General features: G+C 59.5%; 177 protein-coding genes and 3 tRNA genes (2 of these 180 only partly in view). 90 read left to right on the forward strand and 90 right to left on the reverse strand.

Going from position 1 to position 230,686, the window contains the following annotated elements; genetic code table 11:
- Positions 1–368, reverse strand: the beginning of a protein-coding gene (locus NMA52_RS03860; RefSeq protein WP_254826766.1) for an SDR family oxidoreductase. Its footprint begins 544 nt before the window's first position; only the first 368 of its 912 coding nucleotides appear in the window; the start codon lies at positions 366–368; the stop codon falls past the left edge of the window.
- Positions 369–455: 87 nt separating this feature from the next.
- On the opposite strand from NMA52_RS03860, the gene NMA52_RS03865 reads away from it, so the two are divergent.
- The 7 genes from NMA52_RS03865 (at position 456) to NMA52_RS03895 (ending at position 6,221) form a co-directional block, all read left to right on the forward strand.
- Complete coding sequence (locus NMA52_RS03865) at positions 456–1,016, forward strand: WbqC family protein (protein WP_254826326.1); 561 nt, start codon at positions 456–458, stop codon at positions 1,014–1,016.
- A gap of 26 nt (positions 1,017–1,042) precedes the next feature.
- Entirely contained in the window at positions 1,043–2,758 is a 1,716-nt protein-coding gene (locus tag NMA52_RS03870; protein ID WP_254826327.1) for a dynamin family protein, read from the forward strand.
- Positions 2,759–3,337 (forward strand): pseudouridine synthase, encoded by a 579-nt coding sequence (locus NMA52_RS03875; protein WP_254826328.1) that lies wholly within the window; start codon positions 2,759–2,761, stop codon positions 3,335–3,337.
- A 41-nt stretch (positions 3,338–3,378) separates the two neighbouring features.
- Positions 3,379–3,594 carry a PspC domain-containing protein gene (locus NMA52_RS03880; protein ID WP_254826329.1) on the forward strand — a complete coding sequence of 72 codons (216 nt, stop codon included), beginning with the start codon at positions 3,379–3,381 and terminating at the stop codon, positions 3,592–3,594.
- A gap of 16 nt (positions 3,595–3,610) precedes the next feature.
- Complete coding sequence (locus tag NMA52_RS03885) at positions 3,611–4,459, forward strand: sugar phosphate isomerase/epimerase (protein ID WP_254826330.1); 849 nt, start codon at positions 3,611–3,613, stop codon at positions 4,457–4,459.
- A 34-nt stretch (positions 4,460–4,493) separates the two neighbouring features.
- Entirely contained in the window at positions 4,494–5,507 is a 1,014-nt protein-coding gene (locus NMA52_RS03890; RefSeq protein WP_254826331.1) for an aminodeoxychorismate synthase component I, read from the forward strand.
- Between the two features lie 105 nt (positions 5,508–5,612).
- Positions 5,613–6,221, forward strand: coding sequence for an aminotransferase class IV (locus NMA52_RS03895; RefSeq protein WP_254826332.1), 609 nt, complete (start codon positions 5,613–5,615; stop codon positions 6,219–6,221).
- On the opposite strand, the gene NMA52_RS03900 is transcribed toward NMA52_RS03895, so the two are convergent.
- Complete coding sequence (locus NMA52_RS03900) at positions 6,218–6,802, reverse strand: START domain-containing protein (protein WP_254826333.1); 585 nt, start codon at positions 6,800–6,802, stop codon at positions 6,218–6,220. The two genes, NMA52_RS03895 and NMA52_RS03900, sit on opposite strands and share 4 nt — an antisense overlap.
- A gap of 162 nt (positions 6,803–6,964) precedes the next feature.
- Between NMA52_RS03900 and NMA52_RS03905 the strand changes: the two genes are divergently transcribed.
- The 8 genes from NMA52_RS03905 (at position 6,965) to NMA52_RS03940 (ending at position 18,669) form a co-directional block, all read left to right on the forward strand.
- Complete coding sequence (locus tag NMA52_RS03905; protein WP_254826334.1) at positions 6,965–8,323, forward strand: DUF1080 domain-containing protein; 1,359 nt, start codon at positions 6,965–6,967, stop codon at positions 8,321–8,323.
- A gap of 11 nt (positions 8,324–8,334) precedes the next feature.
- Positions 8,335–9,648 carry a Gfo/Idh/MocA family protein gene (locus tag NMA52_RS03910; protein ID WP_254826335.1) on the forward strand — a complete coding sequence of 438 codons (1,314 nt, stop codon included), beginning with the start codon at positions 8,335–8,337 and terminating at the stop codon, positions 9,646–9,648.
- Between the two features lie 28 nt (positions 9,649–9,676).
- Positions 9,677–11,704, forward strand: a complete 2,028-nt coding sequence (locus NMA52_RS03915; protein ID WP_254826336.1) for a bifunctional riboflavin kinase/FAD synthetase — start codon at positions 9,677–9,679, stop codon at positions 11,702–11,704.
- An 81-nt stretch (positions 11,705–11,785) separates the two neighbouring features.
- Positions 11,786–12,835 (forward strand): ketol-acid reductoisomerase, encoded by a 1,050-nt coding sequence (gene ilvC, locus NMA52_RS03920; RefSeq protein ID WP_254826337.1) that lies wholly within the window; start codon positions 11,786–11,788, stop codon positions 12,833–12,835.
- A 103-nt stretch (positions 12,836–12,938) separates the two neighbouring features.
- Positions 12,939–14,594, forward strand: a complete 1,656-nt coding sequence (locus NMA52_RS03925; protein ID WP_254826338.1) for a glycerol-3-phosphate dehydrogenase/oxidase — start codon at positions 12,939–12,941, stop codon at positions 14,592–14,594.
- Positions 14,595–14,627: 33 nt separating this feature from the next.
- Positions 14,628–15,092, forward strand: coding sequence for a hypothetical protein (locus NMA52_RS03930; protein ID WP_254826339.1), 465 nt, complete (start codon positions 14,628–14,630; stop codon positions 15,090–15,092).
- Between the two features lie 55 nt (positions 15,093–15,147).
- Positions 15,148–17,535: an endonuclease MutS2 gene (locus tag NMA52_RS03935; protein ID WP_254826340.1), complete on the forward strand. Its 2,388-nt coding sequence runs from the start codon at positions 15,148–15,150 to the stop codon at positions 17,533–17,535.
- Between the two features lie 21 nt (positions 17,536–17,556).
- Positions 17,557–18,669, forward strand: a complete 1,113-nt coding sequence (locus NMA52_RS03940) for an Mrp/NBP35 family ATP-binding protein (protein ID WP_254826341.1) — start codon at positions 17,557–17,559, stop codon at positions 18,667–18,669.
- A 3-nt stretch (positions 18,670–18,672) separates the two neighbouring features.
- Here the strand turns inward: NMA52_RS03940 and mqnB are convergent, their stop codons facing one another.
- The 4 genes from mqnB to ilvA all read right to left on the reverse strand — a co-directional run bounded on the left by mqnB (position 18,673) and on the right by ilvA (position 24,295).
- Positions 18,673–19,353, reverse strand: a complete 681-nt coding sequence (gene mqnB, locus NMA52_RS03945) for a futalosine hydrolase (protein ID WP_254826342.1) — start codon at positions 19,351–19,353, stop codon at positions 18,673–18,675.
- A complete protein-coding gene (locus tag NMA52_RS03950) occupies positions 19,350–22,580 on the reverse strand; it encodes an exodeoxyribonuclease V subunit beta (protein ID WP_254826343.1) in 3,231 nt (1,076 codons plus the stop codon). The genes mqnB and NMA52_RS03950 overlap by 4 nt, the downstream gene beginning before the upstream one ends.
- A 119-nt stretch (positions 22,581–22,699) precedes the next feature.
- Complete coding sequence (locus tag NMA52_RS03955; RefSeq protein ID WP_254826344.1) at positions 22,700–22,957, reverse strand: hypothetical protein; 258 nt, start codon at positions 22,955–22,957, stop codon at positions 22,700–22,702.
- Positions 22,958–23,038: 81 nt separating this feature from the next.
- Positions 23,039–24,295 (reverse strand): threonine ammonia-lyase, encoded by a 1,257-nt coding sequence (gene ilvA / locus NMA52_RS03960; RefSeq protein ID WP_254826345.1) that lies wholly within the window; start codon positions 24,293–24,295, stop codon positions 23,039–23,041.
- 179 nt (positions 24,296–24,474) lie between these two features.
- Here ilvA and NMA52_RS03965 point away from each other — a divergent pair, with 179 nt between their 5' ends.
- Both NMA52_RS03965 and NMA52_RS03970 read left to right on the forward strand, forming a co-directional pair.
- On the forward strand, positions 24,475–25,413 hold the full coding sequence (locus NMA52_RS03965) for a carbohydrate kinase family protein (RefSeq protein ID WP_254826346.1): 939 nt from the start codon (positions 24,475–24,477) through the stop codon (positions 25,411–25,413).
- Between the two features lie 88 nt (positions 25,414–25,501).
- Positions 25,502–26,008: a ribosome maturation factor RimM gene (locus NMA52_RS03970; RefSeq protein ID WP_254826347.1), complete on the forward strand. Its 507-nt coding sequence runs from the start codon at positions 25,502–25,504 to the stop codon at positions 26,006–26,008.
- Here NMA52_RS03970 and NMA52_RS03975 read toward each other — a convergent pair.
- From NMA52_RS03975 to NMA52_RS04000, 6 genes are all read right to left on the reverse strand, one after another.
- Positions 25,998–26,993 (reverse strand): T9SS type A sorting domain-containing protein, encoded by a 996-nt coding sequence (locus NMA52_RS03975; protein ID WP_254826348.1) that lies wholly within the window; start codon positions 26,991–26,993, stop codon positions 25,998–26,000. The genes NMA52_RS03970 and NMA52_RS03975 overlap by 11 nt on opposite strands.
- Positions 26,994–27,090: 97 nt before the next feature.
- Positions 27,091–27,678, reverse strand: coding sequence for a riboflavin synthase (locus tag NMA52_RS03980; protein ID WP_254826349.1), 588 nt, complete (start codon positions 27,676–27,678; stop codon positions 27,091–27,093).
- Between the two features lie 29 nt (positions 27,679–27,707).
- On the reverse strand, positions 27,708–30,236 hold the full coding sequence (locus tag NMA52_RS03985; protein ID WP_254826350.1) for a TIM-barrel domain-containing protein: 2,529 nt from the start codon (positions 30,234–30,236) through the stop codon (positions 27,708–27,710).
- 17 nt (positions 30,237–30,253) lie between these two features.
- Positions 30,254–31,213 carry a DUF547 domain-containing protein gene (locus NMA52_RS03990; protein WP_254826351.1) on the reverse strand — a complete coding sequence of 320 codons (960 nt, stop codon included), beginning with the start codon at positions 31,211–31,213 and terminating at the stop codon, positions 30,254–30,256.
- Between the two features lie 1,290 nt (positions 31,214–32,503).
- On the reverse strand, positions 32,504–33,013 hold the full coding sequence (locus NMA52_RS03995; protein WP_254826352.1) for a DUF255 domain-containing protein: 510 nt from the start codon (positions 33,011–33,013) through the stop codon (positions 32,504–32,506).
- A 57-nt stretch (positions 33,014–33,070) separates the two neighbouring features.
- The gene (locus NMA52_RS04000) at positions 33,071–34,126 is read right to left on the reverse strand and encodes a PorP/SprF family type IX secretion system membrane protein (protein ID WP_254826353.1); all 1,056 of its coding nucleotides are present in this window, start codon (positions 34,124–34,126) and stop codon (positions 33,071–33,073) included.
- A 61-nt stretch (positions 34,127–34,187) separates the two neighbouring features.
- Between NMA52_RS04000 and NMA52_RS04005 the strand changes: the two genes are divergently transcribed.
- Positions 34,188–35,048 (forward strand): NlpC/P60 family protein, encoded by an 861-nt coding sequence (locus NMA52_RS04005; RefSeq protein WP_254826354.1) that lies wholly within the window; start codon positions 34,188–34,190, stop codon positions 35,046–35,048.
- A gap of 66 nt (positions 35,049–35,114) precedes the next feature.
- Positions 35,115–37,310: a bifunctional alpha,alpha-trehalose-phosphate synthase (UDP-forming)/trehalose-phosphatase gene (locus NMA52_RS04010; RefSeq protein WP_254826355.1), complete on the forward strand. Its 2,196-nt coding sequence runs from the start codon at positions 35,115–35,117 to the stop codon at positions 37,308–37,310.
- A gap of 27 nt (positions 37,311–37,337) precedes the next feature.
- On the opposite strand, the gene NMA52_RS04015 is transcribed toward NMA52_RS04010, so the two are convergent.
- Positions 37,338–38,735, reverse strand: a complete 1,398-nt coding sequence (locus NMA52_RS04015; RefSeq protein WP_254826356.1) for an arginine decarboxylase — start codon at positions 38,733–38,735, stop codon at positions 37,338–37,340.
- Positions 38,736–39,213: 478 nt separating this feature from the next.
- Between NMA52_RS04015 and NMA52_RS04020 the strand changes: the two genes are divergently transcribed.
- The 4 genes from NMA52_RS04020 to NMA52_RS04035 all read left to right on the forward strand — a co-directional run bounded on the left by NMA52_RS04020 (position 39,214) and on the right by NMA52_RS04035 (position 42,574).
- Positions 39,214–41,001, forward strand: a complete 1,788-nt coding sequence (locus NMA52_RS04020; protein WP_254826357.1) for an acyl-CoA dehydrogenase — start codon at positions 39,214–39,216, stop codon at positions 40,999–41,001.
- A 181-nt stretch (positions 41,002–41,182) separates the two neighbouring features.
- Positions 41,183–41,677 carry a VOC family protein gene (locus tag NMA52_RS04025; RefSeq protein ID WP_254826358.1) on the forward strand — a complete coding sequence of 165 codons (495 nt, stop codon included), beginning with the start codon at positions 41,183–41,185 and terminating at the stop codon, positions 41,675–41,677.
- Complete coding sequence (locus NMA52_RS04030; RefSeq protein WP_254826359.1) at positions 41,677–42,090, forward strand: OsmC family protein; 414 nt, start codon at positions 41,677–41,679, stop codon at positions 42,088–42,090. The genes NMA52_RS04025 and NMA52_RS04030 overlap by 1 nt, the downstream gene beginning before the upstream one ends.
- Positions 42,091–42,157: 67 nt before the next feature.
- Complete coding sequence (locus tag NMA52_RS04035; RefSeq protein ID WP_254826360.1) at positions 42,158–42,574, forward strand: T9SS type A sorting domain-containing protein; 417 nt, start codon at positions 42,158–42,160, stop codon at positions 42,572–42,574.
- 7 nt (positions 42,575–42,581) lie between these two features.
- Here the strand turns inward: NMA52_RS04035 and NMA52_RS04040 are convergent, their stop codons facing one another.
- Positions 42,582–43,424 carry a LexA family transcriptional regulator gene (locus tag NMA52_RS04040; protein WP_254826361.1) on the reverse strand — a complete coding sequence of 281 codons (843 nt, stop codon included), beginning with the start codon at positions 43,422–43,424 and terminating at the stop codon, positions 42,582–42,584.
- Positions 43,425–43,511: 87 nt separating this feature from the next.
- Complete coding sequence (locus tag NMA52_RS04045; protein WP_254826362.1) at positions 43,512–44,612, reverse strand: endonuclease/exonuclease/phosphatase family protein; 1,101 nt, start codon at positions 44,610–44,612, stop codon at positions 43,512–43,514.
- Between the two features lie 169 nt (positions 44,613–44,781).
- Here NMA52_RS04045 and NMA52_RS04050 point away from each other — a divergent pair, with 169 nt between their 5' ends.
- Positions 44,782–47,742, forward strand: coding sequence for a PEP/pyruvate-binding domain-containing protein (locus tag NMA52_RS04050; RefSeq protein WP_254826363.1), 2,961 nt, complete (start codon positions 44,782–44,784; stop codon positions 47,740–47,742).
- Positions 47,743–47,757: 15 nt separating this feature from the next.
- Here NMA52_RS04050 and NMA52_RS04055 read toward each other — a convergent pair whose 3' ends face one another.
- Together NMA52_RS04055 and NMA52_RS04060 are read right to left on the reverse strand one after the other, a co-directional pair.
- Positions 47,758–48,405: a deoxynucleoside kinase gene (locus NMA52_RS04055; RefSeq protein ID WP_254826364.1), complete on the reverse strand. Its 648-nt coding sequence runs from the start codon at positions 48,403–48,405 to the stop codon at positions 47,758–47,760.
- A gap of 32 nt (positions 48,406–48,437) precedes the next feature.
- Positions 48,438–49,103 (reverse strand): hypothetical protein, encoded by a 666-nt coding sequence (locus NMA52_RS04060; protein WP_254826365.1) that lies wholly within the window; start codon positions 49,101–49,103, stop codon positions 48,438–48,440.
- Between the two features lie 190 nt (positions 49,104–49,293).
- On the opposite strand from NMA52_RS04060, the gene NMA52_RS04065 reads away from it, so the two are divergent.
- On the forward strand, positions 49,294–50,637 hold the full coding sequence (locus tag NMA52_RS04065; protein ID WP_254826366.1) for a dihydroorotase: 1,344 nt from the start codon (positions 49,294–49,296) through the stop codon (positions 50,635–50,637).
- A gap of 228 nt (positions 50,638–50,865) precedes the next feature.
- Here the strand turns inward: NMA52_RS04065 and NMA52_RS04070 are convergent, their stop codons facing one another.
- On the reverse strand, positions 50,866–52,263 hold the full coding sequence (locus NMA52_RS04070) for a S8 family serine peptidase (RefSeq protein WP_254826367.1): 1,398 nt from the start codon (positions 52,261–52,263) through the stop codon (positions 50,866–50,868).
- A gap of 3 nt (positions 52,264–52,266) precedes the next feature.
- A complete protein-coding gene (locus NMA52_RS04075; protein WP_254826368.1) occupies positions 52,267–52,782 on the reverse strand; it encodes a shikimate kinase in 516 nt (171 codons plus the stop codon).
- A gap of 118 nt (positions 52,783–52,900) precedes the next feature.
- Here NMA52_RS04075 and NMA52_RS04080 point away from each other — a divergent pair, with 118 nt between their 5' ends.
- The 3 genes from NMA52_RS04080 to NMA52_RS04090 are packed head-to-tail and all read left to right on the forward strand — an operon-like array spanning position 52,901 to position 54,642.
- Positions 52,901–53,371, forward strand: coding sequence for a DUF1573 domain-containing protein (locus NMA52_RS04080; protein ID WP_254826369.1), 471 nt, complete (start codon positions 52,901–52,903; stop codon positions 53,369–53,371).
- A gap of 16 nt (positions 53,372–53,387) precedes the next feature.
- The gene (gene yajC / locus NMA52_RS04085; protein ID WP_254826370.1) at positions 53,388–53,696 is read left to right on the forward strand and encodes a preprotein translocase subunit YajC; all 309 of its coding nucleotides are present in this window, start codon (positions 53,388–53,390) and stop codon (positions 53,694–53,696) included.
- Complete coding sequence (locus NMA52_RS04090; RefSeq protein ID WP_254826371.1) at positions 53,665–54,642, forward strand: hypothetical protein; 978 nt, start codon at positions 53,665–53,667, stop codon at positions 54,640–54,642. Before yajC ends, NMA52_RS04090 begins: the two co-directional genes overlap by 32 nt.
- An 11-nt stretch (positions 54,643–54,653) precedes the next feature.
- Here the strand turns inward: NMA52_RS04090 and NMA52_RS04095 are convergent, their stop codons facing one another.
- A complete protein-coding gene (locus tag NMA52_RS04095) occupies positions 54,654–56,291 on the reverse strand; it encodes a caspase family protein (RefSeq protein WP_254826372.1) in 1,638 nt (545 codons plus the stop codon).
- 386 nt (positions 56,292–56,677) lie between these two features.
- On the opposite strand from NMA52_RS04095, the gene NMA52_RS04100 reads away from it, so the two are divergent.
- A complete protein-coding gene (locus NMA52_RS04100; protein WP_254826373.1) occupies positions 56,678–59,302 on the forward strand; it encodes a M14 family metallopeptidase in 2,625 nt (874 codons plus the stop codon).
- A gap of 18 nt (positions 59,303–59,320) precedes the next feature.
- On the opposite strand, the gene NMA52_RS04105 is transcribed toward NMA52_RS04100, so the two are convergent.
- Complete coding sequence (locus tag NMA52_RS04105; RefSeq protein ID WP_254826374.1) at positions 59,321–60,019, reverse strand: DUF2490 domain-containing protein; 699 nt, start codon at positions 60,017–60,019, stop codon at positions 59,321–59,323.
- 100 nt (positions 60,020–60,119) lie between these two features.
- Here NMA52_RS04105 and NMA52_RS04110 point away from each other — a divergent pair, with 100 nt between their 5' ends.
- On the forward strand, positions 60,120–60,911 hold the full coding sequence (locus tag NMA52_RS04110) for an MBL fold metallo-hydrolase (RefSeq protein WP_254826375.1): 792 nt from the start codon (positions 60,120–60,122) through the stop codon (positions 60,909–60,911).
- Between the two features lies 1 nt (position 60,912).
- On the opposite strand, the gene NMA52_RS04115 is transcribed toward NMA52_RS04110, so the two are convergent.
- On the reverse strand, positions 60,913–61,581 hold the full coding sequence (locus NMA52_RS04115) for a hypothetical protein (RefSeq protein WP_254826376.1): 669 nt from the start codon (positions 61,579–61,581) through the stop codon (positions 60,913–60,915).
- Positions 61,578–62,495 carry a hydroxypyruvate isomerase family protein gene (locus tag NMA52_RS04120; protein ID WP_254826377.1) on the reverse strand — a complete coding sequence of 306 codons (918 nt, stop codon included), beginning with the start codon at positions 62,493–62,495 and terminating at the stop codon, positions 61,578–61,580. Before NMA52_RS04120 ends, NMA52_RS04115 begins: the two co-directional genes overlap by 4 nt.
- 99 nt (positions 62,496–62,594) lie before the next feature.
- Between NMA52_RS04120 and NMA52_RS04125 the strand changes: the two genes are divergently transcribed.
- On the forward strand, positions 62,595–64,310 hold the full coding sequence (locus NMA52_RS04125) for a PA14 domain-containing protein (RefSeq protein ID WP_254826378.1): 1,716 nt from the start codon (positions 62,595–62,597) through the stop codon (positions 64,308–64,310).
- A 57-nt stretch (positions 64,311–64,367) separates the two neighbouring features.
- On the forward strand, positions 64,368–66,290 hold the full coding sequence (locus NMA52_RS04130) for a plastocyanin/azurin family copper-binding protein (RefSeq protein ID WP_254826379.1): 1,923 nt from the start codon (positions 64,368–64,370) through the stop codon (positions 66,288–66,290).
- A gap of 1 nt (position 66,291) precedes the next feature.
- On the opposite strand, the gene NMA52_RS04135 is transcribed toward NMA52_RS04130, so the two are convergent.
- The 4 genes from NMA52_RS04135 to NMA52_RS04150 are packed head-to-tail and all read right to left on the reverse strand — an operon-like array spanning position 66,292 to position 70,546.
- Entirely contained in the window at positions 66,292–67,410 is a 1,119-nt protein-coding gene (locus tag NMA52_RS04135) for a beta-ketoacyl synthase N-terminal-like domain-containing protein (protein ID WP_254826380.1), read from the reverse strand.
- Positions 67,407–68,531, reverse strand: a complete 1,125-nt coding sequence (locus tag NMA52_RS04140) for an aminotransferase class I/II-fold pyridoxal phosphate-dependent enzyme (RefSeq protein ID WP_254826381.1) — start codon at positions 68,529–68,531, stop codon at positions 67,407–67,409. Before NMA52_RS04140 ends, NMA52_RS04135 begins: the two co-directional genes overlap by 4 nt.
- A gap of 2 nt (positions 68,532–68,533) precedes the next feature.
- Positions 68,534–70,138 (reverse strand): S26 family signal peptidase, encoded by a 1,605-nt coding sequence (locus NMA52_RS04145; RefSeq protein ID WP_254826382.1) that lies wholly within the window; start codon positions 70,136–70,138, stop codon positions 68,534–68,536.
- Positions 70,139–70,186: 48 nt separating this feature from the next.
- Positions 70,187–70,546: a DUF1573 domain-containing protein gene (locus NMA52_RS04150; RefSeq protein WP_254826383.1), complete on the reverse strand. Its 360-nt coding sequence runs from the start codon at positions 70,544–70,546 to the stop codon at positions 70,187–70,189.
- Positions 70,547–70,658: 112 nt separating this feature from the next.
- On the opposite strand from NMA52_RS04150, the gene NMA52_RS04155 reads away from it, so the two are divergent.
- Positions 70,659–71,045 (forward strand): hypothetical protein, encoded by a 387-nt coding sequence (locus NMA52_RS04155; protein ID WP_254826384.1) that lies wholly within the window; start codon positions 70,659–70,661, stop codon positions 71,043–71,045.
- A gap of 29 nt (positions 71,046–71,074) precedes the next feature.
- Here NMA52_RS04155 and NMA52_RS04160 read toward each other — a convergent pair whose 3' ends face one another.
- Positions 71,075–73,003 carry an alpha-1,4-glucan--maltose-1-phosphate maltosyltransferase gene (locus tag NMA52_RS04160; RefSeq protein ID WP_254826385.1) on the reverse strand — a complete coding sequence of 643 codons (1,929 nt, stop codon included), beginning with the start codon at positions 73,001–73,003 and terminating at the stop codon, positions 71,075–71,077.
- A gap of 218 nt (positions 73,004–73,221) precedes the next feature.
- Between NMA52_RS04160 and lpdA the strand changes: the two genes are divergently transcribed.
- The gene (gene lpdA / locus NMA52_RS04165; protein ID WP_254826386.1) at positions 73,222–74,619 is read left to right on the forward strand and encodes a dihydrolipoyl dehydrogenase; all 1,398 of its coding nucleotides are present in this window, start codon (positions 73,222–73,224) and stop codon (positions 74,617–74,619) included.
- 79 nt (positions 74,620–74,698) lie between these two features.
- On the opposite strand, the gene NMA52_RS04170 is transcribed toward lpdA, so the two are convergent.
- A complete protein-coding gene (locus NMA52_RS04170) occupies positions 74,699–74,998 on the reverse strand; it encodes a type B 50S ribosomal protein L31 (RefSeq protein ID WP_254826387.1) in 300 nt (99 codons plus the stop codon).
- Between the two features lie 79 nt (positions 74,999–75,077).
- Here NMA52_RS04170 and NMA52_RS04175 point away from each other — a divergent pair, with 79 nt between their 5' ends.
- From NMA52_RS04175 to radA, 5 genes are read left to right on the forward strand one after another with little or no spacing between them, the layout of a single operon-like run.
- Positions 75,078–76,700, forward strand: coding sequence for a lamin tail domain-containing protein (locus NMA52_RS04175; protein WP_254826388.1), 1,623 nt, complete (start codon positions 75,078–75,080; stop codon positions 76,698–76,700).
- The gene (locus NMA52_RS04180; protein WP_254826389.1) at positions 76,690–77,280 is read left to right on the forward strand and encodes a phosphatase PAP2 family protein; all 591 of its coding nucleotides are present in this window, start codon (positions 76,690–76,692) and stop codon (positions 77,278–77,280) included. Before NMA52_RS04175 ends, NMA52_RS04180 begins: the two co-directional genes overlap by 11 nt.
- A gap of 46 nt (positions 77,281–77,326) precedes the next feature.
- Positions 77,327–78,037, forward strand: coding sequence for a ZIP family metal transporter (locus tag NMA52_RS04185; RefSeq protein ID WP_254826390.1), 711 nt, complete (start codon positions 77,327–77,329; stop codon positions 78,035–78,037).
- 48 nt (positions 78,038–78,085) lie between these two features.
- Positions 78,086–78,991, forward strand: coding sequence for a DMT family transporter (locus tag NMA52_RS04190; protein WP_254826391.1), 906 nt, complete (start codon positions 78,086–78,088; stop codon positions 78,989–78,991).
- A gap of 41 nt (positions 78,992–79,032) precedes the next feature.
- Positions 79,033–80,442 (forward strand): DNA repair protein RadA, encoded by a 1,410-nt coding sequence (gene radA / locus NMA52_RS04195; protein WP_254826392.1) that lies wholly within the window; start codon positions 79,033–79,035, stop codon positions 80,440–80,442.
- On the opposite strand, the gene NMA52_RS04200 is transcribed toward radA, so the two are convergent.
- Both NMA52_RS04200 and NMA52_RS04205 read right to left on the reverse strand, forming a co-directional pair.
- Entirely contained in the window at positions 80,439–81,728 is a 1,290-nt protein-coding gene (locus tag NMA52_RS04200; RefSeq protein WP_254826393.1) for a hypothetical protein, read from the reverse strand. The genes radA and NMA52_RS04200 overlap by 4 nt on opposite strands.
- The gene (locus NMA52_RS04205) at positions 81,725–83,974 is read right to left on the reverse strand and encodes a peptidase domain-containing ABC transporter (RefSeq protein WP_254826394.1); all 2,250 of its coding nucleotides are present in this window, start codon (positions 83,972–83,974) and stop codon (positions 81,725–81,727) included. Before NMA52_RS04205 ends, NMA52_RS04200 begins: the two co-directional genes overlap by 4 nt.
- A 43-nt stretch (positions 83,975–84,017) precedes the next feature.
- On the opposite strand from NMA52_RS04205, the gene mnmA reads away from it, so the two are divergent.
- Complete coding sequence (mnmA, locus tag NMA52_RS04210; RefSeq protein ID WP_254826395.1) at positions 84,018–85,121, forward strand: tRNA 2-thiouridine(34) synthase MnmA; 1,104 nt, start codon at positions 84,018–84,020, stop codon at positions 85,119–85,121.
- Between the two features lie 39 nt (positions 85,122–85,160).
- On the opposite strand, the gene NMA52_RS04215 is transcribed toward mnmA, so the two are convergent.
- Positions 85,161–86,315 carry a class I SAM-dependent RNA methyltransferase gene (locus tag NMA52_RS04215; protein WP_254826396.1) on the reverse strand — a complete coding sequence of 385 codons (1,155 nt, stop codon included), beginning with the start codon at positions 86,313–86,315 and terminating at the stop codon, positions 85,161–85,163.
- 1,027 nt (positions 86,316–87,342) lie between these two features.
- Entirely contained in the window at positions 87,343–87,915 is a 573-nt protein-coding gene (locus NMA52_RS04220; protein ID WP_254826397.1) for a UbiX family flavin prenyltransferase, read from the reverse strand.
- A 164-nt stretch (positions 87,916–88,079) separates the two neighbouring features.
- Between NMA52_RS04220 and NMA52_RS04225 the strand changes: the two genes are divergently transcribed.
- The 4 genes from NMA52_RS04225 (at position 88,080) to NMA52_RS19065 (ending at position 91,991) form a co-directional block, all read left to right on the forward strand.
- Complete coding sequence (locus tag NMA52_RS04225; RefSeq protein WP_254826398.1) at positions 88,080–88,565, forward strand: hypothetical protein; 486 nt, start codon at positions 88,080–88,082, stop codon at positions 88,563–88,565.
- A gap of 90 nt (positions 88,566–88,655) precedes the next feature.
- Positions 88,656–91,148: a DUF5686 and carboxypeptidase regulatory-like domain-containing protein gene (locus NMA52_RS04230; RefSeq protein ID WP_254826399.1), complete on the forward strand. Its 2,493-nt coding sequence runs from the start codon at positions 88,656–88,658 to the stop codon at positions 91,146–91,148.
- A gap of 98 nt (positions 91,149–91,246) precedes the next feature.
- Complete coding sequence (locus NMA52_RS04235) at positions 91,247–91,621, forward strand: single-stranded DNA-binding protein (protein ID WP_254826400.1); 375 nt, start codon at positions 91,247–91,249, stop codon at positions 91,619–91,621.
- 1 nt (position 91,622) lies between these two features.
- On the forward strand, positions 91,623–91,991 hold the full coding sequence (locus NMA52_RS19065) for a single-stranded DNA-binding protein (protein ID WP_371930939.1): 369 nt from the start codon (positions 91,623–91,625) through the stop codon (positions 91,989–91,991).
- Here NMA52_RS19065 and ccsA read toward each other — a convergent pair.
- Entirely contained in the window at positions 91,930–94,806 is a 2,877-nt protein-coding gene (gene ccsA / locus NMA52_RS04240; RefSeq protein ID WP_254826401.1) for a cytochrome c biogenesis protein CcsA, read from the reverse strand. The genes NMA52_RS19065 and ccsA overlap by 62 nt on opposite strands.
- Positions 94,807–94,812: 6 nt before the next feature.
- On the reverse strand, positions 94,813–95,211 hold the full coding sequence (locus NMA52_RS04245; protein ID WP_254826402.1) for a cytochrome c maturation protein CcmE: 399 nt from the start codon (positions 95,209–95,211) through the stop codon (positions 94,813–94,815).
- A gap of 206 nt (positions 95,212–95,417) precedes the next feature.
- Here NMA52_RS04245 and NMA52_RS04250 point away from each other — a divergent pair, with 206 nt between their 5' ends.
- Positions 95,418–96,113 carry an L-type lectin-domain containing protein gene (locus tag NMA52_RS04250; protein ID WP_254826403.1) on the forward strand — a complete coding sequence of 232 codons (696 nt, stop codon included), beginning with the start codon at positions 95,418–95,420 and terminating at the stop codon, positions 96,111–96,113.
- Positions 96,114–96,124: 11 nt separating this feature from the next.
- Here the strand turns inward: NMA52_RS04250 and NMA52_RS04255 are convergent, their stop codons facing one another.
- A complete protein-coding gene (locus NMA52_RS04255) occupies positions 96,125–97,699 on the reverse strand; it encodes a carboxylesterase/lipase family protein (RefSeq protein WP_254826404.1) in 1,575 nt (524 codons plus the stop codon).
- A 109-nt stretch (positions 97,700–97,808) separates the two neighbouring features.
- Between NMA52_RS04255 and ggt the strand changes: the two genes are divergently transcribed.
- On the forward strand, positions 97,809–99,503 hold the full coding sequence (gene ggt, locus NMA52_RS04260; protein ID WP_254826405.1) for a gamma-glutamyltransferase: 1,695 nt from the start codon (positions 97,809–97,811) through the stop codon (positions 99,501–99,503).
- A 3-nt stretch (positions 99,504–99,506) separates the two neighbouring features.
- Here the strand turns inward: ggt and carB are convergent, their stop codons facing one another.
- Positions 99,507–102,341: a carbamoyl-phosphate synthase large subunit gene (gene carB / locus NMA52_RS04265; protein WP_254826406.1), complete on the reverse strand. Its 2,835-nt coding sequence runs from the start codon at positions 102,339–102,341 to the stop codon at positions 99,507–99,509.
- 365 nt (positions 102,342–102,706) lie between these two features.
- Here carB and NMA52_RS04270 point away from each other — a divergent pair.
- Positions 102,707–102,794 (forward strand) — tRNA-Ser (locus NMA52_RS04270).
- Between the two features lie 33 nt (positions 102,795–102,827).
- Here NMA52_RS04270 and NMA52_RS04275 read toward each other — a convergent pair.
- Both NMA52_RS04275 and NMA52_RS04280 read right to left on the reverse strand, forming a co-directional pair.
- Positions 102,828–104,357: a hypothetical protein gene (locus NMA52_RS04275; protein ID WP_254826407.1), complete on the reverse strand. Its 1,530-nt coding sequence runs from the start codon at positions 104,355–104,357 to the stop codon at positions 102,828–102,830.
- Between the two features lie 336 nt (positions 104,358–104,693).
- Positions 104,694–105,542: an alpha/beta hydrolase gene (locus tag NMA52_RS04280; RefSeq protein WP_254826408.1), complete on the reverse strand. Its 849-nt coding sequence runs from the start codon at positions 105,540–105,542 to the stop codon at positions 104,694–104,696.
- 89 nt (positions 105,543–105,631) lie between these two features.
- Here NMA52_RS04280 and fmt point away from each other — a divergent pair, with 89 nt between their 5' ends.
- Both fmt and NMA52_RS04290 read left to right on the forward strand, forming a co-directional pair.
- The gene (gene fmt, locus NMA52_RS04285) at positions 105,632–106,573 is read left to right on the forward strand and encodes a methionyl-tRNA formyltransferase (RefSeq protein WP_254826409.1); all 942 of its coding nucleotides are present in this window, start codon (positions 105,632–105,634) and stop codon (positions 106,571–106,573) included.
- A gap of 39 nt (positions 106,574–106,612) precedes the next feature.
- Positions 106,613–109,705: a S41 family peptidase gene (locus NMA52_RS04290; protein WP_254826410.1), complete on the forward strand. Its 3,093-nt coding sequence runs from the start codon at positions 106,613–106,615 to the stop codon at positions 109,703–109,705.
- Here the strand turns inward: NMA52_RS04290 and bshC are convergent, their stop codons facing one another.
- Positions 109,706–111,304, reverse strand: coding sequence for a bacillithiol biosynthesis cysteine-adding enzyme BshC (gene bshC / locus NMA52_RS04295; protein WP_254826411.1), 1,599 nt, complete (start codon positions 111,302–111,304; stop codon positions 109,706–109,708).
- Positions 111,305–111,359: 55 nt separating this feature from the next.
- On the opposite strand from bshC, the gene NMA52_RS04300 reads away from it, so the two are divergent.
- Together NMA52_RS04300 and NMA52_RS04305 are read left to right on the forward strand one after the other, a co-directional pair.
- A complete protein-coding gene (locus NMA52_RS04300) occupies positions 111,360–112,454 on the forward strand; it encodes an endonuclease/exonuclease/phosphatase family protein (RefSeq protein ID WP_254826412.1) in 1,095 nt (364 codons plus the stop codon).
- 9 nt (positions 112,455–112,463) lie between these two features.
- Positions 112,464–113,267, forward strand: coding sequence for a hypothetical protein (locus tag NMA52_RS04305; RefSeq protein WP_254826413.1), 804 nt, complete (start codon positions 112,464–112,466; stop codon positions 113,265–113,267).
- Here the strand turns inward: NMA52_RS04305 and NMA52_RS04310 are convergent.
- A complete protein-coding gene (locus NMA52_RS04310) occupies positions 113,264–115,921 on the reverse strand; it encodes an AAA family ATPase (RefSeq protein ID WP_254826414.1) in 2,658 nt (885 codons plus the stop codon). The genes NMA52_RS04305 and NMA52_RS04310 overlap by 4 nt on opposite strands.
- A 178-nt stretch (positions 115,922–116,099) precedes the next feature.
- Here NMA52_RS04310 and NMA52_RS04315 point away from each other — a divergent pair, with 178 nt between their 5' ends.
- The 6 genes from NMA52_RS04315 (at position 116,100) to NMA52_RS04340 (ending at position 120,862) form a co-directional block, all read left to right on the forward strand.
- Positions 116,100–116,594, forward strand: coding sequence for a ribonuclease H-like YkuK family protein (locus tag NMA52_RS04315; protein ID WP_254826415.1), 495 nt, complete (start codon positions 116,100–116,102; stop codon positions 116,592–116,594).
- Between the two features lie 48 nt (positions 116,595–116,642).
- Positions 116,643–117,941: an amidohydrolase gene (locus NMA52_RS04320; RefSeq protein ID WP_254826416.1), complete on the forward strand. Its 1,299-nt coding sequence runs from the start codon at positions 116,643–116,645 to the stop codon at positions 117,939–117,941.
- Positions 117,931–118,869, forward strand: a complete 939-nt coding sequence (locus tag NMA52_RS04325; protein WP_254826417.1) for a DUF4421 family protein — start codon at positions 117,931–117,933, stop codon at positions 118,867–118,869. The genes NMA52_RS04320 and NMA52_RS04325 overlap by 11 nt, the downstream gene beginning before the upstream one ends.
- 9 nt (positions 118,870–118,878) lie before the next feature.
- Positions 118,879–119,244, forward strand: coding sequence for a MauE/DoxX family redox-associated membrane protein (locus NMA52_RS04330; RefSeq protein ID WP_254826418.1), 366 nt, complete (start codon positions 118,879–118,881; stop codon positions 119,242–119,244).
- Between the two features lie 108 nt (positions 119,245–119,352).
- Positions 119,353–120,291 carry an energy transducer TonB gene (locus tag NMA52_RS04335; protein ID WP_254826419.1) on the forward strand — a complete coding sequence of 313 codons (939 nt, stop codon included), beginning with the start codon at positions 119,353–119,355 and terminating at the stop codon, positions 120,289–120,291.
- Between the two features lie 31 nt (positions 120,292–120,322).
- Positions 120,323–120,862, forward strand: a complete 540-nt coding sequence (locus NMA52_RS04340; protein WP_254826420.1) for a hypothetical protein — start codon at positions 120,323–120,325, stop codon at positions 120,860–120,862.
- Positions 120,863–120,883: 21 nt separating this feature from the next.
- Here the strand turns inward: NMA52_RS04340 and NMA52_RS04345 are convergent, their stop codons facing one another.
- The 4 genes from NMA52_RS04345 to trxA all read right to left on the reverse strand — a co-directional run bounded on the left by NMA52_RS04345 (position 120,884) and on the right by trxA (position 124,923).
- On the reverse strand, positions 120,884–121,651 hold the full coding sequence (locus NMA52_RS04345) for a succinate dehydrogenase/fumarate reductase iron-sulfur subunit (RefSeq protein WP_371930940.1): 768 nt from the start codon (positions 121,649–121,651) through the stop codon (positions 120,884–120,886).
- A gap of 6 nt (positions 121,652–121,657) precedes the next feature.
- Entirely contained in the window at positions 121,658–123,652 is a 1,995-nt protein-coding gene (locus tag NMA52_RS04350) for a fumarate reductase/succinate dehydrogenase flavoprotein subunit (protein WP_254826422.1), read from the reverse strand.
- A gap of 21 nt (positions 123,653–123,673) precedes the next feature.
- Positions 123,674–124,417: a succinate dehydrogenase cytochrome b subunit gene (locus tag NMA52_RS04355; protein ID WP_254826423.1), complete on the reverse strand. Its 744-nt coding sequence runs from the start codon at positions 124,415–124,417 to the stop codon at positions 123,674–123,676.
- A 179-nt stretch (positions 124,418–124,596) separates the two neighbouring features.
- The gene (trxA, locus tag NMA52_RS04360) at positions 124,597–124,923 is read right to left on the reverse strand and encodes a thioredoxin (RefSeq protein ID WP_254826424.1); all 327 of its coding nucleotides are present in this window, start codon (positions 124,921–124,923) and stop codon (positions 124,597–124,599) included.
- A 93-nt stretch (positions 124,924–125,016) separates the two neighbouring features.
- Between trxA and NMA52_RS04365 the strand changes: the two genes are divergently transcribed.
- Complete coding sequence (locus tag NMA52_RS04365) at positions 125,017–126,141, forward strand: DUF3810 family protein (protein WP_254826425.1); 1,125 nt, start codon at positions 125,017–125,019, stop codon at positions 126,139–126,141.
- Here NMA52_RS04365 and NMA52_RS04370 read toward each other — a convergent pair.
- From NMA52_RS04370 to NMA52_RS04380, 3 genes are read right to left on the reverse strand one after another with little or no spacing between them, the layout of a single operon-like run.
- Positions 126,122–127,054: an OmpA family protein gene (locus NMA52_RS04370; protein ID WP_254826426.1), complete on the reverse strand. Its 933-nt coding sequence runs from the start codon at positions 127,052–127,054 to the stop codon at positions 126,122–126,124. The genes NMA52_RS04365 and NMA52_RS04370 overlap by 20 nt on opposite strands.
- An 18-nt stretch (positions 127,055–127,072) precedes the next feature.
- Complete coding sequence (locus NMA52_RS04375) at positions 127,073–127,978, reverse strand: septal ring lytic transglycosylase RlpA family protein (protein ID WP_254826427.1); 906 nt, start codon at positions 127,976–127,978, stop codon at positions 127,073–127,075.
- A gap of 36 nt (positions 127,979–128,014) precedes the next feature.
- Positions 128,015–129,274 carry a PDZ domain-containing protein gene (locus NMA52_RS04380; protein WP_254826428.1) on the reverse strand — a complete coding sequence of 420 codons (1,260 nt, stop codon included), beginning with the start codon at positions 129,272–129,274 and terminating at the stop codon, positions 128,015–128,017.
- Between the two features lie 347 nt (positions 129,275–129,621).
- On the opposite strand from NMA52_RS04380, the gene NMA52_RS04385 reads away from it, so the two are divergent.
- The 3 genes from NMA52_RS04385 to NMA52_RS04395 all read left to right on the forward strand — a co-directional run bounded on the left by NMA52_RS04385 (position 129,622) and on the right by NMA52_RS04395 (position 135,020).
- Positions 129,622–132,741, forward strand: a complete 3,120-nt coding sequence (locus tag NMA52_RS04385; RefSeq protein WP_254826429.1) for a SusC/RagA family TonB-linked outer membrane protein — start codon at positions 129,622–129,624, stop codon at positions 132,739–132,741.
- Positions 132,742–132,817: 76 nt separating this feature from the next.
- Positions 132,818–134,386 carry a RagB/SusD family nutrient uptake outer membrane protein gene (locus NMA52_RS04390; RefSeq protein WP_254826430.1) on the forward strand — a complete coding sequence of 523 codons (1,569 nt, stop codon included), beginning with the start codon at positions 132,818–132,820 and terminating at the stop codon, positions 134,384–134,386.
- A gap of 82 nt (positions 134,387–134,468) precedes the next feature.
- Positions 134,469–135,020 (forward strand): NUDIX hydrolase, encoded by a 552-nt coding sequence (locus NMA52_RS04395; RefSeq protein ID WP_254826431.1) that lies wholly within the window; start codon positions 134,469–134,471, stop codon positions 135,018–135,020.
- Here the strand turns inward: NMA52_RS04395 and kdsB are convergent.
- Genes kdsB through rmuC form a run of 4 tightly spaced genes read right to left on the reverse strand, consistent with a single transcriptional unit; the run spans position 135,010 to position 138,452 of the window.
- Entirely contained in the window at positions 135,010–135,747 is a 738-nt protein-coding gene (gene kdsB / locus NMA52_RS04400; RefSeq protein WP_254826432.1) for a 3-deoxy-manno-octulosonate cytidylyltransferase, read from the reverse strand. The genes NMA52_RS04395 and kdsB overlap by 11 nt on opposite strands.
- Positions 135,747–136,406 carry a 3-oxoacid CoA-transferase subunit B gene (locus NMA52_RS04405; RefSeq protein WP_254826433.1) on the reverse strand — a complete coding sequence of 220 codons (660 nt, stop codon included), beginning with the start codon at positions 136,404–136,406 and terminating at the stop codon, positions 135,747–135,749. Before NMA52_RS04405 ends, kdsB begins: the two co-directional genes overlap by 1 nt.
- Positions 136,407–136,409: 3 nt before the next feature.
- Positions 136,410–137,099 (reverse strand): CoA transferase subunit A, encoded by a 690-nt coding sequence (locus tag NMA52_RS04410; RefSeq protein ID WP_254826434.1) that lies wholly within the window; start codon positions 137,097–137,099, stop codon positions 136,410–136,412.
- Between the two features lie 15 nt (positions 137,100–137,114).
- Positions 137,115–138,452, reverse strand: a complete 1,338-nt coding sequence (gene rmuC / locus NMA52_RS04415; RefSeq protein ID WP_254826435.1) for a DNA recombination protein RmuC — start codon at positions 138,450–138,452, stop codon at positions 137,115–137,117.
- 69 nt (positions 138,453–138,521) lie between these two features.
- Here rmuC and NMA52_RS04420 point away from each other — a divergent pair, with 69 nt between their 5' ends.
- Positions 138,522–140,480: a serine hydrolase gene (locus NMA52_RS04420; protein ID WP_254826436.1), complete on the forward strand. Its 1,959-nt coding sequence runs from the start codon at positions 138,522–138,524 to the stop codon at positions 140,478–140,480.
- Here the strand turns inward: NMA52_RS04420 and NMA52_RS04425 are convergent, their stop codons facing one another.
- Positions 140,481–141,131, reverse strand: coding sequence for a protein-L-isoaspartate(D-aspartate) O-methyltransferase (locus tag NMA52_RS04425; protein WP_254826437.1), 651 nt, complete (start codon positions 141,129–141,131; stop codon positions 140,481–140,483).
- A 1-nt stretch (position 141,132) separates the two neighbouring features.
- Positions 141,133–141,597 carry a nucleoside triphosphate pyrophosphohydrolase family protein gene (locus NMA52_RS04430; protein WP_254826438.1) on the reverse strand — a complete coding sequence of 155 codons (465 nt, stop codon included), beginning with the start codon at positions 141,595–141,597 and terminating at the stop codon, positions 141,133–141,135.
- A gap of 420 nt (positions 141,598–142,017) precedes the next feature.
- Here NMA52_RS04430 and gltB point away from each other — a divergent pair, with 420 nt between their 5' ends.
- The 3 genes from gltB to NMA52_RS04445 all read left to right on the forward strand — a co-directional run bounded on the left by gltB (position 142,018) and on the right by NMA52_RS04445 (position 149,176).
- Positions 142,018–146,571 (forward strand): glutamate synthase large subunit, encoded by a 4,554-nt coding sequence (gene gltB / locus NMA52_RS04435; RefSeq protein ID WP_254826439.1) that lies wholly within the window; start codon positions 142,018–142,020, stop codon positions 146,569–146,571.
- A 62-nt stretch (positions 146,572–146,633) separates the two neighbouring features.
- Positions 146,634–148,115 carry a glutamate synthase subunit beta gene (locus tag NMA52_RS04440; RefSeq protein WP_254826440.1) on the forward strand — a complete coding sequence of 494 codons (1,482 nt, stop codon included), beginning with the start codon at positions 146,634–146,636 and terminating at the stop codon, positions 148,113–148,115.
- Between the two features lie 74 nt (positions 148,116–148,189).
- Positions 148,190–149,176 carry an aldo/keto reductase gene (locus tag NMA52_RS04445; protein ID WP_254826441.1) on the forward strand — a complete coding sequence of 329 codons (987 nt, stop codon included), beginning with the start codon at positions 148,190–148,192 and terminating at the stop codon, positions 149,174–149,176.
- A 56-nt stretch (positions 149,177–149,232) separates the two neighbouring features.
- Here NMA52_RS04445 and NMA52_RS04450 read toward each other — a convergent pair whose 3' ends face one another.
- Together NMA52_RS04450 and NMA52_RS04455 are read right to left on the reverse strand one after the other, a co-directional pair.
- The gene (locus NMA52_RS04450; protein ID WP_254826442.1) at positions 149,233–149,445 is read right to left on the reverse strand and encodes a hypothetical protein; all 213 of its coding nucleotides are present in this window, start codon (positions 149,443–149,445) and stop codon (positions 149,233–149,235) included.
- Positions 149,446–149,648: 203 nt separating this feature from the next.
- Positions 149,649–150,881: a DEAD/DEAH box helicase gene (locus NMA52_RS04455; protein ID WP_254826443.1), complete on the reverse strand. Its 1,233-nt coding sequence runs from the start codon at positions 150,879–150,881 to the stop codon at positions 149,649–149,651.
- A gap of 120 nt (positions 150,882–151,001) precedes the next feature.
- Between NMA52_RS04455 and pncA the strand changes: the two genes are divergently transcribed.
- From pncA to NMA52_RS04480, 5 genes are all read left to right on the forward strand, one after another.
- Positions 151,002–151,628: a bifunctional nicotinamidase/pyrazinamidase gene (gene pncA, locus NMA52_RS04460; RefSeq protein WP_254826444.1), complete on the forward strand. Its 627-nt coding sequence runs from the start codon at positions 151,002–151,004 to the stop codon at positions 151,626–151,628.
- 61 nt (positions 151,629–151,689) lie between these two features.
- Positions 151,690–152,871, forward strand: coding sequence for a redoxin domain-containing protein (locus NMA52_RS04465; RefSeq protein ID WP_254826445.1), 1,182 nt, complete (start codon positions 151,690–151,692; stop codon positions 152,869–152,871).
- Positions 152,872–152,913: 42 nt separating this feature from the next.
- Positions 152,914–154,227 (forward strand): 30S ribosomal protein S12 methylthiotransferase RimO, encoded by a 1,314-nt coding sequence (gene rimO, locus NMA52_RS04470; RefSeq protein ID WP_254826446.1) that lies wholly within the window; start codon positions 152,914–152,916, stop codon positions 154,225–154,227.
- Positions 154,228–154,268: 41 nt separating this feature from the next.
- Positions 154,269–154,350: transfer RNA gene (locus NMA52_RS04475), tRNA-Leu, on the forward strand.
- A gap of 82 nt (positions 154,351–154,432) precedes the next feature.
- A tRNA-Leu gene (locus NMA52_RS04480) sits at positions 154,433–154,516 on the forward strand.
- 54 nt (positions 154,517–154,570) lie between these two features.
- Here NMA52_RS04480 and NMA52_RS04485 read toward each other — a convergent pair.
- Both NMA52_RS04485 and NMA52_RS04490 read right to left on the reverse strand, forming a co-directional pair.
- Complete coding sequence (locus NMA52_RS04485) at positions 154,571–155,623, reverse strand: hypothetical protein (RefSeq protein WP_254826447.1); 1,053 nt, start codon at positions 155,621–155,623, stop codon at positions 154,571–154,573.
- 67 nt (positions 155,624–155,690) lie between these two features.
- A complete protein-coding gene (locus NMA52_RS04490; protein ID WP_254826448.1) occupies positions 155,691–156,245 on the reverse strand; it encodes a YqgE/AlgH family protein in 555 nt (184 codons plus the stop codon).
- A gap of 150 nt (positions 156,246–156,395) precedes the next feature.
- Between NMA52_RS04490 and NMA52_RS04495 the strand changes: the two genes are divergently transcribed.
- From NMA52_RS04495 to NMA52_RS04505, 3 genes are all read left to right on the forward strand, one after another.
- A complete protein-coding gene (locus NMA52_RS04495; protein WP_254826449.1) occupies positions 156,396–157,547 on the forward strand; it encodes a cytochrome c biogenesis protein in 1,152 nt (383 codons plus the stop codon).
- A gap of 1 nt (position 157,548) precedes the next feature.
- Positions 157,549–159,126 (forward strand): S8 family serine peptidase, encoded by a 1,578-nt coding sequence (locus tag NMA52_RS04500; protein WP_254826450.1) that lies wholly within the window; start codon positions 157,549–157,551, stop codon positions 159,124–159,126.
- A 148-nt stretch (positions 159,127–159,274) separates the two neighbouring features.
- On the forward strand, positions 159,275–160,171 hold the full coding sequence (locus NMA52_RS04505; protein ID WP_254826451.1) for an OmpA family protein: 897 nt from the start codon (positions 159,275–159,277) through the stop codon (positions 160,169–160,171).
- A 39-nt stretch (positions 160,172–160,210) separates the two neighbouring features.
- Here NMA52_RS04505 and tilS read toward each other — a convergent pair whose 3' ends face one another.
- The gene (tilS, locus tag NMA52_RS04510) at positions 160,211–161,545 is read right to left on the reverse strand and encodes a tRNA lysidine(34) synthetase TilS (protein ID WP_254826452.1); all 1,335 of its coding nucleotides are present in this window, start codon (positions 161,543–161,545) and stop codon (positions 160,211–160,213) included.
- A complete protein-coding gene (locus NMA52_RS04515; protein WP_254826453.1) occupies positions 161,542–162,015 on the reverse strand; it encodes a 23S rRNA (pseudouridine(1915)-N(3))-methyltransferase RlmH in 474 nt (157 codons plus the stop codon). The genes tilS and NMA52_RS04515 overlap by 4 nt, the downstream gene beginning before the upstream one ends.
- A 92-nt stretch (positions 162,016–162,107) precedes the next feature.
- Between NMA52_RS04515 and prmA the strand changes: the two genes are divergently transcribed.
- Positions 162,108–162,944 carry a 50S ribosomal protein L11 methyltransferase gene (prmA, locus tag NMA52_RS04520; protein WP_254826454.1) on the forward strand — a complete coding sequence of 279 codons (837 nt, stop codon included), beginning with the start codon at positions 162,108–162,110 and terminating at the stop codon, positions 162,942–162,944.
- A gap of 10 nt (positions 162,945–162,954) precedes the next feature.
- On the forward strand, positions 162,955–167,655 hold the full coding sequence (locus NMA52_RS04525) for a hypothetical protein (RefSeq protein ID WP_254826455.1): 4,701 nt from the start codon (positions 162,955–162,957) through the stop codon (positions 167,653–167,655).
- Here NMA52_RS04525 and NMA52_RS04530 read toward each other — a convergent pair.
- Positions 167,652–168,578 carry a DUF58 domain-containing protein gene (locus NMA52_RS04530; protein WP_254826456.1) on the reverse strand — a complete coding sequence of 309 codons (927 nt, stop codon included), beginning with the start codon at positions 168,576–168,578 and terminating at the stop codon, positions 167,652–167,654. The genes NMA52_RS04525 and NMA52_RS04530 overlap by 4 nt on opposite strands.
- Before the next feature lie 75 nt (positions 168,579–168,653).
- Here NMA52_RS04530 and NMA52_RS04535 point away from each other — a divergent pair, with 75 nt between their 5' ends.
- Positions 168,654–169,121 carry a sporulation protein gene (locus tag NMA52_RS04535; protein ID WP_254826457.1) on the forward strand — a complete coding sequence of 156 codons (468 nt, stop codon included), beginning with the start codon at positions 168,654–168,656 and terminating at the stop codon, positions 169,119–169,121.
- A gap of 57 nt (positions 169,122–169,178) precedes the next feature.
- Here NMA52_RS04535 and NMA52_RS04540 read toward each other — a convergent pair whose 3' ends face one another.
- Complete coding sequence (locus tag NMA52_RS04540) at positions 169,179–170,066, reverse strand: dienelactone hydrolase family protein (RefSeq protein ID WP_254826458.1); 888 nt, start codon at positions 170,064–170,066, stop codon at positions 169,179–169,181.
- A gap of 80 nt (positions 170,067–170,146) precedes the next feature.
- On the opposite strand from NMA52_RS04540, the gene NMA52_RS04545 reads away from it, so the two are divergent.
- From NMA52_RS04545 to NMA52_RS04560, 4 genes are read left to right on the forward strand one after another with little or no spacing between them, the layout of a single operon-like run.
- A complete protein-coding gene (locus NMA52_RS04545; RefSeq protein WP_254826459.1) occupies positions 170,147–171,784 on the forward strand; it encodes a glycoside hydrolase family 32 protein in 1,638 nt (545 codons plus the stop codon).
- A gap of 58 nt (positions 171,785–171,842) precedes the next feature.
- Positions 171,843–172,895 carry a pyridoxal-phosphate dependent enzyme gene (locus NMA52_RS04550; RefSeq protein WP_254826460.1) on the forward strand — a complete coding sequence of 351 codons (1,053 nt, stop codon included), beginning with the start codon at positions 171,843–171,845 and terminating at the stop codon, positions 172,893–172,895.
- A 10-nt stretch (positions 172,896–172,905) separates the two neighbouring features.
- Entirely contained in the window at positions 172,906–173,997 is a 1,092-nt protein-coding gene (locus NMA52_RS04555; protein ID WP_254826461.1) for a DUF1611 domain-containing protein, read from the forward strand.
- The gene (locus NMA52_RS04560) at positions 173,978–175,024 is read left to right on the forward strand and encodes a mandelate racemase/muconate lactonizing enzyme family protein (RefSeq protein WP_254826462.1); all 1,047 of its coding nucleotides are present in this window, start codon (positions 173,978–173,980) and stop codon (positions 175,022–175,024) included. The genes NMA52_RS04555 and NMA52_RS04560 overlap by 20 nt, the downstream gene beginning before the upstream one ends.
- On the opposite strand, the gene NMA52_RS04565 is transcribed toward NMA52_RS04560, so the two are convergent.
- Together NMA52_RS04565 and NMA52_RS04570 are read right to left on the reverse strand one after the other, a co-directional pair.
- Positions 175,025–175,873 (reverse strand): hypothetical protein, encoded by an 849-nt coding sequence (locus NMA52_RS04565; RefSeq protein ID WP_254826463.1) that lies wholly within the window; start codon positions 175,871–175,873, stop codon positions 175,025–175,027.
- A gap of 97 nt (positions 175,874–175,970) precedes the next feature.
- Positions 175,971–177,659 (reverse strand): RluA family pseudouridine synthase, encoded by a 1,689-nt coding sequence (locus tag NMA52_RS04570; RefSeq protein ID WP_254826464.1) that lies wholly within the window; start codon positions 177,657–177,659, stop codon positions 175,971–175,973.
- Between the two features lie 153 nt (positions 177,660–177,812).
- On the opposite strand from NMA52_RS04570, the gene NMA52_RS04575 reads away from it, so the two are divergent.
- Positions 177,813–180,296, forward strand: a complete 2,484-nt coding sequence (locus tag NMA52_RS04575) for a helix-turn-helix domain-containing protein (RefSeq protein WP_254826465.1) — start codon at positions 177,813–177,815, stop codon at positions 180,294–180,296.
- Here NMA52_RS04575 and NMA52_RS04580 read toward each other — a convergent pair.
- The 7 genes from NMA52_RS04580 to NMA52_RS04610 form a co-directional block, all read right to left on the reverse strand.
- A complete protein-coding gene (locus NMA52_RS04580) occupies positions 180,261–181,880 on the reverse strand; it encodes a CRTAC1 family protein (RefSeq protein WP_254826466.1) in 1,620 nt (539 codons plus the stop codon). The genes NMA52_RS04575 and NMA52_RS04580 overlap by 36 nt on opposite strands.
- Before the next feature lie 53 nt (positions 181,881–181,933).
- Positions 181,934–183,298, reverse strand: coding sequence for a vanadium-dependent haloperoxidase (locus NMA52_RS04585; protein WP_254826467.1), 1,365 nt, complete (start codon positions 183,296–183,298; stop codon positions 181,934–181,936).
- On the reverse strand, positions 183,285–186,602 hold the full coding sequence (locus NMA52_RS04590) for a VCBS repeat-containing protein (RefSeq protein WP_254826468.1): 3,318 nt from the start codon (positions 186,600–186,602) through the stop codon (positions 183,285–183,287). The genes NMA52_RS04585 and NMA52_RS04590 overlap by 14 nt, the downstream gene beginning before the upstream one ends.
- Before the next feature lie 90 nt (positions 186,603–186,692).
- Entirely contained in the window at positions 186,693–188,585 is a 1,893-nt protein-coding gene (locus NMA52_RS04595; protein ID WP_254826469.1) for a RagB/SusD family nutrient uptake outer membrane protein, read from the reverse strand.
- Between the two features lie 20 nt (positions 188,586–188,605).
- The gene (locus tag NMA52_RS04600) at positions 188,606–191,791 is read right to left on the reverse strand and encodes a TonB-dependent receptor (RefSeq protein ID WP_254826470.1); all 3,186 of its coding nucleotides are present in this window, start codon (positions 191,789–191,791) and stop codon (positions 188,606–188,608) included.
- Between the two features lie 534 nt (positions 191,792–192,325).
- The gene (locus NMA52_RS04605) at positions 192,326–193,801 is read right to left on the reverse strand and encodes a M14 family zinc carboxypeptidase (protein ID WP_254826471.1); all 1,476 of its coding nucleotides are present in this window, start codon (positions 193,799–193,801) and stop codon (positions 192,326–192,328) included.
- 45 nt (positions 193,802–193,846) lie between these two features.
- Positions 193,847–194,680, reverse strand: a complete 834-nt coding sequence (locus NMA52_RS04610) for a DUF1080 domain-containing protein (protein WP_254826472.1) — start codon at positions 194,678–194,680, stop codon at positions 193,847–193,849.
- 191 nt (positions 194,681–194,871) lie between these two features.
- On the opposite strand from NMA52_RS04610, the gene NMA52_RS04615 reads away from it, so the two are divergent.
- Complete coding sequence (locus NMA52_RS04615) at positions 194,872–197,649, forward strand: ATP-binding protein (RefSeq protein WP_254826473.1); 2,778 nt, start codon at positions 194,872–194,874, stop codon at positions 197,647–197,649.
- A 35-nt stretch (positions 197,650–197,684) separates the two neighbouring features.
- Complete coding sequence (locus tag NMA52_RS04620; RefSeq protein ID WP_254826474.1) at positions 197,685–198,908, forward strand: hypothetical protein; 1,224 nt, start codon at positions 197,685–197,687, stop codon at positions 198,906–198,908.
- Positions 198,909–199,021: 113 nt separating this feature from the next.
- Here the strand turns inward: NMA52_RS04620 and NMA52_RS04625 are convergent, their stop codons facing one another.
- The 9 genes from NMA52_RS04625 to NMA52_RS04665 all read right to left on the reverse strand — a co-directional run bounded on the left by NMA52_RS04625 (position 199,022) and on the right by NMA52_RS04665 (position 211,386).
- Positions 199,022–200,296, reverse strand: coding sequence for a TRAP transporter large permease (locus tag NMA52_RS04625; RefSeq protein ID WP_254826475.1), 1,275 nt, complete (start codon positions 200,294–200,296; stop codon positions 199,022–199,024).
- A complete protein-coding gene (locus tag NMA52_RS04630) occupies positions 200,293–200,769 on the reverse strand; it encodes a TRAP transporter small permease (RefSeq protein ID WP_254826476.1) in 477 nt (158 codons plus the stop codon). The genes NMA52_RS04625 and NMA52_RS04630 overlap by 4 nt, the downstream gene beginning before the upstream one ends.
- Positions 200,766–201,743, reverse strand: a complete 978-nt coding sequence (locus tag NMA52_RS04635; protein WP_254826477.1) for a TRAP transporter substrate-binding protein — start codon at positions 201,741–201,743, stop codon at positions 200,766–200,768. Before NMA52_RS04635 ends, NMA52_RS04630 begins: the two co-directional genes overlap by 4 nt.
- Positions 201,744–202,902: 1,159 nt before the next feature.
- Positions 202,903–204,816 (reverse strand): hypothetical protein, encoded by a 1,914-nt coding sequence (locus tag NMA52_RS04640; RefSeq protein ID WP_254826478.1) that lies wholly within the window; start codon positions 204,814–204,816, stop codon positions 202,903–202,905.
- A gap of 123 nt (positions 204,817–204,939) precedes the next feature.
- Positions 204,940–207,606 (reverse strand): thrombospondin type 3 repeat-containing protein, encoded by a 2,667-nt coding sequence (locus tag NMA52_RS19070; RefSeq protein ID WP_254826479.1) that lies wholly within the window; start codon positions 207,604–207,606, stop codon positions 204,940–204,942.
- Between the two features lie 683 nt (positions 207,607–208,289).
- Positions 208,290–208,547: an AraC family transcriptional regulator gene (locus tag NMA52_RS04650; protein ID WP_254826480.1), complete on the reverse strand. Its 258-nt coding sequence runs from the start codon at positions 208,545–208,547 to the stop codon at positions 208,290–208,292.
- 345 nt (positions 208,548–208,892) lie between these two features.
- Positions 208,893–209,960 carry a polysaccharide lyase family 7 protein gene (locus tag NMA52_RS04655; protein ID WP_254826481.1) on the reverse strand — a complete coding sequence of 356 codons (1,068 nt, stop codon included), beginning with the start codon at positions 209,958–209,960 and terminating at the stop codon, positions 208,893–208,895.
- Between the two features lie 34 nt (positions 209,961–209,994).
- A complete protein-coding gene (locus tag NMA52_RS04660) occupies positions 209,995–210,759 on the reverse strand; it encodes an SDR family NAD(P)-dependent oxidoreductase (protein WP_254826482.1) in 765 nt (254 codons plus the stop codon).
- 258 nt (positions 210,760–211,017) lie between these two features.
- Positions 211,018–211,386 (reverse strand): glycerate kinase, encoded by a 369-nt coding sequence (locus NMA52_RS04665; RefSeq protein ID WP_254826483.1) that lies wholly within the window; start codon positions 211,384–211,386, stop codon positions 211,018–211,020.
- A 280-nt stretch (positions 211,387–211,666) separates the two neighbouring features.
- Between NMA52_RS04665 and NMA52_RS04670 the strand changes: the two genes are divergently transcribed.
- Positions 211,667–213,490 carry an alkaline phosphatase D family protein gene (locus tag NMA52_RS04670; protein WP_254826484.1) on the forward strand — a complete coding sequence of 608 codons (1,824 nt, stop codon included), beginning with the start codon at positions 211,667–211,669 and terminating at the stop codon, positions 213,488–213,490.
- A 130-nt stretch (positions 213,491–213,620) separates the two neighbouring features.
- On the opposite strand, the gene NMA52_RS04675 is transcribed toward NMA52_RS04670, so the two are convergent.
- The 5 genes from NMA52_RS04675 to NMA52_RS04695 form a co-directional block, all read right to left on the reverse strand.
- The gene (locus tag NMA52_RS04675; protein ID WP_254826485.1) at positions 213,621–214,073 is read right to left on the reverse strand and encodes a helix-turn-helix domain-containing protein; all 453 of its coding nucleotides are present in this window, start codon (positions 214,071–214,073) and stop codon (positions 213,621–213,623) included.
- Positions 214,074–214,535: 462 nt separating this feature from the next.
- Positions 214,536–215,033, reverse strand: a complete 498-nt coding sequence (locus NMA52_RS04680) for a hypothetical protein (protein ID WP_254826486.1) — start codon at positions 215,031–215,033, stop codon at positions 214,536–214,538.
- Between the two features lie 235 nt (positions 215,034–215,268).
- Positions 215,269–216,318, reverse strand: coding sequence for an MBL fold metallo-hydrolase (locus tag NMA52_RS04685; RefSeq protein ID WP_254826487.1), 1,050 nt, complete (start codon positions 216,316–216,318; stop codon positions 215,269–215,271).
- 369 nt (positions 216,319–216,687) lie between these two features.
- Complete coding sequence (locus NMA52_RS04690; protein ID WP_254826488.1) at positions 216,688–217,263, reverse strand: hypothetical protein; 576 nt, start codon at positions 217,261–217,263, stop codon at positions 216,688–216,690.
- Positions 217,264–217,297: 34 nt separating this feature from the next.
- The gene (locus NMA52_RS04695; protein WP_254826489.1) at positions 217,298–217,963 is read right to left on the reverse strand and encodes a peroxiredoxin-like family protein; all 666 of its coding nucleotides are present in this window, start codon (positions 217,961–217,963) and stop codon (positions 217,298–217,300) included.
- Between the two features lie 382 nt (positions 217,964–218,345).
- Here NMA52_RS04695 and NMA52_RS04700 point away from each other — a divergent pair, with 382 nt between their 5' ends.
- From NMA52_RS04700 to NMA52_RS04710, 4 genes are all read left to right on the forward strand, one after another.
- Positions 218,346–218,945, forward strand: coding sequence for an RICIN domain-containing protein (locus NMA52_RS04700; RefSeq protein ID WP_254826490.1), 600 nt, complete (start codon positions 218,346–218,348; stop codon positions 218,943–218,945).
- Positions 218,946–219,026: 81 nt separating this feature from the next.
- Positions 219,027–219,161, forward strand: a complete 135-nt coding sequence (locus tag NMA52_RS19075) for a helix-turn-helix domain-containing protein (protein ID WP_371930943.1) — start codon at positions 219,027–219,029, stop codon at positions 219,159–219,161.
- Between the two features lie 120 nt (positions 219,162–219,281).
- On the forward strand, positions 219,282–220,124 hold the full coding sequence (locus NMA52_RS04705) for a helix-turn-helix domain-containing protein (RefSeq protein ID WP_254826491.1): 843 nt from the start codon (positions 219,282–219,284) through the stop codon (positions 220,122–220,124).
- Positions 220,125–220,252: 128 nt separating this feature from the next.
- Positions 220,253–220,816 carry a carboxymuconolactone decarboxylase family protein gene (locus NMA52_RS04710; protein WP_254826492.1) on the forward strand — a complete coding sequence of 188 codons (564 nt, stop codon included), beginning with the start codon at positions 220,253–220,255 and terminating at the stop codon, positions 220,814–220,816.
- Positions 220,817–221,726: 910 nt separating this feature from the next.
- Here the strand turns inward: NMA52_RS04710 and NMA52_RS04715 are convergent.
- Positions 221,727–222,368 (reverse strand): toxin-antitoxin system YwqK family antitoxin, encoded by a 642-nt coding sequence (locus NMA52_RS04715; RefSeq protein WP_254826493.1) that lies wholly within the window; start codon positions 222,366–222,368, stop codon positions 221,727–221,729.
- A 24-nt stretch (positions 222,369–222,392) separates the two neighbouring features.
- Positions 222,393–223,160, reverse strand: a complete 768-nt coding sequence (locus NMA52_RS19080; RefSeq protein ID WP_254826494.1) for a YHYH protein — start codon at positions 223,158–223,160, stop codon at positions 222,393–222,395.
- A gap of 293 nt (positions 223,161–223,453) precedes the next feature.
- Between NMA52_RS19080 and NMA52_RS04725 the strand changes: the two genes are divergently transcribed.
- Positions 223,454–224,431 (forward strand): polysaccharide deacetylase family protein, encoded by a 978-nt coding sequence (locus tag NMA52_RS04725; RefSeq protein ID WP_254826495.1) that lies wholly within the window; start codon positions 223,454–223,456, stop codon positions 224,429–224,431.
- 80 nt (positions 224,432–224,511) lie between these two features.
- Here the strand turns inward: NMA52_RS04725 and NMA52_RS04730 are convergent, their stop codons facing one another.
- The 3 genes from NMA52_RS04730 to NMA52_RS04740 form a co-directional block, all read right to left on the reverse strand.
- A complete protein-coding gene (locus NMA52_RS04730; protein WP_254826496.1) occupies positions 224,512–226,098 on the reverse strand; it encodes a sulfatase in 1,587 nt (528 codons plus the stop codon).
- A 157-nt stretch (positions 226,099–226,255) separates the two neighbouring features.
- Positions 226,256–226,909: a bifunctional 4-hydroxy-2-oxoglutarate aldolase/2-dehydro-3-deoxy-phosphogluconate aldolase gene (locus tag NMA52_RS04735; RefSeq protein ID WP_254826497.1), complete on the reverse strand. Its 654-nt coding sequence runs from the start codon at positions 226,907–226,909 to the stop codon at positions 226,256–226,258.
- Entirely contained in the window at positions 226,902–227,852 is a 951-nt protein-coding gene (locus NMA52_RS04740) for a 2-dehydro-3-deoxygalactonokinase (RefSeq protein WP_254826498.1), read from the reverse strand. The genes NMA52_RS04735 and NMA52_RS04740 overlap by 8 nt, the downstream gene beginning before the upstream one ends.
- Before the next feature lie 993 nt (positions 227,853–228,845).
- On the opposite strand from NMA52_RS04740, the gene NMA52_RS04745 reads away from it, so the two are divergent.
- Positions 228,846–230,686: the 5' portion of a TonB-dependent receptor gene (locus NMA52_RS04745; RefSeq protein WP_254826499.1), read on the forward strand. 1,339 nt of this gene lie beyond the right edge of the window; the window shows 1,841 of its 3,180 coding nt (coding positions 1–1,841); its start codon is at positions 228,846–228,848; the stop codon falls past the right edge of the window.

A 230,686-nucleotide genomic window follows, 5' to 3' on the forward strand; every position in this document is an offset into this window, starting at 1 on the left:
AAGCTTTCCTCGACGATGTCTCCGGGTATGGCTACGGCCGTGCGGCCCTCCGCTTCGATCAATTTGACGACTTCCTGAGCGTTCTGTTCCTCACTCGGCAGGTAGTTAATGGCCACGTCGGCACCCTCCCGGGCGAAGGCAATGGCGGCGGCGCGCCCGATGCCGGAATCCCCTCCCGTCACCAGGGCCTTGCGTCCCTTCAGGCGACCGAAGCCCACGTAGCTTTCCTCGCCGTGGTCGGGTTCCGGTTCCATCTTATTGACGGAGCCCGGTCGATCCTGCGGCTGACGCGGAAAGGGGGGGCGGGGGTACTGGGTTAGCGGATTTTGCTTTTTGTAGCGGTCGGTTAGTTTGTCTGATGCATTCATATTTTCGTAACCGGGGCTAATTCTCATATGTTTGCCCCCCCGTTTGCTTAAATGATCCCCACGAAGACCCGTAACCAAGTCGACCGATTGCTCACTTCCACCGCCTATTTTCCACCACTGACCTGGTTCCTGAACGCACTGGATACGGGGAGCTGGACCTGGGAGGCCCACGAGAATTACCAGAAGGGGGGCTACCGGAACCGTTGTCGCATCGTCACCGCCAACGGACCGCAGTTGCTGTCCGTGCCCCTTACCGGGGGTAAGCACCAGCAGATGCCCGTGCGCGAGGTGCGCATCAGTTACGTCACCGACTGGCAGCGGCAGCACGAACAGGCCCTGCGCTCGGCGTACGGGCGGGCACCCTACTTCGAGCACTACGCCGACGATATTTTCGCGGTGGCGGGCGAGCAACGCACGTACCTGTGGGACCACAACTGGGCCATCACCGCGCAAATCCTGGAGTTGCTGCAACTCCCCGTCAGTCTCCACCACAGCAAACAATTTATGGGCGCGGACGCGGGAGCCGGCCATACCCAACGAGCGGTGCCCCCGTACCGTCAGGTTTTCGGGGAGCGGCACGGCTTCGTCGGGGACCTCTCCATCCTGGACGGGCTTTTCTGTCTGGGTCCGGAAATCGCCCTGCTGTAAGCACGGGACGAACTTACCTTTACCGCATGGCAAACTTACTTGACGCCGGCCTGCAGGCCGACCGCGCCCGACTGGAAGAAATTATCAAACGGCTGCACGAACTCACCATCCGGATCGGACACGACGAGATGGCGACCACGGTGAGCGACCTGCGCAACCGCATCTTCGAACCCTTCATGTTCGTGATCGTGGGGGAGGTGAAGGCCGGGAAATCCAGTTTCGTGAACGCCCTGCTGGCTACCGGCGAGGAGATCGCCAAGGCCGCTCCCCAGCCGATGACGGATACCATCCAGCAGATCATCTACGGAGAGGAGCGTCGCGAAGTAACCGTGAACCCCTACCTGAAGAAAATTTTTCTGCCGGTGGACATTCTGCGGGAGATCGCCATCGTGGACACTCCGGGGACGAACACCATCGTCGAGCACCACCAGGAAATCACGGAGCAGTTCATTCCCGCCAGCGACCTGATCGTATTCGTCTTCGAAGCCAAGAACCCCTACCGCCAGTCGGCCTGGGATTTTTTTAAGTACATCCACGGTGACTGGCGTAAGAAAACCATCTTCGTACTGCAGCAACGTGATCTGGCCACCGAGCGCGAACTCGAGGTCAATCTAGCCGGCGTCGCCGAAAAAGCGCGGGCGGAGGGCATCGAGCAGCCACGGGTATTCGCCGTATCCGCCAAGCTGGAGCAGGAAGGCGGGGAGGGGAGCGGCTTCGCGCCCCTGCGGCAGTACATCACCGATAACATTACCGGCGGGCAGGCCCCGCGCCTGAAGCTGAACAACAGCATCGTTACGGCCCAGACCATTAACGCCCGCATTGCCGACGGGCTGTTGCTGCGCCGCAGTCAGTTCGAAGCCGATACGCACTTCCGCACCGACATCCAGCAGACTCTCGACGAACAGGTCGCCCAGAGCAATAAGCAGGTCGACCTGATGGTCGAAAACTTACTGCTTACTTACGACGGCATCACACGGAGTAAACTTGCCGAGCTCCGCGACGGCCTGAGTATGTTCGGCCTGGTGAAGCGCAGTCTCGCCTCCACCTTCGGCAGTACGCCCGGCGCCAAGACCTGGCTGGAAAATCTCGCCCGTGACCTGGAAACCGAACTCAACGACAAGCTGCGCGCCCGCCTGAACGACAACGTGGTCGATCTCGCGGAAAGCATCCAGCAAATGGTAAAGACCATCGATCTCAAGATCCGGGGAAGTCAGACGATTCTCAGCAACGACCACGAGATCTTCTCCAGCATCGCGGAACGGCGGGAGAACGTCCTGCGCGACCTACAGGATCAGTTTAACCGCTTCGTGAGCAAAACGGAAAGCTTCACCGACGAAAGCCTCTTCGCGGACCGCGAAAATCTGGCCCCCAACCTCGCGGCGGGCGGCGGAATGGCCGCCCTGGGCGTGATCCTGATGGCCCTGAGCAGTTTGCCCGTCGTAGACGTAACCGGCGGCGTACTGACCACCGTCGGGATCATCTTTGCCGGTTTCAGTACACGGGGCAAGCGGCGGCGGATCGTGGAGAGTTTCGAACAGGAGATCGCCGGCGGCCGCAGCCGTCTGGCCGGAGAACTCGAGGAGAAGCTTAAAGCCTACATTACCACCCTGCGCCGGCGCATCGAGGCCAACTTCGCCCGCTTCGACGAAATGCTCGACCGGGAACAGAAGAACCTGCAAATCCTGGAGGGTACCCACCGAGAAGTCGACGAAGAGTTGGCCGTACTGGAACGAGAACTCTAGATGCGTTACTTTCTGATCAATAAGCCGTTCGGTACGCTGAGCCAGTTTACCCGCGAGCTTCCCGAACACCGGACGCTGGCCGATCTCTACGATTTTCCGGCGGGGGTGTATCCGGTGGGTCGGCTGGATCGCGACAGCGAAGGACTACTCATCCTTACGGACGATAAGCGACTCAACCACCGCCTGCTCGACCCCACCTACGGACATGCACGAACGTACTGGGTGCAGGTGGAGGGGGACCCTTCCCGGGATACCCTGCGGGCACTGGCCGACGGGCCCCCGATCCGCATCAAGGGTAAAGAACATGCTTCCCTGCCCGTCGGCGTGGAAGTGATTGCTCCCGCGCTCCCGCCCCGCGATCCCCCCATCCGCGTTCGCCGGGAAATACCGGATACCTGGCTGGCGCTGACCCTGCGGGAAGGGAAGAACCGGCAGGTCCGCCGCATGTGTGCCGCCGTAGGGTGCCCCGTGCTGCGGCTCGTGCGCTACGGCATCGAAGATTTGACGCTGGACGACCTGGCCGGCCAACAAGTGCGGGAAGTTTCGGTTGATTATCTGCGGCCCCGGCTTAGGCTCTAGTGCGTAACTTCGGGAGACCGGCAGCAAATCGACCACCGCGTATGGAGTTTTTCCGCAGGACTTTAGAGCGATCCGCCTTCGGCGTATGTGCCTGGTTGGGCGATAAGATGGGCATAAAGCGGACCCGGGTACGGATCTACTTTATCTACCTGTCGTGCCTGTCCCTCGGTTCGTCCCTGCTCTTCTACTTCTTTGCCGCCTTCTGGCTCAACGTGCGGAACTACATTCGCGAGGGGAGGAGACAGATAGGACTGTAAAGGCTGGATCCTTCCGATGAAACTCCGCTACGCATACAACACCAACGGCTGTGCCCACCACCGCCTCCCCGATGCACTCGATCTGATCGCCCGGGCGGGCTACGACGGCGTGGCGCTCACCCTGGACTGGCACCATTTGGATCCCTACGCCCGGGACTGGGAGCGTCGGAGCAGGGAGGTTGGCGACCGGCTGCGTGATCTCGGGTTAAGTTGCGTGATCGAAACCGGGGCCCGGTTTTTACTGAGTGCCGCGGAGAAACACGAACCTACGCTGATCAATCCGCAGCCCGCCGCCCGCGCCCGCCGCGTAGACTTTCTGCGACGGGCCATCGACATTGCCGACATTCTGGAAGCGGAAACCGTTTCCTTCTGGGCCGGCGTTAGGCAAGCTACCGTCAATGACGAGGAGGCGTTCGCTTACCTTACCGAAGGCGTCGTAGCGGTGACCGACTATGCCGATGAACGGGGCGTTTCCGTCAGTCTGGAACCCGAACCGGGCATGCTGATCGAAACCAACGCGGACTACCGCCGGCTGCTCGCCGCTCATTCCCGGCTGCAGGGAAGGTTGAGTCTCGCCCTGGACCTCGGTCATGTCTGGGTAACGGGCGAGCAAGAACCCGCAGAATCCGTGTACCAATACGCCGATCACCTCGGTACCGTATCCATCGAGGGAATGAACCGCGGGGTGCACCTGCACCTGCCGCTGCACGAGGGGGACATGGCCATTCCACCCCTGCTCCGGGCCCTCCGAGCGGTTAATTTTCGCCGTCTCGTGTGTGTGGAGCTCAGCCGCGAATCGCCCCGTGCTCACCTGGCCATTCCCGAGAGTTTGCACTTTCTCCGGGCGGCGGAGGACGCGCTCTGATGTAACTTTTTTCCTCCTCCCGCGTCCTTATACCGTGAACGTTCCCACGCTTCCCGCTGCATGGATTGCCCGCCTCAACACGTTCGGGGCGTCGGGTACCCCCTGCTTCTTCCTGATTGACTTTGAACTGCAGAAACCTCTGCTGCTATCCCCGGAGGAGTTCGGTCCGTCCGGCATCCGTTTTAGCTTCCCGGAGCGGCCGGATGTTCGTAACAAGGCACCGGTACCCATCGCGATGCACCCTACACCCGTGCCCTTCGACCGCTTCGACCGAGCTTTCCGGACGGTGCAGGCCGGGCTGCAACGGGGCGATAGCTTTCTCACCAACCTGACCTTCGCCACGCCCGTGGAACTGTCCGCCTCCCTAGAGGATGTCTACCAGCAGAGTCACGCTAAGTACCGGGTATACCTGCCCGGTGAGTTCGTCAGCTTCAGCCCCGAAACCTTCGTAACGATCGACCCGTCCGGTTACCTGGAAAGCCGGCCGATGAAGGGGACCGCGGAAAACACCCCGACGGGCCGGAGTTACCTGCTCTCCAGCGAAAAAGAGATCGCGGAGCACGCCACGATCGTCGACCTGATCCGCAACGACCTGAGCCGGGTGGCCCGGCGGGTGCGCGTGACGGATTATCGCTATCTGGAATCGATCGAAACGGCGACGGGCGGGCTGGTGCAGACCAGTTCCGCTATCGGGGGGCAACTGCGGCCTGACTGGCGCGAGAACCTGGGTACCGTAGTCGGTACGCTACTCCCTGCCGGCTCGGTGAGTGGAGCTCCCAAATCCGCTACCCTCGCGCTCATCCGGCAGGCGGAGGGGCGGGACCGCGGCTACTATTGCGGCATCGCGGGCTACTTCGACGGCCGACGACTCGATACTTGCGTACTCATCCGCTACATCGAGCGGGTGGGGGACCGGTACTTCTTCCGCTCGGGCGGTGGGATTACCGCGCGAAGCCGGGCGGAGGAGGAGTATCGGGAGCTGAACGACAAGATTCGGATCCCCCGTTCCGGAGTGCTCCCGGAATACCTGCCTATATTGGCGCGTTAGTATCGTGTTAGGGGGATGCTTCGCAGTCGTACCACGCCGCGAATTCATACCCCGCCCGATGTACGCCACACCACCGCTACCCCGCAGACCGAATAACCACCCGCCTTGTCTTCCCCCAAACTCCTCGAAAGTATACGGCTCATCGACGGCCAGTTGCCCCTTCTCGATCTTCACCAGCGTCGGGTGGACCGCAGCCGACGTACGCATTATCCCAAGGCACCGGCATTCCGGCTCAACGCAATCACCGAAGACCTTCCATTGCCCGCGACGGGTGAGTACAAACTGCGGTTGATCTACGGCGCGGAACTGGACAGTTGGGAAATCCAACCCTATACGATCCGACCGGTGGGTTCCCTTCAGGTGGTGCACGCCGACGACCTGTGCTACGGCCGCAAGTACGCCGACCGTTCGGCCATTAACGGGCTCTTCAACCGGCGCGGGACCTGTGACGACATCATCATCGTGCAGCGTAGTCATCTCACCGATGCCAGCTACGCCAATCTGGCCCTCTTCGACGGGAATCACTGGTACACCCCCGCCTGGCCGTTGCTTCGGGGCACCCGGCGGGAATTACTGATTAAAAATAAGGTGCTGCGTCCATCGGTCATCCGCCTGCGCGACATCCCCCACTTTCACTCCATCCGTCTCATTAATTCAATGATGGAGTGGGAGGATAGTCCCACCGTCCGTACCGAAGCCGTACGGGGACTCTAACCGGCGGATGCCTCCAGCCGCCGCCTTAAATTAGCGATGGTTCGGGCCGGGCCGCCGGTCATCACTTCCTTACGCAGCCAGGACGGGAGACCCGTTCCGGCATCGGTGCGGACCGTACACTGTAGTTCTACTCCTCCGCTCGCCAGCGGTCTAACGATCCATTCCCCTGCGTACACTTCCTGACGGTCCCGGCTCCGGTTGGGAGGGATCGCGGAAGGTGCTACGGTGATCGTGCGGGTCAACACGCCCCGGCCGTCGGTGGACTGGCGGACCCGTGCCACGACTTCCTTGTCGCGAAACGGAAAGGGCATATCGATTCCGGAGACAAAGATGTAATCGTTCACTTGCCCCCCGCCGACGATGTAGGCATCGTCGCACCGGTGGACCCATTCCGGGTAACGGGGCGCGTCGTCGAGCACTTCCCGCACGCGCCGCATGGGGGCCCGTGCCTGAGTTCTGACGCGGACGGAGAGTTCGCCGGCCAGTTCTTCCCGCAAGAACACCTGGACCCCGTCATCTTCAGATTCCAGCGTAAAGCCTTCACTATTCTGGGCGCGTACGCAGGAGCAGAAGATTGCCACTAAAAGCAGGGTAGACGAGTACTTCACGCAAATCTTGTTCTGGTTTCTGCCCAAGAAAGGCAAATATATTCGTAGGTTGCAGCTGGTTTGTAGGTGAGTGCCCGTCGGGCGACGCATCACCGACAGCCGGACGCATCAATTATGAACATAACCAATTACAGCATGAGATATTTTGCCCTCACCCTATGGTGTGCGCTGAGTTTACCCCTTCTGGCTCAGAACGACGGTATGACGTCACTGACCAACGGAAAAGATCTAAGCAACTGGGAGACATACGGCGGTAAAGCCCCCTACGAATTACGGGGGGATACCATCATCGGCACCGCCGTGATCAATACGCCGAACACTTTCCTGTGTACCGATCGGCCCTACGAAAATTTCGTCCTGGAGTTGGAATTCTACGATGAGGCGCCCCTCAACAGCGGCATGATGGTAAGGGGACAGTGGCGGCAGCAGGACGACCTCCGCCGCATCTACGGCTATCAGGTCGAAATTGATCCCAGCCCGCGGGGCTATACCGGGGGCATTTACGACGAGGCCCGGCGCGGGTGGATCTATCCCCTGCACTACAACGATAAAGCCCGTACGGCCTACCGCCACGGGGAGTGGAACGCGGCCCGCATCGAAGTGATCGGCAACGAGATCCGCACCTTCATCAACGGGCAGTCGGCCGCCAACCTGATCGATAGCCTCGACGATTCCGGACTGATCTGCCTGCAGGTCCATTCGATCAGTAAGGAGCTTGCCGGTAAACAGGTGAAGTGGCGCAACATCCGCATCAAGGACAACGCTACCAAGGCTGACCAAATGCGGGCCGTACTGGCACCCGTGGAGAATATGATGGTCAACCACCTGTCCGAAGCCGAACGCCGCCAAGGTTGGCGCATGCTCTTTGACGGCAGCAGCTCGGACGGCTGGCGGGGAGTCAAGCTCGACGCATTTCCCAGCAGCGGCTGGGAGATTTCCGACGGTGAACTTCGCGTACTGGCCGGAAACGGCGGCGAATCCACCAACGGCGGGGACATCGTAACCACGGAACACTTCAGCAACTTCGAGCTCGTTTTCGAATTTAAACCCACCGAAGGGGCCAACAGCGGTGTTAAATATTTCGTAAATCCAGCCCTCAATACGGGGCCCGGATCGGCCATCGGACTGGAATTCCAGATTCTCGACGACCAGCGACACCCCGACGCCAAGGCCGGCGTCATGGGTAACCGGACGATGGCTTCCCTCTACGACCTCATCCCCGCTAAACCCGTCGACGTGCAGCGCAACAAGGACTTCCGGATCAATGACTGGAACCGCGGCCGCATCAAAGTGAAGGACGGCAAGGTCGAGCACTGGCTCAACGGCTACAAGGTCGTCGAGTACGATCGCTTCAGCCAGATGTTCGGCGCCCTGGTCAACTACAGCAAGTACAAAGACTGGGAGAACTTCGGGCGCTGGCCCGCCGGACCCATCCTGCTACAGGATCACGGCGATGCCGTATCTTTTCGTTCCATCAAGATTCGTGAGCTTTAATACCAACTACTATGTCTAACCGTCGCACCTTTATCAAAAAAACCGCGCTGGCCGGCGCCGGCCTGTCCCTCGGGCTGCCCACCTACGCCAACGTGATGGGCGCCAACGACCGCGTCAACGTCGCCGTTTTCGGCGTCAATAGCCGGGGCAACTCTCTCACCGGCACCTTCGCCACCGCCAAGGACTGTGAAGTCATCGGTATCGGTGACGTGGACACCCGCGCCATCGCCAAGGGCCAACAGACCGTCCTGCAGAAAACGGAGAAGGAACCTATGGGGGAACAGGACTTCCGCCGCTTCCTCGACAACAAGGACGTCGATGCCGTCGTCATCGCCACTCCCGACCACTGGCACGCGCCGATGGCCATCATGGCCCTCGACGCCGGGAAGCACGTCTACGTCGAAAAGCCGTGTAGCCAGAATCCCTACGAGGGTGAACTGCTGCTCGCCAAACAGGGTAAGAGTGGCCTGAAGGTGCAGATGGGCAACCAGACGCGCAGCAGCGTCACCCTGAATAAGGTCGTCAAGGAGATCCACGACGGCCTCATCGGCAATGCCTACGCCGGCAAGGCCTGGTACGCCGCCAACCGCGGACCCATCGGCGAACACGAACCCGCCCCCGTACCGGAGTGGCTGGACTGGGAACTGTGGCAGGGTCCCGCGCCGCGTCAGGATTTCGACGCCCTGCTCGTTCACTACAACTGGCACTGGTTCTGGAAGTACGGTACCGGAGAACTGCTCAACAACGGAACCCATGAAGTCGATATGTGCCGCTGGGCCCTGGACGTGCAGTACCCGCATAAGGTAACTTCCTCCGGCGGGCGCTACGCCTTTGACGACGCCTGGGAAACCTACGATACCCAGCTCGCCAATTTCGAATTTCCGGACGGAAAGCATATCCACTGGGACGGACGCAGCTGCAACGCCATGCCGCTCTGGAACCGGGGACGCGGCGCCATGATCTACGGTACCGAAGGCAGCGTACTCATGGACCGCGGCGGATTCATCGTCTACGATCTCAAGGGTAACGAACTGCGCCGCGAAGAGGAGGCCGCCGAGTCGGTGAGCATGGACATCACCGGCGGAGGTAACCTCGACGAACTGCACATTGCCAACTTCATCCGGGGCATCAACGAAGACGAGGCCCTGAACAGCGATATTCAGGACGCCAACCCCAGCGTAACGATCTGCCACCTCGGCAACATCGCCCAGCGCACGGAGTCGGTCCTGGAGTGCGATACCACCACGGGTAAACCAAAGAACAACGAGGCGGCACTCGCCCTGTGGAAGCGGCAGTACGAGCCGGGTTGGGAGCCGGTCGTGTAGGATTAACTTCCTACCTTTGGGCTTCCGAATGAAAACCCATTATCAGTTAGACCAACTGCCCCGCTTCCGCCGCGCCGTAATCACGATCGGTAGCTTCGACGGAGTGCACCAGGGGCACCAGCAACTGCTGGCCCGTATCCGACGGATGGCCGAACGAAGGGGGGGCGAGAGCGTGGTCATTACCTTCGATCCGCACCCCCGCACCATCCTACGCCCCGACGACGACAGCCTCCGACTGCTGTCCACCACCCACGAAAAGGCTAATTTCTGTGCGGATGAAGGGATCGATCACCTGGTGGTCGTTCCCTTTACCCGTTCCTTCAGCGAGCAGTCGCCCCAGGAATACATCCAGAACTTTCTGGTGAAAAACTTCCGTCCGGACCGGATCGTCATCGGCTACGATCACCACTTCGGAAAGGACCGGGCCGGCGACGTGGAATTCCTGCGCTACTACTCCGCGGAGTATGGCTACGAGGTCGTGGAGATCGCGGCTCAGGAGGTGGATCAGATCACCGTCAGTTCCACCAAGATCCGCCGGGCGCTGGAAGAGGGTGATGTCCGCCGGGCCGAGGCGCTCATGGGCCGCCCCTACGAACTGACGGCCGAGGTTGTCGAGGGCCAACGGGTTGGGCGTACCATCGGCTATCCGACGGCCAACCTCCAACCCTACCATTTCCTGAAGCTGGTCCCCGCTCCGGGTATCTACGCCGTGGAGGCCATGGTGCGCGGCAGCCGCTACGACGGAATGCTGTACATCGGTGACCGGCCGGTGATGGGGGATGGCCGCGGGACGACCATCGAGTTGCACCTCTTCGACTTTTCGGCAAACATCTACGGAGAACCGGTGACGGTGTATTTCCGGGATTACCTGCGCGGCGATCTGCAGCTCGGCGGAATCGAGGAACTGCAACAACAGCTCCGGCAGGATGAGAAAACCGCCCGGAACAGCCTGCGGGTCCTTCGCCAACAGCCCCCCGAGCGGGAGAGCCATCCCTCCACCGCCATCGTCATACTGAACTTTAACGGAAAGAACTATCTGGAACGCTTCCTGAGAACCGTTGTAGAAAATTTGGAGACGAACTGCCGGGTCGTGGTAGCAGACAACGCCAGCACGGACGATTCCGTCTCCTGGCTCCGGGGCAACTTTCCCGCGGTGGAGCTGATCGAATTGCCGCAAAATTTGGGCTACGCCGGGGGGTACAACGCCGCCCTCCGGATGGTCGACGCCGAGGTATTCGTACTCCTCAACAGCGACGTGCGGGTCACCCCCGGCTGGCTGGGGCGGGTGCTACCTCATTTTGATGACCCCCTTGTAGCGGCCGTGCAACCCAAGATACTGGCCGAACACGCACCCGAATGTTTTGAGTACGCCGGAGCCGCGGGTGGGTTTATCGATTTTCTGGGCTACCCCTTCTGTCGCGGTCGCTTATTCGCCCACACCGAGCGGGACGAGGGGCAGTACGACGGCACTACGGAGATTTTCTGGGCCACGGGGGCCGCGTTTTTCGTGCGCGCCGGCGTATTCCGGGAGCTGGACGGCTTCGAACCGGAGTACTTCGCGCACGCCGAGGAGATCGACCTTTGCTGGCGTATGAAGCGCGCCGGCTACCGCATTCTGGCGGAACCCTCCGCCGCGGTCTACCACGTGGGGGGCGGTACTCTGGCCTACGATACCCCGCGGAAGGCCTACCTCAACTTTCGCAACACCCTCGTGACGAGCTTCAAGAACGAGCACGCGACCCGCCTGATCTGGTGGCTGCCCGTCCGCCTGCTGCTCGACGGAGCAGCGGCACTTCTGTTTCTTTCCCAGGGTAAGTGGGGACACATCTCCGCCATTGCCCGGGCCCACTTCAGTTTCTACGGAGATCTGCCGCTGTGGATCAGGCGGCGGGTCCGCAGGAGCAATGAAATCGAGAAGTGCCGGGTGGGTCCGCCGCGCACGGACGCCGGTCGGGTAGCGGACAGCATCGCGCTGCACTATTACCTGCTCGGGCATAAGCGGTTCGCCGAAGTGGCGATCGAGCAGGTCAGGGTGGAACCGCTTCCCGCAAATTAGCCGTCGTAAATGAGGAGCAGGATTAGTTCAGGGCTTCCTGCCTGCTTTTGCATCTTTGCCCTCAACACAAATACGCACATTATGGCCATGTTAAACTTCGGTGGCACGGAAGAAAAGGTAGTCACCCGGGAAGAATTTCCCCTGGAAAAGGCCCGCGAGGTGCTCAAGGACGAAACGATCGCGGTGATCGGCTACGGCGTCCAGGGGCCGGGTCAGAGTATGAACCTGCGCGACAACGGCTTCAACGTTATTGTCGGTCAGCGCAAGGGCGGAAGCAGTTGGGACAAGGCCGTAAAGGACGGTTGGGTACCCGGTGAAACGCTTTTCCCCATCGAGGAGGCCGCCGACCGGGGTACCATCATCCAGTACCTGCTGTCGGATGCGGCCCAGATCGAAGTATGGCCCAAGATCAAGCCGTACCTCACCCCCGGCAAGGCGCTCTACTTCAGTCACGGCTTCGGGGTAACCTATAACGACCAGACCAAGATCGTCGCTCCGGAGGGAGTCGACGTGATCCTGGTGGCACCCAAGGGGTCCGGCACCAGCCTTCGCCGTTTGTTCCTCGCCGGACGCGGACTGAACAGCAGCTACGCCATCGATCAGGACGCTACCGGTCGCGCGTACGAGCGCGTCATTGCTCTGGGCATCGGCGTCGGTTCCGGCTACCTGTTCGAGACGGACTTCCAGCGGGAAGTATACTCCGACCTTACGGGAGAACGCGGCACGTTGATGGGAGCCATTCAGGGCATCTTCGAGGCCCAGTACGACGTGCTCCGGGCGAACGGACACACGCCCTCCGAGGCCTTCAACGAGACCGTCGAGGAACTTACCCAGAGCCTGATGCCCCTGGTCGCCGAAAACGGCATGGACTGGATGTACGCCAACTGCTCCACTACCGCCCAGCGGGGAGCTTTGGACTGGAAGGACAAATTCCGCGATGCGGTCAAGCCAGTCTTCGAGGATCTGTACGACAGCGTAGCCACCGGTAAGGAAGCTCAGCGGAGCATCGATTCCAACAGCCAGAGTGACTACCGGGTCAAGCTGGAAGCCGAACTGAAGGAGCTCAGCGATAGTGAGATGTGGCAGGCCGGCCGAACCGTACGTTCGCTGCGTCCGGAAAACGCCGAGTAGGTCTTAACTTAATCCATATAGCGGCGTTGCAGAGGGGGTGGCTGTTGCCGGTTCAGCATTGGACCAGCGCGCCCGCCCCCTTTACATTTACCCACTTACCGTTATGCAGGCAACCCAGGAACGCCGGGCCAAGATCGATCGCTTGGCCGACACTCACTTCGACCTTCTCGTAATCGGCGGGGGCATTACCGGGGCGGGCGTCGCTCTTGACGCCGGCAGTCGCGGACTCTCGGTAGCCCTGATCGAACGCAACGATTTTGCCTCGGGCACCAGTTCCAAGTCAACCAAACTCATCCACGGGGGACTGCGGTACCTGAAGAACCTGGAGATCGGACTGGTGCGGGAGGTTGGACAGGAACGCGCCGTGGTTCACCGACTGGCCCCCCACCTGGTGCGGCCCGAAAAGATGCTGCTCCCCCTGGTGGAAGGCGGATCCCTGGGTAAGCTCACCACCAGCATGGCACTATGGGTCTACGACTTTCTGGCCGACGTGGAGGGAGAGGACAAGCGGGTAATGCTCACCAAGGAGGAAACGCTGAAAACGGAGCCCCTACTGCGGGAAGACATCCTGACGGGTGGAGGATTTTATGCCGAGTACCGTACCGACGACGCGCGACTCACCATCGAGAACATCAAGACCGCCGAACGCCACGGGGCCCTGGCGGCGAATTACGTCGAGGCCACCGGCTTCGGCTACGACGAAGACCACCGCATCAACGCCGTGCACTGCCGCGACCGGTTCGACGGCCAGGAGTTGACCATCAGTTGCGATCACGTGATCAGCTCCGCCGGCCCCTGGGTGGACGATCTGCGCAAGATCGATAAGAGCATGAATAACAAACGCCTCTTTCTATCGAAGGGCGTACACATCGTCGTAGCGCGGGAGCGCCTGCCCCTGGCCCACGCCTGCTATTTCGACGTGGCCGACGGGCGGATGCTGTTCGCCATTCCCCGCCTGCGCTGCACCTACATCGGGACCACCGACACACCGTACAAGGGGGATCCGACGGCCGTGCCCGTGCACCTTGAGGACGTCGAGTACCTGCTGCGGGCGACGAACGAGGTCTTTCCTACGGTCGACCTCAAGGTGGAAGACGTCGAGAGCAGTTGGGCCGGCGTGCGCCCCCTCATCTTCGAGGAGGGTAAATCGGCGGGGGAGATGTCGCGGAAGGACGAGATCTTCGAAAGCGATTCCGGGCTGCTGAGCATTGCCGGCGGCAAACTCACCGGCTACCGGAAGATGGCCGAACGGGTCGTGGATCGCCTCGGCAAGCAACTGCACGAGGAAGGGGAGGACCTGGAAAAAAACACGACGCGAGACATCGTCCTCACTGGCGGTCCCTTCCGCGATTTTGCCGAGGTACTAGCGTACGAGAAAACCATCGCCGATATGCTGGAGGCCGTCAGTCTGGCCCCCGACCGCGCCGCCTACCTGGTGGCGAACTACGGCAAGCAAACCCCCGAGATCATCGAACTCGCGGCCGGGCGCGGCGAGACGACCGACGTGGGCCGACTGGCCGCCGCCGAAGCCGAGTGGTGCATCAAAAATGAATTGGCGCTGTATCCGCTGGACTGGGTGGAGCGGCGCTCCGGGCGACTCTACTTCGACATGCCGAGCATCCGCCCCGTGCTGGACGAGGTCCTCGGAGTCTTCGCCACCGCTTACGGGTATACCGAGGCGGATACCGCACGGGAGCGGCAGCGGGTGGAGGAGGCCATCGCCTGGGTAAGCACCTTCGAGCCCGCCGATAACAATTGACGGTTGGCCTTGTTAGGCGGTAAACGCAGCCGTATGACTTCGGAGGTATCCATTTTTCAGCGCCGGATCGATCCGGTCCTGCAGGCGGGAGTGGTCCTGGCCATCGTATTGGTGGTCGATCTGTTCAGCCTCATCATTGCCGGTACGAACACGGTCGGCGTGAGTAACCGTTTTCCCTGGCTGTGCGCGGCGAGTTTCATGCTCTTCTTTGCCCTGTTTAACGCCGTTATGAGTGCCGCCGTACCCAATACCGCCAAGTACTGGGGGCGGAGTCTGTACAGTTTTATGGGACTGGCCCTCGGCGCCGGACTGCTGGCCTGGGCCTTCAGCGGCTTGACCATTTCCGAAGCCGGATCGTACCGCTGGATCTACCTGGTAGTCACGGTGGGCTACCTGGTGTTTCTGGGTATGATTTCTCTCATCAAGAACGTGGTCAATTTTGCCCAGCGGGAAGAATGGAACAAACCCCGGCCGAAAAACCGCCGGCGGGAAGACTGACCAACCATACCCGGTGCTCGGGGGTTATCCTTATTTCCAGCTTGTGTTATATTCTATGCAGTTACTCCCCGAGGATACCTACGAAAAACTCGAATTTGACAAGGTGCTCGCCCTGCTCGAGCGGCAGTGTAACGGTGAAATCGGGCGACGAGCCGCCCGGGAGCTTCGCCCGTCCCTCAAGGTGACGGAGGTCAACCGGTGGCTCGACGAAGTTTTGGAATTTCGGCAGGGGACCGACGAACGCAATATGTTCACGGTCGGTGCTTACGACGACATTAGTGAGGAGTTGCGCGCGCTGCGCGTGGAAGGTTACGTACTGGTAGAAAGCGGACTGGCGAAGCTCAACGTTCTGCTCCTGCAGGCAAAGCAGATCTTTCAGTTTTTCGGGACTTCCTCCCGACAGAGCGCCTACGAAAAATTGTACGCCATCGTGCGTCAGGTCGAATACGTACCGGAACTGTCCGCCGCGATCGAAGGCGTGATCGACGCGGAGGGCACCATTCGCTCGGACGCCTCCGAGGAATTATCCCGGATACGGAGGCTCATCGGCAGTAAGCAGCGGGAGGTGGAAAAAACCTTCCGCGCGGTCATCGAAAAGTACCGGCGCGCGGGTTACCTCAGCGATACGGTCGAGAGTTTCCGCAACGGCCGGCGGGTCCTGACGATCCCCAGCGAGCACAAACGGCAGATTCGCGGAATTATTCACGACGAATCAGCGACCGGAAAAACCGCCTACATCGAGCCCGACGAAGTCATCGGCATTAACAACGACATTTTTGATCTCCAGCAGGAGGAGCGACGAGAGATCTACCGGATTCTCCGGGAGCTGTCGGCGGTTCTGCGTCCCTACGTCGACCAAATCACGGCTTACCGCGATCTGATCGCCTATTTCGACGTCGTGCAGGCTAAGGCCGGGCTCGCGCGCCAGATGAAAGCCGAACGGCCCCGCGTGACCCACAAGCCGCGGATCGGAATCAAGGACGGCCGCCACCCCTTGCTCTATCTCAAGAATAAACAGTACGGAAAACGGACGGTCCCCTTCGACCTGAAACTGAAGGGTAAGAACCGCATCCTGATGCTCTCCGGCCCGAACGCCGGGGGAAAGTCCATTTCCATGAAATCGGTTGGGTTAATCCAACTGATGGTGCAATCCGGGATGCTGGTCACGGTCGACGAGGAAAGTGAGTTGGGCATCTTCGAGAAGGTCTTCGCCGACATTGGTGACCAGCAGAGCATCGAGGACGACCTTTCCACCTATTCGAGTCGCCTGAAGAATGCCCGCGAATTTATTGCCGCCGCGGATGAACGGACGCTGGTTCTGATCGACGAATTCGGCTCCGGTACCGATCCCGCGCTCGGCGGAGCTATCGCGGAGGGAGTACTGGAAGGGCTCAATCAACGGGGGGTGTTCGGCGTCATAACTACGCACTACAGTAACCTGAAGATATACGCCTATAAGACGCCGGGAATCGTAAACGGGGGGATGAACTTCGATAAGGACACGCTATCGCCGACCTACGAGCTGAAGGTCGGACGACCGGGCTCCAGTTACGCCTTCGAGATCGCCCAGAAGAGCGGGTTGCCGGCGGACGTACTGGCCCACGCGCGCAAAAGGGCCGGAAAGAACGAACGGGCCGTCGATCAATTGCTCGTCGATCTGCAACGAGAAAAGCAGGAAACCGAGGAGAAACTGCGGTCGCTGGCCGACAAGCAGAAGACGCTGGATGCCCTGACCCGCACCTACGAGGAATTGCACCGCGACATCGAGGTCAGGCGCAAACGGCTCAAACTCGAAGCTAAGGAGCAATCTCTGGCCGAGACCGCGAAGTACAATAAGGAGATGGAAAACCTCATCCGTAAACTGCGGGAGGAAAAGAAGATCGACGAGGCTAAGGAACAGGCGAAAGCACTACGGGAGGAACGGGAAAAAATCAGCGAAGAGGTCACCGACCTCCGCGAGAACATCTACTACCAGCCCAGCCGGGGCAAGAAACAACGCACGGAATTCAGCGAGGGAGACTACGTCAAGTTACGGACCGGCGGTGCCGCGGGGACGATCGAGTCGCTTGACAAAAAGCGGGCCATCGTCATCGTCGGCGACCTACGGCTGACGGTCAATCTCCGCGATCTGGAACTCGCCGACAACCCGATGACCCTGCGCAAGGAACGTAGCGTCACCAGCGACGTGAGTGGGGTGGCAAGCTTCAGCAACAAGCTCGACGTGCGGGGCATGCGCTACGAAGAAGTGTTGCACACCACCCAGGCCTTCGTCGACCAGGCGCTCATGGCCAACGCCAGCCAACTGCGCATCGTGCACGGAAAGGGGAGTGGCGCCCTTAAGCGGGCCGTACGGCAAAAATTAAACGAATACAATCACGCCTTTCAACTCAGCACCCCCCCGCGGGAGCAGGGTGGGGATGGGGTCACGATCGTAGACCTCTAAACTTCGCCTAAAGCAACGTATATGGAACTCAGTAAAATTGCCGCCGCCCTCGCGACGGTTACGGACCCGAAGACGGGGCAGGACATCATCACGGCCAATATGGTCCTCCACCTGAAAGTGGAACCCCCGAATGTATCCTTCACGCTGCAGCTGCCCAAGCTGGAACCCGAGTACAAGCAACAGCTGAACTTCGCCTGTCAGGAGGCGATTTTGACGGTCTACCCCGAGGCACAGGTCCACGTACATATGCAAAACCCCGCCGCCGCGCCGGGGGCGGGACAGGGTGGGGGCCCCCAACAGGCTAATCCGCTGCCCCACGTGAAGAACATCATCGCCGTGGCGAGCGGCAAGGGCGGGGTCGGCAAGAGTACCGTTGCCGTCAACCTGGCCCTTGGGCTGCAGGAACTCGGCGCCGCCGTCGGTTTGCTGGACGCGGACGTCTACGGCCCGTCCGCGCCCACCATGCTCGGACTGCAGGGGCAGAAACCGAAGGTGGAGAGCATCTACGGCAAACCGAAGATCAAACCGCTTTTCGCCTACGGACTGCCGGTGATGAGTACCGGTTTCGTGGTGGACCCCGAGCAGGCCGTGGTGCTCCGGGGTCCCCGTTTGGCGGGCATCATCCGGCAATTCATCGAGGAGACCGTGTGGCCCCCGCTGGATTACCTCATCGTCGATCTACCCCCGGGAACGGGTGACGTACAACTCACCCTCGTACAGACCGTGAGCGTTACGGGGGCCGTCCTCGTCACAACCCCCCAGGAAGTAGCACTTGCCGATGCGGTGAAGGCCATGAATATGTTCTTCCTGGAAAACGTCAACGTTCCCGTGCTCGGGGTAGTGGAAAATATGGCCTACTTCACGCCGGCCGAACTCCCCGACAACAAGTACTACATTTTTGGTCAGGGCGGCGGTAAGACGCTGGCTAAGAAGAGCAACAGTATGCTTCTCGGTCAGGTACCCCTGGTGCAGTCCATCCGGGAGGGCGGCGACAGTGGTGAGCCGGCTATCCTGAATAAATCCGATGAGGTAACCCGAGAAGCCTGGCTGAAGGTAGCCCGCAACGTCGCCCGTCAGACCGCCCTGCGCAATGAGATGATGGGGCCTACCCCGAAGGTGACGGTCCAGTCCTGATGGCTAGTCGATAAACGGAGTCAGTACCCGTTGCAGCGCTTCGTTCAGGGCACCAATGGCCCCGGGAAGATCCCAGGCCGCGCGGTTCCGGCGCTCGACGTAATTGCTGATGGCCCGCAGCTGCAGTGCCTCCACTGCGGCGGCCATGCACGCATAAAAGAAGGCCGCCCCCTCCATACTCTCCACTTGTACTCCGGGATAAAGTCGACGCCATTCTTCTACTGAATTTTCGGTGCCGGTAGCCCGGTTGACCGTTCCACCCGCCACCGTCTCGTAAGGCAGAATGGCGGACGGTCCCGGCGGTATAAGCCACCCGGCCTCATCGAATGGGTGGGCCGGAGCAAATCCGAGGGCGGCGGGGGATAGCAACTTACCATCCGCGTCTTCCGCACCCAAATCCATCAGCCGGTCGGAGGTAACGTTTACGACCTGACCGATGGACAGGGAGCGGTCGATCGCCCCGCCGACGCCCGCCTGGATAGCCAGACCCGGAGGGTTTCCGCCGCCGAAGGCCGAACCCAGCGCGAACGCCGTGGTCATCACGCCCAGACCGCCGAACAGAATCTCAATCTCACAACGAGGGAATCGGAGAACGTTTTCCCGTTGCCCGCTCGCTCGCTCGCGCAACCAGTTCACGGTCGGCACGATTTCGGCGGGTGTAGCGGCAAGGAGCAGCAATTTCACAGGGCGACTTGGTTGAGGCATCCGCAGGCCGGTAGGTGGAGGAATGCCGCGGCTACCGGTCTCCCGGAAATGCGTGTAATTAGTTCGGCTTGAAGTCGCAGTTCGGCGAGTTTGAGCCCTGCCTGGGTTTGGTACTGTTTAGCTCCCAAACACACGTCCTGAATGAGCACACAGGCTCCCTCGGGCAGGTCCGCCAGAAAGTCAATGCTCGTACTGTACTGTCGCTCCCGCACCTGCCCCCTGAGCGGTACGTTCCGGCGGACATCCGCTTGCGGCCAGCTGCCCTCCGTGAAATCTTGAAAGGCGTCCGCCACCCGCATGACTTCTTCCGACGGGATCAGGCCCCCGGGCCGAAAGTTCTCCAGGAGCCCCACGACTAGTTCTTCCCGAACTTCCATCTGGCTCCCTCGCCCCGGGTCTCCGGCGATGAAGTGACTCAGGCAACGCGCGTACAGCCGCGGATCGGTCGCCGGATCGGGATCACCCGGGGTGGTGTAGTGGACGGAGCGTTCCACGGCCGCCCCGCCGAAGTGATCCAGCAAAAATGCGTCGTCAACCCACCGGGGGGGATGCGGTGCCCGCCCCGGCCGTGTCCCGTTAATGAACGGGATAGGCTGGTGCACCATCGGCGACCGCGGCTGACTGGTCGGTTCGGTATAGTGGCGGTTCGTTTTGTTGACGTCAATGTCTTCCCAGTGAAAGGGAGTCTCCACGGTAGCCGGTTCGAGGACCGTGGTAGGCGTTCCGCCCCGGGCGTACACCCGATCGACCCAGGGGGCACCGGGTTTTCCCGTGGGAAGAATGAGATAGTCGCGGGCCCGGGTGAACCCGACGTACAGCAGGCGCGCTTCCTCCGCCCGCGCCGCTTCTTCCGCCTGTCGTTGCCACGTGCTTTCCTCGAGGGCATCGACCCACGGAATGCCCCCGGATAGCCGGTCGTAGGGATTGACCCAGTACCGCAACCACCGATTGGCGAGCGGTTGCTTCAAGTCGATGGCTGCATCCGGATCGTCCGGAATGACGGCCCGACCCCAGACGCCCGCCCGGAGGCTCTGGTCGAGATTGAAGCAGATCACGGCCGGCCATTCCAGACCTTTGCTCCGGTGGTAGGTCATCACGTTTACGGCTTCGGGACGCTCGCCGGCCCCCTGGTGGTCCATACCCTCGCGGATTAGCTGGTCGAGGTAGAGCAAGTACCCACCCAACGAAGCGGCGCGGTGTTGGCGATGACAGTTGTCTTCGTACGCGACGGCCAATTTTCGGAGCTCGTCGATGTTACTGAGGCGCTGCTCCCCGTCCCCCCAGGATACGGCAATGCGGCGCAGATCGATCCGTTCGAGAACGATGTTGAGCATTTCACTGGTGGAATGCTCTAAGGTGATACCGCGCAGTTCTTCCAGTCGCTGCATAAGTTCTTCTTCGCTTCCCCAGAGCGTGCCGTTCCTTTCTTCCGCTAAGAAGGCCAGTCGGTGGTCGATGATGTCGGCCAGATCGTGCCGGCACCCGAAAAGCATAATCTCGGCGACCGAAAGGCTATCGCCCCCGGTGAGCATGTACTTCAGACAGGCTAGTAGCAGGGTCGCCTCGGCCGTCTCCAGCAGCCCCGTACGGGCAATCGCCGCCGGGATGCCCTGCACGGACAAAGCATCCGCCACCGCCGCGCAACCGTAGTTGGACCGGCACAGAATAGCGATGTCCCCCGCGCGCAGGGGGCGCTCGTGCTTTTCGTCCTTCGGAAGCACCGGAGGTGGGTTGGCGAGCAATTCCCTGACGGCCTTCGCTAGGGTAGCTTGCATAAAGGCGATGCTGTGTCTTCCCTTTCCCTCGACTTCGAAGTGCCAGTGCATCAGTCCGCTCTGTTCGCGCAGTTCCGGACTCTCCGGCGGAGCGTAGTCCGTACCCGATCGCTTGCGTATCGGATTCAGCGCGACTTCGGCGGGTTGAAATTCGGGGAATGCCCGTACGAACAAACTGTTGCAGGCGTATACGACGTCCTCCCGGCTGCGCCAACTCGTAGTTTGGATGTTTGCCGAATCAATAGGACCGTTGGCTCGCATGACGGCCGCCATCAACCGGGGCTCGGCTCCCCGGAAGCCGTAGATCGACTGTTTGGGATCTCCCACCCAGACGCTCTGCTTGGCGAGCTCACTCAGTCGCAGGAAGATGGCCAGCTGGATAGGCGAAGTATCCTGAAATTCGTCGACCATCAGTAGGTCCAGCTCCCGGGAGAGGGCCGCGCAGACTCCGGGGTGGTCCAGCAGATTCAGGACCAGCACCTCCATATCGGTGTAGTCGATCCGTCCGCGGTTCTTCTTGTAGCGGTCGTATTCCTCAATCGATGCCCGCGCGCAGTCGAAGAGCAAGTCCTGGTACGCGCGCAGGTCGTCCTGAAAGGCGCCCAGGGCGGCGTGTTGCTGACCGATCTCTACGACCTCGGCTACGAGTTCGCGACTTTTGGCCCCTACCTCGCGTTCGAATCGTCCCATTTTGGCGTAGTCCATCCAGGGCAGGTAGTTCCGCTGCTTCAGGGTGCTGAGGGTATTGCGCAGCCACAGGGCGGCCGACTCGCTCTTCTTCGTGCCGTCGGCCTCATTGGCGTAGATGGCTTCGTAGGTTTCCTTCAGGATACGTTGTACCCGGTTGTGGTACTGATCGAGCGTCAGGGTGGGGTGGCGTGCGGGCAGGAATTCCGCCAACTTTTCCCAACTGTTGCGTTTGCTGCGGTCGATGTCCGCCGCGCTGAAGTTGTTCCCCCGGATGATCTCCACCAGCCCGAGGACATCCTTGCGCCAGTTGTACTTTTCACCGTTCCGACTGAGGGCTAGTTTGTCGCACAACAGTTCGATCCGGCGAATTTCGTCGAGACTGATGACCGCGGCCATACTGAGGTTGAACAGCCGCTGCTCGTCACCGTCGGCGATGATGTCCACCTTAGGGCTCACTCCCGCCTCGTAGGCGAAGCGGCGCAGCAGCTTCACGCCGAGCCCGTGCACCGTACCGATGAGGGCATTGGTGAGTTCGTTCGCCTCGCGGGTCATGCCTTCCCGCAGCAGTTTGACCCGCACCCGTTCCTTCAGTTCCGCCGCGGCACGCTTGGTAAAAGTGGTGGCGATAATTCCGCTGGGGCGGACGGTGCCGCTGGTCAGGAGACCGGCCATCTCCTGGGTCAGGCGGTAGGTCTTTCCGCTGCCGGCACCGGCGGAAATGAGTTTTAGGTTCTTAAGCAATGGGGTTTCTTTATCTCGGTGTAATGATAAGGACCGGTCCCGGGAATAAAAAAGGATGCCTACACCACTCCGCCACCCCGCGTATTCCGGACGATACCAGTACTGACGCTCGGGGACTGCTACTCGTTCGCGAGTACCCGCTCCCGGATCTTGGCCAGTTGGTCGCGGAGCCAGGTATCCAGGTTGCGGTACCAGTCCAGGTGGGGGGAGTGCTCACTGCAGGCGATGCACTGAGTGTCGTGAAACTGCTTCCGGCAATTCGGACAAATTGCCGTGGTTTCGAACGTATCGAAGCGTGCGTGACACCGGTCGCAGTGCCAGTAGGGGCGACCGTCCGGTTCCCAGGCGCATTTGGGGCAGGCAATGTTTACTTCCATGTACATGGTACACCCGATAGCCATACGGAGTTCCGGAGGGGCACCATAAATCGGTCGCCTGCCGAAGAGCTGAAACATCGCTCAGATCAACATCTCGAACAGGATGGGCTGGTCGTTGAGGTGTTCGTACCGCAGTTTACGCTTATCCATCCGTTCCAGGAGCAATTCGAAGTCGCCGCGCGCGCCGAGTTGAATGCCCACCAGGGCGGGGCCCATGGCGCGATTGTGCTTTTTCGTGTATTCGAAGTGAGTAATGTCATCTTCGGGGCCCAGAACGTCGAGAAAGTCGCGAAGCGCCCCCGACCGCTGCGGAAATTCCACGATGAAGTAGTGTTTTAGTCCCGCATACATCAGGGCTCGCTCCTGAATCTCGGGGGTACGGGTAATGTCATTGTTCCCGCCGCTGACGACGCAGACGATGTGCTGCCCGCTCAGGTCTCCTAACTGATCGAGTACCGCAATCGAAAGGGCTCCGGCGGGCTCCACCACCAGGCCGTCCTCGTTGTACAGGTCCAGCATCACGCCGCAGACCTTCCCCTCGTCCACCAGTTCGATCCGCTCGAAGGTTTCGCGGACGATGGGGAAGTTGTTAGTCCCGACCCGCCGCACCGCCGCGCCGTCGACGAAACTGTCAATCTTGTCCAGGGTGACGATCTTGCCCTGCCGGATGCTGTCGTACATGGCCGGCGCCCCGCTGGGTTCCACGCCGATGAGGCGGGTCTGGGGACTCAGCTGCCGGAATACGCTGCCGACGCCGGCGCTCAATCCGCCCCCGCCTACGGCCATCACAACGAGATCGACGGGCCGGGTCGCGGCGTCAAGGATCTCCAGCCCTACGGTACCCTGTCCCGCGATGGTCTTGGGATCGTCGAAGGGGTGCACGTAGGTGAGGCCACGCTCCTGCGCCACGCGCATCGATTCGGAGTAGGCGTCGTCGTAAGTATCTCCGATCAGCACGACTTCCACGTAGTCCCCGCCGAACATGCGCACTTTGCGCACCTTCTGGGAAGGAGTGACGACGGGCATGAAGATGACCCCGTTCACCTGCATCGCGTTGCAGGCGTAAGCGAGTCCCTGGGCGTGATTTCCGGCGCTGGCACACACCACTCCGCGGTCGCGCTCGGCCTTGCTCAGGGAAGCCATCTTGTTGTAGCTGCCCCGGATCTTGTAGCTGCGTACTTCCTGCAGGTCCTCCCGTTTCAGGTAAATATCGGCGTTGTAGAGCTTGCTCAAGCGGGTACTGCGCATCAGTGGGGTCTCGAGCGCTACCCCACGCAACTGGTGCCGGGCCTTAATCACCTCCTCTACGCTGATGAGTTTGACGTCAGTATCTACCATACGGTAAAGGTACTTCACGTCATTGTTTAAACGGGCGGGGCCGCGGGAGCAAAGAAGGCCACGATGTAGAACACTTTGCGGCGGGTAGCCCACAAGTACTCCTTAAGCACGCCGGCAGCGGAAGGGGCAGGGCGGGCCGACGTCACCGGTATTAAACACATCCGGCTTAACTTCCGGACATGAAGCATCCGGAAATCCTCTGCGTAGGCGAACTACTCGTCGACCTTCTCAGCACCGAGTATGCTCCGGACTTCCGATCCGCGGATACCTACCGGCGGTACGCCGGTGGCAGTCCCGCCAACCTGGCGATGAACCTGGCGAGGCTGGGACAGTCCGTCGGCCTGGTGGCTACCGTCGGCGACGACGACGCCGGCGAGCTGCTACGCGAAGCGGTCGCCGATACCGGCTGCGACGTATCGCTGATCGCCACCGCCCCCGACCCCACGACGCTCATTCTGGTCACGAAATCCCGGCAGGTCAGCAACTTCGAGGCCTACCGTTCGGCGGATAAGTACATCGCACCGGAACAGTTCCCCGAAGATTACCTGGCCGAATGCCGACTGTTTCACACGACCGCCTTCGCCCTCAGCCGGCAACCCGCCCGCGGCTCGATCATGGCCGCCGCCGCCCGGGTGGCCGCCGCCGGCGGACGGCTGAGCATCGACGTCAACTACGCCGCCAAGATCTGGCCCAACCGCCTGGAGGCCTTGTGGGTGATCAGTAAGTACATCGCCCTGGGAGGGGAGGGCGCGGGAACGCTCGTCAAGTGCAGCGAAGTAGACTACGAACGCCTGTTCGACGAACCCGTGGAGGAGGTAGCGGAAGCCGCCGGTAGTATCCTGGACCTCGGCGCGGGCGTCGTGTGTCTGACGCTGGGAGCACGCGGGAGCTACGTCGTCAGCGAAGCGGGATCGTTCGCGACCCCGGCGCGGCCGGTCGAGGTAGTAGACACGACCGGTGCCGGCGATGCCTTCTGGTCTGGATTTTTGGCGGGCTACGTCAATAAACTGGACTGGGAAGATTGCGCCCTACGCGGGCGGGCAATGGCCGAGCAAAAATTGACGACCGATGGCCCCCTTACCACAGCGATTAGCCTGGACGAATTACGCCCTGAATAGCGTCCGGCCACGGCCGATTACCTTTGCTGCCGCAGGCTCCGCATAGATACCGGACCCGCGTCCCCGCCACCCTAAAATTCAGGCAGTTATGGAACTGGTACAGATCGGCACGACCGGCCGCCCCCACGGAATCCGGGGTGAACTTACGGTCTACGTCGATGAAGGATACGAAGACGACCTGGCGCTCGCCCGGGCCGTGCTCATCGGCGAGAGACCCATTCCTTACTTTCTGGAACGCTTCCGGCAGGGCGGAAAACTAACCGTCAAGCTGGAAACCTTCGACACCCGTGAACAGGTAGCCCTACTCGCCAACCAACCCCTGTTGTTGCCCGCCGATCAGGTGAGCGAACAGCCGGAAGAAGCCGATACGCCCTGGGACGAGGTGATCGGATACACGATCGAGGCGGAGGGGTATCCACGGCTGGGGCCCATCGAGGGCATCGTGGACCTGCCGGAGCACTACCTCGCCGAGATCACCCACGCAGATAAGCCGGTGTACATTCCGCTCCACCCCGATCTCGTTATCGGGGTGCGCGAGGAGGAGTCCGTGCTCGTTATGGATCTGCCGCTGGGACTGCTGGAGCTTAACGCTTAACGACCTTCCCCGACTGGCGCCCCTCCGGTCCGTCCAGGTGGTACACGTAAATGCCGGTAGGTAGATCGCCGACTTCCCACCGAACGTCCACCCGACCGCTCGGCCGGGAGTAGGGGGAAGAGCGCAAACGCCGCCCGGTCAGATCCGTCAGGTGTACGGTGTAGTCTCCCGGAGCGTGAGCCTGGAAGGATAGAGTCAAATCGTTCGCTACCGGGTTCGGAGCCAGGGTGACGCCGTAGTCCGCCACCGTGGGATTACGTAAGGAGGTCGTGATACTTTCGACCGCTACGTAAACGGGGATCTCCAGGTCGGCTGAGTAATAATCGGCGAAGGTACCGAAGACCAGGCCCGAGGTGGTGGCCGTCACCTGCACGAGATTGTCGCCGTCCCCGCAGCCTACCGCGGTGCCGTAGAGCCCTACGAACTGGATGGCGGTATCGGAGTAGGTGTTGGAGAAATCGATTCCGATAAGAAAACTGTCGTTGTCGACCGTGACCGGTTCGGAGAACGTAAATTCGGTGAAGCGAATAAAACCGCCGGTAGTGTCGCGGTTAAAGTCGCGTACCTGTAGCGAGTCGCTGGCGCCCAGGTAAGCGGTGGGGCGCCCGTCATCGTCCACTTCACTAAACACGACCGCGCGCAAGTAGATGTCCAGCGCCGCGCTGTCGGCCAGCACGAAGGGTACCTGGATCGACGTGACCTGGAAGGATGAAGAGCTGGGGTGTACGATCCGCTGCAACTGGGCCACGTCGCCGTAGATGTTACTGCCGATGAGGTAGCCGGTGTCCTGTACGAAGTAGGGGGAGATGCTGCGGGCGCAGTTTTCCAGTAGAACCGCCGGGAATAAGGTATCGGCGACGGCCTTTGCGGCCCGTGCCTGACGGGCGGGAATGCGGGCCTCGCCGGGTGCGGGAGTGCTTCCCCGTTGGGAGAAGAGCAGGACGGGAAGAGCCAGCAGTAGGGGGAGGAGTAGTGTTTTCATCATGCGGGAAGGTTTGCGGGGCGTGTTCGTTATAGGAACAAGATCGTCCGATTGTTCCTCCCGGCAAAGACTTTATTGTCCCTTAAGGAAACTTTGTGTCTCATTTCCGGTACGCGGCCATCTGGCGGGCAATGTATTTGCCGATGATGTCGAACTCGAGGTTCACCCGGCTTCCCGCGCGGAGCTCCCGGAAATTGGTGTGCTCGTAGGTGTACGGAATGATAGCTACCCGGAAAGTATCGTGGGTTGGCTCCACGACCGTCAGGCTGACGCCGTTGACGCACACGCTGCCCTTATCGACCAGCAGATCGTCGGTATCGTAGCGGAAGGTATAGTACCAACTACCCCCGCTTCCCTCGACGTCGGTACAGACGCCTACCGTATCCACGTGACCCTGCACGATGTGCCCGTCCAGCCGGGCGCCGGCCTGCATGGCGCGTTCCAAATTGATGCGCCCGCCGACTTCCCAGTCGCCGAGGCGGGTGCGCTGGAGCGTCTCCCGGATGGCGGTGACGGTATGGGTGCCCGATTCCATCCCCACGACCGTAAGGCAAACCCCGTCGTGGGCCAGACTCTGATCGATTTTCAGTTCGTCGCTGAGCGGACTGCGTACGGTGAAGTGTACGTTGTCCCGATCGCGTTCGATGTGAGCGACGGTACCGGCCGCTTCAATGATTCCTGTAAACATGCTGCGTTGATTCCCGCGTCGAGTGGTGGCTACTCGATGGTGACGGTAGTGAAGTTTATGGGCACAACAACCGAAGCCCCCCGCCGGTCGAAACGCAGCGCGTGGGGCAGCTCCCGGCCATCCACGACCACCCGACCCGGAGCGTGGCGCAGGCCAACCAGGCGAACGTCGGCGTGGCGGAAGTTGACGTTGAAGTCACCCTCCGTACGCTGCGTCAGGGTGATCCGGTTGCCCTCCCGCCGGGTACTGAAGTGGCGTTCGCTGTACTGTCCGGCCTGGTGCCCGTAACCCTCGCCGGCGTCCCAGTAGAGCATGCTTTCTCCGCAATCGGCTACGAAAACCGTCAGTTGCAGCGTGTCCAAATCGCTGAGTTGGCCGGTATGCTGCACCGGAGCTACGGTAGGTAGGATGGCGCCGGCCCGTACGAAGATGGGCATCCGGTCCGGGCGCAGGCGCACGCGAATCTTTCGGTGACCCGCGTAGTGGTTGCCGGTCCAGTAGCTGTACCATTCCCCCCGGGGTAGGTACACTTGCTGGGACTTGAGTCCGGGTTCTACCACCGGACAGACGAGCAGGTCTTCCCCGGCCAAAAACTGATCGCCGTACTTGCGACATTGGGGGTCCAGCTGGTCGTAGAAGAACAGGTTCCGCAGTACGGGCATCCCCGTAATTACGTGCCGGCGGAAGGCCGAATAGAGGTAGGGGAGTAAGCGATACCGAAGTTCGATGGCCCGGCGGTTGTGCTCGGTATGTACGCCGCCGTGGACCCAGGGCTCCTGATCCTGCCGGTCGTTTTGCTCCGCCTTCTGTACTTCCTCCGTCTCGGTCTCGGCCGCTCCGTCCGTATTGTTGCCCATACTGTGCACGCGCATCAGGGGGTGGAAAACGGCCAGTTGCAGCCAACGGGTGAGCAGCTCGGGAGTCGGGTCGTCCACGAAGCCCCCGATGTCGGTGCCGACGAAGCTGAAGCCGCTGATGGAAAGGCGTAGACACTGACGGTTGGCGAGTGCCAGGTGCTCCCAACTGGCGATATTATCCCCCGTCCACAGCGATGCGTAGCGCTGTCCGCCGCTGAAGCTGGCGCGGGCGAGGAGGAAGGGCCGCTTCGCCGGTTGTAGTTTTTTCAGCCCGTCGAAGGTAGCGCGGGCCATCTGCATCCCGTAGATGTTGTGGGCCTTCTTGTGGTCGCCGGTGAGCCCATCGTAGTCGTGGCGCACGTCGGGGGGGAAAGTGAGGGCGTTGACTTTGAACATGGCCGGCTCGTTCATGTCGTTCCAGAAGCCGCTGACGCCGTGGTCTACGTACAGCCGGCGGTAGAGGGTGCCCCACCAGTCGCGGACGCGGGGATTGGTGTAATCCGGCCACACGCATTCGGCGGGCCAGACCGGCCCCACCATTTGTTCGCCCGTACTCCGACGGCAGAAGGCGTCGCGCTCCACGCCCTGTCGGTACACGTGGTAGTCCTCATCCACGCGGATGCCCGGATCGATCATTACGACGGTGTGAAAACCATCCTTTCTCAGGTCCGCGATCATTCCCTTCGGGTCGGGGAAGTATTCCTCGTTCCAGGTGAAGCAGCGGTAGCCATCCATGTAGTCGATGTCGAGGTAGACGGCGTCGCAGGGGATGTTCTTTTCCCGGAAGGTGGCGGCCAGCTCCCTTACCCGACTTTCCGGATAGTAACTCCACCGGCACTGGTGATAGCCCAGGGTCCAGAGGGCCGGCAGCTCGGGCACTCCCGTTAGTTGCGCGTACCGGCGCGCGACTTCATCCAACCGTGGACCGTTGATGAAGTAGTAGTCAAAAGCCCCGCCGGCGGTCCAGACGGTGGCCAGCCCGTCGCGGTTGCTGTTGAAGTCGAAGTGGCTCCGGTACCCGTTATCGACGAAGATCCCGTAGCCATGTCCTTCCCGCAGCCCGTAAAAAAAGGGGACGGTGCGGTAGAGTGCATCACGCTCCCGTCCGTAAGCGAAGGAGTCGCTGTTCCAGTTTTCGAAGCAACGTCCGTTGAGGTCCGTATCCCACGCCTTATCCCCCAGACCGTAAAACCCCTCGTGGCGGTCGGTGGTAAACTGGAGGCGCATCTGGTCGAGCCCGTGCATCAGAGTATGGCGCGCGTAGAAGGGAGCGGCGTATTCGTGCAGGACCAAGCCGCTTTCCCGGTCGGTGACGCGCACGGAGGCATCGGCCCGGGCCACCCGCACTTCCAGGGTAGTTGTTTGCAGCAGGTAGCCTTCCTCGCTCTCCTTCAGGCTCGGCTTCACCTCCGCGGGACGGGCGTCCGCGTCGCGGGCGTAGCTGAAGTCCGCTTCCGGTTCGCCGTAGGTATACGTAAAGCGGATAAGGTCATCGTGCCATACTTCGAGGCGCAGGTGTACTTCGCCGCTACCACTGATGGTAAATTGTTGCGGCGTGGTTTGCTCGATTCCCGCTACTTTTCCCACGTGGTGGGTGTAGTAGACGTCGTCGTAACGAAGGGTACTGACGGCATCGCCCGCGTAGACGACGTTGGGCTCGGTTTCGTAGGGAAGCCTAACCGTTTGCTTTAACTTGGCCATGGGCCGCAAGGTATAGCTTAGTCGTTCAACGACCAGTCGTACTCCAAAAAGTGCAGTTCTTTTCCGGCCGGAATATCGGTCGTCAGGTACTGATTAAGGTAGTCTTTGACATCACCGAAATCCTGGGCGTACCAGTCAAAGAGGGGAGAAACCCGCACGACGGCTTCCTGGGTCACGTTAAATTTTTCGTCGTTGATGAAGCTGCGGGTCCGCGTTTCCAGCATTTGCTCCAGATTGGATGCGGTGTAGGCCCGGTTGGCGAGCGGCGGGCAACTTTCGGCGGCGCACACCAGGGCGAAGTGAATGCGGGGTTCCTTGAAGGTAGGCCGGATGATTTCGTGCTCGATCTGGTTGAGGCTGTACGTCTTTGTCCCCAGCTTGATCCACCGCTTATCCCAGGGCTGGTCGATGTCGCGAATACTCTTGACGGGCCAGTTGTCCAAAATCAGTTTCACCGTGTAGGCATTGTACGCATTGATCCAGTAGGCCAGCGCCTCCGCCGACGACCAGCTCTTACCGGGTGTTTTTTTCGCGAGGAGATCAAGGTACGCGTCGAGTTGGGCGGAGTTTTGGCTGAACCCCACGTAGTCGACCCGACCGGACGGCGATACGTGGCGACGTAAAAGGGCATCCCAGCTTTCGTGATTCGGGGCATCGCTGGCGGGGCGGGGGGGAGTAGCGGCCGTACTCGCGGAGGGCGGGGCCGCGGGTGCGGGGTTGGTGGGGGCCGGAGGCGCAACGGGGGTGGGTGATTTTACCGGTGCCTTGACGACCGGTTTTTCGGTTTGGGGAAGCGCTTCTTCCACCGGGGCATCCGGATTGCTCTGCAGCGTGTGCTCGATCTGGTCACTGGCGACGGTATCGGCCGTGGCGGCCACCGGCGTAATGGACTGCGGGGACGGCGTGGAGTCCGGCGGGCCGTCGGCGCAAGCGGATAGGAGCAGGAGCAATACGGCAACGGAAAGGGGCAAAGTCATTGGTGGGGGGCATCGATTGATGCATGAACGTAGGTGGCGGGGGCGGGAGTTCATTGCCGTGCACCCTGCCGTCCGGTCAGGGACCGACGAAAAAAAGGCCCGCGCCAGGGGCGCGGACCGTACAATAAAGCTTTCTAACTACCATAATAACAAAAAGTTACGGCGCCAATTGCCGTTAAAAAACTATCCAAGGATCACAATTGCTGCATATTGCAATCAATTGTCTTAACCTTTACTTGCGGGGCTAATGGAAGAGTCTGGAGTAAAATATCTTGCGGGTTTCGGTGATATATGGATAACGAGGAAGGGTAGCCGGACATGCCCACATCTTCGTGGGGTAGATCGCATTTTCCAGAAAAAAGGCCCCCGCAACAATGCGGGGGCCGAACATTACACTTTCTAACTACCGTAAATAAATCTTGGGCAATACCTGCCGTAATGGTGCTTGACGAAATGCGAGCGAAAATGGGAATGTGCCGCACTTGACGTGGGAAGGGTTTGTGGTGAGAGACGTAAATCCGAATGCTACTGCCGCTATTAATGCGGTACTACAAAGATATGGCTGCCCCCCGCCCGCGCTACCCCACGAACGTGGGGAGGGCGGCACTTTGTACGGCTAAGTTGGGTATTTCGCTAGAGTCGGCTCCTGCGCGCCCGCCGCCGCGACCCCCCTTTATTTGTACGTTGACCGCCGCTGCCCGGGGCAATAAAAAAGACCCACACGTTGCACCGTGCGGGTCTAGTAAGTCTTATTCTTGTCTACTGAGAAACTATTAACCGTGGCGTATCGCGCCTAAACAAACACTTCGAAAATAATGGTGCAGGAACCAAACAAATTCCTACTCCCGTTAAAAAATAGGTTTAAAAATGAGAGACACATCGGCGAAGAAAAACAAATTCCCCTTCGTCGTTGATACAAATGTAACACCCTGCGTCAATAGGAACACCCCATGGGTGTGGGGCTAATCGTTGGGCTGGCAACAATCGGAGAGATGAGCGGGATGAAACTGCCCCTCCGAACTTCCGAAAATCTGGTTAACCAATTTCGCCTGCCGCTCACCGATTCTGGGTTATGAATGGATGATGACCGGTACGAACGGCCAATTTTTGGTGAAAAGCGTCCGGGCTCATGGCTGGGTGGTACGGGACTTTGGCGGGTTAGTCAGGCCGGAATTAGCCCGATGTGTACGGGAAGAAAAAAATTTGAGTTTTTTTCGAACGTCCCGACTAATTAAGGGGTTCGTGGGGATCGGTGTTCCCAAAAAGCGGTTTCTCACCCGCTAATGGTCCTTACTTCGAGAGGGTATCCAGGTAGTCTTTATAGGACAGTTCCCGGAAGTGACCTTCGCTGATGTACCGAAGTTCGTTCAGGTAGGCCTTTGCGGGTTTGAAGCCCGGACTGATCGTGATGCGCTGTCGCCGCGCATCCAGGTACACGACGCTGGGATAGCTCATGCGGCCGTCCAGTAGGGCCACCGCCAGCGCGTGAACGCCCCGCCGGCCCACGCCGGGGTCGTAGGAGAATACGTGGCCGTCGTAGGTAATGTCCTCGCGCTGCTCGGCATCGAGCTTTACGGCGTAGAAGTTTTTGGAAATGTGCTCGGCGATCTCCGGCGCGGCGAAGACTTGCTGGTCCATCTTCTTGCACCAACCGCACCAGTCGGTGTACACGTCGACCAGGATGTTCCGGGGTTCGGTAGCATTTCGTTGCATCGCTTCCTCCCAAGTAAGCCATTCGACCTGGGCCGATAGGGAAAGGGTAGAGCAGACAAACAGGAGGGTAAGTAATAAATACTGCATAGTGCGGGAGTTACCGGAATGTAATCCCGCCTACAACGATTTTAGTGTACGCCAGGATTAAAACTTCGGACAGGGTACCGCGCCATCGTCTTCCCCCAGACCGAGATAGGAGATGCTTAACTCGAAAGCCCCCCGGTGCTGCGCGCGTACGACCTTGGGATTTATACCGACGTCGTAGCTCAGACCGAAGACAAAATCCGATACTTCCAGGCCGACCAGGCCGACGACGCTGTCCGGACCGAAACCACCAGAACTTGACGCCATGCGCAACCAGGATCCGAGGTGGACGGAAGTGCCGGTCACGTAGTTCACTAATAAGCGGACGTTAGATCCGGCGTGCAGGGTGGCGTGTGGTCCCTGCGACAGGAAGTACGCCCGTGGCGAAATTTCAACCGAGCCCGTTCGCCGTAGCCGCAGATTCAGGTATGCGCTGTACCGGCGGTGCAGCGTGTTGGTCACTTCGATTTCGTCGCCCGCGGTGGCCTCCGCGTAGAAGCTCTGTTCGGGCGCGCCTACGTGGTGTACGGCCACTCCCGTAAACACGCCCACGCCCCGGCTGGGCAGGGAGCTGTAGTTGAGTCCGAGCTGGTAGTCGGCAAAGGCAACGTTATTTTCGGGCAGCAATTCTCCGCCGGCGCCGGCGATGTAGCCCGTCGTGCCGTTGAATTCGTCCTCGAAGGAGAGTTCTCCGTACCCGACGTTGCGCTGGATGATGCCGACCTGACCGCCGAGACTCAGCGTGCGTTCGCCCCGGGCGTCGAGCGTTTTGTGGAAGGCACCCGAGATCATGGCCTGGTTGCTGGCGTAGCCTACTTCGGGAAGTCGGTCGTTGAGGAAGACCACGCCGGCCCCGAATCCGTCGGTGTCCCGTCGCTTCGGATCGAGGTCGTAGTGAAAGTCGGCGGCGAAGGCCGAAGTGCTGTAGGGCGTCGACAGCAGCTGCGGCCACTGGCTGCGGTGATTCAGGGCGATGCGGTAACGGCCGGGGAAAAGGCCCGTGAAGGCCGGGTTGAGCAGGGTGGGGGACGAGAAGAATTGGGAATACACCGGATCCTGCGCCTGACCGACGGCGGAAGCGAGGAGTAAAACCAGGACCAAATATATCTGCCTCATCACCGGTAGCTTAGGCGGCAAAGCTAAGAAAGATCGCACAAGCCACTCTATCTTGCCGCCGATGAAAGCAGGCTTCGCAACGGGCAAGTATACCGCCGCCGCCATCCGGGCCCGCCCGAGGGAAAGCAGCCCCATGGTTTCCCAGCTGCTGTTGGGCGAGCCCGTGCGGGTCGGAGAAGCCGTCGGGGAGTTCACGGCCATCGTCCGGGCGGAGGATACTCTGGAGGGATTCGTGCGCATTGACCAATTATTAGCGGTGCCCCAGGCCATATTCGACCGGCAAACGGATGCTCCGGCTTTCGCCCTGGAGATGTATGCCGCCATGATGAGCGACCGCCACGGAATCCCCGTCACTTTCGGTGCCCGCCTGCCCGGCTACGACGGGCTTCAGGCCCGCCACGGCGAAAACCGCTTCGTGTACTCCGGACAGGCCGTACTCTCGGAGGATATGCGGCCCGACGCCCACCTCATGATTCGTATGGCGCGCCGGTGGCTGCACGTGCCCGAACTCCGGGGGGGACGGACCCCCACGGGCATCGACGGCAGTGCCCTGGTGCAGCTGCTTGCTCGCCTGGTCGGTCTGCGCTTTCCCCACGACGTCGGCACGATCGCCCGCATGGGAAGACCGGTAGATTTCATGGTCCAGTGTCAGGAGGGCGATCTTGCTTTTTTCGGGGACGAGCGGGGAAAAATTAACCACGTCGGGATTATTCTGTCCGATAGCACCGTTTTGCACGTGTCGGGGCGTGTCCGGACGGATGGCATCGACCACTTCGGGATTTTCGATCATGCGCACCGGCGCTACACCCATCGCCTGCGCGTGGTCAAACGCTTCTTCGACGATCATCCGGACAGTGGACTTAGCCTCGAAAGAAGCCAGTCTGAAGTGGCGCGTGACGCCCGGCAGATGTTCATATTTTAGTTACCTTCCCCTCACCCCGCCGGCCTGGTTGCCGGACAACTGAGAGAACAAAATTTTGCGCAACACATGTCCCGACTCGTCATCATATCTAACCGCCTGCCGATTACCGTAAATCGCAGCGATGGTGAACTTCATTACCACCCCAGTGCCGGCGGATTGGCCACGGGACTCAATTCACTTGACGATTCCTACAATAAGATCTGGATCGGGTGGCCCGGCGAGGATATTACGAACGAATGGGAACGGGAGGCGATTCGCAATGACCTGATGAAGCGCAGTTTGATCCCCGTCTTTCTTACGGATCGGGAAATCGACCTGTACTACGAAGGTTTTAGCAATAAGACCATCTGGCCCCACTTCCACTACTTTACGGAGTACACCGTCTACAACGACGACATGTGGGACGCCTATCAGGAAGTCAACTTCAAATTCTTTCAGGCCATCGAGGATCACCTGCGGGAGGACGATATGGTCTGGGTGCACGACTACCAGCTGATGTTACTTCCGGCAATGATTCGTGCCAAGTTTCCGAAGATCAGCATTGGTTTCTTTCTGCACATCCCCTTTCCGAGTTACGAGGTCTTCCGCATCCTCCCCTGGCGCAAGGAAATTCTCGACGGTATTCTCGGAGCCGATCAGGTCGGCTTTCACACCTTCGGTTACATGCGGCACTTCCTCTCGGCCGCCTACCGGATCACCGGCTACGAACACGAGTTCGGCCGCCTCACCATCGGGGACCGGCAGGTGAACGTGGACGTGTTCCCGATGGGCATCGAGTACGAAAAGTACGCTCATCCTGACGTGGACGCCATCAGCGACCAGAGCAGCGGGGAGATCCGCAAACTCCACGCCAGCCGGAAGATCGTGCTCAGCGTAGATCGCCTTGACTACACGAAAGGCATCCCCCACCGCATACGGGCCTTCGCGCAGTTCATCCGGAAAAACCCCGAGTATACGGGTAAGGTCAATCTGATCATGATCGTGGTCCCTAGCCGGGCAAACGTCGATCAGTACCAGAGCCTGAAGCACGAAGTGGACGTACTGGTGAGTCGCGTCAACTCCGAGTACGGCACCTTCGACTGGATGCCGATCCACTATTATTACCGCTCCCTCAATTTCGCGGCCCTCACTACCTTATATAAGGAAGCGGATATCGCCCTCATCACGCCCCTGCGCGACGGGATGAACCTGGTGGCCAAGGAATACGTAGCGGCTAAGGAGGATACCAAACGTGGCGTGCTCATCCTCAGCGAGATGGCCGGTGCGGTCTATGAGCTCAACGACGGCGCCCTGACGGTGAACCCCCAGAGCAGTCAGGACATCGAGGATGCCCTCGTGGAAGCCCTGGAAATGTCGGTCGACGAGCAGGTCCAGCGCATGGAGATGATGCAGGAAAAGCTGCGGCAGTACGACGTCAAGCACTGGGCGGCCACCTTCATCAAGGAACAGCAAAAACTGAAAGAGAAGAATAAAATGCACAACACTACTCACCTCAGCGGCGAGGCCCTCGATGCCGTCACCCAGAGCTACGAGCAGGCCGAGAACCGCCTGCTCTTCATCGACTACGACGGTACGCTCATGGACTTCAATCCGGATCCTCAGGCCGTCAGTCCCGATGATGTCGTCCTCAACGTACTCGCTACCCTGGCCGCCGATCCCAAGAATACCGTAGTGGTCAATAGTGGCCGCGACCGGGGTACCCTGCAGAAGTGGCTCGGCCATCTGCCCACCCACATGGCCGCCGAGCACGGCGTGTGGATGAAGGAAAACGGCGAGTGGTCGCTGAACCCCAACGTAGTAGATGGTTGGAAACCCAAGGTGCGCGAACTGCTCGAAAACCTGGTGTCCCGCACACCCGGCTCCTTCATCGAGGAAAAAGATTACAGCCTGGCCTGGCATTACCGGAACATCGATCGTGATCTGGGGAACAAGCGTGTGCGCGAGTTCCGCGACATGCTGACCTACCTGATCCAGAACCAGGACCTGCAGGTGCTCGAAGGCAATAAGGTGGTGGAGATCAAGAACGCCGGCGTAAACAAAGGCAAGGCCACCCAGTACTGGGTAGGTAAACAGAAGTGGGACTTCGTACTCGGTATCGGTGACGACAGCACGGACGAAGACATTTTCCGGGCGCTGCCCGACTGGGGCGTAAGCATCAAGGTCGGACAGGGACGTACCGCCGCCCGCTACACCCTCACCGGAGTAGCCGAAGTCCGGGCATTCTTTGCGAAAATCGGGGAGGTGGCGGAGAAGGCTAAATAGCCCACTCCTTTACCCACATGGGGAATATTAGTACCCCAGAATTTGCAGCATACTCTCCGCCGACTGCTTGCCCGCCAGCACGCGGTCGGTGAGGTTGCCCTCGTCGTCCAGGTCGATGATGATGTGTTGGGGACTCGGAATCATGCAGTGCTTGATTCCGCCGTACCCGCTGATGCTATCCTGGTAGGCTCCCGTATGGAAGAATCCCAGGTAAAGCGGTTCCTCATCACCCTCCTTATCCACGGGCAGGTACACCTGGCTCTCGTGAATCTCGGAGTTGTAATAGTCGGAGTTGTCGCAGCTCAGGCCACCGATGTTCACGCGTCGGTAGTCGCGGTCCCACTTGTTGATCGGGAGCAGGATAAAGCGTTCGCCGATCCCCCAGGCATCGGGCAGCGTGGTCATCAGTGAGTTGTCGATCATGTACCACATCTCACTGTCGTTCTGCTGTTTGCGGGCCAGCACCGAGAAAATGGTCGCGCCGCTCTCGCCGACGGTATACTTCCCGAATTCCGTGAAGATGTCGGGCTCGGGTACCTCGTCTTCCTCACAGGCATCGAGGATGTTCTTCACGATCTCCCGGACCATGTACTTGTAGTCGAACTCAAAGCCGAGGCTGTTGCGGATGGGCATACCTCCGCCGATGTTGAGGGCGTGCAGGTTTTCGCTTTCTTTTTTCAGTTCGCCGTAGAGACGTACGGCCTTCTTCAGTTCGCCCCAGTAGTAGAGGGTGTCTTTGATGCCGGTGTCCACGAAAAAGTGGAGCATGTGCAGCTCCAGTTTCTCGCTGTCCTTGATACGTTCCCGGAAGAGGGGCAGCACGTCCGCGTTGCGGAGGCCTAAGCGACTGGTGTAAAATTCGAAGTTTGGTTCTTCCTCGGTGGCCATCCTAATGCCGATCTTGGCCACGCCCTCCACGTGTTGCTCGTAGTAGTCGAGTTCGTGGCTGTTGTCGACGACGGCGATCACGTTCTCGAAGCCGTCGTTCATCAGACCGACAATGCCCTCCAGGTAGTTTTCCGGTTTAAAACCGTTGCAGACGATCTTGATCTTTTTGTCCAACCGCTTGCGGGCGTACAGGCGACGGATGAGGTCCACGTCGTAGGCCGAGCTGATTTCCAGTTGGACGTCGTGGTCAAGCGCTTCTTCCACCACGTGGGCAAAGTGACTGCTTTTCGTGCAGTAGCAATAGTTGTACTGGCCGGCATATCCCTGCGCGCGCATGGCCCGGCGAAACAGATTCCGGGCTTCCTTGATCTTGCGACCGATACTCGGTAGGTAAGTAAGCTTCAGCGGAGTCCCGTACTTGCGAATAAGGTGGATGAGGGGGATGCGGTTAAACGTCAGGTACCCGTTGTCCATATCAAATCCCTCCTGGGGGAAGTAGAAGGTCTGGTCAATCAGGTCGAAATACTTATTAGCCACGGGCCAGGTTTTTTTGAGCGGGCGAAGATACGGCGGGGACGCGGGTGCGAAGTATTTTATCTAAAGCCGGCCTTCCCTGGCTACATTAGCGGTATTTCTACCGTAACCGTAACCGTAACCGTCCAACGGGGTGACACCGTCCAACGGGGTGGCACCGTCCAACGGGGTGGCACCGTCCAACGGGGTGGCACCGTCCAACGGGGTGGGACCGTCCAACGGGGTGGGACCGTCCAACGGGGTGGGACCGTCCAACGGGGTGACACCGTCCAACGGGTTGACACCGTCCAACGGGGTGGGACCGTCCAACGGGGTGGGACCGTCCAACGGGGTGGGACCGTCCAACGGGGTGACACCGTCCAACGGGGTAACACCGTCCAACGGGGTAGGACCGTCCAACGGGGTGGCACCGTCCAACGGGGTGGCACCGTCCAACGGGTAACCGGTCAAGATTTTCCAAGCCGACAAACCAAACCGATCCATGCAATACGTTTCCCTCCGCAACCTGCGCTTTATGCTCCACGAAGTACTCGACCTCAGCGAGCTACGGGCCAGCGAACGGTTCCGCGATTTTGACCAGGAGGCGATCGACTTTAGCCTCGACGCCGCCAAGCAACTGGCCGATCAGTATCTGTGGCCGGCGTACCGTGAGATGGACCGCGAAAAGGCCTACTTCGCCGACGGAGAAGTTCACGTACTCCCGGCGGTCGGGGAGGGGATGCGGGCCCTCGGGGAAAGCGGTTGGCTGAGCGCGGCCTGGGGGTTCGAGCACCAGGGGCAGCAAATGCCCCTCACCGTCCACAATTCGGGAAGCCTGATCTTCCAATCGGCGAACGGCAACCTGGCGGCCTACGGATTCCTCACGACCGGTGCCGCCAACCTGATCCGGGAATTTGGAAGTGAAGAACTTAAGCAAACCTACCTCGAACCGATGGCCAGCGGTCGGTGGCAGGGAACCATGGCCCTCACCGAGCCCCAGGCGGGCAGTTCCCTGAGCGACATCACGAGCTACTACGAAGAACAGCCCGATGGAAGCTACCACATCTACGGCCAGAAGATCTACATCAGCGGCGGCGACCACACCGGTGTCGATAACGTCGTCCACCTGCTCCTGGCCCGGCAGAAGGACGGTCCCGCCGGCGTACGCGGTGTAAGCCTGTTTGTGGTACCGAAGTACCTGCCCGAACCAAACGGTGAGCTCCGGGACAATAACGTCACCACGGCCGGTATCTACGGTAAAATGGGGCAGCGGGGATACGTTGCCGCCCACCTGATGTACGGCGAACAGGGCCCTACCCGCGGTTTCCTGGTGGGGGAGGAATTCAACGGACTCAAGAACATGTTCCTCATGATGAATGAGGCGCGTATCGGCACGGGCATGATGGCGGCCGGCTCCGCCTCGGCGGCCTACTACGCCAGCCTCACCTACGCCCGCGAGCGCCCCCAGGGTCGCCACCCCGGCAACAAGGACGTAAATGCCCCCCAGGTGCCCATCATCGAACACGCCGACGTGCGGCGTATGCTGTTGTTTCAGAAATCGGTCGTGGAGGGCGGCGTAGCGCTGCTCCTGCAGTGTAGTCTGTACGAAGACACCCACCGGGTTAAACGCGACGACCGCAGTCGGCTACTCCTCGAGCTGCTGACGCCGATTGCTAAAAGCTTTCCGAGTGAGTACGGTAATGAGGCCGTCAGTCTGGGTATGCAGGTGCTCGGCGGGGCGGGGTACACCGACGATTTTCCGCTCGAGCAGATTTTCCGTGACATTCGGGTCAATTCCATTTACGAAGGCACGACCACCATTCACGGTCTCGATCTGCTCGGGCGCAAGGTAATGCTGGCGGAAGGCAGGGCCGTGAGTCTACTCGCGGAAGAAATACAGCAAAGCCTGCACGAGGCCGGGGGCGACGAGCGAACCCGGGTCCTGGCCGATGCCCTGGCCACCGGACTTACCGAGATGCAACAAGTGCTGAACCACCTACTTACTCTGGCTCGCAAGGAAGAGCCCCGCGTCTTTTTGGCCGACGCTACCGTGTTTCTGGAGTACTTCGGACTACACGTGATCGGCTGGATGTGGCTGAAGCAAGCCAACGCCGCGGTCCGCGCCCTGCCTACCGCCGAGGGTGCGGAGGAGAACCACTTTTACCGTTCCAAGCTCGTAACCGCCCGATTCTACTTCAACTACGTATTTACGCGTACGGCCGGCCTTCGAAAAACGCTGCTGTCGACCGAGCGAATCACGCTGAATACCGAGCCTGAACTCCTGGTGTAGCCGGCGGTGCACTGCCGAAGCGGCGGCGAATTTGGCCGGGAAGGGCGGGCACGTTTCCGTTATTTGCACACCTTACTTGTGCCCCGGGCGCGGATAGCTCGGCAGGGGATAGTATCCTTCCCGCCGCTACCAGCGACAGTTAAGCCGCTTCGTGTATCTTTCGCCACCCAAAAGAAGTCGCATGCAAAAATTCTTCCTCCTGGCGTGCTGTACGCTGATGCTATCGTGTACGCCTAAACTATCGCCCTTCGGAACGGAAAACGGACCCTTCCGGGCCAGTTTCGACCATTACGCGATCAATGTCGACAATCTGCAGCGCAGCGCCGACTTTTACCAACGGGTCTTTCAGCTCGAAACGGTCTTCAACGGGACTGGCAATGACCGCCGCGTGTGGTTCTCCCTCGGAGAAGGAATGGCGCTGCACATCATTGAAACGGATACGGTCGACGTAAAGACTACCAAAGGGGTGCACCTGTGTATCGCCGTCGCAAACTTTGATGATTTTGTCGACCATCTCCGCAAGGAGTCCATCCCGTTCGAAACGTGGCGGGGCGAAGCCATGCAATCCAATACGCGGCCCGACGGCGTACGCCAGGTATATCTGCAGGACCCCGATGGCTACTGGGTGGAAGTAAACGATAACCGCCTGATGTGGGCCACTAATCGCGCCAAGTAATGACCGTAGAACTCAACCGCCTCGACGACGCTTTCCTTTTTGAAACCTCGAACGACGAGGGGCAAACCGTACGCACGGACGGCAGTCCCGACATCGGTGGCCAGGGGGCCGGAATGCGCCCGATGCAACTCGTACTCTCCGCCGTGGCCAGCTGCTCGAGCATCGACATCGTCCTGCTCCTGAAGAAGCAACGGCAGGCGCTTGATGACCTGAAGGTGCGGGTCGAAGGCAAACGCGTCGATACCGAACCCCGGTTATTCACCGACATTCACCTGCACTACATCCTCTTCGGAAATCTGGACGACAAGAAGGTCGAACGTGCCTGTCGCCTGAGTATGGAGAAACTCTGCAGCGTATCGCTGATGCTGAAGGCCGGAGGTGTAAATATTACCTGGGACTACGAGATTCGCTAGGGTAGGACAATATGTACCGAATCGTAACAATTATGTATATAACGGTTACTTTTTAGTACACTACACCATGCACCTCCAGTTACACTGCTCCGGCGGCCGTCTTTTGACGACCACGGTCATCTTTCTTGTCTGCTGTCTTACCGGCTCCGCGTCCGGTCTGGCGCAATCGCATTCCCCCCTCATAGCCGGCCTGCTGGTTGCCGATTCGTACGCCGTCATGCCCATACACGAAGACCCTTCCTTCGAACTGAGCTACGATGCGCTGAGCGGGCGGGACCGGGTGGAAACCTGGCTCGACGACACCTGGTCGCTCGAGTCGCTCCGCATTGAACTCCGCGACGCCGCAGGTCAGCGGGTGCACCGGGAGATTATCATGAACGGCAATCATTTGCTGCTCTTTACCCGCAAACTTCCTCCGGGAACCTACACGGTCAAATTGCGCGACGGTAAACGCGCGGCCACCGACATTCTGGTGGTCCTGTAGCACCTCCTTACTCGCGGTGACGATTGCTGAGGGCCTTTTCGACGGAAATGCCCAGGCGGTTGATGAGTTTGCCCTGCTGAGCGATGGTTGCCTTAAGTTCGCTCATCTCGTCGTGGACGTAGCGTTGGATATTCTGGGGGGAGGGTAGGAAGGGCGTGATGCGGGCCCGCACGTACCAGATCTCCCGCAGGTCGGACAGAGGAATACGGTAGGTTTCGTAGAAACTGTTGTCGGAGATCACTTCCAGCTCCTTAGTGTCGGCGATGTGGTTTCTCACCCGTTTGACCACCACGTCGCTGCGGGTAACGATCACGTAAGCATAATTATCCTTGATGCCGCTTTGCCACAGGGTCGGCTCCAGGAACGCGCAAACGATCTTGTCCCCCTCGAAGAGGGTAGGCTCCATACTGTTGCCGGGCACGTCGAAACTCCGGTGGGTGCCCACCTTATACTTGTAATCCGGCAGGCTGTAGGTCGGCAGGCTTTCCACGAAACTCGGGTCCCCCAGTTCCGCCGCGTACACTGACTGGGCGGGGAGCGGCACGTGAACGATGAGTTCGTCCGCATCGGGGGTGGTGATGGTGGTGAGCACCCGGAAGTTCTGGTCGCTCTCCTCGGTCATAAACATCGGGCCGTCTCCCGTAAAGAGGTAAACGGGGTTGAGCTTATACTTTGCAATGGCCTGTCGGAGCAGTTCGATGGTGACGTCACGGCGGCCCTTCAGAATTTCGCTGAGCGATTGCGGTAGGTAGTCGAGCGACATGGCGAAGGCACGGCTGGACCTGATTCGTTTCTCCGCTTTAAGCTTATCGTGGCACTTAATGAAGCGCTGAGAAACGACATTTTTCATAAATAGGTGGTATTGGGCGGTGCAAAGATAGCCCGGGGCGGGCGGTGGGTATGATGATACGTAATAAAAGTAACATCTTTTTGCGAATCATTCTCCGCCCTTGATCACGGCATCGTCTTCGTGGCGTTTACCCTTCTTAATGGTTTCGGAAGCCTCCTCCAGGTCATCCCCTTCGGGGGTTTCTCCCTGATTATCGTCCTGTTCCGGTTCGTAACTCAGGCGAATGAGGACGGGAAAATGGTCCGATCCGACGTAGCGTAGACGTTGTAGATCCAGGACGGTCAGGTCGGTCGAGTGAAACACGTGATCCAGGGGCCAACGCAGGAACCGGTGTTCGGCGTGAAAGGTGGAATAGAGACCCCGTCCGCGCCGCGGGTCCAGCAGGCCGCTCAATCGCTGAAAGAGGCGGGAGGAGTGGGACCAGGCCACGTCGTTCATGTCACCGGCCACGATGACGGTCGACTCGGGCTTTTTCTGTACCTCCAATCCGACCAGCGCGAGTTCGGCGTCGCGGCCGGTACTGGCGTAGGCTTCCGAGGGGCTGGGGGGCATGGGATGTACGAAGTGCAGGTCCACCAACCGGCCGTTGGGCAATTCGATCTGGGTATCGATGCTAGGAATGTCGTCCTTGATCCGGTACTTAACCTGGGGATCGATCAGTTCGATCTTGCTCCACAGGTGCATGCCGTAAAGATTTTCAATGGGCACGGGCACCTGATGGGGATAGTCTTCCCCGATTCCTTCCCGCAGTTTCTCTTCCCACCAGGCGTTGGTCTCCACCGTCAGCAGGATGTCCGGATTCATCTCTTTCACTAGGTCGATGACCAGGTCGGTGCGCTTATTGGTCTGCAACACGTTGCTCATCATGAGGCTCAGGTGACGGTCGGACTCTTCCGTCCGCTGGGCGTCCCGGGCATCCCGGCCGTGCAGGGGGGTATAGGGGTAGATGCGGTAGGCCTGGTAGGCCGTGGCAATCATCAGCAGGACGCCGATCGTCAGGTTTACCGTATCGTTGGAACTGCGGGAGATAAACCACAACAGGGCCGACAGGCCGAGCAGGAAGAGGAGCTGTTGCCGGGGGTAGTCGAAGCCACGAATCCACCAGTCGTCGTACTTCAGAAAGGGCATCAGCGTACCGATAATGCCGAAGGCGCCCAGAACGTAGGCCAGGATGCGGATTGCTATCACGTAGGCGGTGAGATTTATGTTAGAAGTACGAAGCTAGTAAGATGTTCACGTAGCCGGTACGCAGCGGTTGACCCCGTAAAGTAACGCCCTTTTGCCATTAAACTGCTTACACCCACGATTGCCGTACGGTAGGCGTACTTTTGCCTTCGCTCATTTATAACCCTCCCCGATGTTTTCCCTGACCTACCACCGCCGCTCCCTGTCCCTTTACGGCATGGCTCTTTTCTGTTCCTACCTGCCGGTAGCCCTCGAAGCCCAGCTCACGGACCAACGGATCGAAGCGTTGATCGAAGAATTCCGGACCGACCCCCGCGGCCCCTATAGCGGCATCTTCTGGTTCTGTTCCGACGGGAGCAAGCGAGCCGCACGCGATCCCTGTCCGGATGACGACAAGGCCCGCCAACACGCTGACTACAAGCCGGTGGTGAAGGAGTTGATGCGGGGCAACCAGTTGTATTTCGGTCAGGTGCTCGCCGACACCGACTTCGCCCCCTTCTGGGATGCTGGCAACGATCACAGCCGGCTCAAGCAGTACCAACTCAATAACTACCTGGTCGCCAACGACGACGGCTGGATCCTGGAAAAAGCCCGCTACTACCGGGGCGCCTTTCAGGTGGAGGACGAAGAAGAGTGGGGCCGTAAGTTTTTCCAGTGGCTACTGTCACGGGATCGGGTGCTGGAGGAAGATTTCTACCTCATCCTGCAGGCGGCCCGCGATATTCCTCACCGCGGAGATACCGACCTCAACCAACGGATACGCGCCCGGAGTAAGGAGATCGCCGATCGTTATCCCCCCTTCATGGATCTACGGATCAAGATTCACGGTCGTCCGTCGGGCGGGGACGCGGGAGCCGTGCAAACCTTCATGGAGCAACACGAACAAGAACTGAAAGATAAACGGCTATACGCCGAAGCGGGACAACTGGTGGAGGACATTCAGACCGCTTACGGGGGCAGTGATCTCAGCAACGTCACCGACCTCGCCGGCGCTTTACCCGCCCAGGATTCCCTGCGCCGACGCATTGAGCGCTTCGTGGATATCCAGACCCGGCGCCCCGGCGTCGACAACGACCTCGATCGCCTCACCGCCGCTACCGGGCTCATGTTGCGCATTCGCCGTTCCCTCGTCACGGAGGAGCGCCGGTCGGTCGATAAGCTGCGCCTCATCGATATCCTAAATGAACTCAGCGATCTGGTCTTCCGTACCGCGCCGGAGTGGACGCCCGCAACCGCCCGCGAACAAATGGAGAAAATCTGCTACCTCGGGGAGGCGGCCACCGGCGCCGGCTTCATCGAGCTGTGGGAATACGAAACCGGCGGACCGAACATCGCGGACCCGAATTACCAGTACATCCGGCCCGATATGCTGACCGCCTACCTCGACAACGCCCGACGGTTCGTGGAGTGGGGGACGGCCACCAACCGGGCCACCTACGGTGAGGTGGTGGAGCGGTATGCCCGCTTCGAACCCCGCGCCCTGTCGTTTCTCGACGACCGTATCCGCGGATCGGTTCTCCTTCCCCTCGGGCAGGCCGTCGGCGACCTGGGCGACTGGCTGGCCCGCAACAGTGAGTCCGGCAACGCGCTGATGGACATCCGCTCGCAGGCGCAGGCCCGGGGGCTGAATCCGGGCTACGCCCGCGGGACTCTTCGCCTGGTGGAGGGGACTCCCGACGAGGTAGTCGTCAACGACCGGGACATCTTCGTCTTCAGTCGTCCGCCCGCTGATCTGAAACCCGTTGGCGGAATCCTGACGGTGAGCGAGGGCAATATGGTCAGCCACGTGCAGTTGCTAGCCCGGAACCTCGGCATCCCCAACGCGGTACTCACCGACCGACAGTTCGAGGAACTCAAGCCCTACGACGGCGAAGAAGTCTTTTTCGCCGTTTCGAACGGGGGCACGGTCCTCATGAAGCCCGTGGACGACCTGAACGATACGGAACGCGAACTCTTTGCCGTCCGCGAGCGAAGCCAGGAACGAATCCGGGTTCCCGTCGACCGCATCGATCTGACCACCCGCGACGTGCTCAACTTACGGGACGTGAACAGCTCCGATAGCGGAGTCCGCTGCGGCCCTAAGGCCGCGAATCTGGGACAGCTCAAACAACTCTTTCCGGACAAGGTCGTGGAAGGACTGGTCATCCCCTTCGGAGTCTTCCGCGAGCACCTCGACCAGCAAATGCCCGGTCAGCCCGACGGCACCTCCTATTGGCAGTTTCTTAACGAAGGGTTCGCGGAGTCCGCGGCCATGGAAAAGAAGGGACGTCCGGCCAGCGAAGTGGAAGAATTCACCCTGACGCAGCTGGCTACCCTCCGGGCGGCAATCGCCGAGATCCGCATCGAGGGTAAACTGATCGCCCAGTTGCGCGAAGGCTTCGAAGAAATTCTTGGGGGAAAGTCCGGAACCGTGCCTGTCTTCCTGCGGTCCGACACGAATATGGAGGACCTGGCCGATTTTACCGGCGCGGGTCTGAATAAAACCGTATTCAACGTAGTCAAGGAAACGGCGATCCTGAACGGAATCAAGGAAGTCTGGGCCAGCCCGTACACCGACCGCAGCTACGAATGGCGGCAGCGCTACCTGCTCAATCCCGAGAACGTATTCCCCAGTATCCTGATCATCCCCAGCGTAGACGTGGACTACTCCGGCGTCATGATCACCAAGGGGGTAACGACGGGGGAACAGGACGACATCACCGTTGCATTCAGCCGGGGTGCCGGCGGGGCCGTGGATGGCCAGGCCGCGGAATCTTACCTCCTGGATCGCTTCGGGCGCTTCACCCTGCAGGCACCCGCCCGGGAGCGCATGCACCGCCGCTTACCCGCGACGGGCGGCAGTACCATGGTGGCCGCCGCCTTTAACGAACCGGTACTCAGTCACCAAAATCTCGTGGACCTGTACAAGCTCGGGCAGGAGGTAGAGGAAGTTATGCCCCAGGCTCCCGGGGTGGAAGCGGAAGGACCCTACGACGTGGAACTCGGGTTCCAGGACGATAAGATTTGGCTGTTTCAGATCCGCCCCTTCGTAGAGAACAGTAAGGCCCAGAGCTCCGATTACCTGCAGAGCATTTCGCCGCCGAAACGGGAGAACGTGTACATCGATCTGCATTCGCCGTTACGGGCGGAGTAAGCAGGCGGGAAGGTGCTACACCTCCTTGAACAGTCCGTGGAGCTTGGCCCCGACCATGTTGATGACGCGCCCGAGGTCTTCCTTCTTATTGGCGAAGTCCACTTCGTCGACGTTGATGATCAGGATGTTGCCGTCCCGGTAGGTGGAGATCCAGTCCTCGTAGCGACGGTTGAGTTGCTTGAGGTAATCTAGGCTCATGCTGCCTTCGTAGTCGCGTCCCCGGCTTTCAATGTGGGCGACGAGGGTGCCGATGCCGGCGCGGAGATAAATGAGCAGGTCCGGGGCCTTGATCCGACTGGTCATGGTTTCGAACAGCTGGGTATAGCTTTCGAAGTCCCGTTCGGTCATCAGTCCCATACCGTGAAGGTTGGGGGCGAAGATGTTGGCGTCTTCGTAGATGGTGCGGTCCTGAATGACGGTCTTGTCGCCATCCTGAATGTCCAGAATCTGCTTGTAGCGGTTGTGCAGGAAGTAAACCTGCAGGTTGAAGCTCCACCGCTTCATGTCGTTGTAAAAATCGCTCAGGTAGGGATTATTCTCCGCGCTTTCGTAGTGTACCTCCCAGCCGAAGTGTTGTCCGAGCTGGCGGCAGAGGGTCGTTTTACCGGCACCGATGTTTCCGGCGATGGCAATGTGCTTGATGGGGTTGGGGCTGTTTTCCATGGACGCCCAAAGGTCGTAAATTTTGCCACACGTTACCAGCTCCAGCCGAAACGGGCTTCGATCTGTACGACCGCTCCACTCACGTCCTGAGAGGTAACGAGCTCGGAGTCAACACCACCCGCGAAGCGGTAGCCACCCTCCAGTCCGAGGCGGAACCACTGGAAAAGATTGATCTCGGCGCCCCCCATCAGTTGGCCCACGAGCATGCGGTCGCGGCCTTCACCCGCTACGTCGATCCTTCCCGGACCGATGATGGCGGTGATGCGGGGGTGGACCACGTTTTCGGCACCGGGAGCAACCGCGATGATGAAGCCCCCGTGGCGGAATTCGTATTCGGGCCGGTCACCGATCAACGGAGCCTGGTCGGTCGTGAAGGATTCGCGCGACTTCCAGCCGCCATAACCGAGGAAAACGGATTTGCCGAACTCCAGACCGCCGAAACCACCCCGCACGAGTGACCAGTCGTCGCCCGTAGAGGAGTAATTGTAGGTCGGCCCGCCCCACGCACCGGTGAAGTCGAGGTCACCGAGCAGGGTTCGTTCCCGTTTACTGCGGAAGTCGCGGTAGCCGTCAGACGCCGTCGGGGAAGTACCGCTCATGGCCGTCCGGTAGGCGAACACGGCGGGGGTGGAAGCATCCTGGGCGGTGGCGAAGCCCGTGATCAGGAGGCAAAAGGTAAAAAGGGTAGGGAATTTCATAGCGAAAATGTTTGCTGTTTTTTAAATGACGTAGCTCCGGCGTTCCCGCCAAACTCGGCTACGCGGACACCGTAAAGGCCGATCCCTTTCCCTAAAGGTTGCAGATTCAATTCTTAATTTTTCCCAAGCTTGCCTTAAGGCCGTATTAAAGTCGGGGAGGCTAGCCTTACTTTGGGCAAAAATCTAAGGTATGAGCAAGGGCAGTATCCTCATCAAGGCGGGAACGATCGTAAATCGCGGACAACGGACGGTGGGTGACGTGCTTATCCGCGACGGCTTCATCGAGCGCGTCGGGGGAACTATAGACGTGACCGCGGACCGCGAGATCGACGCTGGTGGGTGCTTCGTTCTGCCCGGGATCATCGACGACCAGGTACACTTCCGCGAACCGGGCCTGACCCACAAGGCCACGATCCGCACGGAAGCCCGCGCCGCCGTAGCCGGAGGAACGACCACCTTCATGGAGATGCCGAATACGAAGCCGGCCACGCTCAACCAACTACTGCTGGAGGAGAAGTACCGCATCGGCGCCGAAAACAGCGTCGCCAATTACAGCTTCTACATGGGCGCGGCCAACGATAACCTCGACGAGGCTCTGCGCACCGATCCCCGCCGGGTGTGCGGCCTGAAGATCTTCATGGGCAGCAGCACGGGCAACATGCTCGTCGACAACGAAAAAACGCTCGACGCCCTGTTCGCCAAAAGCCCGCTGCTGATCGCCACCCACTGCGAGGACGAAGCCACCATCCGGGAAAACGCCGCCCGCGCCCGCGAAAAATGGGGAACCGACATCCCCGTCCGGGAACACCCCCACATCCGGTCGGCGGAAGGTTGCCTGAAGAGCAGCACCCTGGCCGTAGAGCTCGCCAAACGGCATAATACGCGTCTGCATATCCTGCATATCAGTACGGCGGACGAGGTCGATCTGTTCCGCAACGATATTCCCCTGCGGGAAAAGCGCATCACGGCGGAAGTGTGCGTACACCACCTGACCTTCAACGCCGACGACTACGACCGGCTCGGCAACGGCATCAAGTGCAACCCCGCCATCAAATCCGAACACCATCGATCGGCCCTGTTGCCGGCACTGCTCGACGATCGCTTCGACGTGATCGCCACCGACCACGCTCCCCACACGATCGAGGAGAAGGCCCAGTCGGACTACTTCAAGGCGCCGGGGGGGCTCCCGCTGGTGCAGCACAGCCTGGACATGATGATGCGCCTCGAGCAGGCCGGAAAAATCAGTCTCGAAAAGATCGTGGAAAAGATGTGCCACGCCCCGGCGGAGTGTTTCCGGGTCGATCGCCGCGGTTACCTGGACGAGGGTACGTGGGCCGATGTCGTGGTGTACGATCCCCGCACCGAGTGGACGGTTGCCCCGGAAAATATCCTCTACAAGGCCGGCTGGTCCCCCCTGGAGGGTACCACGCTGCGGGGACGTGTACGGGAGACTATCGTAAGCGGAAGGCTTGCCTACGCCAACGGGCAGGTCAACGATTCGGTGCGCGGCGAGCGCGTGCTGTTTGACCGGTAGGGGGCGGCGGCAGCGCGCGGGAGCGGTAAACGTAAAGAACCCCGGTCATCCTTGCGGTGCCGGGGCTCGTTCCAACTTACTGATACCAAATAAAAAAACGGTGGCGGGGCGGGCCCGCCGGATCTGTGAAACTAACGCGAGGCGAACGGCTTGGTTTGCTCCGAGCTTTTCCCAAAAATAAGCAAGCCCCGGCGGTACCACAAGGCCGCGCCGAAAAAAGCCTGGATTCTACTGTTCGGCCCGGAGCAAGTAGCGGTACGCCGCCGCGAAATCCGGTTTACCGTAACCGACGGCCGCACCGGGCGTTTCGGCGTGGGAGGCGGTGCGACGAACGGCATCGAGTATCTCTTGGTTGGTGGCTTCCGGCACCGCTTCGAGCAGGCAGGCGATCAATCCGGTAATGAGCGGTGCGCTCAAGCTGGTTCCGTTGGCCCCGGTGAGGCCCTTTCCGTTGGCCGCCACGGCCGCCACCATCACGCCGGGTCCGCTTACGTCGGGCTTGACCCTTCCGTCGGCCGTCGGTCCGAAGCTGCTGAAGTACGCGCGTTCGTCTAGGTCGTCGAGGGCGCCGATGCTGAAGGCCTTGGCGGCATCCGCGGGAGCGCCGATGTGTTTCCAGTCGTCCGCTCCGCTGTTGCCGGCACTGGTCACGATGATCATTCCGCGGTCGAAGGCCCGGTCGATCGCGACGGAGGCGGGGCTGTGGCGCCCGTCCAGATCGGCGTACGTGTAGTTCATGGAGGTATCCGTGAAGGTGGTGTACCCCAGGCTACTGTTTACGAGGTCTACGCCCACGCTGTCGGCCATTTCCAGGGCGATCGCGTAGTTGATCTCTTCGAGGCGATGCTCACCCCGGGAGTTTTCGGTTTTGAACAAAAGGTAGCGAGCTTCCGGGGCCGTCCCGATGAAGAAGAAGGGGTGGTGGGCCGCCATGGTACTCAGCACCGTGGCCCCGTGGGTGGAGCCGTCCAGCGCGGAGGAGTCCTGCTCCACGAGATCATAGTTGCCGGGTACCGCGTCCGCCTGATCGTAGCCCAGAAAATCCTTGTAGGCAACGTTGGGAAAGCCCCCGTCGAATACGCCCACCAGAACGCCCCGTCCGCGGAAGCCGAGTCGGTGCAGGCTATCGCCGTTCATTCTCCGGAGGTCCTTCCAGCCATATCCGTAAAACGCTTCGGACACCGGTACCCGGCCCACCACCGGAGCGGGTTGGTCGAAGCGGGTGGGGCGGGGCAGGTCGCCGGGGCGATCGTACTGAAGCGGGGCAACGTAGTATACGGTATCGACGTAGGGAAGCTCGGCCACGGCGGCAAGTTCCGTTTCGGTGGCGGCCACGACCACGCCGTTCATCCACTTACTACGCAACCAGATTCGCGTTCCCGCATCCAGCATGCCGCGTTCGTAGACGGGGCTGATGGGCAGGTCGGCCTCGGTGATCTCCACGCCGTGGTGTCGCCGACGGTCGAGCGCGCGTGGGCTCAGAAACTCAGCGGCCTTGTCGGTGGAGTAAGGAGTTCCGTCCTTATCGGCGAAGCCGATGAAGTACAGTTTTTCCGGTGCCGTAGACTGAGCGGATAGCAGAGAGGTAAACAGGAGGGCACAAAGGAGGTAAAGGGGTCGGGGCATTATTCAGGATAAGGGCTGTTCGGAAAGTCGGTCGAATACCAAACGCGCTACGTCCTCGTCATTGTTGTCGAAGCGCAGGTGGATTTGCGCGCGCTCGTAGCACGGCCGACGCAGCTGGAGTTTTTCCCGGACGGTAGTCGGTAGTTCGCCGGATTGGGCCAGCAGGGGGCGGTGATCGATTTCGGCGCGCAGTCGCTCGACCAGCAGATCGACCGGCGGATCCAGAAATACGGTAGTGCCTACCTCATTCAGGTGGGTGATGAGGTCGTGGTGACAGGGGGTGCCCCCGCCCGTAGCCATGACGAAGGTGGGCAGGGGGGTAATGCTCAACAGGACGTCGCGCTCCAGTTCGCGGAAGTACTCTTCATTCCTGTTGGCGAAAATTTCGGAGATCGGGGCGCCGGCTTTCGCCTCCACGTACTCGTCGAGGTCGATGAACGGCGCACCCAGCAATTTAGCGAGTTCCCGCCCGCAATAACTCTTTCCTGAGCCCATGAAGCCAATGAGAAAGATGCGCATGTCGTGAATGTTGTTAGCGGTACGGTGAAAGTGTGCGCGGCAAGGTACAGCGACGGGAGTAAAGTGTTGGCAAGCGCTCGCTGCTTATCTTTGTCGCCGCTACCCTTACCCCGCGTGTATGAAGTTTTCGCTTTCCGGTCTTATGGTCTTTGTCCTGCTCGGCTGCGGTTCGGATCGGCCGGTAAGTCCGGACGCGGCGGCACCCTCCGCGGCGGGCAACGCGGCCATCATCCGCAATCCGATCGCCGATCGTAACGGGGGCGCGACGGATACCCTTCACGTAGCCCGCTTCGCCTTCGAGGAGAATGAGTACCACTTCGGAGAGGTGACGGCCGGGCACAAAGTGCGCCATGCGTTTACCTTTACCAATGTGGGTGATGTTCCCCTGTTGATCACCGATGCGCGTTCCACCTGTGGGTGTACCATTCCGGACTATCCGCGGCAACCCATACCACCGGGGGAAACGGGCCGCGTACAGGTCGAATTCAGTACCGACAACAAACGGGGCCACCAGCGTAAACCGGTTACCCTGTCGGCAAACACCCTGCCGGCGCAAACCACGCTGTATCTCACGGGTACCGTACGATAACCAACATATTTCAGTTATGACTTTACTCCTACAGGCCGGAGACATTTTCACCAACGGCTTCTTTATGATCGCGATGCTCGCCGTGCTCGTGTTCACGATGATCATTCCCCAGCGCCGGCGCAGCAAGCAGCAGAAGACCTTCATGTCCGGGTTGGCGAAGGGGCAACGGGTCGTCACCGCCAGCGGCATCCTCGGTATTATCGACAAGGTGGAGGACAACATCGTCACCCTCAACGTGGGCAATAAGACCTACCTACAGATCACCAAAAACGCCGTGTCGAAGGAACTGACCGATGCCATCTATCCTCCAAAGGCTGAAGCATAGGCTGCCCCTGAGCAACATGGCGACCACGGACCGGCAGATCCTCCTGATCTGCATCGGTCTGGCCTTCGTATTCTGGTTGATCCTGAATTTATCGCAGGACTACGAGATCACCAAGGAGGTTGACCTGACGTACGTGGTCGACCCCGAACGCGTGGTGGCCGGTTCGCCCCCCCGCAGCGTGAGCGTTCAGCTGCGCGGCCGGGGTTGGAACCTCATCTGGGAAACGCTGCGCGGAAGCCGGCTCGGCGTCAGCGTGGATCTTCAGGACGAGACCGAACTGTTACTGACCGGCAATGTGCTCCAGCAGCAGGTGGCGCGGCAGTTGAGTAGCGGGGACCTGGAAGTAGACAACATCGCCTACGACGCCCAGCGCATCCTGACCACCCCCCGGGATGGTAAACGGGTGCCCGTACGTTCGCGCGTCCGGGTACGGTTCAAGCCCGGATACTTCGCCTCGGGTAAATTGCTCATCGAACCCGACAGCATCACGGTAAGCGGAGCGGCCGATGCACTGGAAGAGATTCAGGAATGGCCCACCGAGGAGCGTACGCTGGAGGACATCGAGGACGATCAACTGATCAGCGTGCCCCTCGCGCCGGCCCCGGAAGGGCTCACTATTAATTATACCAAAGTGAGCGTGGCGGTACCGGTGGATGCCTTCATCGAGCAACAGCTGGACGTTCCGGTGACGCTAAGAAACGCCCCGGCCGCGGATTCCGCTCGCGTATATCCCGCCTCGGTGACGGTGACCGTTACCATCCCTCAGAGTCAGTACGGTCTGTTCGGAGTCGACGACTTTCGGGTAGAGGCCGATCTGACGGGCGTTCGGATTTCCGACGACCACAACTCCATTCCTCTGACCCTGACCCGGGTTCCGGAAACCATTCGCGGAGTGGACTTCTCCCCCAAGGCCGTTGAATACTACATCTACCGCCGCGAGCAGTAAGCGTGCGTCGCTTACCGGCTCCGTACCGCGGAGATCGGCATGAACTTATCGTAGCTGCCCGTCAGGGTCGGCGTCTGGATATTGCCCGTGTAGCCCCGGACCTCCCGGTGAACGTAAGCGAACAATTCCTCGATACTGACTAGGCCGTCGTGGTCCGCGTCGGCTTCTCCCTTGAGTCCGCGGATCAGGTAGTGACTGAAAACGCCGGAGCGTAGTCCCCCGTCCTCCATACTGATTTCCTCGCCCTTGCTCGACATCATCAGTGCGGTAGACGACTGGGCGTTGGTGAGCGCCGAGTAGAAGCTGGACAGCGTTTCCGTGTTTCCGCCCCCGCTGCGGGCGGCGAGGCTCCCGCTGTGGCAGGCGTCGGCGATCACGAGTTTGTGGCGTGAGCGGCTGCTCACCAGGGCATCCTGAACGTCCTCGTGGCGCAGCGCATTCTGCTGTCCGTCGTAGTCGACGGGCAGAAAGGCACCGGGCAGTCCGTGACCCGAGAAGTAGAACAGGATCACGTCGTTCTCGTCGGCCTGGCGGTAGGTTTCCCGCATGGCGGTGAGGATATTATCGTGGGTGGCATCTTCGTCGATGAGCACCTTTACTTGTTCGTCGCTCAGCGCACCTCCCTCGATGCTCTTTAGGAAGGCATAGACCTGGTAGGCGTCGTCGTCCGTGTACCGCAGGGTTTTCATGTGCTGGTAGAAGGCGCAGCCCACCACGACGGCCCATACTCTGACTTCGGGGTCAAAGGCGGTGTCGACGGATTCGGCGGGTTTGCCCATGGCCGTATACATCCGGCGGTAGAGCTGCCCGTCGTCCCAGATGCCTCCTTCGATTTGTCCGTCCGCGTAATGCATGACGCCCAGTCCTTCGGGGCGGTGATTGCGAAAGTGACCGAAATAGATGTTACCTCCCGGAAAGGTTACCGTTCCCTTTCCTTCAGGCCGGCCGTAGTGGATGTCGCCGTAGTACTGGGTACCGTCGGCATAGGCATAGCGGCCCGGCCCGTCGGGGCACCCCTCCGCGCAGTTGGGCAGGGTGGCCGTGTTACCGATGAAGCCGAGTGTCGACCAATCCACGTTCATTTCGCCGTTCGTCCAGGTTCCCGAGATTTCGGTACCGTTGGCGAAAACCATCGTGCCGTCACCGTGGCGGAGGTTGGCCGACCAGTTTCCGCGGTAGCTATCCCCGTTGGCGTAATCCATGCGGCCGTAACCGTTCATGAGATTGTTCGACATGTTGCCGAGGTAGTGATCCCGGTTGGCGAAGCGAAATTCGGCCTTCCCTTCGAGCTTGTCGGCGACCCACTGGCCCACGATCGTGCTGCCGTCGTTGTAGTTCACCCGACCGCGACCGTCGCGCTTACCGTTGCGCCAGGCGCCGGTGTATGTATTTCCGTTACCGTCTACGAGACGGCCTTCGCCGCTCTGCAGTTGCTGGTGAAAATTGCCCGTGTATACGGAACCGTCGGGATACGTGAGCGTGCCGCTCCCTTCAAACTTTCCAGCCTGAAAGTTCCCGGAATAAAGAGCCCCGTCAGCGAAACGCAGGATACCCTGGCCATCGTAACAGTTGCCGCGCTGACAGCGGCCCTGGGCGAGGGTGACCGTCGCGCTCAACAGCAGCAACGGAATGAATGTGTATTTGAACATGCTTGACGTGTAAAAGAGTGTTGGTATCAGTGAAAACCCGAATCGCTATTGCATACTGTTTACGGCGGACCGTCCATTACCTAGCCAAGTCGGACGGCGCTATAGACCAAAGTAAAATTGCAAGAGAAATTCTACAAAGAAGTTCGTTCGGAGAGAGACGCTGACTACCTAATAATCATGAAGAGACGCCTCTATAGCAATACGAATGCTTCTAAAATTGTCCTTCAAAATCGATATAACAAGAGTCTTCTACGGAACGGTAGGTAAACCGGGCTTACCGGTGGCAACGGCGGCAGTTAAGGCACGTTCACCCCGGGTTAACGGTAGCACCTTCCGTTCCATTTCAACTTATCCACTACATTACGCCAAATTCAAGCTTGCTACGTATGCGCCTATCCGTTCTCCTAATTTTATTCGCGTTTTCCGGTTTAATGGTTGCGCAAACCGACGTCTACGAAAGGCTTGAGTTTCCGGACAATCTGACGTCCAGCGTGCTCAGTCCGCGAAAGTTCCTGGGCTACCGGCTGGGAGAGCGATTTACCGAATACGCCCGCTCGGTCAACTACTTCGATTACCTGGCCGAGCAAAGCCCACGGATCCGGGCGGAACGCTACGGCACCACCTACGAAGGGCGACCGCTCATCCTGCTGACGGTGAGTTCGGAGGAAAATATACGCAATCTGGAGCGGATTCGTCAGCGGCAATTGGCCCTCGTGAACACCTTTCGCGAACAGGGGGAAGAAACGGAGGACCTCCTGGAGGGCCATCCGGTGATCAATAGTTACAGCTATAACATCCACGGCAACGAGGCGAGTAGTACCGAAGCCGCGATGCAGGTTGCCTACGAACTGGCGACCACCGAGGACGAGCAAACCCTGGAAGCATTGCGCAATAGTGTCATCCTGATGTTCGTCTGCGTAAACCCCGACGGTCGCGACCGCTACGTGTACTGGTACAACGGAATGGCCCGGGCAACCGGCGGAGCGGAACCCGACGACCTGGAGCACCACGCCCCCTGGCCGAACGGACGTACCAACCACTACTGGTTCGACCTCAACCGCGACTGGGTGTGGGGGGTACATCCCGAAAGCCGCGGCCACACCCAGGCATACCAGCGCTGGATGCCGAACGTGCACACCGACTACCACGAACAGAGCTACAATGCCAACTACTTTACCGTGCCCGGCACCACCCCCCGGAACCTGCTGCTGCCCGACACCTACGAAAGCTGGGCGGATACCTTCGGCCGGGCGAATATCCGGGAGTTCAACCGCATGGGCATCAGCTATTTTACCCGCGATCGCTTCGACTTTTATTACCCCAGTTACGGAAGCAGTTACCCATCCGTCATGGGCGCTGTCGGCATGCTTACCGAGCAGGGGGGGATAGCCGGCGGCCGGGCCGTGGAAACGGAAGATGGTTACGTGCTCACGCTGCGACAGCGCGTCTGGGATCATTACACGACCAGCATCGCACAGGTCAGGACCGCCGCCGCCAACCGGGAAGCACTGCTCCGGTACAGCCTTGCCGCCTGGAACCCGATCAACAGTAAACAGGGGGCCACCGGCTATCTGATCGAGAACGACGGTAGCGACTACCTGGACGACTTTCTGCAACTCATGCTCCTGAACGGCGTAGAAGTGGAGCGTACTACCGAAGCGCTGGATGCCCGGGGGCGCAGCTTCCGTGACGGTACCGTCGCCGATCGCAGTCACCCGGCCGGTAGCCTGATCATCGCCACCGAGCAGGCCCGCCACCTCTTCCTGAACAGCATCATGACCAACGACCTCCAGATCGAGGACAGCGTTATGTACGACATGTCCAGCTGGTCGGCCGCCCTGGCCTATAATCTGGAAGCATTCGCCTTCGACGCGCCTATCCGGGTTAACACCGAACCCGTCACCGTAATCGAAAGCCAGGGATCGCTGACCGGTCCCGCGGACGGTGTGCCCTACGCCTACGTGATTGACTGGGGACAGCGGCAAGCCCCCCGCGCCCTGGCGCGACTCTGGGACGCTGGACTCCGGGTGCGCGCGTCGCTGGAACCCTTCACGACCGACGAGGGGGAAGTATTCTCTGCCGGTAGCCTGATCGTACTGCGGGGGCGCAACCTCGAGCACGAATCCGAACTTTCCGAGCTGATGACTACGCTGTCCGATGACCTCGGCCTACGCATTGCCCGCTTTTCCACCGGCCGCATGCGGGAGGGGAACGACCTAGCCAGTACCAGAAATTTTCCCGTCGACCAGCCCCGGGTAGCCCTCCTCGTGGACCAGCCCTTCGATACCTACACGAGTGGCCAGATCTACTTTCTGTTCGACTGGGAAACTCGCTTACCCGTAAGCCGGATCCGCACCTCCCAGCTGCGGCAGACGGCGGTGCCTAAATTCGGTAGCCGCTACGGCTACGCTGACCTGAGCGACTACGACGTGCTGATCCTTCCGGATGCCGATCAGTTGGAGGATGTCTTTGGAAAGGAAGAACTCGCAACGCTCCGCCAGTGGATTTCGGGTGGGGGCACCCTGGTTACGGTAGGTAGCTCGGCGGAATTCTTTACGGAAGCATCCAAATTCAACGACCAGCGCCTGAAATCTCCCGGTAAGGACACGACGACCGCCGCGGCCTACCTGTCTTTCGCCGATCGTACGGCCTACTACGGAAAACAGAATATTCCCGGCACGGCCCTGCACGCCCGCCTGGATACTACCCACCCGCTCGCCTTCGGCCTGAAGCCCCAGGTGTACACCCTGAAATTCGGTTCGAGTGCGCTCGTTCCCCAGGCTGACCTACAGAGCGTCGGCCGTTACGCCGCCGACTCTACGGCGCTGCTGGCTTCCGGATATGCGAGTCAGGAGGGTCTCGATCGGCTGGCCGGTAATACCTGGGCCGGTGTTCGCACCATAGGGCAGGGAAAGCTGGTATATCTCCTGGACAATCCGCATTACCGCATGTTCTGGCGGGGACCGAGCCGGCTGATGCAGAATGCGGTTATGATCGTGCCCGGTATGTAGTCCGGTGTACAGGCTTCCTCACCAGAGGAGACTACGCCCGAACGGACGGCGGTAATCGATATCGTGTTTGCGTGCATTCGGCAGCAGGTACGTCAGGTACACACCCACCGTTGGCTCGTTATTCGGAGCGGGGACGTTAGCATCGCGCTCCAGGCGTACGAAGGCCTGCGCGCCGACCCGGGTCGATATCCGTTGCGATACCCCCAGCGTGACCCGGTGGCGGCTAAATTCGTTGCGTCGGTCGAAGCGGTAACGGGCTTCGTATTCCGTGACGAGTTCCGTGTACTTAAGCACCCGGTAAGCCAATCCCAGCCGGGGACGGACGGCCGCCTGGTGTCCCGCCGCGCCCTCCGCCAACTCCCGCTCGTACTGTACGCGAAGCCGGCTTTCTAGGGTGAAGGGGCCCTCGCCCAGGGGTTGGTCGTAATTGAGGTCCGTGAACAGCCGTAGTTCCGTGGGCACGTCCGGGTCGTAGCGGGGCGTGACCCGTATTCCGGGCGTCAGACTCATGCGATCGCCCAGTTTACGATTAATGGCCAGCAACAAAAGGGCCCGATTCTCACGACCGGTACCGACCACCTGCCGGTGCTCCACCTCAAATTCGTACGCCCAATCGCCATTCAGCTCGCGTTCGAAAGAAGCGCCGGTGAACAAGTTCAGTTGGGCCCGGGCGGGGGCCGCCCAGTACAGAAAAACAATCAACAAATACTTATACATAAACCATGGGAATGACGAGGTGCCTATCCAAAATTCTTGTAGTGGTAATCAACACCCCCGGCCTGGTGGGGTTGTACGATCAACCATCGCTTTACCGACTATGAGACACTGCTTCTACCTATTGCTCTGCTCCTGCGCGCTCGCCACCTCCTGCAACTCCGGCGCTAACCAGGCTAACGACCCCACCACCACCGAAACCCCCGCTCCGGATAACCGAAACTCGGAAGGGGAAATGGTAGAAGTACATCCCGTATTCCACGGTTCGGTGGTGCTTACCCAGGGGGACCGCACGATCTTCATTGACCCCTACAACGGTGCCGAACGCTACACCTCCTTCGGAGATCCCGATCTGGTGCTCATCACCCACACGCATCCGGATCACCTGGACACGGCTACCCTAAGTGGCCTGCAACTTGACGCGGCTGAGCTCGTTGGCCCCCAGGCGGTTATGGATGCTATGTCGATGAATCCTTTCGCGGAGCGGCACACGCTGGCGAACGGCGAATCCTGGACCTGGGAAGACGTAACGATCACCGCGGTGCCCGCCTATAACGATCCACCCAAGGACAACTTTCACCCGAAGGGCAAATTCAACGGCTACGTGATAGCAATTGGGGGCCAGCGGTACTACTTCAGCGGAGACACCGAGGGCGTTCCGGAAATGCGGCAACTGGACGACATCGACGTGGCCTTCGTATGCATGAATTTACCGTATACCATGGACGTCGAACAGGCGGTGAGTGCCGTACTCGATTTTGCACCCGACGTCGTTTATCCCTACCACTACCGCAATCAGGACGGATCGAAAAGTGACGTGGAGGCCTTCAAAAAGATGGTCAACGAGCAGAACGAGAATATCGACGTGATCCTGGAAAACTGGTATCCAGAGTAAGCTACTCGCAGGCGAACTCCCGGCTCCGGGAAAGTGCAAGCAGCTGCTCACCCGATAGCTGCACGTCTACGCCCTTACCCGTCCGCTCGCCGGGTTCACCCACGGGATTCGGGGAAGGTTCACCGGATATGACCTGATAATCCCGGTACCGCCGGTCAATAAGGTTGCCGTTGTAAAAGTAACGGCGTTCCTCGCTGACGTGGTCCACCGTGCGGGTCGTGCCGTCGTTCTCACTATCCTCCGGCGGCGGGGCGAAGGTCCACGTGGACTGCGTCAGATCCGCGAGGAAAAGCTCCGTGTCGTCGAAGTAGTAAGTCTCCCGACCGCCGCCGTGGTCACCGACCGTGTACTCGTGGCGGGCCCGGACCAGGTCGTCCGCCACGTAACAGAAGACTAGCGTGCCCCCGCGCGGGTCCCCCGCGCACTCGTAGGTGAGCGTATCGCAGCGGAGCTGGCCCGCCGCCTCCATGTCCTCGATGCGTGCGTACCGTTTTTCCGCGAAGGCCCGTTCACTATCCGTGTTGGTCGTAATACCGGGGTTCGGGACACCAGCCCCGGTATCGGACGCGAGTGCCCCTCCCACTTTTGCACCGTCGGTGTTCTCGGGGGCGTTTCCGCAGCCGGCCAGAAGGATCGCCAGCGCGGCCGCGGTCAGGCAGTTTCTGATCATCCCTTAACGTCGACTTTGCGGTAGGCTTCCACCACCGCCATTTCCCCCTTCTCGCCGTCCATGCTGTTGCCGTGTTCCATTCCGTATACGCCCGTGAAGCCCTTCCCGTGAATGTGGGCGAGTACGCGTTCGTAGTTGATCTCCCCGGTCGTGGGCTCCTTGCGGCCCGGATTATCACCGATCTGGAAGTAGGCGATCTCGTCCCAGGCGGCATCAATGTTGGGGATCAGGTTGCCTTCCTGAATTTGCTGGTGGTAGATGTCATAGAGGATCTTGCACGAGGGACTGCCGACGGCCTGGCAGATCGCGTACCCCTGGGAGGCTTTGGTCAGAAACAATCCCGGATGGTCACGGTAGTTGAGGGGTTCCAGGACCATCACGATGCCGTGGGGTTCCAGAATGGCGGCACCTTGTTTAAGCGTTTCGACCACGTTGGCCATCTGGTAGAAGGGTTCCAGGCGCATTTGCACGAAGCCGGGCACGACGGTGACCCACTTGGCATTGCAGCGCTTAGCGATCTCTACGGAGTTCCGGATGTCCTCGAGAAAGGCGTCGCGGTGTTCGCCCGCACCGTTCGTGAGGGTCGGTTCCCGCCAGTTGATTTGGTTGGCGACGAAAACCCCCATGGTCATGCCCCGTTCGGCAAGCAGGTTCCCGATCTTTTCCTGCTGGCCGACGTCGCGGCGGGGCATTTGATTGTCTTCCCAGGCGGTGAACCCCATGTCGGCCGCCCAGCGGATTTGGTCGAGCACGTCCTTACCGGCTACCTCCCGGAACATTCCGTCGTGGGGAGCAAATTTCAGGTTAAACTTCTCGGCGGCGGGCGCGGGAGCCACGGAAGCACCGGCAGCCGTAGCCAGGGGGGACAGTCCGAGTGCCGCGGTGGCGAGTTTCAGGGCTTTTCGACGTTGCATAGGGGGAGTTTATGGGCTGAATATACATAGCTGGCTGGATTGTGGACATACCAGGTAGGGACCGGATACGCGTATAAACCTGCCTGCTTACATTTAAGCATGGCTAAATACGTATTCCTCGCGGGCCTGCTCTGGCTCACCGCCTGCACCACCGATCCGCTCGAAGTTCACGAAGTATCCACTGCGGAGAAGGCACCGGTAGACGATCTTAATCGCGTTGACCTGACGGAAATCCCCGTCGGCTGGAGCGCCGGTGAGGGGGAGATTCTGACGGCTTCGGCGCCGGCGAAGTGGGAACTGCTGCCCGTTCAGGAAGCGGTAACGCTCGCGTTTTCGTTCCGGACGGAAGCGGATACCCGGGCCACCCTGCTGCTGGGGAATCGCTTCCCCCTGAATATTCCTTCGCTGAATCTCGCCGGCGAACACGAAGCCCGCAACACCGTCTCCACGACCCCCGGCATCTGGCAGGATCTCGAACTCGCGTACCTGCCCGCCCGCGGCACCGAGCCTCCGCTGCTGGTCTCCGCCTACCTCAACAACAACCTCATCTACTACCAGGAACCCCTGACGGGTGGGGAAGGGAAGGCCGAGGGGCCGCTCACTCTGGAGCTGACCGCCGGTAGTCTTCAAATCGCTAATGTGCGGTCCGCTCCACGTGCGGGACGCGGTTCCTCCGTAAACAGCGCCGGAGAAGTGGATTTGAACCTTCCCCTCATCCGCTACGCGTACTACCACGTCGACGGCGATCCGCAGGACGTCACGAACTGGGATGCACTGAGCCCGGAAAAGGAGGGTTACATATCCCGCTTCGACCTGGCCGCCATCCGGGAGCGGGGCAACGCCTACGCCATCCGCTTTACGGGCGATCTCGAAATCCCGCAAGCTGGTGCCTATACGTTCCGGTTATGGACACCCAGCAGCACCCGCTTGTACATCGACGATCAACTGGTCGTCGATAAAGGCGGGCGTGATAACGGCAATGAACTTGCGGGTACGGTTGATCTTTCGAAGGGTAGCCACCGTCTGCGGATCGATCACTATCAGTACGGCTTCTGGAACCGGCTCAACGTACAGTATGCCTACGAGGGCGGCGAATTTCGTAGCCTGAGTGATTTGCCCGAAGACCGGGCGGTAGCTACCCTCACCGCCGGGGAGGTGCGGGAGGTGAAGACCGATGACCGTCCCTACCTGCTGCGTAGCTTTATGAACTTCCCGCCGGTGCGCGTCTACGACTACACCGAGAAACGCACCCACGTAATCAGCGTAGGAGAGGGTGACGGGCCCCACTACACCTATGATTTACACAACGGCAGTCTGCTCCAGATGTGGCGGGGTCGTTTCGTCGACGTGAGCGATATGTGGAACGGCCGGGGTGAGCCGCAGGTCGCCCGCGCACTGGGTACCGTGGTGGCCTTTGACGGCCGGCCCCAGTGGAGCCCGGAGGCCGAGCGGTGGCCCGACAGCATCCCGGAACTACACCACCTGCGCTACGATCTCGACGAGGCCGGCCGGCCCACCTTCCACTTCGCCCTGGGGGAGGCCCAGATTAGCGATCGCGTCGTGCCGGAGGGGGATGGCCTCCTGCGGACCCTCACCAATACCGGCGGCGGTGAGTCCCTGCTCACCCAGCTCGCTGCCGGGCGGGATATCCGGCAAATTTCACCCGGTCATTTTGAAGTGCAGGGGCCGGGGGCAACCGTCGAGGTTACGGAACTAGCCACGGGAAGGCTGCGGATGCTGCGTGGCGAGGGTAGCGATCGATTGGTGGCCGAACTCCCTCCGGGGGAGCACCTCACGTACCGCGTTTCCTTCTGATCGCATTCATTTCCCAAACCAATAACTTCAACAGTAGCTGTTGTAAACCAATAGATTATGCGTACCCTATTCGTGTACTTGCTTGCTTGCTCTACCGCCGGACTTTTCGCCCAGGAGGAGGCCGATTTTTATACCATCGAACAGATTAACATCCCGGAAGAGATCAAGCTTGAGGTGGGGGGCATGGACTTTTTGCCCGACGGGCGGCTGGCGGTCTGCACCCGCATGGGCGAAGTGTACCTGATCGAAGATCCCGGTGGTACGGCGGCATACACTCTTTTCGCCCGGGGACTACACGAGCCCCTCGGACTCACCGCCCACGACGGGGCCATTTACGTCGCCCAGCGCGGAGAAGTTACCCGCCTGGAAGATCGGGACAATGATGGCTGGGCCGATGTCTACGAAACGGTATACGAACTGCCCCTGACCGGCAACTACCACGAATACCACTACGGTCCACTCTTTCGGCCCGACGGAAGCTTTATGACCACTATGAACGTAGGTTGGGAAGGGCGCGGCGTAAGCCACGTACCCTGGCGGGGGTGGATGATGCAATTTGATCCGAGCAGCGCGCAGCTGCTTCCCTACGCGGCGGGAATGCGGAGCCCGGCCGGATTCGGAACGAATGCCGAGGGAGACCTCTTCGTGGCCGAGAACCAGGGCGACTGGATCGGCTCGGGCCGTATCACCCACCTGGCAAAGGGAGACTTTGCGGGACACCCGGCCAGTCTGCGCTGGGCCGACCGGAAAGGTTCGGAGGTAAATCTAAAAGTTGACGACCTGAACGATGACTTCCAGACCATGTACAACGCCCGTAAGGAACTCACGGGTCTGAAGCTCCCGGCCGTCTGGTTCCCCCACGGGATCCTGGGAATTTCCACCGCGGACATCATTACCGACCGGACGGAGGGTGCCTTCGGTGCCTTCGCCGGCCAACTCTTCGTGAGCGATCAGGGACAGAGTAAAATCATGCGCGTAGCCCTGGAGAAAGTGAATGGTGAATACCAGGGAGTGGTCTTCCCCTTCCGGGAAGGCTTCAGTTCCGGCCTGCTGCGCCTGAAGTTTTCCGCCGATCACGCACTGTACGCCGGGCAGACCGCGCGCGGCTGGGCGGCCACCGGGGGGGAAGCTTTCGCCCTGGAACGACTGACCTGGACCGGAAAGACCCCCTTCGAAATGTACGCCGTACGGGCAAGGGAGGATGGATTCGAGATCGAATTCAGCAAACCCGTAGCGGCGGCGAACGTCCGGGCCTCGGCTTTCGCGATCCAGAACTTCACCTACCGCTATCACCACAACTACGGCAGCCCGGTCGTAGATATTCAGGATAACCCCGTCACGACCGCGGAACTGCTACCGGACGGAAAGACCGTGCGCCTGCAACTGGAAGGATTCCGACCCGGCTACATCTACGAAATCCGGGTGAGCGGGCTACGTAGCGCCGAAAACGATAAGTTGCTCCACGACTTCGGCTACTACACCCTGAACGCGATACCCGGCGGGGGGCGGGACGATGCGGTTGCGCTCACCGCCGCGGATGCCACCGATGCTTCCCCCAAGAACCCGACCGGCATGCCGGACGATTGGAACGGAAGCTTCGATGAGGAGATTCTACTGGAATCGGCCCTCGGCATGAAGTATAAACAACAGTACCTGACGGCCACGGCCGGAGCCCGTATCAAATTTACCTTCCGTAATCCCGATGATATGGAACACAACTTCGTCCTGACGAGTGGGAAGATGGGGGACAAAGTCGGAGTAGCCGCCTCCAAACTCGGATTGCGGGGTGCCGCGACCGCATACATTCCGGATATGCCGGAGGTATTGGTACATACCCAACTCGTCGCTCCGGAAACGGAGGAGTCGATCTACTTCACCGCGCCTACGAAGCCGGGAACCTACGAATACGTGTGTACGGTGCCGGGCCACTATACCGTCATGCGTGGCGTGCTGGTGGTCAAAGCGGAGCCGTCGCGGTAGGTTAGCCGATCAACACGCTGACCGCATTTCCTCCGAACCCGGTGGCGTTCACGAGTACCCGGCGGGGTGGGGAAGGGACCTCGGTCGCCGGCCCGTAGGGTAGGACAATCACCGCGTTGCGTCGTACCATCTCGGTGGCCATCACGAGAGCCAGCGGACCACTGGCCCCGAAGGTATGGCCGGTCGCCCACTTCAGGGAAAGGACGGGAGGCAGCGTTTCCGGGAAGACCGACGTAATCGCGCGGCGTTCGGCTTCGTCACCGCGGAGGGTACCGGGGGCGTGTGCAAGGATGAGGTCGGGAGTGGCGGCACCAATGGTGGCCTGGCGCATACTTGACTGCAGCGCCGTTCCTTCCCGGCTGATGCCCGTGGCGCTCCGGGCTTGCTCCCGGCTGAAGCCCAGGCCTAAAATGCCCAATGAACCGGTTTGGGGCGCGCGTTCCAGGGCCAGGAACCCCGCCCCTTCCCCTACAACCATGCCGGTGGCCGGGGTAGCGAAGGGGCGGCAGGCATATTCTTCCCCGGGGGTCGGCGAGGCGTAAATTCTCAATCCTTCCATTTGTCGCAGGGTAAAGGGCGTGAGTGGGGCCTCGGTGCCCCCCACCAGTACCCGGTCGGCCATCCCCGCCCGCAACAAGGCTACGCCGTGTACCAGCGCGTGAAACCCGGAGGAACAGGTCACGCTGAGTCCGTCCGACAATGATGACACCCCGAAGTAGTCGGCGAGCGCGAAAGCGATACTGCCCAAGGTAGTGGTGGGGGAGGTACGCACCGGGAGTACCTTACCCTCGCGATAGGTTTGGTGGGCGGCTTCCCAGGCCGTCGTCGGCCCCCGGGAGCAACCGACCAGCACGGCGAAGTCCTGACCGTGCCAACCGGCCTGAGCAACCGCCTCCTCGGCGGCGTGCAGCGCTAAGGCAACCGTGCGGTCTACCCGGTGGGTACGGATGTAGTCGGCCGGTCGACCGGCCGCCGGCAGGTACGGAAGGGCATATACGGGTAGTTTAGTCGCGTCGTCGGTCGACCAGAAGCGGCGGCCTTCCGCGGTGTTGTTCCAGTTGTCGGCTACCCCGACCCCGGCTGCCGAAATGATGCCCGTACCCCGGATGCTGATGTTCATACGCGGTCGGTGGCTAGACAATCCCTCAGAGCATCGGTCAGGCGGTCGACCTCCTCGCGGGTGTTGAAGGCGTGCAGGCAAATGCGGATCCGGTCGGCTCCCCGGGGCACGCTCGGCGGACGGATGCCCTTAACGAGGATGCCCCGTTCGCGTAGTTCGTGCTCCAGGGTCATCACGTCGACCCGGCCAGCAGTGTGCACGAGCTGGATGGGACCCTCGAGTAATGGGCAGCAGGTTGCCAGGTCCCGGTCCGTCACGCTGTCCCCGAAGTAAGTGATGATATTCTCCAGCGCGCCGCGTGCCGCCGACTGCCGCTCCCCGAGGAGTTCGTAGGCCCGCATGATCGAAGCCAGTTGCTCCGGCCGCGGGGCCGTCGTAAAGATGAACGGCCGGCTCAGATTGACGAGGTAATTCCGCAGGGCGGTCCCCCCGAGTACGGCGGCTCCACTCGCCCCCGGCGCTTTACCGTAGGTCACCACCGAGGCGAACACCTGCTGCTGCAGCCCGAGTTCCGCGGTAAGTCCGGATCCGCGGGGACCGTCGATCCCGATGCTGTGGGCCTCGTCTACGATCAGGTGGGCCCCGTGCTCCTGGCACGCTTCGGCGATCGCCCGTAGCGGGGCGGTATCGCCGTCCATACTGAAGCGGGCCTCGGTCACGAAAAACGTTTGCCCATCGGATCGCGCTTCGGACAGTACCCGGTGGGCTTGCTCTACCTTATTATGTTGGCACCTGCGCGCCGCCGCCCCACTTAGCCGTATGCCGTCGCGAATACTGGCGTGGATCAGTTCGTCGTAGACGATGGTGTCGGTGCGGCGGGCGATGCAACTCAGCAGGCCAAGATTGGCCGTGTACCCGCTACTGAAGAGTAGGGCGGCCGGGTAGCCATGAAAGTCGGCGATACGGGTTTCGAGTTGGCTGATCGCGAAGCTGTCTCCGGAAATCAGTCGGCTGCCGGGGGCGGTATTGAAGTCTGCCGTTCCCCCGGACATTTCCCGGGAAAAGCCCAGATAGTCATTCGACCAGAAATCGACCCCCTCGCGGGTTCCGGGTAACTCGCGGTAGGTACCGGCTTCGCGCAGTTCGGCGAGCCGTCGGTGCAGGAAGTCGGGGTGGGGCAAGGTCAGTCTCCCTGTTTGGTGGCCGAACGGAAGATGCGGTCCCAGTTCACGCCATTGAAAAGACTGCCTTCCTTAATGGAGAACCAGATGAAGAGCGGCTTGCCGAGGATGTGATCTTCGGGTACGAAGCCCCAGACCCGGCTGTCTTCCGAGTTGTGCCGGTTGTCGCCCATCATCCAGTAATAGTCCTGGCGAAAGGTGTACTCGGTGATCTCCTGGCCGGCGAGGTAGTATTTCCCGTTGCGGCGTTCGAAGTCCGGGTTCTCCTCGTAGACCTTTATGGGGCGCCAGTACAGCTCGTAGTTGCGCTCGTCGAGGGTGACCGTCATGCCGCGGGCGGGAATGGTGATGGGACCGTAGTTGTCGACGGTCCAGTTGCCGAAGTACTTTTCGCTGTGGGGGTACAGCCGCACGCCGTTCGGGGCCGTCTGGTCGTAAAAATCGAAGGTGCCGTTGGGATCCCCGGCGCGCAGGGCGGCAAGTTGCTTGTCGCTCAGAAACATGACGAATCCGGTGGCGGACCGCTGCTGTACGTCGTCGGTGCTGATGCCCATATCGGCCCAGTTCGTGCGGTTGGGCGGACCGCTAAAGGTGATGTCGTAGAGAAACTGGATGTTCTCGGGGTCTTCCACTTGGGAGCCGTCGATGTACAGCGCCCGGTCCCTGATCTCGAGAGTTTCGCCGGGCAGACCGACGGCACGCTTCACGTAGTGGTCCTTCTTATCGCGCGGGCGGGTCACCAGTTCGGCTCGACCGGTCTGAATGGCGCGCTGGGCGTTGGCGTCGATATTGCCCATCTCGTAATCGTTGCTGGAGTACGTACGGTAGGGGAAGATGTAGACGCTGTCACCCGACGGCACGTTGAAGACGACGGGATCGTAGCGGTCGATCTTTTCCAGGGCGGGCAGGCGGCGGTAGGGTAGGCCGGCCCCGTCGACGTAGCTCTCCCCGCCGACCACGGGCGCCTGGTTGTGGACCAACGGGAGCATCAGGATGGTTTCCGGCAGCCGCAGTCCGTAATTGACCTTCGAGACGAAGAGGAAGTCCCCGACGTTCAGGTTGTTCTCCATCGAAGGCGTGGGGATGATGTAGCTCTCGATCAGCAGGAGACGGATAAGCGCGGCGGCGAAAATGGCGAAGATGGCCGCTTCGGCCCAGTCGCGAAGGACGGGCTTGGCGAAGGGGGCCTGATTGCGCAACTTGCGGACCTCGCGGTCGTCCTTAGCTTTCTCGGCGGCGGCGAGTTTGGCCTGCCAGGCGCGTTCCTCGACCAGGATGGGGCCCCGGTACTCGGGATTGGTGGTTCCGAGCCAGCCGAAGTATCCCCAGCTGGCGACAACGGCGAGCACGTGCTCGAAGAAGTTGAAGCGGTTGAACGAGCGGGCCAGGTCGACCATCAGGCCGGCGAACCAGATCATATTGAAGTAGGGGATCAGCAGTAGCAGGCTGTAGCTTCCCTTCCGGCCCACCAGTTCCGAGACCACCCACATGTTGTAGCCGGGAATGAGGGCCGCGCTGGCCTTCCGCCCCGCCCGGGGAAATAAGCGGTAGAGGGCAAGGCTAAGTCCGACGTAGCCGAGCAACAGGACCCAGGTCAACCAAGTCATAGGTATTCTTTATGGTAAGAGCGGCGAAGGTACACCATCGCGGGGCCTTTAGGGGGCCGTTTCGACGAAACCCTCCAGCCAGAGCTTGTGCCCGCCGCGGTGGCCGCGGAAGTAAACCTTGACGTACTTCCGGTAAAAGCCTACGTTCGTCGCGTCGTACGCGACGTTGATCGAGCCCACCTCGCCCGGCGCCACCGGCGCGTCCTGCCATTCGGTGGCGGTACAACCACAGCCGACGCGTACGTTCTCGACGATCAGCGGCGCGTCGGTGGTATTGCGGAAACGAAAGGCGTAGGTGACCGGATCGCCCTGAAAGGTGTCGCCGATTTGCACGGTTTGTTCCTGGAGCCACTCTACGGGATCCTGGGGGAGAGTGAGCAAGCCGAGGAGTAACATCAGGTACATCATGCTGGACTAACGTCCGCCGGGCGTCCCTATTTCGTTAAGGAACTCCTATACTTGTCGCCCGGTGTATCCGACACCTACGTCCGTGCATTCTATCCACAACAAAATAAGCCACATGAAAAAGCTGTTCTTCGCCCTTGCCCTTGTCATCGGTTCCTTCACCGCCTCCTACGCCCAGGTCGTGGTGGACGGAGTCAACATTAACAATCTCGAGGAGGTGCAAATGGTCCGGATGATCGCCCAGGAACGATTCCTGTCGAGCAAAGTGACCATCTTCATCGATTACGGGCAGAGCATCAACGGCGGTTCGCGCAACCGGATGGAGGTCATCGACCCGTCTTCCGGCGACCGCATCAAGTTCAACAGCGTCATGCACGCCGTCAATTACCTGATCGCCAACGGCTGGGCCTACGTCGAAGCCATGGTATTGCCCAGCGAGGGAAATGCACGCACTACTGGAGGCAGTACTCAGTACCTGTTCGTAAGAAACGCCGCGCGCTAGCGTAATCCGCAGCACCGGTAGGCGGCCACTTATTTGCTGATCTCGAATACGTGTGCCGGCCAGTAGCCGGGGTCGAGCCGGACGTAATTGGCGTTGGCATTCCACCAGTAAGTGGCACCGGTGAGGAGATCGGTGACCCGGAAGCCCTGATCGCCGAGCAACTGTTTCGGCACGGCGCAGTAGCCGTCCTGGGTGTTGTGGGGATCGAAGTTCACGATGGTCCAGATGATGCTGCTCCGGTCGTCGCTGTACTTGACGTAGCTCAGCAGATTGGGGTTATTCGTATCGGTAAATACGATGTTGTTCGTCTGCTGCAGGGCCGGATGGTCCTTCCGGATCCGGTTGATGGTCCGGTAGGTATCGGTGATGCGGTTGCGGTAGGTCCAGTCGTAATGACGGGCCACGTACTTCTCACTGTCGTAGTATTCTTCCTTGCCGTTAGTGTTGCCCCGGTTTTCCATGATCTCATAGCTGGGACCGTACAGGCCGTAACTGCTCGACAGGGTGGCGGCCAGGAGGAGTCGCTTCACGAACTGATTTTCGTTCGCGTTCATCATCTCGTAGGCCAGGATGTCGGGGGTATTGGGCCAGAAGTTGGGCTGCATGTACTCCCGCAGCTCGGTGGTGGTCAGCTCCTCCAGGTACTCCCGCATTTCGGCGGCGGTAGTGCGCCAGGTGAAATACGTGTAACTCTGCTGGAAGCCCCGTTTGGCCAGTTCCGCCATGATCGCGGGCCGGGTGAAGGCTTCCGCCAGGAAAATTACGTCCGGGAAGCGTTCGTTCGTTTCGCGGATAATGTACTCCCAGAACCGGTAGGGCTTGGTGTGGGGGTTGTCGACCCGGAAGATGCGTACGCCGGCTTCGCACCAGTACAGGGTAACGTCCAGCAGCTCCTGCCACAGCGCCTTCCAGTCCTCGGTTTCGAAGTTGATGGGCACGATGTCCTGATACTTCTTGGGCGGGTTCTCGGCGTACATGATGGAGCCGTCCGGCCGCCAGATGAACCATTCGGGGTGCTCCTCGATGTAGGGGTGGTCCGGGGCGCACTGGAAGGCGAGGTCCAGCGCGATCTCCATCCCGTGCTCGTGGCACTTGTTCAGCAGCCGTTTGTAGTCGTCAATGTTGCCGAGTTCCGGCAGGATGCTCTTGTGGCCGCCCTCCTTGGATCCGATGGCCCACGGACTTCCGGGTTCACCCTCCATGGCGGTGGTGGCGTTGTTGCGGCCCTTACGGTTGCGGTAGCCGATGGGATGCACGGGTGGCATGTAGAGTACGTCAAAGCCGAGTTCCTCGATGCGGGGCAGCAGGTTCTCTACGTCCCGGAAGGTGCCCGTACGGTTGACGTCCGGAGAGGTTGACCGGGGAAACAGTTCGTACCAGCTGCTGAAGCGCTCTTTCTTCCGACCTGCCTTCACCCGGAGACCTGGGTCGTAGACGGTTTCGTAGCGGCGCAGGGGGTGATCGCGCAGTAGGCTAGCGAAGGCATCGCTGAGGACGTACTGTACGGCCTGCTGACCGTCCTCGTTGCCCAACTCCTGAATGGCACGGGTGATTTCGGCGTGGGCGTCGCCCTCCACCCGGTCGGCTTTTTCGCTTAGGAAGTTGGCGCCGATGCGCAATTCGATGCCCATATCCTGACCGTCGGCCTGTTTCTTCTTGAATCCTTTGTACCAGGTCTTCAGCTGATCCACCCACGCCACGAGGCGGTATTCGTAGTGCCCCTGCTCCGCGACGGGGAATGCGGCGGACCACTGGTCATTCGTGCCTTCCTCCATTTCGACTACTTGCCAGGCGTCCGCTCCCACCTTGCGGAATTCCACCAGGGCGCGCAGATAATCGTGGCTGTCGCCGAAAATAGTGGCACTGACGGCGACGGATTCTCCCACGACGCGCTTGATGGGGAAGCGTCCGTTGTTGATTTGGGGATTGACGTGGTCGATGATGGTGCGGTTCTGCATAGGTAGCTTAAGCGATATGGTAAAGGCATAGAAACGATTGCTCCGCTTTACGTTCATTGCCCGCGGCAGTATTTTCGTTCGGCGGGGCCGCGGGTCCGACGGGTAGCGGCCAACAGCTTACCTTTGCGGCTTTCACCCGTCTGCCTGGCTCCCGCGCACCCGCCAACCAAGGCAGACGACGAGACGTTTCACCCACTCAACTAAAATAACCCCACCTTATGGCTTACGATCTTATTGTTGTCGGAAGCGGACCCGGCGGCTACGTCGCCGCAATCAGAGCAGCCCAACTGGGCATGAAGGTCGCCGTCGTCGAACGCGAAAGCCTCGGCGGCATCTGCCTCAACTGGGGCTGTATCCCCACGAAGGCCCTGCTGAAGAGCGCGCAGGTATTCGAATATATCCAGCACGCCGGAGACTACGGCATCGAAGTCGCCGAACCCACCGCCGACTTCGGGAAGATGATTACGCGCAGCCGGGGCGTCGCCGACGGTATGAGCAAGGGGATCAACTTCCTCTTTCGCAAGAACAAGATCGAGGTGCTCAGCGGCACCGGTAAGCTGATCCGCGGCAAGAAAGTCGAAGTGACCGACGAGAACGGCAAGGCCACGACCTACGACGCCGAGAACATCATCGTCGCCGTCGGTAGCCGCGCCCGTCAGCTGCCCAACCTGCCCATCGACGGCAAGAAGATCATCGGCTACCGCGAAGCGATGACCCTGCCCACCCAGCCGAAGCGCATGGTGGTCGTCGGGGCCGGAGCCATCGGCGTCGAGTTCGCCTACTTCTACAGCAGCATCGGCACGGAGGTGACCATAGTTGAGTTTCTCGAGCAGGGGCTGGTGCCCCGCGAAGACGCGGACATCTCCAAGGAACTGACCAAGATCTACAAAAAGAAGGGCATCAAAACGCTCGCCAATACCAGCGTAGAAAAAGTGGATACCGGCAGCGACGTCCTGAAGGTCACCACCAAGAACCGCAAGACCGGCAAGGAAGAAATCATCGAGTGCGACGTGGTGCTGTCGGCCGCCGGCATCAGCCCGAATACCGAGAACATCGGCCTGGAAGACCTGGGCATCGAGACCGACCGGGGCATCATCCACGTGGACGAGCTGTACCGCACCAACGTACCCGGGATTTTCGCCATCGGCGACGTGACCTCCGGTCCGGCCCTCGCCCATGTGGCCAGCGCCGAAGGGATCATCTGCGTCGAGGGCATTGCCGGCATGAACCCCGCCCCCCTGGATTACGGCAACATTCCCGGATGTACGTACTGTTCGCCGGAGGTCGCGAGCGTAGGATTTACCGAGGCGGCCGCTAAGGAGGCCGGATACGAAGTCAAAGTGGGCAAGTTCCCCTTCTCCGCATCCGGAAAGGCCAGTGCCGCGGGCGCGAAGGAAGGATTCGTCAAGGTCATCTTTGACGCCAAGTACGGGGAGTGGCTGGGCGCGCACATGATCGGCGCCAACGTAACGGAGATGATCGCCGAGGTCGTCGCCAGCCGTAAACTGGAGACCACCGGCCACGAAATCATCAAGACCGTGCACCCGCACCCCACCATGAGCGAGGCGGTGATGGAAGCTACGGCGGCGGCCTACGACGAGGTGATCCACCTGTGATCACCCCTAGGCCACGTAGAAAGCCCCGGCGAACGATCGTTCGCCGGGGCTTTTTTGATTCGCGCAAAAGGAGCGGAGACTAGGCCTCTTCCTGAGCGGGTTCGCCTTCCTCCTCGGTCTTCTTGGCGAAGCGGCTCTTGCCGAACTTCTTGTTGAACTTGTCGATCCGGCCGGCGGTGTCGACGAATTGCATCTTACCGGTAAAGAAGGGGTGGCTCTCGCTGGAGATCTCCAGTTTGATGAGGGGATACTCGTTACCGTCTTCGAAGGTATCGGTGTCGCGGGTCTTGGCGCACGACTTGCCGAGCCAGCTTACGTTCGCGTTGATGTCGCGGAAAATGACCTTCCGGTAGGATTCGGGATGCAGTTCCTTTTGCATTGCTTTTTATTTTAGGGCGCAAAGATAAGGAATATAAACCATTTACCTTTGGGCGGTGCTTCGATTGATTGCAATATTAATGTTTTGGCCGTTTCTGACGTCCCCACTCGCCACTCAGTCTCTCCGCCTTTCGGAGATCATGGTCGATCCGACCCCGAGTCGCGGACTCCCCGCCGCCGAGTACGTAGAGTTGTACAACGCCGGTGATACGGCGGTCGATCTGACCGGACTGCAGATCGCCAGCGGTGGCAAGCCGGTGACGGTTACCGGAGTACCGTGGTTAGCGGCGGGGGAGTACGCCCTGATCGTCGACGAACGGGACGCGGACCATTTTTCGGCCTACGGGGCTCCCCTGCTCCTCTGCCGCCTTCCTTCGCTGACCAACGGAGGGGATGAAGTGACCGTTCTCCTGCGGGGTGTAAGCGTTGCCCACCTGCGCTATAGCCCGGACTGGTACCACGACGAGGAACGCGACGGCGGCGGGTACAGCCTGGAGTTCACCGGACGTGGCGACCCGGCGTGCGGAGGCAATTGGCGGGCCAGCCTGGCGGAATCCGGAGGAACCCCCGGGCGGGCCAACAGCGTGGAAGGATTACCCGCGGACAACCGGGCTCCGATGGTGACCGAGACGACGCTGGAGACCGGTGGAGTGACCATAAGCTTTGACGAGGCAGTGACCGGGATCGCGGATTATCTATTCCTGCTCGACGATCTGCCGGCAGCGGCGGAGCGACTGGACGAGCGGACCTTCCACATCCCCTTTAGTTTCGTGCCGGGAAAAGTGTACCGGCTCACCATCCTCCCGGATTACTCCGATTGCGCGGGTAATACTCCAGACCAACTCGTGTCGCGTAGTCTGCTGTTAGGTAGTGATCTAAGGCCGGGTGACATAGTTATCAATGAACTGCTATTCGATCCTCTGCCGGGAGAAAGCGATTTTATCGAGCTCTTCAACACTTCGGATCACGCCTTCGACCTTCGGGGATGGCAACTACTAAACCAGACATCCGCCCAGCGGCCTAAAGTAGTAAACACCAGCTTCGTGCTCCTGCCGGGTGAGTTCGTGGTAATGACCGCCGACCGGGAAAGTCTGCTGCGTCAGCATCCGAACGCGCGACGGGACCGCATCGTCGAAATGAGTCTGCCGTCCCTGCCCAATGCCGGAGCAAACGTCACCATTTTGACTCAAAATTCGGTGGCGGTCGATGCGCTGACCTACAGTCCGGAAATGCATGCTCCACTGCTCGCGTCCACCGAGGGCGTTAGTCTCGAGCGCATAGATGCAGCCATCTCCACTGACCAAACCGATAACTGGACCTCCGCCGCCTCCACGGCCGGCTACGGGACGCCGACACGGCCGAACTCCCAAACGCGCTCCGCCGGGCCACCGCTCCATTACTTTACCCTGGAAAGCCCGACCTTCAGTCCCGACGGCGATGGTCACCGCGACCAACTGGCCATTACGTACCGCACCGCCGTCCCGGGGACCATGGCGCGCGTATCCGTATTCGACGTGGAGGGGTTACCGGTGGCTCAACTGGAGCGGGTAGCCCTCCTGGCGGCGGAAGGGGCACTGAACTGGGACGGGACGACGGATAACGGACGGCTCGCACCGCCCGGGGCGTACATCATACTGGTGGAGTCGTTCGACGGGGAGGGCCACACCCATCGCTACAAACTATTGGCCGTACTTGCCGGATAAAGAAATGGCTATAGACCACTACCTTTTCGATCTGATCAATCAGCAGTGGGCGAACCCCGTGCTTGACGCCATCCTACCCGTGTACCGCGACAAGCTTACGTGGATTCCCTTGTACATCGCCGTACTTTATCTGATCTGGCGTCGGTTCGGTACACGTCGCGCGGTGTACCTGCTCCTGTGCATCGGCACCGTGATCGCGGTGGCGGATCAATTGGCCGCGACGGTCATCAAGCCGTGGGTCGGACGTTTGCGGCCCTGTGCTACGCCCGCCCTGGCCGACCGGGTCCGGGAATTGGTGAATTGCGGCGGCGCACTGAGTTTTCCCTCCAATCACGCGACCAATCACTTTGCCGTGGCGACGGTCATGAGCCTGACGTGGGTGCGGCGGCGGGGTTGGAAGTTCGCCTGGTTTCTCTGGGCTTTCACGATTTCCTTAGCGCAGGTATACGTGGGCAAACACTATCCGGGTGACATCCTTGCCGGCGCAGCACTGGGCGCCGCGGTGGGGTGGATCGGCGTGGTGGCGTACCGACGACTGGCGAAGGAGGCCGCGATCCGGGGAATTACCCCCGACGATTAACTTATTGCAACCGTGTGGCGTTAGCAGTTTTCGCATTTCCCCTTCTATGGTCTGGTGGCAGTACTCCTTACTCTTTTTGGCCGTCCTTGCGGGCGGCGGTCTGGCGCAGTACGGTGAGCAAAGGTTTCGGGCCTACCTGCCGGTGCTCTTATCGTTCAGTGGTGCCTACCTGCTGGCCATCGCGGCCCTGGAGCTCATTCCGGAGGTGTTCTCCGAGCCGGGTACTTCCGCCGGTTTGTGGCTGCTGGCCGGCTTTTTCGTGCAGTTGCTGCTGGAAGGATTCAGCCAGGGCGTGGAGCACGGCCACGTACACACCCACCGGGGGCAGGGACCGGGCTTTGCCATTCAGGTCATGATCGGACTGGGGTTACATGCCTTACTAGAGGGGCTTCCGCTGGGGTCCGCCGGCGATCACTTGCACCAGAATCACTTACTGGTCGGCATTGCCCTACACAAATTACCGGCGGCCTTCGCGCTCGGGCTGATGCTCTACGGGTCGGGGTATTCCAAGCGATTCGTGTGGGGGTGTATGGTGATTTTCGGATTTCTATCCCCGCTCGGTGCCGTACTGGGAGAACTGCTGAGCATTGATCCCCTGTGGCGTATCCGCATACTCGCGCTCGTAGTGGGCAGCTTTTTGCACATCTCCACGACCATTCTCTTCGAGGCGGACGGCAGTCACCGCCACGGCATTTCCGTAAAGAAATTCCTTGTCATCATCGCGGGCATGGCGATCGCCTTCATCACGGTTCACTAAGGGGCAATCTGCTTGTCCCGAGCTTGCGGGCCTTTAAACTTTAAGACCATGGCGGAACGACGTGTTTACGGTACCCGGACCATCGGTATCGCCTGCCTGTTGCTGGGAGCGGTGCTCTTCAGTTCGAAGGGGGTCATCATCAAGCTGGCGTACCGGTACGAAGTGAGTAGCATCAGCCTGCTCGGCTTGCGGATGATTTTTTCGCTGCCGCTGTTCCTCCTGGTGGGGTACGTACGGGGCGGCAAGAAGCCGGGTAGGGCAGCAATGACCCGGACGGAGGTACTCACGATCATTGCCCTAGGAATCATGGGCTACTACCTGGCCAGTTATACCGACTTCCTGGGTTTACGTTATCTGAGCGCAGGGATGGAACGCGTGATCCTGTTCACCTATCCGACCATGGTGCTCCTCATTCAGCGACTGGTGTTCGCTACCCCTATACGACCCGTGCAGTGGGTCGCTACGGCGATTTGCTACCTCGGCATCGTGATCGCCTTCAGCGGCTCCGACCTGCGGCCGGGGGGAGATTTTTTGCGGGGAGCCGCCCTGATTTTCGCAAGTGCTCTGCTGTACAGTACGTACATCATCGGCAGTGGACGTCTGGCTCCCAGACTCGGGAACGTCCGGTTCACCAGCCTGGCGCTGATCACGGCCTCCGTGTCGGTCATTCTGCACGTCTCGGTGAGTAGCGAACCGCTGCTCGGATTGAGTCCTATGGTCTACGTCTACGCGGGCGTGATGGCCGTGTTTTGCACCGTTATTCCAAGCTATCTGGTCACCGAGGGCGTACGACGCCTCGGCGCGGGTGATGCGGCGATCATCGGTGCCGTCGGCCCGGTCGCGACGATCGTGCTCGAATACGTCGTGCTCCACGAGCACATGAACGTACTGCAGGGTATTGGGGCGGGGTTCATCATCGCCGGCGTGGTGATCATCGGTCGGAGTAAAGGATAATGACACAAATTGTGGTATATTTGTTGCTTAAATAAGCGTGCATGGCCAAAGTTAAAGTCGCCTTCTTTTGTACCAACTGCGGGGCCGAAAGTCCCAAATGGATGGGGCAGTGTCCTTCGTGTAAGGCCTGGAACACCCTGGTCGAAGAGAAGGTCGTCAAGACGAAAAACGACCGCATCGAGCACCAGCCTGACTGGCGGTCGGTGGGCAACGGCGCGGCTGCCGCGGCCGCCGGTCCGATCGGAAAGGGCCCGCGTCCCGTGCGCCTGGCGGAAGTGACGGCCGGAGAAGTCGAACGTCTCGTGGCGCCCGATCAGGAACTTAACCGCGTGCTCGGAGGCGGCATCGTGCCCGGCAGCATCGTCCTGTTCGGCGGCCAGCCGGGGATCGGTAAGTCGACCCTGCTGCTTCAACTGGCGCTACGGTTGGGAAAACGGGTACTGTACGTCAGCGGCGAGGAAAGCGAGGAGCAGATAAAAATGCGCGCCGATCGTCTCGGGGGAACGGCGGCAAACTGCTATCTGCTGACGGAAACCAACACGGATAAGCTTCTGAAACACGCCGCTACCCTAAAGCCCGATTTGCTGATCGCGGATTCCATTCAGACTCTCTCCAGTCCCCACGTGGAAAGCATGGCCGGTACCGTCAGTCAGGTGCGGGAGTGCGCCGCCGAGTTGCAGCGGTTCGCTAAGGAAAGCGGAATTCCGGTGTTCCTGATCGGACACATCACCAAGGAGGGCAGCATCGCGGGACCCAAGTTGCTGGAACACATCGTCGATGCCGTACTCCAATTTGAGGGTGACCGGAACTACACCTACCGAATTCTGCGTACCCTGAAGAACCGTTTCGGTTCTACGGATGAGCTTGGTATCTACCAAATGGACAGCACCGGCCTGCGGGAAGTTTCCAATCCGAGTGAATTGCTGCTGAGTGAGCGCGACGAAAATCTCTCCGGCTCCGCGGTCTGTGCCACTCTGGAAGGCATGCGGCCGATGCTGATCGAGGTGCAGGCGCTCGTGAGCGCGGCCGTATACGGCACCCCCCAGCGGTCGGCGACCGGTTTCGATCTGCGCCGTCTGTCGATGCTGCTGGCCGTACTGGAAAAGCGGGCGGGCCTGTCCCTGGGCAACCAGGACGTCTTTCTGAATATCGCGGGGGGCTTACGGGTAGACGATCCGGCCATCGATCTGTCCATCATTGCCGCGCTCCTGTCCTCCGCCCAGGACGTGATGGTTCCCCCCAACCTCTGTTTTGCCGGTGAGGTGGGCTTGAGCGGCGAAATACGCGCCGTTACGCGCATCGAGCAACGTATCCAGGAAGCCGATCGGCTCGGGTTTCGGGGTATTTACGTGAGTAAGTACAACGTGAAGGGGATCGATCCGGACCGGTACAGCATTCGCATCCATACGGTGGCTACCGTACGCGAGCTTTACGAGGCGCTGTTTGCCTAGCCGATGTTCAGCAGACGGGCGATGAGACTCTTTCGCTCGACGATGATGGATGCTTCTCCCTGCATGAAGGGCGTAGACTCGATACGGTAGCCGGTACTCGAAGTCAGTCCATCGGGAAAGGTGACTTCCACGGTAAGAAACTCCCCGTCGGGGATGACGCCCACGCTCGCCACCGAGCCCGTAACGGATCCGTACTCCAGGGAGGGCCAGCTCGGGAAGCGTACCACCACTCGCTGTCCCACGGCGACCTTCCCGCTGCCCCGAATGTGCAGCTTCATGATGCCGATGGTGTTGCCGGCGTTCCGCGGTAGTACCGTAGCGACCATCGTCTCCTTGAGCAGAAAATTATCCTCCTGTACATCCGGTTGCAGTACCACGGTGCCGCTGACCGGAGACACCACGGTATAATCCCGCTTCCAGTCGGCAACGCTGCGTTGCAACGATTCGTAGGCCTCCTTCAATTCGGTGCCCGTCTGGCTGGTACTGCCCTGACGACCGCTGCGGAACGATTCAATTTGATTCCGCATCAGTTCGATAGAAAAGCTCGCGGAGCGGAGGTCGCCCACATTTCGCTGCAGGTTCTCTTCGGCGCGGTCTACCCGTTGCCGCAATCTGGTTAATTGGTCCCCATCCCCCAGGCCCTCCTGCCGCAATTGCTCCTCCCTTTCCAGCGCGGCCCGGGTTTCAATCAGTTGTTGTTCCAGCGCAATCTGTAGATCGCGGAGTTGGCGGATCTCGCCCTCGGCATTTTCAATCATCGACTGCAGTTCGCGGGAGGTGAAAGCATCCAGCCGGCGCACCGAAAGGGTACGGTAAAGCTGCTGCTTGTCCTGAAAGTGGTACACGCTTTCCTGAATGGGACCGAGTACGAGGGTAGGGGGAATCTTCACGTCCAACAGGTTCACCGCATCGTCTCCGCGGTGCTCGATTAATTGGTCTTCTAGGTACAGAACGTGCTCGAAGCGGGCGCTGCCGTTGCTCGCCACTATGAGCGTTTGTCCGGCGGTAACCGTATCCCGATCGGCGACGAGGACGCGTTGGATTTCCATATCCTGCCGCGCCAGTAGCCGACGCGGAGGATCTACGGTGGTCAGGACCAGTTCGCCGGCCAGCGTCGTCGGGTATGTGTAGAAAGAAGCGAATACCGCCAGGCCCAGTACCACCAAAGTAAGCAGCAGGGTCCCGTTGCGCGCCACCCATCCGGCCGGAGTGCCGATTACTTCCCGTACTTCGGGAGACCGTTCCGCCTGTTGCGGGCCGGCCGAGGTCACGTCCTGCTGCATCAACTTCCGAGGAGTGTTTGGTTCTTGACCAGGCGGTAATAACTACTCCGCTCGGCCATCAGATCCTGGTGGTTGCCCCGTTCCACGATCTGACTGTCTTCGATCACCAGTATGTTATCGGCACGCTCGAAGGTGGAGTACCGGTGGGCCACGATAATGATGGTCGACCCCCGCATATAGTTGAATAGATTATCCATGATGGTCACTTCCGTGAAGGCATCCAGTCCGGTCGTGGCCTCGTCCAGGAACAGGTAGGGCGGGCGGTGATAGATGGCCCGGGCGAGCAGAATACGCTGCTGCTGCCCCTTACTCAGGCCCATGCCCGTCTCACCGATTACCGTCCGGTAACCGTCCGGCAGCGTATCGATAAAGGCCTCGATCTGGGCGATCTTAACTACCTCCAGCAGGCGCTGCTGGTCGATCACTTCCTCATTCAGCACGATGTTGCGCGCGATGGTATCGCTGAAAATGAAGCCGTCCTGGCTCACCATACCCACCTGGTCCCGCCAGAACCGCTGATCGATCGTGGTCAGCCGCGTACCCCCGAGCAGAATGTCGCCGGACGTAGGTTGATAAAAACCCAGCAACAGCTTCAGCAGGGTTGACTTACCACTTCCCGAAGAACCGACGATGGCCGTGATCTGCCCCGCCGGAATGCGGGCGTCGACTTCGAGCAGCACCCAGGGTGGTTTGGGAATATTGTAGTGGAAGGAGACGTCGCGGAGTTCCAGGTCCCCCTCCTTGGGGATCACGCTCATACGCTGCTGATCGCGGGGCTGCTCGTCCGCTTTACCGTAGATTTCGTTGATTCGCTCCAGACTGATCAGGCTTTCCTGGTAGCTGCGGAAGAATTCGCTGAGGTCCTCGATCGGACTGCTCAGTTGGGCCAGTATGTAAAAGATCGCCACGAGCGCGCCGATGGTTAGCGACCCGTTCGTCACCGCGTGGGCCGCCACCATCGTGATGATGAGATTCTGCAGCTGGTTGATCAAGGTACCGACCGTGCGCTGGTACTGGTCGTAGTTATTCAGGGCCAGGGTCGTCTGGTACAGTTTCGCGCGCTGTCGCTCCCACGTCCATCGCCGCTGCGTGCCGGCGTTGTTTTGTTTGATTTCGCCCATGCCGTCGATGATCTCCATCAACTGCTCGTTGTTGGCGGCCGACTGCTGAAAGAACTCCGTGTCCAGTTTGCGCTTCCGGGACTGGAAGTAGGCCACCCAAACGACGTTCAGCAGGGTGCCGATGAAGAAGATGCCGAACAGCAGCCGGCTCCACATCAGGAGTACTACGGCAAAGGCCACGAAATTGAGGAGATTGAAGATGCGGAACAGCGTGTTGCCGGTCAGAAATTCCTGTAAGCGGTCGTGGTCGTGTATACGCTGTAGAATATCGCCCCGGCTGCGGCTGTCGAAGAACTCCATCGGGAGGCGCGTGAGTTTGCTGATGTAGTCACTCACCAGATTGACGTTCACCCGCCCCCCGATGTGAATCAGGATGTATCTCCGCAGACCCGCAAGTAAGGTCGTGGTGAGCAACAGCACGGCCTGAGCGATAATGACGACGGTGATGAAGTCCGGATCGTTCAGGACGATGCCGACGTCGATCAGGCTCTTGAGCAGGAAGGGAAACAACAGTTGCAACAGCAGGGCCAGTAACAGTCCGGCCCCGAGGTTGGTGAGCAGCTTCCCGTACCGCAGGACGTAGTCGGCAACGTAGCGCAAACTTCCCCCGTATCCCGAAGCGGCCTTACGCCGGCGAAAGGCAGGGGTAGGTTCCAGGACGAGCACGTTGCCCACGTACTGCCGGTCTTCACTTACCTCGTGCGACCAACCGGCTACCAGATCCACCCGGCTTAGTTCGGTCTTTTCTACCAGGGGGTCCGGATCGGCGAGGTGGAAGATGCCGTCCACGATCTTGTACAGGACCACGAAGTGATTGCCGCGCCAGGGCAGTATGCAGGGTAGGGGGATGTCCTCCTCCAACTGGGCCAGGGTGGCCGGGAGGGCGAGGGTCTGTAATCCGATGCTTTCGGCACCTTCGCTGATGCCGAGCAGACTCACCCCGTCACGGCTCAGGCGGGTACGTTCGCGCAGTTCCTCCAGCGCGTACTCCTGGCCGTGGTGTTTGGCGACCATGCGCAAACAGGTCGCGCCACAGTCCATCTCCTCAAACTGCCGATAATAAGTAAAGCCCAGCATGGCCGGTAAAGATAGCAACTTCGCGAGGGGCTGAATCGTTACCTTTGCCAATCGTTTTGGCCGGGCCCTTGAACCCGCGCGAAAATCAGTAGATATGAGCAAATTAGGACGCGTGCTGGTCGCCATGAGCGGCGGTATCGACAGCACGGTGACGGCCATGATCCTGCACGAGCAGGGGTACGAAGTGGTCGGAATCACCATGAAAACCTGGGATTACGCCAACTCCGGCGGGTCCAAAAAGGAGACCGGCTGCTGCAGCCTCGATTCCATCAACGATGCCCGTTCCGTGGCCGTGCAGATGGGTTTTCCTCACTTCATCATCGATATCCGCGACGAGTTTGGCGACCACGTGATCGACAACTTCGTCGACGAGTACATGGCCGGCCGGACACCCAACCCCTGCGTCCTCTGCAACACCCACATCAAGTGGAGTGCCCTACTTAAGCGGGCGGACGCGATGGACTGTGAATTCATTGCTACGGGACACTACGCTCAGCTTCGGCAGACCGATGCCGGTCGCTGGCACGTCCGGAAGAGCGCGGACGACCGTAAGGATCAGAGCTACGTGCTGTGGGGACTGAGTCAGGAATGCATGGCCCGGAGCCGATTTCCCCTCGGACACATGACCAAACCCGAAGTGCGGCAACTGGCCTACGATTTCGGCTACGAAGAGCTTAGTAAGAAGGCCGAAAGCTTCGAAATCTGCTTCGTGCCCGACAACGATTACCGGGGCTTCCTTAAGCGGCGGCTACCGGAACTGGAAAGCTCCGTCGCCGGCGGGAAGTTTCTCAACACCCGGGGCGAGGTCATCGGTACTCACGACGGCTATCCCTTCTATACCATCGGACAGCGGAAGGGACTGGGAATGGCCTTCGGGGAACCGATGTACGTCACTAAAATCGATGCCGGTGACAATACGGTTACGCTGGGGCCGGTCGAGGCACTCGTCAAGAACGGCATGATGGTAGGCGGCGCGACGCTGCAGAAGTACGCCGAACTACCCGCCGCCGGCCTCGAGCTGGTCACCAAGGTGCGCTACAAAGACGCGGGTACTCTGAGCCTGGTCGAGCAGATCGCTCCCGACCGGATGGCGGTCGAGTTTTACGCCGATGTGCGGGGGGTCGCTCCGGGACAGAGCGCCGTATTCTACGAAGGTGATGACGTCGTCGGCGGTGGACTCATTCACGCTTCCCGTTAGGGAGCTATTGGGCGGGTTCGCGGGTGCCGTATCGGTTGGCTAACGAGCCGTCCCCCGGTAAAGCTCGTACTTGCAGAATCTTACCTCCACCGGTCCGTTCATTAGCGGGATCTTGCGGCTGCTGCGCAGTCCCACGCTCTTTACCGCGCTGGGATTGGCCGAAATCAGCCAGGCGGTATACCCGGCCCAGTGCTGCTTCAGCGTATCCCCAATCGAGCGGTAGAACGATTCGATGTCGCCCGTTTGCATCCGCAATTCGTAGGGGGGATTCGTGACCAGCAGACCGTTCACGTCCGCGGCCCGGGCAGGGGGCGTTAACTCCTCGAAGGAGGATTCCCGCAGTTCAACGCGGGAAAGCAGGTTGGCGCGCTCCAGGGTTGCACGACTGATGGCTACGGCGACCCCGTCAATATCCCCGCCAAGAATGGGGTAGGCGGCCGGTCTTCTTCGGTCCAAAGCTGCTTGGCGCAAGCTTCCCCACAGCGCCGGATCGAAGTTCGGCCACCGTTCGAAGCCGAAACTGCGTAGCAAGCCGGGGGCGTGGTTGGCGGCAATGCCGGCTGCTTCCACCAAAATAGTACCAGAACCGCACATCGGATCGACGAAGGGTTGTTCGCCCGTATAGCCGGCGATCTTGAGCATGCCGGCGGCGAGTACCTCGTTGATGGGAGCTTCCCCGGTGCGGCGGCGGTAGCCCCGGCGGTGGAGTCCGTCGCCGGAACTGTCTATGCTCAGGTCGACCTCGCCGCGACCGCTTATCCGCAGGTGAATGGTCAGATCGGGAGACCCCTTATCTACCGACGGTCGCGTCTGGTATTTATCACGAAACTGGTCGACGATTGCATCCTTGGTCAGTTGTGCGATAAAGTGAGTGTTTCGAAACCAGCGTCCTGGATCGACGACGTTCACGAAGAGGCTCCCCTCGGGCTGAAGGTAGGTCCGCCAGTTGGTGGCCCGCAAGCGGTCGTACAACGCCTGCTCATGGTCCACCTGAAACTCGTCGATGTTGATGAGTACCCGCAGGGCGGTACGTACCTCCAGGTTGAGCCGGTACACCATTTCCAGATCGCCGGTACAGGTCACGACGCGCCGACCGCTGATTACATTCGTAGCGCCGATTTCCAGTAACTCCGCGGCCAGGACTTCCTCGAGCCCCGCGAGGGTAGATAGTGCGAGTTTCAAATCGTGAGACATGTACGGGATTTTCGGCAAGGTACCGTGTAGAGACGGCTTGAGCCGTCACGCTGCCCTCTGCCGTGTAGCGACGGCTTGGGCCGTCACCCGTGTAGCGACGGCTTGAGCCGTAACCGTGTAGCGACGGCTTGAGCCGTAACCGTGTAGCGACGGCTTGAGCCGTAACCGTGTAGCGACGGCTTGAGCCGTCACGCTGCAAAACCTAAATGCCCTCAGAATCGGGTCAAATTACACTGCTCATGCGAGCAGCCGGACGACTAAAGTTGTCGCGACACGTCGGACGACTCCCGTCGTCGTTATGATTTGCCGTGTAGCGACGGCTTGAGCCGTCACGCTGTAATAATTAATGGCCCTCAGGACAGGGTCATGATATACTGCTCATGCGAGCAGCCGTACGACTAAAGTCGTCGCTACACGTCGGCTGACTCCCGTCGTCGTTATGATTTGCCGTGTAGCGACGGCTTGAGCCGTCACGCTGTAATAATTAATGGCCCTCAGGACAGGGTCATGATATACTGCAAATGCGAGCAGCCGGACGACTAAAGTCGTCGCTACACGGCCGCTTGAGCCGTCACGCTGCAATCATAAATTGCCCTCAGGATTAGGTCAGATTTCACTGCTCATGCGAGCAGCCGGACTACTAAAGTCGTCGGTACACGCCGGACGACTCCATTCGTCGTTACGCATTGACGTGTAGCGACGGCTTGAGCCGTCACGCTGTAATAATTAATGGCCCTCAGGATTAGGTCAAAATTCACTGCTCATACGGGCAGCCGGACGACTAAAGTCGTCGCTACATGGCCGCTTGAGCCGTCACGCTGCACGATCTAAATGTGCTCAATATCAGGTAAGATTATACAGCAAATGTGAGCAGCCAGACGACTAAAGTCGTCGCTACACGTCAGACGGCTCCAGTCGTCGTTACATGGCCGCTTGAGCCGTCACGCTGCAAGTATTAAAACAACGAAAGTTGCAGGTACAGGTGCTCTGTCGGTGCGTGTGTACAGCAGAACGACTAAAGCCGTCGCTACACGGTTTCTCCCCAGCGATACGTGTCGTTCAGCTCAAAGCCGGCGAGGTCGAGTACGCGGTCCACGATGGTGCCGACGATCTCCTCGGCGGTGGTCGCGCCACTGTAGAAGGAGGGCACGGCCGGACAGATGATCCCGCCCGCCTCGGTCACCGCGGTCATGTTGCGGAGATGGATAAGGCTGTACGGCGCCTCACGGGGGACGAGAATCAGTCGCCGCCGTTCCTTCAAAATTACGTCCGCCGCCCGGGTGATGAGATCGTTCGATACTCCCGTCGCTATCCTGGCCAGTAGTCCCATACTGCAGGGGCAAACAATCATGGTACCGTAGCGAGCCGAGCCGGAAGCAAAGGGCGCGGAGAAGTCACGTTGTGCGTAGTAGTCAAAGGGATACTGTTGCCAACCGTTGTCGCCGAGCTCCAATTTCCAGTTGAACTTCCCATTGTCCGTAATCACTACGCCAACATTTTCCCAATTCGATTTTAACGCTTTGAGGCGGTCGAACAGCACCTTAGCGTAGAGGGAGCCACTGCTCCCGCCCACGGCAACGACAAGCTTTTTGTTAGACATTCGGAAGGTTTGGTGGTGCTAACGTGATCCGCACGGATAGGTTGCCGGCTGACTTCGCGCCATAGGGTGTGGTGGATATCTTCTCTTGTACGAGTTTGCGGGGGGATCGCGACGAGTGCCGCGACGATAGTATCTTTGCAATTCCCAAAACCAGTATACTTCCTATGGCCTCACCCCTCGACAAGTTATCTCCTGAAAGTCGGATCTGGATCTACGGTGCCGAACGCGCGCTTACCCGAGACGAAACCGCTACGGTCCGTAAGCGTGCACAGGAATTCGTGAGCCAGTGGAGTAGTCATCAGCAGGCCCTCACCTCGGCGGCTGACGTGTTGCATAACCGCTTCCTGGTACTCGCCGTCGATGAGACTCAGGCCGAAGCCAGCGGATGCTCCATCGACGGAAGCGTAAATTTCGTCAAGGCACTCGGCGCGGAGATCGGGGTAGATTTTTTCAATCGCATGCGCTTCAGTTACCGCGACGCAGAGGGCAAGATTCACACCGTAGGCCGCGAAGAGTTCAAACTTCTCTACGCTCAGGGACAGTTGGGCAACGAAAGCATTGTTTTCGATCCTCTCGTCAAGGAATTGGGGGAATTGCGGCAAATTTTTGAGCGGCCCCTCGAAGACAGCTGGCACAGCCGAATGGTGTAAACGAGTCGTTAAGCAGCACTTAAATAAGGATTAAAGCGTCCTTCCGGAACAACGGGGGAGGGGGGTAGTACGTCTCTCTGGTTATCGCCCATGACCAGATCGCTCCTGCCAATTCTGTTTTTCGTCCTAGTCGGATTGACCCTCACGGGACAATCCGTCACCGGTCGCATCGTCAATGAGTTTGACGAACCCGTACCCTTCGCCAACGTCTACGTACGCCAGCTGGAAACGGGGACCGTGAGCGACGATGAGGGCCGCTATACGGTCAATTTTCGGGTTGATGGAACCTACGAACTGGTTTTTTCCAGTCTCGGTTACGCCAGCCGGGCCATACAACTCAACGTGGGTATGGAACCCACTACCTACGACGTTCGCCTGCTCACTTCCGGGGTGGAGCTGGAAGAAATTACGGTCAGTGCCGCCCAGCGGGACCCCGCCTACGCGATCATCAAGCAGGCTATCGCCCGTAAGGCGGAGCATCTGCGGGCCGCCGAAAGTTACCGGACCCAGGTGTACCTGAAGGCCACGGAAGAGATTACCGAAGGTCTACCGGGATCCTCCGCTGTTGAACCGGAATCTACCGCACCCGCGGCCCCGCCTCACGATCCGTTTGCCGCGGACGAACGCAGCAAAAGGGAACTGCTGGCCGGACTGAACATGGTCGAGATGGATTTGCGACTGAACTACACCTATCCACGCAAATACAAGGAAGAACGACTGGCGTACGCGGATTACGGAGACATTCGGGGGTTGTTCGTGCCGAAGTTCACGGAGACGGATTTCAACTTCTACCGCAACCTCGTTCACCTACCGGGGATTGCCGACGCGCCCGTGATCTCCCCCCTCAGTAACACCTCGGTGCTGACCTACGCCTTTGCGTTGGAGAGTACGGATTTGGAGGACGGCAGTTTGGTGTACCGCATCCGGGTAACGCCACGGAAAACCGGGAACAGTACGGTGGAAGGGTGGATCTACATTAACGAGGACAACTACGCCATCGACCGCCTAGACTTCCAGTTTCCAACGGGTGGCTTGGTGTTTTCTGACGAGTTCGGGCTCTCGCAGCGCTACCGTAAGTCTGACGACAACGGCGTCTGGGAGGTAGAACAACAGGTGTTTCGGTACCATACGCGGCAGGGGAAGCGGAAGCAGTTCCGGGGAACCACCACGTTGAGCTACCGCGACTATGTGTATGATTACCCTTTCCCGGAGAAATTCTTCGGAAACGAGGTGGCGGTGACTACGGCCGAGGCCTATACCCGCGACAGTACGTACTGGAAGTTTGGGCGCACCGTGGACTTAACCCCCGAGGAGCGGCGAATGGTGTACTTGCGGGACAGCATCGAAGCTGTAACAAACTCCCGTCGCTACCAGGACAGTATACAGGAACTTTATAACCGGGTTACCCTCCTGGACCTCGTGTGGGACGGGGTAGGCTTCAGAAATAACGACAAGAAGAGTCACCTGTACTTTGCTCCCGTCAGCAGTCTCATCGACTTTTCACCGGTCGGCGGATGGCGTATCGGACCCTACGTCTCGAATTACCGTCGGTACCCGGACGGACGGGTACTGAGTGTTTCGGGCTCGGTCGATATTGGCATCAAGAACCTCGATGTCCAGGGTAAGACGGTGGCCTGGTACCGCTATGACCCCTTTCGCCTCGGCGACGTCTCTCTGTGGGCCGGTCGGGCGTTTGAGTCTTTCAACCCTAATGATGCCTACCTTAATCAGCTACGCGCTTCGAACTACTTCGTGAAGGACGAAATTCGCGTCGGCCAGCAGCGGGAGTTATTCAACGGATTTTACGTCAATACGAACATCGGGCTCGCCGACCGGCGACCTCTGACCGGCTACGATACCGGTAATCCACTCGACGGCGTCATTGATGATGAGGGGGGAACCGTAGATTTTCAGCGTTATCAGGCCTTGATCAGCAATATTACCCTTTCCTATACCCCCGGACAACGGTACATGCGGGAGCCGAACCGCAAGGTCGTGCTCGGAAGCAATTGGCCGACCTTTTCGCTTTTGCACCGCCGCGGGTGGTCGGGGACTCTAGGCAGTGACATTCGCTTTGACTACCTGCAATTCGCCGTCGAACAGGATGTAACCGTGGGCGCTCTGGGAAACTCGAAGTACCGTGCTCAGGTGGGAAGGTTCCTGAATTCCGCCGACCTGCGCTTCGTGGACATCAAACGGTTCCGGGATTCGGATCTCCTCTTGTATTCCGATCCGCTCACGACCTTCCAGGCGCTGGATGCCTCCCTGAATACCGACGATCTCTTTGTAGAGGTCCACCATATTCATCACTTCAATGGCGCGCTGATTAACAATATCCCCCTCCTCAAGAAAACACGGATCAAAGCCGTTGCCGGGGGCGGACTCCTCTGGCTTAAGGATCGTAACCTCCGCTACCAGGAAGTATTCGCGGGTGTGGAGCGGGTCTTTAAACTGGGACCCCGGCGGAGAGTGCGACTGGGATTATACGGCATTGCGGCGGATTCCACGACCGGTGAGGCCGGCATGGCTTATAAGGTAAGCTTTGACCTGATCGACATCTGGAAGCAGGACTGGAACTTCTAAGTCGATCGTAAACGCATATACTCGCAAGTATGCGTTTAATTGACGGGTAAAGGATGGTAGGCGTCTGATATTTGGCCCATTACCAAACAAGTACCACCATGCTATCCCTGCAGAACCAAGTGCAGCTCATCGGGCGCGCCGGTCACGATACCGAACTACTCACGCTCTCCGATGGGACCCCCCGGGCCACCCTGCGCCTGTATCAGAATACACGCCTACCCGAACGGCACCACGAACCTCAGGTACATGCATTGGTCGCCTGGGGCGCGGTCGCGACGCAACTACAGGCCCGGATACGGCGGGGAGACCGTCTCCTCGTTCAGGGTCGAATAGTGTACCGTAAGATCGAGGTGAACGGACACCAGCTAGTGAAGCCCGAAATTCACGTAGCGTGCTTCACGGTACTGAGTACGAAGTCCGTCACCCGTTCCGTTGCGCTGGCCGCGGAACCGGCTCCCGAAACCTATACCTGAGGTGAATGCACTAACACTCATCGGTACGGTGGCCGATCACCCCGTGTATCACTGTACGACCCGTGCGCGCGACCTTGTCCGAATCCAGTTGATCACATATGACCGCCGCGGCGGCAGTCACCGGCATCATTGTCTGGCGTACGGACAAGTGGCGCTAGATCTGCACCAACACCTGCGGCCCGGGGAGAAATTGTTAGTCCGGGGGGAACTATGCTACCGGCAAGTTCGCCTGGATAACCGCCTGATCGACCGGCCGTACGTACTGATTCGGAAATACGGCTTTCTGCAGACCCCGGGCGGGAAGCGGTCTACCGAAGAATTTCACCGCCCGCCGGAGCTTTGCGAGACCGAAGCCGGAATACCATACTGACCAGGAGGCCTACCATCATGGAAATGGTGCCGAACCAGAACAGATTGATGCCGGGGAATTCAATGGCCTGGAGGGTGATGTAGTCCGTCCGGTAACTCTTGGGTGCCACCGCGAGTGGAATACTGAAAGCCTGCTGCGGAGGTGCCGTAGCGATGCGGAGGGTAGCCTCGTTCGTCTCCGGATTCAGACTGACCAGGTGAGCATAGAGTCCGAGTGAGGTGATCTCATCACGTACTCCGCTCGGTTGGTTGCCCCGGATCAGGAAGACCGGCTGCATCGATTGTCCCTCGGATTCCAGCAGGGCGCTCACCCAGATATCGCCTTCCTGCGGCTGGAAGTGTTCTACCTGCGGCTGGGATACGAATTTCTCGAAGGTCACCACCCGGTCGCCGATGACGATGGAGTTGCCGGGCTTAACGAGGTATTCGCGATAATTGAGGTCGGCGTCCTTCGTCAGCAGCTGCTCAAAAACACTCTCGTCAATCTTGATGCGGAGCGACATGTCATTGATCTGGGCGGGATAGTGGTACAGCAATCCTTCCCGCAGTACCAGGGCCACGCTGGCCGTGGTATCGTGGTCGGCGATGCCTCCGGAACGGGCTGCCCGCACGGTGGCGCTCAGACCGATATCGCCGGGTTCGGCGACATAGTCCGGGTGAGTGGGGCGGCGGGAGAATCCCTCCAGGCCGACCGTGTAGGTGTAGATTATCGAACTGCTACGCTGCGGAATCTCCACGGTATCCCGGAAGGAGGTGCTTTCACCCTGCCCCAGGGGCAGGACCCGGTACTTCAGGCTATCCTCGGTTTCCTGACGCACGGTGACGCTCTGTTCTTCCGGGGGCAGGCCCATGATCACGGTAAAGATGTCCCTGTTCCAGTAGTGTTTGGTGCTCGGGTTGGTGATCGCGATCTTCTCGAACCCTTTATCGTAGAGGACATTCGGTTCCAGCTGGAACTCCTCCAGGACCCGCCCGTCCTTATCGACGCGCTGGTAGTCCATGAAGTATTTGCGGTTCATGCCTTCGATCGTATCACCGGTGAAGGTGACGACGTAGTCCTCCATCCCCAGGGGAATGTTCTGGTAAAGCCGGACGGTGCTGCGGGCCAGTTGCTCGTCTTCCGTAAGTCCTTCCATTAAGAACTGATTCTGGGAAACGATGCGTTTATTGCCGGAGCTGGCCATGATCCCAATTAGCATTACGCCGAATCCCAGGTGACTGATGACGCTGCCCGCCACTTTCGCGTCCTTGCGCAGGAAGAAAATGAGGTAGTCCAGATTGGCCCAGACCGCGAACCACCCCGCGAAAAGCATAAGCTTGTAGGGGATACTCGGGGCCTTGATCCACAGCAAGGTAAGTGCGGTCAACACGGCGGCTCCCGCAATGGCTATCCCCGTGTGCAAAGCGAACGACCGAAGGTGACGGGAGAAGTCCCGTTCGCGCCACCGCAGAAACTGAGCGACGCCACTGAGGAGACCGATGAATATGCCGATCCAAATCTGGAAGCCGTTGTGGTGCGCTTCCGGATCGGTGAGCGTGAGACCGTCGTACACGGGGTTGAACCACTCCCGTATGGCGTTGTACACCGGCAAACTGGTCGAACCGGTGATGAGCAGCGCCGACATGAACAGGGTCAGGCTGCCAATAAACATCCAGAATTCCTTGCTGGTGGAAGATTCCTCCCGCTCCGGTACTGGAATGTGCCGCCAGCGCCAGATGACGAGTCCGAGGCTAAGCACAATGTAAAAGCCCAGAAAAAACAACAACTGCGCCTCCAGGCCCATCTCCGTAAAGGCATGCACACTGGTATCGCCGAGCACGCCGGAGCGTGTAAGGAAGGTACTGTAAACGATCAATACAAAGGTGAACAGGTAAAACAGATAGGTGGCCCGGATGCCCTGACCGGTCGCGCGGCTAATGAGGTTGGTATGGATGCCGGCGACCAGCATGAGCCAGGGCACCAGACTGGTGTTCTCGACCGGATCCCAGGCCCAGTAACCGCCGAAGTTAAGCGCCTCGTACGCCCAGGCGGCCCCCATAAGAATACCGATGCCGAGGATGCCCGCGCTGAAGAGACTCCACCGCAGCCCAGGCGTCAGCCATTCGCGGTGGCGACCGGTCCACAACCCCGCCACGGCGTAAGCGAAGGGCACGACCGTGCTGGCAAAACCCAGGAAAAGGGTGGGAGGGTGGATCGTCATCCAGTAATTCTGCAGGCTGGGATTGAGTCCGTTCCCCCGCAGCAATTCCACGTAATCGGCCTGCTGAAAGATGGGAGCGTTCACCGTCTCCCGCAGCAGCAGTAAGGGGTTGGAGCCGAGTTTGATCAGGCTATCCCCGATGCCGAAGTGTACCCCGAGCAGCATCGATACGATCACCACCTGCACGGAACAGACCACGGCCATGACCGGCTTCTCCCAGCTGCGGGCGGTGACCATGAGTACGTAGCCAAGGATAACGTGCCAGAACATCCACAGCAGGAAGCTTCCTTCCTGCCCCTCCCAGAATGCCGAGAAGATGTAGCGCCGCTGCAACTGCCCGTCGACGTGAGCCGTCACGTACTGGTATTCGTAGTACTGATTGAGCATCGCGTAAAAGATGCACCCGATGACGGTGAATACCGCCGCGCCGTGCGCCAGAAAGCTGAGTTGCCCGAGGCGCTGCCAACTCCGGCTACGCAGAACCTCGGCCCGGTATTGCGTGGCCAGGAAGTAGCTCACCAAACTTAGAATAGCGGAAAAAAAAGCGAGTACGACGGCGAAGTGTCCGATGTAACGGGGGCCGAGGTGCTCGTTCAGGTACTGTATTTCTTGCATGTAGGCCTAGCTCTCGGTCAGGTTCTTGATCATCGCCTCTTCGTCCTTGTACTTGCTCGGACACTTCAACTGGATGTCGCTCGCGATGAACTGCTCGTCCTTCATCCGACCCGTCAGCACGATACTCTCGCTCATTTCAAAATCCTGGGGTTTACCCATCAGGAGGACCACCTCCCGTTCGTTACCAGCCAGATCCTCGAGGAAGAAGCTGAAGTAATTGGGGTCGGTAAGCGGATCGTAAATCGTCGGTTTGTCCTTGACGTAGGTACCGACCAGTTGCACTTTCTTACCGGACGCGGCCGCTTTATCAAAATTGGCGTACTCCGAAGTGGCCTGCCCCGTCTGCAGCAGCAGTACCACGGCAACGACTACCAGCAGGATCGCAAGGATATAGGACTTCTTCATAAGGCGGTAAGTTGGTACAGGACGCGGCGTAGAACAAGAAAACGCTAAGGTAGCCGGACCGTTGCGCCACAGCGTCAGGGAAGGGTAAAATGCACGTCCGATCCGGGCATTCGGCCCCGCTACGTGCCCGACCTTTGGGGTAATTTCCGGGGAACAATTCTCTATAAATCAGTATTTTGATAGAAACCGCCCGCACGGGTTAGCCGATGACTACCGCCGACCGATCTCTACTCCTCGCTCTTTGCCTGATTTTTCTTGCTCCCGCGCTTGCCGCCCAGAGCAGCGTGCGGGAATTCCGACTCGGCGGCAGCGCGAAAATACTGACCGAGGAGTGCATTCGCCTGACCCCGGCCACTGCCTACGTATCCGGCTCCGCCTGGTTCCAGAATCCCATGGATCTCGAGTATCCCTTTGAGCTTACGGTGGACCTGGTCCTGGGGGAAAACGACGATCTGGGAGCCGATGGCATCGTCTTCGTTTTTCACCCCACGATGCAGACCGGTTACCGCGGCGAAGGAATGGGTTTTGCCGGCCTGTATCCCTCCCTGGGCATCGAGTTCGACACCTACCAGAATTTTCACCTGGGTGATCCCGCCGGCGACCATCTGGCCATCATGCCCCACGGACAGCCCAATCATTCGGTGAGCCTGCAGGGACCGGTTGCCTTACCTAATCTGGAGGACGGCATGCGTCACCCCCTGACCATCAGTTGGAACCCGGGCACCAATACCATGAAAATCACGCTCGACAACGAACTGCGGGCCACCTTCACCCGCGACATCATCCGGGATATCTTCGGCGGAAACAGCAAGGTGTACTGGGGGGCAACCGCCGCCACCGGTCGGAAGATCAACTTTCAGGACGTGTGCATTCGTAAACTGGTGTACGCCATGGCGTACTGAGCAGGAAGCGACTACCGCCGGGCCTTGTCATACATATTTGTCAGGTAGCGGTACCGCGGCTCGGCCCGGAATGCTTCGGCCTTACTCTCGGCATCGAGGATCATGACCGCGGGGTATTCGGCATCGTCGAGGTTCGGCCATTGCGGAAGTTCACCACCGTTCGGATCTCCGGTCTTGACGAAATTGGCCAGATAGCGGACCATGGTTTCGGCGGCCTTGCGGTCCCCGTCCTGCCAAGCGTATCCGTCCGAGACGTCGAGTGAGTTCATGAAGTATTCGATATCGGTTGCGTGGGCGGCGCCCGGAGGCTCCTGGTCCCGACTTTGTCCGCGCAGGGGCGGCCGAATTTTGTCGAAGCGGTAGCGGTACACGGGCTGATCGCTGTTGAGGCGGTGCAGATCCGCCCAGTTCCAGGTGCCGAGTACGATCCAGGTGTCGGAGGCCAACTCGATTGCCGAGCGGGTCGGAGCGTCGGCAGGGTAATATTCCGTCAGGGCTTCGGCGTGCTGCGGAAACTGCTCCCGCAGCATCTTCCGGTAGGCGTCCGGCGTGTCGGGGAACTGTCCCCAGGGCCGCTCCGTGCTGGTCCAGCCGACGAGCAAGGGCACGTTCGCCTGCTTCCCGTTAGCAAAAGTAAGGGCGGGATCTTCGGTGATGAAGTGACCGTCGACCACTACGGGGGGGCGGCCGACGTTCCGGTTGTTGAGGGTTTCGTAGATGACCCGCGTAGGTGCCTGCCGCAGTTCGGCGATCGAGGCATAGCCGCTCGAGTCGAGAAACCGCTCGCCCCAGGCTTCCCCGGCCGATAGCGGAGCCAGCGGGCGTTCGGGGTTCACCGCGCCACCGCTTTGTCCCACCGCACCCGCCAGGTGATCGCGGCTGAGGGGGGAGACCATCTGCAGGCTTACCGACATCGAACCGGCGCTTTCCCCCGCGATGGTGATTTTGTCCGGATCACCACCGAAGGCCGCAATGTTTTCCTTCACCCAGTGGATAGCGGCGGCCTGGTCCATGAGGCCGTAATTCCCGGACCCCCGGTAGTCGGTCTCCGCCGAAAGCTCCGGGTGAGCCATGAATCCGAACACGTTCAGTCGGTAGTTGGGCGTCACCACGACCACGCCTTCCTGCGCCAGCCGCTCCCCGTCGTAGCGGCGTTCGTCGCCCGCTCCGGCCGAAAATCCACCTCCGTAGAAGTAGACGAGTACGGGCAGGCCGCTTTCCCGCGCTTCCGCGGGGGTCCAGACGTTCAGGTACAGACAGTCTTCGCTGACGGAGGGGGAGCGGAACCGCATGTCGTCGTAGATATACTCCTGTACGGGGCGGGGACCAAACTCATGCGCCATACGTACGCCTTCCCAGTCGCCGGCCGGCTGCGGTGCCCGCCAGCGCAAATCTCCAACGGGCGGAGCGGCGAAGGGGATGCCGAGATAGCGTTGCACGCCGGTCCGGGTACTGTAATCGCCCTCGAGCGTTCCGTTCTTCACTTCCGTCCGGACCGCAAATCCGAAGTTGATCTCCTGGGCGCGTACGCGGGAGCAGAAGCATACCAAAAGTAGCAGAGGGATGAGGTAGAATTTCGTGTGCATAGTGCTTTGTCGACTTTCCGGAAAGATACTTAATCTATATCCACCCGACCCCGACTTCCGCACATCCCATCCGGTTCGTTACCTTCCGGCTATACTAACCGTTCCGCTCATGTCACGACCGTTGCTCTGCCTTCTCCTTATTTTTCTGATCGTTCCCCTGACCCAGGCGCAGGACCGCATTACCGGATCACTGGAAGCCACCCGCTCCGAAGTGCTGGCCGTCAACGGAATGGTAGCTACGAGCCACCCCCTGGCTACGCAGATCGGACTGCAGGTGCTAAAGGACGGGGGCAACGCCATCGACGCCGCCATCGCGGCCAACGCGGCACTCGGTCTGATGGAGCCCACCGGCTGTGGAGTCGGTGGTGACCTGTTCGCCATTGTATGGGATGCCGAGACCCAGCGCGCCTACGGGCTCAACGCCAGTGGTCGGTCTCCCCAGAACATGACGTTGGCCGATTTGAAGGAGAAAAAGCTGGACAAGATTCCGGCCCTGGGCCCGCTGCCGGTGAGTGTCCCGGGGGCCGTGGACGGCTGGTTTACTCTGCACGAACGCTTCGGCTCCGTACCGGTGGCTGATCTGCTGGCTCCGGCCATTGACTACGCGGAACGCGGATTCCCCCTCACGGAGCTCATCGCCTGGTACATGCACCGATCCATTCCTACCTATATGGCCCGGGGTTTTCCGAACGTGCGCGAGACCTACCTCGGACAAAACGGCGGCGAGCTTCCCGACGAGGGCGATCTTTACCGCAATCCCTATTTAGCCAGTACGTACCGGAAGATCGCCGCCGGGGGGCGGGATGCATTCTACCGGGGCGAGATCGCCGCCACTATAGCCGACTTCATTCAGGAACAGGGAGGATACCTCTCCGCCGCGGACTTGGCCGATCACCGTTCGGAGTGGGTGGAGCCCGTGTCCGTAAATTACCGGGGCTACGACGTCTGGGAGCTGCCACCCAACGGTCAGGGGATTGCCGCACTTCAGATGCTCGCTATTCTGGAAGGCTACGACTTTAGCCAGATCGACTTCGGTAGCGCCGAACACCTCCACCTGTTCACGGAAGCCAAAAAGCTGGCCTTCGAGGACCGGGCCAGGTACTACGCCGACATGGACTTTGCCGACGTGCCGGTGGATTGGTTGATCTCGGAAGAGTATGCCGGCCAACGCAGGGCGGAAATCGGGGACCGCGCCACGGTCTACGAAGCCGGGGAGATCAGCGCCGGCGAAACGATTTACTTGACCACCGCCGACGCCGCCGGCAACATGGTCTCACTTATCCAGAGCAATTACCGCGGTATGGGCTCCGGTATGGTTCCCCCCGGCCTGGGTTTCATGCTGCAGGATCGCGGAGAACTTTTCTCGCTGACGCCGGGGCAGGCTAATACTTACGCCCCCGCCAAACGCCCGTTTCACACCATCATCCCGGCCTTCATCAGCAAGGACGGTCAACCGTGGGTGAGTTTCGGGGTCATGGGGGGAGACTTCCAACCCCAGGGGCACGCCCAGATCGTCATGAACCTCATCGACTACGGCATGAACCTCCAGGAAGCCGGGGATGCACCCCGCTGGGACCATACCGGAGGATCTTCCCCCACGGGCGACTTGCGCAATGAGGGGCAGGTAAGGGTGGAGTCCGGCATCCCGTACGAAACCATCCGCGGGCTGCTGGATCGGGGGCACGAGGTTGGGTTCACCCGGGGCAGCTACGGGGGTTACCAGGCGATTCTGCGCGATCTGGAAAACGGCGTCCTTCACGGCGCATCCGAAAGCCGGAAGGACGGACAGGCCGCCGGGTACTGAGACCTAGCGGGTGAGGTACTGGCTCCGGTTGCGGTCCAGTTCGCGGAAGAAGGGATCGGTCATGTCCTTCACGAAGCGGATAGCTTCGCCGGTCGACTTCATTTCGGGGCCGAGTTGCTTATCCACGTTCGGGAACTTGTTGAAGCTGAACACCGGCACCTTGATCGCGTAGCCACTGGGCTGGGGATTGATGTCGAAATCCTTCAGCTTGTGGGTTCCCAGCATCACCTTGGTGGCGATGTTGAGGTAGGGCACTTTGTAGGCCTTGGCGATGAAGGGCGTGGTACGGGAAGCGCGCGGGTTGGCTTCGATGACGTAGACCACCTCTTCGCCCGTCTCCTTATCCGTCTTGATGGCGAACTGCACGTTCAGCAGTCCCTTGATCTTCAGGGCAAAAGCGAGTTTTTCGGCGTACTCCCGCATCTTGTTGACGGCCGATACGCTCAGCGAGTACGTCGGCAGCACGGCCGAGGAATCACCCGAGTGAATACCGGCGGGCTCGATGTGCTCCATGATGCCCATGATGTGGACCTCGTCACCGTCGCAGATGGCGTCGATTTCGGCCTCCTTCGCGCGGTCGAGGAAGTGATCCACTAATACCTCGTCGTCGGGAGCCTTTTTGAAGATCGACAATACGTGCCGTTCGAGTTCAGCATCGTTGATGACGATGCGCATGTCCTGACCGCCGAGCACGTAACTCGGACGCACCAGCACGGGGTACTTGACGCGGTGGGCTACCTCCAGGGCTTCGTCGGCATCCTTGGCCGTACCGAAGTTGGGGTAGGGGATGTCGAGTTCCTTGAGAAGGTTGGAGAACCGTCCGCGGTCCTCGGCCAGGTCGAGCGCGTCGTAGCTGGAGCCGATGAGTTTGACGCCCCGGTTGGAGAGTTCCTCGGCCAGTTTAAGGGCGGTTTGCCCCCCGAGTTGCACGATGATGCCCGCAGGTTTTTCGAGTTCGATAATTTCCCAGAGGTGCTCCCAGAAAACGGGTTCGAAGTAGAGTTTGTCGGCCGTATCGAAGTCCGTGGATACGGTCTCCGGGTTGCAGTTGACCATGATGGACTCGAACCCGGCTTCGTGTACCGCTTTAAGTCCGTGCACGCAACAGTAGTCGAACTCAATGCCTTGTCCGATGCGGTTAGGGCCCGATCCGAGGACGATAATCTTCTCCCGGTCCGAAGGCACGCTTTCGTTCTCCCCGTCGAAGCTGGAGTAGAAATAGGGAGTGTCGGAGGGGAATTCGGCCGCGCAGGTGTCGACCATCTTGTAGACCCGGCGGATACCGAGTTCGTAGCGGCGCTTCGTGACGGCCTCTTCGTCGACCCGGAGCAGGTAGGCGATTTGGATGTCGGAATAGCCCACTTCCTTGAGTTCGCGGAACAGATTTTCAGGTAGGTCCTCCGGCACGTTGTACTTCATGACCTCGGCGTCGTAGTCTACCAGACGCTTGATCTGATTGATGAACCAGGGGTCGATCTTGGTCAGTTTGTGGATGGTCTTGCGCGGCACACCAAGTCGCAGCGCGTCCTTCAGGCGGAAAAGACGATCCTCGCTGACGTTCTCCAGTCGGTCGAGGATATCGTCGGTCTTGATCCATTCCTTCATGTCGGACCCGAGTCCGGCCCGTCCGTTTTCCAGGGACTGGCAGGCCTTCTGGAGGGCTTCCAGGAAGTTACGTCCGATGCCCATGACTTCACCGACCGACTTCATTTGCAGTCCGAGTTTGTGATCGGCGCCGGGGAACTTATTGAAGTTCCAGCGGGGGATTTTCACGATCACGTAATCGAGGGTGGGCTCGAAGTAGGCGGAGGTGGTCTTGGTGATCTGATTCTTCAGCTCGTCCAGGCGGTAGCCCAGCGCCAGTTTGGCCGCGATCTTGGCGATCGGGTAACCGGTAGCCTTCGAGGCCAGGGCCGAGGACCGGCTCACGCGCGGGTTGATCTCGATGACGATCAGTTCTTCCGTCTCCGGATTCTGACTGAACTGAATGTTACAACCGCCGGCGAAATTGCCCATCGAACGCATGGCCAGAATCGCCTGATCGCGCATTTCCTGGTAGGCGGTGTCGGAGAGCGTCATCGCCGGTGCCACCGTAATGGAGTCGCCGGTATGGATGCCCATCGGATCGAAGTTCTCGACGGTACAGATAATCACTACGTTGTCGGCGGAATCCCGCAGCAACTCCAGTTCGAATTCCTTCCAGCCGAGCACCGCCTTATCGATCAGCACTTCGTGGGTAGGGCTGGCATCCAGTCCCCGGCGCAGCATTTCGGGATATTCATCCTCGTTAAAGCAGAATCCACCGCCGAATCCGCCCAGGGTGTAGGACGGCCGGATCACGAGCGGAAACCCGATCTCCTGGGCAGCCTCCATGCCTTCGAGGAAGGAGTTGGCGATCATCGCCGGCGCGCACTGCAGCCCGATGTGTTCCATATGCTTGCGGAACAGTTCGCGATTCTCGGCCAGTTCGATGGCTTCCAGATCGACGCCGATGAGGCGGCAGTTATACTTTTCCCACAGCCCCACCTCGCCGCATTCGATGGCCAGGTTGAGGGCCGATTGTCCGCCCATGGTCGGTAGCACCGCGTCGATCTGCTGTTCCTTAAGCACTTGTTCCACGCTTTCGATGGTGAGCGGCAACAGGTAAACGTGGTCCGCCGTCATCGGATCGGTCATGATCGTGGCCGGGTTGGGGTTGAGGATGGTGACCTCAACGCCTTCCTCGCGGAGGCTGCGGCTGGCCTGGCTACCGGAGTAGTCAAATTCACAAGCCTGACCGATGATGATCGGCCCGGAACCGATGATGAGTACGGATTTAATCGAAGTGTCCTTTGGCATGGGGGAGAGCGTCTGTCAAAATTCGGGCAAAGATAAGCAGGACATTCGCAATTCGGGCGGCGGGGCGCGGGAGCAATGTTTGGGGGCACCCCACCGGGCCATTTGCCTTCCGACCGGAAAACCGGCGGTAATGATTTGCCGAAAATTGGCGTATCGTTTGGCGGTCCGGGTCGGTGCGTCCCAAATTGCATCTTTTTCCACGCCCTACGGCTGCCCGGGAAGACGCCGGGCGTACGGTTTTTCGGTGAGTGACTAACGGAAAGAGACCGCAAAGCCGGTTCGGTATTCTTTCTGGCCGTTGCCCGTACAGGTTGTATAATCTGAGCGGGTAGGGTACCTTTGCCCGCCGAAGTGATCACCCTTCCGGAGGAATGGCAGAGTGGTTGAATGCACCGGTCTTGAAAACCGACGTACCGCAAGGTACCGGGGGTTCGAATCCCTCTTCCTCCGCCATCCGACTGACGCCCGTAGTGTACACTGCGGGCGTCAGTTTTTAGTGCCTCTCCGGCTACTGGTTCGCACGCGTTTGTATCCGAGCTGCTCCAGAATCAGCGACCAGAGCACTTCGTAGGGGATAAGTTCCATGTAGTAGTCGAGTTGGGATTCCGCAAGCGGGTGTTTATCCAGTAGTTTTAGGTAGCGCTCCGTATGCCGTTCTACGGCGGCCCGGTGGAATCGCTGGGCGGATAGCTGGCCTAGCGCCTTCAGAAAGTAGCGAACCCGCTCGTGACCGCGGTCCCGCAAATGACGTTGAGCGTACTTCCCGACTGCCTCCAGGCTATAGGCAACCTGACTGTGCCGCCGGCTTATAATGTTATCGACGATTTCGATAATCAATAGGTGAACGTTTCGGTGACTTTTTTCCGTGGCCGCGTACTCGAAGGAGTTCAGGAATCGCCTGATCCGGAAGTTGGTGAAGGTTTGATCGTCCGGCCGCGTACGGATCTGCTGAAGCCGTACGAGGAGGTATAGATAGGCTTTGATGATCCGGAAGGTTTCGTAGTAGTAGGCGGGCAGATTTCGGGAGAGTGCCGTGGGGGATACGGAACAATAAAGTTCGTAGGCCTGCTGAAATCGTTGTGCCCGTAGTGACAACACGAGCATCAGCTCGTACACTTTGATGTAGTTATGATCCCGGGGGCCGGTCTTGGCGAGGAGGCGCTCGGCAAAGCTCATGCCGTTGGCATAGTCGTTGCGCTGCATATAGGCTACCGACAAATTAGCTTCGAACACCTGAAACATGGGCGGCTGTGCATCCGGCTTTTGCTGGAGATACGCAATGGCCTGGTTCGCAACCGCGATCACGCGGACGTAGTCGTTGTCGGCCAGGTGGATGTTGAGCTCGATCAGATAGACGATGTACGAGATCGTGGCAACGTCATGAAGTTCGATCAGGTGCTTCCGTCGTTCATACGCCTCCGAAGCCGCCCGGCGGATGACGCCGTTATCTTCCCGGCTGTTGCGTAGGTAAAATATTTCGTTGAGGTCGGACACTACGTCGTGGTATGCGCGGGAAAGCTCGCGGTAGTGAAGCGCCCGGTCGCGGTAGTAGGTGTACTTGGCCGGCTCAAACTTGCGATTGTTGTACTGACGTCTCAGCATCGTCGACGCTTCGTACGCCGCGTGGTAGAAGTGTCTGGACTCGGCTATGCGGTACGCTTCTTCCAGAAAGGGCAGGAGCACCTCCGAGCTAATCGACGTTCGCAGTTGCTTACCGATCACGATCAACTTCCAGACGTAATTGTATTTCCGGTTTCTCAGGTCCGTCTTGCCGTCGGTCATCCCTACGGCGGAGAGTCGGTTGATCAATTCAAGCTTCGAGGCATGCTTCAGCTTACGAAAGGCGGAGGAGCTTGCCGACAGGCCGACTACCCGGGCCGCCTCCTCCGCGGTGGCGTCCTCGTTGGTCCGTAGAAACTCGAGAAGGGTTCGTACCTGTGTGTTCCGTTTACGCTCCGAAGCACGGCCCGCCGGGCCGGTTCCGAGGAGCTCGACGAGCTCGGATAGGTATTTCATTTACTCCAAATCACGGAGAACGATAACTAGCCAATTCGTTCGCCGAAAAACTAAACAATAGGAGAAAAACCGGGGGCAAGCAATTTCGTGCCCTCCCAGTGGGGGTGTCTCACCACCAACATAGGGACTGATCCCCGAATCTTCCCCCTTCTGCCTTCCGGCCGCCGTGCCCCGGACACTTGGCTCCGGTCATGGTCTCCACAGTCCTGGTTTCCGGGGAATAATCTCCTTCACAGACCAGCAATAATTGGGTACGTCATCCTCCGGTTTTGTCACGATTTGCCGGAGAAAACGGCAACGAAATACCCAAATTAAATATGACCAATTTTTCAATATTTATTGGTCACGAGCCTCCCCGGGGGCTATGCGCTCGTCCATCCACCGCCGTACGGTGTCGAGTACCTCCCCTTGCTCGGGTTCGTTATGCAACTCGTGAAAGAGGCCCGGAAAGCTCCGCAGGGTGAGCTGTTCCGGATTGCGTCGGGCAAAAGCTTCCGATGCCGCATGGGAAGTCAGACCGTCCGCCGTGCCGTGGATGAGCAGGGTAGGGACGGGTAAGCCACCCGCGTATTGCTGTAAAAACTTGGCCCGGTCCAGGAGATCGATGCCGGTCTGGCTGCTCAGGCGATCGTGATTGTGGGGATCCGCGAGATAATCCCGCACCACTTCCGGGTCCCGGCTGAGCTTGCGCGTATCGATTTGATTGCCGAGCGTGAAGGTGGGATACACCTTCCGCAGCAGCCGCCCGACGGCTACGGTGAGCGGGTTCGGGGAGAAGGCCTCGGCGATGTGGGGAGCACTGACGATGGCTCCCGCGATCGACGGCTTGCGACGGATCAGGTAGAGGAGGAGTAGCTGTCCGCCCATACTGTGTCCGTACAGGAATACCGGACGGTGGGGGTACCGCCGCTCGCACTGTACGAGCAGTTGCGCGATGCCGTCGAGGTAGTCCCGGTATTCTTTGGCGTACCCCCGCCGCCCCTCGCTGCGACCAAACCCCTGGCGGTCGTAACCGACCACGGCAATCCCGCGCTCATTGAAGTACCGGGCGAGGTGATCGTAGCGGCGGCAGTGCTCGCCGAGTCCGTGGATGAGACCGATAACGGCGCGGGGTTGATCGACATGCCAGTCCACGGCATAAATTCCGATTCCCCGCTCGTTCTTCCACCCAAACTCCTGCATCATACGGGAAAGGTAGGGCACGCGATGCCAATAGCCATCGCTTTTTCTCGGCGATTCATTGCACCCGCGGCCCTGCCCCCTACCTTAGCGGCATGGAAACTGAGGAGCTACGCATCGTATTCATGGGCACCCCCGAATTTGCCGTGCCGAGCCTGGAAAAACTCGTCGAAGCCGGCTACCGGGTCGTCGGCGTAGTGACCGCTACGGACAAACTGGGCGGCCGGGGTGGCAAGCAGTTACTGGAATCGCCGGTCAAGAAAGCCGCCGACCGTCTCGGTATACCGGTGCTGCAACCGCGCAACCTGAAGGCCCCCGGTTTCCAGGAGGCCCTGCGGGAGCTGCGGGCGGATCTGCAAATCGTGGTGGCCTTCCGTATGCTGCCGGTCGCCGTCTGGCAGATGCCCCGACTAGGCACCTTTAATCTGCACGGTTCCCTGCTGCCGAAGTACCGGGGGGCGGCGCCGATCAACTGGGCCGTCATCAACGGCGAACGCGAAACGGGCGCTACCACCTTCTTCATCCGCCACGAGATCGATACGGGCGACGTGCTGCTCCAACACCGCATGCCGATCGGCGAAAACGAAACCGCCGGGGACGTTCACGACCGCATGATGGAGGAGGGCGCGGAACTGGTCGTAAACACCGTCCGGCTAATCCAGTCCGGCGACTACAGCCTGCGGAAGCAGGACGACGCAGCCGCCACGCCCGCCCCCAAAATCCACCGCGATACCTGCCGGATCTCGTGGGACCAGCCGGTGGCCGAGATACATAACTTCGTGCGCGGGTTGAGCCCCTGGCCCGCCGCCTGGACCACCCTCGCCGGGGAGCAACTTAAGATCATCCGTAGTCGTGCCCGCATGGATGCCCACGATCGCCCGGCCGGTGAAATTCGTATTGTCGACGGTTCGCTGGAGGTCGCCTGCGCGGATGGCTACCTCATCGTGGAGGAGCTCCAACTGGCGGGCCGGCGTCGGATGCGGACCGAAGATTTTCTGCGGGGGAGCAGCCTGCCGCCGGATGCGATCCTGGAGTAATACCTTCTATCCCGGGGCGGCGCGATTATCTTTAGCCCCATGCGACTTACCCTGCTCCTGCTCTTTATTTCCGGGGTCCTCCTCGGCCAGAATCTGTACTTCGCCGACGAACCGGCGCTCACCCCCGACGGCGGCGAACTGCTCTTCAGTTACAGCACCGATCTGTGGAAAGTACCCACTCCCGGCGGTACGGCCGTGCGGATTACCGCCCTGGAGGGTACCGAAACACGGCCGAGCGTGAGTCCGGACGGACGGTGGCTGGCGTTCAGCTCCGACCAGTACGGAAACCACGACGTGTACCTGATGCCCCTAGCCGGTGGGCCGATCAAGCGGTTGACCTTCCACGAGGCGGACGACCGGGTAGAGGGCTGGTCGTGGGACAGTCAGCGCATTTACTTCACCTCCGGACGGTACAACCGCATGTCGACCTACACCGTGGAAGCCACGGGCGGCACCCCCCGCCGGCTGTTCGGCGATCACTACTTCAATAACGTGCACAACGCCGTCGAGCATCCGGACGGGAGCGTATACTTCAACGAAAGCTGGGAAAGCAGCCTCTTCGTCCACCGCAAACGCTACCGCGGCCCGTTCAATCCCGACATCAAGAGCTACCAACCGGCTACCGACACGTACGTCAGGCATACGGACTGGGAAGGCAAGGATATGCTTCCCGTCATCAACCGGGCGGGGACAGTCTACTTCGTATCCGACCGCGACAACGAAGAGTACAACCTGTACCAGTTGGATGGAGACCGGGTACGTCGCATACTTACGGACGACCGGTCGGTATACGCGCCGACCATCAGCGCGGCGGGCAACGTCATCGCCTACGTAAAGGACTACCAGTTACACACCCTGGATCCGGAAACCGGACAAGAAAAGCCGGTGCCCGTCACCGTAAATGGCTACGAAGGGCTCGCGGTAGCGCAAGACTTTTCGACCCGGGGCAACGTCACGGCCTTCGCTGTAGCTCGGGACGGCAAAAAGCTGGCCTTCGTGTCCCGCGGAGAATTATTCGTTTCCGACACCGAGGGCAAGTACATCCGGCAACTGGCCACCGGGCCGGGCCGGGTGGGGGAGGTGCACTGGCTTAAGGACCACCGCACGCTGCTGTTCAACCAAACCGAAAACGGCTACCAAAACTGGTTCACCGTGGCGGCGGACGGCAGCGGAGAGATGCGGCAACGCACCAAAGAGACGCGCAATAACCGCAAACTCACCCTCAGCCACGATACCACGCGGGCCGTCTACCTGAGCGGCCGCGATCAATTGCGGGTGATGGACCTGGCAACCTTCACCTCCGAGACGGTCGTCACCGACGAGTTATGGGCCATTCAGAATACCCAGCCCCGGTGGTCGCCGGACGACCGCTTCCTGGCCTTTAACGTGCGCCGGGACTTTGAGATGGACATCCTGGTCCATGAATTTGCCACCGGTGAAACCCACAACCTGACCGAAACGGGCGTCTCCGAGTGGGGCCCGTACTGGTCGCCGGACGGACGGTATCTATACTTCTCGTCGGCACGCCACCAACCCGGTTATCCCCGCGGGGGCGGGGATGCAAACGTGTACCGACTGCCGCTGCGTCGCTACGCGGAACCCTTCCGGGCCGCGGCCTTTGCCGAGCTCTTCCACGAAGACTCGACGGCCACCGATTCCGTGACCCGGATCGATCGGCGGGACATTATGCGGCGGGCCGAGGTCATCGGCAGCAGCTTCGGCAACCAGGGGAGCGTGGCCGTAATTGAGGACGGGAAAAAGCAGATCGTCCTGTACGGCGGCGATCAGGAGGGGGGCAAGACCAAGCTCTTCAAGACCGTCCTGGAACCCTTCACGGACGAGAAGACGGAAAGCATTGCCGGCGACGGCATCGGCGGCGCGGACGATCTCGTGACCGTTAAGGGGGAACATTACCTCCTGGGCGGGGGCAAGGTGATGAAATTGAACCTGAAGGAGAACAAGGCCGAAGCCATCGAGCTGGACCACACCTTCCGCCGCGTGCTGCGCCCGGAGTTCGAGCAAATGTTTTACGAGACCTGGGCAAATCTGGAGGAGAATTTCTACGACGACGAATTTCACGACGTCGATTTTACCGCCCTCCGGGACCGATACGCGCAGTTTCTGCCCTACGTCACGACCCGGGCCGACCTAAGACGGTTAACGAACGATCTGCTGGGCGAACTCAATACCTCCCACTTCGGCTTCTACTCCGACGGCGAGGAAGAAAAGACCACCTTCGGGACAAAAAGTCTTGACCTGGGACTTACCTACGCGGCGGATGACCCTTATCTGGTCCACGCGGTGATTCGCAACGGCCCGGCCGACTACTACGACATCGACATCCGCTCCGGCGATCGCATTACCCAGATCGACGGAACGCCCGTGGATCCAACCACTAACCGGGAGGCCTACCTCGTACGACCCAGCGTCGATCGGGAAATAGCGGTAACCCTGCAACGGGGCGACCGGCAGCTCGTCGTACACCTACACCCCAACGGCTACGGTGCCGCTAATGGCGATCGTTACGACGAATGGGTAGACCGAAACCAGGCTCTCGTGGACGAGCGGACCGCCCGCAAAGCGGCCTACGTACACATGAAAAATATGGGCGGCGGTGAACTGGATAATTTCCTGAACGAAATGGTCTCGGAGGGGCACCAGCGCGAAGCCCTCATCCTCGACCTGCGCTACAACACCGGCGGAAACGTTCACAACGACGTCCTGCAATTCCTTGACCAACGTCCCTACCTGCAGTGGCGGTACCGGAACGGCGCCCTGACGATGCAGCCCAACTTTACGCCGGCCGCCAAACCGATCGTACTGTTGATCAACGAGCAGAGCCTGAGCGACGCCGAAATGACCGCGGAAGGCTTCAAACACCTCGAACTCGGTACCGTCGTGGGTATGCCGACCTACCGGTGGATCATCTTTACGAGCGGGCAGGGCCTCGTGGATGGGTCGTACTACCGCTTGCCCAGCTGGGGATGTTTCGCCCTCGACGGCCGGAACCTGGAGAAAACGGGGGTGGAGCCGGATGTGCGGGTAGACAATACCATGCCGGACCGGCTTCACGACCGCGACCCTCAACTCGAGCGCGCGATCGACATCATCCTGTCGGAACCGCGGCGGTGATCAGTCGGGCTGAATAACCACCAGGCCCTCTTCGAGGGGATCGAGTTCGGCGATCAATAGGTCGAACATACCCTCTCCCTCCTGCAGGTAGATGTTGAGGAAGTTGTCGTAGCGCTCCTGGAGTCCGTTCGCGGGAAAGAGTTTATCGCGCAGCCCGCGGATCTGATTCATCGCCGTCTCGAATCGCTGCTTCTCCGTGCGCCGCAGCCTGCCCTCCAGGTTTTCCACGGCCTTGGCCTGCCGCGCGTGTTCGCCCATCACGGCCTTGGCTAGGGTAGGGTCGATACGCTCCGCTTTCTCCGCGATGCCGCGAAATAGTTCCTCCAGCGCGGCGAGTTCCTCCTGCAGGCTGAGTTCGTTCTCGGACTGTTTGGCAACGTAGTCCCGGATGATGAGGTCAGCGTCGCGGAATAATTCGCGGTAGTCCAGGCCAAGCTTCTCCAGTTTCTTCTGGTTGCCGCGGTCGATCCAGAGAACGGAATTACGGCGGATCAGCATCGGGAAATTCAGACCGAAGGCGGCGAACTGCTCCTTTCGTTCCAGCCAGTAGGCGATTTCCCCGCCACCTCCGAGGTAGGCCAGATTGGGAAAGATCAGTTCCTGGTACAGCGGTCGCATCACGACGTTCGGACTGAACCGTTCCGGGTGTTCGCGGAGCTCGGTGCGCATGTCCTCCTCGCTAAACGCAAGGTCGGTGTCCAGTACCCGAAAGCGGTCGCCTTCGCGCACGATGCGGTTGCGGCCGGCCGGTTCCTCGGTCAGGTAGAACAGGTTGATGTCGCGGGCGTGGGCCTGGCCGCTGTATCCGGCTTGTTCCAGTCGGTGTTGCGCACCCTCGATGAGGGGCTGGCTCACCGATTCGAACAGTTCGCGTTCCATCAGCGGGCGGAAGGCGCGTTTGAAGGCCGTGTGCTGCATGTCGGCCACTACCAGGCCGTATTTGCCGAATAGCTCGTGCACCAGCGCTACGGCTCCCTCGCCGTAGGTTGCGTGGGCGGTGTAGGCCGCTTCGATGCGTTGGTAAATCGATTGGGCCGTTTCCCGGTCGCCGAGAATATCCTTCAGGGACTCCAGCGCGTCGGTGAGCGAGTGGGAGGGACGCCGACCGACCGGCCCCGCCCCCTCGTGCTTCCATTCGATCCGGTTGCCGTAAACGTGTGCGTGGTTGACTTCCTCGAAATCGTGGTCTTCCGCCCCGCTGATGAAAACGGGGACGAAAGCGTGTTCGGGATAACGGGTAGCCAGCTTGCGGGCCAGGTGAATGACCGAACAGATTTTAAGCACGTAGTAGAGGGGGCCGGTAAACAGGGAGGGCTGGTGGGCCGTGATTACCGTGAAGGTTTGGCGGGAACGCAGGAGCGATAAATTCTCGGGGGCTTCGCCCGCCAACCCGAGATTGGCATATTGCTCGGTAAGGGTACTGACCAGGAGCTCGCGGTCGGTATTGTCGCGCTCCTTGTCAACCATTACCTGCCCGAAAGCGTCCAGATTTACCGGGTAAACGTAGAAATCCTTAAGATCTTCGCTACCCGTTGCGTAGGCAATATCACGTTGGGAAAACTGGGGGACCTGAGCAAAGGGTATGCGTTCTATTTTCATGGTGTTGTCTACAAATTATGTCTCCAAAGGTTTGTTACCGGAACCCCCGACCCCTATGCAGAAAGTCTGGAAAATCGTTCGCTGGCCCCTTATTCTCCTGGGGGCCTACGTAGCCGGAATACTCCTGTACGGGACGGTGACCGACTGGACACCAGCGGAAAGGCAAGTTCTACGACCGAGCGGGGAACAGACCGCGCCGGTGCCATTGATAAGTGATTCCATCGTCACCCTGATTACCTGGAACGTCGGCTTCGGGGGCATGGGGGCGGAGGACTACTTCTACTCCAACCGCGGCGATTTCTTCTGGACCGAACTCGGCAAGGCCCGGGCTTCGCGGGACAACGTGGAGCGGTACGTAGCCGGCCAGCAACTCACGCTGACCAGCACTCAGTCAGACTTCTTTCTATTGCAGGAAGTCGATTCCGCCAGCCGTCGCAGCTACTACACCGATCAGGTGACGCTAAACCGGGAGGCCCTGCCGGATTTCAGCGCGTACTATGCCCCAAACTTCCGGAGTAAACGGGTCCCCATTCCCGTCTTCCAACCCTGGGATCACTACGGGGCCGTGGAAAGTGGATTGCTGAGCCTGAGTCGTTACCAACCGCTTACCGCCGAAAGAATATCACTGCCCGGAACGTTCCCGTGGCCCACCCGGCTCTTCCAGCTCGATCGGTGCGTACTGCGGCAGGTGTTTACCGTACGGGGCGATCGGGAACTGGCGGTGTACAACGTGCACCTGTCCGCCTACGACGACGACGGCAGCCTGCGGCGACACCAGATGAACTATATCCGATCACTTGTCTTGGATGATCAGGCGGCCGGCCGTTACGTCATTGCCGGCGGCGACTGGAACCAACTTCCGCCGGGATTTAATTGGTTCTCCTTAAATCCCACGGTAGAGGAGACTATTCTCCCGCCGGGAGTCGGCTTCGACTTCATGCCCTCCGGCTGGAACTGGGCCTACGATCCCGCCGTGGCCTCGGTACGCAAGTCCGACGACGTGTACGACAGCCACCGGAGCGAACGCAGCGTGATTGACTATTATTTGACCAGTCCCGACGTCCGCCTGCTCCGGATAAAGGCGCTCGATCAGGACTTCCGCTTCAGCGATCACCACCCCGTTTATCTGGAAGCCGAACTGCTTCCGTAATTTGGTGTTATGGCCGCTATGAAACAACTCCTCTCCCTTACCTCCCTCCTGCTATTGCTATTTATCGCCGCGTGTTCACCGGGGGACATCGAACCCACCACCGAAACCGTGACGGTCACGGACGAGAACCCGGCGGCGGAGGGATTCGACGAGCGGGGGTCGGATGCGAAGGCTATTGCCATTGCCGACAGCGTAGTGAAATACCACGGCGGACGCCGCGCCTACGATGAGGCGCGCTTCTTGAAATGGACCTTTTTTGGCGTACGCACCCTCACCTGGGATAAGGAGGAAGACCGGGTACGTATCGAAGTGCCCGAAAAGGAAATGATCTACTTACTGGATTACAGCGACGACGACCTCACCGGCGCCGTGCGTAAGGAAGGGGTCGAAATGACCAACCCCAACAGCCTGGCTATTTACCTGCAGTCCGCCAACTCCATGTGGATCAACGACAGCTACTGGCTGGTTCAGCCCTTCAAGCTGAAGGACAGCGGCGTCACGCTCAAGTACGTCGGGGAGGAAACCGATCCCCAACAGAAGCGACCATCAGAGATCCTGGAGCTTACCTTCAACGAGGTCGGTGATACGCCGGGTAACCGGTACCGCCTGTACGTGGACAAGGAGAATTACCGCATCAATACCTGGCAGTTCTTCCGCAGTGCCACCGACGAGGCGCCCGCCATGGAAACTCCATTTAATGGGTACCGGGACTACAACGGCATTATGCTCTCGGGCGACCGTGGCGGACGGTTTCAGCTTTCCGATATCGAGGTGCTGGACGAAGTGCCCGAAAGCGTCTTCACCCAATTCTAGAATCCGATCCGTTTGCGCTGGATGGACAGTTCCTTCGTGTCCAGTTTGAGGTGCTCGACGTCCGCCTTGAGAATGCGGGTCTGCTTGCCGGACTGGGTAGTACCGCCGGAAGCTTGTCGTAGGTCGTGTCGCCGTAAAACGTCGACGACGATCTGGCGTACCGTGCGCGCGTTGCCGAAATAAGCATCCCGGTACTTATACAGAAAGGCGAGGTAATTGGACAAGTGCGTACGGGCCGGACCGGTTAGTTGTGCCTGTCGCTGACCGAACATCCGCTCGGCGATCTCCGTGAGCTGCGTGGGGGTGTAATCCTCAAAGCGCAACACCTTGTCGAAACGGCTGCTCAGGCCGGGGTTGGCCTTCAAAAAGGCGTCCATATTATCTGGATAGCCGGCTACGCAAACGAAAAATTCACCGCGCTGGTCCTCCATCCGTTTCAGCAGGGTTTGGACGGCTTCGTCGCCGAAGTCACCCCGCTGGGACGTTTTTAGTTGGGTGAGAGAGTACGCCTCGTCGATAAATAAGACTCCCCCCAGGGCTTCCTCGATCACCTTTGCCGTCTTTTCCGCCGTCTGGCCCACGTAGCCCGCCACCAGTCCCTGACGATCCGTTTCCACGATGTGGCCGCGTTCGAGGATGCCTAACGCATTGTAGAGCGTAGCGAGAATACGGGCGATCGTGGTCTTTCCCGTCCCCGGATTGCCCACCAGTACCGTGTGGAGCTGGAAGGCGTTGAGCACGTCGCGACTGGTCTTACGGTAGTACCGGACCAGGCTGACGAGTTCGTTCAGTTGGTCCTTGATGTTGTCCATACCGACCAGCCCGTCAAGTTCGGCCAGGGTGGCGGCCAGGAGGGGTTCGTTGACCGGAATGGCCGGACGCTCCTGATTGTAGAGCAGTTTGATCTTACGCACGTCGGTGGCTTCGATGGTGCTCAGGTGATCGTCGCTGAGACTGGCTCCGGTTTCGTCGCGGGACATGAGGCGCAGGGCCATCTGTATTTTCACTTTTTCAACCAGGTCGTGCACGTAGCGCGCGTTGCCGAAAGTGCGGTCGCGGTCGCGGAAGGCCTGGGTGATCGTTTCGTCGATCAGGGCCTTGGCTTCCAGCGTTAGTTTTACTCCCAGTTGTTTGGCTGCGTAGTCCGCGATACGGCTCAGTTCCTGGGGCAGGAAGTTCCGAAATTCGTAGTGATGCTTAAAGCGGGACTTAAGTCCGGTGTTGCTGTCCAGGAAGCGGGTCATCTCCTCGGTGTAGCCGGCGACGATCACCGCCAGGTCCCCCCGGCCATTCGACATTTCCTTGACCAGGATTTCAATGACCTCACGACCGAAGTCCTTGCCGTCGTCATTGCTGCGGGCCAGTGAGTATGCTTCGTCGATGAACAGCACCCCGCCCCGTGCGCTCTCGATGACTTCCCGCGTTTTCGGTGCCGTCTGCCCAATGTACTCCCCGACTAAATCGACGCGGTCGGCCACTACGGTGTGTCCGTTGCTGAGTAAGCCCATCTTCTTGTAGAGCTTTCCCATCATTCGGGCGACCGTCGTTTTACCCGTGCCCGGGTTACCGCTAAAGACCGCGTGTACGTCGATGCCGGTGTCCATGGCGAAGCCCCGCTGTTGTCGCAACTGGAGGAACTGTATATACACTGCGTGGTCCCGCATCTGTTGCTTGACTTCGTGCAGACCGATCAGGGCGTCTAGTTTGCCCATTATCTCTTCGAATGTTCCGGATTCCTCGTCCTCGGCGTTGAGCACCGCCGGGCGGTCGCTTCCCGGTAGGTAGACGGCCGGATAGCCGGTTACCGCCTCGTCCTGAACGCTGAATTTTACGGAAGCCAGCAGGCAATCGAGGAAAACAATGTCGGCGGTGTAATTATCCTCCCGCCACAAGTTGGGGTTGGCCGCGCCCCAGCCGGCGGTGACCTTTACGGTTTCCTGATCGACCTTAATTTGCTGCAGGCGGACCACCTGCCCCTTCACTTCCCGGGCCTCGTTCTGAAACTTGGTGAAGAGCTCGAGGTGCCAGTCCTGTTCCCGCTGCAGGTTCTGCAGGAGCAGCTCGACGTAGATGTAACGCGTTTCCTGACTGGAAAACTGCCGCAAGTAGAGCCGGTCTTCCTCACTGACGTCATCGTAGGGCCCTTCGTACAGTTTGACCGAAAGTAGTTTCAGGTACTTGTCCGCGACCCGCACCACGTCATCGTCGTCGTCCTCATCCACTTCGCGGGATGGAGCCGATTCGATGACGTAGAAATACTTCTTTCCGATCTTTTGCCCGTCCACGATGGCTTCCCAGTAGTAAATGCCGGCCTTCCAAAAAGTGCCTTTCTTCTGATTGCCCCATCCCTCCCGTAGGTACACGATGTGGTCGAACCGACTCACTTCCTTATCGACCGACAGCGCGCACACTTCCGTTTTTCCCTGGTCGGTGACTAAATAACACTTCAGATCTACGTGCAGGGACCAGTCCTCCTCGTCGAAGCGCTTGTTGTACAGCGACAGTTCGGAGTACACGTATGCGGTTTCGTGCCCATCGAAGACCTGACGGTACTTCTTCGCGTTATCCCAGAGGTACTCCGTGGAATTATAAACCTTCAGTTCCCTGAACTTAAAGGAGGGTGTCGACGTCGCTTTTTCTTGGCTCTCCCGCATTAGGGTAAAGTAACTCCATTCAACGATAACGTGCAACTACCGCGGCAGCTACCGGCGGCGGTGGCCGGGTGATGGTAAACGAAGTCCGGGGGATATGTCGGTAACTTAACATCCAGGCAACTTACCACCGCCCCGGTTCGGTTATCTTCACGGATATGAACGGAACAACCGCAACCCCATGAACACGAAGGCTTTAACCGAAATGAAGTGGCGACGGTACGATGGTCGCCGAATCGTACAACCCATTGCGGAAGCCGTTGAGGCGACCATCGTCCGGGAACGGGCAGACGGGCACCGCCTCAAGGTTTGTATAGGTACGGACAGCCAGGTCCGGGGTAAGATCGTGGAATTTGCCACCGTCATCGTCTTCCTACGGGAAAAGCGCGGCGGATTCATGTTCATCGCCAACTATAAAAGCGAAATGACGATGAGTCTGCGCGAGCGAATGATCCTGGAGGTCGGCCATTCGGTTGAGATCGCGTATGCACTCTGCGGCATCCTGGACAAGCACGACGTGGAGTTGGAAGTGCACGCCGACATCAATACCGACCCCCACTTTCAGAGTAACGTGGCGTTGAAGGAAGCGATGGGGTACATTCTGGGTATGGGTTTCGTATTCAAGGCCAAACCCGATGCCTTTGCCTCCTCGGCCTGCGCGGACAAGGTCTGCTAAGTAGTCCGAATGCGTATCTTTCGCGGATAACCAACCGAAACCGAATACATGCGCCCCGTACTGACTCCGTTCGCTCTGCTGCTTGCACTGAGCCTGACCGCCCAGACAAATTATTCCTCCACCGCGGACGCCGCCGCGACCATCGAGGACCGGGTGATTGAATGGCGACATCACGTACATCAGTACCCGGAACTCAGCAACCGGGAATACGAGACGGGGAAATACATCGCCGATCATTTGGAATCACTCGGCCTGGAGGTCCACCGCAACGTAGCCCATACGGGCGTCGTCGGTGTGCTGCGCGGCGGCAAACCCGGCGGAGTGGTAGCCCTGCGCGCCGATATCGATGCCCTGCCGGTCACCGAGCGGGCCGAAATACCCTACGCCAGCAAGGCCAAAGGAGAATACCGTGGCGAGGAGGTCGGGGTGATGCATGCCTGCGGGCACGATACCCACGTGGCGATGCTCATGGGAGCTGCCGAGGTGCTCACCCGGCAGAAGGCTGACATCCCCGGTACGATCGTATTTCTGTTTCAACCCGCCGAAGAAGGTGCTCCGGAGGGAGAAGAAGGAGGAGCCGAGCTTATGGTTAAGGAGGGGGTACTGAAAGATTACGGCGTGGAGGCCGCCTTCGGAATTCACATCAACTCCCAAACGCCGATCGGACACGTAAATTACAAACCCGGCGGTGCCATGGCGGCCAGTAACAGCTTCACCATCACCGTTAAGGGGAAACAGGCCCACGGCTCCGCTCCCTGGTCCGGAGTGGATCCCATCACGGCCGCCGCCCAAATCGTGACGGGCCTGCAGATGATCGTTGCCCGGCAGACGGAGCTCACCAAGGAACCGGCCATCATTAGCGTCGGCAAGATCCAGGGCGGTGTTCGGAATAATATCATTCCCGAGGAGGTCACCATGATCGGAACCATCCGTACGCTGGACGAGGACATGAAAGCCGAAATATTCGACCGCATCCGGCAGACCGCCACCAACATTGCGGCCAGCAGCGGGGCGGAAGCGGAAGTCGTCATCAACGACGGCTACCCCGTCACGTACAACGATCCCGCCATGACGGACCGGATGCTGCCCACCCTGGAGGCAACGATGGGAGCGGAGAACGTGCACCTGGTGCGGCCGATCACGGGTGCCGAAGACTTCTCTTTCTTCGCCCGCGAGGTACCCAGCTTGTTCGTATTTCTCGGCGGTATGGACCCCTCCATGGATCCGGCCGACGCCCCCGGCCACCACACCCCGGACTTCGTCGTTGACGATCGGGGACTGAAGTATGGCGTACAGCTCTACACGAATTTAGCGCTGGACTACCTCCACAAAGAACATGGTAAGTAAAGTCGTCCTGCTACTGGCGGGTCTGCTTTTTCTTGCGGAAGGATCCGCCCAGGTCGATTCATCCTTCGTGGAGACGTTTGCCAGTACCACGCGGGTAAATGGTGGTTTGCGGTTCCGCGATAATTCCGCTTCCTTTTCCGTGGGCAGTCGAGAAACCCTTAAACTGAATAACCGTGGTCTAGCTCTGCGGCTTGGTGGCCGGTATAAGTGGGTGGGCTATACCTTCAGCATCCCGCTCAGTGATCTGGGTACGGATTCCGAATTGGGGGAAGCCAAGTCCCTCGGCGTGAACATCCAGTTTTACCGGGACAAGTTCTACCTGAATGCCAACCTCCGTCGGACGACCGGCTTCGAACGGGAGTCCTCCGGGGAGGAAACGGTATTTCGCGACGATATTCGATTTTTTAATGCCTTATTGTTTGGGTTCCGTATTCTGAACAACCGCCAGTTCAGTCTGCGGTCCAGTTTTAAATTGCGCAACCGGCAACTGCGTAGCTCGGGCTCGCTGCTACTCGGCGGCGTTATTCACCGTCAAATACTTACGGCCGATAGCCTGACCCTTCCGTTGCGGGGTACCGGTACCACGACGATCGACCGTTTCTCCCAGACAAAATTGGGTGTAGGACTTGGGTACGCCCATACCTTTGTGTTCGGCAAATTATTCTTTGCCACTCCGCTGCTCATTGCCGGCCCGGAGGTTCGTTTCATTGACTACGATCAAACGGACGGCAGCCGGGAGATCGAACGCCTTCGTGTCAGTCCCCGTATCCGTGGCCGACTTGCCTTGGGGGCCAATGGGCGGCGGAATTACGCGGCCCTCGCCGGATCTTACCTCCCGAGTGCCGACGCCACAGATAACCTCAATACCCGGGTAGACGAAATTCAGTTAGAACTCATTATCGGTCACCGGATCGGAATCGATAATTAAATCCTCCGTATGACCATCTTCGCCTATGGATTCGCCCTCGTGCTGATCGCTGCGGGAATCTATCACTTCGTGAATCCCCAGTTCTACTTCGCGTTCATGCCTTCCTGGTTTCCCAAACCGCTGGCAAACGCGGTGGGGGGTGTCGCCGAAGTGATCGTAGGCGTGGCGATGTTGTGGCCGCAAAGCCGCCTGTACGGGCTATACGGTGCGGCGGGGCTCATGCTCTTATTTTTACCCCTGCACGTGATCGATCTGCTGCGGGAGCGGCCGGTCATCGGTTCTAAACCCATCGCCGTATTCCGGCTGGCATTGCAGGTATTTCTGATCGGCTGGCTCATCTGGGAAGCGAGGCGTCTTGCTCCGGTCGTGGACTAGGGTACCGGTCAATGAAATTGTGTTACCAAACCCTCAATCGAGTCACGGTGTACACTATTATGTAATTTAAATCTGTTCTGCATCAAAGGCAGTAGAAAACAGCAGACCATGAACACCATCCTCAGCGAAAGCGAGCTGCGCGGAGACCGCGCGGGTAAGATCACGGCCACCGTCGGCTTCTTATTGATCGTAGCCCTACTCCTGGCGCCAATCTTCTTCTTTCAGAATCCACCCCCCGGCCAGCCCGGCATACTGGTGAACCTGGGTTTTGTCGATGCCGGACAGGGAACCGAAAACGCCGCCGCACCCGCACAGCCCAAGCCGGAGCCTAAACCGGAACCTGCTCCCACCGCTCCCGCGACCCCGCCGCCACCCCCGCCCGCCGCTAAACCTGAACCTAAGCCGGAACAGCGACAGGTGGTCGTAACGGAGGATCCTGCCGCCATAGAATTACGCAAGCAGAAAGCCCGGGAAGAAGCCGCCCGCCAGGCCGAGGACCGGCGTCGTAAGGCGGAAGCCGATCAGGAACGTCGCCGGCAACAGGAAGAAGCCGCCGAACGCCGCCGTCAGGAGGAAGCCGCCGCCGCTCGGGCCGCCGCCGCCGCCGAAGCGGAACGCAAACGCCAGGCGGAAGCCGATGCCCTGAAGGGCCAATTAGGAGGAGCCTTCGGATCGGGTGGCGGCCGCGGTAATACCGGCCAGTCTGGTAATCAGGGGGTCGACAACGGAGATCCTAATGCGGACCGACTAAGCGGAATTTCCACCGGCAGCGGCCGCGTAAGCGGTGGTCTAGGCGGTCGCGGCGTACTGGCCAGCCCCCCGGTACAGGAAAATTCCCAGGTTTCCGGAACGGTCGTCATCGAGGTCTGCGTCAATCCCCAGGGTCAGATCACGAAAGCGGACTACACCCAGAACGGTAGCAGCACCGCGGATCCCTCCCTGGTAGCCGCCGCGCGCAACAACGCCCGGAAGTGGCGCTTCGTTGCCGATCAGATGGCCCCGGCCGAGCAGTGTGGTCGCATCAGCTACAACTTCAAGGTCCAGTAAGCAAGAACGCCGACTTCGGTACTTTTACCCGATGTGGCGCGTCCTCTTTATAGCACTTGGTCTGATCTTTATGATCAGCGGTTGTAATGGATTGATCAGTAGTCAGTTCGGTACCCATCACTTGCGGGAGGTCAGCATTGAGGATACCCGACAGGGGGTTGGTGATGCGGATTACATTCGCGTCACCGGTACCGAAATCCGCGAGGTAGCCATGGATTCCGTTACCAGCGGTACTTCGGAGATACGCCTGTTTGTCCTGGCGGGGATCACCGAACGGCCTGTCCACGGGCACCTAATCTTTTGGATCAAGGCGGATGCTCCCCCTGCATCGTTTGCCCCGGACGACCTGAGGGGTACCGTAGAAAGACCTCCCGATCCGACCCGGGTCATCGCCGCGCTTAAATCGGCGGGTGTGAAGCTGAGGGAGCCGGTCACCTTCGTTCACCTGGGGGAGCAACCCCTGTCCTGGCCGTGGCATCTGTTGATCTTCGTGGGAGGGATCGGTCTCGTGCTGATAACCGAGGCCGTGAACCACAAAAAAACGCACGCCGAAACCGGCGTGCGTTCTTAAGCGGGGACGAAGTATCCCGTTTTAGTTGGCCACCTTCTCGCTGCCGAGGGTGGAGGCGATGTACTGGCGGTTGAGACGGGCGATGTGTTCCACCGATATGCCTTTGGGGCATTCCGCTTCGCAGGCCGTGATGTTGGAGCAGCGTCCGAATCCTTCGGCATCGTGCTGAGCGATCATCCGCTGGACCCGGCTGTCGGCTTCCACCTTACCCTGGGGCACCTGCGCGAGGTGACTCACTTTCGCCCCGACGAACAGCATGGCGGAGGCGTTTGGGCAGGCCGCAACGCAGGCTCCGCATCCGATGCACGTGGCGGCGTCGAAGGCATGGGAGGCCTGGTCTTTCTCGATGGGAATAGCGTTACCGTCCTGGGCCTGACCGGTGTCTACGCTGATGAACCCGCCGGCCTGAATGATGCGGTCGAAGGAGTCGCGGTTTACGACGAGATCCTTTACGATGGGGAAGGCCCGGGAACGCCACGGTTCGATAGTGATGGTGTCACCATCGCGGAAGTGGCGCATGTGCAACTGACAGGCGGTCGTCTGTTGCATGGGGCCGTGGGGGTAACCGTTAATGACCAGCGAACAGGTTCCACAGATTCCCTCCCGACAGTCGTGCTCGAAGGCGATCGGATCTTCTTTTTTGTTGATCAGCTTTTCGTTGAGTACGTCCAGCATCTCGAGGAACGACATGTGATCGTTCACCCCATCCAGCTCGTAGTCAACAAACTTACCCTGGGGGAATTTGCCCCCCTGGCGCCAGATCCGGAGCTTGAGTTTCATATTTTCCATGATAGTCTATTTGTAGGATCTGGTCTTCAGCTCCACGTTCTCAAAAATCAGTTCTTCCTTGTGCAGGACGGGCTCGGTATCGTCCCATTCCCAGGCGCTTACGTAGGCGTACTCGTCGTCGCGCCGCAGGGCCTCGCCGTCTTCCGATTGGTATTCCTCCCGGAAGTGGCCGCCACAGCTCTCGTTACGGTCCAGCGCGTCAAGCATCATGAGTTCGCCCAGTTCGAGGAAGTCGGCGACCCGCAGAGCCTTTTCCAACTCGGGGTTGTACTCCTTGATCCGTCCGGGAACGTAGACGTTGGACCAGAATTCCTGGCGCAGTTCCCGGATCATTTTCCGCCCCTTCCGCAGGCCTTCGGCGTTGCGGGCCATGCCGCAGTATTCCCACATGATCTTGCCGAGCTCACGGTGGAAGGCTTCGGCCGATTTGGTTCCGTTGATGTTCATCAGGCGGTCGATCCGCTCCTGGGACTTGGCTTCCGCGGCCCGGAAGGCCGGACCGTCGGGGTCCACTACGGGGTTGCGGATCTCCTGGGAGAGGTAGGTGCCGATGGTGTAGGGTAGTACGAAGTACCCGTCGGCCAATCCCTGCATCAGCGCGGAGGCTCCGAGGCGGTTGGCGCCGTGATCGCTGAAGTTGGCTTCGCCGATCGCGAACAGGCCGGGGACGTTGGTTTGCAAATTGTAGTCGACCCACAGACCGCCCATGGTGTAGTGCACGGCGGGATAGATCTTCATCGGCATCACGTAGGGGTCCTCTCCGGTGATCTTCTCGTACATCTCGAAGAGGTTGCCGTACTTCTCCTCGATCACCGCTACGCCCAGTTCACGAATGCGCAGGTCGTCGGCGTTGTACTCATTAAGACTGTGGGCGCGGGACTTGCCGTAGCGCTGAATGGCGGCGTCGAAGTCCAGGTACACGGCCAGCCCGGTGGGGCTTACGCCGAGTCCTTCGTCGCAGGCCGTCTTGGCGGCCCGGCTGGCGACGTCGCGGGGCACGAGATTACCGAAGGCGGGGTAGCGCCGTTCGAGGTAGTAATCGCGATCCTGCTCGGCAATATCGAGGCCGGTTTTGCGTCCCTCCCGGATGGCGGCCGCGTCCTCCTGACTCTTGGGCACCCATACGCGTCCGTCGTTGCGCAGTGACTCCGACATAAGCGTGAGTTTCGACTGGTATTCGCCGGATACAGGGATACAGGTCGGGTGGATCTGGGTGAAGCAGGGGTTGGCCATATAGGCACCCTGCTTGACGGCCCGCCAGGCGGCCGAACCATTCGAGTTCATGGCGTTGGTCGACAGGTAGAAGACGTTGCCGTAACCTCCCGTACCGAGTACGACGGCGTGGGCACCGTGGCGCTCGGTTTCCCCCGTAAGGAGGTTCCGGGCAATGATGCCGCGTGCCTTTCCGTCCTCCATGACCAGATCGATCATCTCGTGACGGTTGAATAACTGGACGTTGCCTAGGCTGATCTGACGGCTGAGCGACTGGTAGGCGCCGAGCAGTAACTGCTGACCGGTCTGTCCGCGCGCGTAAAAGGTGCGCGACACCTGGACACCGCCGAAGGAGCGGTTGGAAAGCAGCCCGCCGTATTCCCGGGCGAAGGGAACCCCCTGGGCGACGGCCTGATCGATGATGTTAACGCTAACTTCCGCCAGGCGGTGTACGTTGGCTTCGCGGCTGCGGTAGTCGCCCCCCTTGATGGTGTCGTAGAAGAGGCGGTAGATGCTGTCGCCGTCGTTCTGGTAGTTCTTCGCGGCATTGATCCCTCCCTGGGCGGCAATGGAATGCGCGCGGCGCGGGCTGTCGTGGAAGGTGAAAACCTTCACCTTATACCCCAGTTCACCGAAGGTGGCGGCGGCGGCTCCACCGGCCAGGCCGGTACCCACGATGATCACCTCCAGGCGGCGCTTGTTGTTCGGCGCCACCAGGGGCATGGATGAGCGGTACTGCTTCCACTTCTCGGAAAGCTCACCGGGGGGGACGTTGGATTGGAATGGCATTTCGCTTGGTTTCTTGGGGGGTTAAAGGACGCCCTGGTGACGGAGATACATAACGATGGGGATGACCGCGAAGCCCAGGGGCACCAGCACACTGTAAACGTAGCCGACGGCTTTAATCAGCGGGGTATACTTCTTGTGGTTCAGCCCCAGGGTCTGAAAAGCCGACTGGAACCCGTGCCACAAGTGGAAGGCGATGAAGATCATGGCGACCACGTAAAAGATGACCATGCCGATGTTCTCGTAGGTAGCCGCGACGAGGGCGTATAGGTCCTTCGCGCCTTCGTAGCCCTCGGCCTCGAAGGGACCGATGCTTTCGCTGAAGTGCATCTGGCCCCAGAACTGTACCATGTGGACGATGATAAAGGCCAGGATAACCATCCCCAGACTACCCATATAGATGGATGACTTGCTGCCCCCGGCCGTACGGTCGACCTTGACGGCGTAACGTTGCTCACCCCGGGCCTTGCGGTTCTTGGACCACAGTAGGATCCCCTGAATGGCGTGCAGTACGATGAAGGCGTACAGCAAGATCGACGTCGTCTTGATGACCGGATTGTTGGTCATAAAGTAGGCGTACGAGTTGAAGGCATAGCCGTCGTCGTTACTCATAATGAGCTGAAGGTTGCCGATGAGGTGAACGACCAGGAAGGTGATAAGAAACAAGCCGGTCAGGGACATGATGATCTTCTGCCCGATGCTGGAGGTCAGGAATTTTCCGAACCATCCTACTCGGGATCCGGTGCGTTTTGCGGTGCTTGTCGCCATGCGCTGCTACTAAATTTTGCTTAGGGCCCAAATCTAAGAGTAAATCGCTAGAAGCCCGGCCCGGTTGCCGGTGGAGGAAGTATTGGGGGTTTATTTAGATCGTTTCCAAAGTATTTCACGAAAAAGCCCCTTTATCCATCGGATAAAGGGGCTTAGACTGCTAGAGTTATGCTGTAAGTCTAGGCGGTAGCCAGTTGGGCCTCGATCTTCTGCGCAAGCGCTTCCTTAGTTGCGAAACCGACGTGCTTGTCCACGACTTCTCCGTCCTTGAGGATAAGGATGGTGGGGATATTGCGCACGCCGTAGCGTTGGGTCAGCTCGGCGTTCTCGTCGACGTCGACCTTGGCGATGAGCGCCTTGCCGTCGTAGTCCTTCGCGAGTTCCTCGACAACGGGGCCGATCATTTTACAGGGTCCGCACCATTCCGCCCAGAAGTCTACCAGGGCAATGCCCTTCTTTTCGAGGACTTCTTGCTGGAAGTTGCCGTCTGTGAGTTGGAATGCCATAAGTTGTTTTATTTACGTTCTGTGTGCAAATTACACGACAATCAAACGCGGCTTACCCGCATTGGTTGAATTCAGACAGCCCCAACCGACCAAGTGACGCCATCCGACATCCGTTTGCTCCCGCGCTCCGCCGCCCTCCGCTGGTTGCTGGCCGTCACGCTGCTCAGCATCGCGTTGAGATTGGTGCTTCCCCCGGAAGTCGTGGAATCGCTGTACAGTCGCCGCCTCTTCCCCGGGATCCGCGTGGCCTTCGACGCAACACTGGGGCGGCTACCTTTTCCGCTGTTCTTCCTGTTTTGGACGGTGATCGCGTTCCTGGTGGGGCGGCAGATCTACCGGTTTGTGCGAGCCTCCCGCGGACGCACGGGCGAGAAAACACGCATCCTGCGGCAGACCGCCCGGCTTGCGGTTCAGCTCGTGGCCGTACTGATCACCGCCTTTCTCTGGTTGTGGGGTTTCAATTACGGGCGCGTACCGGTCGAGTCTCAGCTGGGGTTTTCGCAGTACCAACCCGATGTCGCGGAATTACGGGAGCGGGTGTACACGACGGCCACTCGGCTGGCAGACTACCGTCGTAAGATAAGTCCGGACAGCTTCGCACTCACGGAAGCCGACTTTCCCGCGGACCTCGAAGCAAGCATGCGCCCCCTGGTCGCGGCCGCCCTCCACCGCCACGGCTATCCATCCGCCGGACGGCCCCGGGGGTGGGAACTATTGCCCCGGGGTATACTGCTCCGTCTGGGGACCGCCGGGGTGTACTGGCCCTGGGTAGCCGAAGGGCACATTGATGCCGGCCTGCACCCCCTGCAAAAACCGGCCGTTATGGCCCACGAGCTCGCGCACGCCTATGGGTTCGGGGACGAGGGTACCTGCTCCTTCTGGGCTTACCTGGCCGGGTACGAAACGGAAGCCCCGGCCCTACAGTATGCTCTGGAACTAAGCTACTGGCGGCAACTGGCGGGCATGTTGCGCTATGCTGATCCGGAGGGGTACCTGACCTGGCGCCACGAAGACCTGGATCCCGGCATACGCAATGACCTGCAGGCGATATACGACAACGGCGATCTATACCAGGATTTGGCTCCGGCCCTGCGGGATGCAACGTACACGGCCTACCTCAAGGCCCAGGGGATCCACGAAGGTCTGCTGAATTACGGTAGGGTGGTACAACTGGTCGAAGGGTACCGCCGCCAGGCAGCTAGGTGGCGGGAAAGCTAATGATGAGGTCCGTCCGCCGGTCCGGACTACCGCCACCGGGTAAGTCGCTGATTTCGGATCCGTAAAACCCCACGCCGGCGGGCAGTATGCGGCCCCCGTCGATGCCGAAGGTGGTAAGCACCGTAGCTACGCGCATCGCGCGTCGGAAACTCTCCTCGTAGGCCAGTTCGGTGTTGCCTTCCTTGCTTTCGGCGTGACCTACCAGTCGGTACTCGGCCCGTGGATAGTTGCGCAGGGTCGCGGCCAACCGCTGCACCAGCCGCTGCCCCTCCAGGCTGATCCGCTGATCGGCCTCAAATAGCAAGCTGTCGCTTAGGCTCAGTTGCAGGGTGTTTTCGGTTTGGCGGACCAGCAGGTACCCGTCATTCGCCGCCGCCAGCATCAGTTGGTGTACTTCATCGTATAGCCGGTCGGTCAGTAGCACGGCGTCCTTCAGCGGGTCGACCGGGCTCGTTCCCCGAGAGGGATTCGCCAGGGTAAGGCTTGATACTTGCTGTTCGCGCGCCGCGAGTTCACGCGCGCGCCGCTCGGCTTCGGCCTCCGCTCGGCTGAGTTCGGCGCTGCGGGCGCGGAGATCCTCCTGCAGACGGCTTACCTCGCTTTCCGTCCCCGATAACAACAAGCTGTTTTGCTGGAGCAAATCTTCGTAAGTGCCGCGCAATTCCCGCAGCGTCTTCTCCAGATTGATGTTGGTCGCCGTAAGTTCCTCGATCTGCCGGATCTGCCGTCGTTGGGTGGCGGCTTCCCGTTGGGTACTGTCACTGGCGGTCAGCGCCCTCGCCGCGGCGATGCTGTCCGCGGTAAGCGCCTCCTGTCGGTAATAGTCGCGTTCCGTTACGAGGGTAGCGTACTGGCTCCGGGGCACGCAGGCGGTCAGGATAAGCACGGTGGACAGGATAAGGAGGAACTTCATGCGAAGAGTGTTAAGTAATTATGGCTTTCGCTCTTCCAGGGTCACGGTGAAGCCGCTGATCTTGTAGCGCTTCATGAGGTCGCCGGCATAGTTCTGTGCACTCGCCTGATCGCGGAAGGGACCTAGAATGACCTTATAGTTTGCCTGATCCGACCGGCCGGTTTTCTGCAGCATAATATCGTCAAAATACCGGGATTGCAGCTCCATCACCTTGTCCATGGCACTTTCCAGGGACGTGAAGCTGCCAACCTGCACCCCGAATCGGCCGCCGGCGGGCTCCGTGAGGTTTATGCGGTAAGTGCCGGGCGCGAAGGACTTTGTCCTGACCGGCTTACTGTCCTGCCGTGGACTGGCGGGGGTGGGTGCCGGTGATACCGTCCGGACGGGGGGCGTATCCACGGCGGCCTCCCGGGCCTGTACGCTTGGGGTCGTCGTCACGGCTGGCGGAACGTCGGCCGGGCGCACCAGAGTAGTCGTTGCCGGTGGAGTGGGGGACACGTCCACTACCCGGGGCGGTGGCGGGTCGGCTACGATTTCCGGCCGGCGCTCGACCACGGCTTGTTGGTCGGGCGTGGAGAGTAGGGTGAGTTCGACGGGAACGGTCCGTTCGCCGATCATGGCGAGGTCCCGGGCGGCGCGTTCGCTGAGCTCGATGATGCGTCCGCGGATGAAGGGTCCCTTGTCGATGATCCGGACCACGACGCTTTTACCATTGTTCTCGTTCCGCACCCGGACGGTACTGTTCAGCGGGTAGGCCTTGTGGGCCGCTACGAGTTCGTCCTTATTATAGGTTACGCCGTAGGCGGTTTCCGCCCCGTTGTATTCATCGGAGTAGTAGCTGGCCAGACCGGTCTGCCGGTCCCCGATCAACTGCGCCGGCAGGGTGGAGGAGAGCAGCGTGAGGAGGATGAGCAATCGTTTCATGTACGCAAGGTAAGTGCGGGAAGCGCCCGCATGTTCTTATATAAGGTCTTCGAGTACAAAGGTAAAATCAAGTAGTCTCCCGTGACGGTACACCCGGAGCTTCACTTTCCGTCCGGGTTTCCCCTCGAGCTTTTGGATGATTTTCTGCAGGGATAGCAGGCTGGCCGTCACGCCGTTCACCGCCCGGATGCGGTCACCGACCTGGAGGCCAGCCCGGTCCGCCGGGCTGCTCGGTACCACGTTACTGATGCTGTATTTGTGCAGGTTGTTGCCGCCCGCCAGGATGCTGAGGCCCGAGCGGTCGTAGGAGAACTTCTGCTTCCAGCGACGGCCTTCGGGCTTCATGTACACGGACCTGCGGACGTAATCGATGGCGACCGTGAACCGCTTGAGCATGCGGGTGCCGATGATCCCCTGCCGTTCGTTGAAGAAGGTCAGGCCCACGGTGTCTACCTCCTGGAAGTAGGTCACGACGTTGCGCATTTTGCGGTCGGCGAGATCCACCACCCGGCTGCGGCCGACGCTGCCGCTGACCGTTCCCCCCAGTCCGCTGGCAATGTGGGTAGGAATAGTCTGCTCCGGTAGGTCCAGGTGCGCTGTATCCGGATACGTGTGCATAAGGAGACTCAGGCCGGCTCCGGTGTCCATCAGGAGGCGACGGGTGGTCGTACTATCGCGCAAGACGCCGATGCCGACATTCAGGTAGGGGCGGTTGCGAATGAAGGTGCTGGGGACTTCCTTGAACGCGCGCCGCACCCGAAACTTGCTGGGGTCGTGGAGAAACATGATCTGCCGGCGGAAGTCGAATTCTACCACGAAGCGCATCAGGAAATCGCCGCCGATGATGCCGTGGATACTGGTGCCCGTAATTCGCTCGAAGTTGAAGTAATTTTCCTCCAGCACGAGCACCGAGCGGTTGCGGGCCAGCAGGCGGTCGGAGATGCGCATGTTCACGCCCGTAGCGAGGTATGCGGTGAGTTCCGAATCGATGTCCGCCCCCCGGATCTTGAAGGTCCGCCGGTAACTGACGTTCAGAATATCGGTGATGGTCTTATCGAGGACCACCGTATTTTCGGCGCCGGTGTCGACGATGAAGCGGAGGGGCACCGATCCGTTCAGCAGTATGGGGATAACGATGAAGTCGTTTTCCAGGTCGAAGGGGATCTCGATCACCCGTTGTTTGCCCAACACCTTCATATCCAGGCGCTGAGCGGATACCGCTTCCGTACCGACGCACAGCCACGCCAGAAAGAGGATGGCGGGGACGCGGGAGCGGAGTGGATACGGAAGTAGCAAGCGAGTTTGGTTAGTAGCTGTCGCTAACAAGGTAAGCAGTAAACAATAGGCAGCGTTTGCAGTTTGGGAGCGTTATAGGAACGTTAATGGGGGTATCCTTAAAGACCAATCCAGTCTGGAATAATCTCCGAAGGAATCCTACATTTGCGGCCTCAAGTTGCACCCTTGGCGGAATAAGTATCCTGCGAAGTGGCAACCTTCGATCATGTAACTAACCACACATCTTGCGAAGATTTTCCGTCCGGGTTACTTCCCTCGTACCTGCGGGTCCGTCACCGGACACCCCGAATGCGGCATACACTTCCCTTGCTGTAAACCATCCAATCACATTTTTTACAAACTTTAGTATGAAGCTTAACTTTAACCACGTCCAACGTGGTTGCCTCTTTCTGTTGTTCGTACTGCTGGGTTCGGCGTCCATTATGGCGCAGACCTCGGTAAGTGGTACGATAACCGATGCGGAAAGCGGTGATCCACTGATCGGTGCCAGCGTCCTGGTTACCGGAACCTCCACCGGAACGGTGACCGATTTCGACGGTAATTTCACCCTCAACGTTCCGCAGGGAGCCGAATCCCTGACCGTATCCTACACGGGCTACGCTACCCAAACCATTCCGTTTACGGGGCAGAATACCCTCAACGTCACGATGACCTCCGGCGAACTGCTCGACGAAGTCGTCGTGGTCGGCTACGGTACGGTGACCCAGAAGCAGGTCACCAGTGCGGTAACCTCCATCGATGCGGAAGACTTCAACGCCGGTAACATCAACGATCCGACCCAGCTCATTCAGGGAAAGGTCGCCGGTCTGACTATTTCCAAGGTAGGTGGCAACGTCAACGACGGCGCTACCATTCGCCTCCGCGGCCTGTCGAGTTTCGGCGGTAACACCTCCCCCCTCATCATCATCGATGGGGTCGTTGGTGCCAACCTCCGGACGGTGGACCCGGCCGACATCGAGTCGATCAACGTACTGAAGGACGGTTCTGCCGCCGCTATCTACGGTATTCAGGCCTCCGCCGGCGTGATCATCGTTACTACCAAGCGCGGCCGTGAGGGGCAGGGACAGCTGGACTACCGGGGCTATGTCTCCGCCGAGTCGGTTGCCAAGCAGCCCGAACTCGCTAACCGCGATGAATACCTGCGCCTACTGGGTCGCGCCGCGGAACTGAACCGGGCGCAGAACCCCGATCAGCCGGATCTGCCGACCCCCGAAGCCGTCCGCGCGGCCAACGATTACGGTGGGGATACCGACTGGGTCGACCTGGTCACCCGTACCGGCATCAGCCACGTTCACAACCTCAGCTACTCCGGCGGTGCCAACGGCATGACGTACCGGGCCTCGGTCAACTACCGGGACATTCAGGGTATCGGGTTTATCAACGACGGTTTCCGTCAACTCAACGGCCGTCTGAGCATCTCGCAGCGCGCCCTCAACGACAAGCTCAGCCTGAGCCTGGACGTGACCGCTACGGACCGCAAGTCGGACTTCTTCGACAGCAACGTCTTCAAATTCGCCACGACCTACAATCCTACCGCCCCCGTACGTATCGGAGACGCCGGTTTCAACGTGCCGGACGCGATCGCGGCGCGTGCCAACGCCGTCTACGGTGGGTACTTTCAGGTGGAGAACTTCGACTACATCAACCCCGTCTCCATCGCCGAACAGCAGGAGAATAATCAGCAGCGTACCGACCTCCTGTACTCCTTCAAGGCCGGCTACGACCTGACGGACGACTGGGTCGTGAACCTGTCGTACTCCCGCCAGCGCGAGAATAATACCGGCGGCTTCTTCGGCAGCCGTACCAGTCTCGCAAACGGGGGAGCCGGTGGATCCAGCACCCGCCTCGGCAACGCCAGCCGCTACGCCAATGACAACCGCAACGAGCTTTTCGAAGCAACGACCACGTACAACCTCGATCTGGGGACTAACAATCTGGAACTGCTGGCGGGTTACTCCTGGCAGGAATACAACTTCCAGAACTTCAGCGCCGGTGGTCGCGGACTGCCTTCCGACGTATTCAGCTACAACCTCATCGGCTCGCTCAACGACATTTCGGAGGGCCTCGCCAACCTGGGCAGCAGCCAGAGCGGATACAAAGTTATCGGCTTCTTCGGTCGCGCTCGTTTGGGCATCGGTACGGCGTACAACATCACCGCGTCCATTCGCCGTGACGGAACCAGCCGTAACGCTCCCAACAACCGCTGGGATATTTTCCCCGCCATCTCGGCCAGCGCTGACCTCGTCGATGCACTCGCACTTACGGGTCCTAACGAACTGAAGTTCCGCGTAGGTTACGGCGTAACCGGAACCCTCCCCCCCGGTGACATTGAGTACCTGGCGACCTTCGGTCCCGGAGGATTCTTCCCGGTCAACGGAGTTTATCTGCCCACGATCGCACCCCAGTCGAACCCCAACGCCAACCTGCGCTTCGAAAAGAAGGGTGAGTTCAACGCCGGTCTTGACTTTGCCTTCATGGATTACCGTCTGACGGGTTCGCTGGATTTCTACGTACGCAACACCAGTGACCTACTGTTCTCCGCGCAACTTCCCACACCCCCCTTCCTCTTCGAAACCGTACAGGCTAACCTGAACAACGTCGACCTGGTAAACACGGGTGTCGAACTCTCGCTCGGGTATAATGTGACGGCGGGTAGCCAGTTCACTTGGAACCCCCAGCTGACGCTGAGTACCTTCAATACCAAGATCGAACAGAACGACAACGAAGCCGAATTCAACTTCGGTGATGGCGGCTCGGTAGATCTTTTCTCCACGGTTCCCGGCGCTCCGGGTCAGAACGGTTTCCCCGTGACGACCATCGAGATCGGCCAGGAATTTGGTGGCCTCTACACCCTGATCATCGACGAAGCGGCTTCCACGGCTGAAGGTCGTTACGTATACGTCGAAGCGCTCAACGTCGACACCAACGGCGACGGAATCGGCGATGCCGCCGACGGCGTGCTGAACAATGCCGACCGGGTACGCGTGGGCAACGGCCTGCCCGACTTCAGCCTCGGTTTTGCTAACAGCTTCACCTACGGCCCCGTCGATTTCAGCTTCTTCCTGCGTGGTGACTTCGGTCACGACCTGGTGAACATGCCCCGTAACTTCTACGGTCAGCTGGGTAATGCCGTAAGCCGTCCGATCGACAACATCATCCTCACCGACCTGAACGAGTCGATCATCTCCGCCCCGCGGTTGAACCAAACCTTCGTAGAGGACGCGAGCTTCCTGGCTCTCGATAACGCCCAGCTCGGGTACACCTTCACGCTTGGCGGAAATAGTGGCTTCCGCAGCCTGCGCGCGTACATCGCCGGTCAGAACTTGTTCTACATCACCGGTTACACCGGTGTGGATCCCAACGTACGCTTCACCGACAACGGTAACGCGCTCGCTCCCGGTATCGACCGTCGGAATACCTTCTTCCGGACGCGTACGGCCACCTTCGGCGTATCCGTTGGATTCTAAGCGGCTATCCTAATCAAAACACCGGAGGGGAGGCGAGCACTCCCGTGACCGTCTTCCCTCCGATCAACTATAAACCATGACATTTACTTCTTTGTCTCGAATAGCCGGCGCGTTTGTTGTCGCCGCGCTGTTTGCACCGTTCCAGTCCTGTACTGACCTGGAACCGGAAATATATTCCAGCCTTACTCCGGCTAACTTCCCCGCCTCGAACGACGACATCGTTTCTTCTTACCTGTCCGTCTACACGGACCTGTACGGGATGATGAATCACGGCGGCTACATGTCCATTCAGGAGATTTCTTCCGACGAATTGATGATTCCCCAGCGGGGTTCCGACTGGTTCGACGGCGGTATCTGGCTACGGACCCACCGGCAAACCTTCGACCCGCAGGACGGGCAGTACAACGGTGCGTGGAGTTTCCTGTACCGGGGTGCCCTGAAGGCCAACCAGGTTATTGATGTGATCGAGGAGTCCTCGCTTCCGGAGGATCAGAAGGCCCCCCGGATTGCTGAACTCCGTACGCTACGCGCCTACTTCTACTACCAGCTGACCGACGCCTTCGGCGATGTTCCCCTGATCACGCAGGATTCCGATCCGACCGACCAGGAACCTTCCGCTACGCCCCGTGCGGAGATCTATAACTTCGTTATTTCGGAATTGGACGCGGCAGCGGGGAACCTCGGCCGCAGCACCGGAGCGGACAGCTACGGTAAAATCAACTACTGGGTAAACCGTGCGCTGGCCAGCCGCTTTCTGCTGAACGCGGAGGTTATGACGGGTTCCGCCCGCTGGGCCGATGCCGAAGCTGCCGCCGACGAAGTGATCAACGGCGGTCAGTACAATCTGACCTCCAATTACTTCACCAACTTCGACCCCGACAACGACAGCGGATTCAACGGTACGTCGGAGAACATGTGGGTCATTCCCTACGACGCGCCCAACGTCGCTGGTGGATTTAACATCCCCCAGATGACCCTGCACTACGCCAGCCAGGCTACCTTCAACCTCCAGGATCAGCCCTGGAACGGTTACTGTACCCTGCAGGAGTTCTACAACAGCTACGACGACGAAGACATCCGTAAGGGTGAGTACGGAAACCAGCAAGTCCGTGGAAACTTCCTCGCCGGTCCCCAGTATGCTCTCGATGGCGTAACCCCGATCACCGACGGTTCGGCCGACGATCCCGGTGGAGTCGAGCTGGTCTTCACCCCCGAAGTCAATGCGCTCGAGCCCAACGCCTACCGCGAAGCCGGAGCCCGCGTGTTCAAATTCGGTTACGAGATCGGTTCTCCCAACAGCATCAAGAACGACTTTCCCATCATCCGCTACGCGGAGGTCCTCATGAATAAGGCCGAAGCGATGAAGCGGCAGGGTAAGGCCGGTCACGCCATGTTCGTCAATATGATCCGCGAACGTGCGGGCCTCGATGAGCTCGACGACAACATGTCCATGGACGACCTGCTGGCCGAACGGGGACGGGAGTTCTTTTTCGAAATTACCCGGCGTCAGGACCTGATCCGCTTCGATCGGTTCACCTCGCCCTGGTTCGCGAAAGATGCCACCCCCGCCACCGCTAAGCTTTTCCCGATTCCTCAGCCTCAGCTCAACGCCAACCGCAACCTGCAGCAGAACCCCGGTTACTAAGGTTCTAGGTAGGTAATCTAACCATCCACGCCCCGCCTCCGTAAGGAAGCGGGGCGTTTTTGTGTATACCTTAGTCGTCCGTATGAAATACTGCTCTCACTGTGGCTCGCCCCACTTAAGGATTACCGTTCCCGAGGGAGATACCCACCCGCGCCAGGTATGCCAGGACTGCCGCACCATACACTACCACAACCCGAAGGTGGTCACCGGTTGCCTGCCGGTGTGGGAGGATCGGGTACTATTGTGCCGGCGGGCCATCGAGCCGGCCTACGGCTGGTGGAACGTACCCAGTGGCTACCTGGAGAACGGCGAGTCTGTAGCCGACGGAGCGCGTCGGGAGGTGCGCGAGGAAGCCGCCGCGGAAGTGGAGATCGACTACCTGATCACCCTGTATAACATCGAACGGATCAATCAGGTATACCTGCAATTTGTCGGACTCCTGGTCGACGGGGTATACGGGGTCGGGCCGGAAAGCCTCGAATGTCGCCTGTTCACCGAGAAGGAAATTCCCTGGAACGATATCGCCTTCACCTCCTCCAAATTCACTCTGCGCAATTACTTCCGCGACCGCAGGACCAACGGCAAGACCCTCTTCCGGGGGTCTTACCCCGACGAGGGCACTCCTATTCGCTAAATCGTCTGACGGCCGCAGCTAAATCCGCCGGAGTGTCGATGCCGATGGAGGGCAGATCGGTCAGGCCGACGTGGATCCCGAAGCCCGCACTCAGCCACCTTAATTGCTCCAGCGCTTCGTCCGCCTCCAGTGGCGCTGGTGCCAGCTCGGTAAGCTGCTGCAGCGTCCCGGCCCGGTAGGCGTATAAGCCCAGGTGTTGCAGGTGCTTTCCCTGATCGATCCACCGGCCGACGGGCACATCCCTCAGGTAGGGGATGGCGTGGCGACTGAAGTAAAGCGCCCGCCCTTCCGCATCGCGCACCACCTTCACCACGTTGGGAGAGAGCAGCGCGTGTTCGTCCCTGACCGGGGTAGCGAGGGTGCAGATAGCGATACCGGCGTCACGGAAGGGTTCCACGACTCCGGCGATCTGGGCGGGTTCGATAAAGGGTTCGTCGCCCTGCACGTTCACGACGATCTCCGCCTCCGGAAACTGGCGTGCGGCCTCCGCTACGCGATCCGTTCCCGACGGATGATCGGGGGACGTCATCACCACCGAGCCTCCGAACGACTCCACGTGCCGGAAAATTCGGTCGTCGTCGGTAGCGACAATGACCCGGTCGACAATTGTGCACCCACTGACCGCTCCGTACACCCGTTGGATCAGGGACTGCCCCGCCAGATCGGCCAGGGGCTTGCCCGGTAAGCGGGTACTTGCGTAGCGGGCGGGGATGACGGCCAGGACCACTAGGAAAGGTCCATTTCCGGGATGTCCCCTTCGACGACCAGTCTTCCGGCGGTAGCCTCCTTAATCTGTTCGACGGAAACGCCCGGAGCCCGCTCCAGCAGGCGGAAGCCGCGATCGGGAGTGACTTCCAGGACCGCCAGGTTGGTGACAATTTTTTTCACGCACCGCACGCCCGTCAGGGGGAGGGAACATTCGGAAAGGAGCTTGGATTCTCCCGCCCGGTTGGTGTGCATCATGGCGACGATGATATTTTCCGCGGAGGCTACGAGGTCCATGGCACCGCCCATGCCTTTGACAAGCTTGCCGGGGATCTTCCAGTTGGCGATGTCGCCGGTATCGGAAACTTCCATGGCGCCCAGCACCGTCAGTTGAATGTGCTGGCCGCGGATCATGGCGAAGCTCGTGGCGCTGTCGAAGATGGCCGCTCCGGGGAGGGCAGTAATGGTTTGCTTGCCCGCGTTGATCAGATCGGCGTCGACTTCGGCCTCGGTGGGGAAGGGGCCCATACCCAGGATCCCGTTCTCGGACTGAAAGGTGACGTCGATGCCCTCGGGCACGAAATTAGCGACCAGCGTGGGGATTCCGATGCCCAGATTGACGTACCAGCCATCCTGGAGTTCACGGGAGATGCGTTTGGCGATTCCTGTTTTATCTAGCATGGCTTAGCGGGTTGTGCGTTTTTCAATACGTTTTTCGTAGTTGTCTCCCTGGAAAATGCGCTGGACGAACACTCCGGGCGTGTGGATCTGATTGGGGTCGAGCTCCCCGGGTTCCACGAGCTCCTCGACCTCGGCGATCGTGATCCTGCCGGCCATGGCCATGACGGGGTTGAAGTTGCGGGCCGTTCCTTTATAGATCAGGTTGCCGTCTGTGTCGCCCTTCCAGGCCTTTACGATCGCGAAATCCGCCGTGAGGGCGGTCTCGAGAATATGGGGTTTGCCGTTGAATTCACGTACTTCTTTTCCTTCGCCGACCTCGGTACCGTAGCCCGCCGGGGTGAAAAAAGCGGGTATGCCGGCACCGCCGGCCCGGCATCTTTCGGCGAGGCTGCCCTGAGGGATGAGATCGACCTCCAGGTCGCCGCTGAGCATTTGTCGTTCGAATTCGGCGTTCTCGCCAACGTAGCTGGCAATCATCTTACGAATCTGCCGGCTGTGCAGGAGCAGCCCGAGTCCGAAGTCGTCCACACCGGCATTATTGGAGATGCAAGTCAGGTCGGTGATGTCGGTGTCGGCCAGGGCAAGGATGCATTTTTCGGGAATGCCACACAGGCCGAAGCCACCGAGCATCAGCGTCATTCCGCTCTGGATGCCGGCGATGGCTTCGCGGGCATTGGCTACGCGTTTATTCATGGTTGCAAGATCGGTTTATTCCTCCTCGAGGAGGCGGTTGTCAATTCGTTTTTTCGTTTTGGCACCGAGCTTCCGGAGGCGTTCGGCGCGACCGATGAGGGTGGCACCGTACTTGCCGCCCGTGCTGAGTTTGGTTAGCGCGGAGTGGTAGGATTGCTGCGCCTGATCCAGCCGGTGGCCGATCTTGTGCAGCTCCTCGGTGAAGGAGACGAAGCCGTCGTAGAGCAGGCCACTCTGCCGGGCGATCTCCAGTACGTTCTTCTTCTGGTTCTCCTGCTTCCAGATGTAGCTGACCGTGCGTAGGGTCGCCAGCAGGGTACTGGAGGTAACGAGGACGATGTTGCGCTCGAGGGCCTCGATGAAGAGATTTTTGTCCGTCGTGAGCGCTAGTCCCAGCGCCGGCTCGATGGGCACGAACAGCAACAGGTAATCCGGGGAGTTGATCTGGTACAGGCGGGTATAATTTTTACCTGCCAGGTCGGTTACATGTTGCCGCAGACTGCGCAGGTGGGCGGATGCCTCCAGCCGTCGTTCGGCGGTAGACTCAGGAGGGTGGGAGCAGTAACGTTCGTAGGCCGTCAGGGACACCTTGCTGTCGACGACGAGGTGCTTGTTGTCGGGCAGATTGATGATGAAGTCCGGTCTTTTCTGCCGGCCATTCTCGTCGGTGTAGCTGGACTGTGCGGAAAAATGGACGCCGCTCTCCAGTCCGCTCGCCTCCAGCAGGGTGAGCAGTTGCCATTCCCCCCAGTCTCCTTGGGTTTTCGTATTTCCGCGGAGGGCACCGGCCAGGTTGTTCGCTTCGGTGCTGATGCGGTGGTTGAGCTGTTGCAGGTGGCGAATCTCCTCCCGCAGGGATACGCGGTCGCGGGTTTCCTCTACGAAGCGCCGTTCGATCTGTTGCTCGAAACCCTGCAGACGTTCCTTCAGCGGGTGGAGCAGGCCATCCAGTTGTCGCGCATTCTGTACGGTAAACCGTTCGCTTTTTTCCTGGAACAACCGGTCGGCGGTCCGTTCGAACTCCGCTACGGAGGCGGCCTGGAGACGGGCCATTTCCGCCTGTTGCCCGGCCAACTGCTCCTGCAGCGCCCGGTGTTCCGCGCGCAGCCCCGCCAGGTCGCTGCGTAGCACGGTCTCCACGGCAAGTTTCTCCTGTAAATTCTCGTAGTGGAGGTCGGCATCGCTGCGGAGCTGATCGTATACGGGACGCAGCACGTAGTCGGCCTCCACCCGCTCACGTGCGAGGTGGGTCACGCTCAGGCGGTAACGAGCGTAAAACCAGGCCACCGCTCCCCCGGCAACCATTCCGGTCACCAGCAATACGAAGTAGGGTAGGGCGGAAGCTGTATCCATGCCGACAAGGTAGTGCGGGCGCGGGGAGGTGGCATAATTTGGGGCGAGAAAGACCGTTGGTATTAGGACATGAAAAATGCCCTGTTCACCCTCCTCTGCTCGTCCCTGCTACTGTCCGCCGCCCCCGCCGGCGACGAAGGGTGGACGGAGCGTCTGTTTTCCTGGTTCACCGAATGGTTCAGTACCGGGGAAGCGCTTGCGGAAGAAGTCCCGGTCGCCGCCCCCGCGCCGTTCGTGAGTGCGGATATCCTGAAGCTGCTGACGAACATTCCATCCGAGGATCCCACTGCCGTGCCCTTCACCTGGCCATACGTCACCGTCGATGCTCGCGACGACCTTGCCCGCCGCCGTCGGCTACTCGACCAAACCGTACTTCTGAATACGGGAGCGGTCCGGCTTCCGCTGCGCGCCGGCAATCCCCTACGGGTCATCTACCCCAAGGGCCGGCGGCCCGACCGCTTCATCGCGATGGCCCGCCGGTTTGGGCCGGTGCAGGATATTGCCTTTACCGAAGTCATTGCTCCCGCGCTTGCCGCCGCCCCGCCCTTACCCACCGTAGTGGTTGCCGACGATCCGGCCGGGCTGGCCGACGTGCGCGATCACTGGTACCGGAATTTATACGGGTATCCCGAAATCACCTTCGTCCACTACGGTGACCACCGGCTGGTGGATACGGTGCCAGCTTCCTGGACCACGATTCTCTGTCCGCTGAGGGCCAAGGAGAGCGAAGCCTTCGTTGCTCAGGCGCTGTTCGGTGCCCAGGCGCTGTACGGTCGCCTCGACCGGGATGCGGCGGGTTACGCCTCCGGAAGCGGAAGGGACCTTCCCCAGGGTAGCCCCGGTTTCCGGGAACCCGAACTGGTGAATGTCGATCGTCGGCAACTGGAACGCCTGGACCAAACCATCCACCGGGCCATTCGCTACGGCGCTACCCCGGGCGCTCAACTGGCGGTCCTTAAGAACGGTCACGTAATTTACGAGCGCGCCTACGGGCGGCAGCAGTACCGGGCGGGCGATCCGGTAAGGGTGGACAACCTCTATGACCTGGCTTCCGTAACCAAGGCGGCCGCGACCACCCTGGCGGTGATGAAACTGTACGACGAGGGACGGATCGACCTCACGGCCAGGGTGAGTGACTACCTGCCCGAGTACCGCCGAACGGTGCCTGGCCGCTATACCATAGCGCAGTTACTCGCCCACCATACCGGTATGCAGGCGGATTTGCCCATTGCCGACCATGTCTTCGCATCGGTTGCGGCGCCGGGGATCGACAGCTCGGCTTTCGTCCGGCTGAGTGATCGGCGCTGGCTGAGTGGAGCCGTGGCGACGGCGATCCGGCAAGATCTCCGAAAAGTAAACCATACCCGGCGACCGGTGTACCGCTACAGCGACGTGAATTACGTGCTGCTGCAGTACGTAGTGGAGGCTCTGACGGGTACCGCGCTGGACGCCTACTTGGAGCAGGAATTCTATGTGCCCCTCGGACTGAGTCGTTTGACCTTCACGCCCCTGTCCCGACATTCCGGCCGGGACATCGTACCGACAATCACGGACAAGTGGATGGGCCGGGGGGCGATTCGCGGGTACGTCCACGATGAGGCCGCGGCGATGCTGGGTGGCGTGGCGGGGCACGCCGGACTTTTCGGGAATGCCCGGGACCTGGGACGCTTATTTCAGTTGCTCTTGGACGGTGGAGAATTTAACGGGCGGCAATTTATCCGCCAAGAGACGGTGGAGCTGTTCACGGCCCGCAATCCCTTCAATTACCGGGCCCTCGGGTTCGATCGACTGGAAGGTGGCTACGGGAGCGTGGTGTCCGCCGGAGCTTCGGAAGCGACCTTCGGGCATACCGGATTTACGGGCACCTGCGTGTGGGCGGATCCGGACAGCGAGCTGGTCTTCGTCCTGCTGACTAACCGTATTCACCCCGACCCCTCCAATACCAAGCTGCTGAAGATGGGTACCCGCAGCCGGATGCACCGCGAACTTTACCGCGCGCTGGATACCTACGGCCGCGACCCCGCCTGATCAGGCCAGCCCTTCCCGGAAGGGTACGAAACGGCAGTAACCGAGCATCTCTTCGGTATGGGTGCCGGGCGCCGTTTTCGTAATGCGCAGCAATTGCTGATCCTCGCCCTCGGGTCCGACCGGAATGACCATGATGCCCCCGACTTCCAGTTGTTCGAGTAGCGTTTGGGGTACGGATGCGGCGCCGGCCGTGACAAGGATGCGACTGAAGGGAGCCATTTCGGGTACCCCCCGGTTGCCGTCCCGGAGGAAGAAGCGGATGCCGCGATCGAGTCGCAATTTTTTTAGGGTCAGCCGGGCTTTCCGGTACAGGGGCTTGTGCCGCTCCACGGTGAATACACGTCCGCCAAGCAGCGAAAGCACGGCCGCCTGGTATCCGGAGCCGGTGCCGATCTCGAGGACCTTCTGGCGGGGCAGGAGTTGCAGCGCCGTGGTTTGCCAGGCTACGGTAGAGGGTTGGCTGATCGTCTGTTCGCAGTCGATGGGGAAGGGCTCATCGCGGTAGGCCCAGTCGTTGAAGCTGCTGTCCAGAAAGGAATGACGGGGCACGTTGGCCATGACGTCCAGCACCTTCGGGTCGAATTCATTGCGGCTCCGCAGGCGTTCGATGAGTTGTTTGCGCTGCCCCCGATGACGAAATCCGTCCTGCATCTTACTTCAGTTGACCGGCCAGATCCGCCGGTGAATAGTTAACGTTTTTGAGCACCTTATTGTCGTCGTTGCGGTATACCAGGAAAACCTCCCCGGAAGGTTCCACCCGACCCTCCTGTTCCAGCTGCCGGTAGTGGGCGAGGGTAGCCTCGGCTTCCTCCCGGCTGGCACAAGTCTTGCTCATATTCGACCGGTGGACCTCCTCGAAGAGTGCCCGGAATTTTTCGCCGAGCCCAAATTCGAGCACGGCACCGCTCAGGACGTACTGCAGATCCGCCAGCGCGTCCGCGACCTCAACGATGTCCCGCTGGTCAATGGCCTGCCGCAATTCATCGAGCTCTTCCTGCAGAAGATTGAGGCGAAGGCGGCATCTGTCTGCGGGCGGGATCGCGGGAGCGGAGAGAATGGGAAGGCGGAAGGTGCGGTGAAACTCGGCCACGTCACCGAGTGCATCGGGGCTATTCATACGATAATCTTGTATGCCGGCAAATATAGCGAAGCGGGGGGTGGTAGAAAGTCGTCAGGATGCCGGAGTGGCGTCCGTGGAACATAGGTGGAGCGGTATAATTATCCGGATGATGAAATTAAATAATCGGCCATTCTTTTACAGGCGAAGATTGAGTGGTGAATAGCAGGTAAACTATAATTGTTAAAATACGGCAAAAATGAAATTTTAATTGTGGAATTAAGGGTTTCGCGGTACTAAAAATGACGGAATCTAATGCAGGTGTTTCTAGTTCGCTGTGGTTGTGTACTTTTCGGTAGGTCAAATTACTGCGTGGAACATTGTCATCCATGTCGTGAGCACGTATCTTGTGATGTGGCTAGTAGCTGCGGCGGAGCCAAATTTCCCCGTCTACGAACCGAATGAGCTAAGAAGATATATATGCAATACCAACACGACACCCCCGACTACCCCGGCCTCTACCGGCCGCATCTGGAGTCGGACGCCTGCGGAACCGGCTTCATCGCCAATCTAAACGGAGAGCCGAAGCACAGCATCGTCAAGGACGCGCTGGCCATGCTCGCCAATATGGAGCACCGGGGCGCCTGTGGTTGCGAACCCAACTCCGGCGACGGTGCCGGAATTTTGACGCAGGTCCCGGATGAATTCTTCCGGCGGAAGCTCTCGGAAATGGGCAAACAGTTGCCGGAATTCGGCAAGTATGGGGTGGGCCAACTCTTCCTCCCCGCGGAAAAGGAGCTCAGCCAGCGCTGCCGCTTCCTCTTCGAGGACTACTGCGACGAACTGGGTTTTGACGTGATTGCCTACCGTAAGAATCCCTTTGACGCGGACGAGGTCGGGTTGACGAGTAACAGCGCCCGGCCGCGTATGGAGCAGATCTTCGTGAAGCCCCGTACGGAGATGGAGCCCGCCGACCTGGAGCGAAAACTCTACGTACTGCGCAAGTTTGCCACCCACCGCATTCACGTCACTTACCCCGAAACCCAGGACCGGTTTTATCTCTGCTCCTTCAGCTACAAGACCATAGTATATAAAGGTCAGCTCACCACCTGGCAGCTACCCGGTTTTTACGGTGACCTACAGGACCTCGGGTACAAAAGCGCCATCGCGCTGGTACACAGCCGGTTTTCGACCAATACCGTACCGAAGTGGAAGCTGGCCCAACCCTTCCGGATGATCGCCCACAACGGGGAGATCAACACCGTACAGGGCAACGTGAACTGGTGGCGTTCGAAGGAGAGTCTGATCCGGAAGACCTCTAAGTTCTCGGAGGAGGAGCTCAACATGATCTTCCCTGTATGTGGAACCAGCCTGTCGGACTCCGCTAACTTCGACAACGTGCTCGAATTCCTCACCATGAACGGCATCAGTATTCCGCACGCCCTCATGATGATGATTCCGGAAGCCTGGCAGCACGACGACGCCATGCCCGACTTCAAGAAGGCATTTTACGAGTACAGCAAAGCGTTGATGGAACCCTGGGACGGCCCCGCATCCATCTGCTTTACGGACGGCATTCTGGTCGGAGCTACCCTGGACCGCAATGGCCTACGCCCCAGCCGCTACTGCCTGCTGAATGACAATACCCTTATCGTAGCTTCGGAAGCCGGTGCCCTGAAGGTGGACCAGCGGAAGGTCATCAAGAAGGGCCGGCTGCAACCCGGTCGTATTCTGGTGGCCGACCTTCAGGAACATCGCGTCATTGGCGACGAGGAACTTAAGGAGATCATCTGTCAACGGTTGCCCTACCGCGACTGGCTCAACGAGTTCCGCCAGGACATTAAGGATCTGCCGCTCTCCCGGAAGGCGGAGATCAGTATGGATCAGAAGACGCTCTTCCGCCGGCTTCAGCTGTTCGGCTATACGAAGGAGGACCTCAGCGTTATGCTCGAACCCATGATCAAGGAAGGCAAGGACCCCATCGGGTCCATGGGCAGCGATACGCCACTGGCCGTACTTTCCCTCCAGAGCCAGCACATCGCGAATTACTTCAAGCAACTCTTCGCCCAGGTAACCAACCCGCCGATCGATCCCATCCGGGAACGGAGCGTCATGTCGTCGTACGCCATGCTCGGCAGTTCGGAGAACGTAATGGAGCCGACCGCCAAAAACGCCACCTACATTCATCTGGATTCGCCTATTCTCACGAACGACGATGTAGCCAAGTTGCGGGAACTGCACCACCGGGATTTCCGGGCGACGGTGATCAACATCGTCTTCCCCTCCGACGGACAGGAAGGCCGGCTGCACGCCGCCGTGGAACACATCAAGGCACAGGCCGAATCCATGGTCCGGAGCGGGTACAATATTCTGGTCCTCAGCGATCGGGAGGCCGATAGCCACAACGCTCCGGTACCTAGTTTGCTGGCCATAGGCGCGGTGCACCATCACCTCGTGGAACTTGGCCTGCGGGCCAAGACCAGCGTGGTCGTCGAGGGCGGTGACGTCCGGGAAACCCACCACGTGGCTACCCTGATCGGCTACGGCGCCAGCGCGGTAAACCCCTACATGGCCTACGCGGCACTGGCCGACCTCCACGCCCGCAACGTATTCGAAGACGAGGGGTACGAACTCAAGGAGGTGATCAAAATTTACCGCAAGGCCGTCACCAAGGGCCTGCTCAAGATCATGTCCAAGATCGGGATATCTACCCTACAGTCCTACCAGGGAGCGCAGATCTTTGAAATCCTGGGACTGAACCGCAAGGTCGTTGATGATTGCTTCCGCGGCTCCATCAGCCGAATCGAAGGTATCGGCTACGACGGGCTAGCTTGCGAGGTGCTCGTACGCCACGAACTGGCCTACCCGAAGGAGTTCGTCGCGAACCCCAAGCTGGAAGTTGGCGGGGTGTACCAGTGGAAGCGGCGGGGTGAAGCCCACACCTTTAACCCGAAAAGTATCCACTACCTGCAGATCGCCGCCCGCAAGAACGATCCGGAAGCCTACGAGAAGTACCGCGACGAGATTAACAACCAAACCCGGCGCGCGCTCACTCTTCGGGGTCTGCTGGCTTTCCGGAAGGGCGATCCCATTCCCATCGAGGAAGTGGAGCCCGCCGAGTCTATCATGAAGCGCTTCGCTACGGGCGCCATGTCGTTCGGTTCCATCAGCTGGGAAGCTCATACGACGCTCGCCATCGCGATGAACAAGATCGGCGCCCGGTCCAATTCCGGAGAGGGCGGCGAGGACGAAGTGCGCTTCGAGCTCGACGATCAGGGTCGCAACATGCGCTCGGCCATCAAACAGGTAGCCTCCGGCCGCTTCGGCGTGACCAGCCACTACCTCACCAACGCCGACGAGCTCCAAATAAAAATGGCCCAGGGGGCCAAGCCGGGTGAAGGAGGTCAACTGCCCGGCCATAAGGTAGACGACTGGATTGGTCGTGTGCGCAACAGCACGCCGGGCGTGGGACTGATCTCTCCGCCGCCCCACCACGACATCTACAGCATCGAGGACCTGGCGCAGCTCATCTTCGACCTGAAGAACGCCAACCGCCGGGCGCGCATCAACGTGAAACTCGTGTCCAAAGCCGGGGTAGGCATCATTGCTTCGGGCGTGGCCAAAGCCCACGCCGACGCCATCCTCATCAGCGGTCACGACGGCGGTACCGGTGCCAGTCCCCTGAGTTCGATCCGCCATGCCGGCCTCCCCTGGGAGCTCGGTCTCGCCGAGAGCCACCAAACCCTGGTCAAGAACAAGCTCCGGGATCGCGTGACGCTGCAGACCGACGGCCAGCTCCGTACCGGCCGCGACCTCGTTATCGCCACCCTGCTCGGCGCCGAGGAATACGGCGTGGCTACCGCGGCCCTTATCGTGGAAGGCTGTATCATGATGCGGAAGTGCCACGTCAATACCTGCCCGGTCGGCATCGCTACCCAGAACGAGGAGCTCCGCAAGCGCTTCACGGGGGATCCCGAGCACGTCATCAACTTCTTCCGGTTCCTGGCCGAAGACATGCGCTCGATCATGGCGGAACTCGGTTTCCGCACCGTCAACGAAATGGTGGGCAAGGTCGAGCACCTCAAGATGAACAGCGACGTCGAGCACTGGAAGTACCGTAGCCTGGATCTGAGCCCTATCCTTTACAAGGAGGTGGCTGACGAGTCCGTCGGACTTTACAAGCGTATCGAGCAAGACCACGGCATCGCCGATGTACTGGATCGTCGTCTCATCACTTCGGCCAAGTACGCGCTGGAGGAAATGGAACCCGTCACCGGCAGTTTCGACATTAAGAATACCGACCGAAGCGTGGGAACCATGCTCTCGAACGAGATCAGTCGCCGCTTCCACGGGGAGGGGCTGCCCGACGGGGCCATCAAGTACCGCTTCCGGGGATCGGCCGGTCAGAGCTTCGGAGCCTTCGGCGCCAAGGGGATTCAGTTCCTGCTGGAAGGGGAGGCCAACGATTACTTCGGGAAGGGCCTCTCCGGCGGCCGCCTGATAGTGGTGCCGGACCGGGTATCTACCTTCGATCCTCACGAGAACATCATCATCGGTAACGTGGCGTTCTACGGCGCTACTTCGGGCGAAGCCTACATCAAGGGCATGGCTGGCGAACGGTTCGCGGTGCGCAACTCCGGGGTGAAGGCAGTCGTCGAGGGGCTCGGCGATCACGGCTGTGAGTACATGACGGGTGGGGTAGTCGTCGCCCTCGGGGCCACCGGAAAGAACTTCGGGGCCGGAATGAGCGGCGGCATGGCTTACATCTACGATGAGGATAAAACCTTCGCCAAGAAGTTGAACCGGGAAATGGTAGACATGGAGGAACTCACGCCCTTCGATCAGAACCTGTTGCAGCAGATGGTCCGCAACCACTTTACTTACACCAGCTCCAAGCGTGCCCTCGACATGCTGAACGACTGGGAGCAACACCTCGGACATTTCGTCAAGGTGATGCCCCGCGACTACAAGGCCGTACTGGCCAAGAAGGGAGAAGAACCGAACGTACGCGTCAAAGTCGCCGAACTCGTCTAGCCACTTCCAACCTACGCTAACCCCCTCCGGCCTCCGGGCCGGAAACGAAAAATCTACCCACCATGGCTGATCCAGCTGGCTTTCTGAAATATACCCGTGAACTGCCCGAAAAGCGGCCCGTCGAAGTCCGGAAAACCGACTGGCAGGAGCTGTACGTGCCCATGTCCGAGGAGCGCACCGTCACCCAGGCGGCGCGCTGTATGGACTGCGGCGTACCCTTTTGTCACAGCGGCTGTCCGCTCGGCAACATCATCCCCGAATTCAACGATGCGGTCTACGACGAGGACTGGCGGGAGGCTTTCGACATTCTGAGTTCGACCAATAACTTTCCCGAATTCACCGGGCGGATCTGTCCGGCCCCCTGCGAGTCGGCCTGCGTGCTGGGCATCAACCAACCCCCGGTAGCCATCGAGCACATCGAAAAGTCGATTGCCGAGGAAGCCTTCAAACGCGGCTACGCCCGGCCAAATCCTCCCGGCAGCCGGACGGGCAAAAAAGTCGCCGTGGTCGGCTCCGGACCCGCCGGACTGGCCGCCGCCGCTCAGCTCAACAAGGCCGGGCACAACGTGACCGTGTACGAGCGGAATTCACGCATCGGCGGGCTGCTGCGCTACGGCATCCCGGACTTCAAACTCGAAAAGTGGGTCATTGACCGCCGGGTAGACCTCATGGCCGCCGAGGGCGTCAAGTTTCGGACCAACGCCAACGTCGGAGAAAACGTGGACGCCAGGCAACTGGTCGCGGAGAACGACGCCGTAGTGCTCGCTGGTGGTTCCACCATCCCCCGCGATATTCCCAGCCCGGGCCGGGAAGCCCAGGGCGTATACTTCGCTATGCAATTTCTGGAGCAGAACAACAAACGCGTCGCCGGCGACGACCTGAGCGACGAATTCGAGATTCACGCCCGCGATAAGGACGTCATCGTTATCGGGGGCGGGGACACGGGAGCTGACTGCGTCGGGACCAGCAACCGCCACGGTGCTCGCTCGGTCACCCAGATCGAGATCATGCCCATGCCGCCCTCGGAGCGCCCGGCGGATAACTGGCCGAACTGGCCGATGATCCTGCGGACCTCCACCAGCCACGAGGAGGGATGTGAACGGGAGTGGGCGGTGCTTACCGAGGAATTCGTCAAGGATGAGGAAGGCAAACTCCGCGGCGTCAAGACCGTCAACATCCGGTGGGGGAAAGACCAGACCGGCCGAAACACCTTCGTGAAAATCGCCGGCACGGAACGCGAACTGCCCTGCCAGCTACTACTCATCGCGGCCGGCTTCCTGCACCCCCAGCACGAAGGATTAGTGAATGATCTCGGTGTGGGTCTGAACGAACGGAAAAACGTAGCGGCTACGCCCGAGCGCGACTACCAGACCTCCGTGCCCAAGGTGTTCGCCGCGGGCGATATGCGCCGCGGTCAGAGCCTCGTGGTGTGGGCGATCGCCGAAGGCCGGGAGTGCGCCCGTTCCGTGGATGCCTTCCTGCGCGGTGGCGAATCCGTCCTGGAGGGCCGCGACGAAGGCAGGCTCGAGCCCGACTTCGCGTAAGGAAGATTGGAATTAGTCGGTATTTCATTGCACCTGCGCCCCGCCGCCCGGTTGAAGACGCAAAACAAACGCTCATGCAATACCGAAAACTCGGAAAGACCAATTTTGAAGTAAGCGAAATCAGCCTGGGAACCTGGCAGGTCGGTGGAAAATGGGGCGACCCCTTCGACGACCGGGTAGCCGACCGCATCATCAACGAGGCCATCGACCGGGGCGTCAATTTTATCGATACCGCGGACGTCTACTCCGATGGCCTCAGCGAAACCGCCGTCGGACGGGTGGTGCGGGAGCGCTCCGAGTACATCTACGTCGCTACCAAATGCGGCCGGCAGATCTCCCCGCATACGGCCGACAACTACACGGTCAAGGCCCTGCGGGGTTACGTCGAGGACAGCCTGCGGCGGATGAAGATCGAGCGCATCGACCTCATCCAGCTGCATTCCATCCCCAACGATGTGTACTACCGCCCGGAAATTTTCGGGCTCTTCGAGCGCCTGCGGGAAGAGGGGAAGATTCAGCACCTCGGCGTCAGCGTCGAGAAGGTAGAGGAGGCGATCAAGGCCATGGAGTACGATAATGTCGCTACCGTGCAGATCATCTTTAACCTGTTCCGCCAGCGCCCGGCGGAGCTGTTCTTCGAACTGGTGAAGAAGCACGACATCGGCGTCATCGCCCGGGTGCCCCTCGCCAGTGGATTGCTCACCGGACGCTTCGACCGCAGCACCACCTTCGGCGAGGGCGATCACCGCAACTTCAACCGGGAGGGGGAGGCCTTTGACCGGGGCGAGACCTTCAGCGGTGTGAACTACGAGCAGGGGTTGCAGGCCGTGGAGGAGCTCAAACAACTCTTCCCCGGAGAGGATAATCTGGCTCCGATCGCCCTACAGTGGATCCTGAGTTTCCCGGAAGTGAGCTGCATCATTCCCGGAGCCTCAAAAGTAGAACACCTGTTGTCAAATATTTCGGCTGCCGAACGTAAACCCCTGACGGAAAGTCAACTGAAGGCAATGAACGACATCTACGATCGAATGGTAAGACCGGCCGTTCACCAGCGCTGGTAACGTAAAAGGGTCCTGCTGAAGCCAGCAGGACCCTTTTGCATTTTGTGGGATAGGGTTTAGCTGACCAGGAGCAGGGTCAGCAACAGTACCACGAGGCTGCCGGTGAGGGCAACGCCGATATCCTGCCGGCGGGCCGGGGGGAGGGCGGAGCGGCGGGAGGCCAGACGAAGTCCGTTGGGATTGCCCAGTTGGTGGGCCTTGACCGCGCGGTTTACGCGACGATTCAGCAGCGTACTACGGGTAGGGCGGGGCGTTTCGAAATGAGTCATATTCTGTTGATTTTCCGGGGTTTCCGAATTCGGCCGCAAAGGTCGGGGTATTCCCGGACCCTTACAACCCCATGGGCAAACAACATTCGGTAGCTATCCGCTCAAGGGCGGCTTTTCCCAACAAAATTTTGGAAGTTTATGCGGGCTGGTCAAAGGCTTGGGGGGAAGCCGGGACCACCAAACTTTAATACCAAAAATATTTTCTACTTCTTTCTTTTTTTCTTATTAAGGACCCTTTCCGCCTCCTCCATCAACTCCTCCAACCCCATGGCGTCGGTGCGGCTGAAGGAAAGCGTTTCCCGGTACTGACTGCGGTCGAGCTCGACGACCCGGATCTCGTTGCCGGTGTACCGTTCGATCTTGCGGAGGAGTTCGTGCTCCGCCGGGGCACAGAAGGAATACGCGACCCCCCGCTGCTTCCCCCGCCCGGTACGGCCTACCCGGTGTACGTAGTAGTCGGCCTGTTCGGGCAGGTCGTAATTGATGACGTGGGTAACGTCGGGAATATCGATGCCCCGGGCGCTGACGTCAGTAGCGATCATGAGTCGTTGTTCTCCCCGACGGAAGGCTTCGAGGGCCGCCTCCCGCTCGCGTTGGTCCATTTCCCCGTGGAGGGTCAGGGAGGGTAGGTCCACCCGGGCCATGGCCTTGCTCACGCGTTCGGCCCGTACGCGGGTGCGGGTGAAGACGAGGATCTTGGCTTCGGGCCTCTCCTTCACGAAGCGTTCGAGGAAGAATCGCTTGTCGTCCATTTCCACGAAGACGACGGAGTGGTCGACGTTCTTACTGACGGGGTCCTTCGGCGAGATCTGGATCCGGATGGGGTTGCGCACGAGCGAGTAGGCGAGCTTCTTGATCTGTTCGTCGATGGTGGCGGAAAAGAACAGGGTCTGGTGTTTGCGTTGCAGGTGGCCGATCACGCCCCGGATGTCGTCGATGAATCCGAGGTCGAGCATCAGGTCCGCTTCGTCCAGCACCAGGGTGTCCACGCGCTCCAGACGCAGCAGCTTGCGTCCGAGCAGGTCGTACATGCGCCCCGGCGTCGTAATGAGGACGTCCAACTCCTTGGTCAGCCGTTCGATCTGCGGATCGATCTCGACCCCGCCGGTCAGCCCGAGCACGTTCACCGCCGTGCCGGTTGCCAGGGAGGTAAACACCTCGGTGAGTTGCAGGGCGAGCTCCCGCGTGGGTACCATAATCAGACAGCCGATCCCGGTTTCCCGCCACTGGCTTTCCTTGCGTTCCTGAAGTTTCTGGAGAATGGGAATCGCGAAGGCGGCCGTTTTGCCGGTGCCGGTCTGCGCAATGGCCAGCACGTCTTCCCCTTCCAGGATCGGACGGATAGCCCGGTACTGAATGTCGGTGGGCCGTTTCCACCCCTGGCGGGCGATATTGCGTTTGAGTTCGGGAGAAAGGGGGTAGTCGGTAAACTTCATGGTAGCGAGAGCTCGTTTGGGGCGGGGACGCGGGAGCGAACGGAGTCCCGAAGGAAGCAATCTCCTTCGGTATAGCGCGACCATGGCGTCCACCTATCTTTAGACCCCAATCATCGCCCAATGTACGACAACGCCACCGCCCTCCTCCTGGTCGACCTCCAGGTAGACTTCATGCCGACCGGAATGCTGCCGGTGGCGGAAGGCGACGCGGTAGTCCCCCTCGCCAATGCCCTGATGCCGCGCTACCGAACGGTAGTGGCCACTCAGGATTGGCACCCCGCTAATCACCTTTCCTTCGCGGCCAACCACCCCTGGCGCAAACCCGGACAAGTGATCGACCTTGAGGGACTGCCCCAGGTACTGTGGCCCATCCACTGCGTACAGGACACCTGGGGCGCGGAATTCGTGGATGGGCTCGACACCTCCGGCATCACCGAAGTGTTTCAGAAGGGGACCGACCCTACCATCGACAGCTACTCCGGCTTTTACGACAACGGGCACCGGAAATCGACCGGTCTGGCCGACTGGTTGCGCGAACGGGGCATCGAGGAAGTTCACGTCATGGGGCTGGCCACCGACTACTGCGTCAAGTTCACCGTACTCGACGCCCTGAAGGAGGGCTTTCGGGTAGTTCTGATCGAGGATGCCACCCGGGGGGTGGAACTGACGCCGGGCGACGTGGTCGCTGCGGTACGTGAAATGCGAACGGCCGGTGCACGCATTGCACGGTACGATGAATTGGGGTAAATGGTTACTTTGGTTGCCACCAACCGTAACGATCATGCACCTTCGCGTTTTGCTTTGTATTATGCTCTTCCCCTTGCTGCACGGCTGCGCTCCGGAATCCGCGGAGGAATCCTCCGCGCCCGCAACCGTTACCCAGGAGTCGGAAGCAACGCCCGGCTTCCGGGCCAACCCCCAGGCTCTGGAAAAACGGGAAGTACCCACCATCACCGTAGGCTCTCCGGCCCCCGATTTTAACCTGCCCGGCAGCGACGGCAACATGTACTCGCTGGCCGACTACGCGGATGCCGAAGTACTGGTTCTGGCCTTCACCGCCAACCACTGTCCCACCGCCCAGGCCTACGAGCAACGACTCATCGATTTCCAGCGGGACTACGCGGACAAGGGCGTGCAACTGGTCGCCATCAGCCCCAACAGTCCCCTCGGCGTACTGTACGAGGAGCTGGGCTACACCGATCTGAACGACGACTACGAGGTGATGCAGGAGCGGGCCGGTTATGCCGGCTTCAACTTCCCCTACCTCTACGACGGAGACGATCACCGGACATCGTTGCAGTACGGGCCGGTCGCCACGCCCCACATCTTCATTCTCGACAAGGATCGCGTAGTGCGCTACACGGGCCGGATCGACCGGAGCGAAAAACCCGGCACCGCCCACGCGGAGGACCTTCGCGCGGCTACCGACGCTCTGCTGGCCGGACGGGAGATCGCGGAGCCGACTACCAAAACTTTCGGCTGCTCGACCAAGTGGGCCTGGAAGACCGAATACAACGATCAGGCCCGGGAGAAGTGGGAAGCCCGCCCGGTGACCCTGGAGAAGGCCGATGTCGGTAAGATCGAGGAACTGGTGGCCAACCAGGGCGGTGATAAGCTACGGTTGATCAACGTCTGGGCCACCTGGTGCGGCCCCTGCGTGCTGGAGTATCCGGAGTTCCTCGTGCTTCAGCGGATGTACGGTGCCCGCGACTTCGAGTTCATCTCCGTTTCGGCGGATAAACCGGCTGCCGAGGATCGTGCCCTGGCCTTTCTCGAAAAGGTCCATTCCGGCGTTCCCAACTACCTGTTCACCGGTCAGGACATCTACGAATTGGTGGAAGCCATCGACCCGGACTGGAACGGCGCGCTGCCCTACACTCTGTTGGTGGCACCCGGGGGCGTAGTGGTGTACCGCCACCAGGCGGAGGTCGACTTTCTCGAACTGAAACGGGCCATCGTGGAACACGAGATGATCGGTCGGGTCTACTAGACCGCTGCATTGCGTACCTTTGCGGCCGCTAAGCGCAAGTGCATGAAAACCAAAACACTGAGGCCGGACAAGGTCAACGTCGTCACCCTCGGGTGTTCGAAGAATCTGGTCGATTCGGAAAACATTATCACCCAGTTGAAGGCCAACGATTACGACGTTCACCACGACAGCAACGAGGCGGCGAATATCGTTATCGTCAATACCTGCGGCTTCATCGATCTGGCCAAGGAGGAGAGCATCAATACGATTCTGGACTACGCCGACCGCAAGTCCCGGGGGGAGATCGACCGACTGTACGTCACCGGCTGCCTTTCCCAACGTTACAAGGATAATCTTGAGGAGGCTATTCCGGAGGTGGACGACTATTTCGGCACCATGGAGCTGCCGGGACTGCTGAGCCGACTCGAAGCCAATTACCAGCACGATCTGATCGGCGAGCGCTTTATCACTACGCCGGAGCACTACGCCTACCTGAAGATCAGTGAGGGTTGCAATCGCACCTGTTCCTTTTGCGCCATCCCGCTCATGCGGGGCACCCACGTGAGCCGGCCCATCGAGGAACTCGTCCGGCAGGCCGAACACTTCGCCCGTACCGGGGTCAAGGAGCTCATGCTCATTGCTCAGGAACTCACTTACTACGGGCTCGACCTCTACCAACGCCGCATGCTGCCCACGCTGCTGGAAGCCCTCGCGGCCGTAGAGGGTATTGAATGGATACGACTGCACTACGCCTACCCGGCCAAGTTCCCGCGGGACATCTTCGACGTCATGGCCGCCCAACCCAAGGTCTGTAACTACCTCGACATACCCCTGCAGCACGGCTCCGACGCGGTCCTGCAGCGGATGCGGCGTCAGGTTACCCGACGGGATACCACCGATCTCATTCGCTACGCCCGGGAGGTGGTGCCCGGCATCGCCATCCGTACCACCTTCCTGGTCGGCTACCCCGGAGAGACGGAAGCCGAGTTTGAGGAGATGTGCGACTTCGTCCGCGAAATGCGTTTTGAGCGACTGGGCGTTTTCCAGTACTCCCACGAAGAAGACACCCGGGCCTACGGGGTGGAAGACGACGTACCCGCCGAGGTGAAGGCCCGGCGCGCCAACCGGCTGATGGAGATTCAGCAGGAGATCAGCTACGAACTTAATCAGGCAAGGGTAGGGGAGGTCACCGCCGTACTCATCGACCGGAAGGACGGAGAGAATTACGTGGGCCGGACGCAGTACGATAGTCCCGACGTTGACAATGAGGTGCACATTTTCGCCGGCTCGGCCTACCTGAGAACCGGGGATATGGTGACGGCGCGTATCGAGTCGGCCACCGAATACGATTTAATCGGCGAACTGGTTGCGGGCTAAAAATCGGTGAGCTACTTTTGCTCGCGGTTCATGACGTACCGGCCGCTATGGCGGAATTGGTAGACGCGCTGGATTCAAAATCCAGTTCCTCCGGGAGTGTGGGTTCGATTCCCACTGGCGGTACGAAAATGAAGGCGGTGAAAAAAGATTTACCGCCGCGGTTGGAAAATTCTGAGGGACGTATATCTTTGCGGCCCCGTTACTCGCCGGAGTGATGAAACTGGTAGACATGCACGTTTCAGAGGCGTGTGCTTTTACGAGCGTGGGGGTTCGACTCCCCCCTCCGGCACAGAACTTCCTAAGTTCTTTCTGGCCTCGATCCTTCACCGGATCGGGGCCTTTTTTATTGGGGGCGGCGCTCGTCTCCGTTGACCCGCATGACGAAGGCATCCTCCGTATATCGACGACGGATGTCGGCTAGGGCACGATTCAATTCCTCCATTTCCCGGTAGCGGATCGTTACGCCGACCCGCGTGTTGCGCCCCTCCTTATCCGTGTAGGGCGTGTAGCCGGCCTCCTCCAGCCGGCGAGTCTGCTTATCCACGTTCCGCTGCCGTCCGAACAGTCCGATCGCGATGATCGCTTCGTTCATGACGGGTGCGGGCGTAGCGGCGGGCGGGTCCGCGGGAGCCGTGGTGGTGGGACGTTCGTTGAGGCGGGGCGGCTCGGCGGGCCGGATCTGATTAGCGTCCACGGTGGGCGGCGGTGCGGGAGCCGGTGTCCGGACGTCGCTCGGGGCAACGTTAAGCCGATCCTGGGGAATTTCGCGTTCGACGTCCGGTCCTCCGCGGTCCAGCAGGCTACCGAAAACCCCGGCGATCCGAAACAGCAGGAAGATGGCGAAAACCAGTCCGATGAGGCCGGTCGTGTACCAAAGTACCCGGCGCGTGCGGGGGGTTAACTCCGGCAAACTACTGGAGGTGCCGGCGGACCGTCGGGTCGACTTCCGCGTTCCGGTCCGGCTTCCGCCGCGTGATTTACCCACCGGTCGTTTTTCCTTGCGCAGAATGGGCTTTAACTCGACGGCGGGAAGACCGTAGCTGCCCTTACTGAAGTTTTCGGAGGTAGGGGAGAAGCGTATTTCTCCGTCGGAGAGCTTGTACAGTTTCCCGATGCCTTCCAGCGACACCGCGCTGCCCTCGTCGAGTCTGTGCTTCGTTGATTGTAAGAAGGATTCCACGTCGTGGCGATAGGTCACTTCCCGTTCAAGTCGACCGTCATCGATCACCAGATTAGCGTTGAAGTCTACCCGGGCGGACGGTGGCTTGGCCTTGCCCTCGATCAGGCTCACCAGCGCCGGCTGCTCGACCACCAGGAGGGTGCCGATGCCCGGCAGGCACACGCGTCCTTCCTCCATCAGTATCGACCGTAATGCCGTGACTACCTCTCCGTTCATACCCACAAAAGTAGGGAATCCGACACTAGCCGGGGCGGCCGGCAGCGCGCGCTTTCGCGGCGGCGGACTAGTTGTAGGTGGGCTCCTCGCGCATTCCGGCGATAACCGAGAAAGCGTTGCCCTTATTTTCCATGACCTGGGCCCACAGGTTTTCCGGATCGCTCTTAAAGAGGTAGTTGGGGTCCATGCGCGCCGTCACCCAGCTGCCCCCGTTCAGTTCCTCCTGCAACTGATCCTCTGACCAACCACTGTACCCGACGAAGAAGCGAATGTCGCGGGGGGTAATCAACCGTTGGTCGATCAGGATCTTGAGTTTTTCGTAGTTACCGCCCCAGAAGATGCCGGGCATAACCTCGTCACTGCCCTCCAGCAGGTCGCCCTTGCGGTGGAGGTAGTGGACGGTGTCGGTGCCAACGGGGCCTCCGAAATAAACGGACGCGTCGAAGTCCGGAAACTCCTTGACGAGCTTGTCGACGCGCATATTGACCCGACGGTTCATGATGAATCCCAGGCTGCCCTCCGGGTTGTGTTCCACGACGAGCACGGTGCTGCGCTTGAAGTTGGGATCGAGCATAAAGGGTTCGGCGAGCAGGATGGTACCGTTCTTGATTTGATCGGGCATGGCAGCAAGTTGAGTCTACCCGATTAACCATCGGGCAGGGGGGTTGGTTGGTTAAGGTAAGCTTACGGTTAACATCAGTCAAGCGTAAGTTTTCGGAGGGCTGTCCCGGCAATTACCTTCCGGGCTGATCGGCCTGCTTAACTTTACCCCATGGAAAGACTTATGCGGCAGCACTGGTGGAAACTCCTCTCCGTGCTCATCCTGGTATACGCCCTCATTGCGGGGATGCTCGTTCCCCTCAAGCCCAATCTGCTGTCCGTAAGCCCGAGTGCCGCAACGCCGGGCCAGTCCCAAAGCTTTGAGCTGCTGGGCTACAATACCCGCTTCGCCGAGGATGCCAACAGCACGCGGGCCTGGCTCAACTACGGTGACGGTCTGGCTCTGGAGGCTACGCGCGTGGAGGTCATTGACGATCGCCGCGCTACGGTCACCTTCGACCTCCCCTGGCATCTCCCCAAGGAGGAGTCCGGAGCCGCTTCCCTTTCTCTGATCGTGTCCGGCACGGCCAACGGAGCCTTCGTGACGCCGGGAGCGATCATTTTCCGGCAGGACGCGGTGTCCCCCGACCCGGCCGCCACCCGGGCCGCCTGGAGCCGGTCCGCCCCGCAGGCCGGAGACCTTACCGCCAACCCGAACATGACCTTTCCCTACCGGGGTCTCCTCGGGGAAACGATTCGGAATACCTACTTCCACGTCAGCCTCTGGTTCGCCATGATGTTTCTGTTCATCGCCGCGGTGGTTTACGCCATCCGCTACCTGATGATCAAGTCCCGGCAAGATGCCGCCCGATTGGACACGGACGCCGGACTGACCGATCTGAGCGCTCTGGAACGCACCGACCAGTGGTCGGTCGTCTTTACCGGCGTCGGGATGCTCTTCGGTGTACTGGGACTACTCACCGGAGCGGTCTGGGCAAAGTACACCTGGGGCAGTTTCTGGAACTGGGACATCAAACAATTCACGACCCTCATTGCGCTGCTCATTTACGCGGGCTACTTCGTGCTGCGCGCCGCCTTCCCCGACCCGGAGCAGCGGGCCCGCCTGGGCGCGGTGTACAACATCTTCGCCTTCGCCTGCCTCATTCCCCTGATCTACATTCTGCCCCGCATGAGTGCCACCAGTCTGCACCCGGGGGCCGAGGGAAATCCCGCCATGGGAGGGGAGGATCTCGACAACACGATGCGCATGGTGTTTTACCCGACGATCATCGGCTGGACCCTCTTCGGCGGCTGGATGGCGGGGGTGGCCTACCGTGCCCGCGTGGTCGGCGAACGGCTGCTGCGTCGGCAGGATTCGTTTTAACGTGTTGCGCGTCGTTCTCTTACTGGGAGGTCTGCTTGTTGGCGTACTGCTGCCGGCGCAACGAATCGAAACCCGGTTGATCTGCCACTGGGTTCCGGGAAGTGTGCCCCGGGATGCGGGGCGGGCAAAATATCCAGCCCAGCCCGGACGGCAGCTCGCCGAAAACATCACCCTGCTGACGTTCACGGATGCCGCAACCGCGGAAGCCACCCGGGCAATCTTGCGCCGAAATCCGGCCGTGCGTTCCGTTCAGTACGATTGGAAGGTCACCTTCCGGAGCACCCCGAACGACCCGCTGTACGCCAGTCAATCCAACCTGCGCCGGTCGGGGTTCGAAGCGGCCTGGGACCTCACGACTGGCGGTACTACTCCCGACGGAACGCCCATCGTTACGGCGGTGCTCGACGGAGGGTTCGACGTCGACCACGAGGATCTCCGCGCTAGCCTGTGGACAAACGCGGCGGAAATCCCCGGCGACGGCGTAGATAACGACGGTAATGGCCTCGTCGACGACCTCCACGGCTGGGACTACGCAGCCGGCTCGGGGAGCCTCGGCACCGATACGCACGGTACCCAGGTGGCGGGCATCATTGGTGCCCGGGGAGACAACGACACCGGAGTGGCGGGAACAAATTGGCAAAGTCAGCTCATGCTGTTCACCATAGCGACGGTCTCGGACATCATCGCCGCGTACGGATACATCATCGAGCAACGCTCCTTGCACCTGCGCTCCGCCGGCCAGCAGGGAGCCCTCGTCGTGGCGACCAACGCCAGCTTCGGCATTGAAGGGGCGACCTGCGCCGACTTCCCCGTGTGGGGCGATATGTACGACCGGCTCGGGGAAGCGGGCATCCTTACCGCCGCCAGCGTAGTGAATCTGGCCCGCGACGTCGACCTGGCCGGGGACATGCCTACCGACTGCCCGAGCGAATTCCTCCTCGGGGTCACCAACGTCGATACGGACGACCGGCTCTTCCCCTCCGCCGGCTACGGCAGCGAGCATGTCGACCTGGGCGCACCCGGCGAGGGCAGCTACACGACCCGCCCCGGCAACCGCTACGGGAGCTTCGGAAGCACGAGTGCGGCGGCACCCTACGTTACCGGTGCGATCTCGCTCCTATACGCCAGTCCGTGTCCGTTGCTCCACCAACTGGCCCGCGGCGACCCGCCCGCCGCCGCGCTCCTGGTGCGCAAGAGTTTGCTCGCTTCGGTGGACGAATCACCCTCGCTGCAGTTCCGGACCAGCAGCGGCGGTCGCTTAAATGTCGCGGCGGCCCAGCGGGAACTGCTTCGGTACTGTACGGTGGAAAAGTCAGGTAATTTGGAGGCGGTGTCCGTTTATCCCAGTCCAACAAGCGGCTCGGTACGCATCATCACGAACGCGGCGACCCTGGCGGAAGTGCCGGAAGTGGAAGTTTACGATGCCCTCGGACGCAGGGTGCGTCGCGGCCCTACCGTACTTACGTCCATCTTTCCGGTTACGGTGGAGGCCGACCTGGCGGGGCTCCCCGGAGGGTGGTACCTGCTGCGGCTCCGTAGTGATTCCCAGCGGGCGAGCATTCCCGTACTGGTCCGCTAGAGGGTGAGGAAAGATATTTTTCCGAAGGGAAAATAAAATGGCAATATTTGTAGTCACTAGTGTCGTCACGAACATGACCAAACCGCCACTGTTTTAGGGCATACTTCCGGTGAAAGAACCGGTGGTGTAACCACTTCAACCTTATATTATGCAAAAGATTACCCTTCTTCTTCTCGTTCTTGCCGTAGGACTTTCGTCCTGCGTCAGCAAGAAAAAGTACGAGGCCAGCATGGCCGAAGTCGCATCCCGCGACGAGTTGATCGCCCAGCGCGATCAGGAACTGAACCGCTACGCCCAGCAACTGGCCGAGTGCGAACGCCGCGAGATCCAGATCAAGAACCAGTACGATAATGCCCAGGCCCAGGCCCAGATCCGCCAGGAGCAGATCGAGGACCTCCGCAAGCAACGCGACGCCCAGATCGAGCAGGTCGGTGACCTGACCGTACTGAGCCAGGGAGCCAACCAGAACATCGGCAAGACGCTCGAGCAACTGGAAGGCAAGGACCGGTACATCCGTCTGCTGCAGGCCGCCAAGTCGAAGGCTGACTCCATCAACCTCGCCCTGGCCGTCAACCTCAAAAGCGTTCTCCGCGAGGGCATCGAGGACCAGGACGTAGACATCAAGGTCGACAAGACCGTCGTTTACATCAACCTGTCCGACAAGATGCTCTACAAGAGTGGCAGCTACCAGATCACCGATCGCGCCGGTGAGGTGCTCGAGAAGATCGCCCAGATCGCCAAGAGCCGCCCGAATCTCGACCTCATGGTGGAAGGCTACACCGACAACGTGCCCATCAACAGCGCCTGCGTGAAGGACAACTGGGACCTGTCCGTACTGCGTTCCACGGCCGTCGTAAAGGCGCTGCAGAACAAGTACGACATCGACCCCAACCGCCTGATTGCCTCCGGTCGTGGAGAGTACAACCAGCTGGTAGCCAACGACACTCCGGAGAACCGCTCCATCAACCGGCGTACGCGGATTATCCTGCTGCCCCGCCTGAACCAGTTCTACGACCTTCTGGACCCCAATAAGGTGCCAGAATAACGACTTACTTTCTACTACCATTGGCGGAACCCCGGATTGCTACGGCAGTGCGGGGTTTCCCTTTTGTAGCCGGATCCGTAACACACGATCGTCCTGCTCCCCTACGGCCCAGTCATCCGCAATCCGGTGGCCGACGATCGCTACGATACTTCCCGCGGGGGTGCACAACAGACGTAAGTCATCCCGCTCCCAGATGGCTACCTTATCGTCCACTAGAATGTCCTGGATCTTTTTGCTACCCTGCATACCGAAGGGTTGCATACGGTCGCCCGCCCGGCGGGGCCGCAGGAGCAACGGAAGTTCGGGAAGCCGGCAGTACTGGTCTGCTCCGCTGAGTACTCGTGGACGGTCGGTAACGGCCAGTTCGATCCGCCCGCCCGGTAGCTCCGCGGTAAAGGGCAACCGATGCACCTGCACCGGTTCTTCGGCCGCAGATTCAGGAGTTCCAGGCTCAAAGACGATTTCCGCCGGACTTACGCGCGCCCGGTAGCCGCGCCCGGGGATGATCCGGTTTCCCGTCACGGTAAGCATTTGTCGGTAGGCGTCGTCCCCGAAGCCCATGTAGGCGGTATGGTGATGGAGGAGGGTCAGCGTATCGGTGAAGGTCAGTAGCTCGGTCCTTCGGTCGAATACTATGCGCCCTCCCTGCCGGCGAAGACACGTTTCGGCGACGGATGCGAGTCCGCGGAGATAAAAAAACTCGGCCGAGCGCAGGTGGCCGAGGGTCGTGGAGGCCCCCTCCGGCGTCAGTCCCATCTCCTGCAGGCGGGGGACGAGGTGATGGCGAATCCGGTTACGCGCGTAGTCGTCGGACTGGTTACTGGCGTCCTCCCGCCAGGTGAGCCCATGCTGCCGGGCGTACTCTAGTATTTGACTGCGGCTGGAAGAGAGGAGCGGTCGCACCAGGGGGAAATCGGTGCGGCTGGGTATTCCCCGTATTCCCGGTAGGCCGGTGCCGCGGATCAGGTGGAACAACAAAGATTCCAACGCGTCATCGGCGTGGTGAGCCGTAACGAGAAGATCACAGCTATACTCATCCAGAATTTTCTTGAAATATGTATACCTGATTTCCCGCGCCCTCAACTGGACGTTTCCGTCCGATTTTCGGAGGGGGAAGGAGCCTACGGCCAGGGGTACCCCCAGGGTTTCCGCCAACGCTTTAACCGCAGCCTCGTCCCGGTCCGACTCTTCCCCACGCAGGTGGTAGTTGCAGTGAGCGATAACGATGAAATAGCCTTCGGCGTGCAGTAAGTGGGCCAGGGTAGTGCTGTCGAGGCCACCACTGACGGCCACCAGTAAGCGCTCCGTGCCCCGCAGCAGACCCTCCTCCCGGACGAACCGACGAAAAGTGGCAATCAGGTCTTCGCCCTTCACGGGTTGTGGTACTTTTCGTTGCGTAGGATGGTCATGGCCCGGTAAAGCTGTTCGGTGAAGAACAGCCGAATCATCTGGTGGCTGAAGGTCATTTTACTGAGACTCAGCTTGGCATCGGCCCGCTCGTAGAGTAGGGGAGCGAACCCGTACGCGCCCCCGACCAGAAAGACCAGCCGCCGGGCCGGCCGTTGCAGCTCACGCTCCATGTAGGCGGCGAATCCCTCGCTGGTAAGTTGGTCACCGCCCTCGTCGAGCAGGATCAGGCGGTCGTCCGGGGCGAGGCGGGCGAGTACGGCTTCGGCTTCCTTCTCGAGGAGCTGACGGGCCGCGAGTTTTCCGGCCTTGCGAACGTCGGGCACGATTTCGAAAGTGATCGGCAGGTAATACGTCAGGCGTTTCTGGTACACGGCCTCGCCCGTACGCAGGTACGCCTCACTGGTTTTGCCGATGTACATTACCACCACCTTCATGCGGTAAAGCTACTAAAGCCGCCGGGAGGGGAACCAAAAGACACTGCTTCGCGGGTATTACCTTGCACCCGCGCGCCGCCGCCCGACCTACCATGACGTACACCGTTTACCACCTGGCCTGTACGGCCGAAGATTCCGACCTTCTCCTGGCCCTGCTGGCCGATGCCGGCTTCGATTCTTTCGAAGAGACGGACACCGGCCTCGATGCCTACGCGTTGTCGGAGGATGACCAAAGCTCGATTGAAGTATTAGAAGAACTAAAGGCACGTTACTCCTTCACTTATACGTCGGAAGAGCTGCCGGACCGAAACTGGAACGAAGAGTGGGAGAGTGGCTTTTCTCCCATCCGTATTGATGATCGCTTACTGATCCGGGCTAGCTTTCACCCGCCGGAACCAAGTATGCGGCGCGAAATCGTTATCGATCCGAAGATGGCCTTCGGAACGGGCCACCACGCCACCACCCACATGATGTGCGAGCGTCTACTGGAACACTTCGCGGGTCATCACCCGACACCCACTCACGTGCTGGACTATGGATGCGGAACCGGCGTTCTGGCCATCCTGGCAAAGCAACTCGGAGCGGGTAGGGTAGCGGCCGTGGACATCGAACTGCCCGCCTACGAAAGCACCCTCGAAAATGCCGCCACCAACGGCGTGGAACTGGAGGAGGTCGTACACGGCGTGCTGTCGGACGTACCCGTTGGCAAGCCGTACGACCTGGTACTGGCAAACATCAATCGCAACGTACTATTGGAAACGGGCGAGGCGTTGTACCAGCGCCTCAGCGCGGGCGGAACGGTGTACATGAGCGGGGTGCTGGCGGCGGACGAACAACTGTTGATCAGCCACCTCGAACAACTGGGTTTCCGGCACCGGGCCACCTACGCGCGGGAAGATTGGCGGGCCTTTGACTTTACCCGCGACTGAACAACACAATATGCGTCTACTCTTTTTATTCCTCCTGCTCGTAGGAGTCGCCTCGACCACCCGGGCCCAGCTCGCGGAACTGTCGCCGGATACAAGCCTGGTGGCCTTCGAGGGGGAGTTGCAAACTTTCATGACGGCCACCCGCAACAACCGGGCCAGGGATGCCTACGCCAACTTCACCGGAGTACTGCACGGGGGCGGCTTTACCGCGGAACAGCAGCAACGTATCGTCGCTACGACGGTCAAGCTGGCCGCGCTGAAACTACAGAGTGACCGGGGCATCGCCAATTATCTTGACGTTCACGCCTTCCTGCAGGGGAAGGAAAAGGAACGACAGTTGCTGTTCCGGGATTTTCACGATATGCTCGGGGAAGCCCTGGCTCAGCCCGAAGTGTCGGTGGCCGAACTCAACAACGCCATGGCCAACGCGCTGGTCTATCTGGAATCCGGCCGTCTGGACACCAAACCCGGCCCCCACGGCTGGAAGGTGGCCGGTGGAAAGCCTCACTTCACGTACTCCGGAGCACCGGTTCTGCGCATCGATACCGTTCACCAATTGCTCGGCAGTACGACGGGGGACAGCATCGCCATTCAGGAAACCCAGCTCCACGTCGATCTCGGTAAGGGCGCCGTCACGGGGAAGGGGGGACGTACCGACTGGCGCCGGGTCGGACTGCCGAGCGAGGTCTTCGTACGCCTGGTGGATTACCGCTTTGACGCGGACCGGGAGTTGCTGACTTCGGACTCCGCCCAGTTCCAGTACCCGGCCTACTTCGGTGACCGCATCCTGTACGGACGTTTCAAGGACCGTCTGCAGTCGGGAGGTGCGCGCCCCGCCGGCGACGTACCCTCGTTCGAGAGCACGAACGGCTACGTCGACATCAACGATATCGGAGAGGGAATGAGCCTCCGCGGCAACTTCGAACTACGGGCCAGCCGGGTGTACGCCCTCAGCGACGCGGGCCGCCGCGCGGTCGTGACCCTCAACATCGACGACGGTCAGGACGGCCGGAAAGTGCGTGGCCTCAGCAAACAGTTCATTCTCGAACCCGCCAAGCGGATCACGGCGCAGAAAGTCGACCTGACGGTCTTCTTCGGTCAGGACAGCCTCTACCACCCGAGCATCAGCATCGACGTGGACGTGCCCGCGCGGTCCGTATCGCTCAACCGTACGCAGTCGAGTTCCGATCGACTGCCCTTTTACCACAGCGGGAACCGCTTCAATATCGACGCCAACAACATCAGTGTGTACCTGGACCGCGACAGCGCCGTCGTGGGTCGTCGCACGGTGAGTTTTCAGGAGAAGGGGGATGTCATTTTTGAGAGCGAAAACTTCTTCAGCAGCCGCGATTACCAGCAGATCCAAGCGCTGTCCGGCTTCAACCCCCTGGAAGTCATCTACCGCTACCAGTCGTCCCTGTACGACGGCGGGGATACGATCAATATCCAGAGCCTGGCCACCCAGTTTCGGCCCGATCTGACGGGAAAGGACATCGAATCGGTGATTTTCGATCTCCAGGATCGCGGATTCCTGAGCTACGACGGCGAGTCGGGCAAGATTGCCGTCAAGCCCAAACTGGCGCACTTCGTGCTTTCCGAACGGGAGGCCAAGGACTACGATCGCCTGCGGTTGATCAGTCAAACCACCGTAGAGAACGCCTTCATCGACCTAAAGGGGGGGACGATCCGCGTGGACGGCGTGCAACCGCTGCAACTCAACGCGCGTAAGCAGATTGCCATCAAGCCCTACGCCGAACAGGTAAGCATCGTCGGTGACCGCAACCTGGATTTCGGCGGACAGGTCTACGCGGGCGCGGCCATTCTTTCGGGAAGTGACTTTCACTTCCGCTACGATCCCTACTACATTCAGTTCGACTCCGTTGACTACATCGACCTTTTCCTTCCCGAAGGAGGAGAAGTGAAGGAAGGTGCCCGGAAACTGTCCACCGCCAGCCGGATCGAAGACGTGAGCGGCTACCTGCTCATCGATGCCCCCAAGAACAAGAGCGGCGCGGAGGACATCGCCTACTTCCCCTCCCTCCAGACTCGCGGACCCAGCTACATCTACTACGACCGGGCGGATACGAACTCCCTGTACTCCCGCGACAGCTTCTACTTCGAACTGGCCCCGTTCAGCCTCAACAATCTTGACAGCCTGACGGAGATGAATCTCGGGCTCCGGGGCGAACTGGTGAGCGGCGGCATTTTTCCCCGCATGGAACAAACCCTGAGCGTGCAGGACGACGGCAGCCTGGGCTTCATCGGAACCACCGACAGTCTGGGGGCTTCGGCCTACGGCGATCGCGGCACCTACAGCGGCCAGGTGACCCTGAACAACAGCGGACTCGCGGGAAAGGGGACCCTAAACTATCTGGAAGCCGAAATCACCAGCGACGACATCCGCTTCGGCGTCGACAGTACAACCACCACCTCGGAGTCCTTCATACTCAACCGGACGGTGACCGACGAACGCAGCGTACCCCAGGTGGAAGGATCGCGGGTCAACGTGACCTTCCGGCCCTACGGCGATTCCCTGGTGGTAGTGCCGGCCGAAGGGGCCGACTTCACCCTCTACGGTGACGCCGACCGCAGCTTCGACGGTACCCTGGTCCTGACGCCGACCGCCCTGCAAGGAAGCGGTACGCTGGACTGGTCCCAGGCCCGCATTGAGAGCGACTATTTTAGTTTCGGAGCCGATCAGGCCATGGCGGATACGGCTACCGTTGCCATCAAGAGTCAGCAGAACGCCGGCGAGATCGCCCTGCAGACCAGGAACGTCGCCGCGGAAGTTGACTACGCGGCCAACCGGGCCACCTTCCGAAATAACGGCAGCGAACTGGCGACCGAATTACCCTACATCGAGTACCTGACCAGCAGCGATCGCTTCGACTGGGACATGGAAAACGGTAACATCACCTTCGAAACCCGGGCCGGTAAGGACCGCTTTACGAGCATCAATCCCGACCAGGACAGCCTCACCTTTACGGGCAACTCCGCTGTCTACGACAACCTGGCCAGCGAGCTCACGGTAGGGGGTGTCCCCTTCGTGATCAGCGCCGACGCCAAAATCTATCCCGCCGACAGTACACTCGTGGTACAACCCGGCGCCCGCATCGCCCAGCTGACCGGTGCCCGTATCGTGGCCGACACCCTGAATCAGTACCACGTGATCAATCGGGCCACGGTCGACATTGCCGGGCGCAAGGAGTACACCGCCTCCGGCTACTACGAGTATAAAGTAGGTCCCCATACGCAAGAATTTGAACTGCAGAACATTGTCGGCACCCGCGTCGGTAAGGGCTTGCAGTCCGAAAAGGCCACCGCGACCCGCGCGGAGGGGCAGATTGCCGAAGATGAGACCTTCTACATCGACGACAAGACCCTGTTCCACGGGACGATCAGCCTGGATGCCGGAAGTGCCGCCCTGGCCTTCGACGGCTACGCCCGGATCGAGGACGAAAAACTGGCCGCCGCCGAGTGGTTCGTCGTAGCAAGCGAGGCGGACAAGACTAATCTTATTCTGAACACGGACGGGGTTCAGGGGCGCGACGGAAAACCGCTCAACACCGGTTTCTACCTCAGCAAACCCGAACGCCACGTGTATCCCAGCCTCATTCAGACTCTGCACCGCCGGGTGGATCATCCCATTCTGGCCGCCGAGGGGGTATTTACCTACGATGAAGACGGCAAGCGTTTTCTCTTCGGAGACAGTGTACGGGTTGCGCGTCCGGAAGCTTCCGCCCCGGGCAATTTGATGATCTACGATACGGAATCCGGCCTGATCTCCGGCGACGGAGAGCTGGGGATCGGCGGCCGGCTCAAGTACATCGGCATGCGCAGCTACGGGAACATCGCCATGCAACTGCCTGAACAGGTGGCCCCGCCAGAGGAGGAGGATATGGTAAGCCTGACCGAGGAACCCGCCGCCGCCGACTCCACCGGCGTAGCCGAGGCGCCCGAGACCCTGACCGACAACATGTTCCTGCTGGAGGAAGAGACCGAAGACGCGCCGGCTACGGACGTCACCGAACTGAGTCTCACGGTCGATGCGCCCGAAGCCGAGATCTACCCGGAAACCAACGTCGAACTGATGGCCGTGATCGACCTGATCCTGCCCGAACGACTCGTGCAGATCATGGCCACCGACATCATCTCCGGGGGGTACAGCGCCGCTCCGCTGGGCATTAACGCCCGGGTACCCTTCGCCACGGCGGGCATTAATGCCCTCTTTCCCGCCGGACCGGATCGCGAGCGCGCCCTGGCCGGACTGGCCGCCGATGCCGTCGACCTCCCTCCGACCATTAACCGCCACACCTTCCTGTTCTCGGATATGAAGATGCGCTGGAACACCGATTACCAGTCGTTCGTTTCCACCGAAACCCTCAACGGGCTAGCATCGATCGGGGGGCAGGGCGTCAGCAGGCGCATCGAATCCTACCTGGAGGTGAAGATGACGACCGGCGGCGACGACCGGCTGTACTTGTTCATCAAGTCGCCCAGTGAGACTTACTATTTCTTCGGGTTCAAGGACGGTATCCTCAACCTCGTAAGCAACAACAACAGCTTCATGAACGCCTTCCGCGAACTCAAGCCGAAGGACGTGGTCCTGGAGATGGAAGACGGACAGACCTACGAGATCCTCGAAGTGACCCCCGGAACGGCCCAGACCTTTCTGCGGCGGGCTCAGGCAGCCTTCGAGACGGTGGACTAGCGCATCCGCGCGCGCTTCACGAGGTACTGCTGCAGAATGGGGCGGAAACCGGCGTTGATGTCCGCCTCTACGTAGTCGATCTTATACTGCAGGCACTTCAACCGCAGCCGCTCCTGGTAAGCCGCTACCTGCTGGACGTAGTACTCCTTTACCTGATTGGGCTGGACCTTTACCCGTTCGCCGCTCTCCATGTCGACGAACTCGTAGGGCCGATCTTCGAATTCGAAGTCGATCTCGCGTTGCTTGTCGACGGTATGGAAGAGCACGACCTCGTGTTTGGCGTGCTTCAGGTGCTGCAGCGCGGCGAAGAGGTCCTCCTCCCGCTCCGTGTCGTCAAACATATCGCTGAAGATCACCACCAGCGACCGCCGGTGAATGCTGTCGGCGATCTGGTGGAGGGCTCCGGCCGCGGCGGTCTTCACGTCGTGGGTCGGCCGGTCGAGTTGCTGTTGGAGGTAGGTCAGCAGCAGTCGGTAATGGGTGGTGCTCGATTTGGGGCGGGTGTGCACGTCGACACCCTCGTTGAAGAAGGTGAGTCCGAAAGCGTCGCGCTGCCGCATGAGCAGGTTCATGAGGCTGGCGGCGGCCAGCGCGCTGAAGCGGATCTTATTGACGTGGTCCTCCGATTGGCGAGTCACCTCCGGAAAGTACATGCTGGAGCTGGTATCGACCACGATCTGGCAGCGGAGGTTGGTTTCCTCCTCGTACCGCTTGGTGTACATCTTGTCGGTGCGGGCGAAGACCTTCCAGTCGATGTTGCGGGTCGGTTCCCCCTGGTTGTAGATGCGGTGTTCGGCGAACTCGACGCTAAATCCGTGGAAGGGGCTTTTGTGGAGCCCGATGATGAAGCCCTCCACCACCTGGCGCGCGAGCAATTCGAGGTTGCCCAGATTGCGTACTTGGTCGTTGGTAATGAGCTGCATGGCTTAACTTAAGTCCCCGTGGGGCGTTGGTCGAATAGAACGGAAGGTAAACGTTTCCGCGACTAACTTCGGATCATGTTAGGAAAAGTAAAACAGTGGCTCGGGATCGAAGGCGTCAAACTGGAGTTGCTCCTGCCGCCCGAATTTCACCCCCGGCAGGGCAGTCTGGCCGGTACGATCCGGCTCACGAGCAAGCACGCCCAGCGCGTATCCGCCATCAAAGTGGTTATGGTGGAAAAGTACGCCCGCGGTAAGGACGACGACCAGCTGGTCGACGAGTACGAACTGGGCCGACAGGTGATCACCGACCTTATCGACGTGCCCGCGGAGGGAATCCCCGTGGAGGTCAACTTTCGAATATCCTTCACACCGGTCAATTCCCCCGTCGACAACTTCGGTAGTAAAAACGTCTTTTACGGCGGCCTGGCCTGGGCGGCGAAGAAATTGCGCGGCGTGCAGTCGGAATACCGCATCGAGGCGGAGGCCCAGGTACAGGGCGTAGGTCTGAACCCCTTCGACAAACAAATTCTCAGGGAAGCCTAAGCGGGGCAGTAGGGCGGCGGCGGCGCGCGGGTGCGGTGCACCACGGTAGAAGAGCGATCAACTCAGGTAGTGGCGAAAGAATTCCACGGTGCGTGACCACGCCAGCTGTGCGGCTTTCTCGTCGTAACGGGGCGTGGTATCGTTGTGGAAGCCGTGCTGCACGCCGGCGTATACGTGAGCGGAATGCTGTTTATCGTTTTCGATCAGTGCCTTGGCGTAGGCGGGCCAGCCGGCGTTCACCCGCTCGTCGAGTCCGGCGTAGTGCAGCTGTAGGGGCGCGGTGATGCCGGGCACTTCCGCCGCGTCGGCCTGGCCGCCGTAGAAGGGGACGGCCGCGGCTAGTTCGGGCAAGCGGACCGCCATGGCGTTTGCAATAGCCCCCCCGAAGCAGAATCCGACTACCCCTACCTTACCGTTAACCCCGGAATGCCGGCGCAGGTAGCCGTAGCCGGCGATAAAATCCTCGAGCATTTCGTCGCGGTCGCGTTGTCGTTGCAGCGCACGCCCATCGTCGTCGTTGCCGGGGTAGCCACCTAGCGGAGTGAGTGCGTCCGGGGCCAGGGCCGTGAAGCCGGCGAGGGCGGCGCGGCGGGCCACGTCCTCGATGTGGGGATTGAGGCCCCGGTTCTCGTGGACCACCAGCACGCCACCCGTCGGGCCCTCCGCTTCCGCCGGTCGGACGAGCAGGGCACGAATTTCCCCGCCGCCGTCGGGCGAGGAGTAAGTGATGTACTCGGAGGAAATGCGCGGATCATCGACGGGCACCTGGACCGCGGTCGCGTATTTCGGCTGCAGAAAATCGAGGATGCCGGCGACAGTCAGGCCACCGACGGCGTAGGCTCCGATGCGTTCGATGAATTCCCGCCGCTCGATCTGGCTGTGCACGTAGCGGTCGAAGAGGCGGTACACTTCCGGGTTCAGGTGGTCCTTGTTGATCTTGGGCATGGATGCGGGTGATTTTAGGGCATTTGGTCTGCCGCCGTTTGTGACCGATCTTTTTGGCGGTACTCTAGTTCCCCTAATATATGCACAAACTTTTCTACTACCTCCTTCCCGCTGCCCTGATTGCGTGCCTATCCGGCTGTGCCCGACCCGAAGCGGGCGATCCAGCCACCGGAGCGGCGACGTCCGTAGCGAGCAATTACCAGGATGCCTACCGGCCGCAGTTTCACTTCACGCCCCGGGCCAACTGGATGAACGACCCGAACGGTATGGTGTACCTGGACGGGGAGTACCACCTGTTTTATCAGTACTATCCCGACAGCACCGTCTGGGGCCCCATGCACTGGGGGCACGCCGTAAGCGAGGATTTGGTACGCTGGGAGGAGCTCCCGATCGCCCTGTACCCGGATTCGCTGGGCTATATTTTTTCCGGCAGCGCCGTCATCGATCACGACAACACCAGCGGATTCGGGACGGGCGGACAGGCCCCGATGGTAGCCATCTTTACCTACCACGACCCCGAAAAGGCCCGGGCCGGCGCCACCGACGTCGAATCCCAGGCCATCGCCTACAGTCTCGACCGGGGTCGCAGCTGGACGAAGTACGCCGGTAACCCGGTCATCCCCAATCCGGGAGACCAGCGCGACTTCCGGGACCCGAAGGTCATCTGGCATGCGGATTCCGAAAGTTGGGTCATGGTGCTGGCCGCCCGGGATCGCCTGCAGTTCTACGGCTCTCCGGATTTGAAAAACTGGACCTACCTCAGCGAGTTCGGCCGGCAGTACGGGACCCACGCCGGGGTGTGGGAGTGTCCCGATCTCTTTCCCATGACGGTCGAGGAGACGGGAGAAACGAAGTGGGTAGCCATCCAGAACATCAACCCCGGCGGGCCCAACGGCGGGTCGGGAACGGCTTACTACGTGGGCGACTTCGACGGAAAGACCTTCACCATCGACCCCCGATTTGCCCGTGACGTGACCGGGGAACGGGCCGTGTGGCTCGACCACGGCCGCGACAACTACGCCGGGGTCACCTGGTCGAACGTCCCCGCGGAGGACGGACGCAGGCTCTTCATCGGCTGGATGAGCAACTGGGATTACGCCAACCTCGTGCCCACCGAGAAGTGGCGGAGCGCCACGACCCTTCTCCGTAGGCTGACCCTGCACCGGACGGAGGCGGGGTACCGCGTGTATTCCCAGCCCGTACGGGAACTGCACGATCTGCGGCGGGAAAGCTTTCCGGTGGCAGCCCGCGATACGCTGCTCTCCGGTAACTTTACGGGACCCGCGTCCGCGCCCGCATCCCCCCCGCTGGCCGAACTGGAACTGTCGTTCCTATTGACGGAAGGAAGGCAAGCCGACTTTGGCGTTGAGCTATTCAACGACCATGGCGACCGCTACCGGATCGGGTACGACGGGACGAAGAACGCTTACTACAGCGACCGCACCCGGGCCGGAGCCACCAACTTCTCCGACAAGTTCGACGCGACGATCGCCCAGGCTCCCCGCCTGGCTACGGGCGACACGGTCCGCCTCTACCTTTACCTGGACGTTGCCTCCGCCGAACTGTTCGCCGATGGGGGCGCGACCGTTATGACGGAAATATTCTTTCCCGAGCGGGCACTGACGGAATTGCGCGTATACGGTACGGAGAACGGGGTGGCATTTCTCGGCGGAACGGCTCACCGACTGGGATCCATCTGGGGGGGAAGCGATCAATAAGGGCGCCCGCGCCAAACGTTCCTTCGCGTTCGTGGTTTTACCCATGAGATCGCAAACTATGACCCTGAGAGACGCCGTACGATCGGCCAGTAACACCGTTTCCTCCGTAGCACGAGAGGAAGCCAGCATCAGCAGCGACCCGGCGGAGGACCGACAACGGCGGGCGGCGGCCTTTGCGCGCGTCATCGCCTCCGAGGTCGGGGATACCTGGATGCGCCGTTCGCGGGGACTGGAGCGCGACTTCGCCCGCGGCGATATTTACCTGAAGTTCGAGGGGGATAATCCTACCGGCACCCAGAAGGACCGTATCGCCTTCGCCCACGTTCTTGACGCCGTGCAACGTGGTCTTCAAACCATCGCCTACGCGACCTGCGGTAACTACGGGGTGGCGGTGGCCCTGGCGGCCAAACTCGCCGGGCTGCGTTGTGAGATTTTCGTACCCGCCGGGTACCACACCAAGCGTCTGGGGGAGATGGAGGAACTGGGCGGACGGTTGCACCGCCCCCCGGGCACCTACGAAGACGTCGTAGCCCGCAGCAGCGAGGAAGCGCGCCGCCGGGGATGGTATGACGCGAATCCCGGTAAGCAAAATACCGCCCTGCAACTGGGGGCATACGCCGAGATCGCACACGAAATCTACCGCGATCTCGGTTCTGCTCCCGCGACCGTAGCCGTGCCGGTATCGAACGGGACGCTGCTGGCGGGGATCCACCACGGGTTCGAGGACCTTCGGAAACGGGGACTGATTACCGCGGTGCCCCGGCTGGTGGCCGCTTCCTCCACCCACAAGAACCCCATCGTGACTTCCTTCTTGGCGGGTAGCCCCACGTGCAACGATTTACTTCCTGAACAGATCCGGGAAACCACGATCAATGAACCGCTGATCAACTGGCACAGCTTTGACGGTCAGGAAGCTCTCGATGCACTATACCGCAGCGGTGGCGATGCCCGCCACGTATCGGACGAGAAAATGCGCAAGATGTCGGCCTACCTGAGCAGTAAAGAAGCCCTACAGGTATTACCGGCATCGACGGCCGGGCTCATCGCCCTGCTGGAGCTGCCGGGTCAACCCCATGAAATAAGTGTTGCCGTTCTGACGGCCAAAAGATGATATTCCTCCTATGAGTACGACTCCCCTTGATGGTAAGGCCATCGTATACGCCCAGGGTGCCTTCAATACCCCCAACGGAAAAACTGCCCACGGTCTGGCGCGCTTCACCCGCCGCTACACCGTGCTTGGCATCATCGACGACCGCTACCGCGGTCAGGACAGCGGTCAGGTGCTAGACGGCCGCCCCAACGGTATTCCGATCTTCGGTAACCTGCCCGAGGCGCTGGACCAGTTGTCCGAACGGCCGGAATATTTCGTGATCGGCCTGGCACCGGACGGTGGTCGACTGCCCGCGGCTGGGCGGGAAGCGGTGGGTGAGGCTATTGCCGCCGGCCTCCACATTGACAGCGGTTTGCACGACTTCATCTCCAACGATGCTACGCTAGCGGCCGCGGCCCGGGAACGGGGAGTCCGGATACGCGACGTGCGTAAAACGCCCGACCGCGATCAACTTCACTTTTTCACCGGAGATATTGAGGAAGTCGACTGCCTTAAACTCGCGGTGCTCGGCACGGATAGTGCCATCGGTAAGCGGACCACGGCCTGGCTGATCGTACACGGCCTGGAAGCCGCCGGCTACCGAGCCCAGATGATCGGCACCGGCCAGACCGGCTGGATGCAGGGGGCGAAGTATAGCATGATCATGGACAGCTGCATCAACGACTTCGTGTCGGGAGAAATCGAGCACGCCGTAGTCAGTGCCTACCGCCACGAGCGGCCCGACGCGATTGTGATCGAGGGTCAGGGATCGTTGATGAACCCGGCGTACCCCGGCGGATTCGAAATCCTGGCAGCGGGTCGACCCGACTTCGTGATCCTGCAGCACGCACCCACCCGGAAGGAGTACGACGGATTTCCGGGTTACGCCCTGCATCCCCTGCCGGAGCAGATCCGGGCCATCAAAGTGGTGTCGGGGCGTGACGTTATCGCCGTCACCCTGAACCACGAAGGCATTCCGCCGGACAAGATCGACGAGGCCTGTCGGGCGGTAAGCGAGGAAACCGGTCTGCCGTGCTTCGATGTGCTCGCTAACGGAAGTGAGGAACTCGTGCGGTTGATCGCCGGCAAGCTACCTTCGCCGCATGCGCATCACCCACGTTGAGTACCAACGGTACGAGCTAGAGCTTACCGAACCCTACACCATTGCTTACCAAACGATTGGTTCGGCGACGAATTTCGTTCTGCGACTGGTCACGGATGGCGGACTGACCGGTTGCGGTTGTGCCGCTCCCGACCTGGTGGTTACGGATGAGCTGGCGGTGGACGTGGAGCGCGCCATCACCGAGGTCATCACGCCCGCCCTCCTGGGGCAGAATCCTTTTCACTTCGCCCGCCTGCTGGAGGAGTTGCGGCTGGTCCTGAAGAGCTCGGCCCTGGCCATGGTTGACGCCGCCCTGTACGATCTCGTGGCCAAGCGCGCGGGCGTGCCCCTGTACGAATTCCTGGGAGGATACCGTTCCGAGATCGCCACCAGCATCACCATTGGTATACTTTCCGAGGCTGACACCATGGCTAAAGCCCGCGAGTACGTCGACCGGGGGTTCGGCATCATCAAGGTGAAGGGTGGACTGGATTACCGGGAGGATATTTCGCGGCTTAAAATGATTCGTAAGGCCTATCCAAAGGTCAAGCTTCGCTTCGACGGCAACCAGGGCTATTCCCTGGAGCAAGCCCTCAGTTTCATCAGCGCGGCGCAACCGATCGGGATCGAAATCCTGGAGCAACCGACCAGTATAAACGAGGAGGCCGTCATGGGAACCCTCACCCGCGACTCTCCCATCGCCGTGATGGCCGACGAAAGCCTGAAAACCCTGGCCGATGCTTTCCGCCTGAGCCAACACGAGCTGACGGACATGATCAACATCAAATTGCAGAAGGTCGGCGGAATCTGGCCGGCCCTGCACATCAACTCGGTAGCGAAGTCGGCGGCAAACGACGTAATGGTGGGTTGTCTGGATGAGTGCGGGATGGGCATTGCTACGGGACTGCACTTCGCCCTGAGCCGGCCTAATATCGCGTTTGCCGATTTGGACGGTCACCTGGATTTTCGCCACGATCCCTTCGGCCACCTGTTCACCTTAGAGAAAGGGGTGCTTCGTCCCAACGGAAAACCGGGGCTGGGGTGTTGATCACCGTAGGTGAGACCGATCGGCCACGGTACCCGGCGGCCGCTCGAAGATGGATGCACTAAAGGCCCTATCACTGAACGCCACGCGTTCGAAGTAAATGGGCGCACCCGGAGTATCCGCCGTAGGTTCTTCACCTTCCTTGGTGAACAGTGTGATTGCAGCCGGTACCAGCATGCCATTAACCGTCTGCCAGTCGTCGAAGCGGGCCACCTGGTGCAATTCCAGATCGGCTACTGCGGGGTAGGAAACGGTCCAGGCCCCGTACCGCAGTTGGTGGGTTTGCGGGTCCACGTAAATCCGGTAATCGTTGCCGCCGTCACCCGTGTCATCGGGCACCGTCACGTCGAATTGCTCCAGGGTTTCGGACCTGAACGTGGTAGTGCCGGCGTGTTCGACGGATAGACCTGGGTCCCCGAATACAAAGGGCATGCCAAAGAGGTAGAAGGAAGCGTTGTTGTACATACGCGGTGGGATGCCGGTTACCGCCACCCCGGGGCTGATCCAGGTACTGTCGCCACGCGAAACGATCCGGTAATTTTCGCCCTCGATGTTCTGATTACGGGTGCGGAGATCTACGCGGTGAAAGTCGGCCAGCGTGCGCTCGCCATCACCAGTCGGAAAGTCTCTGAGCAGAAAAGACACCGCGGTGAATGCCCGCCACCGTCCGAGTCCCCCGTGGGCGTCGAGGGTTTCCAGGAACTCAGGGTCTACGTCGGCCATCGCTGGTTCCTGACCGTCGACCCGCGACGTTACGGTTTGGTCCCACAGCGCCCTTCCCTCCGCAATTTCGTCTTCGCAGGCACAGAGTATTAAGCAAGACAGACATAGGTAGATGTATACAAATTTCATGGGGTCGGAAGTATGATCATCATTCCAGTGTATCCCACTTCTCGGGTGGGTTGTTCGGAATCATTTCTCACCAAGGGTTGGAAACGGAATGACCGGCTCACGATACGTCTGGGAATCGTTCCCTCACCTCGAAGCTAAGGGGTTCTTTCGTTGCGGGGTGTACGAAGGCGATGGCCTCGGCGTGCAGGTGGAGTCGGTCGCCGGACTGACCGTAGAGATCGTCGCCTTCGATCGGGCAGTTGAGACCGGCGGGGTGGGCGGCGTGCACCCGCAACTGGTGGGTTCTGCCGGTCACCGGCCAGAGGTGTACTAACGTTCTTCCGGGGGACCGCTCGATGACTTGCCAGGTACTGCGCGCCGGCTTTCCGTATTCACCGCAGACGATCTGACGCGGTCGGTCCGTCAGGTCACCGCGCAGGGGAAGATCAATCGTTCCGCTGTCGCCGGCCACTTCTCCGCGGAGCCGGGCAACGTAACGTTTGCGGACCGAGCGGCGGAAGAACTGCCGTTGCAGGAGCTTATGCGCCTCCTTGGTCTTCGTGACGAGCATCAGGCCGCTCGTGGACATATCCAGCCGGTGAACGATGAGTGGCCCCGTAGCTTCGGGATAAAGCTTGCGGATGCGGGAGTAGACGGAGTCTTCGATGTGTTTGCCGGGGACGGACAGAAATTCGGCCGGCTTGTTTACGACGAGCAGCATATCATCCTCGTACAGGATTTCTAAGGACTTACCGATGGCCGGGTTCTCCAACATGGGGTTGGGGTCCACGTCCAACCCGTTCAACATGTGGCCGAGGATGGGTTCGCACTTCCCACGGCAGGCAGGGTAAAAGTGGCCGTGCTTCCGAATCTCCGAATCGGGAGACTGTCCCCACCAGAACTCGGCCATCGTTACCGGCTCCAGTGCGTGGAGGTAAGCGTACTGCAGTAGCTTCGGGGCGGCGCACTCACCCGCGCCGGCGGGCGGGACGCCGAAGACGGTCGGCGCGAATATGGCGTTGAGATCCCGCTCTTCACACCGGGCATTCAGGAAGCTGTACCGCGCAAAAATTCGTTGTTGTAGATCGGCCGACATCTCCGCACGCCGGGCAACCAGCGCTTCGAGGCGGGTGGTGTACTCCTCCAGCTTTTCCTTTTTGATTTTAACCTGGTGTTCCAGTGCCCGCTTCAGATCCTTCAGTCCGTAACTGAGGCGTATGCTTTCCGCGGACAGTTCCCGCTCAAGCGCGCTACGTTCAGCTTCCGGATGACCGGCCACCGACGCCCGTCGCTCGCGGCGCGCGTGCTTGGCGTTCTTCAGGCGTTGTCGCTCGTCGCGGAGCGACGACTCGGCGTGCGATACCGCCTGCTCGTAAGCGAGGCGGGCGTCACGAAAATCCGGACATGCGCGCAAGCGATCGATGTCCTGGGTCACTTCGTTAATTTCGGATTCTCCTAGCTTGTAGAAACCGTCCTCGATCAGGAGGTCGAACACCGGCGGAACGAAACCGGGTAAGTGATTTGAGTCGGCCAACTTCCCGGAGTAGGCGGCTAGGTAAGCGAGTGTGCCGTCCGGCCGCCGCACGATGAGCACCCCGAACATTTTTCCGCCGCCGCCCGTCTGATCGGCCTGGACTCCAAAGGGATGCTCCCACGAGCGGTTCGGGTCGGCCAGGTGCAACTGAAGGTCTTCGACCGCCGCGAGCGCCAGGGGGTGGGGGCGGTAGTGGAACGGGAAGGTGAAGCGGGGTGGGGGTGGGGGCATCCCCTCCGGCAGCGACTGGAGGATACGGGCGGGGTCAAACATCAGCGCGCAAAGATACTACGGTGATGGAAGCTCCGGCACATACCGTCCGTAGACGTTTAAATTCGATTATATGCATCTAATTGACGAGTGTATAGCCAGCCAACCCGGTTCTTGGTGGCCGTTCTACCGTACTATCCGCTAAATTTATCCCGCATGGCTTCCACTCCCGAACTTGACCTCGCTTTCGACTACGTCCAATCTACCGGTCGTCACCTTTTCCTCACCGGTAAGGCCGGTACCGGGAAAACGACATTTCTCCACCGAGTGCGCCGGGACGTTACCAAGCGTATGGTCGTGGTAGCTCCTACCGGCGTTGCCGCCATCAATGCCCGGGGTGTAACCATTCACAGCCAGTTCCAGTTGCCCTTCGGCGTACTTACTCCGCAGCGCATCGAAAGTGAACTCCGGCAGAAACGGTTCTCCCGCGAGAAGCTGCGGGTGCTCAAGGCACTTGATCTGCTGATCATCGATGAGATCAGTATGGTCCGCGGGGACGTTCTCGACGCCATCGATGCGGTGCTGCGCAAAGTCCGCCGGTCTACCGATCCCTTTGGTGGAGTGCAACTGCTTATGATCGGGGATCTGCATCAGTTGCCACCCGTGGTGCGCGACCACGAGGAGCGCGACATGCGGGAACACTGGGATACCCCCTACTTCTTCGCCAGCCGCGCGCTTCAAACCGCCGGCTACCGCACCATTCAACTCAGTCACATATTTCGGCAGCGCGATGAAGCGTTCATTACCCTGCTTAACCGGGTGCGGAACGATGATCTGACACCCGCCGTACTGGCGGAGCTCAACCAACGCTACCACCCGGATTTCCAACCCGATAATGACTCCGGTTTTATCACCCTGACGTCCCACAACGCCGCCGCCCGCCGCATCAACATCGATCAGTTAGGAAAACTCCCGGCAACGTCAAGGGCGTACCGTGCGGAGATCAGCGGGACCTTTCCGGAATCCATGTACCCCAACGCGGTCGACCAGGAATTCAAGGTAGGCGCACAGGTGATGTTCAATAAGAACGACGGTCCCGCTCAGGCCTACTACAACGGAAAGATCGGACGGATCGTCGCCATCGAAGGGGACAGTATATCCGTCCGTTGCGGGGAGGAGCCGATTATCGAGGTACTGCCGGTCGACTGGGAAAACCGCAAGTATACCGTCGATCCGGTGAGCCGGGAGATCACGGAAGAGGTGATAGGGACCTACACCCAGCACCCCCTGAGACTAGCCTGGGCCATCACCATTCATAAGAGTCAGGGACTTACGTTCGACCGGGTGGTCATCGACGCCGCCGATGCTTTTGCCCACGGGCAGGTGTACGTCGCGCTCAGTCGATGCAAAACTTTCACCGGCATTACGCTGCGCACCCGCATCGCCGACCGTAGCGTCAAGACCGACGTGACCGTTCAATCTTTCTCCGACCGGGCCGAAAGAAACAAGGTCTCCCATACGGAACTGATGGCGGACCGTGCCGCTTACGAGTTGTCCTGCCTGGCCGAAATCTTCTCCTTCGAACGGGCGCGAACGTCTACCATGCAATTGATTCGCCAACTGTTCGAGCACGAGGAAACTCTGCCGGGAGACGGGCTCGCGGTGGCCCGGACCGTCGGGGAGCGACTCGACAGCGAGTGCCTGAGTGTGGGCCGCACGTTTACCGCTCGGCTGAATAAACGTGCGCGGCAGGGGGAGTTGCTGAGCGAGGATGCGGCGATCCACCAGCGTCTGCGGGATGCCGCCCGGTATTTCTTACCGCGGCTCCGGGAGCTGGAGACTCATTTAGCAGCCATTACCATTAGCACCGACAACCAGCGGGTTGCTAAGGCACTGAAGGAAGGCTTACAGGCCGTCAGCCTGGAGATCTACACCAAAATATCGATGTTCCGCCTGCTCGAACGCGGGTTCTCTACTACCGACTTCGTGCGGATACGGTCCGATGCGGAAGCGGAATTTCAGTCCCGGCGCAAGTCATCATCTCGTGTCGCCCTACCACCCGGAGTGGAACACGCGGCACTCTACCGATCATTAGTCGAATGGCGGGCCCGTACCGCCAAGGAGCGGGGGCGGGCCGCGTATGCCGTAGCCCCCACGAAGGTCCTGGTGGGCATTGCCACCCGCCTTCCCACTCAGAAGGCGTCCCTACTGGCCGTACCAGGCTTCGGCAAATCGCGCTTCGCCGAATTCGGGGCCGCCATTCTGGATATGGTGACCAAATTCGCTGAGACTCGGCAACTGGCGACCGATCGCAACGACACCGCTGGTGTACTGCCCCTATCCGGTTTCGACGATCTGACGGGAGGTAAACGGAACAGCGACCAGGTGAGCCTGGCCTTGTTCCAGGAGGGAATGCAACCGGAAGAGATTGCCCGCGCGCGACAGCTGCGGGAAGCCACCGTCATTAATCATCTTGCTGGATACATCATGAGCGGGGAGGTAGCGGCAGAACGAATCATTAGTCCGGAAGCTCTGGAAACGATTACTCCCTACTTTCAGAACCACGAGCCGGAGGGATTAAAGGAAGCCTACCTCCACTTCGGGGAAGTCTTCGACTACTCCCAATTGCGCGTCGCCGAAAGGGAGTGGCATCGCCGCAAGCATTCAGCGACGTTGAACGAAGAAAACCGAGAGGAGTAACGCGACCCCGACAACGGCGCCTATCCACCACCACCGAGACGACCCGCCACCCACCGGACGGACGGGTTCGGTAATCTCCAGCACACGATCCGCGGCTTGGTCGGTCAGCAGTTGCTCGTGACCACCCGGCCAGGTGACGAGCACCGAATCCGCCCGTTCCGCATCACCGAGACCGAAATGCAGCCGGGGAGTGCTCTGGGACAGGTGGCTCGATCCTCCTCCATCGACCTCCCGGATCATTTTCCGACCCCGGGAGAAGACCGTCACCCGCGCGCCCAGTCCGTTGAGGTCACTGCTCGTCCCCCGCAGTACTACCTGCAGCCAGTGACCCTTATCCCCGTCGTTGCGGAATAAGCGGGTGGTGGAAGCGACGGGGTATCCTTCGAGCACGGCGTTTTGGCACACGACGAGCAAATCGAGATCGCCGTCGTTCTCCAGATCGAAGGTCACCGAACCGCGGCCAATACCGTAATCCCCGAGACCGACTTCCCGACCGCGCTCGGTGAAGGATCGGCCGTCATTATCGAAGTAGAAATTGGCCATCGGAACGCAGTTGGGATTCAGGTCCCCGTTAGCTACGAAAAGATCCAGGTCCCCGTCTTGATCGAAGTCGGCAAAGTTCGCGCCCCAGCTGATGGACACGTAGTTCATGCCGAGTTCCTTCATCCGATTGTCGTAGGCCAGGCCCTCTCCCTGAGCGACCATAAAGCGGTTGAACTTAATGTTGGTCACGAAGTAGTCCAGCAGTCCGTCCGCATTGTAATCGCCCACGGCCGCGGACATCGCGTTGATGCGCAGGTCCATGTCCCGTTCTTCACTGACGTCCGTAAAGGATGCATCCGGAAAGTCGTTCCGCATTAGAAAGTTGGGAGTGGCCTTATAACCGAAGTCGTGATTGACGAAGAGGTCCTGATCGCCGTCGTTATCGAAATCGGTAAATACGCCCCCGAATCCGAATCCGCGGAAGGTCAGACCGTAGGCCTCCGCTACGTTGGTGAAGCGCGACCCTTCTTCATTGCGTAATAAGTAGGGATGGGCCGTCCGGTTGGCGTTGACGATGGTGGCGTCATTAATTTCGCTCAGGTGACCGTCGTACTCCTGAAAGTAATTTCCGACGAAAAGGTCCGGCCATCCGTCCTGGTTGAAATCGCCAAAACTTCCACCGGTGCTGAAGGAGTACAGGGGCGTTAGTCCATATGCGTCCGTCGCGTCGCGGAAGGTGTGATCCGCCTGGCCCAGGAACAGCAGATTCCGGGCCCGGGGGATGATCTGCAGACTGTCCCGGCTGGTAATGGTGGTGATGAACAGATCGCGGTAGCCGTCCCGGTTCACGTCGGCCGCGACGACGCCCTGGGTCACGAACCGGCGGGTGAGCTCGAGTCCGGACCCTTCCAGTACATCGGTCAGGGTACCGTCGCCGTTGTTCCTCAACAACTGGTCGTCGTTCAGCCCACCGGTCACGTATACGTCCTCGAATCCATCCTGATCGAAATCGATCACGCAGGCCCCACCACCGAAGAGCCCCTCGAAAACCTGGAACTGATGGTGTACGCCCGCGGTGTCCGTCACATCGGTAAATCGCATTTGCCCGGTGCTGGGAACCCACCATAACACCATGGCCAGAATCATCAGCCGCCTCAACCCTTTGTCCACTGCAGCGCATTTACGTTCCGTCCGATCTCGGTTCCCCGTTCTAGTCCGGCGTCGTTATCCTGGGGCGTATGGATACCACCGTATAGCCGGCTGTCGGCGGTTTCGGTGGCGATGTCGCTGAGCCGGGAAAACTTCCGAATGACGAAATCGACCTCCCGCACCTCGTCGCGCCGCCGGCCCTCGTGGGCACGATCGACGATGACGTGCTCGTCGCCGTGCAGGTCAGCCAGTACGGTGGCCGCCGCGGCGGCCTGAATGGCGTGGCCGGAGGGGAAGGCCGGAAACGGCGGATCGGGCCAGAAAGACTCCCACTCCGGATCGATGAACTGCGGGATGAAAGTATTGGGCCGCTCGGTGAAGAAGGAAAACTTCCACTTCCAACAGTTGATGAAGGCATCGGCTACCGCCATCCCCGTCCGGGCGTAGGTTTCCGCGCAGTCGATGAGGGGCAGGTGCTTCTGCTCGAGCAGGAGGGTCGCCAGATAGTACGAATGTCCGGGGGGAGTGAAGGTTTCGTCCGGGTCATCCCCCCACCACAGGGCGGCTTCCTTCTGGGCCTGGGTGAGTTGCCGGTCCGTACGGTACACTTCCATGAACTGTTCGTGATACGGCGAGCCCGGCACGGTGTCGTAGGGGATGCACGTCGGCGGTTCCATCCGGTAGTTGGCCGGCAGGAACGGGCGGTTCGTTCCCCACTCCGGGTGGAGCGGATGATGACTGAACGACTGGGCGTACAGCGGGGGCTTCCACCCACCCGGACGGTCCGGATGCACCATCTCCTTGTTAAAGTTACGCAGGTAGGCCCGGTGGCCACCGTCGCTCTTCGACCACTCAAAGATCATCGATGCCACCTGCCGTCCGTAGGCAATGGAACGTTCGGCGGTACCGTCATCGACCGTCGCCCGCACGTATCCCTCGATCTCGGCTTCCAGACTATCGATACTGGCCTTATTGGCATCGGAGGTATGGTTGTACAAGGACCGCAGTATGGCGGCCTGGCCGGCGTTCAGGGCAAGTGGCCAGGCGTAGTCGGCTCCCGCTTCGGGTCCGGGAAGATGGCTAAGTCCGCTCAGCTGCCCCGCCAGAGACCGGCGATCCGGGTATCCGTTCACGATGGATTCGTACATCGTTACCCCGAGGTAGCCAAAGCAGCGGGAGGCATACGTCGGCGAATTTCCGGGGGTTCCCTTGGTTACGCGTAGGCTCATCTTCGCCCACGCCGTGGCCATATCGGTTTCCGTGTAAGATGTCTCTTTACCGCACGTCAGCACCAGCATCCCCAGTAACAGCAGGGCGGCGGCGCGCGGGAGCAACGAACTGACCTTAGTACTTACGCTATTTCTCTGCATGCACGCTTCTCTTATATCCAACTACGGCTTCCCCGGTGATCCCAAAAAGCAGCCAGTCATCAACGACCGCTACGCTGCGTACCCCTCCCCGCAACGAGAACCCGGACCTTGTCTGCGGCACGTACGTAAAGCGACCGTCGCCCTGGCCAAGCAGTAAGGTCCCGGCATTCGCGTCGGCGGGACCGGAACGGAGCCTTGCCCGCAATTCGTTCCCGCACAGCAATAGATCAGGCACGTCGTTGCGGTCCGCATCCACAACGGTAATGGTGTGCACCGGAGCGAACTGGGCTTCCCGGGGCAGGGGGGACGTACGAAAGATACCATCCGGCTGCTGCACAAACAAGGTGGTGGCGAGGGTTTCGGCCCGTAACCAGGGCAGGTCGTCTCCCAGGTGCGGAGCGAGGGCATCCCGGTCGGCGTCCGCGTAGCTCGCGTAGGACGTGTAGGTGCTCCGCAGACCGGATAGCTGACCGAGAAGCTCGTCCCGGGTAGCATCGGGATGATTGCGGCCTTCGGTATAGTGGAAAAGAAGGGGGTCTACGCTTCCGTCCCGGTTTACGTCCGCCGCGAGTACTGAGGCGGGCGTTCCCGGGGTGACGCCGTACAGATTGTTATCTCCTTCATTGCCGACGATCATATCCGGCCGACCGTCGCCCGTCACGTCCGCTATCCGGAGCACATTCCACCAGCCGGTAGTGGGGCCGGTAAAATATCGCTCGGTGCGATCCACAAGTTCTGCTCCCTCCCGGGCGAATACCCGGACCGGCATCCATTCACCTACCACGATCAGTTCTTCCGTGCCGTCCCCCCCGAGGTCGTACCAGGCAGCATCGGTGACCATTCCCAGGTCGGACATTTCCTCTGCGACGCTGAAGGTGCCCCGGGCATCGGCGCGGAGCATATAGGAGACGGGAGAGCGGGGATACGCGCCGGGGACCAGTCGACCGCCCACGAAAATTTCCGTACTTCCGTTTGCTTCGTGAATGGCTACGGCACCGGTACTGACCCGCAGGTCCGGTAAGCGATCCGGAGCGAGCGTGAAGTTGCCATTACCGTCGTTCAGGTAGATGCCGTCCGTCAGGGCGGGGCTATCGGCAACGAGGTCGTGGTACCCCCCGGCGGCGACGTACAGGTCCGGTCGACCATCGCCGTTGAAGTCGTGGACACCCAGTGCGGTAACGGCCCGTTCACTGCCCGCGAAGGTTCCGGTCCGCGTAAATCCTCCCCCGGAGTCTTGCAGAAAGACCGCGCTGGCCTGCCCGTTTCCTCCGCCCATGATGACGTCCAATCTACCGTCGCCGTTGAAATAACCGGTGGCCATCACGGGGCCAGTGGCCGATAGGCTCCGGGGAAGCAGCGCTTGTCGGTCGAAGTCGCGGAAGACCGGCTCCCGGTCCGTCCACGCCAGGGGAGGGTCTGCGGAGGCGTACAGGGTGTTCTCCCGCGAACGGTTGGGGGGAGTGGTGGGTGCCGCATCCGACTCCGGTTGACGAAGGGTCAGTAGGGTATCGACCGCCAGATCCTCGAAGGTTTGTACCGGACCGTTTGGCCATTTCACGGTAAGACGTTGGACCCGCGTACCCGCCCCCAAGCCGAAATGCAGAGTCGTCGGCCCGGAAGAGAGGTAACCCCGGTTGGGAAAGAGCTCCTGAGTCTGAGCCAGGGAGTCCGTGACCAGGCGTACGTGAGCGCCAATGGCGTATGGGTTGAGCGCCGAACCTCGGAGCTTAAGTTGCAGGTAGTGACTGCTGTCGCCCGCGTCGGTGTCGTTGCGGTACAGAAAGACGGGCTGGTTAATATTGTTGACGACCAGGTCCAGATCACCATCATTGTCCAGGTCCACGGTGACTGCCCCGGTGCTGTTCGACGGACGCTCCAATCCCCAATCCCGGGTGACCTCCCCGAAAGTCCCCGAGCCGGTGTTCCGGAAAACGTGGTTGCTGACTTCCGAAGCCGGCATTTCCTTGAGCAACTCCAGTACGTCGCTCCGCTGCATACGACCCTTCTTGGCCACGAAATCGTCCATGTACTTGATAAAATCCTGGTTGGTGTAGTCGCGCACGTAGCCGTTGGTGACGTGGAGGTCCTTCCAGCCATCGTTGTCCAGATCGGTGAGGAGCGCCGACCAGCTCCAGTCGGTGGTGGCTACCCCGGCCAGCTGCCCGATCTCCGCGAAGCTGCCGTCTCCCCGGTTGAGCTGGAGCATGTTCCGCATATTCTGGTGGTGGAATCCACTGGCGAGGTTGAGATCGTGACGCGAGCGGTTGTCGTCGGACATGAGCAACTTGCGTCGCCGGTTACCCGCGGGAAGCATATCGAGGGTGAAAATATCGGGCAGTCCGTCGTTATTGACGTCCGCCACGTCGCTGCCCATCGAAAAGTGACTGGTGTGCCCCAGTTGTTCCCCGAGGCGATCGGTGAAGGTGCCGTCGCCGTTGTTCAGGTAGAGGTAGTCGGGCACTTCGTAATCGTTGGAAACGTAGAAGTCGGTGAGTCCGTCGCCGTTCACGTCGCTGAGGGCGAGACCGAGGCCGTAGCTCAGCGCGGATCCGTTGATGCCGGCGGCCTCCGTGACATCGTGAAATTTCCCACCATCGTTTCGGTACAGGCGCAAACCCCGTAACGGATCGGGTTCGGCCAACAGTTGCCGGGTTTTCTCCACGTTCAGGATCGGCAACGATTTCGGGTTGTGGTTCAGCAGGAGGGCGTCGAGATCACCGTCCGCGTCGTAGTCGAAGAAGTAGGCCTGGTTGGTAAATGCGGGAAGATCGAGCCCGTACTCCGCCGCCGCCTCGCGGAAGTGGGGGCTACCGTCCGTAGTCAGGCCCTGGTGGATTAAGAGTTGGTTGCGTCGCTTATCCTCCGGGAGCATACCGGAGTAGGACAGGTAGATGTCGGGTAGGCCGTCCGCATTCACGTCCGCAATCGCGACTCCCGTCTTCCAGGGGCCCGGTCGACCGCCCGCCCCGGTCATCTCCGTTACGTCCCGAAACCGAAGGTTGCCCTCGTTCAGGTAGAGTCGGTTGTCTCCCATATTGGAGGTGAAGTAGAGGTCCGGCAGATCGTCCCCGTTAAAGTCTGCCGTCGCCACGCCCCCCCCGTTGTAGAAGTATTCGTACACCAGGATGTTGGTGTTAGGGCCTTCGGTGAGCTGGTTGACGAACTCCAGGCCCGTATCGGCGGAAGAGAGCAACGCGAAGCGCGGGGCAGGGCCGTACTCTTCCGTCTCCTCTTCTGACCGGCAGCCGAGATGCAGCAAGAGGATCAGGGCGAGCAAAAGTGGTAAAGAAGGCGAAAAGCGCATAAAGCAAATGTAATCAACCGCAAAAGGGGGGAAAAAGAAAATCCGTTCCCGGTCGGACCGGGAACGGATTTTCGTTGGGCTGGACGCAGGTTAGAATCCCGGGTTCTGTACCAGAAGGGGGTTGCGACTGACCTCGTCGCGCGTGATGGCGCGGAAGTACATTTTATCGTCCCACCGCCGGTTTTCGTTCTCGGTGTTCTCCGCCACTTCGTAGGTGTACTCGTACACCGTGGGGTCGTACTTATAGGGAACATGCGGTTGCTTGCCCGGACGAAGGTCGGCCCGGATATTGATCACCTGGACCACGTCTCCCTGCGTTTCCGCGGCGATCAGCCAGCGCCGGGCGTCGTGGTAGCGATGCTCCTCGTAGGCCATTTCGATGCGTCGTTCGTTGCGGTAGCGCTCCATCAGCTCACTGCCGGATTCGGTGATGGCGGGCATGCCCACGCGGTAGCGAATCTGGTTCAGCCAGTTGCGGGCCTCTTCCTCCTCACCCAGTTCCAGGCTGGCCTCCACGTAGTTCAGTACGACTTCCGTGTAGCGGATAAAGGGCCAGGGCACGACCTGGGCGTTGGACTGGTTGTCCTTCAGCGCCGGGTCCGGATCGATGAACTTACGGACGTAGTAGTGGGTACGGCTTCCGTTCCAGTTTTCTACCGGGGATTCCCGCGTATCGACGCCGTTAATGGTGCCGCCGTTACCGTCGTCGTAGTAACCGGTCTGAATTTCGTTGTAGGGCTCGATGCCTACCACGTCCGCGGGCCGGGGCTTCCAGCCGGCACCGTCGTACATCACCGTGGCGTAGAAGCGCGGGTCGCGGTTCTCGAAGGGCGCGGAGGCCATGTCCTCGTCGTTCCAGTCGAAGCTCGAGCCGTCCATCATTTCGTAATCGTCGACCAACTGCTGGATGGGCGTGTTACCGGCCCAGTTGTGGTAACCGTTGGGGCCGTTGTTGATGCCGAAGTGAATGGGGCCGAGGGGCCAGTTGCTTTCCTGGGTGTAGAGGGGCGTCGCGGTACGCTGCAGAATGAGCTCGACCGCGGCGGCGGCGTCGCCTACGGAGCTTCCGCCACCCATGGACAGGGAAACGTAGTTCTGCATCCCCTGTTCGGCGGGTACCGGTTCGGCAAGGCCCATCTTGTAGCCCGTGCCCTCATCCAGGGCGGCCTTGGCGGCATTGCGGGCGGCGGTCCAGCGCGCCGTGCGGTCACCTCCGGTGTAGGCCAGCAGGTTAATGTCGCTGTAGCCGGCGATGGTAGCGGACTTCGCGGAGAAGGACGCGGCATCGTGCATGTCGCTGGCGGCGTAGAGCAGTATGCGGGACTTGAGGGCCAGAGCGGCCAGGCGGGAGGTACGGCCCGGGGTTTCGGGCTTTCCTTCCAGCATGGTGGCTGCCTTATCCAGGTCCTCAACGATGAAGTTCACCGTTTCTTCCCAGCTTGAGCGGGCGATGGTGTAATCCTCGTCGAGGCCGTAGGGGGTTTTGATCAGCGGAACGCCGCCGTAAAAGCGCGCCAGCTGGTGGTAGTAGTACGCCCGCAGGAAGTGGGCTTCCCCCATCAGTCGCTCGCGCAGCTCGTCGTCCTCGAAGGTGCTATTCGGCAATTCCTGCAGCGCGATATTGGCCTGGCGAATGGCCAGGTACATCACGTCCCACCGGTAGGTCGGGCTCATCCAGCCGGTGTTGGCCGGGGACTCGGTGCCTTCGGTGAAGGTATTGATGTTCCGTCCGGCGTGAGTGAACATGGCTTCGTCGGTGATGGAGGCCAGCATCTGCTCCTCGAAGCCGCCGTAGCCCAGGAAGGAGTAGACGTTGTAGATGAAGGCTTCGGACAGCGGTCCGTCGGCCCAGGTGGCTTCGCTGGAGATGCTATCGAGCGGTTCGGTGTTGAGGAAGTCGGTATCGCACGCTGAGATCAGCAGGACGGCAAGGATCCCAACCGTCGACAACAGCCGGTAACCGGCGTTTTTTATGGTATTCATGATCGGTTGTGGTTGCATGATTAAAGGGTAATATTGAAGCCTACGTTGATCACGCGGGTCTGGGGGTAGTAGACGCCCGAGCTGTTGGTGGCTTCGGGGTCAAAGAAGTCGAGGCTGTCGAAGGTGATCAGGTTGTAGCCGTTTACGTAAGCGCGCACGCCGCGGAGAGGCAGTCGGTCGACCAGGTTTCCGGGCAGGGTGTAGCCGAGTTCGGCGTTCTTCAGGCGGACGTAGTTCTTGCTGAACAACCAGTAGGTGTTGTTGCCGTAGTTGCCGCCCGTGTAGTAAGTGTCGCCGCGGCTGGCCAAACGGGGATCGGTACTGCTGGGGTTATCGATGCTCCAGCGGTTGTCGTAGTGGTACTTGAGGTAGTTGCCGATGTCACCGGATTCCGTCTGCACGCGCAGGGAAGATCCGGTAGCGCCCTGGAAGAGTACGGAGAGGTCAAAGCCCCGGTAGCTGGCCGACAGGTTGGCCCCGAAGTTGAAGGTCGGGGTTCCGTTGTCCTCGATCCGTACCCGGTCGTCGCCGTCGATGACGCCGTCGCCGTTGATGTCCTTGAACTTCATGTCACCGGGGAGTAGTTGCCCCGTTACGGCACTGTAGTCGAGCTCGGTGTTGTCGATCTCCTGCTGGTTGAGGAATACCCCATCCGATTCGTAGACGAGGTAGGCGCCGATGGGCTTTCCTTCCTGCAGCTGGTACTCCGGAGCGCCGGGGATCTCATCCATGAAGATCACTTTGTTCTTGGCGTAGCCTCCGTTGATGCCGAAGCGGTACTTGAAGGCGTTACCGGCGTTGCTGTTGTAGCCGAGATTGAATTCGAAGCCCTTGTTCTCTACTTCACCGGCGTTGACCGGGGGCAGCAGGCTGTTGATGCCGGAAGAGGACGGGGTGGAGCCCGTCTTCTGGATCAGGATCTGGGTCCGCACGTTCTTGAAGTACTCCAGGGTCATGTCGACCCGGTTTCCGAAGAGGACGGCGTCCACTCCGAAGTTCAGGTTATTGGCTCGTTCCCAGGTGAAGCTGGGGTTGGCCAGCAGTTGCTCCCGCAGCGTGGTTACGACCACGCTGTTAATGGGGTAGTTGCCGAAGCCGTAGGTAGAGAGGAAGGCGTACTCCTGGAGCTCGTTATTGAAGAATACCTGGTCGTTACCCATCTGGCCGTAGCTCGCGCGCAGCTTCAGGAAGTCGATGCCGGGTACGTTGAAGAAGTCTTCGTTCGTAAGGTTCCAGCCGGCCAGGATGCCGGGAAAGAAGCCGAAGCGGTCCTGCTCGGGGAAGATGTACGAACCGTCGTAACGGAAGATGAATTCCACGAGGTACTTGTCCTGGAAGTCATACTGGGCACGACCGTAGTATCCCAGGCGGGCGCGGTTGTAGCCGGAGCCGCCCGTGTTCTGGTTCAGCGACCCGCCCGCGAAGAGTTGGTCGACGGCACTGGAGATGTAGTTTCTGCGGTAGGCGAAGTAGTCTTCCCCCTCGAAGGTTTCCCGGGTTACGCCGGCCATCAGTCCGAGGCTGTGCCCTCCCGCAATTTCCGTGTCGTAGTTCAGGCGGGCGGAGAGGTTAGTGTTGAGGGTGGTTTCGTTGCCCTGCTGCAGCCGGGGGTCCGTGAAGTTGGACCGGGTGGCGCCCTCCAGGAGGGGGGTTACGCCGTCCGCTTCGTAGCTGACGCGGTCCCAGTAGTAAAGTTTCCAGGGGGTCTGCCACCGCTTTCTGCTCTCGTTGCTGTGGTCGACGGCGGCGGAGAGGTTCAGGGCCAGTCCTTCCACCCAGGGGTTGGTCAGGTTGATCGAACCGTTGGTCTGAATGTAGTCGGTGGGGTTGTCTTCGTAACCCGTGGCGTTGGTCGTAATGACGTAGGGGTTCTGTCCGTTCTCGATGTCCGGACCGGGCAGACCGTTCGGCCAGACTTCGGGTTCGGTGGGGCGGCCGCGCATGAGCATCCGGAAAATGGAACCGGCACTCTCCGTGGGGTAGCGACGATCCTCGCGGCGTACCATCATACCGAGGCTCGTGGTGATGTAGTCGCTGACGTCCGCGTCGAGGTTGATGCGGAAGTTATACTGCTTGTACTTGGTGGCCGTGTTTTTGTAGAAAGCGTCCTGAGTGGTGTAGCCCAGGGAGGCGAGGTAGCGCAGGTTCTCCGTTCCTCCGTTGACCTGGAGGTTATGTCGTCCCTGCGGCGCCCAGTTCTGGAAGGCATCGCCGAACCAGTCGGTATCGGGGTAGCCCCAGGGGTCGCTGCCTTCACCGTGCAGTCGTACGGCTTCGGGACTGTAGTTGGCGTTCAGCGTGCCGACGCCGTCGGTGGGGGAATCGTAGGTGCCCGTGGTCTGGATCGCTTCCCAGGCGGCGCCCCATTCGTCGACGGGGATGCTCTGGTAGATCGGCAATTCATTCATGATCGTGGCGTACTCCACGGCGTTGGCCATTTGGGGTACGGTGGTCGGCTGTGCCCATCCCTGATTGAAGTCATAGGAGATGGTGGGTTTGCCCGTGGTACCCCGTTTGGTGGTCACCAGAATAGCACCGTTCGCCGCACGCGCTCCGTAGATGGCCGCGGAAGCATCCTTCAGAACCGAAATGGACTCGATGTCCTGGGGATTGAGGCGGGCGAGGCCACCCTCACGGTCGGGAACACCGTCGATTACGATCAGGGGACTGCTGTTGCCGAGGGTGTTCTGCCCACGAATGTTGATGCGGGCGTCATCCGCGCCGGGCTCGCCGCTGGGCTGAATGACCACGACCCCCGGCAGACGGCCGGCGAGCGAGGCCCCCAGGTTTACGGACGGTGACCGTTCGAGGGATCCCCCCTCCAGGGCAACAACGGCTCCCGTAACGGTCGCTTTCTTCTGCTTACCGTAGGCCACCACGACGACCTCGTCCAGAAGTTCTCCGCTGGCCAGTGCGAGGGAAATGTTATCGTTCTCGCCAACCGCAACCTCGCGGGTAGCATAGCCGGTGTATGAAATGACCAGGGTTTCGTCGGCGGCGGCTTCGATGGAGTAGTTGCCGTCAAAGTCCGTAACCGTACCCCGGGTGGTACCCTTCACGAGGATACTGGCGCCGATGAGCGGATCTCCGCTGCCCTCGTCCGTCAGCGTACCGGTAATGGTACGGGTCTGTGCGCTGACCGCTAACGACAGGAGAAGGATCGCGGACGCTAGCGCGCCGCGAATGAAATAGTAGGATTGCTTCATAACCTAGGAGTGTTGAATGATCGAACTTTAAGCGCGGCGAACAGTCGTATCCGGACCGGCGACCGCGCAGCATTTTTCGTTAAGTCTCACTTGGTAGGTGGGGGGCTCGGGGGAGAGCAACAGCAGTGGCACCAAATCCGTGGTCTGCAAATCTTCAGTACAGCAAATTAACAAAAAGAATTTTATAAACTCCCCCACCATTCTCCCGAAATGGGGGGTATCAACTCAGTAAGTGTGCAATATACACTTACTTAAAGCACAATTAGTGCTATCACCGCAAAATTTTTGTTGATCTTCCCACAACTGCTGTTTGTACACAGCAATTCTTATCGCTTGGAGGTTGTAGATATAATTTATTGCTTACCGGCTTCGCGAGTGACAGGATGTCAGTCGACGAGGAAACGGAATCTTCATTACTCATCCAGCATTTTCTTTTTTTGTAACATTTAATTGTTAGCAACCCTAAGAATGCACTTAAAGTAGAACCCTACACACCTTACTACAGTAGTGTTATTTGTTGATTTGGCAGCCTACTCAATCGATATGATTTACCCGTCCATTCGCGATGACCATTTCCAGTTGGTCGTTCTCGTCGAATACCAGTAAGTCGACGGTCGCGCCGAAGGATATTGCCCCGCCCAATCGCCCGTTCTCCGGCAACAGTCGCAGCCGCCCGGCAAGCGGGTGGTCGGGTAGGGGAGTGGTGGTGCGCACGGCCGTGTATCCCTGAGCGTACAGCTCCCGTGGGTCCAATCGAGACAGTTGATTAGCCGTCAGCGTGCCCGGATATACTTTGCCGGCCGCTACGCGTTTGCCCATCAGGTCTAAGCGGTAAAATCCCCCGAACGTGTGGAGGTCACCCAGGTCACTGACGTAGGCACTCGTGGTGTACTCCCGGTTGGCGGGGCCAGTCGTTCGTTCTGACTGCCGGAAGCCAACGTCCATGACGAAAGTCCCCTCCTTACGCTCTACGGCCACGTTCTCCAGGATCAGTTCGTGCATGCCGTTCGACTGGTTCTCCGGAATCTCCCAGTAGCGTTCGACGGGGAAGGATTCGTACCGTCCGGTAGCAATGCCGTGGAGTCCGGCGATCAACCCCAGCAGATTCAGCCGTCGGATCTCCTGTTTTTCCGGGTCGCCGGGGAATCCCCCGGATTCGATCAGAATCGTGCGTGTCCCCCATTTCTGCAGGTTGTCCCCAAAGGCCCGCGGTTCGAAGTCGTCGTTGTACCGGCCCACCTGCGCGGGCACGTCCACCTGCCAGTGGTCGTTCATCAGCGCGATCACCTGGGCCGCGTCCTCGCGCCGGTCGCTCATGGTCTTTTCCCAGTCGAAGGCGGGCGCCAGAATGGAGAGGACGCATCCCTTCTCGGCCGGGAAGCCGGCGGAATAGTAGATGCCCTGATCGTGGAGATTGAAGCCCCAGTCCGCGTCGAGGCGGTCGCGTTCTCCCTTCAGCAACCGGGCTTCCGGACTTGTCAGGTGCAGGGCGTCCCGGTTCAGGTCGATGCCGAGGGCGTTGCGCCGGTCGAAGCGCGCCGCGCCGTCGGGGTTCAGCATAGGTAGGAAGGTCAGTTCCAGTCGTTCGGCGATCGTCCGGCGGAGGTCGTCCAGTCCGTCCCCCGACCCCCGCAACCAGTTGAAGAGATCGAAGAGGGCCGCCGTTGCCGTCGGCTCGTCGCCGTGCATCTGCGACCAAAGCAGTACCGTGGTCGGGCCCTCTCCCCACCGTACGCGCCAGAGCGGACGGTCCTCTACCGACCGGCCGGCCGTATCGACGTGGAATTCCGCGGGTAGCGCGTTGATGAGTGGCCGCAGATCCGGTTGCTTGAAGCGGCGGGTAGTGATTGTCGGTTCCCGGTACCGGTCCAGGGACGCGCGCACGGCGGCCGTAGGAAAATCAGCGGCCGGAGTAGACGGCGTCGGCGGCGTCTGCGCCCCGCAGGCGAGGGTCAGGATCAGCAACGGCCACACCGTAAGTGTTCGTAGGAAAGAGGAGGTGTAGTTCATGGATTGGTCTAGGTATTTACGTGGCTCCCGCGTTCCCGCCTGCCCTTAGCGGCCCCGTTTGCCGAGGTCCAGCAGTTCGATGTTGCGAAAGTCGATGGGGTGGCTCTCCGCCTGCAGCGCGATGTAACCGCCCGTAAGGATCTCTCCTTCCCGCGATACCCACTCCCGCCAGGCTTCGCCGAAGCCGGCCTGTTCCCAGTTTTGTTGCCCCCCGCGACGGCTGGTAAACCCACCCCCGATCTGCGGCTGGGTGAAGCTGAGTACGGTGTCGCCCTCAATGAGGAAGTGCATGGCCTCCCCGCCGAGTACGATGGCCTCGGCACTTACCCAACGGTCGCCGTCGTAGGTAGCCGACGTCGAGTTGATGCAGTGGCGGTAGTCGATCGTATCACCCATCACGACGGCGGTGCCCGGGGTACATACGTTTCCGGTAGTGCGCGGACCGTCGCCGAGACCACCGAGCAGTTGCAGCTCGACCGACACGGGAAAGGTCTGGCCGTAAGCATTGCTGGCGGCACTCTGGCTGTGCAGCATAACCCCGCTGTTGCGCACGTTCCATTCGGCTCCGCCCGGGGTCTGGTCGCCGGTAAAGCGGTACTCGAAGCGAAGTTTGTAGTGGGAGTACGGCTGGCGGTAGTACAGGTGACCGTAGGCTTCGTCGAAGTTTTCGTAATCGTCGTAACTGATGCGGATCATGTTGTCCTCCACGCGGAAAGTGTTGCGGAAATTCTCGTTGAGGGGGCGGCCGGCAATTTTAATGTCCCAGCCCGTAAGGTCCTCCCCGTTGAAGAGGGAAATCCAGTCTTCGGTGGACTGGCGGCCGGTCGTACAGCCCGTCAGCAGGAGCACGATACCGAGGGAGGAAACAAGTTCACGCATGAAAACGATATTTTGGGCGGGGGCGCGGGAGCAATGCGTTAAATATGCCGGCACGGCACCGGGTAAAAATTTACTACGTTGCAAGTATAAGCGCCCGTCCGGATCTTTTCACTACGGGAGTGGCCGGCCGGAGCAAATGCTTTCCGTGGGTTAGCCGTAAATTATCCCCCCTCCGCTTGAGAATCTACTGAATGTACGGTATTCCGCTAAGGTCGGTAATTTGTTTGCTGCTGTTGTGGGGGACTACCGCCTCGCTGGTCGGACAGGCCGCCGCGGGCACCGGTCCACTGGTTTTACCGCTGGACAGCGTAGACGCCGTCCGACTCCGCACGGATTGGCTGGTGGACACCTCCGGAACTTTGTCGATTACCGATGTACTTGACCGTCGGTCAACTTCCTCACCATGGCGCAACGATTCCGTTCCGATCGAGCTGACCAACTACTATTGCTGGGTCAGACTGTCGGTACATAACCAGGCCTCCGACCCCACTAACGTGCTGGTGCAGTTTCACCGGCCGGCGGACAGCATCGCGTTTTACCGGGTCGTGGGCGACCGGATCACGTCGGTCAAACGCTGGACCCGCGGGGAGTGGGAAGACCGACCCTACCTGACCTTCGCGCCAAACGTGTTTTCCCTGGGCATCGGCGGGGAGGAGCAGGTGACGCTTTACGCCCGACTTTACGAACCCTATTCCTGGAATTCCGGGAGCATCGCCTCCGCCCGGCTGGTCATGGAGCGACCGGCGGTCAACCGTCACATCGTCATGGTGGCGTGGCATTCCGTCTATATCGGACTGATGCTCGGCATCGCGGCGCTGGGGGTGCTGACTTATCGCTTGTTCCGGGAGCGGGCCTTTTTGTGGTTTTCACTGCTGACGCTCTGTTTTGCTTTCTATTTCGCCGATGAGAATCAGATCACGGCGCTGATCGGCTTCGGCAGTCCGGTCGGAAGTGGCTATGGCATTATACAGTTCTCCATTGCGGGTTTGATCATCTCCCTGACCTTCTTCCTGATCGCCTACACCGATCTGCGCAGGTACTGGCCCCGCTATACCAATTTCCTGCTCGGAGTCGCGGGGATCGCCGTACTGGCTCAGTTTTTGTTCAACTTCAGCGACATTCACGTAGCCACCGCGGCCTTGGTGGCGAATGCCGCCACCCTGACCTGGATCGTCGTCATCTCCGCCCCCGTATTTTTGCTCGCCCGGCGGGGTTCTAATTCCGCGATCCGACTGCTGATCGGTACGGCGATGCTGCTGATTCCCGGGGTCATTTACGTCGTACAGCTAATCGTATTTAACCGCTACTATGCGTGGTCCCAGATTGGTTTCGAGATCGGCACGCTCGGGTTTTCTATTCTACTATTCTTCGGACTGTATACGAAGGTGGAGGACATCCGGCAGCGGGCGAAAACGCTAACGGAACAGAGCGAGCTGAAGTCAAAGTTCTTCGCCAACATTTCTCATGAGTTTCGTACGCCGCTGACGCTGATCATGGGGCCGGTGGAGCAACTCCTGAAGCAGTTTCCCGAATCCTCCCAGGAACGAAAGCTGCTGCAGGTGGCCTACCGCAACGCGAAACGTCAGCTTCGCCTCGTCAACCGGATCCTCGAGCTGTCACGCCTTGAGGCCACGGAAGGGGCGGTGAACGTTCAGCTCGTGGATCTACCGCGTTTGCTGGAAGAGGCAACCGACTCCTTCGCCCACCTGGCCGGCCAGAAGGAGATCGCCCTTAGCTACGTCGGTGAGGTCCGGCAGTTGCTGCTCACCGTAGACCAACAACGCGTGGAGGAGGCCGTAAATAACCTGCTCTCCAATGCGCTCAAATTCACGGGGCGGGGTGGTCGGGTGACCGTGTCTCTGCGGCTGACGGAGGGGGAGGCGGTCATTGCCGTAGCGGATACCGGGGTCGGTATACCGAAGGAAATGCTCGATGGGGTGTTTAACCGCTTCTACCAGGGCGAAGCCAGTCGGTTTACGGAAGTAGAAGGCAGTGGAATCGGCCTCTCCCTGGTCCGCGAAACGGCACGTTTGCACGGGGGACGGGTTACCGTAGAGAGCGAGTACGGCCGGGGATCCACTTTTTCGATGTACCTACCGCTTGCGACGGCGGTGCCGGTCGACGTCGCGGCGGAACGTCCCCTGGCCGAAGCCGCCAACGGCGCGGTGGAGACCGGAAACACCGTGGAAGGTGAGACTTCGGATGCGGGCACCGGACTTCCCCGGGTGCTGATCGTAGAGGACAACGCGGAACTGCGCAGCTTACTGCAGATGATGCTGGAAACTTCATATCGCGTAACCCAGGCGGTCAACGGAGCGGACGGTATTGAACGAGCGGTCAAAACCCAGCCGGATCTCATCATTTCCGACGTTATGATGCCCGTGAAGGATGGTTTTGAACTGTGCCGTACCCTGAAGTCCCGGGTGGAAACCAGCCACATACCCATCATTTTACTCACCGCGCGGGCTTCCTTCGAAGCCCGTATCGAAGGGTTGGAGTACGGGGCGGACGACTACCTCACCAAACCCTTCAGTCATCAGGAACTGATGGTGCGGGCGAAGAACCTCATCGACGGCCGCCAGTTGCTCCGTCAGCGATACGCGGCCGCCATCGAGCTCAGGCCCGAGGAGGTAACCAGTAGTCCGGTAGATGCGGAGTTCCTGGCGCGCGCTACGGCCGTCGTGGAGGAACATATGTCGGACGAAACCTTCCGGGTAGCCGATTTCGCGCGGGAGATCGGGATGAGCAGTACCAGTCTTAATCGCAAGCTGCGGGGTTTGCTCGGGCAGTCGACGAATCAATTCATGCAGTCGGTTCGCCTGCAGCGGGCCGCCGAACTGCTCCGGAGAGGGGAGTATACGGTAGCCGAGATCGCGCTGGAGACGGGTTTCAGCAGCAGCACCTACTTCGTAAAGTTATTTAAAGAAAAATATGGCGTCACGCCGGGCAGTTTTGAAAAAGCCCGCTAGTCTTACTTACTCACCCCACCTATACCCCCTTCGCATTGACCACCTTTACCCTGACAGAAACTACCCTTCGCCGTCATTCTTATCTGTTCATCAGCCTCCTGTGTGTGCTGTGTATGAGTGACCTGAGCGCCCAGCAACGGTATCAATCCGGATACGTGATCGGTACGAATGGACGGCGGACCGCCCTCGACATCGAGATTCCGGACGGAAAAAGTACGCCGCGGCAAGTTCGGGTAAAGGGGGTGGACGGGACCGTCCGCGTCCTGGACACCGCCGGGATAGCGGAGTTCGGCATCGGAACGGCCGTCAAGCGGTACACGAAATTTCGCGTAGCCCTGGATATCAGTACGAAGGGGATAGGGGAGACGGTCTCGGGCAACGCGCCCGTATTCCGGGACCGTAGTCTCCTGCTCGAACACCTCGTCGACGGTCCGCTTCAGTTGTTTTACTGGAGTGACGGGGCGGCGGAAGCCTACTTCGTGCGGCACGGCGAGGAGGATACGCCCCGGCAACTCATCTACCGGCGCTATACATTCGGGCAGCGGGTGAAGACCGACAGTCGCTACATCGCGCAGTTACATCCCTACCGGTGTGTGGGCGGCGATGATGATCAGTTGGGTGTTCCACGTTTTCGGGAAAAGGAACTCACTGACTTTGTAGCGTCCTACAATATGTGTTCAGGCGAGCTTCCGGTGTTCTACCGGACGGACAAGCGCAAAATCGTGGTGAAGATCCTCGCCGGCGCGGAGTCCGCGGACGTCGAGGTGCTGATCAACGACGGCCCAACGTGGCCGCTGAACGGTGCCGTGTCCCCACGATTTGCCCTGGAAGCTGAAATGACCGTGCCCTACACCCGCGATATGCTGGCCGTGCACGCCCAGGCGTACGTTCGCCGCAGCAGCAGCAACGGCATGGTATACAATACGGAACGGGACTTCAGCTATACTTCCGTGGGTACACTACTCGGGTTGCGTACCTATTCGGGAGGTGATCGTATTCGATTCTTCGCTAGCGCGGCCGGTTTGATCGACTTTCCGCTGGAGGCCAACATAGTTTCGTCCCAGCAGCGATTCGGTAGTACCATCATCAAGGCCTCTCCGAACGCCGGCGCGGTGCTGGGGGTGGGGGTAGAGCTGAACAGACCTCTGGGCCTACACCTGTCGCGGCAACTGAAGCGGAACGTCACCCCCGGCATCGGCTCCACGCTGACGTTCTACCGCGCCTGGACGGCGGAGATCGCTTATGCCGTTTTTCGTTAGGACCACCAGTTAGTCGTTCCCCCGCCGGGGCGTGTAATCGTCAAGTTACGGACGGATTTGCCCCGGGGAGAATTGTTGGAAAGCGGCGACCTCCGCCCGGATGAAACAGCCCATCACTCCATAAATAAGTCCGGCAGGAAGAGTGACAGTTCCGGAATCAGCGTCACCAAGGCCAGTACTGACAGGCTCACCAATAAGAACGGAAACCCCGCCCGGCTTACCGCTCCGATTGACACTTTACCGATGCCGGCCGCCACGAACAAACAGACCCCGAGGGGTGGGGTAGTGAGCCCGATCATCAGGTTGAGCAGTGCGATGACGGAAAAGTGTATGGGGTCTACGCCGACCGCCAGAGCTACTTTCAGCAAAATGGGAAAGAGGATGAGCAGGGCGGCGATCGTCTCCATGAAGGTGCCGACGAAGATCAGCAGCAGGTTGATCAGCAGCAGTACGACGTAGCGGTTGTCGGAGAAGCCGAGGATTTGCGCGGAGACGATCTGCGGGAGTTGCTCGGTGATGAGGATGTAGCCGAACAGGTTAGCAAATCCAATGAGGACCATCAACGCCGCGGAGGTTTTCATAGAGTCGAGGCAGACTACCATTGCCCGCCGCGGGGTCAATTTGCGGTACACGAACAGACCGATGACCAGGGCGTAAAGGACGGCAACGATCGAAGCTTCCGTAGGGGTGAACAGACCACCGATGATGCCGTAGAGGATGATCACGGTCATCAACAGTGCCCAGAAGGTGTCAATGAAGCCGCGGCCGATCTGACGGAGGCTGCTGCGTGGGTGCTTCGGGTATTGCCGCTTCCGCGAGATGTAGTAGGTGTAGCCCAGCAAACTGAGCCCGAGCAGAAAACCCGGAATGGCGCCCGCCAGGAAAAGCTTCCCCACGGATAGGCCCGTCAGTGTAGCGGCGATGATCATCGATACGCTCGGTGGGATGATCGGCCCCACCGTGGATGAAGAAGCAGTCACCGCGCAGGCGAAATCGGCATCGTAACCTTCCTTCTTCATGGCCGGGATCATGACCGATCCGATGCTGGCGGTATCGGAAATGGCCGTACCGGAAATACCGGCGAAGAGCATGGAGGAAGCGATGTTGGCCAGCGCCAGTCCACCCCGAATGTGCCCGACCAGGTGGTTGCAGAAGGCGATAATCTTTTCCGTCAGTCCGCCGTGGTTCATCAGGTTGCCGGCCATGATGAAGCCGGGAATGCTTAGCAGCACGAATACGTCGATGCCCGAGTACATCTTCATCGGCATGACGATCAGTGGCGTTCCATCCACCACCAGAAAGACGAGGCAGGACAGCCCCAAGGAAAACGCGATGGGGAAGCGCAGCAAGATGCAGACGGCGAAGGTGACGAGCAGCAGTCCGATCATTCGCCGGGTGATTTAGTCGTGAAGTGGCGGCGGAGGCGGTGCACCGCGTACGTCAGTACCGATGCGCCCAGAAGGAGCATCCCCGCGAACGGGAAGGCCATCGGTAACTTCAGGCTGGGGGAGCGTTCCGCCCAACCCATGACCGTGAACCCGACGGCGTAGTAGGTGAATAGGGCGAAAAGTACGACCGTGAACAGATCGATCGCAAAGCCTACCCGCCGCTGCCAGACCGGTGACATACGGTGGTAAAAGAAATCGAAGTTGACGTACTCGCCGCTCCGCAGCGCCAGGCCCGCCGAGCAGCCGATGGCGATCACAAAAAAGACGCGGGCGGCTTCCTCCGTCCACGACGGGGCGGTAGCCAGGAACAGGCGCGCGAAAATCTGGATCAGAATGACCAGCACGAAGCCCGACGTACTGAGGAAGGTCCCGTACTTCAGGCCCAGCCCGACAACTTTTACGAAGCGACTCATTGTACGGTGTCCTTTAGGGAGCGATACACTGCCTGCATGTCGGGGGATAGCGTATGGTAGATCGCGTTGCCGTGCTTCTTCTTGAAGGCTTCCCGGTCGACCTCGACGAAAGTCATTCCGCTGGCTTCGAGGGCGGCGCGGGTTTTGGCGTCGTTTTCCAGGAAGAGCCGGCGCTCGAAGGCCTGCATTTCCCGCGCGCAGTCGAGGAAGATCTCCTGCAGATCGGCCGGCATGCGGTTGAACTGCTTTTCTCCGATGACGGGGTAGGTCCAGCCGAAGACGTGGCTGGTCAGGTTGACGTATTCCTGCACTTCGTACAGGGCGAGCATTTTGGTCAGCGGTAGGGGGTTCTCTTGTGCATTGATCACGCCCTGCTGTAGGGAGGTGAACACTTCGGAAAAAGCGATGGGAGTAGTTTTCGCTCCGAGCGCGTCCCAGGCCGTGACGAAGGCCGGTACGCTGGGGATACGGATGACCAGGCCCTGGAGATCGTCCGGGTGGCGCACGGGTCGGTTGGATGTCAAGTGACGGGGGCCGGCCTGAAAGTAGCCGACGGGCCGCAGACCGGTCTTGGTGACCATTTCGGCGCGAATGCGTTCGCCTACGGGCCCGGTGAGCATCGCATCCACCTCTTCCATACTGTCCATGAGGAAGGGCATTTCGCAGAAGGTCATGATCTCCGTCCAGTTGCTGAGCAGCGCGCTGGTGGTGGTCATGTCGATCACCCCCGCCTGGATCATGCGGATGGCCTCGATCTCCTTGGCCAGCTGTTCGGAGGGATAGGTTTGCAGTTGGATGCGTCCTTCCGAGCGTTCGTCAAGCAGTTCTCCAAAGTGTTGGAAGGCGCGGAACCACGTGTGGTCTTCGGCGACCAGCAGACTGGCACGGAGTAAGAATTCGGGTCGGGTGGGGGAGCTACAGGACAACAGCCCGGTCAGGGTAAGCAGCATTAGTAAATGGACTGATAATCGCATGACGTGGCGGTCGCTTGTGGTGGTAAAGTACTAAGCGTTGCTGGGATCCGGCGGTGGACATGGTCAAGTTACCTTTGGGTGCACATGTGAGCAATGATTCATTGGGGGGCTTGCCTGATCAACCCTTTGAAGACTCTGCCAAATTGCCACATGTGACGATTTGGAAGCTAAAGCGCCTAGAGTGAGCAATATTTACTCATTCAAAATTTTCTTTAATTGGCAATAAAGAATGACGATGTTACCTAACTAATACAGAGCAGGGTAGAATTGTAGAAACAAACGGGTAAGACGATTCCGGATTATTTTCGGTGTGCTGGGATGTTGACGTGTGGTGCATATTAGGGGGTCAAAAGATTCCTTCCAGACTATGTGATTGCGACCTCATCAAATGAGCCTTGACTATATTGAAACTTCACCCAAATTCCTGAAAGGGATGAAATAACCATAGTCGACTGTAGGAATGCTTCCAATGGTTGCAATTGACTGCGCGGGATCAAAGATGGTTGAAAATCAAAACATGTAGTTAGCCTATAATTTATATTATGTTAAGTAGTCTTAATGGAACGGTTCCGCTTAGTGATTATCGCCGTAGTCGTCATCTCCCCCAAATTTATTCCCCCCGTACTTACAGTCCGGACTACGTTGCCGATGACATCTAAAAAGTCCATCCTTACGAGATCCCAGAAGTCCGACATTGCACGAAGCCGCCCCCTACCCTTCCGTTCGCTGAACCGGATTCTTGCAATGCAGTGATCGCTTTCAGGAGCTAATCGACAGTTAGCGAGTTCACCGGCATCTGTGCGCTTGTTAAATCTTTCCTCAAAACATATTACAGGGTTGCCCCAGTATAGGCGCTGGCCGACAGGTCGGCCTATAAGTAGTAGATGTATATCTCAGTCAAACTATGTCCCCCCCGGTCGGCTGCACTGAGTAGCCCACCGGCAAGTAGTGCAGCCGGTCCTAGACGTGCTTCACTACCTGCCGATGGCTCCCGCTCGACAACTTATTGCGCCAGTCGTAGCCCATGTATACTTTGCCCAAATCTTTCGATTCCACTACTCTTGGTGACCGTTCTGTCACCTTGGATTCCTCCAGCACTATCAACTGAGTCGACCCTTCGCCCCGCTCACTTTGGCACCACCGCTGCCAAATGCAGCATTTACTTACTGGACCACCAGACTTTATTTGCAGCATCGGTGACCTGTAACGTGCCTTCGTCGCTAACCGTTAACATAGCATTTGCCGGAGCTCCGGTTACCTCCTCCTTTAGAGTAGTACCATCAGAAGTTTTTACCAGTTGAATATTGCCCTCCTTTAGCACTACGATCGTGCTGTGATCACTAGGCGCATCGGTGAAGAGTTTAGTCTTAACATCCCACACGTAGGCATTATCGCTCGATCTCTTGATCACCAGATTGCCATCGGATTGGGCTACCAATTTGAATTCACCATTACTTGACTGGTGATCCTTAGGAAACACGACCAGAGGAATATCTTCCTTGACGGTCACGGTGAGTTGAAATCCACCGGGACTTTTTGCATCTACGGAAAAAGAAAATGGAGCCGCTTGATCGGAAAAGGTTTGCCCCGCGACATAACTGGCATCATCCAACCACTTCTTACTTCCCTGATCTTGGTCAAAACCAACTCGCGGGACAATGCGAATTGCTCGTTTACCACTTAACTCCGGCGATTGGACGGTATACACGATCAAACGATCACCTTCCGAATTCATTTTTTCACCTTTGCCGGCTTTAAATTGTTCTCTAGATACCACGTCTTGCCCGATTTCGATGATCCACAGCTTTTGCATGTTGGTAGCATCCGGAATGACGACCATATTTTTTCCGGACTCAGGCTGGGATATTTTTTTCAGGTCAATTTTGTAAGATCCCTTCTTGTTTAGCAACCGCATGGCCGAATTGTCGATCCACCCGTACCGAAACCGATGGTACCCGAGAAAGCCAGTGGCATAGACAACATCACCCATCACGTCGTATCCTGCCACTTCATGCAGGTAGGGAGTTGTCGCGGGATACAATTCGCCGGATCCATAGCTATGCCCGATCTCATGCATCAGCGTGGTGTAATGCTCGTTGTAAACATCAGGGGACAGGGAAATCAAGCGGTTAAGACCGTTAAAGGAAGTACCGTGTGCACCTGAGGGGGCGGTAAATCCTTCAACTCCTTTGTTGGGAACGACAACACAAATGGAATTGGGTGTATACGCTTTATTCGGTAACAGCGCAACACCATCTTCAACATATTCCTGCCAGTTCCATCCCCTCCCCGTAGGAAAGTATTCCGCGAAAGTCTTGGGCATCCGCTTCCACGTCTTATGGAGAGTAACATCTACATCAACTCCCATCCGCTCGAAAGAACTGCTCAGTGCGCCATCGCTGGTGATGTCCTTCCACAACGCATCAAATGATTCGTTACCTGCAGCTACGGTCTGATCACTCCAGTCCACAAATATCACTTCAAGGTTGATACGGTCGCCGGCATCGATTTCTGACTGAAAATTTCTTCTCCCTTCGGAACCCGAATAGAGTAATTGCACCATGGCAGGATTAGCTTCATCTACGGAGGTGAGTAGAGAGATCATCTTTTCCAGCCCCGGAATACTGATTTGCATCATTCTCCGAGAGGCTTCCAAACAGTCGTACTGACTGCGGTGAAGACCGGGGCAGTACCGTGGAATTCTTGAGCCGTGCGTCACTATTCCCGCATAACTTTCAAAGTAGTCCTCCCATTTCTGGACATTAAACTCAACGTAAGAGGCCTTGATATCACCCACCGCTTTGGCGTCGCTATTAGTGTTGACATAGGTGCCTAGGGCCTTACACGCCGGCAAGTTAGTTTGCGTAAACTCCGTCCAGACTGCGGTCCAGGGCATCTTCCCATCAGCTCCCTCGCTCGGCTTACTTGGGTATTTGTACATGTTGGCTTTCAACAAATCAAGTCCCTGTTGACAAATGGCGCAGTTTTTCTTCAATTGCTCAGGTGCGGCCTGTGCAAAAGAACTCGCTTGAACGACGAGTAAAATGAAAAGTAGGTTAAACAGCTTTTTCATAGTAATGGCTTCGAGATAAGCCCGGTGATTTGTCTTCCGGGCAGGTTATTAAATGCGCATTCTCTCCGGGAATCTTTGTCCCGTTTCTCGTTGGGCAGAATATGGAACGGTATGATGCTTTTCTTACCGCTGAATTACCAGGCGCTGGGTGATTTGCCGTGTACCGTCCGATGCACTGAGAGTGTACACGCCACTTTGAATACCGGCAGTTTGTAGATCCAGTCGGCCGATTACGGTACCCGCGGGATACGTGCGTTTGATCACCCTGCGACCCAACTGGTCGAGCAGCAGTACCTCCGTATCACCTTGCCAGCCTTCCAGACTAACTGTTACTTCGTGGGCGGCAGGGTTTGGGTAGGCGGAGAGCGTGGTAGGAATCATCGTACCATGTTCGGTCGACGCATCCATGGATTTGCCGGATGGTTTGCCCGATTTTTCCTTGTGAATCTGAATTTTACCACCGGCCAGTTCGGTGGATGCGTACTCGGTATCGCTGCTGCCCATCTTGTTGTCATACACGACGTTTCCGTCGCTGAGGGTCCAGATTTTGATCCGAAACTTATCAGGTTCACTCCCTTGGTTCATGTCTCCATCAATACCGGTGATCATGAAGCCAAATCCAGGGGTACCATTCACCTCTCCGACACCCTTAAACTTTGCACGATTGCCTGCTACCACTAACCATTCGTATGCGGTACTGTGGAACTGGAAGGAAGCCGCGTTGAGGTGAAAATTGGTATTGCCATCTGGCGTGGACTGACCATTTTTATGCTTGGCTACGAAACCGAAGTTCGCCTTGCCCGTCAGCCCCGGATCGGGAGTGTAAGCACCCAGCGGGGAGTCGATCCATCCGCCACCGGTCACAAACCCACCTGACGGATCGAAGATTACCGCGTAGGTGGTAGCCTCCTTGCTGGCGGTATCTCCACAGTCATCGGTAACCCTCACCGTTATCAGGTATACCCCGGTAGTGCCGTATTGGTGACTACCCGTTGCGAAGTCGCCGCCCTCATCGACCATCAAGGTAGTAGAGGTACCGTCGCCCCAGTCTGCGAACGCGGTGAGCACTTCCTGACTATTGTCGTCGATGAAGTCGGTGCGCACCGTGATTGGACCGCCGAGAGCGGTCGGTTCGGCCGTGACGATCACCGTCGTGATTTCGGGGGCTACGTTCCCATCGATCACGCCGTCGCAGTTATTATCAATACCATCGCAGATCTCGGCAGCAAGGGGGTGTATGGCAGCATTGAACGGAGCGCAGTCTTCATGGTCGTCAAAGCCGTCGTTATCGTCGTCGGGGTCACAGATGTCGCCAAGACCGTCGCCGTCATTGTCGGCCTGATCAGGGTTACCGGTAGAGGGGCAGTTATCTAGATTATTGTCGATTCCATCCCCGTCCACGTCGGCGTCGCATGCATCTCCCATCCCGTCCGCGTCCAGGTCGGATTGGTCGGCGTTGGCCGTGGTTACGCAGTTATCCACGTTGTTGTTGATCCCATCCCCGTCTATATCCGGGTCACAAGTGTCTCCCATTCCGTCCCCATCTAGGTCTGCCTGCTGGGCGTTCGGTGTAGTCGGACAGTTGTCCACATCATTATTGATCCCATCCCCGTCTATATCCGGGTCACAGGTGTCTCCCAATCCGTCCCCGTCTAGGTCTGCCTGCTCCGTATTGGGTGTGCTGGGACAATTGTCATCGTTGTCCGCGATACCATCTCCATCGGTGTCGGCAATGGCGGAGGGATCGATGACTTCAAGCTGTACCAAGTTTTCAAAGTAGTTGATGCGCCATTCTTTATTTCCACTGAGCGCGGGCAGGACTTCGAAGGGGAACTTACCGATTACACCACCTTCGGCAATGATGATGTCGAATGTAGCGCCAAGGGGTGCATCATAGCCGTAAGACCGTAAGTACTGTTTGTTCAGATCTACGGTCCCGGTAACGACCAACTGGGAATGTTCCAAACCTGGTTCAGGACCACCGATCTTAAACCCAAGGGAGGGATAATTTTGTGAATCGTCGGCATCCAGATTACCATCTATCGTCAGAATGGTAGAGGTATTTCCGTTCCATATCGGCGTGACGGTCCCCCGGTTTGTGAGACGAGGTACTACTATTGTTGCATCACCTGCGACATAACCGGAAGTGTTGATAGATCCTGTAGATGAGTACAGGTTGCCGGCATCGGGGGCGGGGTCAATATAACCTTCTGAGTATACGATGATTGCACCATCGCTGTTGTTATTAATTACTCCTTCGTTGAATACCCGGGAGTAGTTAGCAAAAGTCGAGTTAATATCGATAACACCGGTGGAGCGGTTGTTGATCGTCATTGAATTCAACAGTACTCCGTTGAATAGCATATAGCCCGCATTGTTAAAGATTCCTGCTTCGTCCGAATTAGGCTGCATCGAACCAGTGGAATGTATGATGATACTGGAACCGGGGTTGTTGTCAAATATAACCTCACCCAGGGGCACGAAAATTCCATAGGCATTTATAACATTATTGTTGGTGAAGGAACCACTGACATAGAAACGCTCACTTCCATTTACGTTTATAGTGCCATCATTTATAGTAGTGCCTCTTAGGCTTATCCAGTTGTCAATTTCCACCGTGTGATTGATTTGAATGTCGACATCGGCCGTATGATTGACGGGAGGTACGCCATTGGCATCCCAGGTACTAGCTTGACTCCAATTGCCATCGGAAACAGTAGTGTACTGTTGACCGATAAGGATGTTGGAGCAGAGCAGCAGCAAACAGAGTAAACCAGAGTAGATGTTCATAGTGAATGGGTTGTTATGAATTATAGTACAGCTTGGACATGGCACGCCCAACCAGGCGGCAGTTGCTGGGGTCTTAAGCCAGTACCGGCAGTTAAGGAGTGTTCAGAAGTTGTAGCACGGAATGGGTCGCCGACTGGGGCGATGCACAGTTATGATTATTTGTTCGTAGTGTGTTAAGCGATTAGATAGGCAGTAAGTGGACTGCCAAAGGCAAATTCAGGCGTCTATGTGAGATTGTGGCTACTGTTAGGTCGGTGTTCCTTTGTTATCAATTATCCCAAGTGCAGTTCTAACTTGTTCTAAGATAGTATGCTATAGATAGTAATTATGCTTTACAACATATAATATTGCGTATTCAGGAGAGAATGTGGTGACATATTCAGCTCACTTGGTGACAAAGACAATAAATCGGAGAAATAAATTTTGTGAATTGTTTGCTCCTGGCTCGTTGCAGTCAACTGCTATAGTCCTAAGCTTGGTATTACCCGGGGGTTCGGACCTCAATACCAAGTTGTTTAGCTGATAGCCGGGTGATTGGGTATACATACTATACGCCTCGGGTTACGGTATTCGACTTTGCCAAGAGTTTGGAAACAGAGTACAATGACTCCCCTTAGGTAGTAAGGATCGCATCTATTGTCGAAACTTGACGGCGGCGGCGCGCGGGAGCAAACTTTATCAGTTCAACTGCCGAAACCGGCTCGGTAGCAGCCGTGCTTCTTGCGGAACAGCTTACCAAACGACTGCGGGTGCTCGATGCCCAGATCGTAGGTAATGGCACTGACCGGCTCGTCGGTCGCCAGCAGGGCGCTCTTTACTTGCTCGATCAGGAGGTGATGAATGAGCTCCTGGGTGTTCTTGCCCGTCTCCCACCTCAGCAGATCGCTCAGGTAGCCTCCACCCGCTCCACCACGTAGCCCTAGTGGGGGCTGCGCGTGCAAAATTGCCGGTCGTAGAAGCGATTGCAGTAGTGGAGTAGCAGTTCGAGGTTTGTTACGATAATGGTTTGGCTATGCTGATGGATGAAATACCGGTACCCTGGGGCGCGTCTGGCGAGTGGAGGTACGTGCTGCCAATGTTTACCAGCGGGTCTTGTCGTGGAGGCTAATCGTTGGGTACTCAAAAGGACCTTCGCCTGATGAAATTGGCACCGCAGAATCATCAAGGATTACGAGCGAACGGTAAGAAGTTCCGCTGGATTCGTTCCCGTAGCCACCGTGCGGTAGGTTCTATCGTTCATCGCTAATTTTCGTCCCTAAAATTTTCAGACACGCGCTTAAGTGGCTTTAGTCGTTCTTGATAAAGTACCCTTCATTCGATACGGCGGCATCACTTACGGTAATATTTGCCTCCTTAAACCAGACCTCGGCGTAGTTACCGCTTTCGTACTGCTTCCGCAGATCACCGCCGAAGGTCTCCGCGCCGGAACACCAGTTCCTGTTTACTTCGGGAGATTTGCCGTTGGTCTGGTTATAGCAACCCAGTTTGAAAAAGATGTATTCATCGGCGTAGGCCTCCTCGCGCTCCAGGCCGTCCTGACCGACGGGCACGAACAGCTGCTGGGTCTGCTCGGGGATGTTAGCCGCGGAGGTGTACTCCGAGTCCACTAGTGATTTGGTGAACTCCTTGGTCTCGTGACCTTCACTCATAAACTTCAGCCGCATCAGGCCGTCCTTCACCTCGATCTCGTAACCGAACGTTTCCCCCAGGGCAATGCCATCCGCCGGCTCCTCCGGGTAAGTAGCTTCCTCGCTACCAACCACGGAAAAGTCGTGGCCCCACACGGCGGTCGAGTAATCCCACCTGCCCGCATTGTCGGGCCCCGCCGTATTGATCTCGTAGTGCCAGAACACGGAACCTTTAGTATGACCGGGAAACTTCTTGTAAAAAATCTTCAGCGGCTCGTTCTCGTGGCCGTCCGCGCTGTGGATCTGCCCCACAACGACGGAGTACGACGCCGCGACCCGCGCGTCGCCCGTCGCCGATACATTCATGACTTTAAGCTGGGCGGACAGTTTTGCCGGAGTGTCCGGAGACCATTTTTTCGTCTGCGCCAGTTCCGTGCGCGTGTTGTTGGACGTGCCGTGGGTGTCTCCGGCATTCGGCGATTTGAAGACGACCCAGTCAATTCCGTCATCCTCGGCCACGTAAAAGAAGTCCGGATGCTCGAAATTATTCGGATGACCTACATTGGAACCATCGCCCAGGATCAGATTCCAGTGATCGGAAAATGAAAGGACGTCGCTGGCATATGTTTCAGTTGCCGCTTCCGGTTCCTTCGGTTGGTCGTTTTTGTCCGCGCAGCCGGCCAGTAAAAGCAGCGCGCAGCAGATCGAGGGGAATGTTAGGTTCATGGTGTCTTTTTAATAAACGTGTCGGTGAGCTGGGCTACGTATTGTAGGCCCCGCCGTTAATATCCAGCGTAGCTCCGGTGATGAAGCCATCGTATTCGGAGGCCAGGTAGGCAACCGCCCGGGCGACATCATCGGCGTTCCCCGCCCGGTTGATGGGAATACCTTCGACGGTTTTCGCGGCGGATTCGGCGGTGGTGTGGGTGTTGTGAAATGCCGTACCGAGAATCAGTCCCGGGGCCACCGCATTGACCCTGACGCCGTGCGGTCCCAGCTCCGATGCAAGGGCGCGCGTAAAGGTCAGAATGGCTCCTTTGCTCGTCGAGTAAGCCAGCGATCCGGCGTGGCCTCCTTTTCTTCCGGCTAATGACGCCAGATTCACGATACTGCTATGCTCGTTTTTAATGAGGTGGGGCATGGCCGCTTTGGTGACGTACATCATGGAAGTAAGGTTGATGTCCATCACCTTGGTCCAGAACGTACCGTCCATCTCTTCGAGCTTCCTGCGGGCGACCAGGGAACCCGCATTGTTGACCAGGATATCTAGCCCCCCCAGGACTTCGACCGTTTTCTCGACTACGGCCCGCGCATCGGCTTCCACGGTCAGATCGCCCCGCGTAGCTACCGCTTTTTGCCCCTTTCCTATGGCGTAGTCTGCCAGCTTTTCCGCGGTCTCCGCACTGGAAAAGTAATGGATCGCTACGTTCGCTCCGCTATCGATGAATAGTTTGGTGATTGCCTCGCCGATCCCCTGGGCGCCGGCGGTAATGAGTACGTTCTTGTTGCGTAGTTTATCGGTCATATTCGTCGGATGCTGGTTTCTTGGCACGGAATCGGTTGGAGGCTAGTCGTAAGCGATTCCACCCTTATCCCGCGTAGTTGTTTTGGTTAAAGGTATACATTCCGGTAAGGTATCGCCTCCCGGTCGGTATTCCCCCCGCGGAGCGCCGGCAGGCAAAGCGAAAATAGCGCACTTGGCGGCGGCGCGCGGGTGCGGTGCCAACCAAGTACGACCGACATACCAGTCGTTCACTACGCGAGTTCGGGAACCGGGAAAGTTCTACCTACCGGAGCGCAGCAGCGTGATCGTGGCCCCCTCCCACAGCTTTACTAGCGGCTCGATAATCGACTTGATCGCCAGTAACTGGCCACCGGTAGGTCGGATCCCATGCTCATCCGTGTCTAAATGTTGGAACCCCGGTGCCTCGGCGATCCCGAGCCCCAAATCGATGGTCGCAATGCCTCCGAGCAGTAAACTGATGTGGTTTATCCCCCGGTCGAGGGCATTACGCACCTGAAGACCCGTACCGTAGGTACGGGTTAGCAGGGGATTGCGCTTGTCAGGTCGCAGCAGCACTAATCCGCTATCCTGAACTGCTCCGATTCCCCACAGAAGATAGCCGGTACGAAATTCCAAAAGTGATAGCATACGGACTATTAGATTCAACAGAACTGTAGATTTTCAGCGATCGGAATCGACTTAACCAGCATAGCGGTGGCCGCATCGAAAGCACGGGGCTGGAGCCGAAACATAATGGTCGATGAATGAATCGTATATCCAACATTTGCGCGGGCGGGAAGCGTCTGCCGGATAGTTGTTCATATGTGGTAGCCCCGGAACCGTCAGAAGAAATGATCATCGTGTGGGCGGCGGACCTTGCCCCCGCGGCCATTCACGCCGCGGTATCCCGCAAAAACCATCCGTATTTATGAATCCTTTTTCCCCTTCAGCCCCGACCGGAAAAAGCCGCTTGTTGCGTATGGTCAACCTACTGCTCGTCGGCCTGCTGCTCGTATCCTCCTGTTTGGTGGCCCAGGCGGAGGAGAATACATCTCGGGGGCGAATCTGTTTTGCCCTCTATACGGTCCACGAGAACACGCTGAAGCTGACGGCGCAATTTTATCCGATTCAGAACTACGAGCCCTTTTCCGCCAGCCTGCAGCTGCTGGAAGACGGCGCGTGGCGTACGGTACAGGATGCACGCATCACCTATCCGGGGTACACCGCCCACTTCCGGATCGAGGATTGGGATGACACCCGGGAGAAGAATTACCGCGTTGCCTACGCCGAGCGGGATTACTACACGGGCACCGTACGCAAAAACCCCGTAGACCGCGAAGAAGTCGTAGTAGCCGCTTTTTCGTGCTGGTCGAACGTGATCGAGCACGGGGGCCAGCTGCCGATGAACGATATCGTCGATAATATGGAACGCCTGCAGCCCGACCTACTCTTTTTTGCCGGCGATCAGGTGTACGACCATAGCAATCACCTGGACAACTGGCTGGCCTTCGGTGAGGCCTTTGGAGATATTATCCGAAACACCCCTACGATCACCATCCCGGACGACCACGACATCGGTCAGGGCAACCTCTGGGGCGACGGCGGCAGGCGCAGCGAAGACCGCAACGGGCAGTCCGGCGGTTACTACATGCCGGTGGAATACATCCGGGAAGTGGAGCGCGCACAGACAAGCCACTTGCCCGACCCCTACGACCCCACACCGGTCCAGCGGGGCATCGGCGTATACTACACCAGCTTGACGTGGGGCGGAATCAGCTTCGCCATCGTGGAGGACCGCAAGTTCAAGTCGGGTCCGCAACGGGTGCTGACCGGGAAACCGTACCGGGACACCCGGGAGATGGATGTGCCGGAAGCGCAACTACTCGGACGGCGCCAACTGGATTTCCTCGAGCACTGGACCACCGACTGGAAAGACGCCGAAATGAAGGCGGTCCTCTCAGCGACTATTTTCGCGAACTTACCTACCCATACCCCCACGCTGGAAAAAAGGAGTGCGTTCAGTTACGATTCCAACGGCTGGCCACAGTCCGGCAGAAACAGGGCGCTTTCTATTATTCGCAAAAGCTTTGCCTGCATGATCGCCGGCGACCAACACCTGGGCTCCGTCATCCGCCACGGCATCACGGACTGGAACGATGCGGGCTACTCCTTTGCCGTACCGGCGGTGGCCAACTTCTGGATGCGCTATTGGCTGCCGGATGAACCCGGTCGGCACCGGCAGGCGGGAGCCCGGGAGTACACCGGCGAGTACGAAGACGGCTTTCACAATAAAATAACGGTGCACGCGGTGGCCAATCCCAGCGACACCAACAACACCGTAGGGGAGGACCCCCTCCACGGCCGGGCGGCCGGCTACGGCGTCATTCGTTTCAGCAAAGGGGCGCGGGAGATCACTTACGAATGCTGGCCGCGCGCCGTAGACATGTTCGCCCCCGGCAGCCGTCCGTACCCGGGCTGGCCGGTGACCTTTAGCCAGACTGACAACTACGAGATCCCCGCCGGTTACGAACTGCCCACCCTCCAATTTACGGAGCCGGAAGAGGTGGTGACCATTCAGGATGAACACACGGGCGAGGTGATTTCCTCCCTGCGCATCAGGGACACGTCCTGGCAGGCCCGGGTACCCCAGCCGGGCACCTACCGGGCCGCGGTAGGCGAGGGCGAAACGCTCCGGTACGTGTACGGCCTGCGGGCGGAACGGGAAAACACGCAAACCATCACCGTACGCTAATGAGAAAGTCCTCCAGTCACGCCCGTATCCTTACCGCAATGTTCACGCTTCTCATTGCTCCCACCCAGGTCAAGCAAAACAAATAATTGCGTATTGCTTTAACGGTGGCGGCGCGCAGGAGCAAAGTTCCTCAATTCAACTGCCGGAACCGGCCCGGCGGCATCCCCACCTTTTTCTTGAACAGCGTTCCGAACGACTGCGGGTGCTCGAAGCCCAGATCGTAGGCAATGGCACTGACCGGCTCGTCGGTCGCCAGCAGGGCGCTCTTTGCCCGCTCGATCAGGTGGTAATGGATGTGCTCCTGGGTGTTCTTGCCCGTTTCCTTCTTCAGCAGGTCGCTGAGGTAGTTGGGGGAAAGATTGACGTGCTCGGCGCAGAACTTTACCGTGGGGATGCCGTGGCGCAGTGCCTTGTCGGAACTGAAGTAGTCCAGCAGCAGGGCCTCCACCCGCTCCACCACGTCGCCCTGGTGGGGGTTGCGCGTGTAAAATTGCCGGTCGTAGAAGCGGTTGCAGTATTGCAGCAGCAGTTCGAGGTTCGTGACGATAACCGTCTGGCTGTGCTGATCGATGTTTGCCGGCACTCGTCTTCGATGGCTTCGATGCAGCGGGTGATCTTCGCTTTCTCCCGCTCGGAAAGGTGCAGTGCTTCGTGGAAGGCGTAGGAGAAAAATCCGTAGGACTTGATCTTCGTCCCCAGGTCCGATCTGCGGAGCAGATCGGGGTGAAAATAGAGTGCCCAACCATCTGCACTAACCGTGGTAGGCTGGTGGGTGGCCTGAAAGGCTTGTCCCGGCGCGGTGAAGACGAGCGATCCCTCGGCAAAGTCGTAGTACTGCCGACCGTAGTGCAGGTGGCAGTCTGCGAACTTCAGGGAAATCATGTAAAAATCCCAGACGTACCGTTGATTGAAGAGCTTCTTCGACAGAATAACGTCCTTGGTATGGACCAGGGAGATGGTGGGGTGTAGGGGTTTACAGAGACCGAGCATCTCGTGGAGGTCCGTGATGGAGTTGATCTTGTTAATATCGGTCATGGTAGGGGAATTACTTAACCTGCATTAGCTGTTCGTGATACTCGATCACCCGTGCATTAGCGTTGCTGTCGATCAGCATCGTCACGGCCATCAACGCGATGGTCGTAATACCGATGGCCCGCCAAAGAGGAGCGTTAACGAAGACCGTCAGTAAAGCCGCGACGACAATAATTACCGGAACGATTGTGAATATCGCCAATTCATATTCCCCCATGACCTTTTCCGTGCGGGCTACCTCCGTCCGGACAAAGGCAGTAGGGTTGGCCTCATACTCGGCGGGGAAGTTGGCCACCCGGCCCCGGTTGGTGAAAAAGAGACCCAGCCCGGCGGCCAACAACAGGGTCGCCGCCACCAAAATGGGGAAAATGTAAGCCCTGGCAATCTCCGTTTTACCAAGTTGCCAGAAGCCGATCCCGGCGGCCACTAAGACCAGCCCGAAAACAATGAAGAAAACGGAAGAAAAGACTTCGGCGCGCGCCCAGTCAACGGCGGTTTTCAGGATGTCCATGCTATTCAGGGAGTTACGGTTACTGTAGTGAGGTTCCATTTACGATTCGTGGCCCGTTCGCTCACGTCCCACAATTAAGTGGCCACCTTCCAGTCCTGAACGTGGGACTCCGGCGTAACTCTCCAATGGGGCCGCTCACGTCATCATTACTTTGGTTGCGCATGATGACCTCGGCGCCCTTCTGCAAGAGAATTTTAGCCGCTTCGAAACCGGTGATGATTACTTTCATGATAGCTTAATTGAATTGTTTCCACCACTGCACGGTAGGATAAGCGTCCGAGTGGATGGTGATAACTTCCCCGATCCGGGGGGTGGAGATCGCTACGCCGAGGTCCGCGGCCCGCTGCCTGAACCGCTCCACGGGCTCCGTCCAGGGATGGTTAGCCAGGGAAAAGGCTCCCCAGTGAATGGGCATGATGGTCTTTGCCCTGACGTCGATGCCCGCCTGCACGCTTTCTTCCGGACTCATGTGCACGTCGGCCCACTTCACGTCGTACTGTCCGCACTCGATCATGCCAAAATCAAAGGGACCATACGTTTCGCCGATCTCCCGGAAGTACTTGCTGTAGCCGCCGTCGCCACTGAAGAACAGCTTTTGCCGCTCCCCCAGCAGGCACCACGAGCCCCAGAGGGTAGTGTTCTGGTCGGTCAGGCCCCGGCCCGAACTGTGGCGGGCGGGCGTAAGGGCGAGCGTGATGCTTCCTAAATGAGTTTCCTCCCACCAGTCGAGCTCTTCGATGCGGTCTTCGGCCACGCCCCAGGCGCGGAAGTGATTGCCCACCCCCAGGGGAACGATCACCCGCCCTACCCTATCCTTCAGTTGCCGCACGGTTGCGTAGTCGAGGTGATCGTAGTGGTCGTGGGAGATCAGCACGGCGTCGACCCGCGGCAGCTCACCCAGTTCGAAGGGCATCGCGTCGTTAAAGCGCTTTCTGCCCAGCATCGCGTGCGGAGCCGCGTAGTCGCTGAAGACCGGATCGATGAGGATGACCTGTCCGTCCATCTCGATCAGGAAGGAGGAGTGTCCGAGCCATACGACCCGGGTAATTTCGACATCGTTGCTACCGATCCGGGCGGGATCGAGGCGTACCACCCTGATGTTTTCGGCCGGCCGTATACGGTTATCCGGAAAGACCATTTGCCTGAGGATGGCGGTGACTTTGCTGGCCGTCATGTCCATATCGATCACCTCCTCGTTCACGAATCTGCCCGCCTCGAAGTGGCCAGATTGGGCGAAGTCGCGCTCCTGGGTCGCGGATAGTTTGCCGCCGAACTGTGGGCTCATATACATAAACAGAATAATTACAACGACCCCAATAGCCGTGGCAGCCGCCACGGAGTAGCCAAGCTTTTGGGGGGGTGACCCGGTAGATAGTTGCATACCGCAAAGGTGGGTCAGGCAGTTCCGCATCTATGTAAGCGTTTTACGGTTGTTCCGCGGCGTATTACGGATGGTGGCGGGGCTGGGCTCAACCAACGGAAGCGGTACTTCCGATGCAGGCGTCCCGATGCGCGCAGAAGGTGGGGGTGGCGGCGCGCGGGTGCCGTGTCTGTAGGGAGAAGCAACACTAATGTCCGATCCGAAGTCGGAACCGCTTTAGTCGGGCAGGCCTTCAGGCCATCAGCATTTCCCTTCCTGACTGCAACACGGTCCTTACCCCAGCGTGCGCAGCGACCAGCCGGAGAAATACACGATCAAAAATACGATCAGGACCACCCCGTGGTACCACCGGCGCTTGATCAGGATGAGGCTCCCGAAGAACGCCAGCATGACCACGTTCCAGACGGTGTGGGTAAGCATATTCCACACATCTCCGTCAGCGATGAGGTGCGTAATTGCCCGCGATACGAAGATGGATAAGAAGTACACCGTGAACAGGCCCCAGAGGTAGACGCTGTTAGCCGCGTAGAATTCCTTCAGGCTTATCCCCTCCTCGGGTACGTCGTCGGGCAGGGCGGCGGCATTGATGAGGAAGAGCAGGATCAACTGCACGGCGAACGGTAGAAAGCCCGCCAGGGTGTAGTAAAACGTGGCGTCCTGTTCGCCGGAGAACATCCACCAGATGTCCAGTACCGCCAGCAGGGCGATGAAGGCCGATAGCAGGGTCAGCCAGTCCCAACTCACGCGGTGCCGCGCCCGCAGCAAGCGGTTGAAACTTACCGCCAAATCAGCAATGGCCAAACCGACGAGTACGGAGACCAGGGGCAGGATATATTCGAAGGGGGTCATACGGTAAGGTAACCGCTACGGGACCGAGCGGAGGCTAAGCGGATGGTTTTGCCAGAAAGTCGGTAAGTTCGGAGGGCTCCGCCCGGTTGCGGTAATCCGCGTCCAGAAAGGCGTACGCGATCTTCCCGTCTTCGTTGATGATGTAGGTCGCGGCTAACGGGAGCTCGTCGGAGTTATCCCCGTTATATTGGTGGAGACCGAATCCTTCGTCGTATAGCCTGGCCACCTCATCCGTTAGCTTGAATACGATCCCGTACGCCCTGGCGACCTTGTTACCGACGTCGCTAAGCACCTCGAATTTCAGGTCGTGCTTTTCCGCGGTGCTCATCGACTTGTCGGGCAGTTCCGGCGTCAGCACGATCAGGTTTGCCCCCTCGGCTTTAAAATTGGGCAGCTCCTGCTGAAGCCGGCGCAAGGTCATGTTGCAGTACGGACACCAGCCACCCCGGTACCAGGTCAGAACGACGCGCCCCTTCTTCAGGTATTCACTCAACGATACGGGCTTTCCCACCGCGTTGGTCAGGGTGAAGTCGGGAGCCTGTTCTCCCACCTGTCTCGCCTTGCCGACTACTCCATCGCGCTCGACGGATGCGATCCCTTCCTGGTAGGCTTTCTTCTTGCCGTCACTGGCCGTTGAATTAAAACTGGCCTTCTTTTCCTCCAATTGCGCCTTCAGGGAGGCTGGTTTACTATGTATCATTTTATGGTTTTTTGGGGTTTGATTAATTGTCGGGTTTCCCGACGATTGGGTATAGCGGAACAGCTTACTGCTGTCATAAGGTTAGGCTAAATGCTATGGGCGTCGGAGAAATCTACCGTTGCCCTGCTGTTCTCTACCGTTCGGAAATTAGGTCCTGCAGGGTAGCAATCGGATCGGAACGTCATCCTGTCGACCCTCCCCGGTGGATGGTAGATCACGAGCATCATTCATGAACTATACCGAGTCTTGGGGGTCACTTTAGGGAAAAGGGTTCCTACAGGCGGGACCCTTATCTTCAAACAGCGAACCCGCGGCATCTCCTATACTCGGGTTACTGCTTATAGGCCGAAAGACCGGCACGAACATATTCAAGCAAGAACGGATGAACAAACTATTGCCCATACTAGCGCTACCCCTACTCGTAAGCTGCGATGCCAGCAAGCCGGGAAGGCAAGGCGGAACCGAAGGTCAGACGGCCGAAGCCGATATCGTCGAGGCGAATGCGCCGGACATTCAGTCGCCGGAGCCCATAATCTACCTCGCCGACAACCTGGATGAACAAGACCGGTTAGGGTACTGCATCGACACGGGCGGAAGAGGCTTCGGGGATTCTTTACACGTCCACTCCTGCAAGCCCACCGGTGAGGATGTGTTGTTCTACTACGACGAAGAAACCCAACAGATTAGATCCGCCACCTACCCGGGTTTCTCGGCGGCAACCGTCGGCGGACCCAGCATAGGCATGAAGATAAGCCTCGTCGAAAGCGACCCCGCATCCTCCGAACAAAAATTTATCTACGATAAAGCAAGCGGAGAATTTAGACCGAGAGACAACACGGAACTCTGTCTCGCCGCCGGATCCGAAAGCGACGATGCCGGACCCTATATGTCCAGGACATTGACCTTACAACCGAGCGAAAGCACGGATAAGAAGCTGAAAACCTGGATCATTAAGGGGTCGAAACCCGCGAACACTGATTAGCGGGTCGATGCGGGCCGGCCCTAATCCAGCAGTACCACATCGGATTCAACGAACAGCTCGCTACTTACCGACAGGCCGATGATGCACCTTCTGGAAAATTCCGTAGCTGATCTTGCATTTGCAATGCACTTCAACGAAGTAGCCAACTTCAATCAGTTTTTCAGGCGCCATGCCGGAATGACGCCTACTCAATTTCGTACTGGCTCGAAGCAGTAGGTTTATCGCAGGTATTTCTAGTACGCTTACATCGGGTCGGAATGTGCCATTGCTCTATTGGCGAACTTTGCGCCTGCGTCCCCGCACAAATATTCCCTAGAGTTCTCCATCCAGACACTCATGATCCTCAGCCGACAAACGTTCCGGTACGACAACAAGACCATTATTGAGAAAGCGGTGATCCGTCCGCCGTTCAAGCACGAAAGAATCGCCCAGGATGAAGGGTGCTTCCTGTACATGAAGGAGGCCACGGCCAGGTTGTTGTCCGCGACGGAGATCGTAGCGCTCGAGCCTCGGGAAGCCGTTCTGCTAAAGTGTGACACCTACTTCCTGGATTTTATCCAGCGGTCGGACGAGCAGACCGTGGAGGTCATCGCGATCCACCTCTACCCGGAAATCCTGAAAAAGATCTACACTAACGAACTGCCGACCCTCATCGAGCAGCAGCGGACCGGTAACGGAACCCAACACCTCGCCGACGAGATCGTGATCGCTAAATTCGTGGAGTCGCTGGAGTTTTACTTCGAGCATCCCACGCTGGTGAACAACGACTTACTGGAGCTGAAGATCAGGGAACTCGTGTTGCTGCTCATCCAGACCAAAAACGTCGCCTCCGTAGTGGCCCTCATCAACGATCTGTATTCAACCCCGACCGTGGAGCTGCGAGAAGTAGTCGAGCTGCACCGGTACTCCAATTTGTCCGTCGACGAGCTTGCCGCGCTTTGCCACATGAGCCCGTCCACCTTCAAGCGGGAGTTCAAAAAGGAGTACGATAGCAGTCCCGCTAAGTACATCAGTGGTCAAAAGCTGAAAAAGGCCCGGGAACTGCTGTCCTTGTCCGACCTGCCGATCAGCGATATTGCCTACGAGGTCGGCTTCAACGATCCCCTATACTTTACCCGGCTCTTCAAGCGGAGGGAAGGCGTATCGCCCAGTGCCTACCGCAGTCGGATGACGGGTTGACCCGATCGTCCATACGCCTGAACCGATCGTCCATCGACCCCGCCCGGGGCGTAGCTAATTTTGTCGGTATAGGAGGGTGAGCATTGGCGTGTTGCCGGTGCGGTTCCTCCCAACCATCAATATCAGTTATGCATAATTTTCAAGTTCATACCGTCGATTCCGCACCCGCGGCCAGTAAACCCCTGCTCGAGGATTCGCTTAAAGCGTTCGGCTACATTCCTAATTTGCACGGTACCCTGGCCGAATCCCCCAAACTGCTGGAGGCCTACAAGACCCTGCACGAGCTCTTCGCCGGCTCCTCCTTCGATAAGGACGAGCTGACCGTAGTCTGGCAAACGATCAACGTGGAGCACGAATGTCACTACTGCGTGCCCGCCCATACCGCCATCGCCAAGAGCATGAAGGTGGATGACGCTATCACGGACGCCCTCCGGAACCGGCTACCCCTGCCGACCGCGAAACTTCAGGCGCTGCATACCCTTACGCTTGCCATTGTCCGCAACCGCGGTCGCTTATCCCCGGACGAGCTCGCCGCGTTTTACGCTGCGGGTTACGAGAAACGCCACGTGCTGGAGATCATCCTGGGACTGTCGCAGAAGGTAATTAGCAACTATACGAATCACATCGCAGAAACCCCGGTGGACAAGCCGTTCGCAAAGTTTGCGTGGCAACCCGAAGGACTGCCCGCTTAGCGGTCTCTCCCCCACCGCACCCGCGCGCCGCCGCACGCGTGGTGTAAGCTAAAAAGAAGAACCCCCGCACGGACAAATTCCTGGTGGGGGTTCTTTTTTGTTCCCGACTGCCATCTTAGCGACTCTATCTAGTGAGTGGCGCACTGTTTTGGCCGTAATTGCTTCGACTAGGTATATACAGTGGAAAGGCCATCTACAAAACGTTGGGATGCTGAGTCGTTCCGGAGAACGATCACGGTTTTGGTCTTACCGATATTGTGCAGCTTGCTTAGGATACCTGATCTTCTGCGAAGATTATAGGTAACGACATAGTGGTAGAAGTCAGCATCAAAGCGTTCGGGACATCCCGGCGGCATGTCGGGTCTGACCCGTCCGTAGTACCGGAGGATGCGCTTGGTGATGCGCCAGAGGCAGGTCACGGTACGGTAATCCAGGTAGATAATGGTATCCGCTTTCTCCGTCTCCCGCCAGTCGGCCTTCCAGAATTATTGGTCTAGGTGAATCACTTCCAGCCCCGTGATGTCACCGAGTCTGCGGGCGAGGGTGGACTTCCCTGCACCGCAGCATCCGATAATGAGTACACGCTGCATGGTCATAGGCAGTAAGATAACTAACCGCAACTGGATACTCCTTATACGGGACGCGTCGGAAAGTGCGCAGAATTAGATAATGGGTTTCTAAGTGATATTATATTTTATAAACAGAAAATTTTGGATGAGTAATATGTCACATCCCTCATTAGCCTTCCATGCAAGGACAACATGACCTCCATTTATGGAAGCGTTCCCAAGGAAATTATCGGGATCACACAGGCTTGGCTGACTGTCGCCGGATCGCCCGCCACAAAAAAGAGCACTGTCCCGAATGACGTAGCCACGGTAAGTCTGGTTCGGTAAGTTTCACGCGCCAACTACTGCTGCTGAGTAATGTTACTCCCCGCCTGCAACACTACCCCACCCTCACTGACCTCAAAGCAGGCTTTCGACTTCTGCAGTCCGTAGCGGACACCGTCCCGGACGATAAAGTTCCGGTACAGGCTGCCGTTCTCGCGCCAGGCTTGCTGCAGGCCTTCCAGCCGGTCGTCGTGGTAGGTGTAGGCCTCGGCCGGGTCGCCGTTGGCGTACCAGGTGAGCTGCAATCCTTCTTTCTTCTGCGCCTCGTAGGTGTAGGCAAACTTTAGCGTTCCGCTCGCTTCCCAGTAGCCGAAGTGCGTTCCGGTAGACAGGCCGTCGCGGTAGGTACGGACTTCGTAGGGCCTTCCGCTGGCGTAAAAACTGCGGTAGACACCGTCGAGACGCCCCTCACGCACGGTGCTGTACGTTGCGATGTCGTAGCCCTTCAGCACCCGGTGGACCACCCCGGTAAACGGCTCGCCGTCGTACCGGTAAATACCGTTAACGTAAATCGTACGGCTGTCCGCAAAATCCACCGTATCCACCCGGACCGTTGCGGTATCCCCGGCGACAACATACGGCCGCGTACCGGACGTCACGATCCCTCCGAATACGAGTAATAGCAGGCAGGCAAAAAGCTGAACGGTCAGACTGTCCATCAGGGTTTTCGGTTTTGGGTGGTGCTACTGCGTAAAGGTGCCTTTCGTCCCGTGGTAGGCACCGGACTTGATCACGTACAGGCCGGAGGTGGAGTACATCTCGTTGCTGACGTGGTAGTGGTAGATCGAATCGGGGAAGTCCGCGGTGACCCCGATGTGCCCGCCGTTGGTATCCAGGTCCTCCGGATAGGTGCCGTCCGTATCCTTGCGGCCGTACACGGGAAATCCGTCGCGGAGGAAACCGATCAGCTTGGCATCGTCCGTAGTGAGGTAGTCGCCCTCGCAGTGGTAGTGGTAGTCTTCCCGCGGCCCGGGGTGGGCACCGGCGGCGTCGAAGGTGCTCCAGGCGTTTTCCGCCAGCAGACCGCCGCCCTCGTAGTCGTTGTAGATCGGCACTCCGTTGAGGGCCATGCCGACAGGACCGAGTTCAGTTTGCTCTTTACTTGCGGCTTCGGCGGGATGGGCGGGGATGGTCATCACGTAGTTGAAGCCGATCATCGTCGTGTTCATATTCGCGTGATTGGTGCCGGGAAAGTCCTCGTACATTTCGTGGCCCTCCCCCCAGTAGGGAGTCTTGTGGTCGGGCAATCCGGTGCTGCTGATGGAGATGTTCTCTCCGTCGACCTGTACGCTCACCCCGTCGGTATAGGCGTTCCCGAAACTGGCCTGCACCACCGCGGTGATGTCGACGTCGCCCGATGGGATCTCGCTAAAGTCTTGGGTGCCATCCTCTTTGCAGGCCCCCACGCTCAGGAGCGTGAGAAAAAGGATCAGGTGTATCGTGTGTTTCACTTTTCGAGTTTTGGGTTAGGATGGATTTAGCCCTTTGACTCATAACTCCTCCGCATCCTTCGGCGCGTTCCGCATTTTTTTGCTTTGGGCGCGGACGCGGGTGCAATGCATATCCCAATGAGCTACGCTCGGATACATTACCCGGGGCCCAGGGGGCATTATCCGGTACGGGGGTACTAGCGTAGTGCGCATAAGCTGCCGTTGGTGAATCACTGCTCCCGCGGTCCCGCCCGACGTGTTATTGGCTAAGCCAGAAGGAAGCGCATCGGTGCCTGGGTCCTTACCTTGAGCCGATGAAGGTGTTCCTCTTTATTTGTCTGACCGCTCTAGTGGTAAGCTGTGAAAACGCGCCCGTGCGGCCGGACGTAGCGCCCGCAACGATGCCGCGCGAAACCCGTCCGACGGTCAGTTTTACCTTCGACGACGGGAGCACCCGCCCCATCCTGGACTACCCGGCGGAGGAGTGGAATAAGATGATCCTGCGGAGCCTTGATTCAGCGGAAATCAAGTCAATCCTCTTTGCGACCGGCAGGGATAATAACAACGCCCGGGGAAGGGCGCTCCTCGACTCCTGGGCAAGCCGGGGTCACCTCATCGGTAACCACACCTACACCCACCCCTACCTGAACGACGAGCAGTTGTCGGTCCACGATTTTACCCGGGAGTTGCTACGTACCGATTCCCTGATCGCCGAATCTCCCGGGTACGTGAAGCTGTTTCGCTTCCCCTACCTAAAGGAAGGCGGAGATTCCAGTAGGGTCACGGCCTTTCGCGAAGTGCTCGAAGCGCATGGTTATAAAAACGGCTACGTAAGCATCGATGCATCGGACTGGTACGTCAACGATAAGTTGATTGCGCTAATGAAGCGCGACCCGACAGATACCGTCGCGATCAATCGCTACCGGGAGTACTATTTGGACCACATACTGGACCGCGCGACCTTCTACGATAGCCTGGCTTTCGAGCTGACGGGTAGGCGTATTCCTCACACCCTGTTGCTCCACCACAACCTTACCTCGGCCCTGTTTCTGGACGATCTGATCGAACGCTTCAGACAGAACGACTGGGTCCTGACCGATGCAGCCACCGCCTTCCAAGATAGTATTTACCGCACTGTAGTTCCCGCACCGGCGGCTGGAGAAAGCATAGTGTACGCCCTGGCTAAGGCAAGCGGTAACTATACCGGTTTACTGCGCTACCCCGCGGAGGACAGTCGCTACGAAATACCGTTAATGCGGCGGTATGGGCTAATTGACGCAGCGGAGGAGTAGTTAAGGCCGCACGAACGTTCGCCGTGGGCTGCTACAATCCTACGAGACCGTTCGCTAGAGGTCCATTTGTATCATGCGTACTAGTCGTCCCAGTACCGGCGGATAATTTCGCGGATTTCCGGGTTGTCGGCGTCCGTATCGCCCAGTTCCTCGCGTAGAGCCAGGATTTGCTGCTTCATGCGGGCGATGATGTCCCGGTATTGGGGGTCGTCGTAGGCATTGCGCAGCTCGTGGGGGTCTGCTTCTAAGTCGTAAAAGTCCCAGAACCGGGTGGGTTCCTCCCCGGGGGCGTAGTCGTTTTCGGCGAGGCCGTTGCCGTAGAAGAAAGCCAACTTGTAGCGTTGTCCCCGGATGCCGAAGTGGCCGGGGCGGTCGCGCGAGTGGTCCCAGTAGCGGTAGTAGGAGTAATCCCGCCAGTCGTCCGGGGTGTTGCCGCGCAGGTTTTCCCGGAAACTGCGGCCCTGCATATCGGTAGGGTAATCGATCCCCGCGTAGTCGGCAAAGAGGGCCGAAAAGTCGACGTTCTCGATGAGGTCGCGGTTGCGGGTGCCCGCCCGTATTTCCCCGGGGAAACGGATGACGAAGGGCATGTGGATCGACTCCTCGAAGATGAGTCGCTTGTCGAACCAGCCATGCTCCCCGAGAAAGTAGCCCTGGTCGGCGGTGTAGATCACCACGGTGTTTTCCGCCAGGCCGGACGCCTCGAGGTAATCCAGGAGCTTGCCGATGTTGTCGTCCGCGGCCGCGCCGCAGCGTAGGAAGTCCTTGACGTACTTCTGGTAGGTCTTCGCGCGGGCTTCTTCGGGGGTAAGTCCTTCCACCGAAAAGGGGAGTTCGGGGTAATTCATGTAGTCTTTACGCAGGCTGGGGTCGGCGGTGGCCGCCAGATACCGCTTGGTCAGGTTATCGATGGACTGGCCGACGAAGGAGCGTCCAGTGGTCGCGGGCCCCTGATCGTAAATGGTGGCGGGAAGGGGCAGTTCTACATCCCGGTACAGGTGACCAAATCGGTCCGGATAGTCGAAGGGTTCGTGGGTGGCCTTGAAGTGGGTCATGGCCAGAAAGGGCCGGGTGGTATCGCGCCGTTCGATCCAGTCGATGGTCATGTCGGCAATGATGTCGGAACTGAAGCCCGTGTAGGGCCGCCCCCCGCCGTAGTAATCCTCCCAGTTGTCCGCGGTCTTCATTACCGGGTTCCAGTATTCGCCCTGACCGGGCAGTACGCAGTAGTAGTCGAAGCCGGCGGGTTCCTGCTTCAGGTGCCACTTGCCGATCACCGAGGTCTGGTAGCCTCCGCGCCGCAGTTCCTTGGCGATGTTGTTGTACCGCGGGGACAGTCCCGCCCCCAGGGTGGTCACGCCGTTAACGTGGCTGTACTGGCCGGTCAGGATGGTGGCCCGGCTCGGCGTGCAGATGGAGTTCGATACCAGGCAATTTTCCAGCACGGTGCCCTCCGCGGCCAGTCGTTTGATGTTCGGCGTGTGGGCGAAGTCCTCGAGGATACCGCCGTAAATGCCCCACGCCTGGGCCGTGTGGTCGTCGGACATGATAAAAAGGATGTTCGGCCGCTCGCGATCCTGGGCGGGGAGGTCGGCGCCATCAATGAATACCAATATCGCCAACAGGATGGACGCGAGTGGGAAGGAGCTGTTTAAGTTGAGGGGCATGTTGACTTTTTCGTTCGAGGGTGCAGAATCTTCCGGGTGCTCAGCTATATGAATCAGGTGAAAACGCCCACTCAAGATAGTAGACCGGGTGGGGATGAACGGCTGCTTTTTCATGGAGATTGGCACTACAAGAGCGCCATTACGACGTCGGTGCTCGTTACTCGCGGGTTTGCGGCGTGGGCAAGCGGGCCCTTACCCGCCGTAAGTGAGCTCGGAGACCATCAAAATCCGCCCGCTCGATCAGGTCTTTTGGCAGCAAGGAACTACCCATTCCGACGCCGTATGCACCTGCGGCGAGAAAGGCGGCGATGTTGTCCGGTGTCACCCCCCCGGTCGGCAACAATTTGATCTGGGGAAGTGGTCCCCGTAGGTCTTGGAGGTAATTCACTCCGAGCTGACTGGCCGGAAAAACTTTCACCGCCGAAGCCCCCAGGTTCCAGGCCCGGTAGATTTCCGTCGGGGTGTAAGCGCCGGGGAATACCGGAATGTTTTCATCCGCGCATCTTCCAATCACCCGCTCCTCCAGAATGGGGGTCACTATGAACCCGGCACCGACCGCTAGTGCCCGGTCGAGGTCTTCCATTGTGCAGACCGTGCCGGCACCGACGTTCAAGTCGGGGTAGTCCCGTACCAGCCGGTCAATAATGTGCTCGGCGCGCGGAGTATTCATGGTGACTTCCAAAGTACGGAATCCGGTTTCCGCCATCACTTCCGCTACCTTCTCGCAGTTTGTAGCGGATAAGTTCCTGAGGATGCCTATCACGGGCACGGCGTCGAATGAGGACCAGGCGGTGCAAGGGGTGTTAATCATACGTAGAGAGTATTTGCCGTTGTCCCCGGAGCAGGGCACGTTCGATTTGCCGGTCGTCCATCACTTCCAGACGATCCGCACCGTACAGAGCGGTTAGGGCCGTCCGGTAAAGAACAAGCAGGGGTCCGGAGGCAGCCAGCCAGAACTTGTGGTTCGTGTTATCCCCAAGTCCGCGTAACTCCGCACCGATAAGTAAGCCGCTGAGGTGGTAGTAGTTGTCGACCGGATCGGTGTTACGCAATATATGCCCGGCACGAATATCGAACAGGGAGGCAGCCATACCTTCCCGGTATCCGCACCGGACTCCGTATAGGTAGGCATCCTGGGTTACCGCATTCCACTCCCCCTCCCGCACCGAATGAGCTAAGATGCTATGTGTTCTTAGTAGCCCGAAAAGCTCTCCCGTCATGTAGCTCCGGAAGTCAGTGACCATATCCCCTTCGCACAGCAGGTGTTTGCTGTGGGTGCCCGGCAGCAGAATAACTCCATCGGCCTCGGAATCCAACTCATCCAGCATCCCCAGTGCCTGCGTTTCTTCCCCCCGCATGATGCCGCGGGTACTCTTGACTCCGGAAATCAGTACAATGGCCTGTCCCGTCGGAAGCTCACGCTGCTGACTTACTAAAATGCGGCCACTCCGCTCGATCGGCAGTTCGCCGTAGGGGAGTTCGAGCATTCCGATGTTTGCCGAAGCCATCCCGCTGATCACGATCGGGTAAGATGGTCGGGCTTCCGCGAGCAAGTCCGTCTGCCGCTGGAGGTAAGTGCCGTAAAATTCGAACCGATCACTTTCGGCACTCCGCAGGAACTCTTCGTTCAGATCGCGGATCCCCCGGTCGGTGCTCCGGTACGCTCTGACCCTAAGGGTACTCTTTTCCACCAGGCGAAGCCGGAAGTTGCTCGTGCCCCAGTCACAGCTGATGAAAAAATCGGTCCGTTCCATCGTCTACCAAATGACTGTGTTTCAATCGTCTAAGGGGGGGGCAGAGCCAACATGAAGCAGATACGTAATGGTGCTATGCTGTTCGGGAATGCTTGCCGTAATCCTGGGGTAAAATAGTTCGCAACTGCCTTACCCTACCCCACCGCTCGGTTGATTGCACTGGAATGCCTTTGCTCACGCGCCCACATGATCCGTAAATCCGCTGAGGACGTGATTGGGCGATGATGTAGCATTTAAAGGAAATTATGGATGAGTAATCACTCTGTTAGAATTACTACATCATTAGGTGATAATCGGAGAATAGAATCGCATTACTTTATTTGGATAGCACAGATAGACTTGACTATCCACCGTGATGTATTTCAACCTCAAGCACCGGAGCATTGGTTAACCAATCACTGTAAATGAAGATAGAGCTTGCTACCGCCGTCTTACAAAATTATGTTTCTCTAAACCTTGCAAAACAGACTTTAAATTTGATGACTCCGCGATTTTGGTGAATTGTCGTTAAAGTTGCCGCAATAATTTGGACCACGGCGAAACTAAACCTAAATTTGGTTAACCAATCACTGGTTGACCAGATCGTGCAATTTACCTGAATGCTTCTGTACCTTAACGACAGCCACCCTGCCGGGGTCTCCCGGACTGACCACGGTACGGTCTATGACCAATATGGCAAGCCGTTTTACCCACGGCTGCAGGGAATCCTAAACGTCCGGTTTACTCGGTTGCCAGTAGCATCTCCTCCCCACCCGACCAAGTTGCCCTGCAACTACTCTGCCGTACCCCTCCCCGAATGCAGTATAGACGGTTTCGTACCGTCGCTACCCAGGGATAAGACCTATATTATACGGAAGTGGCTACGCCAATTTCTTTCCTAACTTTAAAATCAACCCATCCACGCTTAACCAACCGGCACGACTGTTCTCCTCCCTTTCCGGGGTTGTCCGCGCAGTTATCCCCTAACTCACTATCAATGTCATGCAAAAAAGAATGAACGTAATAACCCGCCTGCTAACCCTGTGTCTGCTGCTGTTCCAGGGAATCGTTTCCGCTCAGGACGGATATCTCCTCTCCGGAACCGTTACCGACACGGACGACATTCCACTTATCGGGGTGAGTGTGCTCAAGGCGACCACCACGTCGGGCACCGTGACGGACTTGGATGGCAACTTCCAGCTGGAAGTCAGCCCCGGGGATGTCCTTCAGTTCTCCTACACGGGCTACGCCACCCAAACGGTAGAGATTACCGGCCAGTCCGAGCTGAACGTCACGCTGGCTACGGACGCCCAACTCCTCGATGAGGTGGTCGTCGTGGGCTACGGCTACCGGAAAAAGTCACACAACACGGGCGCCATCGCGCAGATCGGTGGTGAAGACGTCGCCGCCATTCAGGCCACGCGGGTGGACGAAGCCCTGGCCGGTAAACTATCCGGGGTCCTGATCCAGAATCAGGACGGTGCACCCGGAGCGGACCCCAAGATTCAGATCCGCGCCGCCTCGTCAATTTCCGGCGACTCGGAGCCCCTCATCGTGGTGGACGGTTATCCCATCGTCGGAAGCCTGGCCACCGTGAACCCCAATGACATCGAAAGCCTGGAAGTCCTCAAGGACGCCGCTTCGGCAGCAATCTACGGATCCCGGGGGGCCAACGGGGTTATCCTCGTCACCACCAAGTCCGGCACCCCCGGCAAGGCCCGGTTCAGCTACGACGGCTACGTGAGCACCTCCCACCGCTACGTCAGTGACGTGGAGCAACTCAAGACGGCCGGCGAATGGGCCAACGAACTGGACGCCGGCATCGCCAACGGCACCTACGACGTCTCGGAACTCGATCCCGCCCTGCTCAACTTCCGCCTGAACGCCTACCGGAACGCCCCCGACGTCGTCGCGGTGGAAGACTGGTTGTTCCGCAGCGGCAGCAACATGAGCCACAACTTCAGCGTAAGCGGCGGCACGGATGACGTCAATTATTTCGCCTCCGTCGGCTACCTCGACGCCGAAGGTATCGTCATCACCCAGGGATTCGAGCGCTACAACGCCCGCCTGAACCTCGACGCCAAGCTCGGCGACCGCTTCAGCACGGGACTTAACTTCAACGGCTTCATGTCCGACCGCGACATCGTGGGCCACGACATGCGGGACCTCCTGCGGGCCTACAGCATCCACCCGATCTACCACACCGAAGCATCGATTGCCTTCGTCCAGCAGCTGGACCAGCAAGCCCAGTCCCTGGGCCTCGATCCCTTCGACGACGGCTACCGGGGCGGCGATGCGCCGTTCAACAACAGCATCTACACCCTGGAGCCCGGCATGACCGCCCAGGACTGGCACTACGGCCGCAGCGGGAACGGCATCGGTGGCTCCGGTGACGCGGGACCCGCGACTAAGCTTGACAATACCGACCGTTTCGAAAAAACGTTCTTCGGCAATATCAGCTCCTACCTGCAATTCAGCATCGCCGAGGGACTGAACCTGCGTACGGTACTGGGTGGGGATATGCGCGACACGCGTAACTTCTTCTCCCGGACCCTGGAGTTTGACTCCCGGGCCCGGACCAACCAGACGGCCCTCGACCAGACGGACCTGAAGCGCTCGTCCATTCTGAGTGAAACCACCCTGGGCTACACCAAAGTACTGGGTAAGCACGACGTGTCCGCGGTAGCCGGTCTGGAGTTCCAGAACTTCTACTTCGACGGCATCGCCCTGAACGCCACGAACGTGCCCTACGGCCAGCCCCTGAACTACGCCCTGCTCGACCCCGCCGACATCAACGTATCGGAGCGCGACGAGACGGTTGCCCGCCGCAGCGTATTCGGCCGGATCAACTACGC

Origin of the sequence: Lewinella sp. JB7 (assembly GCF_024297185.1) — a bacterium.
Taxonomy (GTDB): Bacteria; Bacteroidota; Bacteroidia; order Chitinophagales; family Saprospiraceae; genus Neolewinella.

Bases quoted from the DNA above. Each gene is read 5' to 3' on its own strand.
- NMA52_RS03965 (WP_254826346.1), top strand. From the start codon at position 24,475: ATGAAGCATCCGGAAATCCTCTGCGTAGGCGAACTACTCGTCGACCTT.
- NMA52_RS04235 (WP_254826400.1), top strand. From the start codon at position 91,247: ATGCTATCCCTGCAGAACCAAGTGCAGCTCATCGGGCGCGCCGGTCAC.
- NMA52_RS04170 (WP_254826387.1), bottom strand. From the start codon at position 74,998: ATGCAAAAGGAACTGCATCCCGAATCCTACCGGAAGGTCATTTTCCGC.
- NMA52_RS04540 (WP_254826458.1), bottom strand. From the start codon at position 170,066: ATGCCCAAGATCAACAAGGACCACCTGAACCCGGAAGTGTACCGCCTC.
- NMA52_RS04030 (WP_254826359.1), top strand. From the start codon at position 41,677: ATGACCGTAGAACTCAACCGCCTCGACGACGCTTTCCTTTTTGAAACC.
- NMA52_RS04005 (WP_254826354.1), top strand. From the start codon at position 34,188: ATGAAAGCAGGCTTCGCAACGGGCAAGTATACCGCCGCCGCCATCCGG.
- mnmA (WP_254826395.1), top strand. From the start codon at position 84,018: ATGAGCAAATTAGGACGCGTGCTGGTCGCCATGAGCGGCGGTATCGAC.
- NMA52_RS04070 (WP_254826367.1), bottom strand. From the start codon at position 52,263: ATGCCCCGACCCCTTTACCTCCTTTGTGCCCTCCTGTTTACCTCTCTG.
- NMA52_RS04740 (WP_254826498.1), bottom strand. From the start codon at position 227,852: ATGGAACGGACCGATTTTTTCATCAGCTGTGACTGGGGCACGAGCAAC.
- NMA52_RS04115 (WP_254826376.1), bottom strand. From the start codon at position 61,581: ATGATCAGAAACTGCCTGACCGCGGCCGCGCTGGCGATCCTTCTGGCC.
- NMA52_RS04020 (WP_254826357.1), top strand. From the start codon at position 39,214: ATGCAATACGTTTCCCTCCGCAACCTGCGCTTTATGCTCCACGAAGTA.
- NMA52_RS04025 (WP_254826358.1), top strand. From the start codon at position 41,183: ATGCAAAAATTCTTCCTCCTGGCGTGCTGTACGCTGATGCTATCGTGT.
- NMA52_RS04305 (WP_254826413.1), top strand. From the start codon at position 112,464: ATGGCCGCTATGAAACAACTCCTCTCCCTTACCTCCCTCCTGCTATTG.
- NMA52_RS03885 (WP_254826330.1), top strand. From the start codon at position 3,611: ATGAAACTCCGCTACGCATACAACACCAACGGCTGTGCCCACCACCGC.
- NMA52_RS04120 (WP_254826377.1), bottom strand. From the start codon at position 62,495: ATGCAACGTCGAAAAGCCCTGAAACTCGCCACCGCGGCACTCGGACTG.
- NMA52_RS04225 (WP_254826398.1), top strand. From the start codon at position 88,080: ATGGCCTCACCCCTCGACAAGTTATCTCCTGAAAGTCGGATCTGGATC.
- NMA52_RS03880 (WP_254826329.1), top strand. From the start codon at position 3,379: ATGGAGTTTTTCCGCAGGACTTTAGAGCGATCCGCCTTCGGCGTATGT.
- NMA52_RS04565 (WP_254826463.1), bottom strand. From the start codon at position 175,873: ATGAAATTTGTATACATCTACCTATGTCTGTCTTGCTTAATACTCTGT.
- NMA52_RS04630 (WP_254826476.1), bottom strand. From the start codon at position 200,769: ATGAGTCGCTTCGTAAAAGTTGTCGGGCTGGGCCTGAAGTACGGGACC.
- NMA52_RS04105 (WP_254826374.1), bottom strand. From the start codon at position 60,019: ATGTATAAGTATTTGTTGATTGTTTTTCTGTACTGGGCGGCCCCCGCC.
- NMA52_RS04330 (WP_254826418.1), top strand. From the start codon at position 118,879: ATGACCATCTTCGCCTATGGATTCGCCCTCGTGCTGATCGCTGCGGGA.
- NMA52_RS04055 (WP_254826364.1), bottom strand. From the start codon at position 48,405: ATGGAAAACAGCCCCAACCCCATCAAGCACATTGCCATCGCCGGAAAC.
- ccsA (WP_254826401.1), bottom strand. From the start codon at position 94,806: ATGCAAGAAATACAGTACCTGAACGAGCACCTCGGCCCCCGTTACATC.
- NMA52_RS04585 (WP_254826467.1), bottom strand. From the start codon at position 183,298: ATGCAGAGAAATAGCGTAAGTACTAAGGTCAGTTCGTTGCTCCCGCGC.
- NMA52_RS04450 (WP_254826442.1), bottom strand. From the start codon at position 149,445: ATGACTCATTTCGAAACGCCCCGCCCTACCCGTAGTACGCTGCTGAAT.
- NMA52_RS04665 (WP_254826483.1), bottom strand. From the start codon at position 211,386: ATGCTATCACTTTTGGAATTTCGTACCGGCTATCTTCTGTGGGGAATC.
- NMA52_RS04420 (WP_254826436.1), top strand. From the start codon at position 138,522: ATGAAAAATGCCCTGTTCACCCTCCTCTGCTCGTCCCTGCTACTGTCC.
- NMA52_RS04660 (WP_254826482.1), bottom strand. From the start codon at position 210,759: ATGACCGATAAACTACGCAACAAGAACGTACTCATTACCGCCGGCGCC.
- NMA52_RS04110 (WP_254826375.1), top strand. From the start codon at position 60,120: ATGAGACACTGCTTCTACCTATTGCTCTGCTCCTGCGCGCTCGCCACC.
- NMA52_RS04525 (WP_254826455.1), top strand. From the start codon at position 162,955: ATGCGTCTACTCTTTTTATTCCTCCTGCTCGTAGGAGTCGCCTCGACC.
- NMA52_RS04080 (WP_254826369.1), top strand. From the start codon at position 52,901: ATGAAGTTTTCGCTTTCCGGTCTTATGGTCTTTGTCCTGCTCGGCTGC.
- NMA52_RS04280 (WP_254826408.1), bottom strand. From the start codon at position 105,542: ATGATGCAGGAGTTTGGGTGGAAGAACGAGCGGGGAATCGGAATTTAT.
- NMA52_RS04680 (WP_254826486.1), bottom strand. From the start codon at position 215,033: ATGGACATCCTGAAAACCGCCGTTGACTGGGCGCGCGCCGAAGTCTTT.
- NMA52_RS04130 (WP_254826379.1), top strand. From the start codon at position 64,368: ATGCGTACCCTATTCGTGTACTTGCTTGCTTGCTCTACCGCCGGACTT.
- NMA52_RS04590 (WP_254826468.1), bottom strand. From the start codon at position 186,602: ATGCGCTTTTCGCCTTCTTTACCACTTTTGCTCGCCCTGATCCTCTTG.
- NMA52_RS04075 (WP_254826368.1), bottom strand. From the start codon at position 52,782: ATGCGCATCTTTCTCATTGGCTTCATGGGCTCAGGAAAGAGTTATTGC.
- NMA52_RS04255 (WP_254826404.1), bottom strand. From the start codon at position 97,699: ATGCACACGAAATTCTACCTCATCCCTCTGCTACTTTTGGTATGCTTC.
- rimO (WP_254826446.1), top strand. From the start codon at position 152,914: ATGAAAACCAAAACACTGAGGCCGGACAAGGTCAACGTCGTCACCCTC.
- carB (WP_254826406.1), bottom strand. From the start codon at position 102,341: ATGCCAAAGGACACTTCGATTAAATCCGTACTCATCATCGGTTCCGGG.
- prmA (WP_254826454.1), top strand. From the start codon at position 162,108: ATGACGTACACCGTTTACCACCTGGCCTGTACGGCCGAAGATTCCGAC.
- NMA52_RS04320 (WP_254826416.1), top strand. From the start codon at position 116,643: ATGCGCCCCGTACTGACTCCGTTCGCTCTGCTGCTTGCACTGAGCCTG.
- NMA52_RS04440 (WP_254826440.1), top strand. From the start codon at position 146,634: ATGGCTGATCCAGCTGGCTTTCTGAAATATACCCGTGAACTGCCCGAA.
- NMA52_RS03915 (WP_254826336.1), top strand. From the start codon at position 9,677: ATGAAAACCCATTATCAGTTAGACCAACTGCCCCGCTTCCGCCGCGCC.
- NMA52_RS04670 (WP_254826484.1), top strand. From the start codon at position 211,667: ATGAATCCTTTTTCCCCTTCAGCCCCGACCGGAAAAAGCCGCTTGTTG.
- NMA52_RS04040 (WP_254826361.1), bottom strand. From the start codon at position 43,424: ATGAAAAATGTCGTTTCTCAGCGCTTCATTAAGTGCCACGATAAGCTT.
- ilvC (WP_254826337.1), top strand. From the start codon at position 11,786: ATGGCCATGTTAAACTTCGGTGGCACGGAAGAAAAGGTAGTCACCCGG.
- NMA52_RS04555 (WP_254826461.1), top strand. From the start codon at position 172,906: ATGAGTACGACTCCCCTTGATGGTAAGGCCATCGTATACGCCCAGGGT.
- NMA52_RS04735 (WP_254826497.1), bottom strand. From the start codon at position 226,909: ATGATTAACACCCCTTGCACCGCCTGGTCCTCATTCGACGCCGTGCCC.
- gltB (WP_254826439.1), top strand. From the start codon at position 142,018: ATGCAATACCAACACGACACCCCCGACTACCCCGGCCTCTACCGGCCG.
- NMA52_RS04685 (WP_254826487.1), bottom strand. From the start codon at position 216,318: ATGAGCCCACAGTTCGGCGGCAAACTATCCGCGACCCAGGAGCGCGAC.
- NMA52_RS04090 (WP_254826371.1), top strand. From the start codon at position 53,665: ATGCCATCTATCCTCCAAAGGCTGAAGCATAGGCTGCCCCTGAGCAAC.
- NMA52_RS04655 (WP_254826481.1), bottom strand. From the start codon at position 209,960: ATGAACCTAACATTCCCCTCGATCTGCTGCGCGCTGCTTTTACTGGCC.
- NMA52_RS04535 (WP_254826457.1), top strand. From the start codon at position 168,654: ATGTTAGGAAAAGTAAAACAGTGGCTCGGGATCGAAGGCGTCAAACTG.
- NMA52_RS03925 (WP_254826338.1), top strand. From the start codon at position 12,939: ATGCAGGCAACCCAGGAACGCCGGGCCAAGATCGATCGCTTGGCCGAC.
- NMA52_RS03990 (WP_254826351.1), bottom strand. From the start codon at position 31,213: ATGACTTTGCCCCTTTCCGTTGCCGTATTGCTCCTGCTCCTATCCGCT.
- NMA52_RS04100 (WP_254826373.1), top strand. From the start codon at position 56,678: ATGCGCCTATCCGTTCTCCTAATTTTATTCGCGTTTTCCGGTTTAATG.
- NMA52_RS04640 (WP_254826478.1), bottom strand. From the start codon at position 204,816: ATGAAAAAGCTGTTTAACCTACTTTTCATTTTACTCGTCGTTCAAGCG.
- ggt (WP_254826405.1), top strand. From the start codon at position 97,809: ATGTCACGACCGTTGCTCTGCCTTCTCCTTATTTTTCTGATCGTTCCC.
- NMA52_RS04695 (WP_254826489.1), bottom strand. From the start codon at position 217,963: ATGATACATAGTAAACCAGCCTCCCTGAAGGCGCAATTGGAGGAAAAG.
- NMA52_RS03975 (WP_254826348.1), bottom strand. From the start codon at position 26,993: ATGATGAAAACACTACTCCTCCCCCTACTGCTGGCTCTTCCCGTCCTG.
- NMA52_RS04250 (WP_254826403.1), top strand. From the start codon at position 95,418: ATGACTACCGCCGACCGATCTCTACTCCTCGCTCTTTGCCTGATTTTT.
- NMA52_RS04425 (WP_254826437.1), bottom strand. From the start codon at position 141,131: ATGCAGGACGGATTTCGTCATCGGGGGCAGCGCAAACAACTCATCGAA.
- NMA52_RS04375 (WP_254826427.1), bottom strand. From the start codon at position 127,978: ATGAAACGATTGCTCATCCTCCTCACGCTGCTCTCCTCCACCCTGCCG.
- NMA52_RS04145 (WP_254826382.1), bottom strand. From the start codon at position 70,138: ATGACTTGGTTGACCTGGGTCCTGTTGCTCGGCTACGTCGGACTTAGC.
- NMA52_RS04010 (WP_254826355.1), top strand. From the start codon at position 35,115: ATGTCCCGACTCGTCATCATATCTAACCGCCTGCCGATTACCGTAAAT.
- NMA52_RS03870 (WP_254826327.1), top strand. From the start codon at position 1,043: ATGGCAAACTTACTTGACGCCGGCCTGCAGGCCGACCGCGCCCGACTG.
- NMA52_RS04635 (WP_254826477.1), bottom strand. From the start codon at position 201,743: ATGCGATTATCAGTCCATTTACTAATGCTGCTTACCCTGACCGGGCTG.
- NMA52_RS03940 (WP_254826341.1), top strand. From the start codon at position 17,557: ATGGAACTCAGTAAAATTGCCGCCGCCCTCGCGACGGTTACGGACCCG.
- NMA52_RS04600 (WP_254826470.1), bottom strand. From the start codon at position 191,791: ATGAAGCAATCCTACTATTTCATTCGCGGCGCGCTAGCGTCCGCGATC.
- NMA52_RS04445 (WP_254826441.1), top strand. From the start codon at position 148,190: ATGCAATACCGAAAACTCGGAAAGACCAATTTTGAAGTAAGCGAAATC.
- NMA52_RS04095 (WP_254826372.1), bottom strand. From the start codon at position 56,291: ATGTTCAAATACACATTCATTCCGTTGCTGCTGTTGAGCGCGACGGTC.
- bshC (WP_254826411.1), bottom strand. From the start codon at position 111,304: ATGAAAATAGAACGCATACCCTTTGCTCAGGTCCCCCAGTTTTCCCAA.
- NMA52_RS03910 (WP_254826335.1), top strand. From the start codon at position 8,335: ATGTCTAACCGTCGCACCTTTATCAAAAAAACCGCGCTGGCCGGCGCC.
- pncA (WP_254826444.1), top strand. From the start codon at position 151,002: ATGTACGACAACGCCACCGCCCTCCTCCTGGTCGACCTCCAGGTAGAC.
- NMA52_RS19075 (WP_371930943.1), top strand. From the start codon at position 219,027: ATGCACCTTCTGGAAAATTCCGTAGCTGATCTTGCATTTGCAATGCAC.
- NMA52_RS04000 (WP_254826353.1), bottom strand. From the start codon at position 34,126: ATGAGGCAGATATATTTGGTCCTGGTTTTACTCCTCGCTTCCGCCGTC.
- trxA (WP_254826424.1), bottom strand. From the start codon at position 124,923: ATGGCATTCCAACTCACAGACGGCAACTTCCAGCAAGAAGTCCTCGAA.
- NMA52_RS04705 (WP_254826491.1), top strand. From the start codon at position 219,282: ATGATCCTCAGCCGACAAACGTTCCGGTACGACAACAAGACCATTATT.
- NMA52_RS04190 (WP_254826391.1), top strand. From the start codon at position 78,086: ATGGCGGAACGACGTGTTTACGGTACCCGGACCATCGGTATCGCCTGC.
- NMA52_RS19070 (WP_254826479.1), bottom strand. From the start codon at position 207,606: ATGAACATCTACTCTGGTTTACTCTGTTTGCTGCTGCTCTGCTCCAAC.
- NMA52_RS04730 (WP_254826496.1), bottom strand. From the start codon at position 226,098: ATGCCCCTCAACTTAAACAGCTCCTTCCCACTCGCGTCCATCCTGTTG.
- NMA52_RS03985 (WP_254826350.1), bottom strand. From the start codon at position 30,236: ATGGCCAAGTTAAAGCAAACGGTTAGGCTTCCCTACGAAACCGAGCCC.
- NMA52_RS04060 (WP_254826365.1), bottom strand. From the start codon at position 49,103: ATGAAATTCCCTACCCTTTTTACCTTTTGCCTCCTGATCACGGGCTTC.
- NMA52_RS03970 (WP_254826347.1), top strand. From the start codon at position 25,502: ATGGAACTGGTACAGATCGGCACGACCGGCCGCCCCCACGGAATCCGG.
- NMA52_RS04725 (WP_254826495.1), top strand. From the start codon at position 223,454: ATGAAGGTGTTCCTCTTTATTTGTCTGACCGCTCTAGTGGTAAGCTGT.
- NMA52_RS04275 (WP_254826407.1), bottom strand. From the start codon at position 104,357: ATGAAATACCTATCCGAGCTCGTCGAGCTCCTCGGAACCGGCCCGGCG.
- NMA52_RS03955 (WP_254826344.1), bottom strand. From the start codon at position 22,957: ATGGAAGTAAACATTGCCTGCCCCAAATGCGCCTGGGAACCGGACGGT.
- NMA52_RS04605 (WP_254826471.1), bottom strand. From the start codon at position 193,801: ATGAACTACACCTCCTCTTTCCTACGAACACTTACGGTGTGGCCGTTG.
- NMA52_RS04245 (WP_254826402.1), bottom strand. From the start codon at position 95,211: ATGAAGAAGTCCTATATCCTTGCGATCCTGCTGGTAGTCGTTGCCGTG.
- NMA52_RS04575 (WP_254826465.1), top strand. From the start codon at position 177,813: ATGGCTTCCACTCCCGAACTTGACCTCGCTTTCGACTACGTCCAATCT.
- NMA52_RS04700 (WP_254826490.1), top strand. From the start codon at position 218,346: ATGAACAAACTATTGCCCATACTAGCGCTACCCCTACTCGTAAGCTGC.
- NMA52_RS04410 (WP_254826434.1), bottom strand. From the start codon at position 137,099: ATGAATAAACGCGTAGCCAATGCCCGCGAAGCCATCGCCGGCATCCAG.
- NMA52_RS04135 (WP_254826380.1), bottom strand. From the start codon at position 67,410: ATGAACATCAGCATCCGGGGTACGGGCATCATTTCGGCAGCCGGGGTC.
- NMA52_RS04580 (WP_254826466.1), bottom strand. From the start codon at position 181,880: ATGCGATTTACCGATGTGACGGACACCGCGGGCGTACACCATCAGTTC.
- NMA52_RS04625 (WP_254826475.1), bottom strand. From the start codon at position 200,296: ATGATCGGACTGCTGCTCGTCACCTTCGCCGTCTGCATCTTGCTGCGC.
- NMA52_RS04395 (WP_254826431.1), top strand. From the start codon at position 134,469: ATGAAATACTGCTCTCACTGTGGCTCGCCCCACTTAAGGATTACCGTT.
- lpdA (WP_254826386.1), top strand. From the start codon at position 73,222: ATGGCTTACGATCTTATTGTTGTCGGAAGCGGACCCGGCGGCTACGTC.
- NMA52_RS04710 (WP_254826492.1), top strand. From the start codon at position 220,253: ATGCATAATTTTCAAGTTCATACCGTCGATTCCGCACCCGCGGCCAGT.
- NMA52_RS04300 (WP_254826412.1), top strand. From the start codon at position 111,360: ATGCAGAAAGTCTGGAAAATCGTTCGCTGGCCCCTTATTCTCCTGGGG.
- NMA52_RS04290 (WP_254826410.1), top strand. From the start codon at position 106,613: ATGCGACTTACCCTGCTCCTGCTCTTTATTTCCGGGGTCCTCCTCGGC.
- NMA52_RS04550 (WP_254826460.1), top strand. From the start codon at position 171,843: ATGACCCTGAGAGACGCCGTACGATCGGCCAGTAACACCGTTTCCTCC.
- NMA52_RS03935 (WP_254826340.1), top strand. From the start codon at position 15,148: ATGCAGTTACTCCCCGAGGATACCTACGAAAAACTCGAATTTGACAAG.
- NMA52_RS04390 (WP_254826430.1), top strand. From the start codon at position 132,818: ATGACATTTACTTCTTTGTCTCGAATAGCCGGCGCGTTTGTTGTCGCC.
- NMA52_RS04530 (WP_254826456.1), bottom strand. From the start codon at position 168,578: ATGCAGCTCATTACCAACGACCAAGTACGCAATCTGGGCAACCTCGAA.
- NMA52_RS04125 (WP_254826378.1), top strand. From the start codon at position 62,595: ATGGCTAAATACGTATTCCTCGCGGGCCTGCTCTGGCTCACCGCCTGC.
- NMA52_RS03905 (WP_254826334.1), top strand. From the start codon at position 6,965: ATGAGATATTTTGCCCTCACCCTATGGTGTGCGCTGAGTTTACCCCTT.
- NMA52_RS04615 (WP_254826473.1), top strand. From the start codon at position 194,872: ATGTACGGTATTCCGCTAAGGTCGGTAATTTGTTTGCTGCTGTTGTGG.
- NMA52_RS03875 (WP_254826328.1), top strand. From the start codon at position 2,759: ATGCGTTACTTTCTGATCAATAAGCCGTTCGGTACGCTGAGCCAGTTT.
- NMA52_RS04595 (WP_254826469.1), bottom strand. From the start codon at position 188,585: ATGAATACCATAAAAAACGCCGGTTACCGGCTGTTGTCGACGGTTGGG.
- NMA52_RS04215 (WP_254826396.1), bottom strand. From the start codon at position 86,315: ATGTCTCACGATTTGAAACTCGCACTATCTACCCTCGCGGGGCTCGAG.
- NMA52_RS04465 (WP_254826445.1), top strand. From the start codon at position 151,690: ATGCTCTTCCCCTTGCTGCACGGCTGCGCTCCGGAATCCGCGGAGGAA.
- NMA52_RS04495 (WP_254826449.1), top strand. From the start codon at position 156,396: ATGGAAAGACTTATGCGGCAGCACTGGTGGAAACTCCTCTCCGTGCTC.
- NMA52_RS04505 (WP_254826451.1), top strand. From the start codon at position 159,275: ATGCAAAAGATTACCCTTCTTCTTCTCGTTCTTGCCGTAGGACTTTCG.
- NMA52_RS04345 (WP_371930940.1), bottom strand. From the start codon at position 121,651: ATGGAAAATATGAAACTCAAGCTCCGGATCTGGCGCCAGGGGGGCAAA.
- NMA52_RS04340 (WP_254826420.1), top strand. From the start codon at position 120,323: ATGTGGCGCGTCCTCTTTATAGCACTTGGTCTGATCTTTATGATCAGC.
- NMA52_RS04325 (WP_254826417.1), top strand. From the start codon at position 117,931: ATGGTAAGTAAAGTCGTCCTGCTACTGGCGGGTCTGCTTTTTCTTGCG.
- NMA52_RS04065 (WP_254826366.1), top strand. From the start codon at position 49,294: ATGAGCAAGGGCAGTATCCTCATCAAGGCGGGAACGATCGTAAATCGC.
- NMA52_RS04370 (WP_254826426.1), bottom strand. From the start codon at position 127,054: ATGAAGTTCCTCCTTATCCTGTCCACCGTGCTTATCCTGACCGCCTGC.
- NMA52_RS04175 (WP_254826388.1), top strand. From the start codon at position 75,078: ATGTTTTGGCCGTTTCTGACGTCCCCACTCGCCACTCAGTCTCTCCGC.
- NMA52_RS04160 (WP_254826385.1), bottom strand. From the start codon at position 73,003: ATGCAGAACCGCACCATCATCGACCACGTCAATCCCCAAATCAACAAC.
- NMA52_RS04315 (WP_254826415.1), top strand. From the start codon at position 116,100: ATGAACACGAAGGCTTTAACCGAAATGAAGTGGCGACGGTACGATGGT.
- yajC (WP_254826370.1), top strand. From the start codon at position 53,388: ATGACTTTACTCCTACAGGCCGGAGACATTTTCACCAACGGCTTCTTT.
- NMA52_RS04485 (WP_254826447.1), bottom strand. From the start codon at position 155,623: ATGAACGGAGAGGTAGTCACGGCATTACGGTCGATACTGATGGAGGAA.
- NMA52_RS04715 (WP_254826493.1), bottom strand. From the start codon at position 222,368: ATGGACAGTCTGACCGTTCAGCTTTTTGCCTGCCTGCTATTACTCGTA.
- NMA52_RS04230 (WP_254826399.1), top strand. From the start codon at position 88,656: ATGACCAGATCGCTCCTGCCAATTCTGTTTTTCGTCCTAGTCGGATTG.
- radA (WP_254826392.1), top strand. From the start codon at position 79,033: ATGGCCAAAGTTAAAGTCGCCTTCTTTTGTACCAACTGCGGGGCCGAA.
- NMA52_RS03930 (WP_254826339.1), top strand. From the start codon at position 14,628: ATGACTTCGGAGGTATCCATTTTTCAGCGCCGGATCGATCCGGTCCTG.
- fmt (WP_254826409.1), top strand. From the start codon at position 105,632: ATGGAAACTGAGGAGCTACGCATCGTATTCATGGGCACCCCCGAATTT.
- ilvA (WP_254826345.1), bottom strand. From the start codon at position 24,295: ATGGTAGATACTGACGTCAAACTCATCAGCGTAGAGGAGGTGATTAAG.
- NMA52_RS04560 (WP_254826462.1), top strand. From the start codon at position 173,978: ATGCGCATCACCCACGTTGAGTACCAACGGTACGAGCTAGAGCTTACC.
- NMA52_RS04610 (WP_254826472.1), bottom strand. From the start codon at position 194,680: ATGCGTGAACTTGTTTCCTCCCTCGGTATCGTGCTCCTGCTGACGGGC.
- NMA52_RS04035 (WP_254826360.1), top strand. From the start codon at position 42,158: ATGCACCTCCAGTTACACTGCTCCGGCGGCCGTCTTTTGACGACCACG.
- NMA52_RS04310 (WP_254826414.1), bottom strand. From the start codon at position 115,921: ATGCGGGAGAGCCAAGAAAAAGCGACGTCGACACCCTCCTTTAAGTTC.
- NMA52_RS04570 (WP_254826464.1), bottom strand. From the start codon at position 177,659: ATGTTTGACCCCGCCCGTATCCTCCAGTCGCTGCCGGAGGGGATGCCC.
- NMA52_RS04455 (WP_254826443.1), bottom strand. From the start codon at position 150,881: ATGAAGTTTACCGACTACCCCCTTTCTCCCGAACTCAAACGCAATATC.
- NMA52_RS04150 (WP_254826383.1), bottom strand. From the start codon at position 70,546: ATGATGTACCTGATGTTACTCCTCGGCTTGCTCACTCTCCCCCAGGAT.
- NMA52_RS03980 (WP_254826349.1), bottom strand. From the start codon at position 27,678: ATGTTTACAGGAATCATTGAAGCGGCCGGTACCGTCGCTCACATCGAA.
- NMA52_RS04185 (WP_254826390.1), top strand. From the start codon at position 77,327: ATGGTCTGGTGGCAGTACTCCTTACTCTTTTTGGCCGTCCTTGCGGGC.
- NMA52_RS04335 (WP_254826419.1), top strand. From the start codon at position 119,353: ATGAACACCATCCTCAGCGAAAGCGAGCTGCGCGGAGACCGCGCGGGT.
- NMA52_RS04515 (WP_254826453.1), bottom strand. From the start codon at position 162,015: ATGAAGGTGGTGGTAATGTACATCGGCAAAACCAGTGAGGCGTACCTG.
- rmuC (WP_254826435.1), bottom strand. From the start codon at position 138,452: ATGGATACAGCTTCCGCCCTACCCTACTTCGTATTGCTGGTGACCGGA.
- NMA52_RS04350 (WP_254826422.1), bottom strand. From the start codon at position 123,652: ATGCCATTCCAATCCAACGTCCCCCCCGGTGAGCTTTCCGAGAAGTGG.
- NMA52_RS04385 (WP_254826429.1), top strand. From the start codon at position 129,622: ATGAAGCTTAACTTTAACCACGTCCAACGTGGTTGCCTCTTTCTGTTG.
- NMA52_RS04490 (WP_254826448.1), bottom strand. From the start codon at position 156,245: ATGCCCGATCAAATCAAGAACGGTACCATCCTGCTCGCCGAACCCTTT.
- NMA52_RS04690 (WP_254826488.1), bottom strand. From the start codon at position 217,263: ATGACCCCCTTCGAATATATCCTGCCCCTGGTCTCCGTACTCGTCGGT.
- NMA52_RS04405 (WP_254826433.1), bottom strand. From the start codon at position 136,406: ATGCTAGATAAAACAGGAATCGCCAAACGCATCTCCCGTGAACTCCAG.
- NMA52_RS03995 (WP_254826352.1), bottom strand. From the start codon at position 33,013: ATGCAGTATTTATTACTTACCCTCCTGTTTGTCTGCTCTACCCTTTCC.
- NMA52_RS04355 (WP_254826423.1), bottom strand. From the start codon at position 124,417: ATGGCGACAAGCACCGCAAAACGCACCGGATCCCGAGTAGGATGGTTC.
- NMA52_RS04430 (WP_254826438.1), bottom strand. From the start codon at position 141,597: ATGAATAGCCCCGATGCACTCGGTGACGTGGCCGAGTTTCACCGCACC.
- NMA52_RS04545 (WP_254826459.1), top strand. From the start codon at position 170,147: ATGCACAAACTTTTCTACTACCTCCTTCCCGCTGCCCTGATTGCGTGC.
- NMA52_RS04220 (WP_254826397.1), bottom strand. From the start codon at position 87,915: ATGTCTAACAAAAAGCTTGTCGTTGCCGTGGGCGGGAGCAGTGGCTCC.
- NMA52_RS04155 (WP_254826384.1), top strand. From the start codon at position 70,659: ATGAAAAAGCTGTTCTTCGCCCTTGCCCTTGTCATCGGTTCCTTCACC.
- NMA52_RS04050 (WP_254826363.1), top strand. From the start codon at position 44,782: ATGTTTTCCCTGACCTACCACCGCCGCTCCCTGTCCCTTTACGGCATG.